Origin of the sequence: Sorangium sp. So ce185, assembly GCF_051526825.1 — a bacterium.
GTDB lineage: Bacteria > Myxococcota_A > Polyangia > Polyangiales > Polyangiaceae > Sorangium > Sorangium cellulosum_D.
The window spans coordinates 11,562,672-11,793,357 of sequence record NZ_CP150316.1 but is presented as its reverse complement, the minus strand read 5'-3'; the positions used below and the strand labels follow the sequence as shown (position 1 = coordinate 11,793,357).

Genomic DNA, 230,686 nt, shown 5'->3' with positions numbered 1-230,686 from the left:
GTATCCTGGCCAGTCGCGCTGGGCGCTCCGGGGCATCGATCTCCACATCCCGAGCGGGCAGAGCCTGGCGCTCGTCGGGCACAACGGCGCCGGCAAGACGACGTTCATCAAGCTGCTCACGCGGCTTTACGAGCCCACCGAGGGGCGCATCCTGCTCGACGGCAAGGATCTCCGCGCCTGGGATCTCGACGACCTCCGCCGGAGGATCGGTGTCGTGTTCCAGGACTTCAACCAATACCAGCTCACGCTGCGCGAGAACGTCGGGCTCGGCAGCCTCGATCACCTCGGCGACGAGCCGCGCATCGCGCGCGCGGTCTCCGAGGGCGGCGCCGACGAGGTCGTGACCGCGGTGCCGGGGGGCCTCGACGCGCAGCTCGGGCGCTGGTTCAAGGACGGCGTCGAGCTGAGCGGCGGGCAGTGGCAGAAGATCGCGCTCGCGCGGGCGTTCATGCGCGAGCAGGCCGACATCCTCGTGCTCGACGAGCCGACCGCGGCGCTCGACGCCGAGGCCGAGCACGCGGTCTTCCAGCGGTTCCGGTCGCTGTCCAAGGGGCGGACGACGATCGTCATCTCGCACCGCTTCCCGACCGTGCGCATGGCCGATCGCATCGTCGTCCTCGACGGCGGGCGCATCGTCGAGGAGGGCACCCACGACGCGCTCGTCGCCCGCGGCCAGCGTTATGCCCGCATGTTCGCGCTGCAGGCCGAAGGATACCTGTAGCGCGCCCGGCTCCTTCTCGGCGGCTCAGGCGAGCTCTGCCTGCTAGGCTCGCGCTCATGCGCGACACGCTCCCCAGGGAGGTCGGTCAGGCGATCCGCATCCTCCGGTTGCTCCGCGGGCTCAGCATGCAGGAGTTCGCCGAGCGGGCGCAGCTCTCGGCCACCTACCTGCGGCAGGTGGAGCGCGGCGAGCGGGATCTCGGGCTCGGCGCGCTCGGCCTCATCGCGCAGGGGCTCCAGTGCGATCCGCGCCTGCTCCTGCCCGGCGACGGGCGCAGCCCGGTCGCGTCCGTCGTGGCAGAGCTCTTTGACCAGGCGCAGGAGACGCTCCAGAACGCGATCCTCTTTCTGCTCATGGAGCCTGACGATTCGCCCAGGAAGCAAGCAATGCTCGCCCTGGCCAGCGAGGATCCGGAGCGCTCTCGCGCGGCGGCTCCGCCCAAGTCGCGCCCGCCGGAGCGCGCCGTTTCAGGGCGTACCCCGCCGTCGAGCCGTCGTTCCGGAAAGTGAGCGCGCCGTCTCGCTCGCTCCGTGATCCCCGGTCCGCCCGGGCGACGGCTTCCGCGCGCAGGAGACCTCTGTTACCCTCGCGCCAACCGATGTTCCCCGAGCCGTGTCCGGGGGTGTCATGGACTCGAACCTCGTGCCGGAGGTCCGACGCAGTGAACAGAATTTCGTGGGCTGATCGAACATCGCAGATCGCGCTTCGCTCTGCTGTCTTCCCGCGCGGAGGGGTGGAAACCGCCGCGCTCCTCGGGGGGCTCGCGGCGGAGGGCCCATGGTGATCTTGGGCCAGGAGCTCGCCGGGTACACCATCGTCGCCAGCCTCGACTCTCCGGCTCCGGCCGAGGCCTACCGCGCGCTCGACGCGGACGGCCGCGAGGTCACGCTGTATGTCCAGGAGGATGTCGCCCTCGACCCGGAGGCGTTCCGCGGCGAGCTCGATCGGCTCCTCTCGCTGTCTCCGGCGATGCACGGCACCGTGCCTGTCATCGCCGGCGGCATGGAGGGCACGACCGGGTGGATCGCCGTCCGGCCGAGCGACGATCCCTCGGTGGAGGATCTGCTGCCCCGGCTCCGCTCCGTCGCCTACGAGCTCGCGGTCGACGTCGCGCGGACGCTCGGCGCGGCGCACGCGCTGGGCCTCGCGCACGGGGATGTCGGCCCGCATACGGTGGTGATCACCGGCCAGGGGGCCGCCGTCCTGAGGGCGTTCGGGCTGCACCGCCTGTTCGGGGCGCCCGCGGATCCCGTGGCGGACGCGGCGCGGTACCGGGCGCCGGAGCTCTTCGACGCGCGCGCGATCGATCCGCGCACGGACGTCTACGGGCTCGGGATGCTGCTGTACTGCGTCCTCGGGGGCCAGCGCCCGTTCGAGGGGCGCGACGACCTGGAGGCGTGCGCGCTGGACGAGGTGCCGCCGCCGCTCCAGGGCGTGCCGCCCCAGGTGCGCGAGGCGCTCTCGCGGGCGCTCGCCAAGGATCCGGACGCGCGCTTCCAGACCGTCCAGGAGCTCATGACCGCCGTGCGGCCGCTGCTCCTCACGGATTCGGCGCCCCTCGCCGGCGGGGCTCCGCGGCCGCCCGAGCCGCCGCCCGACACCGAGCGGAGCGCGCCCGCCCCGGCGTCGCGCAACACGCTGCCCACCGGCACCCTCCCCCCCGAGGCGATGCGGCACCCCTCGGTCCAGGTCGCCGCCCCGCGCCGGCGCCGCAGCGCCCTCCGGGCCGCCGGGGTGTTCCTGGTCGTCGCGCTGACGAGCGCTGCCATCGCGGTACCGCTGAGCTGGTACTTCGCCCGCCGCGGTGCGCCATCCCCGCGGCCGGCCGATCCTCCGGCGCACGTGAGCGATGTGGAGCACAGCGCGACGCTGGCCCCGCCGGTGAGCTGCGACCCGGGCGTGCCCGAGGCGGTGAGCCCGGCCGTCGAGAGGCCGACCCTGAGGTCCCGGGCGACGCGCCGCGCCGGGCCCGCCTCCATGGCCGTGACCCCGGCCGTGGACGCCCGCCGCAGCCCCGATCAGCGGTGGTACGGCGACCAGCTCTTCTGAGGCGATCCGCTGCCCCGCTGGCAAACGACACCCCGGCGGATTGGGGCCGCCGGGGTGTCCGCGCCGCAGACCTCGTGCCGGAGGCCTGGACGCATGGCTAGCCTACTAAATGCATTCCCTCGATCGATCTATTTTTCTCGCGACGCCGACATTTTTCTTCTCATTACCAGCAGCGCGGCGTCTTCGCCCGAGGGAGCAGACCTCGACGCCGGGTCGAGCGCGCGGCTTGCCCTGAGGTGGACCGGGGGGGTGGACGGAGCGCGCGCTCCGGGGTTGAGCGCGTGGGGGGAGCGCCGGGCGGGGAGGCGAGCTCGCGGGCTGCCGCGAGCTCGGGGCTCGCCCTCGAGCGCGCCTCGCGTCGGCGTGCCGCTCAGCGCGTCCCGGTGCCCGGGAGCGGCTGGAACACGTTCGCCCGGTACCACCGGAGCTCCTCGATCGACTCGCGGATGTCGTCGAGCGCGCGGTGGATCTCGCGCTTCTTCGGCGCGGCGCGCGTCGGATACCAGCGGCGCACGAGCTCCTTGAGGGTGGAGACGTCCACGATGCGGTAGTGCAGGAAAGAGAGGAGGTCCGGCATGTAGCGCTGCAGGAAGGCGCGGTCCTTCCAGACCGAGTTGCCGCACAGCACGGCCGTGCCCTTGTCGCAGTGCGCCTCGAGGAACGCGCGCGTCTCGGACTCCGCGTCGCCGACGGAGAGCGTGGAGGCGCGGATGCGCGCGAGGAGCCCCGAGCGCTCGTGGAGATCGCGGACGAAGTCGCTCATCCCCGCGAGGACGTCCTCGGGCTGGTGGATGACGAGGCACGGCCCCTCGGCGACGACGGTGAGATCGGGCTCCGTGACGATGGTCGCGATCTCCACGATCGCGCACGAGCTCTCGTCGAGCCCCGTCATCTCGAGATCGACCCACACCATGCGCTGCGACCGGTCCGTCATCGGCGGCGAGCATAGCCGATCCGCGTCGGTTCAGGGCCACCGAGACCCGGCGCGAGCGGGCTGCCCCGGGAACGGGTGGTATGCTAAGGCAGGGCCGGACACCGAGCGCGGGAGGCCTGTCATGCGAGACGTTTTCATCGTGGATGCCGTTCGCACGCCGCGCGGGCGCGGCAAGGCAGGCAAGGGGGCGCTCTCGGGCGTGCACCCCCAGGAGCTCCTCGCGCAGACGCTCAACCGCCTCGCCGAGAGGACCGGGATCCGCAAGGACGACGTGGAGGACGTCGTCGTCGGGTGCGTGACCCAGGCGGGCGAGCAGGGGGCGTGCGTCGCGCGCACCGCCATCCTCGCGGCCGGCTGGCCGGACGGCGTGACCGGCGTGACCGTCAACCGCTTCTGCGGCTCGGGCGCGCAGGCGGTGAACTTCGCGGCCATGGGGGTCATGTCCGGCCAGCAGGAGGTCGCCGTCGGCGGGGGCGTCGAGAGCATGTCGCGCGTGCCGATGGGCTCGGACGGCGCGCCCCTCGACGGCAACAACCTCGCCCTCCGCAAGAAGCTGGCGATGGTGCCGCAGGGCATCTCGGCGGACCTCATCGCGACGATCGAGGGCTTCTCGCGCGAGGACGTCGACCGCTTCGCGCTGGACAGCCAGCACAAGGCCGAGCGGGCCGCGCGCGAGGGGCGGTTCGCGAAGAGCCTGTTCACGGTCGTCGATCTCGACGGAAAGCCGCTGCTCGACCGCGACGAGCACCCGCGCGCCGGGGCCACGATGGAGGCGCTCGCGAAGCTCGAGCCGGCGTTCGCCGGCCTCGGCTCGACCCCGATGGGCCCCGCCGGCGAGACCGTGGACGAGCTGGCGCGCGTGCGGTACCCGCAGGTGGCGTCGATCGAGCACGTCCACACGGCGGGCAACTCGAGCGGCATCGTGGACGGCGCGGCGGTGGTGCTGCTCGCGTCGGGCGACTACGTGAAGGCGCACGGGCTCAGGCCGCGGGCGCGGCTCCGCGCCATGGCGACGGCCGGGGCGGAGCCGGTGATCATGCTGACGGCCCCGGCGCCGGCGTCGGAGCGGGCGCTCAAGAAGGCGGGCATGCAGGCGCGCGACGTCGATCTCTGGGAGATCAACGAGGCGTTCGCCGCGGTGCCGCTGCAGACGGCGCGCAAGCTCGGCGTCGACCTCGACCGCGTCAACGTGAACGGCGGCGCGATCGCGCTCGGGCACCCGCTCGGCGCGACCGGGGCGTGCCTGATCGGCACGGCGCTCGACGAGCTCGAGCGCGCCGATAAGGCGACCGCGCTGATCACGCTGTGCATCGGCGGAGGGATGGGCGTGGCGACCATCATCGAGCGGGTGTGAGCCGCGCCGGCGCCGCGATGGGGGTGCCCGACGATCACGGGAGCGGCGCCCATGAGCACCCGCACCGTGACGACGCTCCGCGCGGCGAGCCGCGCGCGCACGACCCTCACGGCGCGCCCGGCCACGACCATGATCACGACCACGATCACGATCACGGCGACCCGCGGCACCACGACCACCATCACGACCACCGGCGCGCCCCGCTCCGGCGGCTCCTCGCGGCGTTCGCGCTCACGGCGTCGTTCCTGGTCGTCGAGGCGGCGGTCGGGTGGTGGTCGAAGAGCCTCGCCCTGCTGGCCGACGCGGGGCACATGCTCGCCGACGCCGCGGCGCTCGGGCTCGCCATCATCGCGCAGCGCATCGCGGCCCAGGCGCGGACGCGCGCGCGGACGTACGGCTACCGGCGCGCCGAGGTGCTCGCGGCGTTCGCCAACGGCATCGCGCTGGCGCTGACGGCGATCTGGATCTTCATCGAGGCGGTCCACAGGTGGCGCGCGCCGCAGGCGGTGCACGCCGAGGCGCTGGCGATCACCGCCTCGCTGGGGCTGCTCGTGAACGTGGCCTCGGCGCTGCTGCTCTCGACCGGCGAGCGCGGGCACAACATCAACACGCGGGCCGCGCTGGCGCACGTGCTGTCGGACGCGCTCGGCTCGGTCGGCGCCATCGTGGCCGGCGTGCTCATCCTCGCCTTCGGCTGGACCCGGGCCGACCCGGTGATCAGCGCGGCCATCGGCACGCTCGTGCTCTGGGGCGGCTGGCGGCTCGTGCGCGACACGTCGCGCGTGCTGATGGAGGGCAGCCCCATCGAGATCGACCTCGCCCACGTCGAGGACACGATCCGGAGCGTGCCCGGCGTGCTCGACTTCCACGACCTGCACGTCTGGTCGATCTCCGACGGCTTCAACGTGCTCACGGTGCACGTGGTGCTCGCCAGGGGGTACCACGGGACGGACGTGGCCGCGGCCGTGGGCCGGCGGCTGCGCGAGCGGCACGCGCTCGACCACTGCACGATCCAGCCCGAGCCGCTCCACGAAGAGCGCCTCGTGACGCTCCGGCGCCCGGGCGCCGGGTCGCCGCGCGGCGACCGGCCCGCCGGCGACCCGAGCGGCGCGTAGCCGGGCGCGGCCCGTCAGAGCTCCCGCAGCAGCGCCTCGGCGACCTCCGCGGGGGACTTTCCCCGCTCGTCGACGGCGACGTTGAGCTCCCGCATCCGCTCCGCGCCGATCTTGCCCTCCAGCCCCCGCAGCGCCTCGATCACCTCCGGGTGCTCCCGCGCGAGCCGCGCGCTCGCGAGGACGACGGCGTCGTAGGGCGGTATCGCCCGCCGGTCGTCCTCGAGCACGCGCAGGTCGAACGACACGATCCGCCCGTCCGTCGAGAAGGCGCTGATGACGTCCACCTCGCCCGCCCTCACGGCCTCGTACATGAGCGACGGGTCCATGCTGCGCTGCCTCGCGAACGCGATCCCGTAGCGCTGCTCGACCGTCTTCCACTCGGCGCGCTCGAAGAACTCGTAGTCTCCCCCGATCGACATCGATCGCGCCGCGGGCACGAGATCGCTGATGGTCCGCACGCCGAGCCGCTCCGCGCGCTCGCGCCGCAGCGCGAGCGCGTAGGTGTTCTCGAAGCCGAGCGCGGCGGCGACCACGATCCCGTGCTCCTCGAGCAGGTACCGCGTGACGCCGCGGAGCACCTCGCCCCGGTCGGCCGGGGCGTCGCCCCGCTTCATGACCGCCGTCCAGAGCGTCCCGGAGTATTCGACGTACGCGTCGATCTGGCCCGTCCTCAGCGCGTCGAACGCCACCGTCGACCCGAGCGACTCCACCGCCTCGGTGGGCAGCCCCGTCTCCTGCGCGATCTTCCCCGCGAGGACGCGGCTCAGGATGTACTGCTCGGTGAAGGTCTTCGATCCGATGGCGATCCGCCGCGCGCCGCCCCCGAGCGCCCCCCGGGCGAAGCCGGCCGCGGCGATCGCGTAGAGCAGCGCGAACGCGCCGATCGCCGCGGCCACGAGGCCCCGGCGGCGCCGGCGGAGGCCGATCTCGAGCGCCCGCACCGTGCCGTCCAGCACCAGCGCCAGCGCCGCCGCCGCCGCGCACCCGACGAGCACGGCCGCCGTGTTGCGCGTCTGCAGCCCGCTGAAGATGTAGTTGCCGAGGCTCTCCGCGCCGATGGGCGTCGAGAGCGTCGCGGTCCCCACCGTCCACACCGCGGCCGTCCTGATGCCGGCGACGATCACCGGCATGGCGAGCGGCAGCTGCACGCGCCGGAGCCGCTGGCCCGGCGTCATGCCGACGCCCTCGGCCGCCTCGATCAGGGCCGGATCGACGCTGGAGAGGCCCACCACCGTGTTCCGGAGGACCGGGAGCACGCTGTAGAGCACGAGCCCGATCAGCGCCGGCAGGTAGCCGATGCTCGCGGCGCCGATCGCGGCGAGCGCGGGCACCATGAACGCGAGCAGCGCGAGGCTCGGCACGGTCTGGATGACGCTCGCGACGGCGAGCACCGGCTGCTCGAGCCGGCGTGCGCGCGAGACCAGCACGCCGAGCGGCACGCTGACGCCCGTCCCCACGAGGAGCGCGACGAGCGTGAGCTCGAGGTGCGCGAGGAGGCGCCCGGGGAGCAGGGCGAGCTGCTCGTTCACGGCCGGCGCTCCCCCTCCCGGAGCAGCGCGTCGATGACCGCCGCCTGCCGCTTCGGCGTCCCGACGAGCTGCGCCACGTACTCGTCCGCGGGCGCGGTCATGAGCTCCCGCGGCGTCCCCACCTGCGCGAGCCGCCCGCCGTTCATCACGGCGATGCGGTCGCCGAGCAGGAGGGCCTCGACGAGGTCGTGGGTCACGAAGATCGCGGTCAGGCCGAGCCGGCGCCGGATCGCCAAGAACGACTGCTGCAGCCGGTCGCGCGTCAGCGGATCGAGCGCCCCGAACGGCTCGTCGAGGAGCATCACCCGGGGCTCGGCGGCGAGCGCGCGCGCGACCCCGACCCGCTGCTGCTGGCCGCCCGAGAGCTCGTCGGGGCGGCGGTCGCGCACGGCCGCCGGATCGAGCTCGCAGAGCTCGAGGAGCGCGTCGACCCGCGCCCGGATGCGCGCCGCGTCCCAGCCGAGCAGCGACGGGGTGACGCCGATGTTCTCCGCCACGGTCAGGTGCGGGAACAGCCCGAGCCGCTGGAAGACGTAGCCGATGCGCCGGCGCAGCGCGTGCGGCGGCTCGCCGGTGATGTCCTTGCCGCCGATCCGGATCGCGCCCGACGTGGGCTCGATGAGGCGGTTCACCATCTTGAGCGTGGTCGTCTTGCCCGAGCCCGAGCCGCCGAGGAGGACGAGGAGCTCGCCCTCCTCGACGCGCAGCGAGACCCCGTCGACCGCGATCGCGGTGGCGTAGCGCTTCGTGACCCGGTCGAGCTCGATCATGCGGCCGGCTCGGAGGGATCCGGACGAACCGCCTCCGCCCCGGCGCGCGGCGCGGGCGCGCTCTCCCGCGTCATACCCCGCACCCGACGTTGCCGCGCTGGAGCCCGGCGAGGCGCGCGTCCTCGAGCGCCTCGGCCTCGGCGAGGAGCCACCGGAACATCGCGTTCGCGATCGCCCGCTCCTTGCGCGCGTTGAACAGCCAGACGGCCGCGTGGCAGACGTCGGCGTGCACCTTGGGGAACGCGAGGCGGCGGAACTCCGCGCCGGCGAGCGCCGCCGCGGCCTCGTACTGCGCGCGCAGCGAGATCCACTCGCGCCACTCCGACAGCGCCGGCAGCTCGCGCTTCTCGTCGACGCGGCGGCGGAGGGCGTCGCACGCGAGCTCCACCTCGGAGAGGAGCTCGTCCCGGAGGCGCCGGCGCGTGCGGCCGATCGTCCCGCCGAGATCGTCCCACGCCTCGCGCGGCACGCGCGCCGCCCGCAGCGCCGCCGCGAGGTCCTCCTCGACCGCGCGCGAGAGCGGGCCGAGCGCCGCCTGCGCGCCCGAGGCGCCGAGCAGCTGCGCGCGCTCGCGGAGCTCGGCCTGGGCGCGCTCGTCGTCGAGCGCCGCGTCCCACGCGCCGCCCAGCCGCCGGAGATCGTCGCCCGAGACCTTGCCGCGCGGCCGCAGCAGCATCGTCGCGTGGAGCAGCACCGCGCGGCTCCACAGGTCGCCCTCGGCGACCTTGGCGGCGCACGGCTCGGGCTCCTCCGGCTGCGGGGGCGGCGCGCCCTCGCCGGCGGCCAGGGCGCGGCGCACGAGCGGGAGCGTGGCGCGGCGGTGGGGCGCGGCGAGCCAGCGGAGCCAGAGCTCGAGCGCGCCCGGCGCGGGCGCCTCCCCGAGCAGCCGCGCGGCGACGGCGCCGAGCAGCGACAGCGCCCGGCCGCCGCCCTCCCGCGCGCGCTCGAGCACGGCCGGCCAGTCGCCGCGCGAGGCCGCCTCGGCGGCGAGCCACCCGGCGGCGACGCGGCGGGCCTCGCGGGGGCAGGCGCGCGGATCCAGGGTGCGGACGCTCTCGAAGAGCAGCCGCGCGCCTTCCTGGTCGCCACGGTACGCCGCGAGCATCGCCCCGGCCGCGACCCCGGCGCCGCCGAGCGAGGCCCGCCGCATCGCCGCGGCGCCTGCCCCGGGCGGGGCCGCCGCGTCGCGGTCGAGCAGCTCGCTTACCCAGGCCTCGGCCTCGGGGTCCGGCCGCCGCGCGCGGCAGAGCGCCCACGCCGCCGCGAGCGCCGCGCCGCCGCGCGGGTCCGCGGGCCACGCGAAGAGCGAGCGCCTCGCCGCGCCGTACGCCGCGCGCGGCAGGCCGAGCGGGATGAACACGTGCCGCGCGGCGAGCCAGGGCCCGAAGAGCGCGAGGGGCGGCGCGAGCACGAGGAGGCCAACGAGCGACCCGCGCGGAACGGTGGACACGAAGAGCACCGCGAGCACGCCCAGGAGGATGCGCGCGAAGGTGCCGAGCGCGCTGTCGTCGGTCGCCCTCTGGCCGGCCATCCGCTGCTCGATGAGCAGGGGCACGACGACGACCGCGGTCGCGACGACGAGGACGGCCATGAACGCGAGGGCGAGCATCACCGCGCCCTCCAGCCGAGCGCCGACAGCGCGTCCGGCCACGGCGCGCGCGGATCCTCGCCGGGCGGCTCCGGCGGCGGCAGCTCGCCGAGGTCGTCGTCGAGGTCGTCCCTGGGCGGCGGCCTCGGGTCGAGCCGCGCCCAGACCTCGTAGGCGAGGCGCCGCTCCGGGTCGCGGAGGGCGGCCATGGCCTGGCGCACCTTGTCGGCGGTCCGCGCGCCGGGGCCGACCGGCGTCGGGTAGGTCGCCGCGCTCGCGAGCTTGAGCTCGAGCATCCCGAGCAGCTTCTGCCCCTCGCGCTCGATCTCCGCGCGGCTCGCGGTCGGCCGCAGGCCGAGCACGTAGAACGGGTTGTCGCGGATGCGGCCGAGCGCGCCGTCCATCAGCGCACCCCCGACTCGTGGCCGAGCCTGCGCTTCTGCGCGTCGACCGGCAGGAGGCGCCAGATCTCCTCGGTGATCGCCCGCAGCGCGGCCGTGTCGCCGCGCTCCGCCGCGCCGCGCCCGTCGCGCACGAGCTTCTGCGCGCGGACCAGATCCGACGCCTGGTGCGCCTCGGAGGCGGCGTCCTCGAACATCCACACCCACGCCTTCGGGTGCCGCTGGAACGCCGCGCTGCTCAGGTTGCGGACGAGGCGGAGCTGCCGCTGGAGCTCGACCTGGTTCTTCTCGGCGCGCGCCCGCGAGACGCCCTGCGCGGCCTCCTCGAGGAGCGCCTTCTCGGTGCTCGACCCGAGCTGCGAGATCCACACCGACGCGTTCGCGACGGCGGCCTGGGCCTCGGCCTCGAGCTCCGGCCAGCGCTTGTCGGCCTCGGCCTGCTCGAGCAGCACGTCGAGCTCGAGCAGCGCGCGCCGCGCCTTCTGCCCGGCGTCGGCGTCGCCGCCGCGCGCCGCGGCCGCGTCGCGCTCCACCTCGACGAGCGCGCACTCGACGTAGGTGACCTTGCCGAGCGCGTGCGGCGCGTTCCTGCGCAGGGCGCTCTCGCGCACCGAGGCGAGCCGCTCGCGCATGGCCGCGAGCGAGGCGTCGAGCACCTCGGGCGCCGCCTCGGGCACGAGCAGGTGCGCGACGCGCTCGAACACGAGCCCCTGCGACGGGATCAGCGCGCGCGCCGACAGGTGCCCGCCCCGATCGAGCTCGAGCGTGAGCTCGATCGCCGCGCCCGCGGGCAGGGCCTGGGTGAGCCCGCTCCCGTCGATCTCGAGGGTCCCGACCACGCGGCAGAGGTGGGCGACGTCGAGCTCGCCCTGCACGATGGGGATCTTCAGCACGCACGCGCTGGAGCCCTTCGGGACGCTCTCCACGCTGTGGTGCACGAACGTCCGCCGGGCCGGCAGCGGCGCGCCCCGCTCGAAGTAGACCCGCACGGAGTTGTCCGCGAGCGCGACGCCGACGGTGCGCGACAGCGGCGGATCGCTGATCGTGAGCCCCTGGACGATGGTGATCGACCGCGGGTGCACCGGCACCCGCGCGCCGCCGGCCGCGGTCGCCTCGACGCGGAACACGTTCGGCCGGCGCGGGAGCAGGTCGACGGTGACCACGAACGCCCCCTCGGCGTCGAGCGGCGCCTCGGCGCTCGTCCAGCCGTCGCCCTCGCGCGCGAGCCGGATCCGCTCGGGCGCGGGCCCCGGCCCCTCCACGACGCGGCCCACCACGTGGGGCGTGAGGTCGCTCGACATCGCCGGGTACTGGAGCCAGAGCCGGCGGCCCTCCTCCTTGGCCCCCTCGGCCCGCGCGCGGGAGGCGGATGCCCGCGCGTCGAGCCCGGCGGTCGCCGCGTAGATGGCGGCCCCCTGCGCGACGAGGGTCATCGGGTCGAGCCCCTCGCCGAACGGCGCGCCGAGCGCGTCCCGGACGCGCGCCCGCAGCGCCGGCATCACGGTCGGCCCGCCCACGAGCACGACGCGCGCGAGCTGCGACGCGTCGAGGCCGTGCGCCGCGAGGAGCCGCCGGCAGACCTCGATCGAGCGGTCGATGATCGGCGCGCAGAGCGCGTCGAGCGTGGACCGCGCGAGGACCAGATCGACATCGACGTGCGCGCCGCCCACCTCGAACGCCCCGGGGATCGCGAGCGCCGCCTCGTCGGCGCGGGTGAGCTCGATCTTGACCTCCTCGACCGCGAGCTTGAGCTTGCGGAGCGCGGCCGCGTGCCGCGGGTCGGCCCGGCTCACGGTGACGCCCTGGGTGCGCGCGATCTCGGCGAGCGCCCAGTCGACGATGGCCCAGTCGAAGTCGCGCCCGCCGAGGAAGTTGTCGCCGTCGTGCCCGACGACGCGGAGCAGCCCGTCGCGCGTCTCGAGCAGCGAGGCGTCGAAGGTCCCGCCGCCGAGGTCGTAGACGAGCCAGCTGCCCGTGGGCTCCTCGGCCGTCCAGCCGGCCGCGAGCGCCGAGGCCACCGGCTCCTGGATGAGCTCGACCCGCTCGAACCCCGCGAGCCGCGCCGCCTCCGACGTCGCCGCGCTCTGGGGCAGCTCGAAGAGCGCGGGCACCGAGATCACCGCCGAGGCGGGCAGGGCCCCGAGGTGCTCGGCGACGTCGGCGCGGAGCGAGCGGAGCACCTCGGCGGCGAGCTCCTCGGGCTTTTTCGTCACCTTCGCCGCGGCGAACTCGATCGGCTGGGCCGTCCCCATCAGCCGCTTGAACTCCGCGCGGGTGTTCTGCGGGTCGCTCTCGAGGAACCGGCGCGCGCGCGCGCCGACCGTGGTCGTCCCGCGCGCGTCGATCCGCACCACGCTCGGGGTGAGCGTCGCGCCCTGGGAGTTCCTGACGAGGGTGACCTTCTCGCCGTCGAAGGCGGCCGCGGTCGAGTTCGTGGTGCCGAGGTCGATGCCGACGTAAAGCGGGCGTGCAGCCATCGGTGCAAGGATACACGCGCGGCACGGCGGCCGCCCGGACGAGCCGCAGGCGCCGGTGCGGCGGTGAACAGCGGGCGATCGGCGAGCGCCGGGCGCCTGCTCGCCGTAAGCTTCGGGCCGACGGTCCATCGAGCCCAGGAGCTGACGGATCAGCGCGGCGCGGGTAGAATCCAGCCATGAGCTGTGCGACCCCGTGGCGTGTAGATCCCGACGACCCGCGCGCTCCGACCGTCGAGGTGTGGGAGCAGCTCACGCCCGAGCAGCGCCGCGAGATCGTGGACAGCCTCCCGTCCGAGTTCCCCCTGGACGAAGCCTCGCCGCCCGAGGGCGATCCGCACTGGCATCCGGTGGCGCGGGCGCGCACGACGCTCGATCGCTGGTTCCGGCGCGCTGGCCGCCGCGTCTACGTCAGCGGCAACCTCGCGGTTTACTACCCGGGCGAGCGCGTCTTTTCGCCGGACGTCATCGCCGTGGTCGACGTGGAGGCGCACGAGCGCGACCGGTGGGTCGTGTTGGACGAGGGCAAGGGCCTCGATGTCGCCCTCGAGGTGATCGTCCGCGGAAAGCGCAGGAAGGACCTCCAGCGCAACGTGGAGTGGTTCGCGCGGCTCGGCATCCCGGAGTACTTCGTGTACGACCGCAAGCGCGGCTCGCTGCGCGGCTTCCGCCTGCCGTCCTCGGGAGCGAGGGTCTACGAGCCGCTCATCCCCCAGCGCGGCCACTATGCGTCACGGGTGCTGGGGCTCGATCTCGTCATCGACGACGGCAGGCTCCGCTTCTATGCGGGCGACGCCGCGATCCCCGACACCGACGAGCTCATCGACAAGCTGGGCGCGCTCGTCGACGCCGCGGAGCAGCGCGCGCACGAGCTCGAGTCGCGCCTCGACGAGGAGGCCCGCGCCCGCGAGGAGGAGGCCCGCATCCGCGAGGAGGCCGAGCTCCGGCTCGCGGAGGCGCTGGCGGAGCTCGAGCGGCTCCGGCGAGAGCGCGGCGGCGCCTGATCCCCCCGGCGCCTGACCCCGCCGGCGTCTCGCGCCCGGTGCGCTGTCGTCACCCCGCGAACAGCTGCGTCACCCAGACCCGGCCGCTCGGGTCGCGCACGACGGCGACGCCGGTCCTTCCGTAGCGCCGGTCGAGCAGGTTGCCCCGGTGCGACGGGCTCGCCCAGATCGCGCGGTGCGCGCCCTCGGTCGTGCTCGAGCTGGCCACGTTCTCCCCCGCGATCGTCGCCCGGTAGCCGGCCGCCTTGAGGCGCACCGCCGGGTCGCCCGAGCCCACGTCGTGGCCCACCATCTTCGCCTTGATCATCTCCTCGGAGTGCGCCCGCGCCAGCGCGGTGAGCGCCGCGTCGCGCGCGAGCGCCGGCAGGCGCTCCGAGGCCCGCGCGGCGTTCATCATCCGCAGCATCGCGTCCTCGTCGCCCTGCGCCCCCTTCGCGGCCTCCTCGCCGGGCGCGGTCGCGCGGACGTACCGGCCCGGCGGGGCGCTCCCCGCGAAGATCATCGCCTCCAGCACGGGCCTCGGCCCGGTCGACACCGTGGCCAGCACCTGCACCAGCCAGCTCCCCGGCTGGTCGACCGCGAAGCTCGAGCGGAGCCGCGCGCCCGACAGCGAGCTCAGCACCGTCTTGGGCGCGCCCCGCGGCCCCAGCAGCACCACCTTCACCGCGCTCGCCGGCACCCGCATCGTCCCCTCGAGGGTCACCCACTGCCCCACGCGCGCCGTCGTCGGCAGCGGCGACAGATCCGCGAGCGCGTCCACCCCGACCGCGGCCACGATCACCGTCCCATCCGGCTTCTTCGCCTGGGCCACCCCACATCGCCGCACCCCGAGCGTGGTCCAGCCCGCGATCCACCCGTCGAGCCGCGCCCCGACCTCGTCCGGCCCCAGCCCTCGGCCGGAGATCGACCAGCCCCTGGGCCAGGCGTGCGGCGCGCCCGCGGCGCGCAGCGTGAAGGCGAGCTCGTCGGGCGGCATGATCTCTCCTCCCTGGAGCTGCCGCTCGACGTTGCGCCGGGCGACGGCGGCGAGCGCCGCGTCCGCGCTCCCGCAGCGCGCCGCGAGCGCGGCGACGTCCGGCGCGAGGGCCGCGGGCGGCTGCGGCGATCGCGTCGCCGCCTCCCACGTGAGCGCCGGCGGCTCCGCTGCTGCCGCCCCGGCGAAGGTGAGCGCCGCGACGAACACCCCTCTGGCCCACCACGACCGCATACGCCTCGGCTAGCAGGTTTCCGGGCCTGGCGCCCGTCTCCGGCCGCCCGCGTGCGGCGGGAGACGGGCACGCGCCCGACCCGCGCGCGCCTCTTCGCGCCGGACCGCGGCGCGCCACGCCGCCACCCGTCGCGTCGGGGAGAAAGCCGCGCGGTCCCGCGGTCGGCTCGTGCTACCGTGGCCCTCGCGCAGGATGGCTGAGGTCTCCAAGGCCGCGAAGGTCGGCGTCATGACGATCGTGCTCGCAGGCGCGGCCTACGGCGGCTACCGCTTCGTCTCGCGCGACGTGGGCGGCGGGAACGGCTACCGCGTCTGGGCCACGCTGCCGGACGCCATCGGCGTGTCCCCGCAATCGCGGGTGATGATCTCGGGCATCCAGGTCGGCGTCGTCGACAAGATCTCGCTCTACAACGGCCAGGCGCGCATCGACATCAAGATGAGCCCCGACGTCCCGCTCTACGAGGACGCGGCCATCGGCAAGCGCGCCACGAGCCTCATCGGCGAGTCGTTCGTCGTGCTCTCGCCCGGCACCGAGGGCAAGCCGCGCATCCCCGACGAGGGGCGGGTCCTCTATTACATCGATGAGCCGACGATCCAGTCGATGCAGGGGCAGGTCGCCGAGATCCTGAAGGACGTCAAGACCGTCACCGAGACGCTGAAGAACACCGTCGGCTCCGAGACCGGGCAGGAGCGGCTCGCGCAGATCCTCGACAACCTCGCGGACGTCACCGAGCAGATGAACGCGACCGTCCGCGAGAACCGCGCGGGCGTCACGCAGACGATCAACAACATCAACCAGATCACGGGCGAGTCGGGCCCGCGCCTGCGGGAGATCCTCCGCAACGTCGAGCAGGTGACCCGCGACATCCGCACGATGACGGCCGCGGCCGAGGTGCCCGGCCAGCAGGGCGGGCAGCCCGGCGAGCTCCGGCGCGCCGCCGAGCGGGTGGGGCGCGCGACCGAGAACCTCGAGTCGGCGCTGAAGCACGTGGACAGCATCGCCGCGCGCGTCGACCGCGGGGAGGGGACGCTCGGCCGCCTCACCAAGGACGAGACGCTGATCAACGAGGTCGAGACGGTCGTCGAGGACGTCGGCGAGCTCGTCGGCGGGATCAGCCGCTTCCAGACGGTGGTCGGGCTCCGGACCGACTACAACTTCCTGGCCAACACCATCAAGAGCTACGTCGAGCTCCGGCTCCAGCCGACCGAGGACAAGTACTACGTCGTCGAGCTGGTGAACGACCCGCGCGGCAAGACGGACTTCCAGCAGATCGACGTCGACACGACCAACATCAACGACCCGGCGCACTACCGCGAGGTCCGCACGATCACGACGAACGCCTTCCGCTTCTCGTTCCAGTTCGCGAAGCGGCTCGGCCCGTTCACGGGCCGTTTCGGCATCAAGGAGTCGACGGGGGGCCTCGGCCTCGATCTCCACCTGCTCGACGACCGGTTCGAGCTCCGGCAGGACCTCTTCGGCTTCGGCGAGGAGCTGTCGCCGCGCTGGCGCGTCGCGCTCGCGTACGAGTTCATCCGCAAGCTGTGGCTGCTCGGCGGCATGGACGACATCCTGAACACCGATCGCCGGGATTACTTCATCGGCCTGCAGCTCCGGTTCAACGACGCCGACCTGAAGACGGTCCTGCCCTTCGCGCCGTCGAGCTTCTGAGCGTCCCCGGCGCCCGCGCCTCGACACCGGCGCCTCGGCGCGGCCTCCGCTCATGCGCCCGAGCCCGTGTGCTATAGCGCGGGCATGAAGCGCTCGCTTCTTCGCGGAGTGCGTCGGGGGTACGCGCTCTTGATCCCTTTCCTCGCGATCGCCGCGGCGGCCGGCGCGGCGGCCTGCCAGGGGTGCAAGGTCCCCGAGCAGGGTGCCGCGAGCGCGGAGGCCGACGCCGACGCGGGCGCGACCCGGCCGACGGTGCGGCTCTACGTGCTCAGCACCGTGGCCGGCGCGCTGGAGCCGTGCGGCTGCACGAAGGACCAGCTCGGGGGCATCGACCACCTCGCCGCCCTGATCGAGAGCCAGCGCGGCGAGGCGCCGGCTCGCCTCGTGGTCGGCGCCGGGCCGCTGCTCTTCATGGAGCCGGAGGTGAAGCCGGAGCGCCGCACCCAGGACGCCTGGAAGGCCGAGGCGATGGCGCTGGCGGCGAAGGAGATCGGGCTCGCGGCGTGGGCGCCGGGCGAGAACGACTGGGCGCTCGGCGCCGAGGCGCTCGCGAAGTACCAGGAGCAGTCCGGGGCGGCCGTGCTCGCCAAGAACCTCGAGGGCGCGCAGGGCGTCCGGGGCGTCGTGGTGCGCGACGTCTCCGGCGTGAAGGTGGGCCTCATCGGCGTGAGCGACCCGAAGGGCCTCGCCGGCGCCTATCCCGACGGCGTCAAGGCCGGCTCGACGGTCGAGGCGGTGAAGGCGGGCGTCGAGGAGGCGAAGAAGCAGGGCGCGACGGTGTTCGTGGGGCTCGCCGCCTTGCCGCGGGGCGAGGCGCTGCGGCTCGCCGACAACGCGCCGGAGCTGCACGTGCTCGTGCTGGGCAAGCCCAGCGAGCGCGGGGACGTCAACGACGGCCCGAAGCCGCCGGTGCTCATCGGGACGACGCTGGTCGTCGAGACGCCGAACCACCTCCAGTCGGTGGCGGTCGTCGATCTCTTCGTCCGCGGCAAGGGCGACGGCCCGCTCGTGTTCGCGGACGCGGGCGGCGTCGCCAAGGCCGACGAGCTCATCAGCCTGTCGGCGCGGATCCGGGAGCTCGAGATCCGCCTCAACGGCTGGGAGGGCAGCAAGACGGTCTCCGCGAAGGACATCGCCGATCGGAAGGCCGATCTGGAGAAGCTCCGGGCGGAGAAGGCGAAGCTCGAGTCGGCGGAGACGAAGGTGACCGGCAGCTTCTTCCGCTACAGCGCGGTGGAGGTGCGCGAGAAGCTCGGCGCCGACAAGGACGTCGCCGGGCAGCTCCTCGCCTATTACAAGCGGGTCAACGCCCACAACAAGGAGGCGTTCGCGGATCGCGTCCCCGAGCCGCCGGCGAAGGGCGAGGCCAGCTACATCGGCATCGACGCCTGCACGAACTGCCACGACGAGGAGCGCAAGGTCTTCGACGGCACCGCGCACGCGCGGGCGTACGCGACGCTGCAGCAGGATTTCAAGGAGTACAACCTCGACTGCGTGAGCTGTCACGTGACCGGCTACGGCAAGCCGGGCGGCTCCACGGTGACGCACAACGCCTCCCTCCAGAACGTGCAGTGCGAGGAGTGTCACGGCCCGGGCTCGCTGCACGCGAAGGATCCCGAGAAGAAGGGGCTCATCGTGCTCGCGCCCTCGCCCGAGAGCTGCGTCACGCAGTGCCACCACCCGCCGCACGTCGAGGGGTTCGAGCCCATGGCCAAGATGCAGCTCATCCTCGGGCCCGGGCACGGCCGGGATTGACATAGGTCCGGGGGTCGGGACTGACGCCGGCCCGGGCGCAGCCCTGGTGCTGACGCCGGCCCGGGCGCAGCCCCGGCGCTGACGCCGGCCCGGGCGCAGCCCCGGCGCTGACGCCGGCCCGGCGACAGCCGATGCCGACGCACGGGCGGGCGCGCGGCGGCGCCCCCCGGGGCTGCGGCATTTCCGCGCCGTATCGTTCGCGCTACGGGGAGCGCCCGTGACGAATGTCCACGCCGTCGTCTCCCGCCTGGGCCCGGCCGAGCGCGCGATCCTCGCGGAGCTCGCCGCCGGCGAGCCGCCGTTCGCGGTGCACCGCCGCGCCGCGCTGAGCTCGACGCTCCGCTACCTGGAGGGCGGCCGCGGCGCGCCGGTGGTCCTCCTGCACGGCCGCGGCAACGCCGCGACGACGTGGTTCCCGCTGCTCCCCGAGCTCGCGCGCCGCCACCGCGTCATCGCCGTGGATCTGCCGGGCTTCGGCCACGCCTCGTCGCCGCCGTTCGAGGGCGGGGGCTTCGAGGAGGGCCTCCGCTTCTTCGCCGATCCGGTCGAGGAGCTCCTGCTCGAGATGGATCTCGGCGACGCCGCGCTCGTCGGCCACTCGCTCGGCGGGCTGGTCGCGGCGGAGATCGCGCTCCGCAGGCGCGCGCGCCCGCGGAAGCTCGTGCTCATCGGCGCGATGGGGGTCGGGTCGGTCATGACCGCCTCGAGCCGCGCCTACTTCCGCGCCCCGCCGGAGCGCCTGATGCGGGTGCTCGGCAAGGCGCTCTTCCGCCGCGTCCGCCCCCCGCAGCCCACGCCGCGCGGCGAGCGCCTCGCGGCGTTGCACGGCGAGCTCTACGCCGTGCCCGACGGCCGGGTCGCCCCTGCCGCCGCGTTCAACGCGCTCTTCCCCGCGGTCGGCCCCGTGCCCCATCGCCTCTCGCGGCTCGGCGAGATCGAGGCGGAGACGCTGGTGCTCTGGGGCGAGCGCGACGACGTGTTTCCGGCGCCGCTCGGCATCGCCGCGGCCGCCGCGATCCCCCGCGCCACGCTGCGCCTCGTGCCGCTCGGCCACGCGCCCCACCTGGAAGACCCGGCGCTCGTCCTCCCCGAGCTCATCGATTTCCTTGCGCCCGGCGCCTAGGGTGGCCGTCCAGGAACCGAGGGCGGCCGTCCAGGAACCGAGGGTGGCCGTCCAGGAACCGAGGGTGGCCGTCCAGGAACCGAGGGTGGCCGTCCAGGAACCGAGGGTGGCCGTCCAGGAACCGAGGGCGGCCGTCCAGGAACCGAGGGCGGCCGTCCAGGAACCGAGGGCGGCCGTCCAGGAACCGAGAACGGGCTCGGTCGGGCCGCGGCGGCCCTCAGCCGTCGGCAGTGCTCAAAATTGAACATGAAGGCGGGAAGGCGGGAAGAAAAGATCAATGCTCTTCCTGCCTTCCCGCCTTCATGTGAATTCTCTCCGGGCAAATTCGAGCACTACCCAGCCATCTCGATGCCGCTGGCGTGTTCTCTGCCAGCCCGTGAAATTTGGGGGAGGGCTCGCGCGAACTGTTTGGGTCCAGCATGATTCCAGTGGCCACGCCGCCGTGTCCCCAAGCGTCCGACGGGCTCCCCGCGGCGTCGCTTGTGACGGTGGGGGCGTCTCTCGACGAGACCGCCGCCCTGCGGCCGGTGGTGCGCGCGGCGATCGCCTGCGTGCTCGGGGAGCGGTCCGATCACCCCGACGTCGAGGATTGCACCCACGAGGCGCTCGCCCGGGCCCTCGAGGGGCGCAGCCGCCTGCGCGACGGCGAGCCGCTGCGCCCGTGGGTGCTCGGGATCGCGCGCCACGTGGCGCTCGACGTGCTGCGCCGCCGCCGCCGCACGCGGCGCGCCGAGGCGCTCCCGGAGGCGAGCGCCGAGGAGCAGCGCGAGCTCCTCGACTCGGTCGAGGACCCGGCGCCCGGGCCCGAGGAGCGCGCCGCCCAGACCGAGCGCGCCCGCCGGATCGAGCTGGCCCTGCAGAAGCTGGCCGAACCCCAGCGCCGCGCGCTCCTGGCCTTCCACGTCGAAGGCCTCAACTACCAGCAGATATCGCGCCGGCTCGACATCCCGCTCGGGACGGTGGCGACGTGGATCGCGCGAGGCAGGCGCTGCCTGGCCGAGGCGCTCGGAGAGTGACGATGCAAGACGACGACAGGCTCGCGCCCGACCTCGTGTGGCAGTCCAACGGTCACCTCACCGAGATAGCGCTCTGCGCGCTGGGCGACGGCGAGGGGGCCCTCCTGCCCGAGGGCGCGCTCGAGCATGCCGCGCGCTGCCAGAGCTGCTCCTCGGAGCTCGGCCAGGCGGCGCTCCTGTCGCTCCGCGCGGGGGAGCTCCTGCGCGCGCAGGCGGCGCACGGCTGCGCCAGGGAGACCGCCGCGCCGCGCGCGCCGCTGCCGGTCCCGGCGCTCGCGTTCGCGCTGGCGATCTCGGCGCTCGGCGCGGCGCCGTCGCTCGTGGCCGGGGCGGGCGGCCTGCGGGAGAGCTGGGCGGGGCTCTGGCACGCCTGCTCGGTGGTGGTGAGGGTCGGCTGCGCCGTCGCCGGGAGCGGGGCCCTGTCCGGCTGGCTCACGGCGCTGCCGTGGCTCTCGGCGGCCTTGCTCGTGCTCGTGGGGGCCTATGTCGCGTGGACCAGGGGAAAGCAGCTCTCGCTGAACGGAGGGATCTGATGCGCACCGTCTCGACTCGTCTCGTCTCCTCGCGCCTCGCCGCCGCCGCGCTGGGCGCGGCGCTGGGGGCCTCGGCCAGCGGCGCGGCCACGGCGGAGATCCTCCGCAAGGGGGCATGGCCAGACGTCGAGCCGAAGGTGAGCGTCGAGGTGACCAACGAGCCGCGCAACGAGGCGCTCAAGCGCGTCGCCCAGGCGGCCGGGTGGAGCCTCGTGCTCAACGTGCCGCCCGGCGACGCCGTCGATCTCCACGTCCAGGACCAGCCGGCGGACCGGGTGCTGGAGCTCCTGCTCGCCGACGGGAGCTACGTCGCGACCCGCGACGGCGACCTGATCGCGATCGCCCCGGCCCCGGCGGCGCCGGCCCCGGAGAAGCCCGCGGCCGGGTCCCCGCCGGCGCCCTCGCCCGCGGCGTCGCCCGACGACGCCGAGGACGAGGACGCCGAGGAGGCGCGGCCGTCGTCGCGCGGCCGGGACCGGTTCGTGACCGGCGGGAGCCTCCGGATCGAGAAGGGCGAGGTGGTGAACGACGTGTCGGTGATCGGCGGCTCGCTCGACGTGTGGGGCACCGTCACCGGCGACATCGACGTGATGGGCGGCTCCACGCACATCCACGAGGGCGCGCGCGTGCGCGGCGATGTATCGACGGTGGGCGGCCCGCTCACCGTGGCCGACGGCGCCAGCATCGACGGCGACGTCGACGTCGTGGGCGGCCCGCTCCGGCGGGGCGAGCGCGCGCGCATCCGCGGCGACGTGAACAACGACGCGAACCCGATGGGCGGCGACGGATCGAGCGCGAAGGGCGCGTCCACGCTCGCGCGCAAGGCCGGCAACGCGGTGACGCGCACGGCCTTCCTGTTCGCCTTCGGCGCGGTGATGCTGGCGCTCTGGCCGCGGCGCATGGAGGCGCTCAAGGTCGAGATCGCCGCCCGGCCGATGCGATCGTTCGCGCTCGGCGCGGTGGGCGTCCTCGGCGCCGTCGCGGTCGCCGCCGCCCTGTGCGTCACGCTGATCGGCATCCCGTTCGCGGTGATCGGCCTGCTGCTCGCCGTCGTCGCCGTGGTCGCGGGCGGCTGCGCCGTGCTCGAGACCGCGGGGGCGGGGCTCTTCGGTCACCGGACCAGGAACCCCTACGCGCACCTCGCCATCGGCTGCCTCGGCCTGCTGATCGTCAGCGGGATCCCCTACGTCGGCGGCGCGCTCTGCGCGGCCGTCGCGCTGATCGGCGCCGGCGCGCTCGTCGCCACCCGGCTCGCGGGGCTCCTCCGGCCGAGGCCGCGGGAGGGGGCGGGGGGCCCCTACCGCACGGCGCCTTGAGCTGGCTTCGCCCGTCTCGGACGGCGCGAGCGCCGATGTACCTCCGCTGAAGGCTGCGCGCTAGCATCGCGCCGTGACCTCCGATCCGATCGAAAAGAGGCTTCGGCTCGGCGAGGACTCGGTGACCGAGTTCAAGCGGATCGAGGCCCCTGGCAAGGCGCCGAAGGACCTCGCCGAGACGATCGCGGCCTTCGCCAACGCGCTGGGCGGTCAGATCTTCCTCGGGGTCGAGGACGACGGCACGCCGACGGGGGTCGGCACGATGAAGGAGGCCGACACGCTGATGCTGTCGGTGGTTCAGGCGTGCCAGACCGTCGTCCATCCGGCCATCTGGTGCCCGATCACGAAGGTCGACGTCGCAGGCAAGCTGCTGCTCGTGGTCGACGTGCCGGCATCCAGCCCGGACAGGCCTTACCGGGCGAAGCATGTTTACTGGATCCGCGACGGGAGCATGACGCGTGAGGCGACGCGCCATGAGCTCGTTCGCATGCTCCAGTCGCAGAACGCCTACCATGACGAGAGCGTCGTCCATGGGGCGACGATGGCGGATCTCGATCTGGCCGTCGTCGACGACCTCTTGCGTTCGGTCTACGACCCCAGCGCACCTGTCCAGCGGAACCGTTACCTGCGCGCGCTGAAGTGCGTGGATCCTGGCGAGACACCGACCGTGGCCGGCCTCCTGCTCTTCGGCCGCGAGCCCGAGCGATGGTTCGTCGATGCCAGGATCTCTGCGGTCTGCTTCGCCGGCACCGGGATGTCGACGGAGCTCGTCGATCGGCAGGAGATCACCGGACACCTCCTCAAGCAGATCGAGCGCGCCGCAGCGTTCCTGGAGCGCTACACACCCGCGCCGGCGCACATCCAGCGCTGGGAGCGGGTCGAGCGCGGCGTGCCGCAGACGGCGCTGCGCGAGGCGCTCCTCAACGCCGTCGCCCACCGGGATTACCGCGCCGCGTCCCAGATCCGGATCCTCGCCTTCCAGGACCGGGTCGAGATCATCAATCCTGGCGTGCTCCTGAATCACCTGACGCTCGACAGCATCCAGGTCGGGGGCATCAGCCAGCGCAGGAACCCGGTGCTCGCCTCGGTGCTCGCGCGCGCTCGTCGCGGGGAGAGCCTCGGGATGGGGATCCCGGAGATGGTCGCGCAGATGCGCGCGCGAGGGTTGCCGCCGCCGGAGTTCGATCTGCAGGGAGGACACTTCCGGGTGGTGCTGCGCGTGGCGCCCTCCCCGGAGGCGCCTACATGAACGACCCGGGCGACGCGGTCGCGCCGTGGTGGGAGGCGCTCCGGAGCGGCGCCGTGGTCGAGCTTGCGCTTGTCCGGATCGATCTCGTCGGGCCGTCCTTCCCCTGGAAGGAGCTGCCGGACAGCGGGTACCTGCAGCGTCGCGTGCGGTACACCGCCGGCGTCGAGTACCTCGCGCGCGGGCTCGGGGCGATCCAGCCGCTCGCGTGGAGCGAGGACGCCGCCATGCTCGTGCTCGGCGCTGCGTCCGGCGAGGCGCTGGCCACGCTCGCTTTTCGCGCCTTGAGAGAGCTCTGGGAGCGCGTGCACATCGATCTCCAGCTCTCGGCGCGCCTCGCGGCGCATCTCGTCCGCGCGCCGTGGGCCCGCGAGCTCATCGATGACGCCGAGAGGGTGCTGCGCGGCTGGATGGCGGCGATCCCGCCTGGCGCAGCCGCGCTGAGCGAGGACCTGGCGCTCGCCCTCCCGCCGCCGGACGCGCGGGAGCTCACGCCGTGCGGCCTCGTGCTCGAGGGGGCGCCCTCCTACATCTTCCCCCAGAGCGCAGCGCGCGGCGCGCCGCCGACGACGCAGCGCGACCAGGCATGGGCGGCGCTCCGTGGCTACGCGCAGAGCCCGGAGCTGCGGCGCATCCGCTATGTCGGCTTCCGGCTCCGAAAGAGCGAGCCGCCGAGCCTGGACCTCCGCGACGTCTTCGTGCCACCGCGGCTCGACGTCAGCGCGCCACGCACGAGCGCCACGGAGCGGAGCGCGCGAGGGATCGAGGGCGGGAGCTCCGAGCCGTCCGGCGAGCGGGTGCGCCTCGCTCGCCATCCCATGGGCGAGGGCTTCGAGGAGCTGTTCGCGAGGCACCGGCATCTCGTCCTCCTCGGCGATCCCGGCTCGGGGAAAACGACGCTGCTCCGGAGGCTCGCGATCACGGCGGCGGCGGGTCGCTTCGTGCTGGCGTCGGAGAGCGGCGCTGCCGAGCGCCTCCTGCCGCTGCCTGTCAGCGTCGGCGAGCTCGCGGAGCTGCGTCGGTGCGCCGAGCGGCGGGAGGTGCCTGTCGTGGAAGCGCTCGGTCGCTACTTTCACGAGCGCGGCGCTGGCGACGAGGCGATGGTGCGCGAGGCGCTGACCCGCGAGCTTCTGGCAGGCCGCTGCCTCGTGCTGCTCGACGGGCTCGACGAGGTCTGCTCGACCGAGCGCGACGAGCTCCAGCGGTGGCTCGCCTCGTTCGCTGCGGCTCATCCGCGGAACCGGTTCGTCGTCACCTCGCGGATCGTCGGGTACACCGGGTTCGATCTGCCCGGGCGCGTGGAGGCGACGCTCCGGCCGTTCGATCGAGAGCAGGTCGTGCGCTACGTGAGCGCCTGGCACCGGGCCTATGTGCGATGGGAGGGGCCGGACGACGCGGCCGCCCCCACGGACGAGGTCGACGCGATGGCGGGGAAGCTCCTCGCCGCCGTCGATGCCAGCCCGAGGCTCGGCGCGCTCGCGGGCAACCCGTTCCTCCTCTCGGCGCTCGCGTCGATTCATCGCGCGGAAGGTCGCCTGCCGCGTCACCGGGTGCAGGCGTACGCCATGATCTCCCGCACGCTCTGCGAGACGTGGGCTGCGGCGCGCCGCCTCTCGGCCAGCGGCGCGTCGGACGCCGTCATGGCGTACGAAGAAGAGGCCCTGCCCATCCTCGGGAAGCTCGCGCTGGCGATGCACGAGCGCTATCCGGCCGGGGTCGCGCCGGAGCCCTTCGTGGTGGAGGCGCTGAGCGAGGCGCTCGGCGCGCAAGCGGGGGTCTCCGGAGAAGAAGGTCTCCTCGCGGCGCGCCGTTTCCTCGAGAAGTCGGGGCGTGAGCTGGGCCTTTTGATGGAGCGCGGAGCGCAGGCGTGGGGGTTCATGCACCTCACCTTCCAGGAGTTCTTCGCGGCCGCCGGGCTCCACGCGATGGAGCGGTTCGAGGAGGTGGCGCTGGCGCGTCTCTTCGACGCCCGCTGGAGCGAGGTGATCCGGCTCGGCGTGGGCTACATGGCGCTCGAGCAGAAGCGGCCCGCGGCGGCGCGCAGGTTCGTCGAGCGGGTCCTGTCGTGGGAAGAGCCGGAGCCGCGGCGGTGGGTGACGAGCGTCCTGCGCAAGCAGGTGCCCATCGCGACGCTGCTCGCCGCGGAGGCGGGCGAGGCGTTGCCGGCGGCGCTGCAGGAGCGCGTGGCGGCCGCGATGGCGGCGTGGGTCGTCGAGCCGCCGTCGTTCGATGCACCTCGGGAGTTCCTGCGGGAGCTCGCGGTGACCGAGCTCGGCGGGCGCGTCGCCGAGGCGCTTCTCAAGTGGCTCGAGGACGAGAGCCCCGCGCGCCGTTCGATGGCCGCGCTGGCGCTCGGCGAGCTGCGCTCGAGCGCAGCCGTGGAGCGGCTGATGTCGCTGCTCGCCGACGCCGACGCGACCGTGCGCGACTTCGCCGGCCTAGCCCTCGGGAGCATCGGAGGCGACGATGTCGAGCGACAGCTCGAAGCGCTCGCCGAGTCCGGCCCGCCGGAGAGCAAGAAAAGCGACCGCGACACGCCGTCGGGCTCGCCCGGCGCGCCGCCTTGATGCCCTGCGCCGCTCAGTGCACGCCGCCGACGAGCCACGCCTGCGCCGGGACGAGCACCTCTTCGGGGGAGCCTCCTCCCTGCGACGCAGGGCCGGTCGCGGTGCCGTCGCCCATGGGCGTCATGCGGAACCCGTGATCGCCGAAGACGAGCAGCAGGGTCCGCGGCGGCAGGCTGGCCATGAACCGCGCGACAACGTCGGCGACCTCCTCCGCGATGGCCTCGATCCGCTCGGCGAACGGCGGCCCCGCGGCGCGCAGGCGCGCCTCCACGAGATCGAGCTTCATCAGCTCGCGCGACCCGACCCGCTCGCGCCGCAGGGTCGCCACCGCGCGGCCGCGGGCGATGGCGGGCTCCGCCTCGCTCGGGGGCATCGTCTCGCGGAGCCCGTCCGGTCCGCGCGCGAGCAGCGAGATCTGCGCCGTCGTGGTGGGCGGCAGCGCCGCCCAGAGCAGCGAGCGCTCCACCAGGATGGCCCGATCCATCATGATCTCCTTCAGGTGGGCGGCGACGCGCTCGCCGAGGTCGAAGCGCATCGCGTCCACGAGCAGGAGCTTCACCCCGCGCGCCCCGTTGAGGCGGGCGATGCGGGCGGCGATGTCCGGGGCGTCGAACACCATGGGCGGCCGCTTGCCGGTCACGCGCAGCGCCGAGAACGCCTCGCGGTAGCTGTGCTCGAAGCTGGTCCTCCAGCTGTCGACGACGCCGCGCACGGCCGCGTCCGTCTCGCCCGCGAGCGTCGCGCCGAGGAGCGGCGTGTAGTGGGTCGCGAACAGCTGCTCGATGACCCGGACCGGCTTCGGGCCGCGGGCGTTGTCGAGCTCGACGGCGAGCGCTCGCCACTCGGCGGCGCTGAGGATGCGGTTGCGCGGCGCCTTCCGCTCCCTGCGCGTCGGCGGCAGCGCGTCGTTGTCCGCGTGGGCGGCCTCGGCGACCGGCGGAGCGGGCGCGATGGGCACGATCGGCGCGGCGGACGCGGCGGGCGCCGCGGGCGCGGCCTCGTGAGCGGCTCGCGGCGGCCTGAGCGTGGTCCCCGCGCCCTCGATCGCAGCGCCAGGGTTGGCGGACGGCGCGCCCGGATCGGCGGGCGCCACGGCCGGGTCGACGCTGGCCAGGGCCATCGCCAGCGTCTCGTTCGCGGCGGGCGGCGAGCCCGCCCCCTGCGCCGGCGCGGCGCCCGGGCCTCTCCCGGCGGCGAGGACGGCCGCCGGTGCGTCCGGGCGGCGGATCCTCGACGAGCGGGGGGGCAGCACGCCGCGCGGCCTCGCCTCGGTCCGCCCCTCGGCGGCGGCAGGCGACGCGGGCGCTGCGGGCGGCTCGGAGGCCGTCGGCTCGGCCGGGGGCGCCTCGTCCGGGGCGGGCGCGGCGGCGCTCGGCTGCGTCGGCCGGATGGGCCGCTCCGGCTCACGCGCGGCGAGGCCGCGCTCCGGCTCGCGCGCGGCGAGGCCGCGCGTCTGCGCGCGAATGTGGGAGGCGGCGCCGTGCCCCTCGGGCGCGTTCCTCTCGACGAGGTCCGCGAGGGGCACCGGCGCGAGCACCTGCGCGGACCTGTCGACCTCATCGAACACGAGGGCGACGGGCGCTTCGCGCGCCGCGCCGAGCCACGCGAGGAGCGTCGCGCTGTCCTCCGGGTGGAGCGCGCCCCGCGCGCCGCCCGCGAGCCGCGGCAGGCCGACGGCGAGCCCCGCGGCGCCGAGCGCCCTCGCGCGGAAGACCTGGTCGGCGATCACCGCCTCGAGCGGGGCGCCTTCCTGGACCCGCGGCGGCAGCGCGCCGCGCATGGCCAGCGCGAGCTCGACGGCCTCGTCGAGCGCGGCGCGGAGCTGCCCGTTCTGCGCCGCCGGGGCGCTCGCCCAGAGGAAGCGCCGCGCCCTGAGCTCGCGCTCGGCGCCTTCGCCCTGCCCGCTCGCGGCGAAGCGGGCCAGTCCGGACGGGGGCACAGGGGGGGACGGCGGTCGGCCCTCCTCGGAGGCAACGTCGAGGCGGGAGACAGGATCGAGGCGCATCGCGCGGCAACCTCGCAGAACTCACCGAAACGGGCCAAGTTTCGGCGATCGGGCGGCAATCGGACGGCGACCGGGCGGCGATCGGACGGCAATCGGGCGGCAAGCGGGCGGCGACCGGGCGGCGATCGATGCGCGGAGGCGGCGGGCGCCCCCTCCGCGGCGGGGCGCGGGGTCAGCCGGACTCGCGCGCGGTCTCGGCCATGAGCGCGAGCAGGGCGCAGGCGATGGCGAACCGGGCGTCGATCCTCCCCTGGTTCATCGACAGGTCGAGCGTGAACTCCTTGACGAAGAACCGGAACACCTGGGTCACCTTCGCGACCTCCTGCTGGTGCAGCTCGATGTGCCACTTGCCGACGAGGAGCGGGAACATGCGGCGGAGCAGCGCGGCGCCGTCCTCCTGCATCAGCCCGACCGGCTGATCCGCGGGATCGAGGATGTCCCACGTGTCGCGGACGATCGATTTGAGGCCCCGCGAGCGGATGGTCCCGACCCGCTCGCCGGTGCGCGCGTCGAGGACGTCCAGGCACCGGTTCAGGGCGACGACCTGCCGCGACCGGATGGTGAGCAGCGGCTGCGACTCCGACTCATCGGCGAAGAGGGTGAACTCCTGGCGCAGCTTGAGCAGCGGGTGCTTGACGAAGCACACGAGGGTGCCGTCGGGCGCATAGACGTGGAACTTGCGGCCGAGCAGCGACCAGAAGGGCCGCTTGATGGTGTAGGTGGGGTGCGCGAACGGCTGAACCGCGAGGCCGCCGTACGCGGCCGGGCCGAAGGGGGCAGTCTGCATCGGGCCGAGTAGGCCGGAGCGGAGCGGCTCGGTCAAGCACGTCCGCCGCGCGGCTCGGGCGGCCCTCGCCGTCACCCCGCGCGCGGGTCCCTCCCTCCGGAGCCGCCCGCCGCGATCGCCTTCACGAGCTCCGGCTTGACGACCTTGCCCATCGCGTTGCGCGGCAGGCTCGGTACGACGAGCGACTCGCGCGGGACCTTGTAGGGCGCGAGCCGCTCCTTCGCCCAGGCGCGGAGCGGTCCGGTCGCGCACTCCGCCTCTCGCCCCGGCGCGGCGACGACGACCGCGACGACGCGCTCGCCCCACGCCTCGTCCGGGACGCCGATCACCGCGACCTCGGCGATCGCGCCGTGCTCCCGCAGCGCCTCCTCGATCTCGAGGGCCGACAGCTTGTACCCGCCGCTCTTGAGGATATCGACCGAGGTCCGCCCGAGGAGCCGGAAGCACCCGTCGCTGGAGCGCTCCGCGACGTCGCCCGTGCGGAACCAGCCGTCCTGGAAGGCGGCGGCGGTGGCGTCCTCGCGCCCGAGGTAGCCCTTGAAGACGCTCGGCCCGCGGATCCAGAGCTCGCCCCGCGCGACCGCGGCGCCGCCGGGCCGCGCCGGCGCCTCGCCCGTGGCGTCGCCCGGCGCCCACGCCGACGCGTTGCCCGCGTCGTCGGTGATGCGGGCCTCGACGGTCGGCAACGGGGAGCCGACCCAGCCCGCCCGCCGGCCGCCCGGATCGAGCGGGTTGCTCAGCCCGACGCCGATCTCGGTCATCCCGAAGCGCTCGAGCGGGATCGCGCCGGTGAGGTCGCGCCAGCGCTCGGCCAGCGTCACCGGCAGCGCCGCGGAGCCGCTCGTCGCGAGCCGTAGGGCCCGCGCCCCCGCGGCGAAGCCGGGCGCGCCGCCGCGGTCGATCTGCTCGAACAGCCGCTGGTACATGGTGGGCACCGCCATGAACGCCGTGACGGAGCCGCGCGCGATCTCGGCGGCGAAGCGCTGGGCGTCGAAGCGCGGCAGCATCCTCGTCGCGCTGCCCGCGAGCAGCGACGTCGTGAGCGCGATGACGACGCCGTGGAGGTGGTGCAGCGGCAGCGCGTGCAGCAGCGCGTCGTGCTCGGAGAAGCCCCACGCCGCGCGCAGGAGCTCCGCCTGCACGGCCAGGTTGCGGTGCGTGAGGAGCGCCCCCTTCGGCTTGCCGGTCGTGCCGCTCGTGTAGAGCAAGAGCGCCGGATCGTCCGCGGCGATGTCGGAGAGCGCCCCCTCCGGCCCGGGGGCGGCGCGCTCGAGGTCCTCCACGCGGAGCACCGAGCGGCCCTGCGCGATCGGGGCGGCCACCCCGGCGAGCTCGTCGCCGACGATGAGCCGCCGCACGCCGGCGTCGCTCGCGAGCCATGCGAGCTCTGCCGGCGGGTACAGGGCCGACAGCGGCAGCGCGATCCCGCCGGCGAGGAGGACGCCGAGGAAGGCCGAGACCCACGCCGCGCCGGGCGGCACGAGGAGCAGGATCCGCTCCCCCTCGAGGGAGCTCGGGCTCGCGAGCGCGTCGGCGCCGCCCCGCCCGCCGTCGGCGAGCAGCGCGCCGCGGACGCGGAGGGCTCGCTCGGTGAGCGCCGCGAAGGAGGTCTGCCCCCGGTCGTCCTCGACGGCGGTTCGGGCGGACGATCCGAGCTGAGCGAGCCGTTCCACGAGCGGGGAAGCCATCGCGCGAACTCTCGCACAGCGAAGGTGCGCGGAGCCAGGCCGGTTGGTTACACTGCCGCGCCATGCGAGCTTCCTGCCTCTGTTCCGGCGTCTTGCCCCGCCTCGCGGCCGTCGCCGGTCTGACCCTGGCCGCGGCGGCGTGCGAGAGCGCGCCGAAGCCGCCCGAGCCCGGTCCCGCCGCCACCGCGGCTCCGGTCGCCGAGGCGCCCGCCGAGCCGCCGAAGCCGAAGGGCATGCCCGAGCTGCTCGTCGACTCGATGGGCCCCTACCTCGGCGGCCAGCGCGTGGACCTGTCGCAGAAGGACGGGGCCGAGAAGCTCTCGAAGGTGATCCGCGCGCTGCCGATCGAGGGCAAGCAGGTCACGCTGCTCGCCGAGAAGAAGGCGAAGCCGAGCGCGGTGGCCGCCGTCGTGACGGAGCTCGGCGCGGCCGGCGCGCCGACGGTGCTCATCAAGACCGACGGCCGCGACGACCTCCCGAAGGAGATCACGGTGGTCCCGGAGGGGCGCGTGTCGAAGCCCCCCGCGTGCGCCGTCAGCGCGATGGTGCTGAAGGACCTCGCGACCGCGATCTGGCCGTTCGGCGGCGGCATGGGCAAGCGCCAGCGCAAGGGGCTCGCCGGCCCGGATCTGTCGCACACCGGCGAGCAGCTCACGAAGGATATCGCTGCGTGCAGCGCGTCGGTGGCGTTCTTCTCGGCGGACGACGAGGTGCCGTGGGAGATGGCGCACAACCTGGCGGGCACGATCCTCGGCTCCGACGCGAAGAAGAAGCTCGCGACGCTCGTCCTGCTCCGCGCTGCCCCGGTCGCGGGGCGGCCGGTGCAGCTCGGTGGAGGCTGACGTGCGCTGCGCCGGGGGCCCCGTCGCCCTGGATCGCCGCCCCCTCAGGGCCGCGTCCGCCGAGAGGGGCGTCCCGCGCGCCCGGCGCGTGCCGTTGCGAGCAAGCTGTCGATTTCTCGTCGGACGAGACGCCGTGTGCTCATGTCGAGCGCGGGGGTGGCCGGATGGGGCCACGCGGCACGATCCGGCACACGGGATGGCGCTGCGAGCGCACGGAAACGGCGGGCGGGCGCTCGCCGTTGGGGCCGGCCTGGATCATGAATAGGGCGAGTCGCAGATCCCCTGCGCCATCGGGGGCGTGACGATCACGGGAGGATGGTTCGGACATGTCGAAGCGACTTCTTGCATCGGCCCGCGCGAACAGGGGCCGCAGCCTCCGTCCTCGGGCTTCTCAGCCCCGCATGTCGGCGGCGCCTGAGGGGCCGGCGCTCGAGACGCAGGACTCGACGCCGCCGCCGGCGAGCGACCAGGACGTCGCCGTCGCCGGGGAGGTCGGGGACCTCTCCGCTGCTCCTGAGGGGGCAGCCGACGTCGGCGCGGTCGCTGTGCCCCCGGCCGTCGAGGCGCCTGCCGCGTTGCCGGCAGCGCGGGAGGCCGCTGCTCCGCTGGTCGCGGAGGCGCCCGCCGCTCGCGCGGCCGTGGAGGCGCCCGCTCGCGCGGCCGTGGAGGCGCCCGCTCGCGCGGCCGTGGAGGCGCCCGCTGCTTCGCGGGTCTCCGAAGCGCCGGCCCCGTCGAGCCGCGTGGGCGACGCGGCGCCTCGCAAGGTGCAGGATTCCGAGCCGCCGATGGCGCAGCAGCGAGCCGCCTCGGAGCAATCTGCAGCCGCCGCGTCCTCGTCCGAGGAGCCGGCGCCGGACTCGGACGCGCTCGATCTGATCGACCCTTCCTCGCCGACGGCGGCGTTCTTCCGGCGCGAGGAGGAGTCGTTCCCGCCGCTCACCGAAGTGGCCAGCGATCCCGACGACCACGCCGACGAGCGCCTCGTGGTGGTGCATCAGCTGTCGCCCGAGACGCTCGCCCGCCGGGCGCGCCTTCGCCGGATCGTCGCGGCGGTCGCGGGGCTCGCCGGGGTGATCTCCGTCGCGGTGGTCGCCAAGTCGGTGGTCGCGAGCAAGCCGTCCGCGCCTGCGCCGATCGCGATGGTGGCGCCCGTGTCGAAGCCGGCGCACGCGCAGGCGAAGCTCGTGGCCGTGGCAGGGAATCCTTCCCCTGCACGGGAGACCGCGCCAGCGCCGGCGGGGCCGGCACCCGCCGCCGCGAAGGGGGCGGAGGCCGCTCCGGATCCGCTGAAGGAGGCGGAGAAGGCTGCCGCGGAGAAGGCCGAGGCGGAGAAGGCTGCCGCGGAGAAGGCCGAGGCGGAGAAGGCCGCTGCGGCAGAGGCGGAGAGGCTCGCGGCGGCAGAGGCGGAGAAGGCCGCTGCTGCTGAGGCGGAGAAGGCCGCGGCGCCCGCGGCCAACGCCGAGGACGCAAGCAAGCTGAAGAAGGAAGCGCTGAGCTTCCTCAACCGCGGCAGGTACAAGGACGCGATCGAGGCGTCGCGCGCGGCGATCGCGGCCGATCCCACCGACGCGCTGCCCTATCTCTATCTGGGCTCGGCGCTCCAGGACACGGGCAAGTGGAAGGACGGCGTCGCGGCGTACAGCGAGTGTGTTCGCCATGCGACGAAGGGCCCCGTGCACGAGTGCAGGGCCATGGGCGGTCGCAAGTAGCGCGCACCCTGGGCGACGAGCGCGCTGCGCGCGGCCCGGGCGACCAGCGCGCCGTGCGCAGCCCGGGCGCCGTTCGGGGGCGAGCTTGCGCTCAGCCCGGACGGCGAGCGAGCTGCGTGACGAACCCCGCGGTCACGGCGTAGCCGAAGGCCAGGCCCGTGGCGAGGCGGGTGGCATGCCAGGGGGGGCGCAGCCCGAGGTCCTGGGTCGCCACGTCGAGCGCCATCAACGCGCTGAGGGCGATGAGGATCGGCCGCCACGCCGACATCGTCAGCCGAGGCCGCGCGATCGCGGCGCCCGCCGCGACGCCGGCGAAGATGCCGGCGCAGCGGCTGCAGAGCGGCATCACGACGCCCTCGAGCGCGAGCGACCGCTCCGGCATGCGGTGGCACAGCGGCGCGAAGAGGCGATCGAGCGCGGCGCCGAGCCCTCCGAGCGGCAGGACGCTCCGCGCCAGGAGGATGCACCAGGGCAGGGCGCCGACGAGCGCCAGCGCGCAGCGCACCGCCGAGAGCCGCGGCGACGGCTCGGCCGCGGTCGAGCCACCGGAGGGCCGCGCCGCAGCGCCGTCGAGCCCGGCGGAGGGGGCCTGCGCCGCGGCGCCGGCGCTTGCGGGCGCCTGCGCCGCCGAGGTCTCGCGCCCGGAGGCGCACGCGGTCACGTCAGCCCCGGTCGGGCGCGCTCTTGCCGAGGTGGCGCATCACCTCTTTCAGGTCGCTCCAGACCTCTCGCTTCGCGCCCGGCTGGCGCAGCAGGTAGGCCGGATGGAACGTGGGCATGATCGGGATCGAGCCCTTGTAGAGCTTCCACGTGCCGCGGAGCTTCGTGATCCCCTCGGTCGTGCCGATCAGCCCCTGCACCGCGGTGGCGCCGAGCGCGACGATCACCTTCGGCTTGATCAGCGCGAGCTGGGACGCGAGGTAGGGGCTGCAGGCCGCCATCTCGGCGGGCTCCGGCTTCCGGTTCTTCGGCGGCCGGCACTTCACGATGTTGCAGATGTAGACGCCGTCGCGGTGGTACCCCATCGCCGCGATCATCTTGTCGAGCAGCTGCCCCGCCGGGCCGACGAACGGCTCCCCCTGCTGATCCTCTTCTGCCCCTGGCCCCTCGCCGACGAACACGATCTCGGAGAGCGGGTCGCCGCGCGAGAACACCGTGTGGGTGCGGCCCTCGTGGAGCGGGCACTTCTGGCAGGTGCGGACCTCTTCCGCGATGAGCGAGAGCCGCGCCAAGCGCTCCTCGGGCGTATCCGGCTGCGCTGCCGCGATCGCGCGCGCAGCCGGTTCGGCGCGGGGCGCCGCCGCGGCGCTCGCGGCAGGGCGGGGGGACGGCTCGGGAGCCCGCGGCGGCTGCACCGGCGCCCGCGCCGGCTGCGCCTCGGCGGCGCGCTGCTCGGGGTGCGGCGGGGAGGCGAAGGCGGCGGCGCGCTGCTCCGGATGCGCCGGGGCGGCGCCGGGGGCGCTGCGCTGCGCTGCCGGCGCGAAGGCCGCGCCCGCTGCCGGCGCGAAGGCCGCGGCGCCGCCACCGCGCGGCGCCGCCGGCGCGGGCGCGTCCAGCCCGGCGAAGCCCCGGTCCGGCCGCCGAGCGGCCGGCGGACCGCCTTCCGAGGACGACGCGCCCAGCGCCTCGTGGAGCGCCGAAGGGTCGCCCGGCAGCCCGTCCGCGCCGGTCATCGCGTGCCATTCCAGGAACGCCCGGACCGAGGCGGTCAGATCGGCGAGCTCTTCGCGCAGCGCGTCCACCATCGCCGTCCCTTCAGTGGCCGCCCTGCTGCGCGAGCCAGCGCTCCGCGTCGAGCGCGGCCATGCAGCCCGTGCCGGCGGCCGTCACGGCCTGGCGGTAGTTCCAGTCCTGCACGTCGCCCGCGGCGAAGACGCCGGGGATGTTCGTGCGCGTCGAGCCCGGCACCGTCTTCAGGTAGCCGTTCGGGTGCGTCTCGAGCTGCCCCACGAAGAGATCCGTCATCGGCGTGTGGCCGATCGCGACGAACATCGCCGCCGCCGGCACGAGGTGGCTGTCGCCGGTCCTGAGGTTCTTGACGCGGACGCCGGTCACCATGTCGGCCTTCACGTCGAGCACCTCCTCCACGACGTGGCTGTAGAGGATCTTGATCTTCGGGTTCTCGACCACGCGCTGGACCATCGCCTTCGACGCCCGGAACTCGTCGCGGCGGTGCACCAGCGTGACGCTGCTGCAGAGCCCGGACAGGTAGGAGGCCTCCTCCATCGCCGTGTCGCCGCCGCCGACGACCACGACGTCCTGGCCGCGGAAGAGCGCGCCGTCGCAGACGGCGCAGGCGCTGACGCCCTTGTTCTTGAGCTTCTCCTCGCTCTCGAGGCCGAGGTAGTTGGCGCGCGCGCCCGTCGCGATCACCACCGACTTCGCCAGGTAGAGCGTGTCCTCCACCCACACCTTGAACGGGTGGCCCGTGAGCTCGACCTTGGTCACGTCCGCGGTCACGATCTCCGTGCCCTGATGCGCGGCCTGGTCGCGAAAGCGCTGCATCAGCTCCTGGCCGGTGATCTTCTCGGGGAAGCCGGGGTAGTTCTCCACGTCGGTCGTGAACATGAGCTGGCCCCCCGGGATCAGGCCGCCGGCGCTGAAGCCCTCGATGAGGAGCGGCTTCAGGTTGGCGCGCGCCGCGTAGATGGCGGCGGTGAGCCCGGCAGGACCGGAGCCGATGATGACCAGGTTACGGACGTTCGATTCACTCATGGTGGAGCCATCTTATAGGCGCGACCGCCTTCCGCGTCGACCGCCCGGCGCGCCGCCGCGCCCCCGTCGCGCCGCATTGGGCCGCGGCCGCGCCGCATTGCGCCGCGTCCCCCGCCGCTTCCACGCGCGATCGGCCGCCCGCTCAGAAGCGCATCGTTCCGCTCAGACCGAACTCGTCCAGGCTGCTCTCGAAGCGGCCGCCGTTCACGCTCTGGATGCTGCGGTAGCCGCTCGGCACGGCGCCGGAGACGGCCTTGATGCGCCCCTTCCCGCCGTTGTCCAGCGCGCCGAAGGACGTGTGCTGAAACGCCGCCGAAACGTCGACCGGGCCGATGCGCGCGGTCACGCCGGCCCCGACGCCGACCCGATAGCCGAGGTGGAAATCGAGGTTCAGATCGGCGTCGTCCTGCCCCTTCTGCTCGAAGAAGCCGCCGGCCCTCAGCGCGAGGAGATTTTGGAGCACGACGAAATCGCCGCCGAGCCGGACTCCCAAGACGTCGCGCCAGCGGTGCGGGACGTCGGCGTTGGGCGGCACCGTGCCCACGACCGTGCCGCGCACCGGGATGCCCTCGCGAAACCGCACCTCGATCGCGTCGACCGCGCTGTTGTTGGCCCAGGTGAAGTCGAGCTCCACGTCGAAGAGATCGTCGATCATCGGGTCGCGGGTGCGCGGCGCGGCGGCGGTGGGCTGCGCGGGCCGCAGGGCGAAGGCGCGCGGCCGGTGGTACCGGAGGCCGAGCTTCGCCTCCATCGGGATCGGCATCCTGAGCTCGCCCGCGCCCCGCGCCTCGGTGACGTTGCACCCGGGCGCCTCGCCCCTGCACGGGTCCTCGTTCTTCACCCCCGCCGGCGTCCAGTAGCGCGACTCGACGGTCAGGTCGGTCTTCGCGCGCACCGCGTCCTGCCATTTGAACCACGCGCCCAGATCGAGGTGCGCCGTCGCCGCCCAGCGCGCGCCGAGGACGAAGCCCGGGACGAAGAGATCCTCCGCCTCCGCGCGCGTGCGCAGATCGCCGTGCGCGTTGAAGTCGTCGCCGCCCGCGGCCGAGGTCGCCTCGGCGAAGTTGACGAAGTCGATGACCGCCGCGCCCCAGATGAAGCCGGCGCCGATCGAGACCCCCTCCGTCGGCGTGAAGCCGACCGAGAGCGTCGGCATCAGCATCAGGGCGTCGAGCGACACGAGCAGGTACCGCTGGGGCGACGGCTGCGTCATCTCGCCGAAGCTCGGGTGCGTGTACGGGAGCGACTCGGGCCAGGACCGCGCGCCGACGCCGTGCGGGCCGAGCGCCGCGACGCCGACGGCGAGCGCGTCGCTCACGCGGAAGGTCGCGGCGAGCTGGGGGTTCGGGAAGATGCCGCCCTCGGCGCACACCTCCGGGTCCGGGCCCCCCTCGCTGCCGGGCGCCGGGATCGCCGTCGTCGTGCTCGGCGGGACGGGGCGCCCGTCGGGGCCGAGGCGCGTGAAGCACTGCGCCTGGTGGATGAAGTGGACGCCGCCGTGCACGCTGCTCCGCTGCGCGGCGAGCCCCGCCGGGTTGAAGTAGGCCGCGACCGGATCGTCGGCCCGCGCGACCCACGCCCCGCCGCGGCCGAGCTGGAGCACCCCGATGTCAGGCGAGTCGAGCCCCGACGACGCGCGCGCCGCGCCGGCGGCCACCATCGCAGCGAACGCGGCGCCCGCGGCGCCGGCAGCTCCTCGTCTCATGGTCTCCGTCTCCGCGCGGGCGATCCCCGGCGGCTCACTTCACCGGCGACGCCTTGAGCGCCGCCTTGCCGTCCTTCACGTAGACCGTGAAGCGCACCCGCGAGCAGTTGTGGCGCGCCACGAGCGCGTCCTTGTTGCGCTGCAGCGTCCCCTTGAACTTCTCGAAGGTGAGGGCGTTCGTGGGCTCCCCGCACTGCTGCTTGACCGACAGGAACTCCTCGTAGACGGCGTTCCACTCGGCGAGCTCGTCCGGGTCCCCCGCGCCGTCCTGCCGCGCGGCCGGGGCCTCCGGGGCGCTCGTCGCCTCGGCGACGGGGGGCGCCGGGGCGGGCGCGCCCGGCGCCTTGGGCGGCGGCGGCGGCGGGCGCCGCGGCGGCGGGAGCCCGGGGGCGCCCGTCGGGCCGCGCGGGGAGAGCGCGATGTTCGCGTCCGAGATCTCCTCGACCGCCTCGACCGGCTCCTCGGAGTCGCGGGCGGGCGGGGGGTTGCTGAGCGGGTGCGAGCCGGGCCGCCGCGTCGGGCCGCGCGGGCTCACCATCGGCTTCGGGTACGACGGGCGCGAATCGGGGCGCGGCTCGCCGGGGCCGAGCGGCACCGAGAACGCGCTCATCGCCGGCTGCGCCGGGATCGGGCCGAGCACCTGCTCGAGGTCGGCGGCCTTCCTGGGCGCGCCGCCCTTCGCGGCCACCTTCTCGACGCCGTCGTTGATGTCGGCCGCGATCTTCCGGTACGCGCCGCGGAACCGGCTCGGCGCCAGCACGTCGACCTCGCCCTTCGCGAAGCGCGCCGCCTCGTTGCGGAAGACGTGGAGCGGCCGCGTGTGCTCCAGGAACGAGAAGGCCAGCCCGATCGCGGCAAGGACGAGGGTGCCGGCCAGGAGCAGCAGCGTGGGCACCTGGCTCTTGTCGTCGTTGTTCGCCTTGTCGAGGAAGTTGAGCGGCGAGTCGACCGACGCCGCGAGGCGGCCGACCGCGTAGCCGGCGCCCAGCTCCCACGCCTCGCCGGGCAGCCGCGCGTAGACGACGCCGAGGTGCTGGCCGATGACGCGCACCTCGGAGCGCCCCTTCTCGATGTAGTCCTTGTTGTCGTCGAGCAGCTTCAGATCCTGCGTGATCTGGTCGAGGTTCGCCTTGTCGAACCCCTCGGGCGCGCCGGAGGCGACGCGCGCCCCCTCGGCGTAGAAGCCCACGGCGGCGCCGGTGCGCTTCGTGACCGCGCGGGCGAAGGTGTCGTCGATGATCTTGGCGCCGATCACGGCCCCGACCGGCTCGCCGTTGACGTCCTGCTCGACGGGGCGCGCGACGACGCGGAGGATGCGGCCCTTCCACACCCACGCGTCGTCGCGGATCCAGCCGTGGAGGGCGTCGGCGACGAGCGGGTAGCCGCCGAGCTCCCAGTCCTCGCGGTGCTCGAAGTCCACCGACGCGACGACCCGGCCGGCCGCGTCGACGGCCCACACGTGGTCGAACTTCAGCTCCGGGGGCACCTCGGCGACCGCGCTGCGCAGCGCGGTGCGGGCCTTCTCGCGCTGCTCGGCGCCCGGCTTGGGGTCGGCCGACGACTTGGCGAGCGCCGTCCGCAGGGCCGGGTTCAGCGCGACGCGGATGAGCGCGCTCGATCGTTTTCGGGCGTCGTCGTTGAGGAACCACTCGACGGCGCTGGAGTCGGCGCTGAGCGCCTCGCTCATCGCGCGGTGGCTCGAGCGGTTGTAGAGCTGGGCGGCGACGAAGAGGACGAAGATCGCGGCGCCGAGCGCGAGCGCGAGCACCCCGTACCAGAAGCGCGACAGCAGCATGGCCTACTTTCCTGCCTCCGCGCTCGGCCCACCGGCCTCACCGACGACGACGGGCTCCTTGAGGAACTGCTGGTCCGGCCCGGGCTTCACGACGGCCTCGACGGTCTTTCCGACCGGCTCGCCGTTGAAGTAGCCCTGGAGCATGTACGTGCCGGCCTCGACCTCCAGGGCGAAGTTCCCCTGACGATCCGGGTAGGCGCTCGCCACGGCCTTCGGCTCGACGACGATCCACGACCGGATGCTCGGGGCGAGCTGGTCGCGGATCTCGTACTTGCCCGGCCCTGGCGGCGTCCAGGCGCGGGTCTTGGCGGCCGCGATCTCGACCGGCGGGAGCGCCTTGTTGCCGACGTCGTAGATCTTGTGCGGGAACGGATCGTGGTTCTCGAACTGGATCTGCTGGCCCGGGGCGACGACGACGGTCACGGGCGAGGTGCGGCCGCCCGAGATGACGACGGTACGCGGCGTCTTTTGCGGCTCGCCCCTCTCGCCGAGCGCGACGACGCACAGCTCCTTCGGCATGTAGCCGACGAGCGCGCGGACGTCGGCGCGGACGGTCGGGGAGGGCTCGCGGAACGTGTACCGGTTCGCCTTCGGGTCCTTGGCCTCGTTCCAGACCGGGTTCAGGAGCTTGGGCATGCCCGTGGTCCTGCCCTTGAGCGTCACCGCGGCCAGGGCCGCCCCGGGCGCCATGAGGATCGCGAGCGTCAGGGCCAGGCGCCGTGCGAGGCGCGCGCGGCCGGGGGCGCGGCGCCCGAGGTGGCTCGACGACCCAAACCGCGCTGCGCCGGCGAGCGGGCGCCGCTCGTCGTGCTGCGCTCCTGCAGATCGAGGGGATCTCGTGTCCATCGCAGGGCCGAAGCTACCGGAAGGGGGATGAGAACGGAAACAAAAGCCGGGCCGCGGTCCGCGTGATGGCACCGCGCGCCGCGCGCCCCGCGTCGCGCTGCTCCGCCGCGCACCGGCGTCCGCCGCACACTGGCCCGGACCGACGCGCGCCCCGCGCTGCGCGCCGGCCTGGACCGACGCCGGCCCGCGCTGCGCGCGCCGGCCTGGACCGACGCCGGCCCGCGCTGCGCGCGCCGGCCTGGACCGACGCGCGTCCTGTGCGGCGCGCGCGCCCGGCGTGGACCGACGCCGGCGCGCGCGGCGCGCAGCACGGGGCCCCCGCACCCCGTTGCGCGCCGCACGGCGCCTGGGCGGGCGGCGTGCGTCAACCTGCGACGCCGCGATGCGGCGACCGCTGGGCACCTGTCGCGGGCACAGCGGATGTCGCGCGCACAAAAGAACTGCGGGCCGCATGAACGGCCCGCAGAGGAGAGATGTTCCGTACCGCCGAGGACGTGGGCAGAAGGACTTGAACCCCTAGCATAGCTGCTAGGTGGGAGCCTAAGTACCGCTTCAGGCTTCCCGGTGAATGGTTCCGGGCCTAGCTCACCACGGTATCGTTGTTGGCTCCCTGGTTCTCGCTTACTCGGGATTCAATCGTCCAGCGCCTCACGAAGTCGGCAGAGGGAACGACCATAGGATAGTTCCGTGGGCGGCCCCGTCAACCGCTGCTCCGCACGGTTCTCACGTTTTGCGTCGCGTGCTTCCGTCGGTTGCGGCCGTTGGTCGGTTGTGGCCGTTGGTCGTCGCGTCCGTCGCATCGGTTGCGTCGGTTGCGTCGGTTGCGTCGGTCGCGTCGCCGCGTACGTCTCGCGCTCACGCCGCGACGCTCGTGCGCGAGCGCCCGACGCCCTACGGATGGTCCTGAGCCGGCTGTCGAGCGACCTGGCGACCGAGCGGGCTGGCGAGCCGGGCTAGGTGAAGAGCGCGATGATGGGGTCGTGGACCAGGCCGTTCGACGCCACGATGTTTCCGACGTGGTAGTCCGGTGGACCGCCGTCGAGCGCGGTGATCACGCCGCCCGCGCCGCGCACGATCGCGCTCCCGGCGGCCACGTCCCAGGAATGGAGCCGGCGCTCCCAGTAGGCGTCGTACGTCCCGTCGGCGACCATGCAGAGATCGATCGCCGCGCTGCCGCAGCGCCGCACGGCCTGCGCTTTGCGCTTGACGGTCACGAAGGCGTCGAAGTTGTTGTCCGGAGCCCGGTCGCGCACCGTCGGAAAGCCGGTCGCCACCATCGCGTGCGCCAGCGACGCCGTGGCGCTCACCGCGCAACGCTCGCCGTTGCGGCGCGCCTCGCCGGCGACCCCAGGCGCCTCCGACGAGGCGCCGAGCGGCTCTGGCTCGCGCGGCCTGAAGCCCGTCCAGCGGAGCCCGAGCATGGGCGCGACCACGGCGCCGGCGACGGGCGTGTCGTCGTCCATCAGGCCGACGGAGACGCACCAGAACGGGTGGCCGTGGACGAAGTTCGTCGTGCCGTCGAGCGGATCGACGTACCAGACGAGGCCGCCGCGCGGCTCCGCGGCGCGCGCGGCGCCCTGCTCCTCGCCGACCACGGCGATGCCCGGCGTGAGCGCGCCGAGCCGCGCGACGAGCAGGTCCTCGCTCGCCCGGTCGAACTGGGTCACGAGATCGTGCGGCCCCTTCTCCTCCACGCGCAGGCCGCGCGGGCCCGCGCGGAACCCGGCCTGCACGAGCGCCGCGGCCTCCTCGGCGACGCGCAGCGCGATCCCGGAGAGCTCGAGCAGCTCCGCCGATCCGCGCCCGCTCATCGCGACCTCGTCGACAGCGCGCCGCGGAGCTTGTCGTAGATGCCGCCGAACGCCCCGTTGGACAGGAGCGCGACCGTGTCGCCCTCCTGCGCGTCGCGCGCGATCGCGGCGACGATCGCGTCCACCGAGGCCGCCGCCTCGGCGCGCTTGCCCGCCTGCGCGAGGTCGCGCGCCAGCCGGTCGAGATCGAGCCGCTCGGCCGCGGCGATGTCCGGCCGCCCGAGCGGCGCGAGCACCACGCGGTCGGCCGCGTCGAAGGCGCGCGCGTAGGGCTCCTGGTGCAGGGCGCGGCACGCCGTCGCGCTGCGCGGCTCGAACACCGCCCACAGCGCGCCGCCCGGGTGCCTGGACCGGAGCGCGCGCAGCGTCTCGTCCACGGCGGTCGGGTGGTGCGCGAAGTCGTCGTAGACGCGGACGCCGCGCGCCTCGAACAGGAGATCCTGCCGGCGCCGCACGCCCTCGAAGCTGGCGAGCGCCGCGGTCACGGTCGAGAGCGGCACGCCGAAGCCCTGCGCCGCGGCCGCGATCGCCGCGACGGCGTTGCGCACGTTGTGGTGCCCCGGCATCTTCAGGGCGAAGCGCCCCGCCATCACGCCGCCGGCGTACAGATCGAACGACTGGCCGTCGGCGCCGGCCTCTGCGGGCGCGGCGAGCCAGTGCGGCGGCTTTCCGTGCGTGTCGTCGCCCTCGAGCGCGAACCACGCGACCTCGGCGCGCGCCGACCGCGACACCACCTCGACGACCCGCGGATCGTGCGCGGCCGCCACGACGAGCCCCGTCTCCGGGATCCGCTCGACGAACCCGCGGAACGCCGCCTCGTACGACGCGGCGTCGGGGTAGATGTCGATGTGGTCGTGCTCGATCGACGTGACGATGCCGACCTCGGGCCGGTAGTGCCAGAACTTCGGCGTCTTCTCGAAGAAGGCGGTGTCGTACTCGTCGCCCTCGACGACGAACGGCGTCCGGCGGCGATCGGCGCCTGCCTCGTTGAGGAGCGGCAGGCCGCGCCGGTCGCTCGCCGCGGCGGCGCTCTGGGGCAGCCGGAAGCTCGCCTCGAAGTTCTTCGGAAGCCCGCCGATGAGGAAGCCGGGGTCCCTGCCGGCCTCGTGGAGGAGCCACGCGCACATCGAGCTGGTCGTCGTCTTGCCGTGCGTACCGGCGACGACGAGCGGGGAGCGGCCGGCGAGCATGTGGTCCGCGAGCGCGTGCGCCATCGTGGTCACCCGCATGCCGCCGTCGATCGCCGCGCGCGCCTCGGGGTTCGTCGGGCGGCAGACGTTGCCGATCACGACGAGGTCCGGCCGCGGCTCGAGGTGCGCGGGGTCGAACCCGGTCATCAGCCGGATGCCCCACCGCTCGAGGGCCGGTCCCATGGGCGGGTAAAAGGAGACGTCGGAGCCCGAGACCTCGTGTCCCGCGGCCTTGAAGAGCCCCGCCAGCGCACCCATGCCGGTGCCCGCGACGGCGACGAAGTGGACGTGCATCGCGGCGCAGTGTGCCCGAGCGCCCTCGGAGGGCAAGGGGCCTCCCGCGCGAGAGCCCGCCGCGCTCACCGGTCATGGCGCCTCCCGCTCTGCACGACGCGACCGAGGCGCGGCGCGCCCGAGACACTCGATCGCAGTCCGGTGATGGGAGCTTCGATTCAGGGAGGATCGATCGAGGGAGGATCGATGAGCACGAGCGGCCGTAGCCGCTTCAGCGACCGCCGGCCGAGCCCCTTCACCCGGAGCAGATCATCGACCTTCCGGAAGCGCTTGATCTTGGCGCGGAGCGCCAGGATCGCCGCTGCCTTCGCCGGACCGATGCCCGGAAGGCGCATGAGGTCCGCCTCGGTCGCGAGGTTCAGCACGACCTTTCCGTCTGCGGTCACGCCGCCGCCCGCCGCGGCGCCCGCCCCGCCGTCGCCGGGCGGCGGCGCCGCCGCATCGCCGGGCGGCGCTGCCGCCGCCGCCGCTGCGACCCCCGCATCGGCGACGGGCTCGGCCGTGGCCTGGGGTGGCGGGCTTCCTCCGGCGGCGCCGAACGGCGCCGGGTCGCCGGCGGCCATCGCCAGGCCGGCGGACGGGTCTGCCTTCCGGTCCGGGAGCAGGCTCTGCGCGTGCCCGGAGCCCACGAGCGCCAGCGCGAAGAACCCCGCGACGTACGCCACGACCTTGCCGCCCAGCGCGGTCCAGGCCGAGTCCCTCAGCGCTGCCAGCGCCCGCTCCCGCCACGGGCGACGCACCTCGTCGTCCTGCTCTGAATGGGCGTCCTGCCCTGCATCGGCCCGCCCGCCGGGCGAGCCCGTCCCTTTCGATGTCGCTTGCATCGCTCTGCGCCTCCTTCTCGTGCAAAGGACGTCGCCCTCCGCGCACGCGAGCGGCGTTCGTCTCCTCGGCGGCGCCGCCAAGCGAGCGGCATGCCGGCGCGCGCTCCCCTCAAAAAACCGGGCGAATGGCGCGCGACCGGCGCTCGCCGGCCTGGCGCCGCCATGGCGGAGGCGCGCTCGCCGGTCGAGCTCGCTCCCCACGGAGGCCGCCCGGGCAGCCCGCGCCCCGCGGGTGGAGGCCCGGGCGCCGCCGTCCGGGAGGCCGGCGCGCCCGGGGCCGGGGCCGGGCGTCGTGTCTCGAGCGCGAAGCTCGGCTACCATCAGCGCTCCGGGCGCCCGGCGACCCGGCGGCATCCACCCCGCCGCAAGGCGCTCACCACGAGGTCTTATGCCCTACGATCCCCGTCGCTTCGTTGATCCCGGCCCCGCGGGGCGCTCGCGCCGAGCCTTCCTCGGCGGCCTCGCCGCCGGCACCGCGGGCGCCGTGCTCCTCGGCCCCCACGCCGCGCTCGCGGACGCGCCGCCGAGCCTCGCGGCCAAGCCGCCCCCCGGCTTCACGCCGCTCTCCATCCCAGGGAAGATCGTGAAGGTCACGAAGTCGAACTCGCTGCAGCCGAACGGCCTCTGGCCCGAGGCGGCCGCGGCGAAGGCGATGCTCGAGCGGGCCATGGCGGAGCTCACCGGGAAGAGCGATCTCGGCGCCGCGTTCGGCCGCTTCGTCCACAAGGACGACCGCGTGGCGATCAAGGCCAACGGGATCGCCGGCCAGAAGGGCGCGACCATGGCCACCAACAAGGAGCTCGTGCTCGAGATCGTGCGCGGGGTCATCGCGGCCGGCGTCCCCGCGGAGAACGTGATGATCTTCGAGCAGTACCCGTCCTTCCTCGCCGGCACCCGCTGCGCCGACCGGACGGCCAAGCCGGCCGCCGAGTTCCCGGCCGGGATCCGCGCCGCGGTGCACGAGAACAAGGACGCGGTGATGCCGAGCATCTCGGTCTGCGGCATCCCCACCAAGTTCGTCCGCCCCTTCACCGAGGCGACCGCGGTGATCAACGTCTCGCTGATCAAGGACCACTCGATCTGCGGCTACACCGGCTGTCTCAAGAACATCACCCACGGCGCGACGATCAACCCGCACTCCTTCCACGAGCACACCGCGAGCCCGCAGATCGCCGAGCTCTACGCTCAGGACGTGGTGAAGAGCCGCGTCCGGCTGCACATCACGGACGGCTTCAAGCTCATCTACGATCAGGGGCCGCTCGACAAGAACCCGAAGCGGCGCGTCCTGCACGAGTCGGTGTACGCGACGACCGATCCGGTCGCCATGGATGTGATCGGCTGGGGCGTTGTCGAGGGCTGGCGCAAGGAGAACGGGCTGCCCACGCTCAAAGAGGCGAGCCGAGAGCCCTCGTACATCCGCATCGCGGGCGAGCTCGGGCTGGGCATCTTCGACAAGAATAAAATTTCGATGCGCGAGGTCCGATTGTAGCGGCGCCGCGGGATTCGCTCGCGGGGCTGCCGTCGCTGAGAACCGCTTGCCGAGGCTCGTGTTGCCCATGCCCTGCTCCAGGCCGACTGCGCGCTCTTCCACCGGTCGGAGGGCCGCGTCGGCGGCCCCTCTCCTCGCGTGCCTCGCGGCCGCCGCCTGCAGCAGCACCCCCCCGTCGAGGCCGCCCGGATTGCCCCCGACGCCGGCGTCGGTCACCCGCGAGAACCCGGGCGGCGACGCCGCCGACCCCGAGCGGGCCGCGCTCGAGCGGCTGCTGGCCGAGCCCTGGGGGAGCCGGCGAGACCGCTTCAACACGCTCGACGTGCCGCTGGTCGACGGGAAGAGCTGGCGCCGCGTGCGGATCTGGAGCCACCCGACGCGCGCGACGTTCCGGTACGGCGACGAGCACTACGCCGCGCTGTCGGTCCTCTACACGAGCACCTCGGGGCCGAGCGACCCCGACAGCTGCCTCGACGAGTTCTGGGCGAAGCACGCGCCGCTCGCCGACGGCTACGGCGTGCGGCTCGGGGAGGCGCAGATCATCCGGACGACGCAGGAGATCGACGGCGAGGTGCGGCCGCTCGTGTTCAAGGTCCTCGACGGCAGCATCGCGTCGGTGTTCGCCAGCGACGACTACGCCGGAGCCGTCGCCGCCTACGAGTCGTGGCCGGGGACGTGCCTCGTGTCCGTGCTGGCCGTGAAGGCGACCGAGCACCCCGAGCTCGCGCGGCGGGTGCGCGATCGCTGGATCGACGAGGGCGCCCCGAAGCTCCGGTGGATCTCCGGCCTCTCCGACGCGCCGAAGACCGAAGCGCGGTAGGCCCTGCCGGCGGGCTGCTGCGCGGCCGCCGGTCTGCGCGCGGCGCCGCGCCCGTTCACGGGTCCATCGACGTCGGGCTCTCCGCGGGCTCCGTCGACCACGGCGCGCCCTGGGCCATGCTGTGGCACACGACGGAAGCGGCCGCGAGGAGCAGCGCGATCGCGACCAGCCAGGGGAGCCGAAGCGGCGGCAGGACACGGCTGTCCAACACGACCTCGCTCTGCCGGTCGTCCGAGGCGGGGCCTCCGGCGTCGCCCGTCGTCGGCGCGCCGCCGAGATCGTTCGCCGGGGTCGCCAGCATGGCGGCCATGGTCGTCTGATCCATGGCGTAGCGCGGCGGGGCCGCGGGCCCGCCCAGCGCGCCTCGCTTCACGATGGCGCTCCGCTCGTACGGCGACGAGCTCGCGGGCAGCGGCTCCCGGGAGGCCTGCGCGTGCGCGGGGAAGAGCGCGGAGAACGCTTCCATCATCTCCCTGCCCGACTGGAACCGCGCGTCGGGCTCGAACGCGAAGGCCCGGGAGAAGAACGCGTCGACCCCGGTCGGGAGCTCCGGCGCGAGCTCGGACGCCTTGGGGAACGAGGTCTGGCAGATGTGCCGGACGAGCTCGTTGATGTTGGCGCCGGCGAAAGGGCACTGGCCGGTGATCGCGCGGTAGAGGATCACCGCCATGGACCAGAGATCGCTCCGGTAATCGACCTGCCTGGGCGCCATGGTCTGCTCGGGGCTCATGTACCGAGGGGTCCCGAGGACCATGCCCGTCTTGGTGATCCGGTCGCGCGAGCAAGACGACTTCGCGACGCCGAAATCGAGCACCTTGATGAGCTCATCGCCGCCCGAGCTCGTGATGAAGATGTTCCCCGGCTTCAGATCCCGGTGGATCACCCCCGCGGCGTGGATCGCGTCGAGGGCCTTGCCGAGCTGCGTGAACAGGACCGTCGCCTGCGCGAGCGGGAGCTTCTGATCCCGTTCGAGGCGGCGGTTCAAGTCCTCCCCCTCGAGGTACTCCATGACGATGAACGCGCAGCCGCGATCGACGCCGTAATCGTAGGTCTCGATGACGTAGGGGCTCCGGACGCGCGCGGAGGCGCGCGCCTCGCGCTCGAAGCGGGCGATCAGCTCGGGCTCGGTGGCCGCGAAGCTCCGGATGAACTTGATGACCACCCGGCGCCGGAGCTTGATGTCGAAGCCCAGCCACAGGTCCCCCATGCCCCCGCCCCCGAGCCGGCGCTCGAGGCGATACTTCTCCATGACGGCCCGACCTTCAGCAGTCTCCTTCATGGCTCCGCACCTGCTACCCAATGCCCTAGCCTGGGACAAGTGATCACCCGATTCCTGTCGAAGGGTCTACGCCAGTACTACTCCCGTTGATTGTATCGCAATCCGTCCATGCCGTGCGGTGAAAACTTCCGGAAATGGAGCGTGTCATTCTGACTCGCTCGGCGCGCTCGGGCGGTCATCGGGTCATCGAGTCATCGGGTCATCGGGGCGCAGCGCGCGACACGCCTGATCCGCGTGGGCGCAGGAGATGTGGGGCGCTCATCTCCCTCGAGGTGACTCCATGGTACTCGATGTCAGCCGAGGTGCGCCGGGATGCGATCAGAGAATATCGAACGGGTAGGCGCGATCCGCATAGGCTCGCACCGCGATGGCCTTGCGCAGCTCGTCGTCGTTCTTCTGGAAGTCCGAAACATGCTGCCTGAGCCGCTTCTGCGCCATGCCGACGAACACGGTTGTGAGATCGATCTCACGACGCGCACCCTCCTCGCCGCGCCGCTCGATGGCCCGGGTCGTGCGTGAGATGCACGCGGCCATACAGTAGAGGTCGATGGCCATCTCCGCGATCCGGCGCTGCGCATACTGCATCTCGGCGATCTCGCGCCCGTGCTTCCGGAGCATGTCCTCGCTGTGCGTGGCGAGCTCTGCCGTGTAGTCCTCGAAGATGACCGCCTCCCGGCTGAGCAGCGGGTGCGCCTTCGACATCCGCTCGCGCCCGAGCACCGACTTCGCCTTGCGGATCGCGAAGTCGCTGAGCAGCCCGAAGCCCTTGATGGGCTCTCGCATCGCCTTCGCCACGTCCGCGAGCGCCTTGCCCGGGCCGCTCATCCCGGAGAGCGCCATGAAACAGCGCAGGATCTCGTTCGTCCCCTCGAAGATCATGTTGATCCGCGCGTCGCGCAGGTGCCGCTCGTAGGGGTAGTCCTGCATGTAGCCGATGCCGGCCGCGATCTGGAGCGTCTCGTTGACCACGAACCACAGGGTCTCGCTCCCCATGACCTTGCAGATCGCGCTCTCGATCGAGAAGTCCGGGACCTTGGCGTCGACGAGGCTCGCCGTCAGGTAGGTGATGGACTCGAGCGCGTACGTGTGCGCCAGCATCGTCGCGATCTTGTCCTTGATGAGCCCGAAATCGCCGATGCTCCGGCCGAACGCGCGCCGCTCCTGGACCCGGTCGAGCGCCAGGCGGATCAGCGTGTTGCAGGCGCCCACGCACCCCGCCGAGAGCCCGAGCCGCCCGTTGTTGAGCACCTCGACGGCCACCTTGAAGCCCTTGCCGACCTCGCCGAGCACGTTCTCGCTCGGCACCTTCACGTCCTCGAAGAAGAGCTCCGTCGTCGACGAGCCCCGGATCCCGAGCTTGTGCTCGTTCGGCCCGTTCTTCACGCCCATGCCCCGCTCGACGATGAAGGCCGTGAGCTTCGGCTTCTTCCCCTCCTCGAGGGCGGAGGTCCGGGCGAACACTGTGAAGACGTCGGCGAAGCCGCCGTTCGTGATCCAGATCTTCGACCCGTTCAGCGTGTAGTACGAGCCGTCGGCCGACACCTCGGCGCGCGTCCGGATCGCCGCCGCGTCCGAGCCGGCGCCCGGCTCCGTCAGCGCGAAGGCGGCTATCCACTCGCCGGTCGCGAGCTTCGGGAGGTAGCGCTGCTTCTGCTCCTCCGTCCCGAAGAGCTGGATCGCCTTGAAGCCGATCGACTGGTGCGCGCCGAGCGTGACGGCGATGGACGCGTCGAGCCCGCCGACCTCCTGCATGACGCGCGTGTACGCCATGTTGCTCAGGTTGACGCCGCCGTGGTCGGCCGGGATCTGCAGGCCCATCAGCCCGAGCTTCTTCATCTCGGCCAAGAGGCCGGGATCGATCGCGTGCTCTCGATCGATCTTCGCGCTGTCGACGCTCGACCCGAAGAACCTCCGCACGCTGTCGAGGATCATCGACGTCGTCTCCCGGTCCTCGGCGGGCATCTCGGGGTACGGGAAGATGATGTCCTCGGCGATGATGCCGTGGAAGAGGGCCTTCATGAAGCTCTGCTCGATCGTCGGGGGCATCGGACCGTCCTTTCCAGGGGCAGGCCGCCGCGCCTCCGCGCGAACGCGCGGCCTGCTCAGTGCGTCTTCTTCGGCGTCCGCACGGACTCCGCCGGGCTCTCGTCCTTCGCGGCGCCCCCGGCGTCGTCCCTGACCGCCGGCGCCGCCGCGGCCGCGCCCCGCGCGGTCGAGGCGGGCGGCGGGGCGGCGCTCCCGTCCCGCCCCACCGCGCCGGACGGCGGCACCGGCGTGGGCGTGGCGGGGCGCACGGGGTGCGGCGTGGCCGTCGGGAGCGCGGGCGTGTGCCCGGCGCGATCGGCCTCCCGCTGCCACGGGTACTTGATGCGCCCGTGGTACATGTTGACCAGCGTCGACGCCATCCGGGTCGTCATGATGCGCAGGTCCTCGATCGTCAGCCCGGATTGATCGAGCTGGCCGGACGCGAGCTTCGAGAACATCACGCGCTGGATCATCTCCTCGAACTTCTTGTGCTCGGGCGGCCAGATGGTCCGCGACGCCGCCTCGATGGAGTCGACGAGCATCAGGATCGCCGTCTCCTTCGTCTGCGGCTTCATGCCGGGGTAACGGAAGTGCTCCTGCGTGAGCTCCTTCGGATTCCCCTGCTCGACGCACTTGTGCCAGAAGTACTCGACGACCTGCGTGCCGTGGTGGGTGTACGCGAACTCCACCACGGGCTCGGGGATGTTGCCCTCCCGCAGGATCTTCGTGCCCATCACGACGTGCGCCATGATGGCGTCGGCGCTCACCTCCGGATCGAGATCCTCGTGCGGCGAGCGCTCGCCGTGCGCGAGGTTCTCGATGAAGTACTTGGGCTGCACCGTCTTGCCGAGGTCGTGGTAGTAGGCGCCCACGCGCGTCAGCAGGGCGTCGGCGCCGATCGCCGCGGCCGACGCCTCGGCGAGGTTCGCCATCGCGCGCGCGTGCTCCCAGCTGCCCGGCGCCTCGGCCGCCATCTTCTTGAGCAGCGGCTGCTCCAGATCGGTGAGGTCGAGCAGCTTGTCGCGGGGCACGTGCCCCATCGCCCGCTCGGCCGGCTCCCTGAGGCTCCGCCCGAGCACGCCGACGAGCAGCCCCCCGCCGATGCAGGACAGCACGTTCGACCCGAGCCAGAGCTTCAGATCCGAGACCAGGTCGAAGCTGCCCTCGAACAGCACGGTCAGCGCGACGAACCCGATCGCGCCGGCGAGGCCCGCGAGGCTGCCCGCGACGAGCAGCTGCCGCGAGCCCTTGCGCTTGAAGAAGAACATCGTCGCGGCGATGCCGCGCACGAGCAGCACCGACAGGAGGACCACGTCGAACCGGAGCAGCGACGCGGCGATGAACGCGACGCCCACCTCGACGAGGAACGCGGTCCGCCGATCGAAGGCGATCGCCACCCAGAGCGGGAGCGCGGCGACGGGCATCCAGAACTCGGGCAGCGCCGTGAAGAGCAAGAGGAGCTTCGCGACGACGAGCGAGGCCGTCATCAGGACGAACATGCCCACCTGCGTCCGGAGCAGCCGCACCCGGTTCTGCCCGAAGCGGCGCAGGTAGACCGTCAGCATCAGGCAGACGATGAGATAGATGACGTACATGCTCGCGACGCGCGCGCCGAGCCCGGGCCGGCGCATGCGCCGCACCGTCTCGTACGCCATCGCGGCGTTGTGATCCTCGTTCTGCTCCGACAGCACCGTGCCGCGCGGCACGATCACGCGCGCGTGCTCGTACGAGAGCGAGAAGCTCCCGTCGTGCGTGTCGCGCACGATCCGCGGACCGTACGGGACCCGCAGCGTCACGGGCGCAGGCTTGCCCATCTCGGGCGCGAGCGACGGGACCAAGAGCTCGCCCACGCCGAGCACGGCGAAGAACGCCGCGAACAGGACGCTCAAGACGAAGCCGGCGAGGGGACCTGCCCGGATACGCGTGCGCAGCATGGAACCGCTCGGTCTCGTCCGCTGGATGCAGCCTGAGAAACGGTTGACGGGGCACGCTCGCGCGTGATCCCGCCGCCACCGGACGGCCGCTGGCGGCCGCCGATGTCAAGGTGTAGCCGCGACCCTAGCAAAGAAGCGTGGCCGAGTCAGCGGCGCGCGGAGCGCCACGCTCTGGCGTCGGCGCCGAATGCTCGCGCCGGCGCGCCGGCGCGACGTCGAGAACGCCGGCGCGCGCCCGCTGGCCACGACGGCGACGCCGGAGCGCGGCGCCGGACCACCCTCACGATGTTCCAACTGCTCCTGGAAAACATCGGTTCGAGCAGACAATTGCCGTTCGGCGCAAAAGTTGCTACCCACAGGAAATGTCCCCGCTGCGCATGCTGCTCGAACGCCGCAGGAGCGTGGTGATCATGGGGGTGCTGAACCGCACGCCGGACTCCTTCTCCGACGGCGGTCGCTTCGCGGATGAAGATACGGCTCTCGCGCAGATCGATGCGATGCTCTCCGAGGGGGCGGACATGATCGACATCGGCGCGGAATCCACGCGGCCGGGTGCGCAGCCCGTGCCGGACGACGAGCAGATCGCGCGCATCGGCGGGAGCGTCCGCGGCGCGGTGAGGAGGGGGGTCGTCGTCTCCATCGACACGACCTCTCCCGTCGTCGCGGCGCGCGCGCTCGACGACGGCGCGGCGGTGGTCAACACGATCTCGCTCGACAGCGCGGCTGAGCTCGGCGCGCTCTGCGCGCGCCGCGGGGCGTCGCTCGTGCTCATGCACAGCCGCGGCCCGATGTCGGCGATGGCCGGCTTCTCCGCCTATCCCGACGGCGCCTACGGCGACGTCGTCGCCGACGTGGCGCGCGAGTGGTCGAGCGCCGCGGAGCGGGCGCTCGAGGCGGGCCTGCCGAGGGGCGAGCTCGTCCTCGACCCGGGCCTCGGCTTCGCCAAGAACGCGCGGCAGTCGCTCGAGCTGTGCGCGAGGCTCGACGAGCTGTGCGCCCTCGGCTTCCCGGTGCTCGTCGGGCCGAGCCGCAAGTCGTTCCTCGCGCGCGCCGCGGCGGCCGAGGCCGCCGAGCGGGGCGACGGCGCGGGCGCCGCGCTCGCGCCGCCCTCGGAGCGCCTCGGCGGCACCGTCGCGGCCGCGCTCGCGTGCGCCGCGCGCGGCGCCGCGGCGGTGCGCGTCCACGACGTCCGCGCCGTCCGACAGGCGCTCGACGTGATGCGCGCGATCGATCGCGTGAACGACCGCGCGAACGACCGCGCGGGCCCGCGCGAGCGGCGCGGCGCCGGGGCTCCCCTCACCCAGGGGGCGCGCGGCGATGGTTGAGGGGTTCCTCCGCCTCTTCTCGGCGAGGCCGGTGACGCAGATCGTCCGGGACCTCGTCGACATCTTCATCGTCGCGTACGTCGTCTATCGCGCGCTGCTCGTGCTGCGCGGCACCCGCGCGATGCAGATGGGCCTCGGGCTCGGCATCGTCTTCCTCATCTACCTCGGGGCGAAGATCTTCGGCCTGACGACGCTCCTCAACCTCCTCTCGTGGCTGCTCTCGTCGATCATCCTCATCGTGGTCGTCGTCTTCCAGAACGACATCCGCCGCGCCCTCATCCGCGTGGGCGGCAGCAACTGGTTCACGAGCGGCCGCGAGCAGCAGTCGCGCGTCATCGACGAGGTCGTGGCGGCCGCGACCGAGCTCGCCCGCCACCGCATGGGCGCGATCATCGCCTTCGAGCAGGACGCGAACGTGCTGGAGTTCGTCAAGAGCGACGGCATCCACATCGACTCGGTGGTGACCCGGGAGCTGCTCGTCTCGCTCTTCGTCCCCGAGTCGGTGAACAAGCTGCACGACGGCGCGGTGCTGATCCGCGATCTCAAGATCGCGCGCGCCGGCGTCTTCTTTCCGATGCCGGAGACCAAGATCCTCGACGCGAGCCTCGGCTCCCGGCACCGCGCCGCGCTCGGCATCACCGAGGAGACCGACGCGGTCGTGGTCGTGGTCAGCGAGGAGCGCGGCACGATCAGCTTCTGCTTCAGCGGCAACATCGTCTCGAACCTGGACGGCCAGTCGCTGCGGCACGCGCTGCTCGGGCTCTTCGGCCGCTCGTCGCGCCGGCGGCGCTTCGCGAAGAAGGTCGCCCAGAGCGGCCGCACGAGCCTCCCGGCGCCGCCGGCGCGCAGCCCCGCGGTGAGCCCCACGCCGGTCGCCGCCGCGCCGGGCCACGAGCCCGGCAAGCCCGCCGCCGTCGCGGCGAAGCCCGCGCCGATCGAGGCCAAGCCCGCGGCGCCGGTCACGAAGACGTCGTCGATGATCAAGCCGCCCGCCGAGGCCGAGGCGCGGCCGATGGCGCGGATGTCGACCTCCACGCCGATGCGCTCGGGCGCCGAGGCGCGCGCCGCGGCGGGGTCGAGCGCCGACCTCCGCGCCGCGGTGGGGACGAGCGCCGACGCGCGGAGCCCGGGCGCGACCTCCACCACGCAGGACGTGGAGCGCCCGTCCGAGCGCGGCCGGCCGGCGCTGGTCGACGCCACCGCCGCCGCGACGGACTCTCCGGTCCCGTCGCAGCGCACCTTCGTTCCGACGGGGCAGGTCGCGACGACCGCCGCGTCCAAGGGGAGCGCGGAGGGGGCACCTCCGCGAGATGAGCCATGACGCTGGCCGGCATCCGCGAGGCGCTCCGCTCGGCGCTGCTCGACAACCTTGGCCTCAAGCTGCTCTCGATCACCTTCGCGCTGTGCCTCTACGCCTTCATCCACGGCGCGGAGAACGCCCAGCGCACGCTGATGCTCAGCGTCGTCCTGATCCTCCCGCCCGAGTCGAGTCACCGGCAGCTCATGACCCAGGTCACGGACGCGGTGGCGGTGACGGTGCGGGGCCCCCGGACCCAGCTCGACGACCTCCGCTCGGAGAGCCTCGGGACGCTGCGGCTCGACCTCCGGGACGGCGCGAAGACGCGCATCGATCTCGACTCCTCGATGTTCCACATGCCGGCGGGGCTGGTCGTCGATCAGATCTACCCGTCGACGATCGAGCTCCGCTGGGACGACGTGGTCACGCGGTCCATCCCGGTGCACGTGCCGCGCACGGGGGACACCGCGCAGGGATTCATCGTGAAGGGGATGATCTCGGTCGAGCCGCCGTCGGTGAGCGCCCGCGGCCCGCGCTCGGTGGTCGACGTGATGCAGCTCGCGCGCACCGCGCCGTTCGACATCAGCGGGCTCACGGAGGGCACGTACCAGCGGCAGCTCGCCCTCGAGCGGCCGCCGAAGCTCGTGACGTACGACGTCGACAGCGTGATGGCGACGCTCGAGATCGGGCGCGAGCTCGCCACGCGCACCTTCGACCGCAGGGTCGAGGTCGTCGGGATCCCGCGCGCCACGGTCTCGCCCGCCGTGGTGCAGGTGAGGATCACGGGGACGCCGGAGGACGTGGGCGCCGTCAACCCCGACTCGATCGTGGCCCGCGTCGAGCCCAAGGCGGCGAACCTCGACCTGAGCCAGCCGGGCAGCGACTTCCTCGACGTGCTCATCGACGTCCCGCGCGTCACCGCTGAGGTCAACCCCGCGAAGGTCATGGTGAAGTGGTGAGCGCGCCGCGCCTTCGCCCCGCGGCGGCGGGCGTCGGCGCGGGCGGCACCTCGAGCTCGCCCCGCGCGATCCGCGCCGCGAGCGCGGCGGCCCGCGCCCTCGCCGCGGCCGGGATCCCCGCCGCGTGCGGGCCTTCGCTCACGTAGCCGACGCCGCCCTCGGCCAGGCCGAACGACGCGATCCCACCCTCGAAGCGGCCCTCGACGAGCGCGCGGATCGCCTCGAAGACCGCCACGTCGGCGCGCTTGATCATGCTGGTGAGCACCGTCCCCGGCATCTCGTCGTGCTGGTCTCGATCGACGCCGATCGCCTTGACCCCCATGTCGCGCGCCGCCTCGAACACGCCGTGGCCCGTCGCCCCGGAGACGTGGAAGAGGACGTCGGCGCCCGCCGCGACCTGGCTCACCGCGAGCGCCTTGCCCTTGACCGGATCGCGGAACGCGTCGGGCGTCGTCCCCGCGTAAGCGACGCTGACGCCGCACGCGGGGCAGACCTCTCGCACGCCCGCGCGGTAGCCCGCCTCGAACCTGTGGACGAGCGGCATGTCCATGCCGCCGATGAAGCCGACGCGCCCCGTCGCCGTCGTGAGCCCGGCGATGGCGCCGACCAGGAAGGCCCCTTCCTCCTCGCGGAAGGTGAGGCCGGCGAGGTTCTCGGGCAGGGCGCGGCCGGGCACGGCCGCGAAATCGAGGCACGCGAAGCGGGTCGCCGGGAAAGCGCGCGCGACGACCTCCACGTCGGTCGAGAAGATGAAGCCCACGCCGATCACCAGATCGAAGCCGCGCGCCGCGAACAGCCGCATCGCCGCCTCGCGGTCCTCGGCGCCGCTCGGCTCGAGCACCTCGGTGGTGACGCCGAGCTCGCGCGCGGCGCGGGCGAGCCCGAGGTCGGCCGCGTCGTTGAAGCTCCTGTCCCCGCGCCCGCCGACGTCGAACACGAGGCCCACGCGGATCGCGGCGCGCGCGCCGCCCCCTCGAGGCGGCTCGCCGCGGGCGGGGAGGAGCAGCGACAGGGCGGCGAGCGCCGCGACGGCGGCGGTGACACGTCGGAGGGACAGCGCGGCGGGCATGGGCTCGAGCGGCGACGGCGGCGCCGCTCGGCCGCTCAGCCGGGCGTCGCCTCGCTGCCGTCGCCCCGGGAGAGCCCGAGCTCGCCGAGCAGCGCCCGCAGCTTCTCGGGCCCGCGCTTCGGATCGGCAAGCTTGACGATCGCGTAGCGCTCCTCTTCGGTCAGGGCCGCCAGCCGGCCGAGCGCGGCGCCGTCGAGCGCGCCGTCCGGGCCGAGCCGCTCGCGCAGCCGCGCGACGACGCTCTCCGGATCCCAGGCGGAGCGGCGCACCGGCGCGCCCGCGAGCGGGGTGAGGTCGACCCCGGCGCGCGCCGCGAAGCCGCGGAGCACGTCGGCGTAGACGGCGAGGTCCTCGTCCGTATCGACCGGCAGGTGACACAGGGCGAGCCGCTCCGCGCGCGACAGCGCCTGCCACCCCGCGAGCGAGATCTTGAGCTCCGCGAGGTCGAGCTTCCGCCGCACCGAGAGCGGCACACAGTCGAGCGAGGCGTGGACCTCGCCCTCGAGCGCGAACTGCCTGTACATACCTTCCTCCTATAGCCGCGCGCCGATCGTTCCGCGAGCCGCGGCGCGCGCCTGGCCGCCGGCCGCGGCGCGCGCCTGGGACGCGCGCCGCGGTTTGCGCTAGCCTGCCGCCGTGCGCCGACTCGGGCTCCTCACGACGCTGACCGCGCTGCTCGCGCTCGCGTCGCCGGTCCGGAGCGCCCGCGGCCAGGACTCCGGCGTCCCGGCGCCGGCGCCCATGCTGCTCGACCGCGTCGTCGTGCGCTGGCACGCGCCGGAGACGGGCGGCGTGCGCCGCCCGCAGTTCGTCTTCGAGCGGGAGCTCGCCTTCCAGGCGCGCATCGAGGCGCTCGCCGACCCCGACGCGGAGCCCGGGCTCTACCGGGACCGGCACGTCCGCGCCGCGCTCGATCGGCACATCGCCGAGACGCTGCTCGCCAGCCTGCCGATCTCGCCGGCGCCGACGTCGGCGGAGGTCGCGCAGCGGGCCGAGGCGGCCCGGTTCTCGCTGGAGCAGCGCGCCCGCGGCCGCGCGCGCCTCCTCGCCGCGGCGGCCGCCGAGGGGGTGAGCTCCGACGAGCTGGACGCGCTGCTGCGCCGACAGGCGCGCGCGAGCCTGTACCTGGACCGCATGGTCGCGCCGATGCTCGAGCCCAGCGAGTTCGAGCTCAAGCTCGTCCTGCGCTCCGGCGCCACGCCGTTCAAGGATCAGCGCTACGAGGACGTCGCCCCGGCGCTGAAGCGCTGGTACGTCGCGCAGCGGCTCGCCCACGCGCTCGACACCTACTACCAGAGCGCGCGCGCCCGGGTCTCCTTGAACGTCGTGCCCGCGCGCTGAGCGCGCGCCGGGCGGCGGACGAAACGCGCGTCGCGAGGCGCGCGAACGAAGAGCGCCGCGCGCCTCACGCATCGCCAGGCGCCGGCCCTCCGGCGCCTCCGCCTCGGGAAAACCCCCTTCGCGTGGTCTCCGCGTTGCGCCGGCGCAACGTGCCTATACCGACGTGCGTCCGCCCGCTTTCCGCGACCCATGGCGCCCGCCAGAGCGCCCATCGGCGCCTGCGGTGCGACGCGGAACGACGCGGAACGACGCGGAACTACGCTGCTCGAGGCGCGGAAGAGGTGGAAGAGGTCGAAGAGATAACGCAGGTGGATTCTATCTCTTGATATTGAAGGACACCGAAGCGATACTGCAGCGTCGCCTGGTGTTCAGTCCAGGCAACTTGGAGCGCGGGCGCTTCCGTGCTGATCGCGCGGGAGGGGGGTCCAGTGCGCCGTATCCGTAGGGGTGTTCGCTGGGGCTACATGCCGGCGATCGGCGTTGGAGGACGCGTTCCAGGAGCGATGAGATAGAGCACGAGACCCTGGCCGTGCGCCGCTCGTGAGCCGCCGGAGAGCGCGATCGCGCCGGCGCGGCGCGGCGCCCGGCCGACGGCGATGTCGCGAGCGGCCTTTGCGGCGGGGTCGATCCCGGACGTGGGCGCGCTCGGGGAGCCACCACGACGAGCGGGCTGAGCAGGCCTCCCCGCTGGGCGTCTCCGGGATCGCGCCGCGAACCCGGCGCACAGGCCTCGATGTCGGGGCGCGGCGCCGTCGCGTCGCGCTCGCGCGCGGCGCTCTGTGATCCGGTGTGCCGCGGCCGTGTCCTCGTGTGCGGGAGAGGCGGTGGGAGAGCGCGCGCCCGCCGCTCGGCGGCGTCGGCGACGAGCATCGTGAGGAGACCTCGCAAGGAGCTGTTCACATGGAACCCGGAGAACGTTCGTTTCATCGCAGGCATCTGTTGCGCGGACTCGGCGGCATCGCGACGCTCACCGCGGTCGCTCCCGCGGTGCTCGGCAGCGCGTCCGCCGGCGCGACGACGTCGACCGTGCTCGCCACCGGCTTCCCGGAGATGGTGGGCATGAGCTCGGAGCGGATCGACGATGTCTTCGCGCGCGTGCAGCGCCGCGTGAACGACGGCCTCTTCCCCGGCGCGACCGCGCTCGTCGCGCGGCGCGGCGTCATCGTGGGTCACCGGGCGTTCGGCAACAAGGTCGCCGGCTGCAGCGAGCCGGTCACGCTCGACACGATGTTCGATGTCCTCTCCATCACGAAGGTGCTGGCGACCGCCACGGCGATCCTGGCGCTCGTCGAGCAGGGCAAGCTCCAGCTCTCCGACCGGGTGGCGTCGTACCTCCCGCGCTTCGCCGCGAACGGGAAGTCGGGCGTCACCGTCCTCGATATGCTCCGGTACTCGGCCGGGCTGCCCATGGACCACCAGCTCCTCGACGCGCCGGACGACGAGGCCGCGTGGCAGGCCATGGCCGAGACGCCGCTCGAGGTCGCGCCGGGATCGTCGGTGCTCTACAGCGATCTCACCTACCGCCTGCTGGGCCGGCTGGTCGAGGTCGCCTCCGGCACGGATCTGAGCACCTTCGCGCACGCGCACATCTGGGGCCCGCTCGGCATGCACGACACGATGTTCAACCCGCCGGCGGAGCTCGCGCCGCGCATCGCGGCGACCGGGACCTCGGCGCGCCGCGGTCGCCTCGTGCGCGGCGAGGTGCAGGACGAGCAGGACTTCGCGCTCGGCGGGATCACGGGATGCGACGGCGTGTTCACCACGGCGATGGACATCGCCATCTTCTGCCAGATGATCATGGGCTCCGGCAGCTACGGCGGCGCGCGGGTGCTCACCCCGGAGTCGGTCCGCGCCATGACGCGGAACCAGACGCCTCGGGTCACCGCCGCGGCGACGGACACCTCGCCCCTCAACAACCTCCTGCTCGCGCCGAAGGGCCTCGGTTGGGAGATCTGGACGCCGCGCTTCTCGAACGGCGGAACGCGGCTGTCCCCAGGCTCCTTCGGCAAGGCGGGCGGGACCGGCACGTTCGTGTGGATCGACCCGGCGCGCGAGCTCTTCGGGATCCTCTTGACGAATCACGGCCTGCCGGAGCCCTTCGACGAGATCGGTTGGAACCGGCTGCTCGACAGCACCGGCGTGGCGGAGTTCTTCGACGGGGTGATCGCCGCCGTCGCCGACGAGCGCTGAGCCGCCGTCTGGCCCTCGCCGGCCAGCGATCCGCGTCCATGCGTCTCGCGCGGCGGGATCGTGCCTGTCGTCCGAGCGCCGCGCCGCCCGCGGCGAGAACATGACGTGTCTCGCGGCGACCGCGTAACGCCCTTCCTGGACATGAACGTGTCCACCTCGCGGTGCACGGCAGTCGAGACTGCCCCGCTCACGATCTGCGTCGAGCGTGACGCCGTGACAACGCGTTGCGTTATACCGCGTACCCGGAGCGGGCCTCTCCCGCGGCCGCGCGCTGCCGCGTCGCCCTGCGCGCGCGCGCAGGGGTGCTCGCGGGGGAGACGGGCGCGGCGCGCGCGATCGTCAATGACGCTCCTCGGACGGGAGGGCGCGCCGGGGCACAACGCAGGAGAGCGAGACGCCCCGCAGGCGATGCTCCGCTCGCCTCGAGACGAAAACCCGAGTTCGAGGTCCCGAAACAATCCGCGCCGCGTCGCGCGCTCTGGCGACGCCGCCGCAGCACGGAAACCGCGCCCCCGCGGCTCGCGAACGCAGCCTCGCAGTCGCGTCGCGCGCGCGCCGAGCACTCCCGGTAACGCGCCAGGCGTCGCGTGGATTCTTTTGGCTGCACTTCATCCGGATCGAGCTGTTTTGGCGCAATGCGTCACCCTGCGCCTCGGCTCGTGGCCCGGGGGAACGGTTAAGGTTCGTTAAGACAAGTGATTTCGGCCACTTAATCTTGACGCGTCGCAGAAGGCAACAAACTGCTGAGGGTGCTTCGGAGACCTTTGACATGAACAGAACGTTCCTGTTAACTGTGCCCCCCGCGAGCCCCACGTGTGTGGCGGCGGGCGGCTCTGTCGCACAGAGCCATCCTTAGATTCTCTTGACAGGCCGCTTCCTCTGCCGCTCTGGCCATCTGGCCGCATCACCTCCCCATCACCCCAAGCACACTCCAAGAAATGGATAGGAGCGTCGTTCGATGACATCACTTAAGAGAGACAGGTCGTCGGTTCCCAGCATGCGAATCGCGGGTCGGCGCGCCGCAGTCCGAGCCCTCGGGCTGGTTTCCGTCTCCGCCATTTGCCTCACGGCGGCGCCGAAGTCGGCCCACGCCGTGGGAAGCGAGAACTTCGAGTGGCACTGGTACTCACGCCTCGGCATGGCGTGGTCGCTCTACGGGCAGAAGGCCCAGGGGCAGTCGATGAACCTGCTCGGGTTCGGCATCGGCGGCCGCTACGAGGAGGATGACTACTCCGAGCCGTCGTTCGTCGCCCACGTGGTGAAGGGCGCGACGCCGCAGGACTTCTTCGTGAAGTCCGAGATGACGTTCGCCATCTGGCGGCAGTGGGGCGGGCAGTTCATGAACCCGTCCTCGAACGATGGCCAGGCGATCACGCTCCAGTTCAACCAGGCCTACATCGAGGCCGGCAACTTCATCGTCCCGGGGCTCAGCGTCTGGGGCGGCGCGCGCTTCTTCCGCGAGCAGTACGCGCCCATCGGCGACTACTTCTACCTCGACGACCTCAGCGGCCAGGGCGGCGGTATCACGTACGAGAACCTGAAGCTCGCCATCCTCGGCTACCGGCGGTCGTCGGCCGACCAGGCCTCGTTCCCGGTCTACAACTTCCCCACGGACGACCCCCAGGTCGGCCTCGAGCGCTTCCGCACCATCTTCGCCGGTAACTACAAGTTCGAGTTCGGCGGCGAGGCCAAGCACCACGTCAAGGTCCACGGCGAGTTCCACGTCCTCCCGGCCGCGAAGCAGGGGCCGGAGATCGCGGTGCCCGACAACGGCAAGGCCGACTTCGGCGGCGTCATCGGCGCGAAGCTCCACCTCGGGCTCGGCCAGGGCAACTGGAGCGACACCTCCGTGCGCTTCGGCACCGGCATCGCGAACGGCGCGGCCGGCGGCGCGAAGACCTACCAGACGTGGGGCGCTCCGAACGACGAGGGCACCTACTCGGGCTCCTTCGGCGTCGAGGCCGTCGAGCACGTCGGCTTCCGGATCGGCGACGTCGTCGCCCTCGAAGGCCTCGGCACCTTCCACTTCACGAAGGCTGCGATCGACGCCGACGGCGCCGCGGCAGCCGGGGTGCCCGACAAGCAGTTCGACTTCTCGGTCCAGGCGAACGCCGCGATCTTCGCCCACAAGATCTTCCACCCCGTCATCGAGGCCTCGTTCCAGGGGCGCAAGGACGGCGACGCCGACCTGGGCACCGCGATCAAGCTCTCGGTCGTCCCGACCCTCGTGCCGACGGGTGAGCTGAGCACCGGCGCGCGGCCGCACTTCAAGCTCATCTACACGGCCGCCATCTACAACGAGGCGGCGGTCCAGCAGAACATGTCGCCGTACATCCGCGCCTTCAACCTCCGCGACGAGGCGGACGGGAACCCCGCCAACTTCCGGGCGCGCTCGACCGTCGGCCACTACATCGGCGCGCGCACCGACTGGTACTTCTAGACCGCTCGGCGATCGAAGCCGCCGCTCCCCTCCGTTCCCACCTCAAGGCCAGCGCCCCGGCGCCGCGATCGCGGCGCCGGCGGCGCGCCCTCACGCCGTGTCGCTGCGCGACTCGCTCGCGATCTCCTGCGAGGCGGGCCCGGACTCCTCGTCCGCCGGACCCTGGGCCTCGTGGTAGTGGTGCGCGAACGACCGCGCCGCGCGGCGCGCCTTCAGGAACTCCGCGAACGCCGTCAGCGTGTCGAGATCCCGCGGGCCGAGCGCCTCCGCGATGTCGCGGAGGTTCTTGCGCAGGCTCTCCACGCTCTTGCCGCGGCGGGGCTCCCGCACCTCCTCGCGCTCGCGCTCGCGCTCGCGCGGCGGCGGCTCGACCGCGGGCGCCACGGGCGCGGCGGCCTCCGGGCGGGCCGGCACCTCCGGCACCCAGAGCGGGCGGGGCACCGGGTTCAGCGCGTGGGCGCTCAGCCACGCCTCCATGAAGATCCGCAGCCGCTCGCTCCGGAAGGCGAACCAGCGCTCCCGCTCCGGGCCGTAGGACATCAGCACATCCTTGAAACGCCGGAACGCGCCCTTGCCGTCGATCGCCTGGCTGAGCTTCGCCTGGAGCTCCATGTCTTCCACCATCGGGATGTAGCGCTCCATCCACCGGTACTGCTCGCGGGAGCTCACGGGATCGATCCGGAGGTAGTTGGCATCGGCCGCGATGCGCGCGTGCATCTGAGGATCGGCCACGCCGTCGACCACGCGCAGCACGTCGCCCGTGCCGAGGTGCAGGTACGAGTGCACCTCTGGGGCGTTGTTCTCGAAGGCGTCCTCCAGCGCCTCCCAGTCGATCGGGATGTCGCGAACGGCCGTCCCGCCGGCTGAAGCATTCTCGGTAGTCGGCATGTCCTCCTCGTCTCCATCGAAAGCAGCGAGGCGGCGGTGGGCTGGCCGCGCGCCTCGGTTCAAGTGCACCAAGTTTGAACGGAAATGCGCCGTCGTCATAGCACTCTACGCTGGTTGGGGGCTTCTGGGCCTAACTCTCGCAACCTAGGGTTGATTCCTTGATCCGGAAGCCCGTTCGGCCGCCGAGCCGGCGGCGCGATGACGGCTCGGGAGCGAGCTTCGGAAGACCTGGTTCAAGCGGAAAACAGCGTGGAAATTCAGGGGAATCGGGGCGCGATCAGCCGCGCTGCGAGCGCGCGCGCGCCACCGCGTCGGCCCAGCGGCGGAGGTGGGACGCGCGATCCTCCTCGGTCATCGCGACCTGGAAGCTCTGCCCGACACGGGACATGCGGGCCGAGTCCTCCTTCGTCCGGAAGAGGCCGGCGCCGACGCCGGCGAGCATTGCGGCCCCGCGCGCCGTCGTCTCCAGGTCGGTGGGGCGCTCGATAGCGACGTTCGCCACGTCCGCCTGGAACTGCATGAGCAGGTCGTTCGCGGCGGCGCCGCCGTCCACGCGCATCCGGCGCACCGGGTGGCCCAGGTCGTCGGCCATCGCCCGCACGAGATCCGTCACGGAGAGCGCGATTCCCTCGAGCGTCGCGCGGGCGAGGTGCGCCGCGGTCGTGCCGCGCGTCACCCCGACGATGATCCCGCGGGCGTCCGGATCCCAGTAGGGCGCGCCGAGGCCGGAGAGCGCCGGGACGAACGTGACGCCCTCGCTGGAGGGCACGCTGCGGGCGAGCGCCTCGACGTCCGCCGCGCTCTTGATGACGCCCAGGCCGTCGCGGAGCCACTGCACCGCGGCCCCGGCGATAAAGGCGCTTCCCTCGAGCGCAAAGACCACCTCGGAGCCGATCTTCCAGCCCACGGAGGTGAGCAGGCCGAAGCGGCTCCGGAGCGGGCGATCGCCGATGTTGGCGAGCACGAAGGCGCCGGTGCCATAGGTGCACTTGGCGTCGCCCGTCGCGAAGCAGGCCTGGCCGAAGAGGGCCGCCTGCTGATCGCCGGCGATGCCGGCGATCGGGATGCCGTCCGGCAGGTGAGGGAAGCCGCGAGTCGCGGCGATGCGGCCCGCCGACCCGACGATCTCGGGCAGCAGCGGGCGCGGGATCCGCAGCATCGCGAGCATCGCGTCGTCCCAGCTGAGCGACGCGAGGCTCATGAGCAGGGTGCGCGACGCGTTGGTGACGTCGGTCGCGTGCACCGGAGCCCCGCCGGCCGCGTCGCCCGAGAGGCGCCAGACGAGGAAGCTGTCGATCGTGCCGAAGCAGAGCTCGCCGCGCTCGGCGCGCGCGCGCGCGCCGGGCACGTTGTCGAGGATCCACTCGAGCTTCGTGCCGCTGAAGTACGGATCGAGCACGAGGCCGGTCGTCTCCTCGACCGCCTGCTCGTGGCCCGCGGCGCGCAGCTCGGCGCAGCGCGGCGCCGTGCGGCGGTCCTGCCACACGATCGCACGGTGGATCGGCCTTCCGGTCGCGCGCTCCCAGACGAGCGTCGTCTCGCGCTGGTTCGTGATGCCGACGGCCTTGATCGCGCTGCCCGCCACGCCGGCCGCCTTGAGCGTCTCGCCCACGGCGTCCCGAACGCTCTGCCAGATCTCCTCCGGGTCGTGCTCGACGAGCCCGGGCTCCGGGAAATGCTGGCGAAACTCGCGCGTCGCGCGGCCCAGCGTCGCGCCCGCCGTGTCCATGAGGAGGGATGTCGTGCCGGTGGTGCCCTGATCGATCGCGAGGAGGTACGCGGAATCCATGCGGCCGACTAACGCGGCGGCCCGTGGGCGCATAGCCGTTCCAGGCGACACTTCCACACGGATCCCGATTCTGTGTTCTGTACAGATGATCAGTGGTCGCCGCGGGGCCGCCCGGGGCGATCGCGCCGGGCGCGGGCGCGTCCCCGCGGATCAGCGCGGTCGCTTTCCCCGGCCTGTCCTGGACTCCGGCCGGAAAGATTGTCGGTCCGTGCTCGGCTGGGTAATCTCCCAGAACCGATGGCCCGCCTCATCCTGCAGACCGCCGAGGGCCAGCAGGCGATCGAGCTGCGGCCCGTGAACTCGCTGGGGCGCCACCCGAACAATTCCATCCAGCTGCTCGACAAGATCGTCTCGAAGGAGCACTGCATCATCGAGCAGCGGGGCGATCACTTCGTCCTGCGCGATCTCGGGAGCCTGAACGGCACGTTCGTCAACAGCGAGCGTGTCCGGGGCGAAGCGCCGCTCAAGCACGGGGACGAGATCGCCCTGGGGTCCACGCGAGGCCGCTTCGACGATCCGGGCGCGCCGGTCGCCCCGCCGCTCGTCCCGGGCTGGCCTCCCGCGGTGAACCACCAGGGCGCGGCGCCAGCGCCCGGGTACGGACACCCGCCGCGCGAGGGCGCCTACCCGGCGCCGCAGCAGCCGCAGTACCCGCGCCAGCAGCCGCCGCAGCAGGCGGGGGCGCTGTCAGGCACGCCGGCGGCGCCGCCGGTGGCGCGGCAGCCGCCGTACGTGCCGCCGCCCCCGCCGCTGGTCGCCGGGCCGGGCGGGACCGCGCCGCTGCCGGGGCGCTCGGGGGCGCACGGCGGCTCGTACGTCGCGCAGGGCACCCGCATCGACGTGAACGATCAGGCCCGGCAGATCGGCACGCAGATCGCCGCGGTCGACAAGGGGTTCCTGGCGTTCGACCGGATCGCGAACGACATGAACCAGCTGCGCGCCGACTACGAGCGGCTGCGCCTGTCGCACGAGCTGTCCCGCGAGATCGCCGCCGAGCGCGACACGACGAAGCTGCTCGAGAAGATCCTCACGAGCGTCTTCAAGTTCATCCGCGCCGACCGCGGGGTGATCTTCCTGCGCAACGAGAGCGGCGAGCTCACGCCGCAGGCCATGCAGCGGCGCGACGGGACGACGGCGCCGATCAGCGTGTCCTCGACGATCCTGAACCACGTGGTGCACGAGCGCGCCGCGGTGCTGACCCACGACGCGGCGATGGACTTCGCGGCGTCGAAGGGCAAGAGCATGATCCTGAACCGGATAAGCTCGGCCATCGTCGCCCCCCTCGTGGCCCCGCTGCAGCACAACAACGAGGTGCTCGGCGTGCTCTGGCTCGACTCGGAGACGCTCGCGCAGTTCCAGCCCAAGGACCTCGAGCTCGTGACCGCCATCGCCTACCAGGCGGCGATGTTCATCGAGATCAACATCCTCGGGAAGAAGATCGAGAACGAGATCGTCACGCGCGAGCAGCTGCGCCGGCTGCTCTCGCCGAACATCGCCGAGCGCGTGCTGAGCGGCCAGCTCGCCGTGAAGCAGGGCGGCCAGCACGTCGAGGAGTGCACCGTCTTCAACAGCGACATCCGCGGCTTCACGCGCATGGCCGAGAGCAAGAAGCCCGAGGAGCTCGTTGTGATGCTGAACGAGTACTTCGAGCGGATGGTCGACACGATCTTCCAGTTCGAGGGCACGCTCGACAAGTTCATGGGCGACGGGATCATGGCGCTCTGGGGCGCGCCGGTCGCCCACCGGGACGACGCGGTCCGCAGCGTGGAGTGCGCGCTGAAGATGGGCGAGGTGCTCGGCGAGTTCAACCGCGAGCGGCTCCAGCGCGACGAGCAGCCGCTCGCGGTCGGCATCGGGATCCACACCGGGCCGCTCGTCGCCGGGTACATCGGCAGCTCGAAGGCGCTCAGCTACACGGTCATCGGCGACGTGGCGAACACGTCGGCGCGGCTCTGCTCGATCGCGCTGGCCGGCCAGATCGTGATCAGCGAGACCACGTACGCGCAGCTCGGCGGCCGGTTCGAGACCGAGGAGCTCCAGCCCGCCAAGGTCAAGGGCAAGGACAAGCCGATCCCGATCTACAACGTGATCCGGAGCCGGCCGATGGCGCAGGTCCCGGCGAACGCCTTCGCCAACGTCGAGCCGACCAACGCCGCCCAGGAATGAGCGCGATGACGCGACGCCTCCGCCCCGGGCGGAGGGCGCGCGCGTCGTCGCGGGTGCGCGACGCGCTCGACGCGATGCGCCGCGGCAGCACAGCGCCGTAGCCGTCCGCCCGCTGCAGCGTTAGGGTCCGCGCCGTGGCTGCTTCGATTCTACCCTTTGAAAAACCCGTCGCAGAGCTGATCGAGAAGGTGCGGGAGCTGCGGTCGCTCGCCGCGGCCGACCCGCGCTTCGAGCCGGAGCTCGCGCAGCTCGAGGACAACACGGGCCGGCTGGCGCGCGAGATCTTCGCGGGCCTCACGCCGATGCAGAAGGTGCTGCTCTCGCGGCACGCGAACCGGCCGTACACGCTCGACTACGTGAAGCGGCTCTTCACGGACTGGGTCGAGCTGAAGGGCGATCGGCGCTTCGCCGACGACTGCTCGATCGTCGGCGGGCTCGCGACGTACCACGGGCGGAGCGTCGTGGTGGTGGGCCACCAGAAGGGGCGCGGCGCGAAGGAGAACGTGAAGCGCAACTTCGGGATGCCGCACCCGGAGGGCTACCGGAAGGCCATCCGGCTCTACGAGATGGCGGACCGGTTCGGGCTGCCGATCCTGACGTTCATCGACACGATGGGGGCGTACCCGGGCATCGGCGCCGAGGAGCGCGGCCAGAGCGAGGCGATCGGCGCCGCGCTCGCCGCGATGGCGCGGGTCGGGGTGCCGATCGTGGCGACCGTCATCGGCGAGGGGGGCTCGGGCGGCGCGCTGGCGCTCGGCGTCGCGAACCGCGTGCTGGTGCTCGAGTTCAGCTGCTACTCGGTCATCTCGCCCGAGGGCTGCGCGGCCATCCTCTGGAAGGACGGGGCCCGCGCCGACGAGGCCGCGGCGCGGCTCAAGATCACCGCGCCGGACCTCCTGCAGCTCGGCGTCGTCGACACCATCGTCGAGGAGCCGACCGGCGGTGCGCACCAGGACCACGACGACGCCGCGGCGCGGCTCGACAAGGCGCTCTGGGCGACGCTCTCGTCGATGGACGGGCTCAGCCCGGAGGAGCTCGTGGACGACCGGTACCGCAGGTTCCGCGGGCTCGGGTCGTTCGTGGGCTAGGCGGGAGCGAGGCGGCTCGAGGCGGCGCGCCGCCCGGGCGCTACGGCTGGCCCTCCCCGGGCGCCGGGGCTATACGCCATCGCGGATGGACTACGGCAAGGCGACGCGGACGCTGCTGCTCGTGGGCACCAGCGCCGTCGCCGCCGGCGCGGTCCTCTGGGTTCAGTCGCGGTTCAACGCCTCGGATCGCAGGGCGGCGCTCGGCATCGTGCAGCAGTACCGGGCGCAGGACGGCCGGAGCGTGCCGGAGGCGATCGGCGCGCGGCACCCGGGCAAGCCGCCCGTCTGGAGCACCGCCACCGAGTCGGCCTGCTTCCAGCACGTCCGCGTGCGCGCGACGATCGAGGGAGAGCCGCGCGCGGCGTACGACTTCCTCGTCGACATCAACGGGCCGTCGATCCACCCGGGCAACCGCGACGGCGAGGCGATCCTCGGCGAGCTCGGGCGTCCGCCGGCCGAGTCCGCCGCCGCGCCGGGGGCGCCATGAGCGTCCGCGTCGCGCTGCTCGGCTGCGGGCGGTGGGGGGAGAAGCTCCTCCGCGCGCTGTCGGAGAACGCGCGGGCGCGCGTCGTCGCGGTGGCGGACGTCGACCGCGGCCGCCTCGCGCGGGCGCGCGCGCTCGCCCCGCGGGCGCGGCTCGTGCGCACGCTCGACGAGGCGCTGGCCGCGCGCGTGGACGCGGTGGTCGTCGCGACGCCCGCGGCGAGCCACGCCGAGCTCGCGCTGCGCGCGCTCGAGGCCGGCGCCGACGTGTTCGTGGAGAAGCCGCTGGCCCTCTCCGCGGCGCAGGCGGATCGCTGCGCCGCGCGCGCGGCGGCGCTCGGCCGGGTCGGCATGGTCGGCCACCTGCTCCGCTACCACCCCTCGGTGGTGCACCTCGTCGCGCTCGCGCGCGAGCGGCGCCTCGGCGATCTCGTGAGCTTCAGCGCGGCGCGCCTCTCGACGGGCGGCGCCGGCGGCGGGGCCCGCTCGGCGCTCTGGACGCTCGGGCCGCACGACCTCTCGGTGCTGTCGGCGCTCGACCCGAGCCCGCTCGTCGAGGCGCGGGCCCACCTCTCGCCGGGCGGCGAGCACGTCACGCTGTCGGCGCGCCTCGAGAGCGGCCTCACCGCGCAGATCGAGCTCTGCTCGTCGAGCCCGACCAAGGAGCGGCGGCTGCGGCTCGCCGGCAGCGCGCGCGTCGCGGTCTTCGACGACGTGCGCGCGCCCGACCGGCTGGCGCTGCTCGACGCGCGCGGCGTCGCGGCGGGCGCGCTGCTCGGCGAGCGCGCCGAGCGCGCCGAGCGCGACGCGCTCGCGCGCGTCGTCGAAGAGCGCGAGGTCGAGGTGCCGTGGCGTGAGCCGCTCTCGGTGGAGATCGAGCACTTCCTCCGCTGCGTCGAGGACCGCGCGCCGCCGCTGACGCCGCTCGACGAGGGCGCCGCCGTGGTGCGGGTCCTCGAGCGCGTCGAGGCGACGCTCGCGCCGGTCGAGGCCCGGGCGGCCGCGGCGGGGTAGCCGCGGCCGGCGCGCCTGGCGATCGCCGGCGGCGCGCTCGGGAGGGCGCGGCGAGGCCGGCGGCCGAGTCCGGCGGCCCGCGCCGGAACAGGCCCGGAACAGGCCCGGAACAGGCGAGGCCAGCGGGGACGTCGCGAACACGGGAGCGGCGCATTTTGCGACGAGCTGAGCCCCGCCGCGCTTTGCAGCGCCGGATCGGCGTGGTACTGCCGTGCGCCGGAAGGGTACGATGCCGCAGGATCCGAAGCTCACGCCCACGCAGGTCAAGGCGCCGCACGGCGCGCGGGTGATGGAGATCCACTGGGCCGACGGCCACCGCAGCGTCCTCCCGCACGAGATCCTGCGCGGGTACTGCCCGTGCGCGAACTGCCAGGGGCACGGCGGCACGATCAACTTCGTGCCCGGGGGCGATCTGGACGTCCGCGAGATCGAGCAGGTCGGCAACTACGCGCTCCAGTTCACCTGGGGAGACCGGCACGACTCGGGGATCTACACGTTCCGGTACCTGCGCTCGCTCTGCCAGTGCGACGAGTGCAAGCCGCAATTCCAGCCGCCCCGCTCCAAGTGACCACCCGCCGCCCGCCCAAGCCTCAAGCTGCTCCCCCGCCGGCGCGCGCCGAGCGGCAGCTCGATCCGTTCCAGATCGTCGACTCCTCCTTCGTCGCCGGCGCGGCCTCGCTCGCGTCGCTCCCTCCGCCCGTGAGCGCGGAGGTGGCGTTCGCGGGGCGCTCGAACGTCGGCAAGTCGAGCCTCATCAACACGCTGGTCGAGCGCAAAGGGCTCGTCCGGACGAGCTCGAACCCGGGCTCGACGCGGCAGATCAACCTCTACGAGGCCCGGGCGCGCGACGGCGTGGTGTTCCAGCTCGTGGATCTGCCCGGGTACGGCTTCACCCGGCGCTCGAAGGCCGAGCAGGCGGCGTGGGCGTCGCTGATCGAGGGTTACCTGCGCGGGCGCATCACGCTCGCCGCGGTGCTGCTCCTGGTCGACGCGCGGCGGGGGCTCGAGGAGGACGACCTCGAGCTCGTCCGCTTCGTCGAGGCGTCGCGCGACGTGGCGCGCCGGCCCGTGGAGCTGCTCCTCGTGGCGACGAAGATCGACAAGGTGCCCAGCTCGTCGGTGCGGCGCGCGCTGGATCAGGTGTCCGCCGCGGCGCCGCGGGCGGCGAGCGGCGCGCTCCGCCGCGCGGTGGGCTTCTCGTCGATCACCGGAGAGGGCAGGCGGGAGCTGTGGCTCGCGATCCGGCGCGCGACGCTGCTCGGCAGCGCCGCGCCGCAGAGCAGCGGCGCCGCGCCGCAGAGCAGCGGCGCCGCGCCGCAGAGCAGCGGCGTCGCGCCGCAGAGCAGCGGCGCCGCGGGCGGGGACGAGCAGCGGGGGGCGACCGACGGCTGACCTCGCAGCGGTGCGAGGCGCGCGGAGGAGCGGCGTATCTCGCCCCAACGCGGGGCCGATGGAGGTATAGACCCGCCGTCTGGTCCTCCATGAACGTGCGGCTCCTCCGGCTTCGCGGGGGAGTCACCAGAGCCGAACGTTCCGCTGTCGCGCCGCGTCTCGCCGTGCAGGGCGCGCGCCAGCCCACGTTCTCACCGGCTGCCCCCAACGATGCCCGACTACTCCGGCCAGGTCACGCACGTCCACGCGTCGCTGACGCCGCTCTGGTGGATCCCGCTCCTGCCGCTGCTCGGCGCGGCGACGAACGCGCTCTTCGGCCGCGCGCTGCAGCGGAGCGCGTTCGGCCGCGATCTGTCGAAGCGGCTCCACATCGGGAGCTTCGGCGTCACGCTCGTCGCCGTGGGCGCGATGCTGGGCGCCTTCGCCCTCGGGCTCGCGAACTTCGTGGCGCTCGCCGGGCTCGATCCGGAGGAGCGCGCCCTCTACAGCTTCGCCTGGCAGATGGTGCGCATCGGGTCGCTCGACGCGAACTTCGCGTTCGTGATGGACCCGCTGAGCGGCCTCATGACGCTGATCATCACCGGCGTCGGCGCGCTCATCCACGTCTATGCCGCGTCGTACATGGAGGCCGAGCCCTCGTACTGGCGGTTCTTCACGTACCTGAACCTCTTCGTCTTCGCGATGTTGCTCCTCGTCCTCGGGGACAACTTCATCGTGATGTTCTTCGGCTGGGAGGGCGTCGGCCTCTGCAGCTACCTGCTCATCGGGTTCTGGTACCGCGACTACGGGAAGGCCTCCGCCGGCATGAAGGCCTTCGTCGTGAACCGGATCGGCGACTTCGGCTTCGTGTGCGGCCTCGCGCTCCTCTTCTGGGGCCTCGGCGCCAGGTGGCTCGACGACGGCCGGTACCTGTCCGATTACCGCGCGCGCTTCATCGCGGTGGCCGCGGAGGCGCGCGGCGACGGCGGCGCCGCCGGGACGAGCGACGCGCCCGCGAGCAAGCCCGGCGAGCGCCGGGCGCCGCGCGCCGGCGCCAAGGGCTACCTCACCTTCACCGGCCACCCCGGCGCGCGCGTGTACCTCGGGATCGCCGACGCCGCGCAGCTCGCGTCGAACCCGCGGCCGTTCGGCGTGTCGCCCTTCATTCGGAAGGAGATCGACGCCGGGGCGCACTCCGTGGTGATCGTGCCGGGCGACGGCGCCGTGATCGGGGGCGACGGCGTCGAGATCGCCGCGATCGAGCGGATGCGCGTCGAGCCGGGCAAGGAGGTCGTGCTGGCGACCGTGGGCTCGACGGTCACCTTCCGCGAGATCCACGACCAGCTCGTGATCAAGGACGCGGGCGGCAAGGCGTTCCTCAAGGAGGCGCTCGCGTCGAAGACGGTGTGGGGCGTCTCGCTGGTCACGCTGGCCTGCCTCTTCCTGTTCGTCGGCGCGGCGGGCAAGAGCGCGCAGATCCCGCTCTACGTCTGGCTGCCCGACGCGATGGCCGGCCCGACCCCCGTCTCCGCGCTGATCCACGCCGCCACCATGGTCACGGCCGGCGTCTACATGATCGCGCGCCTCAGCTCCCTGTTCTCGCTGAGCCCGGTCGCGGGCGGGGTCGTCGCGCTGATCGGGGCCTCGACGGCGCTCTTCGCGGCCACGATCGGCTTCTTCCAGTACGACATCAAGAAGGTGCTCGCCTACAGCACGGTGAGCCAGCTCGGCTTCATGTTCATCGGGGTCGGCGTGGGGGCGTACTGGGCCGCCGTGTTCCACCTGATGACGCACGCCTTCTTCAAGGCGTGCCTCTTCCTCGGCTCCGGCTCGGTGATCCACGGGATGCACGCGGTGGAGCACGACGAGGCCGCGGCGCAGGACATGCGCAACATGGGCGGCCTCCGCCGCGTCATGCCGCTCACGGCGCGGACGTACCAGGTCGCGTGCCTCGCCATCACCGCCGCGCCGATCCCGTTCTTCGCCGGCTTCTGGTCCAAGGACGAGATCCTCTGGAAGGCGTTCGGCACCGAGAACACCGGCCCGATCCCGGGGCTGCTCATCTACGGGATGGGGCTCGCGGCGGCGCTCTGCACCTCGTTCTACATGTGGCGGAGCTACTACCTGACGTTCGAGGGGCCGCACGCCCGCAAGGAGATCAAGACGAAGGTCCACGAGTCGCCGCCGGCGATCACCTGGGTGCTCGCGGCGCTGGCGGTGCTGTCGGCGCTCGCGGGCGCGGTGTTCGGCTTCTCCAGCCACTTCGTCGGCGGCCACGGCGAGCCCCTGCTCGAGGCGTGGCTCCACCCGGTGTTCGCCCACGCGGACGCCTCGTTCCAGCGCCACGGGCTCGGGCTCGAGCTCGCGCTCATGGCGCTCTCGGTCGGCGGCGCGATCTTCGCCTTCTCGCGCGCCCGCGCCCGCTACGGCGAGCGGCGCTCGGCGCGCTGGGCGGAGGAGGAGCGGCGGCTCCCGGGGTATCGGCTCCTCTCGAACCGGTACTACGTCGACGAGATCTACGACGCGACGGTGGTGCGCGCCGCCCTCTCGCTGCGCCTCTTCTTCGCCGAGATGGACCGGTGGATCGTCGACGGCATCGTCAACGCTGTCGCGGTCCTGACCCGGGCCGCGGCCTGGGTCACGGGCGCCATCGACAGGTACCTCGTCGACGGGGTCGTGAACCTCGTCGCCGAGGGCACGCTGAGCGCGGGCGCGAAGCTCCGCACCCTGCAGACGGGGCGCGTCCAGAGCTACGTCTACTTCCTCCTGGGCGGCGTCGCCTTGATCAGCATCGTGCATTACTTCCTGCGGTGAACGGCGGATGTCGAACCTCTCCTTCGTCAACACGCGCCGCGGCGTCGCCCTCGCGACCCCGGTGAGGTCCACCTCGATGAAGCTCCTGATCCCCCTGCTGGCCGCGCTCTCCGTCGTGCTCGGCGCGGCGTGGCCCGCGGCGGCGCAGACCCTCGATCCGCCGCCGCCGGCGCTCGAGCCGCGCGGCCAGATCGCGCTGCGCGCCGAGGCGCCCGGCGCGCCGGTCGAGCTCGCGGCGAGCGGGCCGGACTACGCCGGCTCGTTCACGATCGAGAACCGCGGCGACGGCCCCCTGAAGGTGACGCGGGTGATCGTGCGCACGTCGCCCGAGGACCCGCGCGTCCCGCCGGGCGTGAGCGCGGAGCTCGAGGGCGGCGGCACAGCGGCGACCCTCCCGCCGGGCGCGAGCCGGAAGGTCGTGGTCCGGTGGAGGACCGAGGGCGTGCGCGCGCGCGAGCTCTACGGGCACGTCGTCGTCGAGTCGGACGCGGTCGCGGCCGGCGCGGCCGGCGTGCTGGAGACACCGCGGACCCTGGCGATGGGCATCCACGCGGAGCGCGGGCGCGGCCTCGGCTTCGTCGGCGACCACATCCTGTCGATCCTGACGTTCCTGCCGCTGCTCGGCGTGGTCGCGGTCTTCATCGCGCACCTCCTGCGCTACAAGGACGACCGCAAGCTCCGGCTGCTGACCGTCGTGCTGATGGGCGTGAACCTCGTGCTCGCGGGGTGGCTCTACGCCCAGTTCGACCGGAGCTTCACGCGGGCCGACGGCAACGACGGCTACCAGTTCATCGAGCACGGCGTGTGGATCCGCTCGCTGAACGTCGAGTACTTCGTCGGCGTCGACGGCGTGTCGATCTCGATGGTCCTCCTGACGGCGCTGATCTCGTTCGTGGGCGCGCTCGCGAGCTACAGCGTCCACGATCAGCTCAAGGGCTACTTCGCCATGTACAACCTCCTCGTCACGGGGATGTTCGGCGTGTTCATCGCCCTCGACCTGTTCCTCTTCTTCGTCTTCTGGGAGGTGATGCTCCTGCCGATGTACTTCCTCATCGGCATCTGGGGCGGACCGCGGCGCGAGTACGCGGCGATCAAGTTCTTCCTCTACACGCTGGCCGGCAGCGTCTTCATGCTGCTCGCGTTCATCTGGTTCTACCTGAACGCCGGCCACACCTACCTCGTCGACGGCCAGGCGACCGAGCGCATCTTCTCCATCCCGGAGCTCTCGCGCGTCGCCTGGGCTGCGCAGGGGCTCGAGATCCTCGGCGTCGCCGCGGTGAAGGTGGTCTGGATCTGGCTCTTCCTCGGGTTCGCCATCAAGATCCCGATGTTCCCGTTCCACACCTGGCTGCCGGACGCCCACGTGGAGGCGCCCACGGCGATCAGCGTGATCCTCGCGGGGGTGCTCCTCAAGATGGGCACCTACGGCATCCTCCGCATCAACTTCACGCTGCTGCCCGAGGCGACGCAGTGGGCCGCGCCGGCGATGGCGGCGTTCGGGGTGATCAACATCCTCTACGGCGCCTTCTGCGCCATGGCGCAGAGCGACCTGAAGAAGCTCGTGGCCTACTCCTCCGTGAGCCACATGGGCTTCGCGCTGCTCGCGCTCGGCGCGATGACGCCGCAGGGCATCCAGGCGTGCCTCGTGCAGATGTTCAACCACGGCCTGATCACCGCGATGCTCTTCACCCTGGTCGGCGTGGTCTACGACCGCGTGCACACGCGCGACATCGACAAGTTCGGCGGCCTCGCCTCGGAGATGCCGCTCTATACGGCGTTCGTGGGCTTCGCGTTCATGGCGTCGCTCGGCCTACCCGGCCTGTCCGGCTTCTGGGGCGAGGCGATGACGTTCATCGGCGCCTTCGCGCGCTACCGCGCCCTCACGATCCTCGCCGCCGTCGGCGTCATCATCACCGCGGCCTACCACCTCTGGGCGCTCCAGCGGATGTTCCTCGGCACGTTCCGCGCGTCGTGGCGGCAGAGCAAGTATCTCGAGCCGTTCGGCGGGAAGTTCCCGGAGATCAACGGGCGAGAGCTCGCGTCGATCGCGCCGCTCGCGGCGCTGGTCCTCCTCCTCGGCTTCTGGCCGCGCCCGCTGCTCAGCCTCATCGACCGCGGGGCCCTCGAGGTGCACCGCCTCGTCGACAGGCCGGGGCCGTCCCAGATCGCCGGCGCGCCCGGCGTGGACAGCGGCGCGCCGGCCCGCGCGGCCGCCCCGGGGGAGGGCGGCGCGGCGGGCCGACGCGCCCTCGCCAGCGCCAGATAAGCCGTGGAAACGCGCACCTTCGACAACGTCGCGAGCCTCCCGTACTTCGCGCCGGAGCTCGTCCTCATCGCCGCCGCCCTGCTGCTCGTCGTGTGGGACCTCGCGTCGCCGGCGCGCCTCAAGATCGCCGGCCTCGTCGTCATCAGCCTCGCCGCGCTCGGCGCGTCGGGCGGGATGGGCGCCTACTTCCTGGCGACGGGCGCCGGGCCCCACGAGCTCTTCTACGGGATGCTCGCGTTCGATCGCTTCTCCAACCTGTTCCGCGTGATCTTCGCCTTCGTCACCGCGGCGATCGTCCTCTTCGCGGTGCCCCCGAGCGGGCCGGGGGCCGCGCCCGAGCTCCGGCGCGACGTGGGCGAGCTCTTCACGCTGATCCTCGTGCTCTCGCTGGGCATGAACCTCATGGCGGCGAGCCGCCACCTGCTGCTCATCTACCTGTCGCTCGAGCTCGTCAGCGTGATCAGCTTCGTGCTGGCGGGCTTCAAGATCGGCGACGCGCGATCGAGCGAGGGGGCGCTCAAGTACGTCATCTTCGGCGGGGTCGCGTCGGGGATCATGCTCTACGGGATGAGCTGGATCTTCGGCATCACCGCGTCGATGCACCTCGGCGAGTGCGCGGCCCGGATCGCCGCGCTCACGGCGCAGCAGGGCAAGGTGCCCGAGGTCGTCTTCGTCGGCACGGCCTGCATGCTCGCGGGCTTCGGCTACAAGATCAGCGCGGCCCCGTTCCACATGTGGACGCCGGACGTGTACGAGGGCGCGCCGACCCCGGTGACCGCGTTCCTCTCGGTCGGGCCCAAGGCCGCCGGCTTCGCGGTGCTGGTCCGCTTCTTCTCGGACGCGCTCGGCGCCGGGAGCGCGCCGTCCGGCGTCGCGACGCCGTGGCCGGTGCTCGCCGGGTGCCTCGCGATGGCGACCATGACCGTCGGCAACCTATCGGCGCTCGGCCAGGAGAACGTGAAGCGCATGCTCGCCTACTCGAGCATCGCGCACGCCGGTTACATGCTGCTCGGCTTCGCCGTGTTCAGCGACGCCGGCGTCGCCGCGATCGCGTTCTACATCGTCACGTACTGCTTCATGAACCTCGGCGCGTTCATGGTGGTGATGGCCGTGGCCGAGCAGAGCGGCGGGGACGAGACGCTCTCCGCCTTCCGGGGGCTCGGGCGTCGCGCGCCGCTCGTCGCCGCGGCGATGGCCGTGTTCCTGGTGTCGCTCACCGGCCTGCCCCCGATGGCGGGCTTCGTCGGCAAGTTCTATCTCTTCTCGGCGCTGCTCACCGCCGGCGGCCCGTGGCGCTGGGTGATGGCGATCGTCGGCGTGGTGAACAGCGTGATCTCGCTCTTCTATTACGCGCGCGTCCTCCGCGCGATGTACCTGGAGCAGGGCGAGCGCGCCGAGCCCGCGGCCGTGCGGCCGCTGCTCGGCGCGACGGCGTGCGCGCTCGCGGTTCCGACCGTGCTGCTCGGCGTCTACTGGGCGCCCGTTTACGACTTCGTGGCGCGCTCGCTGACGATGCTGCGCTGAGCCCCGCGCGGTCGAGCGAGCGCGCGGCCGCCCTCCTCGACCGGCGCGCTCGCCCGATCGCACGCGGCGGTATCGATCTCCCTGCGATCCTTGCTAGTGTGCGCGCGCGTGGCCACGACGCAGGACGCGAGCTCTCCAGAGGAACGTTTCACGCGGGGGGTGCGCCTCGTCCCAGGCGGCCTGGACATCGGCGGCAAGCTGGTCCCGCTGTACGCCGGCACCCTGCATTACTGGCGGCTCGACCCGTCGGACTGGCGCGCCTGCCTCGAGGCCACGCGCGCGCTCGGCGTTCACCTGATCGACATCTACGTGCCTTGGGCCGTTCACGAGACCGGTCCGGGCCAGTTCGATTTCGGCCAGCTCGACGTGCGCCGCGACGTCGGCGCCTTTCTCCGCCTCGCGCACGACCTCGGCTTCTACGTCATCGCCCGCCCGGGCCCGCACATCAACGCGGAGCTCACCTGCTTCGGCATCCCCGAGCGCGTCATCTGGGATCCGAGCTGCCAGGCCCGCTCCCCGCGGAACAACCCGGTCGTGCTCCCGATGCTCCCCTACGGCTTCCCGGTCCCGAGCTACGCGAGCAACGCGTTCCACGACGAGGTCGCCCGTTACTTCAACGCGCTCGCCCCGGTGCTCAAGCCGCACCTCTATCCGGACGGGCCGATCGTGCTCTTCCAGATCGACAACGAGGGCGCGCTCTACTTCCGCGACGGCGCGTACGACCAGGACTACCACCCCGACGCGATCTCCCTGTACCGCGACTTCCTGCGCGAGAAGTACCGCACGATCGAGGCGCTCCAGCGCGCGTACGCGCGGCGGGCGGAGCCCGCGCCCGAGGGCGCCGTGGCCGAGGACGCCGGCGCCGCGCTCCTGCGCGCCGTCGCCCGCGAGCGCGCGCCGGCCGAGGAGGGCGACCTGCGGTTCGCCACGATCACGCCGCCGGTCGCGTTCGACGCCGAGGCGCCGGCCGATCTCGCGCGCCACCTCGACTGGAGCGAGTTCCACGAGCACCTCCTCGAGGTCGCGATGGGCCGCTTCGCGAAGGCGCTCGCCGCGGCCGGCCTCGACGGCTTGCCGACGATGCACAACTTCCCGATGGGCCAGGACGCGACGCCGCTCAACCCGGCGCGCATCTCGCGCGTCGTCGACCTCGTCGGCCTCGACTACTACAGCGTCGCGAGCCCGAGCAGCCGCCAGATCATCGCTCGCCGGACGAGCGAGCTCGCCGTGCGCTGCGAGGCGCTCTCCCTGCCGCCGTTCGCGTGCGAGATGGGCGCCGGCTTCCCGCCGTTCTTCCCGCCGCTCGAGGAGCGCGACAGCATCTTCGTGATGATGGCCGCGCTCGCGTACGGGCTGCGCGGGTACAACATCTACATGGCGGTCGAGCGCGATCGCTGGATCGGCGCGCCGATCGATCCGCACGGCCGCCCGCGCCCGTTCGCCGCCTTCTGGCGGAAGCTCGCCGCGGCCCTCGAGGCCACGAGGTTCCACGCGCTGCGCCGCCGGGCGCCGGTGCGCATCGTCACGCCGCGCACCGAGCGCCGGCTCACCCGGGTGATGCACGCCTTCGGCCCGCTCACCGGTGCGTTCTTCTCGATCATGAACTTCGGGCCGCGCGACCGTTGCCTCGAGGACGACGTGGGTCTCGGCTACCCGCTCGGGGTGGAGCCCGACACGTTCGTGCGCGCGTTCGAGGAGGCGCTCGACGCGCGCGGCGTCCCCTACGCGCACGTGGGGGGCGAGGATCGCGACATCTCGCTCGCCGGGGCGCGCTGGGTCATCTGCGCGACCTCGGGCGGCCTGAGCCCGGATCTGTTCGCGCGGCTCGAGGCGACGGCGGGGCAGGGGACGTTGATCACGCTGGGCCCGCGCGAGCCGGCCTTCGACGGCGCGTTCCGTGCGCTCCCGCAGCCTTACGATCTGCGGCGGCTCCTTGCCCCCGGGCAGAACTTGCCTGCGCTCCTCCAGGACAACCCCGCCGCGGCGGACTCCGCGGTGTCGCGCGCCATCGACGCGCTCGGCCTGCCGACGTTCGCGTGCGATCCGGACAGCGTGTTCGCCACGCTGCACGAGGATGCGTCCGGCGCGCCGCGGGTGCTCTTCCTGTTGAACCCCGGCGACGCGGACGTGGTCGCGCGGGTCACCGTGAGCGCGGCGCGCGCGCGCGACGTGCTGGACGACGCGCACTTCGAGGCGAGGCGAGGGGCGCTGGAGGTGCGGCTCGTTCCGCGCTCGGTGCGGATGCTGGCGCTGGAGTGATGGCGTGAGGGAGCGAGGCTGACCGTTTCGGTGATTCGGGCGGCGCGTGCGGAGAGGCCCGCTCGCCGTCTTCCGTCTCCCGTCTCCCGTCTCCCGTCTCCCGTCTCCCGTGCTCGTCCTTCGTGCGCGTGCGCGTGCGCGACCATGTCGTCATATGCTCACCCGCGGCACATTCTCGTGAGCATAGCGACGATTCGAGCCAGCAAGCTCTTCGCATCTTCCGCTTCAGCGGGCGCCAGAAAGCCCGCCACGCGGCACACGTCCATCAGCGCGCCGCATTCCATCGCGGAGCCACGGGCAATTGCGTAGAAGCGCGCTCGGTCCGGCTTCGCGGGTTTTCCTGAGCCTTCTGCGATGTTTAGTGGTACCGAAATGGCTGCGCGTTTGAATTGCTCACGAAGCTCTCGCTCTCTACGAGGCAGATACGTGACGAGACGAAGTGCGAGGGTCAAGAACTCGATAGAGCGGTGATAGACGTCCAGGTTTTCGTGATCGAGGAGAGCCATGCTTGCGAGATCGTCACGGGTGCCGGCTCAGTTGCGTGGAAACGGATGACTCTGGGCAGAGAGGGATGAGCGGAGCGCGCACGCGCACGCGCACGCGCACGAAAGACGAGCACGGGGACGGGGACGGGGGACGGGGACGGGAGACGGATAGACTCCGCCAGTTTCAGCGACGGGCTGTTCTCCTCCGCTCAGGTGTAGTCGCCTCAGCGGTCGAACTTCAGCGAGTTGCCCTCGGCGTCGCGGAAGCGCCCCATTCCGATCATCAGCATGTCGATCAGCGACCAGATGCCGAGTCCACCGCACGTCAAGAGCTTGGCGATGCCGAGCCCGGTCTGTCCCAGATAGAAGCGATCCGCGCCCAGGCTGCCCAGGAAATACGAGAGCAAGAAGACCGTGGACTGGCTCTTGGTCGGGTAACCGACGGGCGCGTCGCGCTTGAGCACGAGGCCCTGGGCATCTCGCATCGAGCCGGTGCCGATCAGGATCAGATCGATGAGGGTCCAGAAGCCGAAGCCGCCGCACGTGAACAGCTTCAGGAGGCCGAGCCCGGTCTGACCGAGGTAAAGGCGGTCGGCGCCGAAGATCCCGAGAAACGCCGCGAGCAGGAAGGCAGTCGCCTGATCCTTGTCGGAGTAGAGCTGCATCGCTCCCGGCGGGGGCGGCCCGCCGCCGTACGCGGGCGGCGGCCCCCAGCCGCCTGCGGGCGGCCCGCCCTGTCCTCCTCCGGGCGGCGCCCCCCATCCCGCGCCCGGCGACGGGTATCCCCCACCCGGCGGCGGGTATCCTCCGCCCGGCGGCGGGTATCCCCCGCCCGGCGGCGGAGATCCCCCACCCAGCGGCGCAACTCCCCCACCCGCGGGCGGGTATCCCCCTCCCGCCGGCGCACCGCCGCCCGGCGCCACTCCCTGGCCGCCAGGCGGGCTCGACCCCCAGCCGCCGCCGTTCCCCCAGCCCCCGCCGCCGTTTCCCCAGCTTCCGCCCTCGGGCGGAACCCCGCCACCGCTCGTGCTCATCTTGCTTCCTCCAGCTGACGCGGCGGTGAAGGCGCCGTCGCCTCCGCGGTCGTCGGCCGAGCTTGACTGTATCCCGGAATCGCCGCGCTGCGCTCGCGGAACGCGGAAATCGCTGGTGGTCGCCGGAGGCCCACCCTACCTTGGCCCCGGAGGCCGCTGAACGCGGCACAACGAGCAAGCGCACCCGGCGATGAACCAAGATACCCAGTCGGATCGATGGCTGTCGTTCGCCCTCCGCGCGGGGCTCGTCGCGCTGTTCTTCTGGATGGTGAAGGGGCTGCTCGTCCCCGTCCTGCTCGGCGGCCTCGTCGCGCTCCTCGTCTCGCCGCTCCAGCGCCGCCTCTCGCCGCGACTCGGCCGCTTCCGCCAGTTCGCGCCCGCGATCTCCACCGTCGGCGTGGTGATCCTCGTGTGCATCCCGCTCGCCGTGATCATCATCGAGGCCTCCGCCTCGATCAGCCGCTTCTTCGCGCGGGACTGGTCCAGCACCATCGAGCGCGTCCAGGGCCTCCTGAACGACGGCCGGTTGACGGGGCTCATCAACAGGGCAGGCCTGTCCGGAGACGACATCCGCACGTACGTGAGCAACCTGTTCCAGCGGGTGGGCAGCTCGATGGCGAGCTTCGCGGGCGGCATGGTCGCCGCGGTGCCGCAGACGATCGTCGACGCCTTCCTGTTCATCGTGGCGCTCTACTACCTGCTCCGCGACGGCGGCCTCTTGCTGCGCTGGCTGCTCACGCAGTCGCCGTTCAGGAACGAGGAGACCGACGTCCTCTTCGCCTCGATCCAGGACACGGTGCACGGCGCCGTCCTCGGCCTGCTCGCGACGGCGGCCGTCCAGGGGACGCTGACGACCGTCGCGCTCTTCGTCTGCAAGGTGCCGGGCGCGTTCCTCCTCGGCCTCCTCGCCACGCTGCTCTCGCTCGTCCCCATGATCGGCACCACGCCGGTGACGGTAGGGGCGGCGATCTACCTGTTCGTCATCGGGCGCATCGGCGCCGGCATCGGCATGTGCGCCGCGGCCGTCCTCGTCGGGCTCTCGGACAACGTGATCAGGCCGTGGGTCCAGAGCTCGCACGGCGGGATGCACCCGCTCATCGCCCTGCTCGCCATCTTCGGCGGGCTCGAGCTGTTCGGCGCGGCAGGCATCTTCATCGGTCCGGTCGTCGCCGCGATCGTCCTGTGGGCGGTCAACACCCGCTCGAGCCTCTCCCGCGCGAGCCTCCCGGTGGGGCCGCTGTCGTCGCGGCCGCCGCCTTCGTTCGGCTCGCCCACCTCGCGGCCGCCGCCGGGCTCTCGACCGCCGCCCGCGTGACGCGACCGCGCGGCCGCGTGAGGCGCCCGCGCGGCTACGTGAGGCGACCGCGCGCCGCGGCCGGCGCGCTCACCAGCGCTCGATCCGGTAGCCCCGCCGCTCGGCGACCCGGCGCAGCCGGGGATCGGGGTTGACGGCGATCGGCTCCGCCACGAGCTCGAGGAGCGGCAGATCGCTGATGCTGTCCGTGTAGAACGTCGCGTCCTCCAGCCGGAAGCCCTGCGCCTCGGCCAGCGCCCGCGCGCGCGCGACCTTGCCCTCCCCGAGGCAGAGCGGGGGCGCGGCGCGGCCCGTGAAGTGCCCGCGCTCGTCGATCTCGAGCTCGCTCGCGACGAGGTGCTCGATCCCGAGCCGCCTGGCCAGCGGTCGCGCGGTGTAGGGCCACGCGCCGGTCACGATGGCGCACAGGTCTCCGGCCGCTCGATGCCGCCGCACGGCCTCGCGCCCCCCGTCGGCGATGTGCGGCTCGACGTGGAGCCGGAACCAGTCGTCGCAGCGGGCCGCGAGGACGGTCTCGGGCACGCCCCGGAGCGCGAGCAGCGCGCGCTCGGCGACCTTCTCGGCGTCGAGCACGCCGAGCGTGTATTGCCCGACCCAGTACAGGGTCCGCAGGAGATCGCGCGCGGTCGCCTCGCCGAGCTGGCGCTGGTACTTCACGTAAAGGCTCGCCGTCTCCTTGCGCAGCAGCGTGCGATCCATGTCGAACAGCGCCGCGCGCCGGCGCGCGACGCGGCCGTCCCGCGGCGCGGCGCCGTCCTGCCCCGCCCGGCCGCCGCCGCGCGGGGAGCCCGGCGCCGTGTCGTCCGACGAGGTGCTCACGGCGCGTGAAGGTAGCCGTTCGCGAGGGTGAGCGAGAAGAGGTTGCAGGCCGCGTGGAACAGGAGCGGCGCCCCGATGCCGCCGGTGCGGGCCCGCAGCCACCCGAAGACGAGCGCGGGGAAGAAGACGGCGAGCCGCGCGGGGTGCACGATCGTGAGCACGTGGCCGAGCGCGAAGATCGCCGAGGAGATGAGCCACGCCGGGCCGAGCGGCGCGCCGAGGACGCGGACGCGCGGCGGGAAGACGCGGTCGAGGGCGCTCTGGAGGTAGCCGCGGAAGAACGCCTCCTCGGGCAGCGCGACCACGAGGAGCTGCGCGGCGATCTCGTCGGCGGACGGCGGGCGCAGCACGAACGGCGAGGTCACGCCCCAGTACAGCCGGTAGCCGAGCCAGAACGGCGGGAAGACGATCGCGGCGACCAGGGCGGCCCAGGCGACCGCGCGGAGCGCGGCGCGGGCGAGCCGCGCTGCCGAGAGCGGCGCGGGCTCGAGGACGCCCCCGAGGGACAGGCCGTGGGCGCGGATCGTCGCCTCGTCGTACCGCAGCACGAGCCAGTACGTCGCGGCGAGGAACGCGAGGCCCACGAGCGTGCCGGCGTAGCTCTTCGGCGCCGCGTAGGACGCCGCCGTCACGGCGGCGGTCGTGATGGCCGCGGCGAGGAGCGCGCGCGCGGCGGTCGGCTCCGGCGGCCGCGGGCGCTCGCCGTGGAGCGCGCCCGCGTCGGCCGGCGCGCCGGGCGTCTCGGCGCCGGCTCGGGGGTGCGCGTGGCGGCTCGGTTCGAAGGGCGTCGGTGGTTGCAAAGGCGTGTTCGTCGCGGAGGGGATGCGCGCGGGGATCGCGCCGTTCTGGGCGCCGCGCGCCCAGCGTAACCGCGAGCACGGCGCTGCGCGACGGTCAGCGCGGCGGCGCCGCGATCGCGCTGCTGCTCACCGGTCCAGCCGTCGCCGTTTTTTCGCCTTCCTGCCCGGTCACGTTAGAGTGCGTCCGCTGTGGCGTTTTCCCGACTTCGCTGTCTGCTGAAGCCGCTGGTGGGCGCGCTGCTCGCGTCCGTCGCGACGCTCGATCCGGCGCCCGCGCTGGCCGCGTCGCCGTTCCTCGTGACGCCGGAGGCGAGCGTCGCCGAGGCCTCCCCGGCGTACCGCTACGCCAACATGACGGACGACGAGGCGCTGGCCGAGCTGGATCGCCGGAAGATCCTGTACCTCAGGGTGGATCACGCGCCCGGGGTGCGCGCGCCGATCCGGCTCACGGGCCGGCTGAACGGCGTGTACTACCATTCCGTGCTCCCGCCCGAGCAGCGCGTGACGAGCATGTTCGAGATCCTGGACGCGCGCCTCGCGCTCGCCCTCGACGATTTCGCGGCCGTGCTCATGCGGCACGATATCGACGAGGTCGTCCATTACACGATGTATCGACCCAACGTGCCGATGCCGGGCCGCGAGCGGGGAGACCACGAGGGGGAGCACGCGCACGGGGCCGTCGAGGCGAAGGCCGCGGACGGCGACGCGCGCAAGGAATCGACGATGCCCGCGCCTCCGGTCGAGCTGGGCAAGAAGGGCGCGCTCGATGGGACGTCGAAGGCGCCCGAGGAGCGCCCGCGACGCATGAAGGAGAAGGGCGCGGCGGGGGCCGGCGCGAAGGAGAAGGGCGCGGCGGGGGCCGGCGCGAAGGACAAGGGCGCGGCGGAGGCCGGCGCGAAGGACAAGGGCGCGGCGGAGGCCGGCGCGAAGGACAAAGGCGCGGCGGGGGCCGGCGCGAAGGACAAGGGCGCGGCGGAGGCCGGCGCGAAGGACAAGGGCGCGGCGGAGCCCCCTCGAAACGCCGCGTCGAGCGCGCCGGACCCCCAGGGGCGGACGACCGCGGTGCGCAGCGCGCCGGCCACGGCAGCCGGCAAGGCAGGAACGCGACGCTCTGCGCGCCGCAAGCCCGCGGCGTCCCGGGCCACGGCGTCCGCGAGCAAGCGCCGCGGCGACGTGGCGCTGCGCAGCGACGCGGGCCAGAAGCCCCGCGGCGACGTGGCGCTGCGCAGCGACGCGGGCCAGAAGCCCCGCGGCGCGTGGGCTCCGCCCGGCACGCGTCACCCGGCCGGCCTGGCCATCGACGTCGGCGCGCTCAAGAAGCGCGACGGCACCTGGATCAGCGTCGCGCGCCATTTCCACGGCCGCATCGGGGACAAGACCTGCGGCGAGGGGGCGCCCCAGCCCGAGCTCCCCGAGGCACGCGAGCTCCGGTCGATCGTGTGCGAGGCGGCGGACCTCGGAATTTTTACATACGTGCTGACGCCCAATTACAACGCGCCGCACGCCGACCATTACCATATGGAGATCAAGCCGGGCGTCCGGTGGTTCCTCTATCACTGAGCGCGCCCCGCGCCCCTGTACAGCCCTGAACGGCGCGCCGCGCCCACTGCACATCCGTTGATTGCGCGTTTTTTGGTGAGCTGAGCGGTTTGTCCGCGCAACTCCCGCCGCGAGAGCGACGATTCCCTTCCCGAACGAAGGCGCCGGCGCTCCGCCGCGCGCCCCCGCAAGGGAGGTCGACGGACATGGTGCAAAAGCGAGAAGGACAGCCGCTCCCGGGGACTTCGTACCGCCTGCTCCAGAGGATCGGGGCAGGCTCGTGCTCCGAGGTCTTCGAGGTGACGGGGCGCCGCGGTCAGCTGCGCGCGCTCAAGCTGCTCCGCGCCATGCACGAGGGGGCGAGCGAGGTCGGCGCGCGCCTCGTCCAGGAGGGGCGCGCGCTCTCGACGCTGAGCCACCCGAACGTCGTGAAGGTCGAGGAGGTCGGCGTGACGAGCGACGGCCGTCCCTTCCTCGTCATGCCGCGCCTCTTCGGCGAGACGCTGCGCGAGCGGCTCGACGCGCGCGGGCCGCTCGCGATCCCCGCCGCCGTGCGCATCGCCATCCAGGTGCTCGGCGGGCTCGCCGCGGCGCACCGCGCCGGCATCATCCACCGCGACATCAAGCCGGCCAACGTCTTCCTCGCGCAGGTGAGCGGCGCCGAGCAGGGAGCGGCCGATCTGGAGAGCGGGCCCTCCGCGCCCGAGGCCGAGCACGCGGTGCTGATCGACTTCGGCATCGCGAAGGTGACCCGCGAAGGGCTCGGGCCGCCGACGGGCTCGAACGTCCTCGGCACGCCGCGCTACCTGTCGCCCGAGCAGATCCGGGGCGAGGATGTCGACGCGCGCACCGACGTGTACGCGGTGGGGCTCCTGCTGTTCGAGGCGATCACCGGGCGAGGGCCGTTTCCGGTGGTCGACTCGATGGCGGTGATGCGGGCGCACCTGAGCACGCCGGCGCCGCGGCTCCGCTCGCTCCTCTGGGTCCCTCCGGCGCTCGACCACGCGGTCGCGCGCGCCCTCGAGAAGGACCCGGGGCTCCGCTGGCAGACGGCGGACGCGATGGCCGCCGCGCTCGCGGAGGGAGAAGACGGCGGCCGGGAGACGGCCGCGCCCGACGGCGCGGGGCAGGCCGCGCCATCTGGCGGCGCGCGCGGCGCGCGCGGTGCGCGGGCGCAGCTCGCGGACGGAGGGGCGCGATGACCGGCGCGACCGCCGACGGGCGCACGCTCCTGTACGCGCCCGGCGCTCTGCGCGCGCCGCAGGCTCCTCGCGCGCGGCCGCCGCGCGCGCTGGGCGAGGTCGAGCTGTCCGAGGACGCGCGGCCATTGCACGCGCTGGGCGAGGTCGAGCTGTCCGCGGACGCGCGGCTGCTGCGCGCGCTGGGCGAGGTCGAGCCGTCCGAAGGCGCGCGGCTGCTGCGCGCGCTGGGCGAGGTCGAGCCGTCCGAGGACGCGCGGCCGCTGCGCGCGCTCGCCGAGGGCGAGCCGATCCACGGCACGCCGTACGTCGTGGTGCGCCTGCTCGGCCAGGGCGGCATGGGCGAGGTGTACGAGGTCGAGCACCGCGAGCTCGGCCGCCGGTTCGCGGTGAAGCTGCTGCACCGCTGCCACGCCGGCCGCAGCGATCTCTCGGCGCGCATGCGCGCCGAGGCGCGCGCGATCGCTCGCCTGCGCCACCGGAGCTTGCCCGAGGTGTTCGATCTCGGCACCACCCGAGGCGGCCGCCCCTACTTCGCCATGGAGCTCCTCGAAGGGCGCGACCTCAGGACCGAGCTCGCGCGCCTCGGCGTGGTCGCGGTCCCGACCGCGCTCGGCCTGGTCCAGCAGGCCCTCTCGGCGCTGTCGCTCGCGCACGCGGCCGGCATCGTCCACCGCGACCTCAAGCTCGAGAACCTGTTCTTGTGCGACGACGGCACGCTCAAGGTCCTCGACTTCGGCGTCGCCAAGCTCCTCCACGCCGGCGCCTCGCTGACCGCCCCGGACGCGGTCATCGGCACGCCGAGGACGATGGCGCCGGAGCAGTGCGCCTCCCTGCCGATCGATCCGCGCGCCGACATCTACGCGATGGGCCTCGTCCTCTACGAGCTCGTCGCCGGGCGAGGCCCGTTCGACGAGCTGCACGGCCGCCGCGACGCGCTCCGCATCGCCCACTGCGAGCGGGAGCCGCCCCCGCCGTCGCGCTTCGCGCCGCAGGCGATCCCGGCCGCCCTCGATCGGGTGATCCTGCGCGCCATCGCGAAGGCGCCCGAGCACCGCTTCCAGACGGCCGACGACATGGACGCCGCCGTGCGCCGGCTGCGCGACGGAGCGCCGCACGGCGCGGCGGAGGCAGCCAGCACGGCGGAGCTCACCCCGACCGCCTTCGACGTCCCCACGGCCCGCGCCGCCGCGCCCGCCGCCGCGCAGCGCCTCCCGCCGCTCGCCTCGCAGGGCGGCGGCCGCGCCGTCGCCGCGCCCCTCGCGCGCCGCCCGCCGTCGCGCTCGCGGCGGCGCGCATGCACGGCGCCGCGCGCCGCCCGCGCCGCGTCGCGCGCTGCCGCCCTCGGCGTGTGCGCGCTCGCCGTCGCGTCCGCCGCGCTCGGGCTCACGCTCGCGGAGCGCTGGCTCGCGGCGGGCGATCACCCCGCGCCGACGCCGTCGGCGCCCGCCGCGGCAGAGGCGCGCTCGGCTGTAAGGTAGCCTCGTCGAGCCCGTTCTCCGGTCGACACCGCAATGCGGAGTGGAGGGACCATGAACCGGACGCGACGAATCGGGCTGGCTTGTTTGGCGGTATCGCTCCTCGCGGGCGCTGCCTCGTGCGGCGGCGGCACCGCGGCCCGGCCGGCGGACGCCGCGACATCGAGGGCAGCCGATCCCGCGCCTGGGTTCGTCGCCTCGGGCAGCTCCGGCGCCTGGGATGGCGCCGCCGCCGAGCCGGGCGCGCCCGCCCCGCCCCCGTTCGAGGCCGCGCCCTCGGCGCCCTCTGCCGACTTCGAGGCGCCCTCCGTCGCGCACGGCGCCGGCCGCGCCGAGGGGGCGGCGCGCCGGGCGCCGAGCAGCCAGGTCGCGCCGGAGCCGATCGAGCGCCCCGGCCTCGGCACCGAGTGGGGCGAGACGCGCGTGTCCCGCATCTCGACCGCGCCGTTCGTCCGCGCCGACGTCGAGCGGCCGTTCGCGCTCGCGAGCCTGTTCTACAACGACGCCGAGGGGGCGCGCGCCATGGCGAGCGCGTCCGGCTTCCGCCGCACGTCGCCGCAGGCCTTCACGCTCGCCGGCGGCGCCGTCGCCATCGGGCTGCGCGGCGAGGGCGGCGGCTTCCTGAGCGGCTTCGTCGCCGGCGAGACGAGCCACGTCGTCGGCGAGGCCGGCCAGCGCTACAGCGTCGTGCTGCGCAACCTCACGCCGAACCGGATCGAGTGCGTCGTCTCCGTCGACGGCCTCGACGTCATGGACGGCCAGCCCGCGGCGTTCGACAAGCGCGGTTACCTGGTCGAGCCCCACGGCGAGCTCGAGATCGACGGTTTCCGTCAGAGCATGGACACCGTCGCGGCGTTCCGGTTCGGCTCGGTCCGCGGCTCCTACGCGAACCAGAAGCACGGCGACACGAGGAACGTGGGCGTGATCGGCGTGGCCCTCTTCCACGAGCGCGGCACGGCGCCCTGGACGCTCGACGACGTCCGGCGCCGCCGGGAGGCGAACCCGTTCCCGGGGCAGTTCGCCACGCCGCCCGGACTTTGAGCCGTTCCAGCGGTGATCCCGCGCCCGCCCCGCCGTCCGATAAAATCAAGCTCCCGCTCCGGCCCACGCCGGGCTAGGCCACCGCACGGTGTCGGACTTATTGAACCCGTCTCAACGTGCGGCCGTCGAGCACGAGCTCGGGCCAATGCTGGTGCTCGCCGGCGCCGGATCCGGCAAGACGCGCGTGGTGACCACGCGGATCGCGCGCCTGCTCGATCGCGGCATCTCGGCGCGCTCCATCCTGGCGATGACCTTCACCAACAAGGCCGCCGCCGAGATGCACGAGCGCGTCGGCAAGCTCGTCGGCGCCAAGGTCGCGCGCGAGCTGAAGGTCTGCACCTTCCACCGCTTCGGCCTCGACGTGCTTGGCGCCGAGACCCGCGCCCTCGGCCTGCGCGGCGGATCGTTCGCCATCTTCGATCAGTCCGACGCGCTGGGGGTCATCCGCGAGATCCTCCGCGAGCTCCGCGCCGGCAAGAGCTACGACGTCGGCGCGATCCTCTCGCGCATCTCGAACGCCAAGAACGCGTTCCTCGAGCCCGAGGCGTGGGCCGAGGCGCAGCGGCAGGGCAAGGGCATCGACGACTACGACGAGATCTCGATGCTCGTGTACCCGCGCTACAACGCGGCGCTGCGCTCGTTCCAGGCCTTCGACTTCGACGACCTCATCTGCGAGGTGGTCCGCCTCTGGCAGACGCGGGCCGACGTCCTCGAGCGCTGGCGGATGCGCTACCGCTTCGTGATCGTCGACGAGTACCAGGACACGAACCGCGCCCAGCTCGAGCTTTTGCGCCTGCTCTGCGGCGAGCACCGCAACGTGGTCGTCGTCGGCGACGACGACCAGTCGATCTACGCCTGGCGCGGCGCCGACGTGCGCAACATCCTCGATTTCGAGGAGCATTTCTCCGGCGCGAAGGTCGTCAAGCTCGAGCACAACTACCGCTCGCGCAAGCCGATCCTCGACGTCGCCAACGCGGTGCTCGCGAAGTCCGGCGCCCGGCGGCACAAGAAGTCGCTCATCGCCACCCGCCTGGACGGCGACAAGGTGAGGTCCATCATCTGCGTCGACCCCGACGTCGAGGCGAGCTTCGTGGCCACGGAGGCGCAGCGCCTCCTGGAGCGCGAGGCCGCGCGGCCGAAGGACATCGCCGTGCTCTACCGGTCGAACCTCCAGGCGGCCGCGATCGAGTCGGCCCTCAAGGAGCGGCAGATCCCGATCCGGATGATCGGCGGCCAGCAGTTCTTCGAGCGCAAGGAGGTCAAGGACCTCATCGCCTACCTGCGCGTCGCGCTGAACCCGCAGGACGAGATGTCGCTGCGGCGCATCCTGAACTACCCGGCGCGCGGCGTCGGCGACGCCGCGGTCGCCAAGCTCGGCGCCTACGCGACGGCGCACGACACCTCGCTCTGGACGGCGGTGTCGCGTCCGCACGCCGTCCACGAGCTGAGCGCCGCCGCGATCGAGGGGTGCCGCCAGCTGCTCCGGATCATCGAGGCCGCGCGCGGGCGGCTCGAGCGCGGCGAGCCCTCCGCGGAGGTCGCGCGCGCGCTGCTCGCCGACGCCGGCTTCAAGGAGGACATCATGACCGGCTCCTCCACGAACAACGCCGCCGCGCGCCGCTGGGGCAACCTCGAGGGGCTGCTCAACGTCTTCGCGCGCCGCGACGAGAAGGGGAAGGGGGACCGCGCGAGCTTCGCCGAGTTCCTGCGGCTGCTCGCGCTCCGGCAGGACTCTGAGGAGGAGGAGGCCACCGACCGCGTGACGCTCACCACGATGCACGGCGCGAAGGGCCTCGAGTTCCCGTACGTCTTCGTGATCGGCCTGGAGGAGGGGCTGATGCCCCACCAGCGCAGCCTCGACGAGCGCGCCACGGACGCCGCGCCGAGCGGCGCCGAGGGGGGCGACACGGGCGGGCACAGCATCGAGGAGGAGCGGCGGCTCTTCTACGTCGCGGTCACGCGGGCCCGCGATCGGCTCTACCTCACGCGGGCGAAGCACCGCGGCTCGCGCGGCAAGATGGTGCCGAGGACGCCGAGCAGGTTCCTGCTCGACATTCCCCCGGAGCTCATCGAGGAGCGCGAGGAACTCGCGCCGGTCGCTCCGGGGATGGAGAAGGTCAAGGCGGGGGCCGCGGGCGTGCTGGCGGCGCTGGCGATGAACCCGTTCGCGGGGGATCCGCCGCTCATCCCACGCCGCCGTTGAGCGCGGCTGAGCCAGGCGCCGGAGAGCCGGCATCCTGGCGAACCATCTTGGAAGAGGTCAGGGACGGGCGGGGCGGGGGCTCCGATGACGGAGCCCCCGGGCGGGGCGGATGCTCAGATGGCTGCGCCTTCGGCGGCCGCAAAGCCGGCGCGGGTGATCTCCTGCACGCCCTTGCGCGTCACGAAGTCGCGGAAGCTCTCGCCCTCGGCGCGACCCGCCATGTAGAAGCGCGCGATCGCGGCGATCACCTTGGGCGTCTCCTCCTCGGGGATGCGGCCGTCGAGGCGCTCGCCGATGCGCGCGTTCGGGCCGCAGCCGCCGCCCACCCGGAGCGAGTAGTGCGGGCGCTCGACCCCGTCCTTGCCCTTCACCATCAGCCCCGTCATCCCGATGTCGGCGACGTGGTGCTGCCCGCACGAGTTCGGGCACCCCGAGATCTTGATGTCGAACTCGCCGAGGGCGCTCACGAAGTCGTCGGCCTCCTGGCGGCTGCCGTTCGGCACCAGGTGCTCCCGGATGCGCGAGCCGACCTCCATGCTCTTCGTGATCGCGAGCGTGCAGTAGTCGCCGCCCGGGCAGGTCACCACGTCGGTGACGTGCCCCGCGTCCGCCTCGGCGAGGCCGATCTGCGAGAGCTCACGGTGCAGGTTGAGCAGCAGCCCCTCCGGCACCCAGCGCAGCACGAAGTTCTGGGTGTTCGTCGCCCGCACCTCGCCGTTGCCGTAGCGCCGCGACAGGTCGGCCAGGCGCTTCAGCTGCTCGCTCGTGATGTCTCCGAGCGGCAGCTTGACCGTCGCCACCCGGTAGCCGGGCTGCTTCTGCGCGATCGTGTTGGTCCGCTTCCAGCGCGCGAACGCGCCGTCGCCGAGCGTCTCCCGCAGCGGCGTGAGCGGGGGCGGATCGTTCTCCCGGTACCTGCCCACATTCTCCGCCAGCTCGGCCGCGAGCGCGTCGCCGCGCTCCGCCTTGATGCGATCGAACTCCTCGTCGAGCCTGCGCAGGAACTCGGCCTCGCCGATCTTGCGCAGCAGGAACTTGAGGCGCGCCTTCTTCCGGTTCTTCCGCTCTCCGTCCCGGTGGAACACGCTCACCACGGCCTCGCACAACGGCAGCAGATCGGACTCCGGGATGAACTCCTTCCAGAGGTGCGCGATCTCGGGCGTCGAGCCGAGCGAGCCGGCCACGTAGACCGCGAAGCCGCGCCCGCGGTCGCCGATCTTCGCGAACAGACCGATGTCGTTGATCATAACCTGCGCGTGGTCGCGCGCGCTCCCCGAGAAGGCCACCTTGAACTTCCGCGGTAGCCGCCGGTTGTGCTCGTGGAAGAGGAAGTGCTTGGTGACCGCGAGCGCGTAAGGCGTCACGTCGAACACCTCGTCCTCGACCACGCCGGCGAGGTGCGACGCGGTGATGTTGCGGAGCGTGTCCGCGCACGCGCCGACCGTCGTCACCCCCGCGCGCGCGAGCACGCGCTGCAGGTCGATCGTCTCCTCGATCTCCAGGTAGTGGAGCTGGATGTCCTGGCGGGTCGTGACGTGCGCTAGCCCGCGACCCCACCGCTCCGTGACTTCCGCGAGGGCTTCCAGCTGCGCAGCCGTGAGCTGCCCTCCGGGAATCTTGATGCGCTGCATGTGCTTCACGTGCGCGAGCTGCGCGTAGACCCCCATGGCCAGCCGCAGCGGGCGGAACTGGTCGGGGGTCAGCTCACCACGTTTGAATTTGGCGACGTTCTCGGCGTGTTCGTCGATGGCCGCCGCAAGGCGCTCGACTGGATGCAACATAACCGATGGTATTCCCTATATTTCCGACGCGTCAAGTGCGACAATTCTGAAGGCCGGTGCACCGAAGATCCCGGCCCCTCGGCGCCCCCACCCCGGCGCCCCCCCACCTCAGCGCCCCCATGAAGACCGAACTGCCGAACTCGACCGATGCTGTGCACGCGGGTGTGCTCCGCGACCGGCCGTCCCACACCCTCGCCCCCGCGATCGCGCAGACGGCGACGTACACGTTTGCGAACACGGCGGATCTCGAGCGCTACTTCGCCGGGGGCGACACGGACCCGGAGCGCCAGGAGTACGGCCGCTACGGCAACCCGACCGTGCGCGAGGTCGAGCAGCGCATCGCGGCGCTCGATCGCGCGGAGGACGCCGTGCTCTTCGCGAGCGGCATGGCGGCGGTGACGACCACGGCGTTCGCCCTGCTCAAGGCGGGCGACCACGTCATCCTCTTCCGCGACGTGTACCGCCGCACGCGGCAGTTCGTGATCAACGTGCTCTCGCGGCTCGGCGTCGAGCATACGCTGATCGACCCGGGCGCGTTCGACCAGCTCGAGGCGGCCTTCAAGCCGCGCACCCGCTTCGCGCTGAGCGAGTCGCCGACGAACCCGTACCTGCACTGCATCGACCTGTCCCGCTTCGCCGAGATCTGCAAGAAGGCGCGCGTCAAGACGATCGTCGACGCGACGTTCGCGACCCCGTGCAACTCCGACCCGATCGGGCGCGGCATCGACCTCGTCGTCCACAGCGCCAGCAAGTACCTGTCCGGCCACAACGACGTCCTCGGCGGCGCGGTGTCCGGCTCGAGCGCGCTGATCTCGCTCGTCCGCGACATGCGCAGCGTCCTCGGCGGCGTCATCGATCCCCACGCCGCGGCGCTGATCGGCCGCGGGATGAAGACGCTCGCGCTCCGCGTCGAGCGGCAGAACGCGACGGGGCTCGCGGTGGCGCGCGCGCTCGAGGCGCACCCCGCCGTCGAGCGGGTGTTCTACCCCGGGCTCCCGTCGCACCCGGATCACGAGGTCGCGGCCGCGCAGATGCGCGGCTTCGGCGGCGTCGTGAGCTTCATCGTGCGCGGCGGGCGCGAGGCGGCCGCGCGCGTCGTCGACGGCACCCGCATCGCCGCGATCGCCCCGAGCTTCGGCGGCGTCGAGACGCTCATCGAGCAGCCCTGCATCATGAGCTTCCACGAGCTCAGCGACGAGCAGCTCGCGGCGATCGGCATCTCCCCCGCGCTCATCCGCCTCTCGGTCGGCGTCGAGGAGACGGAGGACGTCGTGAAGGACGTCCTCGCCGCGCTCGACGCGCTCGGCAACCACTAGCCCCCGAGCTTCTTCAGCTTCCGCTGCAGCGTCCGCCGGTCGATCCCGAGCAGCTTCGCCGCGGTCGCCACCACGCCGCCCGACTCCCGGAGCGCGGCGCGGATCGCCTCGCGCTCCAGGTCGTCGAGCTTCAGGCTCCCGGGCGGCGGCGTCGGGGCCGACGCCGAGGAGGGGGGCGGCCGCTGCCGCTCGCGGAGGCCCGCGGCCTCGCGCAGGAGCTTGTCCGCGTCGACGGGCTTGCTGAGCAGCGTGTCCGCGCCCTCGCGCATCGCCGCCACCGCGAGCGGGATGTCCCCGAACCCGGTCAGCATCACGATCGCCGCGTCGGGCTGCAGCTTGCGGTACTTGGCGAGCGCGCTGAGCCCGTCGCCGCGCGGCATGCGGTAGTCGATGACCACGAGGTCCACCGGCTCGTACTCGAGCGCCACGAGCCCCTCGTCGATCGTCGCCGCGGTCCTCGCCACGACGCCGCGGCGGCGCAGCGCGCCCTGCAGGGTGGTGCGGAACGCGTCGTCGTCGTCCACGAGCAGCGCCGTCTCGATCCGTCGCGTCATCTTCACCTCAGGCCGCCCCGGCGCGCTTCAGCGCGGGGGGCAGATCCGCGTCCATCGGGCCCGGGGTCCCGTCGAGCCGGAGGCGCAAGGTCGCCTTCGCCCCGCCGGTCTCGACGCTCTCCATGCGCAGCACCGCGTTCATGCGCGAGGCCATCATCGAGCTGATGTAGAGCCCGAGCCCCATCCCGCCCTGCGACATCTTCGTCGTCTGGAACGGCTCCCCGAGCCGCCCGGCGATCTCGGGGCTCAGCCCCGGACCGCTGTCCGAGACCGCGATCTCGCAGACGTCGCCGCGCTCGATGACGCTCACCTCGATCCGCTGCTCGGCCCGGTCGTCGGTCGCCTCGGCCGCGTTCGCGAGCAGGTTGACGAGCACCTGGCGCAGCGCCGGCTTGAGCACGTTCGCCTGCACCGGCCGCGGCGTGTCGAACGCGATCTCGCCCCGGTAGCCGAGCCGCGCGAGCTCGGCCTTCGAGAGGTCGCGCACGAAGCGGGTGAGCTCCAGCGGCTCGAGCCGCTGGTCGAGCCGGATCTGTCCGCGCATCAGGCTGATGATGTCGCTCGCGCGCCGGGCCTCGCCGGCCACCGTCTCGGCCATGCGCGCCGCGTCCTCGGAGCCCGTCTCGCGCGCCACGTCGACGAGGTCCTTGCTCGCGAGGAGGATCGTCGCGAGCGGCGTGCTGAGCTCGTGCGACATGCCGCCGACCATGCGCCCGAGCATCGCCAGCCGCTCGTTCCGCTGGCTCTGCTGCCGGAGCTCCTCGAGCCTATGCGCGTACACGACGACGAAGAAGCCGAGGAACAGCGTCAGCGACGTGAGCGAGACGAGGTCGCCGAGCTGCCGGATGCGGTCGCCGTCGAGCGACGCGGACTCGAGCGGCAGCGGCTCCGCGTCGGTGAGCACGCCGATCGCGAGCAGCGTCAGGAGCCCCACGAGCACGGTCGTGCGCCGCGGGCAGAGCAGGCCGGAGAGGGCGATGTGGAAGGCGAGGAAGACCGCGAACGGGTTCTCGAGGCCGCCCGAAAACCAGAGCATCCAGGCGTTCGCGACCACGTCGCCCACGAGCTGGGCGCGCGCGAGCTCCTGCGCCGGCTCGCGCGCCGAGGGCTCGCCCCCGTCGAGCGGGCGCGCGTGCCGGACCCGGTAGGTCCAGGCGAGGTTCGCCACCGTGATCGCCGCGATGCCGAGGACGAGCGGCCCGAGCCGGAGGTCGGGCACGAGCTTCCGGCTCGCGACCGTCGTCGCGATCATCCCCGCGATCGCGACCCACCTGAGCTGGATCAGCCAGCGGTCGGCGGTGTCCCAGGACGGGGGCTTCGGGCCGGACAGCAGCACCGCGAGCCGCCGCCGCGCGGCCGGCGGCGCGCCGCTCTTGGTGGGGTCGGCGTCAAGCGCCCAGGATTGGAAAGAGGATTGCATCCGCGCGCGGACAGGGAGGGCTTCCAGGGCGCGGTCGAGGCGCCCGGCGTTCAGCCGGGAGCAACCTTTCGACGTTGCCTTTCAACCGCTCCCTTGTACCGCGCACCAAAGCCGCGAGCACGCGCGAGGTGCGCCCGCGCCCACACCCGGGGGTCGGCAGGAGAAACCCCTGTAATTCCCGGAGCTTACGTTTGTGCGCCAGCTTACGTCCGGCGCTCGACCGCGGGGCGCGCGGCCCCGCGGCCGGTCACTCGGTGCCCTGGTGGACCTGCTTGGGCGGCGGGGCCACCTTGTGCGGCTTCTTCACGACCCAGTTGTCGGCGGCGCGCTTGCCGTCGAACGGCGCCTTCCAGTCCGCCGGCCGCTCGGCCTCGATCTCCTCGGCCCGGCCCCGGTTGGTCGTGTCGAACATGGTGAAGCCGATGAAGATCGCCAGGAAGATGAGCGACGAGGCGAAGATCAGGGTGTGGAATTTGTGGTCCCACTTGAGGTGCATGAAGATGAACGCCACGACGCTCGCCTTCACCGTCGCGATGAGGACCGCGATGGCCAGGTTGGCGGCGCCGAGGTCGACGTAGCTCGCGCCCACGGTCACGACCGTGAGCACGAGCAGCGTGAGCCACGTGGCGATGTAGACCTTGAGCGGCAGGACGTGGGGCACGTGGTCGGCGCCGTGGCCGTGGCCGTGCCCGTGTCCGTGCGCGTCGGCTGCTTCTGCGTGTGTCGACATGCTGTCCTCTAGGCCTCAGCCCACCAGGTAGAGCAGGGGGAAGAGATAGATCCAGATGAGGTCGACGAGGTGCCAGTACAGCCCCACCCCCTCGACCGGCAAGTAGTAACGGCTCGAGAACTCACCGCGCATGTTGCGGATGAGGATCCACGTGATGAGCCCCATCCCGATGACGACGTGCAGGCCGTGGATGCCCGTCATCATGAAGTAGATGGCAAAGAAGATCCCCGCGTGGGCCGTGGTGAAGCCCTGGGCGGTGAAGTACTTCCCGGGCAGCAGGCCGTCGTGGAACTTGTGCTGGTACTCGAAGTACTTGATCACGAGGAACGCGGCCGCGCAGAGCAGCGTGATCACGAGCAGGCGCGTCGTGGTCTTCTGGTCGCTCTTCTGCGCCGACCGAACGGCGAGCGCCATCGTCAGGCTGGAACAGATGAGCACCACCGTGTTGATGCCGCCCATCACCTTGTCGAGGTGGTGGTGGGCCTCCACGAAGGAGTCGAAGAACCAGGTCCGGAAGATCGCGAACGCGCAGAACAGCCCGCCGAAGAGGAGGACCTCGGTGACCAGGAAGAGCCAGATGCCCATCCTGCTGGCGTCGAACTGCGTGTCCGCGGAGTCGAAATGATGGGCGACGTGGAAATTGGGGGACAGGACCGGCCCTGCCTTGTTCGGCCGATCTGCGGCCTCGGCGTGCGCGCTCATGCTTTCTCCGTGTTGAAGTCGTATGCGCCCTTGGTCACGATCGGGGTGCGGACGAAGTTCTCGGTGATGGGCGGGGAGGCGGTGGTCCACTCGAGGCTGAGCCCGCCCCAGGGGTTCTTCGGCGCCGGCGCGCCGGAGCGGAGCGATTTGATCAAGCAGACCAGCATCACGAGGATGCCGGCGCCCAGGATCCACGAGCCCACGGTCGAGAAGGCGTGCAGCGGCTGGAACTGGTCGAGGTAGTTGTAGTAGCGCCGCGGCATCCCGCGGCTGCCCAGGACGAACTGCGAGAAGAACGTGACGTTGAAGCCGATGAAGACGAGCACGCAGGCGATGGCGGCGAGCCGCTCGGAGTACATCTTCCCGGTGATCTTGGGCCACCAGTGGTGGAGGCCGCCGAAGTAGGCGATGACCGTGCCGCCGACCATCACGTAGTGGAAGTGCGCGACGACGAAGTACGTGTCGTGCAGGTGCAGGTCGACGCTGAGCATCCCGAGGAAGACGCCGGTCAGGCCGCCGATCGAGAAGAGGATGAGGAACGACAGCGCGTACAGCATCGGCGCGTTGAAGCCGATCGAGCCGCGCCACAGCGTCGCGGTCCAGTTGAAGATCTTGACCCCGCTGGGGATGGCGACGAGGAAGGTCAGGAACGAGAAGATGATCGCCGCGAGCTCGCTCTGGCCGGAGGTGAACATGTGGTGGCCCCACACGAGGAAGCCGACCAGGGCGATGGCGACGCTGGAGAAGGCGATCGCCTTATAGCCGAAGATCCGGCGCCGCGCGTGCACCGCGATGAGCTCGCTGATGATGCCCATGCCCGGCAGGATCATGATGTAGACGGCCGGATGGCTGTAGAACCAGAAGAAGTGCTGGTAGAGCACCGGGTCGCCGCCGAGCGCCGGGTCGAAGATGCCGATGTGGAACGCGCGCTCGGCGATGAGCAGGAGGAGCGTGATGCCGAGGACGGGGGTCGCGAGGATCTGGACGATGCTCGTCGCGTAGAGCGCCCAGAGCATGAGCGGCATCTTGTACCAGCCCATCCCGGGCGCCCGGAGCTTGTGCAGGGTGACGACGAAGTTCAGCCCCGTGAGCACGCTGGAGAAGCCGAGGATGAAGACGCCGAACGTGACGCTCAGGACCGACGTGGTGGTGACCGTGCTCGAGTAGGGCACGTAGAACGTCCAGCCGGTGTCGATGCCGCCCGTGACGAGCGACGAGAGCGTGAAGAGGGCGCCGATCCAGTAGAGGTACAGGCTGAGGAGGTTCAGCTTCGGGAAGGCGACGTCCTTCGCGCCGATCATGATCGGCAGGAGGAAGTTGCCGAGCGCGCCGGGGATGCTCGGGATGATGAAGAGGAACGTCATCACCGCGCCGTGGAGCGTGAACATCTGGTTATAGGCGTTCGCGCTGATGATCGTCGCCTTCGGCGTCAGGAGCTCGAGCCGGAGGACCAGCGCGAAGACCCCGCCCATGAGGAAGGCGATGAAGGTGCTGACGAGGTACATCAGGCCGATCCGCTTGTGATCGACCGTGGTGAGCCACGACATGATCCCGCTCTTGGCCCGGATGTAATCCGTCTCGTGGCCGCCGTGCGGTGCCGTATTGACGTCGAGGGTCGTTACTGTCTGCGACATGACTGCTTCTCCCCGGCGCTCACTTCACCGTCTTGAGGTAAGCGATGAGCGCGTCAACTTCTCTGTCCTTGAGGAGCCCCTTGAACGACGGCATCACCGGCGGGTAGCCGCGCACGATCTGGCCCTGCGGGTTGAACAGGCTGTCGCGGAAGTAGTTCTCGTCCGCGGTGACCTTCGAACCGTCCGCGAGCTCCTCCTCGCGGCCGAAGAGCCCCTTGAGCGACGGACCCTGGATACGCGTCCCGTCGAGCGAGTGGCAGGTCGCGCAGCTCCGCTTGGCGAAGAGCGTCTTGCCGAGCTCCTCGGGCGGGAGGTCGCTGTTGTTGTTGCCCTCGAGCCACTTCTCGAAGTCCGACGGCTCCATCACCTTGACGGTGGCCAGCATGTCCGAGTGGCCGGAGCCGCAGTACTCGGTGCAGAGGAGCACCGTCTCGCGCGTGTCCGTCGCCTCGAACCACACCGACGTGTACGACCCCGGCACCACGTCCTGCTTCACGCGGAACTCCGGGATGTAGAAGCTGTGGAGGATGTCCTTCGAGCTCAGGATGATCCGCACCGGGCGCCCCCGCGGCACGGCGAGCTCGTTCACGGTCGTCGTCCCGTCGGGGTAGGTGAACGTCCAGATGTACATCTCGCCGGTGGCGTTGATCTCGTACGACTCGGCCGGCGCCACGGAGGCGTGCACGTAGCCGCGCATGCCCACGAAGAAGAGCGCGATGAGGATGGCGAGCGGGATCAGCGTCCACACGACCTCGACCGTCGCGCTGTGGTCGATGGGGCTCGTCTTGTCGTGCTCGCTGCGCCGCCGGTACTTCACGGCGAACAGCACGACCGCCCCGGTGACCAGGACGAAGAAGAGGACCGAGACCCAGTAGGCCGCGGCCCAGCCGGTGTCGATGTGCTCTGCGAGCGTCGACCCCGCGCGGGGCAGCCAGAAGGAGCCAAGTTCGATCGGGTTCTTATTCTCCATAATTGTGGCTCCGCCACCTTGTGTCCTAGGAAGCCTCGTTTACGCGCGCCCTCGTGCGGGCGCGTTCGGTCCGCCAGAAGCGCATGAGCCAGAGCCCGAGCAGCACGACCGTGAGGACGCCGGCGGCCTTCATCAGCCGCTGCGTCGCCAGGACGTACCCTCGGGCGTTGGGATCGTAATGGAAACAGAACAACAGCACCCGATCCCAGGCGCTCCCGACCTGCCCGCTGCCCGCTTCGCGCAGCGCGAGGCCGAAGTTCTTCTGTGGAAAGGAGATGCCGTACAGCGTGCGCGACAGGCGTCCGTCCGGCGTGAAGACGAACGCGCCCGCCGCGTGCGCGTACTGCTTTGCCGTCTCGTCCCATCGGTAGTTGAAGCCGACCGTGCTGGCGAGCGCCCGCACCGAGGCCTCGTCCCCGACGAGGAAGTCGAAGCCGTCGCCGGTGATCGGCCGGCCGTAGGCCTCGATGTAGTTCGCCCGCTTCTTGCGCGCCGCCTCGGGCGTGTCGCGGGGATCGAAGCTCACGACGAGGGTGCGGTACTCCTTGCCGGCGCTCCAGGCGCTCTCCTTCATCGCCTGGAGGACGCCGTTCAGGACCAGCGAGCACAGCATCGGACACTCGTAGTAGCCGAGCACCAGGACGAGGGGCTTGTCGCCGGCCGCGTACCGGCCGAGCTCGACCTCCTGTCCCGACTGGTCGCGGAGCCTGAGCTCGCGCGGCAGCTGGGCGCCCGGCCGCTCCTCGATGTCGATGCCGACGAGCTCTGTCGGAATGGTTGTGTCCGCCGCCCGCGCGCGCCGCGCCGGGGTGACGGTGGCCACCACGAGCGCGAGCACGGCGAGCAGGGCGGACAGCGGGCGGGACATCACTGCACCGGAGCGGACGACGGCGCCGGGCTGGCGGGCTTGGGGGCCGCGCCGCCAGGCTGCGCGGGCTGGGCGGGCTTGGGGGCCGCGCCGCCCGGCTGCGCGGGCTGCGCGGGCTTGGCGTCGGCGGGCTTGGGCGCGTCGGAGGGCTTCGCGTCGGCGGGCTTCGCGTCAGCGGGCTTCGCGTCAGCGGGCTTCGCGTCGGCAGGCTTCGCGTCGGCGGGCTTCGCGTCGGCGGGCTTGGCCGCGTCCTTGTCGCCGGGCTTCGCTGCGTCCTGTCCCTGGAGGGGCGCGCCGTTCTCGGCGTTCGGCGCCGCGGCCTCGTCGGGCTTCGTGCTGCTGTCCTCGGGCTGCCCGGGCTGCGCCGCCTGCGCGGCCGCGGCGCTCGCGCCGGGCAGCGGCTGCCCGATGCGCTTCTCCTGGTAGGCCTTCAGCGTGAGCGCCACGGCCTGGTCGACCGGGATGCGGACGACGCCGTCCTTCTCGCTCGCCCACTGGTAGTGGCTGAGGCGCTCCTTCTCCATGGCCCGGAGGCCGCGGAGCGCGCTGTTCGGCGGCTCGAGCACCTTGCTCGAGATCTCCCGCTCCATCGTCGCCTTGAAGACCTCGTTCACGAAGAGGACGGTCACCACGAGGGAGAGCAGCGTGGCGATCACGATCACGAAGATGAGCGAGTTCGGCGGTCGATCCGCCTCGGCATGCTCGTGCTCGGTCTCCGCGTGCTCGGTCGCAGTGTTGTCGGTCGCTTCGCTCATGGCCGGCTCCTTACGGGTTGTCGATCCGAGCCGCTTCGGCAAGGTGCGGGTCGTTCAGAGGATACAGCGGGCTCTTGGCCGCTTGAAGGGAGAGCATCCACGCCCCCACGCCCAGCGGGCCGAGCAGGCCGGCGAGGTCGATCCAGCTCAGGTGCGCGCCGTGGTGATCCATGTTCGGCATGACCAGCCAGTAGAGGTCGACGTAGTGCATCACGAGGAGGAGCACCGACGCCGCCCCGAGGACCAGCGGGCTCCGCTTGGCGTGCCGCGACAGGAGGACGAGGAACGGCACGACGAAGTGGCCGAACAAGAGGGCCAGGCTCACGACCTTCCACGAGCCCTCCCAGCGGTGACGATAGAAGATCGTCTCCTCCGGGATGTTGGCGTACCAGATCAGCAAGAACTGCGAGAACGCGATGTAGGCCCAGAAAATGACGAAGCCGAAGAGGAGCTTGCCGATGTCGTGCTGGCGCTCGACGTTGCTCACCTTGCGCAGGAGCCCCGCCTTGTGGAGCGCGATCGTGATCAGCGCGAGCGCCGAGAGGGAGCTCGTGGCCGCGCCGGCGAACACGTAGACGCCGAAGATGGTCGAGTACCAGTGCGGGTCGATGCTCATCAGCCAGTCGAACGCCGCGAACGAGAGGGTCAGGGCGAAGACGATGACGGCCGGGGCGCTGCTGGCCCGCATCTTCGCGGTCGGGCGGAAATCGGCGCTGTTGTCCTGCGCGCGGGAGGTCTTGATGAACCAGAGCGCGAGGCCCGTCCACGCCGCGAGGAACACCGCGGCGCGGATGTAGAAGAAGGTCGGGTTCAGGTACGCCGCCTTCTCGTGGAGCACGTGATCGTTCGCGGCCTCGGGCCCCATCCAGTGGTGGTAGACGTCGTGGGCGAGCACCGCGATCGGGAGGAACAGCACGACGCACGCCGGCAGGACGCCGCTCATCCACTCCATGTGGCGGCGCGCGGCCGCAGACCAGCGCGCGCGCGTCAGGTGCTGGATGATCACGAAGAACAGCGCGCCGAGCCCGATCGTCACGAGCCAGGTGAAGCCGGTGAGGTACGAGAACGCGAAGCGCTTCGTGTCGACGATCGCCGCCAGCGCCGAGAGCGCCACGCCGACGACGGCGAGCACCATGCTCCTCGAGACGAGCCGCTTCGCGACCGCCTTATCGAGGACCTTCGCGTCCTCGGCCAGAGCACTTCCGTGGGACTTCATGGAGTTCCGCTCTCCTTCGCGATGTTGCTCCGCTGGGCCTCGGGGACATCGTCGATGCGCCCGTGCTGGCTTTGCTGCAGGACGCGCACCCACGTGACGATCGCCCACCGGTCCTTGACCGGGATCTGCTTCCGATATGCCGGCATGTTCCGCACGCCGTTCGTGATGACGTTGAAGATCTCGCCGTCGGGCAGGCCGCGCGCCCGGTCGGACGCGAGGTCGATGGGCGGCGGGTACCCGCGCTTCACCACCATGCCCTGCCCGCTGCCGCTCTGGTCGTGGCAGGGCGCGCAGTAGATGTTGAAGCGGTCCTGGCCGCGCCGGATCACCGTCTCGTCGACGGTGATGGGCGCCATCGCCAGGAACGCCTCGCCGTCCTTGCCGGTGCGGTAGGCGTCGCTCTCGTCGAGCGCCCCCTGGTGCACCGTGCCCTGCACGAGCGGCCGCATCGCCCGCCCGTCGGCGAAGAGGCGCGTGCCCTCCTCGGGCTGGAACTTGGGCTGCCAGTCCATGTCCCCGAAGACGTGGATCGGCGGGTCGCTGCTCGCCTGTCCTCGACAGCCCGCGAGGACGACGAGGAGGGGAATACACCAGCGGTTCACGAGGAGACCTCCCTGATGCCCTGCGCGCCTACGCGCTGGAGGAGGTTGCGCGTCTCCGTGGCATCGAACTTCGGGTCGCTCACCTCGACGCTGATGAAGAAGGCGTCGTCGGTCGCGCGCGGAAATGAGGGGTGCGTCATGGTGGGGTGGAAGAACGACGGCAGGCGCCCGAGCGCGAAGAGCGAGAAGAAGCACGTGAGCGCCGCGAAGAGGACCGTGAGCTCGAAGAAGATCGGGATGAAGGCCTGGTACGAGAACGACGGCTTGCCGCTGATGATGAGCGGATAGTCGTGGAGCTGCGTGTACCAGGCGAGCAGGATGGCGCTGATGAGCCCCGTCGCGCCGCCGCCGAGCACGAGCCACGGCAGCGGCGTCGGCTTGAGCCCCATCGCCTTCTCCAGCCCGTGCACGGGGAAGGGCGTGTGCGCGTCGAAGCGGCTGTAGCCCGCGTCCCGGAGCGCCTCGCACGCGTGGTAGATGTCCGCCGGGGTCGAGAAGTAGCCCATCAGCGCGTAGGGGGCCGACGCCGCGGCCGCTGCCTCCTCGGCCCGGTGCTCCAGCTTGCGCTCGAGCCCGAGCGCGGCCTTCCCGTGCGGCCCCTCCGCGTGGGGCTTGTCGTACTCCGCCTCGTCCTTGGGCACGAAGCCCTGCGCCTCGTCGTCGCCGGGCTGGCTTTCGCGATCGGAGTCCTTGAGCTCTCCTGCCTCCTCGGCCGAGGCAGGCTCCCCGGAGCGCTTCCGGCTCGGAGGGTCGCTGTCACGCTGCATGATGAGCCTCGTCGTTGCTGTGCGAGCCGTGAGGATCGGCCGCCGGCGTGATCCCCTTCACCTCGCTGATCGCGACCATCGGGAGGTAGCGGACGAACAGCAGGAAGAGGGTGAAGAAGAGGCCGAACGAGCCGAAGAACGTCGACATGTCCCAGATGGTCGGGCGGAAGTAGGTCCAGCTGGACGGGAGGAAGTCGCGGTGGAGGCTCGTCACGATGATGACGAAGCGCTCGAACCACATCCCGATGTTGACCAGGATCGAGATGATGAACATCGCGGGGATGCTGGTGCGCACCTTCTTGAACCAGAAGAGCTGCGGGAAGATGACGTTGCAGCTCACCATGGTCCAATACGCCCAGGCGTACGGCCCGAGGATGCGGTTCGCGAAGGCGAACCGCTCGTAGGCGTTGCCGCTGTACCACGCGATGAAGAGCTCCATGCCGTACGCGTAGCCGACCATGGTGCCCGTCGCGACGATGACCTTGTTCATGTTCTCGAGGTGCCGGATGGTGATCAGGCCCTGGAGACCGAACGCCTTGCGCGCGAACACCATCAGCGTGACGACCATCGCGAACCCGCTGAAGATGGCGCCGGCGACGAAGTACGGCGGGAAGATGGTGGTGTGCCAGCCGGGGACGATCGAGACCGCGAAGTCGAACGACACGATCGTGTGCACGCTGAGCACGAGCGGCGTCGAGAGGCCGGCGAAGATGAGGTAGGCCTTCTCGTAGTGCAGCCAGTGCCGGTGCGAGCCGCGCCACCCGAGGCAGAGGATGCCGAAGACGATCTGCTTCGTCCGCGTCGTGGCCCGGTCGCGGAGCGTGGCGAGGTCGGGGATGAGCCCGACGAACCAGAAGAGGGCCGAGACCGTCGCGTAGGTCGAGACGGCGAACACGTCCCAGAGCAGCGGGCTCTTGAAGTTCGGCCAGATGCTCATCTGGTTCGGGATCGGGAACAGCCAGTGGGCGAACCAGATCCGGCCCAGGTGGGCCACCGGGTAGATGGCGGCGCACGCGACGGCGAAGATCGTCATCGCCTCCGCCGCGCGGTTGATGCTCGTCCTCCACTTCTGGCGGAAGAGGAAGAGGATGGCGCTGATGAGCGTGCCGGCGTGGCCGATACCGACCCAGAACACGAAGCCGGTGATGTCCCACGCCCAGTTGACCGTGGTGTTCAGCCCCCAGATACCGATGCCGGTCCCGACGAGGTGGACGAGCGAGCCGCCGAGGACGAGCAGGAGGCTGACGGCGAGGCAGAACAGGATGAGCCACCCCGAGGGCGGCTTGTTGAGCACGATCCCCGCGACCTTGTCGGTGAGGGAACGGAAGTCGTCCTTCCCCTGCACGAGCGGCGCCTCGTCCAAGAGGGCAGCGCGGTCGGAGATCCGGGGGTGATCGACCTGGAGGGGTGCAGTGGCGCTCATGCGTCGGCGAGCTCCGGGTTCTTGTTGCGGATCCTGGCGAGGTAGGTGACCCGCGGCTTTGTGTTGATCTCGTCAAGCATCCGGTAACCGCGCGGGCTCGCGGACGTCACGGACACCTGGCTGTTCTGGTCGTTGAGGTCGCCGAAGACGATGGCCTGCGTCGGGCAGGCGCCCTGGCACGCGGTCACGATCTCGCCGTCCTTGATGTGCTCCCGCCCCTCTCGCTTCGCCTCGATCTTGGCGTGGTTGATCCGCTGCACGCAGAAGGTGCACTTCTCCATGACGCCCCGCGATCGGACGGTGACGTTGGGGTTGAACTGCATCTTCCGCGACTCCGAGTCCGGCTGGCCGTATTCGAAGAAGTTGAAGCGGCGGACCTTGTACGGGCAGTTGTTGGCGCAGTACTTCGTGCCGACGCAGCGGTTGTACGCCATGTCGTTCAGCCCCTCGGGGCTGTGCGTCGTGGCGGCGACCGGGCACACCTGCTCGCACGGCGCGTTCTCGCAGTGCTGGCAGGGGAGCGGCTGCTGGATGCTCTCCGGCTCGTCCGGGTTCGTCCCCTGGAAGTAGCGATCGACCCGCAGCCAGTGCATCTCGCGCGTCTGGCGCACGCCGTCCGCGCCCACGACCGGGATGTTGTTCTCGGCCTGGCAGGCGACCACGCACGCGTTGCACCCGATGCAGGCGTTGAGGTCGATGCTCATGCCCCAGGCGTGCCCCTGCCGGCGGTTCGGCTCCTGGAACAGGCTGAGGAGCGGCGGCACGTGGACCTGCTTCTTCGCGAACTCCGGGTCGTTCTCGAGCTCGGCGAGCGTCCCCTCGCGCGCGAGCGGGCGGCCCTCCATGACGAAGTGCTCCTGCGTCCGCGCGAGCTCCACCTTCTCGCCGGTCCTCTCCAGCGAGAAGCCGCCGGCGAGCTCGAAGGCGTCGCTCTTGCGGAGCGGCGTCGTGTCGACGCCGACGCCGCGCCCGACCCGGAGCGCCGCGCGCCGGCCCTGGCCGACGCCGATCGCCACCGAGTCGTCCGCCTGCCCCGGCGCGACGACGACGGGGATCCGGACCTGGGCGCCGCCGCCCGACAGCGTGACGACGTCGCCGTCCTTCACGCCGAGCCGCGCCGCCGTGGACGGCGAGAGGTTCGCGCCGCTGCCCCAGGTGAGCTTGGTCATCGGGTGGGGCAGCTCCTGGAGCCACCCGTTGTTCGCGAACCGCCCGTCCCACGCGTGCATGTCGGGCCGGAAGGTCACCTCCAGGCCCTCGGCCGCGGCGGGCGCGAACGCCCGCAGCGCGTCGACCGCGGCCTGCGTCGTGGCGGTCACCTGCTCGTCCGCGAGCGCGGTCCCCGCGAAGAGGCCGTCGTGCAGCGCGCGGCGGAGGTCCTGCTCGGTGCGCTTCGCGCCCTCGGCGTTCAGCCAGGTCGCCCGCACGAGGTCGTACGCGGTCCGCGAGCCGCCGAGCAGGAGCTCGATGATCTCGGCGTCGGTCCTGCCGCCGAAGATCGGCGCGATGAGCGGCTGCACGATGCTGGCCGTCCCGTCCTCCGCCCGGACGTCGCTCCACGACTCCAGCGGGTGGGCGCGGTTCAGGTGCCAGCGGGAGCGCTCGCTCGTCTCGTCGACGTGCGTCGAGACGTGCACGCTCACGGGCACCTTGGCGAGCGCGTCGGCGAAGCGCGCGTCCGCGGGCGCGTCGAACGCCGGGTTGCCGCCGAGGATGATCAGCGTCTCGACCTCGTTCTTCTCGATGGCGCGCGCGAGCTCGACGAGCGCCTCGGGGCCCTCGCGCGACTCGTCGAACGGCGCGACGAGCCGGACGGCCTTGCCGGTGTTGTCGAGGGCGAGGTTGATGAGGTGCGCGAGGGCGTGGACCTCCTTCGGCAGGGAGCGCCCGACCACGACCGCGCCTTGCCCGCGGTTCGCCGCGAGATCGGCGGCGATGGCGGCGACGTGGCGGGTCGCCTTGGCGTCGAGCCCGCCGGCCTTGCCCTCGATCGCCTTCAGCAGCTCCGCGTCGAGCGCGACCCCGCGCTTGCCGAGCTCGGCGGCGAGCGCGAAGGCGAAGGCGGGGATCTTGCGGCTCTGGATCCGGAGCCGGTGATCCGCCGACGCGCCGGTGATCGTGAAGGTGCTCTCGACCGCGTAGAGGCGGTTCATCGCCTCCGGGTCCTTGTCGACCGCGCGGCCCGCGGCGAACGCGCGCGCCTGCTTGACGGGGCTGCCGTCGGTGCCGAACAGGTCGGCGTCGAGCGCGACGATGACGCGCGCCTTCGCCAGGTCGAGCGTGGTCTCGAGCGGCTTGCCGAACGCGAGCCGCGCGCCCTCGCGGGCGGCGTCGCGCGAGAACGGCTCGTACCGGACGACGCGCGCCTCGGGCAGCGTCTTGCGGAGATCGGCGAGGCGCGCGGCCAGGGTGGGCGACCTGTGCGCCTCGGTCAGGATCGTGAGCCCCTTGCCGCCGCGGCCGCGGAGCTTGTCGCCCTGCTCGCGCAGGAACGCCGCCGCCTCGTCCCAGGACTTCTCGGCCGCGCCCTCGCGCGGCGACTTGCTGCGGTCGGGATCGTAGAGGTCGAGGACGGCGGCCTGGGTGTAGATGGTGGTCGCGCCCAGGCTCTCGGGGTGCTTCGGGTTGCCCTCGATCTTGGTGGGCCGCCCCTCGTGGCTCTCGACGAGGACGCCGAAGGCCGTGCCCATCATCGGCAGCGCGGTCGCGAAGAAGAGCGGCTGGCCGGGGATGATCTCCTCCGGGGCGCGCGAGTACGGCAGGATCTGCTCGACGGGCCTGCGGCAGCCCACGAGGCCGCCGAGGGCGAGCGACGCGCCCATGAGGCTGAGGAAGGTGCGCCGCCCGACGCCCTCCGGCGGCTCGAACGCGGCCGGAGGGAACTCGCGCCCGAGCGCATCGACGAAGTCGGGCGAGCCGGCGAGCTCGTTCAAGCTGCGCCAGTAGGTCTTTCCAGAGATGTCCTGGGCGAGGGGGAGGGGAGTTCGTTTCATCGGTGGCACCCCGAGCAGTGGAGCGGCGCCTGCACCTGCCGCCCGGAGGTAGTGACCGCTGGCACGCGATCTTGATAAGGTTCCGGGTTCGGGGGGACCCCGGCGCCCGCCATGACGGCCGTCGAGGGCGCCATATCCATCTTGGTGACGTCGGCGGGATTGCGGAGGTGGGGGCCCGGATTGCGGTGGCAGTCCAGGCACCATCCCATCGTGAGCGGCGCGACCTGCCGGACCTTGTGCATCTGGTCGATGCGGCCGTGACAGCTCACGCAGCCGACCCCTGCGGCCAGATGGGCCGAGTGGTCGAAATAGGCATAGTCGGGCAGGTTGTGGACGCGCACCCAGGGAATGGGTTGATCGTTCGCCCAGCTCTCCTGAACGAGCAGGAGCTTTTCGCTGTCCCTCCGCACCTTGGCGTGACAATTCATGCACGTCTCGGTCGGTGGAACGGCGGCGAAGCCGGAGACCTCCACTGTGTTGTGGCAGTAACGGCAGTCGATACCGAGGTCGCCGGCGTGCAGCTTGTGCGAGTAGTCAACCGGTTGATCCGGCTGATACCCGACCTCGAGGTGTTTGTTGGTACCGTAGTACCAGAATCCGCCGATCACAGCGGCGCCGAGGGGCAGAACTCCGAAGAGCAGCCCCAGGGGCACCACTTTGTTGGCCCATCGTGGGAACAGGAACCGAGCCATAGGGTTGTGTGGTGCGTCGGGAGCGACGCGCGGCCCAGTTATGGCTTGCTGGCGGGGTGCGACAAGACGGCAAAGTGCCGCGTGACCGCGGCAGATTGCCGCTGTGGATAACTGAAGCCCCACGGAGCGGCAGGTCGCCGCTGGGTGCGGCAACTTGCCGCGGCTGCCGGCGTTTGTCCTTACGGATGCGCGGGCGGCGCCGGCCCCGCGCTGGATCGAAAAAGGAGCGGAAACATCAGGCGAAGCGCGCGCCGGGGGGAGGGCGGCCGGTCGGGGAGGGGCCGCCGCGGCCGCCGCGCCCGCCGTACCGCGGGGAGCTCAGAACACCGGGGTGAACGCGCGCGGCGCCCTTTTCTTCCTGAGGCAGCGGGTCGCCCTGCTCATGTAACAGACGGTGACGGCCCGCCGCGGCCGGCCGCTCCGGTTCGCCCCGGAGCAATGCCAGAGGTAGTTGTGGATCAGCAGGGCCTCGCCCGCGGCCGCCGGCAGCGCGATCTTGCGGGCGTCGGCGTCGGCGGCGCGCACGACCGCGCCCGGGACGACGCCGCCGAGCGGCGTCGCGAGCCCGCCGAGGTGGCTGCCTTCCAGCACCTCCACGCAGCCGCCGTCCGCGGGGGCGTCGTCGAGCGCCGTCCAGATCTGCAGCTCGGGGTCGCGATCGAGCCCCCAGTAGCTGCCGCCGTCCTGGTGCCAGGGCAGCGGCGTCCCGCCGGACGCGGCCTTGTTGAAGAGCACGGCCCGGTAGATCGAGATCTCCCCCTGGATGAGCGAGCGCGCGATCCGCTCGAAGAGCGGGTTCTCGATCCAGGCGAGGAACAGCGGGTCCTTCTCGAGCTTCTCGAGCTTCCGGTACGACGTGCTCGGCCCCTCGTAGCCCTTGCCGTAGGGCAGGTCCTCGTAGCGTCCGGACGCGGCGTCGTGCTGGTAGAAGAGCCCAGGGTACGTCACGCGCCCGAGCATCAGGTCGTCCGAGCGCGCGCGGAGCGCGGCGAGCCCCGCGTCGGTCATCACGCGCCCGAGCCGGGCGTACCCGCGCGCGGCGTAGTCGGCGAGGGGGCCCGCGAGGTCGAGCGCCCTGGCCTCGGGCAGCAGGAAGTCGCCCGCGCGGCCGCTCGCGGCGCCGTCGCTCGCGGCGCGATCGCTCGTCGTGCCGTCGCTCATCGCGCGTAGCTCGCGTCGGTGCCCAGGTGATCGCGGTAGAGCGCGTCCATGCGCCGCGCCGCCTCCGGCGAGAGCGGGCGCGCCATCGCGTCGGCGGCCGCGTCGAGGTGCTCGGCCAGAGTCGGGCCGACCAGGACGGAGTCGACCACCTCGCGCCCCGCGAGCCAGGCGTACGACAGCGCGAGCAGGCTCATCCCCTCGTCGGCGGCCACGGCCGCGTAGCCGGCGGCGAGCTCGAACATCCGCGCGCTCCAGTACCGGCGCTGGTAGAGGCGGTTGCCCTCGAAGCGCGAGCCCGCCTGCGCCGCGTCCGGCCCCGCGTGCCGCCCGGTCAGGAGCCCGCCCGCGAGCGGGTTGTACACCGCGGTGGGAACCGAATACCGCCGCGCGAACGCGGCGTACTCGAGGTCGAGCTGGCGGATCAGCGCGTTGTAGAGCACCTGCGAGACCGCGGGGCGCGCCTTCCCCTCGGCGTCGCGGCGCGCGATGATCTCCAGGATCTGCCACGAGGCGTGGTTGCTGACCCCGAAGCGCAGGATCTTCCCCTGCTCCAGCAGCGCATCGATCGCCGCGAGCGTCTCCTCGACGGGCGTCTCCGGGTCCGGCGCGTGGAGGTAGCAGACGTCGACGCGGTCGGTGCCGAGGCGCCCGAGGCTCTCCTCGACGGCGCGGATCACCTGCGCGCGCCCGAGCCCCTCGGCCTTGCCCCGGACCCGGCGGAGGCCGACCTTGGTGGCGATCTGCGCCTCGGCCCGGCGGCCGCGCAGCGCCCGGCCGAGGATCCGCTCGGACGCGCCGTCCTGGTAGAGGTTGGCCGTGTCGAACGCGGCGATCCCGCGCTCGAGCGCGCGGCCCACGATGCGCTCGGCCTCCTCGGGCGGCGTGCGGCCGCCGAAGTTCATCGTGCCCACGACGAGCGCGGGCGGCGCGCCCGGGCGCCGCTTCGCCGTCATTCCAGCCATTTCGTCCGCGATCACGCCGCCCTCATCACGCCCGCGCGACGAGGAGCGCGAGCACGTACACGATGAGCCACACCAGCCACAGGGTGCTCATCCGGCGCCACCCTTGCCGAAACCCGTACATCGGCGCGAGCGGCGGCACCACGAGCGCGACGAGCCCGCGCCATCGAGGCGCGCTGCGGAGCATGAGCCGCGCTGCCAGCGCGACGTGGGTGGTGACCCAGGTGGCGAACGCCAGGATGAGCGTCGCGGTCGCCGCGATATCCTTCACGGGGCGAAGCCTAGCGTCGCCGGCGCGCCACGCCCCTGGAAATCAGCGACGCGGGAACGTGGAGAGGGCGGCCCGGCGCCCCTCCCGCGCGCCGCGCGCCCCGGCTCTGTCGCGCTAGCAAATCCGGGCTAAGCTTGGCCCGTGCCTCTGCGCGACATCCCGTGTTTTCGTCCGGATTCCTTCCTCGCCGCGCGCGCCGTCCCCCTCGCGACCCGCTTCGGGTCGGCGATCGCCGGCGCGGCGCGCGCCCTCGTCGAGCGCGAGGGGCGCCTCATCCCCATGAGCCTGCTCGCCGGCGCCGCGTGCAGCGTCGCTGTCGGCCTCGGCGCGGCGCACGCGATCTCCACGCCGCCCGACACGCTGCCGGTCGCCGAGGTGAAGCCGGGAATGAAGGGATACGGCCTCACCGTCTTCTCCGGCACCACGCCCGAGAAGTTCGACGTCGAGGTCATCTCCACCCTCCGCAATTTCCGCCCGAACCAGGACCTCATCCTCATCAAGACCCAGCACCCGCGCCTCGAGATCGCCCGCACCGTGGCCGGGATGAGCGGCAGCCCGATCTACCTGAACGGCAAGATGATCGGCGCCTACGCGTACGGCTGGCTCTTCGGTGCCGAGGCGATCGCCGGCGTCACCCCGATCAAATCGATGCTCGACGAGCTCGCGCGGCCGCTCCCGCGGGCGATCGCCCCGAAGGTCGGCGGCCCGCTGCCCGCCCCGGTGAGCGCCATCGGCGGCGCGCCGCGCGGCAACGGCGGCGCGCCGGCCCGCCTGCACGGGGGCCGCGGCTTCGCGGGGCCCGTCGACGCCTACGATCTCGCCGGCCACGCCAGCCAGCTCGCCGCGCGCGTCGCGCCGGCGCTCGCCCCGCCCGAGGCGACGAGCCTCGCGCGCGCCTCGACGCCGGTGATGCTCGGCGGTCTCGGCGGCACGTCGCTGCGCATCGCCAGCGACCTGCTCGGCCCCATGGGGCTCGAGCCGATGCAGGCCGGCGGCGGCTCGTCCGCGAACCCCGATCCGGGCGCGCCGACCAAGTACGTCGACGGCGGCGCGATCGGCGTCGAGCTCGTGCGCGGCGACATCTCCGCCATGGGCATCGGCACGGTCACGCGCGTGTCCGGCGACAAGCTCGTCGCGTTCGGCCACCCGATGATGAACGGCGGCGTCACGAACCTCCCCACCGCGATCGCCCAGGTCCACTGGATCCTCGCGAGCCAGAACCGCAGCTTCAAGATCGGCGAGGCGGTGCGCACGGTCGGCTCGCTGGTCAACGATCGGCAGGCCGCGATCGTCGTCGACAGCGCGGCCAAGGCGCCGGTCTTCCCGATGCGCGTCCAGATCGACGGCGTGAACGGCGCCCCGCACCCGACGTGGAACGTGGAGGTCGCGCACGACCAGTTCCTCGCGCCCTCCTTCGTGTCGATGGCGCTCGGCAACGCCGTCGAGGCGACCACGGCCGAGCGGCGGGACATGACCTGGCGCGCGGTGAGCCAGCTGAAGATCGGGCGCTACGGCACGATCTCGCTCGTCGACTTCGGCGCCGGCAACGGCGCCCCGCTCACCGCCGACGACTTCGTCCGCAGCCGGATCGTCCGGTCGATGGGGGCGCTCCTCAACAACCCGTGGGAGGAGGTCGCGATCGAGCGCGTCGACACCCGCGTGAAGGTCACGTTCGACCGCGAGGTCGTCCTCCTGCGCGGCGCCAAGGTGCTCGAGCCCGAGATCGACGCGGGCGCGCCCGCGCGCATCCGCCTGGATCTCCAGCCCCACCAGGGCCCCCTGGAGTCGCGCGTCATCGAGGTGCCGATCCCGCGCGAGCTCGCCGGCGGCCAGGTGGATATCGAGCTCTCGCCCGGGTACGAGGTCGAGCGCCCGATGGCGACCCCCAACAACGTCGCCGAGCTCGTGGCGATGCTGCCGCTCCAGAACCACGACGCGGAGAGCGTCGTCGCCACGTTCAAGCTCCGGGAGAACGGCGCGGCGTACCGCGGCAAGGTCGCCTCGAGGCTCCCCCCGGGCGCGATGGACACGCTGCGCCCGAGCTCCGACTCCGACGCGCCCGAGGCCTTCGGCGCGCAGGTGCAGGTGCCGATCTCCCTCAAGCGGTTTATGGTCGGGAAAGACACCGTGAGCGTCAAGGTCCGGCCTATCCTTCGCTGACCGCGCGGCCGCCCGCCTCCCTCCTCTCCGCCCTGACCCCCCTCCTCCTGCGACCCATGAGCACAGAGCGCTCTTCTGCCCGTCCCCTCTCGTCTCGCCCTCACGCCCTCTCCTCGCCGCGCCGGCTGCTCGCGGCCGTCCTCGCCGCCGCGGGGCTCGTGGCGCTCCCGGCCCACGCGGTCGGCACGCGCAGCTTCGAGCTCAAGTCGCTCGAGGACCTCAAGGGCGGAGATCTCACCGGCGTCAGCGTGGACTCGAACGGCACCGTGCGCGCCGGGCTGACGCTCGCCGCGACGCCGCTGCCGGACGCGACGTCCGTCTGGAGCTCCGTGGTGCTGCCCGACGGCACCGTGCTGCTCGGCACGGGCAACGAGGGGAAGATCTACAGCGTCTCGGGCGGCCGGGTGACGCTCGCGGCGACGACCGGGCAGATGGCGGTCAGCGCGCTCGCGCTCGCGGAAGGCGGCGACGTCATCGCCGGCACGTTCCCCGAGGGCAAGCTCTACCGCTTGCCGCGCGGCGCCGGGAACGGCGGCCCGGCCAAGCTCTTCGCCGAGCTCCCGCAGACCGAGGACGTGTGGGGGCTCGCCTACGACCCGAAGGCGAAGGCGCTCTACGCCGCGACCGGCTCCGAGGGCAGGCTGTTCCGCGTCGACGCCGCGGGCAAGGCCCAGGTGTACTTCGACAGCGACGAGCCGCACCTCGTGAGCGTCGCGGTCGCGGACGACGGCGCCGTCTACGCCGGCTCGAACGGCAAGGCGCTCCTCTACAAGCTCACGGCGCCCGGCCGCGCGACCGTGCTCCACGACTTCGACGCGGACGACGTGAAGGCGATCGCGATCGCGCCGGGCGCGAAGGGCGGCGCGGTCTACGCCATCGCCAACAAGTACGCCGAGGCGTTCGCCGCCCCGAGGCGCAACCGGAGCGGGCCGCCGACCCCGCAGCCGACGCGGGCGCCGAAGCCCGGCAAGGGCGTGCTCGTGCGCTTCGATCGGAGCGGCGTCGCGGAGAAGATGATGAGCGACGACGATACGCACTACGTCTCGCTCGGCCTCGGCGACGACCTCATGCCCTACGTCGGGACCGGCGCCGAGGGCCAGCTCTACACCGTGAGCGACAACCACGTGGCGCGGCTCGTCGCCGACACCGACGAGCGCCAGGTCGGCGCCTTCGTGATGGCCGGGAAGCGCAGGTTCGTCGCGACCACCGACCCCGCCGTCTTCCACGAGGTGAAGGGCGTCGGCGGCGCCGAGGCGGTGTGGACGAGCAAGGTGCTCGACGCCGGGCTGCGGGCCGCGTTCGGGCGCCTCACGTGGCGCTCCGACGGCGCGCTGGAGCTCGAGACGCGCAGCGGGAACACCGACACGCCCGACAGCACCTGGAGCCCGTGGTCCCCGGCGCTCGCCGCGCCGGGGGACACGAAGAGCCCGCCGGCGCGCTTCGTCCAGATCCGCGCGCGCTGGAGCCGGGATCCGGGCGCCGCGCTCCGCGAGGTGAAGCTCTCGTTCGTGACCGACAACGCGCGCGCCGTGGTCACCTCGATCGAGGCGGCGCCGAAGGGCCAGACCAAGCCCCCTCGCACGAACCTCCCGCCGTCCGGCGGGGAGGCGCCGAAGCCGGTGAGCGCGCTCCAGCTGACGTGGAAGGTCGACAACCCCGATCAGGACGACCTGCGCTATCGCCTCTCGTACCGCATGGAGGGCCAGTCGACCTGGCGCAGCATGCTCAAGCCGGGCGAGAAGGTGACGCGCGCCGAGCACGTGTGGGACACGACCGCGCTCCCCGAGGGCGAGTACCGCATCCTCGTCGAGGCGAGCGACGAGCTGGCGAACCCGCCCGAGCGCACCCAGCGCCATAGCCTCGAGTCGGGCACCGTCCTCGTCGACAACACGCCGCCGGTGTTCCGGGCGCTGTCGCTGCAGGGGCGCCGGCTCACCGGCGAGGTGGCGGACGGCCTCGGCCCGGTCGCGCGCGTCGAGGTCTCGATCGCCGGCCTGGAGGAGTGGCGGCCCATCTTCCCGAGCGACGGCATCTTCGACGAGCCGGTGGAGCCGTTCGAGGCGGACCTCAGCGCCCTCGTGCCGCCTGGATCTCACCTGCTCGCGGTGCGCGCCTACGACAGCGCGGGCAACGTGGTCACCCGCGACATCGAGGCGCGGTAGCCGCCGTCCCATGCCGCCCTCGCCGATCGCCATCGCAGCGCTCGGCGCGACATGGGCGTCATGCTTGCGCCAGGAGCGCCGGCGACCGAGGCGCACCCGCGCCCGGCGCGCGCGCGGAACATGCGCGGAACATGCGCCCTGGCGTCGCGTCCACGGGGGCTCCTGCGTCCTGGAGAGCACACCCCGGGACGGCACATTCTGTGGATACCCGAGGACGACATGATAAGCTCGCTCTGCTTGTCCTTTTCTCGTGCCCCTGGAATGAGCTCCCCCCGCGCCCTTCTGGTTGTCGGTCTCGCCGCGATCTCGGCGTTTGCGGTCTCCGCGTGCGGGATGTCGGACGCCGCTTCCTCCGGCGAGGTGTCCAGCGATGATGGGGGGTATGGCGGGTTCAACTCGGGATACGGGGACGGGGGCGGGTCGGCCGCGACGGCCGGATCGGGCGGGACCCCGCCGTTCGATGGCGGCGGCGGCGGCGCCGTGGACGAGAGCGTCGATATCCCGGGGCCAACGGCGTCGCCGGACCCCTACACGCGCTTCGCGCACCTGTGCGGCGACGGCTGCACGCCGGGGGGCGATCCGACCGAGTGCTCGTCCAGCAGCGGTGATGGGTCCGGAACGGGGGGCACCACGGCGCAGCCGCTGCATTGCCAGCTCGTGCTCGGCGAAGGCGACGCGATCCCGAGCTGCCGGCCGGTGGGCCGCTACGCGGCGGGCGGCCCGTGCCACCGCGGCATGGACTGCGCGGCGGGGCTGGGGTGCGCGGCGGCCGACGGGCAGGGCGGGGTGTGCCGGCAGTACTGCTGCGGCAACGTCGAGAGCTGCGCGCCGGGCACGTACTGCGAAGAGCGATCGATGGCCGAGTCGCTCGCCGAGGGGAACACCCCGGTCACCATCCCGGTCTGCGTCCCCGCGACGAGCTGCGAGCTCCTCGACGACAGCGTGTGCCCGGCGGGCCTGACCTGCACGATCGTCCGCGAGGACGGCACGACGAGCTGCGTCGTGCCCGGCGACGGGCGCGCCGACGACCCTTGCCCGTGCGCGCCCGGCTTCGTGTGCTCGATGCTGACGAACCAGTGCAAGCAGCTCTGCCGGATCGACGGCCGATCGCAGGACTGCGGCGCGAACGCCAAGTGCCAGGGCGGCAGCACGGTCTACCCCCCTGGGTTCGGCGTGTGCGTCAGCACGATGTAGCTGCGGCCGGCCGGGGCCGCGCCGCGGGCCGGCCGGGGTCGCTTCGTGAAAAAATGTTGGCGCGCCGCGCTCCGGCGTGAATCGGAGCGGCGGCCGCGTCCGGCCGTGGTCATGCTGGACGCGTGCAGCGCCCCCTCCTCTCCTTCGTTCTTTTCATCGGCATCTTCAGCGCCATCGTGGCCGGCGTTCACTACTACCTCTGGCAGCGCCTGATCCGCGCGCCCGAGCTCGGCCCGCTCTGGCAGCGCATCGGCAGCGTCGCCCTGGTGGTGCTCGCGTCGCTGGTGCCGCTCGGCCTCTTTCTGAGCCGCGCGCTGCCCCGGCACATCGGCGGTGTCGTCGCCGGCGTCGTCTACACGTGGGTCGGGCTCGCCGTCCTGCTCTTCTTTCTCCTGCTCACCTCGGAGGTCGTTCGCCTCGGCGCCCACGGCGTCACCGCGCTCCTGAACCAGCCGCTCGACGGCGACCGCCGCACGTTCCTCTCCCGCGCCATCGCCGGCACGGCCGGCGCGCTCGCCGTGGGCTTCGGCGTCGCCGGCGCCGCGAGCGCCCTCGGCGAGGTCGCCGTCCGCCCGGTGCGCGTCCGCCTCCGCCGCCTCCCCGCGGCTATGTCCGGCTTCCGGATCGTCCAGCTCACCGACCTTCACATCGGCCCCACGATCGGGCGCGCGTGGCTCGAGCGCGTCGTCGCGCGGGTGAACGCCCTCGAGCCGGATCTCATCGCGATCACGGGCGATCTCGTCGACGGCTCGGTGGAGGAGCTCCGCGAGCACACCGCGCCGCTCGCCGCGCTGCGCGCCAGGCACGGGGTCTTCTTCGTGACGGGCAACCACGAGTACTACTCCGGCGTCGAGGCGTGGATCGCGGAGCTCGGCCGGCTCGGGGTGAGGGTGCTCCGCAACGAGCGCGTGTCGATCGGCGACGGCGACCACAGCTTCGATCTGGCCGGCGTCGACGACTGGAGCGCGCGCGGCATGGGCCGCGGCCACGGCCCGGATCTCGGCCGCGCGCTCGCGGGGCGCGACCCTTCGCGCGAGCTCGTGCTGCTCGCGCACCAGCCCAAGCAGATCCTCGACGCCGCGGAGCGGGGGGTGGGCCTCCAGCTCAGCGGCCATACCCACGGCGGTCAGATCTTCCCCTGGGGCCTCTTCGTGCGGCTCGACCAGCCTTACGTGGCCGGCCTGTCCTCGCACGGCGAGAGCCAGATCTACGTGAGCCGCGGGACGGGCTACTGGGGTCCGCCGATGCGCGTCGGCGCGCCGTCCGAGATCTCGTTGATCGAGCTCGAGGGCGCCGCCGTGACCGAGGCCGTGGCGTAGCGCGACCCAGATGGCCTAGAGCGGGCGCGCCGGGTCCTTCTTGCAGTTGATGACCGCCGCCGGGTAGCTGCTCGGATCGGTGATGCGCTCCATGGCGAAGGTCGAGCCCTTGAGGTCCAGGCTGATCGGCCTCGCCACGGTGCCGGTCACGGCGCCGCACACGAAGTCGGCGGGCGCGCAGAGCGTGCCCGACAGCGTGATGGTGGCCTCGAGCTCGCCGCCCGAGATCGGGTTGGCGTTGCCCGGCACGACGATCGTGGGCAGCTCCGCGGCGAACGTCCCGTCCTCGGACAGCGCGAAGGGGCCCACGTCGACCGACGGACCGGTGGGTGTCCGGCGATCGGCGGCCTCGAGCGGCTGGAAGGTCATCGAGAAGCTCAGTCCGTCGTCGCTCGCCTCGGTGGTCAGGTCGGCCACGAAGACGATCGGGGTTCGCGGGCTGACGCGCGCCGAGAGGTTGAAGAAGAACTCGCCATCGACGGCGCCTGGCTCCGGCGGACAGCCTTCCCCGCCGCCCCCCGTCCCGTCGCTGCCGCCGCCGCCGCCCGCCTGGTGTTCACGGACAGTGGTATCGCGAGCTTCGAAGTCACCGAATCTGCCCTCCGGGTCGGCGCACCCGACGAGGAGCGCGGCGGACGCGATGCAGGGAAGCGCGGCGGACGCGATGCAGGGGAGCGCGGTGGATGCGAGCGTTGTCCGGATGGAGCGGGAGAAAAGCATTTGACACCGTGCGAGAGGTGACATTTCACTCGATCGGGTCGAGCATCCCGCGACCCTCAGGGGACGCAACCCTACCATGCAGGGTCCGTCGCAGGCGCCGCATTCCTCCCCTCAGAATCGAGAACACCGGCAATGCCCATCCACCGCCACCGTCTCGCGCTCTCCGTCGGCCTCCTCGGCGGCCTTGTCTGGACCGCGCCTGCGTTCGCCGGCGGCTTCGCGACCGCGCGCTTCGGCGGCGAGCACGGCAACCCGATCACCAGCAATCCGACCGCGATCTACTACAACCCCGCTGGCATCGCCGAGAGCGAGGGGATTCACCTGTTCCTGGACGGAAATCTGGCGCTGCGCGCGGCCTCCTACACACACCCGCAGGCGCCGTCCGATGACGTGACCGCGCCGGGGGCGAACACGGGGTCGGCGAGCCTGCTCAACCTGGCCGCCTCGCCGATGCTCGGCGCGTCGGCCAAGCTCGGCGACCTGGCGCTCGGTGTCGGCGTTTACGTGCCCTTCGGCGGCGCTGCGTCCTGGAACACGAACGGCGCCTTCGAGGGAAATGGCGAGCTCGCCGGGCCGGTCGACGGGGTGCAGCGCTGGCACTCCATCGAGTCCGAGCTCCAGGCGATGTACTTCACGCTCGCCGCGGCCTACCGGATCCCGGCGCTCCGCCTCAGCCTCGGCGTCTCCGGGAACCTGATTCGGGCCCAGGTGAACACCGTCCGCGCCCGCAACGCCTCCGGCGACAACCTCCTTGCGACGGAGGGGCGCTCGCTGCTCGAGGTGAGCGGGCTGCACGGCAGCTTCGGCGTCGGCGCGCTCGTCGAGGCGGTGCCGGAGAAGCTCTGGATCGGCGCGTCGTACCAGTCGCGGCCGAACGTCACGGGGGGAGAGACCCTCGAGGGCACGCTCACCAACCGCTTCAACGGCGTCTCGAGCCCCCCGACCGACGTCGAGCTGCACCAGGACCTGCCCGACATCGTGCGGCTCGGCGCTCGCTTCGCCCCGGCCGAGCGCCTCGAGCTCCGGGTCTTCGGCGACTGGACGCGCTGGAGCACCATGGAAAACCAGTGCCTCACCATGGTGGGCGCGGCGTGCGAGATCCGGAGCGACGGCTCCGCCGCCGACCCGGCCGGCGTGGTGCAGAACATCGCCCGCCGCTGGAGCGACACGTTCGGCGTGCGCGCGGGCATCAGCTACTGGCCGCGGCCCTCGAGCGAGGTCTTCGGCGGCGTCGGCTACGACTCCAACGCGGTCCCCGACGACACCCTGGACCCCTCGGCCACCGATTTCCACGATGTCTCGTTCTCCGTGGGGGGCCGCTTCCAGGTCGTGGAGCGGCTGCACCTCGCCGCGTCGTACACGCACCTCTTCTACGTCGGCCGGGACACCACGGGGAAGAGCATCACCGCGGGCCTGGCGGGCAGCTCGCGGGCGCCCGACTCGGGCGGGATCTACACGCAGAACATCGGCGTGCTCAACCTCAACGTGGACGTCGCCTTCTGAGCGGCGCCGCGGGCGAGGCGCGGCGCCGCGGCGAGGCCGCTCACGGGGCGCTGCGCCGGGTCCGGCGGAGCAGGCTGAAGATCCGCGCCCCCAGCTCGGGGGCGCGGAACGGCTTCACCATGTAGTCGTCGGCGCCGCTGGCGAACGCGTAGACCATGTCCTGCGACGAGGCGTTCGCCGTCAGGAAGAGGACCGGCAGATCGCGGAGCCCTGGGTCCTGCCGCAGCGTCCGGCAGAGCTCGATGCCGTTCATCCTCGGGAGGTTCCAGTCGAGCACCACGAGGTGGAAGGGCGCGCTGTGGACGCGCTCCAGCGCCTCCTCCGCGCTGGCGACCGCGACGACGGCGAGCTCGACCGCCTCGAGCATCGTCGACAGCATCTCCCGGATCTGCGGATCGTCGTCGACGACGAGGATCCGCGAGCCCTTGCCCTTCAGCCGGAGCGGCGCGGTGGGCGAGGGGACCCGGCCCACCGCGCCGGCGCCCTTTCCGCCGGGGGGCGCGGCGGACCGGACCTCGGCCTCGGCGCGGACGAGCGCCGCCGCGTCGGTGTCGGGCATCGAGCCGGGGCGGGTCGCCTCCGTCCGCGCGAAGTGGGCGAGGCGGCGCCAGTCGCGCGGCTCGAACGTGAGCCGCGCCCCTTCGGGCGAGACGGAAGCGCACGCCGCGGCCGACGTCGCGCGGCGGTTTTCGCCCAGCTCGAAGACGGCGAGCACCCACTCGCCATCCGCGACGATCTCCCCCGCGGGCAGCCCGAGCTCGAGGTCGCCCTCCTCCGGATCGCCGACGATTCGCTCGAACTGCTGCAGATCCGGGAAGCGGTAGAGGACGCTCCGCACGCCTTGACGCTACACCCGCGCTAGCATCTCGCAAAGGGTCCGACTAAGCTCGCGCCGCGATGTCATTCCTGCGCTGGATGCCGCCGCTCCTCGCGTTGCTCTCGATCGGCGTCACGGGCTGTCCTGGCAACTCGGGCTCGAGCGAGCCCAAACCCGCCCCGCCCCAGGAGGTGTCGGTCTCGCTTCCGGGCGTGGACACCTCGTCGCTCACGCCCCGCGAGCGTCGAGAGTGGGCCGCCCAGGTCTCGGAGCTCCTCTCCCCCTGCCCGGACACGCCCGTGAACATCGCGCAGTGCGTGAAGGAGCAGCGCGCCTGTAAGGCGTGCCTCCCCGCCGCGCAGCTCCTGCTCAAGCAGGTCAAGGACGGCCGGTCGAAGAAGGAGCGCGAGGAGGCGTTCCGCATGCGCTTCGACGCGAACAAGGTGAAGACGCTCGCCACCGACGGCTCGCCCGAGATGGGGCCGCCCGACGCGCCGGTCACGATCGTCGAGTGGGCCGACTTCGAGTGCCCGTTCTGCCGGCTCATGTCGCCGCTGCTCGAGGGCCTCGTGAGCCGCTTCGACGGGCAGGTGCGGCTGGTCTTCAAGTTCTATCCGCTCCAGGCGCACGTCCACGGCGAGCCCGCCGCGCGCGCGGCGATCGCCGCGATGAACCAGGGCAAGTTCTGGGAGATGCACCACCTCCTCTTCGAGAACCAGGACAAGCTGGAGCAGGCCGACATCGAGCGCTACGCGCAGCGGCTCAAGCTCGACCCGGTGAAGTTCCGCGCCGACCTCGTCTCGACCGAGACGAAGGCGCGCATCGAGAAGGACAAGAAGCAGGCCGAGGAGGTCGGGCTCGAGGGGACGCCGCTCATCTACATCAACGGCCGCGAGGTCGACCTGCAGCTCCTCACGAACCCGGGTCAGGACCTCGAGGACTGGGTGAAGCTCGATCTGGAGCTCCTCGGCAAGACGCCGCGGCCGGCGCCGCCGAAGCCGGCCGGCACGGAGGCGGGCGCGCCCGACGCGCCCCCCTCCGGCAGCACGACCCCCGCCGCCAGCGCGACGCCCGCCGCCGGCGGCAGCGCGGCGCGCTCCGCGGCCTCTGCCGGCCCTGCCAAGCCCGCGCAGCCCGCCCAGCCGAGGACGCCTTGAAGGTCGCCGACCCGTGCGGCTGTTTCCCGACGGGCCGGCACTACCCTGGGATCGCGCACCTCCTCAAGGTGCGCGCCGTCGGCGTCGCGTCCGAGATCGACGCGGGCAGCGCCTGGATCGACCAGCCCATCGCCTTCATCGACGTCGAGACGACGGGGCGCGATCCCGCGGGGGATCGCATCATCGAGCTCGGCATCGTCATCGGCCGCTCCGGGGAGATCCTGACGCGCTACAACTGGCTCATCCATCCGGGGCGGCCGATCCCGGCGGAGAGCACCGCGATCCACGGGATCAAGGACGCGGACGTCGAGGGCAAGCCGTCGTTCGCCGAGGTCGCGGAGGAGATCCTCGCCTGCTTCAAGGGGGCGATCCCCGCGGCGTACAACGCCGCCTTCGACCGCTCGTTCCTGCTCGCCGAGCTCGAGCGCGTGGGCATGCGCCCGCGCGAGCCGCCGCCCGCGATGCGGCGGGAGGTCGACTGGATCGACCCGCTCACGTTCGCCCGTGAGCTCTACAAGAACGAGGAGAGCCGCGCCCTCGGCGACATGGCCGCTCGGCTCGGGATCACGCTGGACAAGGCGCACCGCGCGACGGACGACGCCGAGGCGGCGCTTCAGGTCCTGTACGCGCTCGCGAAGGATCCGCGGGTGCCTCGCGCCTACGGCGGCCTGATCCAGGAGCAGCGGCGGCTGGTCCGCCTGCAGGACGAAGCGCGGCGGCTCTGGCGGAAGGCTCCGGCCCCCGCGGCGCCTCCGACCACGAAGCCCAGCTGACGCCATGGTCGACGGGCCGAAGCGGCGCCTCCCGGTCGTCGGCAGCGGCCCGACGGCGGGGCCCGGCGCGCCGAGCGCGCCCGGCGCGGCGCCTCCCCGCGGCGCGACGGGCTCGCCGGAGAAGCGCAGGCTCCCGGTCCTGCAGGGCGGCGGCGGCGACGACGACGGCGAGGAGCGCCCGCCGTGGCACTGGATCGCGCTCGGCACGGTGGCGATCTTCATCGTGTGGCTGCCGCTCGCGGGGCTCGCGAACACGCTGCTGCGCCGGATGATCGAGCGGACGGGGGACGCCGCGGCGGAGGGGTCGGTGCGGCTCGCGATGGTGGGCCTCAACGCGATCGCGTTCGCGCTCGCCGGCCTCGCCGGCGGCTACCTCGTGGGGCGGTTCGGCGGTCGCGCCGGGCGGCGCGAGGCGGCCGCGAGCGGGGCCGTGGTCGCGGCGCTCGCGTGGGCGCTCGCGCTCGCCGAGGGCGCGCCGGCGGGCGCGCTGGGGTGGGCGCTGCTGCTCGTGGTGATGGTCGCGATCGGCGCCGCGGCGTCGTACGCCGGCGGCCGCGCTGGCCTCCGGGCGCGCGCCGGAGCGCCGCCCTCGAGCTGAGGGGCGCGCGCGCTCAGCTCGGATCGAGCCGGCGAATGGGCGCGCTCGCGTCGGGGAGCGAGGCGTACGCGACGGCGGTGCGCGGATCGCGCGCGTCGGGGGCGACGTCGAGCAGCGGCCTCAGCGCGAAGGCGCGCCCGCAGAGCCGCGGGTGCGGCACCACGAGATCGGGCTCGGCGACGACCTCGCCCTCGATCCAGAGCAGATCCAGATCGATCGTGCGCGGCCCCCACCGCACCGGATCGGGGCGCGTGCGCCCGAGCGAGCGCTCCACGGCGAGCGTGCGCTCGAGGATCTGGCGCGCGGGGAGCGACGTGGCGAGGAGCGCCGCGGCGTTCACGTAGTCGCTCTGCGGCGGGCCGCCCGCGGGCGGCGACTCGTAGCGCGACGACTCGCCGACCAATTCGAGCTCGGGATCCGCGGCGAGCGCGTCGATCGCGGCGCGGAGGGTGGCGAGGCGATCGCCGAGGTTCGACCCCAGCCCGATCACGACGCGCCTGCGGGATGTCATGGCGAGACCCTACCACGCCGCTCGCGGCGGTTCGCTGCGCGCGGCGGATCGGCGCGCGTCGTCACTCCGCCGGATCGGTCGCGCGGCGCCCGCCGCCGAGCCGCCGGCCTTCCGGGCGCGGCGGGAACACGCGCCGGTCCTCGGGGTTCCGGCGCGGGATGGGAGAGCGCCGCTCGACGGCCACGTCGCGCGGAGGCGGCTGAACGCCGCGCTGGAGCCCCACGAAGAGCTCGCGCATCTCCTCGAACGTCTCCGGCATGGCGGCGGCGACGGTCGCCGCGTGCGTCCGGCACAGGCTCAGCGAGCGCCCCTGGATGACCACGCGCGCCATCCTCGTCCTCGCGCGAGGATCCCCGGGCGCACCGCCCTCCCGCTCGACCAGCTCGCCGTCCTCGCATACGGCACATCGCTCGAATGACTCGCCCATGGGGGAGCCTTCGCAGAAGCGGGGCCTCAGGGCCAACTTCCCGGCGTACCGCGGATCCCGGGCGCGGGTCGGGATCCGTCCGCGCGGCGGATCACGCGCGCGCCGCTCGGCCGCGCGCCCGCTCCTCGGCCCAGGCGATCACCCTGTCCGCGGGATCGGTGCCGGTGAAGCGCCCGAGCTCCTGGATGCCGGTCGGGCTCGTGACGTTGACCTCGGTCAGGCGCTCGCCGATGACGTCGAGGCCGACGAAGTGGAGGCCGTCGGCGCGCAGGCGCGGCGCGACCGCGCGGACCAGCTCGAGCTCGCGCGGCGAGAGCTCCGTCGACACGACGCGCCCGCCGACGTGGATGTTCGAGCGGTGATCGTCGTCGCGCGGCACCCGGAGGATCGCGCCGAGCGGCTCGCCGTCGAGCAGCAGGACGCGCTTGTCGCCCTGGACGACGGCGGGCAGGTACTCCTGGACCATCGCGAGGCGGTGCCCCTCGTTCGTCATCATGTCCGCGATGGCGCGCGCGTTCTTGTCGCGCTCGCTGATCTGCAGCACGCCGAGGCCGCCCGCGCCGTCGAGCGGCTTGATCACCGCCAGGCCGCCGAGGGCGCGCACGAACGCGTGGATCTGCTCGCGGTCGGCCGTGACCAGCGTCTTCGGCGTCCACTCGGGGAAGTTCAGCGCGTAGAGCTTCTCGTTGGCGTCGCGCAGCCCGCGCGGGTCGTTCACGATGAGCGGGCAGCGCCGCGCGCGCTCCAGGAGCAGCGTCGCGTACAGGTAGCTGCGATCGAACGGCGGGTCCTTGCGGATGAAGATCGCGTCGACGTCCGCGAGCCGGAGCCGCCGCGGGCCCGCGGCGAGATCCAGCGAGATGTACGGCGGCGCGTCGCCGATGAGCACCGGGGTCGCCGAGGCGAGCGCCTCGCCGCCCTCGATCGAGAGGTCGCGCGGAAGGCAGTGGTAGCTCTCGTGGCCGCGCGCCTGCGCCGCGCGGATGAAGGCGAACGACGTGTCCTTGTCGTGCGTCACGCGGCTCAGCGGATCCATGACGAAGACGAAACGCATGCGGTCTCTCGCGGGATAGGGGAATGGAAGGGAGGGGGCGCCCGCTCGCGCGGGCGCGGGCGGATCACTGCATCGCGGCGAGGACGAGCTGCGTGCTGAGGTCGTCGCCGAGATCCGAGGCGAGCGCGTAGCCGACGCCGCTGTGCTCGGCGGCGACGACGGAGTAGCCGTTGATCTTGCCCACGTACACGGGGCGCTCGCGCACGACGCGCGGCTGCAGGATCGGCTGCGCCTTCTGCACCGGGACCGCGCGCGAGTTGAAGAGGTAGACCGTCACCCGGTGGTTGCCCCTCACGATGTACTGGAGCAGCGCGGCGCGCCGATCGCGCATCGTGTGCACGCGGGCGCCCATGAAGTTCACGGGCATCGACGGGAACTCCGGCCTGCGGACCGGCACGCCGACGAACGGATCGAAGCGCGGCAGGTCCTCCGGGTTGGTCGTCTCCGGCGGGAGCGGCTGCGCGTGCTGCGTGACGAGATCGTCGAGCAGGACCTCGACGCTCTCGGCGCGGGCGAGCTCGACGTCCGCCTTCGTGCTCGCCTTGGCCGTGTCCGCCGGGGCGGCGGCCCGCTCCCGCGTCACGCCGACCATGAACGCGACGCCCGCGGCCGCGGCGAGCGCGACGGCGTACCCCCTGTGCATGAGCCGCGGCCTCGCGTCGGCCGCCTGCGCCGCCGCGCGCGCCGCGCCGCGCGCCTGCTCGTGCGCCATGGCCGCGGCGATGCGCGCCCGCAGCGCGTCCGGGCACGCCGCCGGCTTCGCCCGCTTCAGGCTCGTCCGCAGCGAGCGCAGCATCTTCACCTGCTCGAAGCACGGCGGACACTGGACGAGGTGGGACTCGAGGTCGACCGCGTGGTCCGGATCCAGCTCGCCGTCGACGTAGGCCGACAGCGCGTAGTCGAACCGCGCGCAGCTCTCGATCGACTTCGCGGCGCTCATGCGACACCCCGCTTCCGCTTGCGGTACGCGTCCAGGTCGGCGGGCGCGTCCTTCGCCGCGTCGTCGCTGACGATGCCCATCAGCACCGCGTGCTCGCGCAGCGTCTTCTGGAGGAGCTTGCGGCCGCGGTGCAGCCGCGACATCACCGTGCCGATCGGGCACCCCATCGCCTCGGCGATCTCCTTGTAGGAGAGCTCCTCGATGTCCGACAGCACCACCGCCAGGCGGAACTCTTCGGGCAGCTCGTCCAGGGCGCGCTGCACCTCCGCCTCGATGAGGGGCGTGAGCGCCTGGGTCTCCGGATCGCGCATCGCGCGCATCGTCGTCGCCCCGACCCACCCGTCGGTGAGCGGCTCGGCGTCCGGCCCGTCGAAGATGCCCCGCTCGAGGCCCCCCCGGCGGTACCGGTTGATGAACGTGTTGGTGAGGATCCGCAGCAGCCAGGCCTTGAGGTTGGTGCCGGGCTCGAACTGATCCCGGGCGCGCATCGCCTTGACGATGGTGTCCTGGACCAGGTCCTCCGCCTCGGTCGAGCTCTTGGTCATCCGGCAGCTCACGCCGTACAGCGTGTCCAGATGACCGAGCAGCTCGATCTCGAAGGCGTCGGCGCGGCCCCCCTCGCAGCTGGCCAACGAAAGGTCCTGCGCTACGGACGCAGGTTTCTTGCTGAAGAAGAACGGCATGGGCTCGACGGGGGCAACAGGGGAACGGCCAGGGCTATTCCAGCCGGCTCTCGTCCCCCGGTCCCTCGCCCGCGGGTTCGTCCGCGGCGGAGCCAGCTTGAGGAGGAGCGGCGCCCTCGGCCCGTTCACCCGCGCGTTCCTGGAGCTTCGCCTCCAGCTCGTCAATGCGCTGCGAGAGGCGCTTGACATCGGCCTGAAGATCGCGGACCAGCCCGAGCCCCGGGAGGATGGCGCGGATGCGCTCGTCGACGGCCTGCTGCCACTGATCGAGCGTCTGCTTCGAGCTCTCGACGATCCCGCTCAGGCGCCCCTTCGCGTGGCTCGACTTGTCGGCGTCGAGCGGCGGGGGCGGCTGCGACCCCGGCGACGCGGACGCCGCCGGCTCCTGCGCGGGGGCCGGCGCCGCGCCGGGCACCGCCGCCCCGCCCTCGCCGGGGACCGCGCCGGGGATGAGCCGGCCGATCGGGCCCTCGCGCAGCTGCGACAGCAGCCGCTCGCCGCGCTCCTGGATCAGATCCCGCAGCGTGCCGAGCGGTACCGAGCGCGGCTGCGATTTGAGATCTTCCGAGATGATCAGCGCCAGCGTGACCTCGGTCTTGTCCTCCTTGGTCGCGTTGTCGATGATCTGGACCTCTTCGCCAGCCCGGACCATCTCCCCGATCTGCTGCAGGGTGACGTAACGACTGTCCTTCGTGTCGTAGAGCTTCCGATTGGAGTAGCGCTTAATAACGCGACGCGGTACCTCGCCGCCTCCCAGGGTCTCCTTCGCCGTTTCCATCTCCTCTACGCCTCGAGTCGATTGGACCACCGACAGATCGCTCGCGCAAGGAAAGATGACTCGATATCACTCATAAATTGGGCGACGTGCAGGAGCCGGCGATCGAGCTGCGAGACGTGGCGGCCAGCTATCCCACAGGGAGGCTGGCGCTGGAGGGGATCAGCCTGGAGGTGCGCGCGGGCGAGCTCTGCGCCGTCCTCGGGCCGAACGGCGCCGGCAAATCGACGCTGGTCCGGGTCCTCTCGGGGGCCCTGCGGCCGGCGCGGGGCGGGGCGACCCTGCTGGGCAGGCCGCTCGGCGGCATGGACCGGCGGGCGATCGCGCGGTGCGTGGCGGTCGTGCCGCAGGGGATCGCCTCGGCGCCCGGGTTCTCGGCGCGGGAGGTCGTCATGATGGGCCGCGCGCCCCACCAGGGCGCCTGGATGCGCGCCTCCCGCCGCGACGAGGAGGCGGTCGCCCGCGCCCTCGAGGCCTGCGATCTCGTGGAGCTCTCGGAGCGGCCGGTGGCCGAGCTCTCCGGCGGCGAGCAGAAGCGGGTCGCCATCGCCCGGGCGCTCGCGCAGGAGGCGCAGGTGCTGATCCTCGACGAGCCCGGGGCCCACCTCGACATCCGCCACTCGATCGAGGTCCACGAGGTCGTGCGCCGCGAGGTCGCCGAGCGGCGCCTCGCCTGCGTCGCGGTGCTGCACGACCTCAACGCGGCCGCCCAGTACGCCGACCGCGTCGCGCTCCTCAAGGCCGGGCGGCTCGTCGCGCAGGGCACCATCGAGGAGGTGATGACCTACCGCCGGCTCAAGGACGTGTTCGAGGCGGAGCTCTACGTCGGGGTGAACGAGCTCGACGGCAGCCGGTACTTCCTCCCCGTCCGGGGCGCGCGGCCAGGGGAACCCGGGTAGGGAAGCGCCGGGGCGAGGCCGCGCGGCGCGGAAGCGGCGGGCGTCGGCGCGGGCGCGGCGGCGTCGGCGCGGGCGCGGGCGCGGCGAGCGCCGGCGGCGGCGTCGGCGCGCCGATCTCCGCAATCTCGACCGCCCGGGCGGCGCGGTTTATAAGCGGCGCCATGCGCGGATCTCCACCCTGGAGAGCTCTCTCTCTCGGCTTCCTGCCGTGCCTCCTGGCCCTCCTGGCCCTCCTCGGCGGGGCCGGCTGCGCCGAGAGCAGGACGGCGCCCGAGCTCCTCAGCGTCATCGACGTCGTGCCGCGCGAGGTCGACCTCGGCGACCGCATCGAGATCCTCGGGACCAACCTGCCCACCGCGCAGGCGAGGGAGGCGGTCGTCACGTTCCGCGGGACGCTGCGGCGCCCGGGCCAGGCGCCGCTCACCGGCCAGAGCATCGAGATCGACGGCGCGCAGATCAGCAGCAACAAGGTGTCGCTCGTCTTCTCCGAGGGGATGCAGGCGCGCTTCGCCGGCCGCGGCGACGACGCGGTGCACACGACCTTCCACGGGGACGTGACCGTCGAGGTCCCCGCGACCGCGCACGGCGCGCTCCCCGTCTCCGGCACGGTGCGGGGCGTCACGATCGACTTCATCCCCCCGACCCCGCGCCGCGCCGTCATCGAGGCGCGCGAGAAGGAGGGGGCGCGCGCGCTCGCGTTCTTCGGCGTCGAGGTCGCGGCCGAGTCGCCGCCCGCCGGCGGGCTCGTCGTGACCTCCGTGCGCGACGGCAGCCCCGCGAGCCGCGCGCAGATCCTCGCCGGCGACGTCATCACGAGCTTCGAGGGCGTGAAGGTCCTCTCGAAGGGCGACGTGGCCCCGAGCGGCCACGAGCGGCTGTCGCCGGTCGGGATCCGGCGGGGCGGGGCGCCGTCCGAGGTCAAGCTCTCGACCGAGGGGTTCCACGCGAGCGCCCCGACCGATCTCCTCGGCGCCGGGATCATCCTCGGCATCGCCGCCGCGATCATCCTGCTCTTCATGGCGCCGACCGCGGGGATCATCACCTGGGTCGAGCGCCGCGTCTCGGCGCGCATGCAGTCGCGCATCGGGCCGAACCGCGCCGGGCCGCAGGGCCTCCTCGTGTGGATCGCCGACGGGATCAAGTCGATCCTCAAGGAGGACGTCATCCCGGCCGAGAGCGACCGGGCGCTCTTCCGGCTCGCGCCCTACCTCGTCTTCGTCGGCGTGTCGGCCACGTTCGTGGTCATGCCGTTCGGGCAGTACCTCATCGCGGCCGACCTCGACATCGGCATCCTCTTCGTCATCGCCGTGACGTCGCTCGTCACGATCGGCCTGATGACCGGCGGCTGGGCGTCGAACAACAAGTGGTCGCTCCTCGGCGGCATCCGCTCGGCGGCGCAGATCATCAGCTACGAGATCCCCGGCGCGGTCGCGATCGTGTGCATCGTGATGATGACCGGCTCGCTGCGGCTCCAGGACATCATCGCCGCGCAGGGCGGCGCCGGGCCCTCGGTGCTCGACGTGGGCGGCTGGCCCTGGCACTGGTTCGTCTTCCGCAACCCGATCACGTTCGCGCTGTTCTTCCTCTACTTCACGACCGCGCTCGCGGAGGGCAACCGCGCGCCGTTCGACCTGCCCGAGGCGGAGAGCGAGCTCGTCGCCGGCTACTCGACCGAGTACTCGGGGATGCGCTACCTCTTCTTCTTCTTCGCCGAGTGGGCGAACGTCTTCGTGATGTGCGGCATCGCGAGCGCGCTCTTCCTCGGCGGATGGCAGATCCCCGGCGTCTCGCCGGCCCAGCAGGAGGGGAGCTTCGGCCTCCAGCTCCTCGGCGTTTTCCTGTTCCTGCTGAAGAGCTGGGCGCTCGTCTTCGTGGTCATCTGGATCCGCTGGACGCTGCCGCGCGTCCGGATCGACCAGATGATGAACCTGTGCTGGAAGTGGTTCGTCCCGCTCTCGTTCGTGGCGTTCCTCCTGACGGCGCTCTGGATGGTGATCGGCGTCAGCAAGACGGTCCAGCTCGTCATCAGCGTCGTCACGTTCTCCGTCTGGGCCTACCTGCTCGTCCACTTCATCCGCAGGGTCCAGCACAACCTGCGGGAGGCCAAGGTTGCGCTCCACCTGAATCCGTTCCTGTGAGAGCAAACCCCGGTGCCACCTCGGCCTTGCGCTGAGGTATGCTGTCGGCGTGGCGGTCCCGTCGAGCCCGGCCTCCGACTTCTGCGCGGCGTGCGGTTTCCCGCTGCGCGGGCCGCGGTGCGAAGCGTGCGGGGTCGACCGCGCGCCGGCGCTCTCGCTCTCGCGCAAGCCGCCGCCCGCGGACGGCGACTGGGACGGCAGCTCGATCGACGCGTGGCGCACGCGGGATCCGGTGCGCTTCGTGGCCCACTGCGCCTCGGCCGAGGCCGGGACCGCCGTCCAGGCGACCACGCTGCAGGACGGCGTGGGCTGGCTCGTTCCGCTCGGGGCGGCGACGCTCTTCGTCGCGCTCGACGCGGCGAACGAGCGGGTGTCGATCGACGTGCCGGTCGTGCGCGTCGCCGAGCGGCAGCGGGTGCCGCTCTTGCGGGCGGCGCTGGAGCTCTCGGGCGGCGCCGAGCCGTTCCGGCTCTGCCTGCGGGACGATCTCTTGCTGCTCCGCCGCGTCGGCCGCGTCGCCGCCCTCGCGCCGGAGGCGCTGCGCCGGGCGCTGCGCGACAGCGGCGAGGCGGCGCAGCGGCTCGCGGCGACGCTCGGCGCCTGGTTCGACGCGCGGCCGCCGTTCTCGGAGGAGCAGCGGGCGAGCCTGACCTGGGCGTCGGCCGGCCGCGCCCGGCCGCTCAAGAGCTTCTCCATCCCGCCGGCGCCCGGCCGCGCGCAGGGCGCGCCGTCGGTGCGGGCCGCCGGGCCGCCGACGCCGGTCTCGGCGGTGCGGCTGCCGGCCGAGGAGCTCTCCGCGTGGGCGGCGCCCCCGCTGCCGCGCTTGCCCGAGTCGGTCGCGCGCCCGATCCGCGACGCGGACGCGATCCCCGACATCCTGTCCCCCTCGCTCGCGTCCACGCCGTTGCCGGTGTCGATGGGCGCCGCTTCGGGCGGCACGTCAGGCAGGAACGGCGGCGCGCCCACGCCCAAGGCCGGCATCCTGCCGCCGGCCCACGACGGCGGCGTCGCGTCCAAGGCGATCAGCAGCATGGCGATGCCGGGGCCCGAGGCCTCCGCCGCGAAGCCGGCGCCGGCGGGCGCGGCGACGGCGACGCCGCTGTCGGGTGAGCCCGCGCCGGCCGCGGACGCGCCGGCGCAGGCCAGCGATCGCCGCAGCGCGCGCACCGTGCCCTTCCGCCGCTCGACCTCCTCCGGCATGGCCGCCGTGGTGACGCCGGCGTCGACGCCGGTGTCGGTGCGCCCGCCCGCGCTGCCGGAGGTCGAGATCGATCCGCCGTCGCGCCAGAACGGCGCCGCGCGCTCCGAGGCGGCGAACACGCCGGCCGATCGGTTCTGCCAGCTGCTCCGGGACGCGCAGGTGCTCGGCGCGGCGCTCAGCTTCCAGGAGCGGCCGGGCGTCATGGTGCTCCTCATCCGGTGCACCGTGTTCCGCGCGATCTACGAGCACGGCGAGGCGATGCCCGACGCCGTGGCGCACCTCTACCGCTGCACGGCGGCGGCGACCCGCGAGCTCGCCCAGGCCGAGGGCGGCGCGCGCCGCGGCAACGCCGCGGGGGTCGCCGAGCCGGCGTTCCTCGCGATGGAGCGGCTCGTGACGCTGCGCGGGCAGGTGCCCGAGGAGAAGCCGCTCCACATCGATCCGCTCACCACGGCGGCGCTCGCGCGCGAGCACCTCGGCCGTTACCTGCGCGAGATCGAGCGCGCGCCGGCCGATCCGGTGCTCCGCCACTTCCTCGCGATCGGCGCGCTGTCGGAGCTGCTCGTGCGCACGAAGCTGCCGGCCAAGACGGAGCAGCGGCTGCGCGACATCGTCGCGTACGCGCAGCGCGACGGCGCCAAGCCGGGCACGATCGATCTGCTGATGACGGCGCTGTCGAGGATCGTCGCCCAATGACGTCGCAGCTCGCGGCGCACGGCGACGGCGATCTGGCCCTGCTCCACGAGCGCGTCGCCCGCGCGCGGCGCTCGGTGGTGGCGATCCGCGCCGGCGCGCTGGTCACGACCGGCTGGGTGGCGCTCGGCAACGGCGTGGTGGTGACGAGCCGGCGCGGGCTCGGCTACCCGACGGAGGTCGCGCTGACGTTCGAGGACGGGCGGAGCATGGCGGGTCGCGTGGTCGCGGCCGACGTGGGCCGGGACGTCGCGCTCGTCGCGCCGGTCGAGCCGCCGGGCGTCACGGCGCTCGCGGTGCGCGCGCCGGCGGAGCCGCGGCTCGGCGAGCGCGCCGCGGTGCTGAGCTGCCTGCCGGGGCAGAGCCTGCGGCTCGCGGTCGCGCGGGTCAGCCACGTGGCGCGCAAGGTCGACGGGCAGCTGCCTGGGTTCGAGCTCGACGTGACGGCGCCGCTCGGCGCGCCGGTGCTCGATCCGGAGGGGCGCGCGATCGGGGTGGTCGCGGCGCTGCCGGGCGTCGCCGGGGAGCTGGCGGGCCACAGCGCGGTGCTCCCGGCGGGCGCGTTCCAGCCGCTGCTCGCGCTCGTGGATCGGCCGCTCGGCGAGCTCCGGGATCGGGCGCCGGTGTACCGCTGTCCGGCGTGCGAGGAGCCGTTCGACATCGAGAGCGACCGGTGCCTGGGCTGCGGTCGGCTGTTGCCGCACGCGTTCGCGCCGTCTCCGGCGCGCGCGGGCGTCGAGCGGATGATCCGGCAGGGCCTGTCGTCGCTCGGGATCATCGCGAACCGGGCGCGGGTCGGTCCGCGGGCGTGGCGCATCGCGCAGCGGCCGTTCCCGGCGGCGGAGACGGCGACGCAGGTGGACATCGAGCTCGACGAGGCGGGGCGCCTCTTGACGCTGCGCGCGCCGGTGGTGGGCGTGCCGGCGGCGAACCACGAGCCGTTCTACCGGTTCTTGCTCACGATGAACGACCAGACGACGGGGGAGTTCCGCGTGTCGATCACGGGGGACGAGGTGGCGGTGTCGTGCGTGGCGGCGCTGGAGGGGTTCGCGGATCACGAGGTGGCGCTGCTCATCGACGGGCTTGTGCAGATCGCGGACGAGTACCGGCGGACGCTCGCGGAGACGTTCGAGGCGGCGCCGAGGTTCGAGTCGGCGGGGCGCTGACCCGAGGGATTCCGGGGAGCGCGCGAAGGTGCTCGGCGCCGGCGCGGAGGCTTCGCGCGCGGTCCGGAGGGTTTGCCGCGCGGTCCGGAGGGTTTGCCGCGCGGTTCGGAGGGGTTCCTGCGCGGTCCGGAAGCTTCGCGCGCGGTCCTGAAACCTTCGCGCGCGGTCCGGAAGCTTCGCGCGCGGGGCGGAGGGTCGAATTTCCCGAGAAATTCGTCGCCCGGCGCGCGCCGGACAGCGCCGGGGGCGCGGCGGACGCCGCTAAGTGCGCGAAAGCTCGTGCTCCGGAGCGCGCGGGAGAGCTTCCGGACCGCGCGCGAAGCTTCCGGAGCGCGCGGGAAGGTCTCGGGCGCGCGCGGGAAGGTCTCGGGCGCGCTCCGAAAGCCGGATCTTGTGTGCTTGATTACGCGACGTCGCTGTCGCTGGCCCCTTCGCCCGACGCCGCCGGCGTGGGCGGGGTGGCGACGGGCTTGGCCGGCGTGGTCGTGGGCTTGCGCTGGGGCGTCTTGCGGCTCGCGAGGCCGAGGCGGATGAGGTAGCTGCGCTTCTTGATCACGGCGCGGGCCGTTGTCGACCACTCGTCGAACCAGCCGCGCAGCTTGACGAGCGCCTCGCGCCGGCGCGCGGCCTCCGGGAGCTCGGTGTGCTCGGGCAGAGGCGATGTCGGGCCGAGCGCCACGTCGACAAGGCCCTTGAGGCGCTTGCGCTCGGCCTTGTCGAGGCCGCGGGTGGCGAGGAATGCGACGGCCTTTTTATCGCTCTGCTTCGACCCGGCGCGGTCCGGATCGGTGCCATTCTCGAGGACGTCGAGCCGCGCGAGGAAGGTGGCCACTCCCCGGACGGACGCGGTGCCGGTGGAGGGCGCGACATCCTTGAACACGTAATCGTGCACGTCGGGGAAACGCCGGCGGAGCGCGGCGCCATAACGGGCGTAATTGGGCTCGTCCCACTGATCGAGCTCCCCCGTCGCGGCGCGCTGCGCCCTGGCATCGTCGGTGTCGGCCGACGCGCCGGCCCTGCGGGGCGCGGCGAGGACATCGAGGAGGAGCGTTCGGCCCTCCAGGATATCGTCATCGGTCATCCCCGCCCCGGCCATCAACGTGCGAATCGCGGCGACGGCGCCTATCCCCATCAGGAGCTTTGTCGCGCGCTCCGGCGTGGCCTCGAGGACCGCATCCGAATATTCCATAAATATTTCCTCCCTGCCGGCCGGGAGATCCGGACGGCGGCAATGAGAGCGGAAGCTACAATGGGAGTTTCGGAGATGAAAAGAGGATTCTTGAGCTCCGGCTGCTGGATTCTTGCTCTTCCGGTGGGGCCCTCGGCCCTTGGCCCTCCAGCCCTTCAGCTGCGATGGTCTGTACGCTGAAGACGGACGGGACGGAGTTTCGCGCGCGCTCCGGCGCGCTCCTTGGCTGAGCAATGTCCTGTCGCTCCGGCCACGACGCTTGCCGCAGGAGAATGGGCGGGCGAGCTTGCACGGGCGAGAAAAATTGCGGGGTGGAGATAATGAGCATGAGAAGGAACGCGAGGCGAAAGGCGATCCTCGTGGCGGCCGTGGCCGCCCTGGCGCTCGGCGCGATGGGGTCAGGGTGCTTGTGGGGGCGCGAGGAGCACGCGCCCGGCCGGTTCTGCGCGCAATCGAACACCAGTGTGGTCGAGCACTGCGTGGACGCGAGCGAGGGCCCGGGCAGCGCGTGGAGCGAGGCCGAGGCGGACGGCGAGCTGCCGATCCAGATGTGGGCGGTCGAGCCGAGCGGCGCGATGCTCGACGAGCCCGCCGCGGACGCGGCGGCGCTCCGGGCCTGGTTTGACAACATCGAGCGGGCGGTGGCCTACGTGCGCGACGAGGAGAAGAACGCCGAGTCGCTCCGGGCGACCCTGCACGGCAGGCTCCTCGGGCTGCTCTTGAAGTCCAGGCAGCGCCAGGAGGCGATCTTGGAGGAGGAGCCGGTCCGCGCGACCGACAACTTCCGGCAGGCGATGACCGACAAGGCGAGCGCCGAGGAGGAGCCGCTCGTGGCCGCGCTCGCGGCCGACAAGCAGGCGATGGCGGTCGTGCAGGCGATCTTCGAGCAGGCCCGGAGCGACGCCGCGCCGCTGCAATCCCGGTACGCGGGCGTCGCGGCGCGGTTTGCCGCGTACCGCGCGACCGAGGCGGCGGAGACGGCGGCGTACGCGGCGCTCTCGGAGCGGGCGTCGCGGTCGGACCTCGACGGCCTCGACGGCGTGGAGCAGGCGGTGCTCGCGGCGGCGCGCGAGGCGAGCCGGGCGCCGAACGAGCTTGCCGCGGAGATCATGACGCTGTCGGCGGAGCTTCAGGCGCTCGCGGTGTCGTTCGAGGAGGGGATCGCGCCGCACGAGGAGGTGCTCGCGACGCACGGGGCGGTGGTGCCGGACATGACCTCGGGGGCGCTGCGCTCGCTGAGCGCGATGCTGGGCTACGCGCAGCGGCGGGTGGCCCGGAGCGACGCGACGGCGACGGCGCTGATCGGCGGCATCGCGCTGCGCCGGCAGGCGCTCGAAATCCTGAAGGCGGACGAAGGGGCGCGCGAGGCGATCGCGCGGTCGCGGATCGAGAGGGCGTCGGAGGTGTTCGGCGAGGGGGCGCGCGCGCGGGTGGAGGCGCTGTCGGCGGCGCCGCCGGTCAGCGAGAAGCTCGGGCTGCCGCTGCTCGCCGAGCGGTGCGGGGTGCTCGTGGCGCTCGTGCAGATGCGGCCGCTCTGCGAGGCGGCAGGGTCGTCGTGGCGCGAGGCCGGGTGCGCGGCGCTGCGAGGGCGGTTCGACGCCGCGGAGGCGGAGCTCAGGACGGGCCTGCCGCGGAAGATCGCGGCGGGCCTGGCGGCGCTGCGGGAGAAAGGGATGGCCGCGGCGGCGCTCGATGCGGTGCAGGCGAGGCTCGACGCGGGCGACGTGAAGGGCGCCGCCATCGCGTATGACGCCGCCGTGCGCGGCGCGGAGGGGACATGAGCCGGTCGGAGGAGTTCGCGCTGCGCCGCTCGGGCGCCGCGGTGCTGCAGAAGCTCGTCGCGCTGGTCACGATGCTGGCGGTGCTGGCGCCGTCGTTCGCGTGGGCCGGCACGCCGTACACCGTGCTCTGGAGGAGCCATCAGGACGTCGACTCGTGCGCGAGCCCCGAGCTGGCGCATGAAGGCGCTGCCATCTTCGAGGTGAATCAGACGCCGCTGCCCACCTACGGGATCCCCGGCGCGCTGCAGATCGAAGCCGACGGCTCCGCGAGCAACACGCTCGAGGCGGAGTTCGACTCGGTGCTGCTCCGCATGGGAAGGAACGACTTCCACTTCGGGGTCCACACCACGAACGGCGGCAACTGGTGTACCCAGGTGCACGACGTGGTGCACCTCGTCTCGGAGCCGCTCGGCCTGAACAAGCCGCTCTTCGACATCCGCCGCGACGGGACCGGCTTCGAGGGCAGCACCGCGGTCGACCTGAGCCTCGCGGAGATCAACCCGGCGCTGGCGCGCGACATCGCGGAGCTGGAGGTCAGGATCGCCCGCCTGATGACGGAGCTCCTCCGCAACGCCGCGAGGGTCGCGGACCTCCGGGCGCGGATGGACCTCCTGCGGCAGCTCGACACGGAGCTGCACGACCTGGTGAGCCGGCCGCTGGACGAGATCTCGCGGACCGACCTCGACACGATCCTGGACCGGTACAAGGACGTGGTCGACCCGGAGACGCGGGCGGCGATGGAGCAGCTCGTCGACGACCTGAAGAAGAGCGTCAGCGACCTGGAGAGCGAGCTCGCGCGGCTGCTCGACGAGTTCGGCGCGCAGGCCGATGAGGTGGCGGACCTCGCGACGCAGGACGCGCGGGCTGAGGGGTGGGACCCGGACGACTCGTGGAACTACGCGCTCGGGCAGAGCGAGGTGCCGTGGGTCGACGTGCCGGACATCGCGGAGGTGGACGGGGCGTTCGACGAGGGGAGGGATCCTTATGCGGGGTACGCGGACGCGGTGATCGCGGCGCTGGAGGCCGGTGTGAGCGGCGGGGTCGTGGTCGCGCGGGCGGACTTCGTGGCGAACGTGCGGGCGTGGCGAGAGAACAGCGCGGCGCTGGAGATCGCGCTGCGCGACCGGATGGGGGTGTCGCTGGCGGAGACGAACGCGTTCCTGAAGGCGCAGAACCGGATCACGGCGTACGTGCGGCGGTACATGGATGCGTCGGACTGGTTCGTGGACACGCCGGTGCCGGCGGACCTGCGCTTGTACGTGGACACGGTGCTCAAGCCGCGGTTCGATGCGCTCGCCGACCAGATGAAGGACAGCCTGAACCAGTGGACGGGGGACGGGCTCGACCTGGAGCAGACGCAGCTCTACCAGACGATCAGCGCGTTCGCGGGCGCGATGTCGACGATCGGCGAAGGCGTCGAGGCGTACGCGGAGGTGATGCAGACGCTGGTGCACGCGACGACGCGCATCGGGGTGGGGTTCGTGCCCGTTGTGGGGCCGGTGCTCGACCTGTGCGAGGCGGTCACCGGGAAGGCGTTCTGCTTGCCGTCAGGGCAGGAGCTCAGCGACGAGGAGCGGATCTTCTCGGGGGTGGGCTTCGGGCTCGGGGCGATCGGGCCGATGTGGCGCGCGGTCAAGACCAGCAGCGGGCTGCGACCGGCCGCGATCCGGGTGGCCGGGGAGATCGCCGAGGTCGAGGAAGCGTTCGCGCAGATCGTGAAGACGAACCGCGTCAGGGGTTACAAGAACCTCCGCGGGGCGATCACGACGGCGGCGGTGAATATCTTCGAGAAGAAGGCGGCCAAGTTCCTGGTGGACGACGGAAGAGCGCTCATCGGGGTCGGCGATGATGGCGTGCGGAGGGTGCTCCGCATACCAAAGGAGTCACGCCCTCGTACTATCGAGGGGATGGCGCCCGACTTCGTCTCGCTACGCGGAGGGAAAGAGCTGATTCTCAGCGAGGCAAAAGGTGGGGACCGCGTAGTCGCGGAGGACGTGATCGACCAGTTGACGAACGCGATGGATGCGCTGAAGACGAAGTGGGGGCTCGATGGCGACGTTGCCCGCTTAGAGCTCATCATGAAGCAGGGGGCGACGTTTGATAACAAGAACATTGGCGTGCGGGACGGCTACATGGTCAACCTGCTCACGGGAAAACCCGTCACCGTGGGCAACAAGTCGATCATGGTGATCCGGCTATGAGCGAAGCAGGTCCCATGTTCTACGCATGGTGTGACGAGGCAGACCGGGTCGACGCGCTCGCGGCAGCGTTGTCTGCGGTGATGATCCCAGGAGACCTCATCCGCGTGGCGATGGACAATGACATCCGGTACAAAACGCACTCCATCGATGAGGCGGTCGCGACGGTCCGCGCCCACTTCTCCGGATGGATCAACGCGGATGTAGCCTCCGGTGTCATGCTGCGCCACCCGGACCGCGACGTATGCTTCGGCATCGCATGCTTCGCGGAAGAATACGAGCGTCGCCATGCATCCGGGCCCCTTGTCTTGCGTGTGTGCAACAAGTCGGACTTTCTCAGTCCTGCCCTCGATCTCGTCTTGGGCAGGGGCGCGCGCTCGATCGAGACCGAGGCTGCGGTGGCGTGGCTCGTGATTGAGGACGACCTCGAGGACCTCCTGCTCCGCTTCTGCGCGCCAGACGCGAGCGGACGGATCCCGACCGGCGCGTGCACGCACGCTTGGGGCTGGGTTGCACCGGTCGACATGTGCGCCACGTACAACGCGAACGCCGCGGAGCTCGCGCGCGATCTCGCCCTGTCGTGGGTGAACCTTCACGACAAGGGCAAGATCGAGCGCGCCGCAGGCATGTCGCTCGATGCGCTGCGCGCGCGGGTGGAAGCCGCGCCGGCCGGTGCGCGCGTCGCCATGAAAGGTGGCAGCGAGCACGCGCGTTCGCTCTCCCGCGAGACCGTCCTCAAGGCGCTGGCAGCACCGCCTTCCGCGTTGCTCGACGCGCTCGAAGCATCGGCGGTGCCCGATGACGCGTGGCGCGCCGCCGCGCCACGCGCGAGAGAGATTTTGGAGCTGACAAGTCAGATCGAGGAGATCGAATGCCTCCCCACGTGGCGGGTGGACACGACCACGCGCAGGCACGTCCGCTTCCTCGAAGAGCACGCTCCGTTCCGCGTGCGCCGCCTGCCGAGCGGCGGCGTGGTGCTCGCGACCCACCCGTACCGCTCGCTGTGGCCGCTCTGGTCCGACGCCCTCTTCGTGCTCGGCCTGATGTCCTGACGCAGGTCGTGCACTCCCTCGCTTCTCCGGACTTCACACCCGGGCCGCAGGTACCCGACGGCGCACCCCTCCCTGAGCGCGCGAAGCGCGCGATTAGGGAGGGGCGGACCGCGCGCAGGCGCGAAGCGCCGAGCACGGGCCGGGGGTGGGCATCCGCTCTCTCGGCGCTGTCCTGCGCTCTCTCGAAGCCGTCCTTATCGACCAACATCGAGCGATTGGATTCGGACGACCCGCAGGCGTACGCGCTCGGGGAGAGCGAGGTACCGTGGGTGGAGGTGCCGGACATCACGGAGGTGGAGGGGGCGTTCGACGAGGGGAGGGATCCTTATGCGGCCTACGCAGACGCGGTGATCGCGGCGCTGGAGGCGGACGTCAGCGGAGGCGTGGTGGTCGCGCGGGCGGACTTCCTGACGGTATCCGCGCAGAACAAGCTCATCCTGAGCGAGGTGAAAACGGGCCGCAACGTCGAGGGGGGCAGGGTGATCGAGCAGCTGTCGAGCGGCATGGAGGGGGTACGGCAGAGGGGGCTCGCCGGAGATGTCGAGAAGGAGGTCGAGCTCATCGTGGAGCGGGGCGCGAAGTTCGGTGGCGACACGTACGTCGAGCAGGGCGGCTATCTCTTCGACACGAATAAGGACAAGAGGGCGACCCTGAACGGCTTCAACAGACCCATCAAGGTGATCCGACTATGAGGGAATTAGGACCTGGATTCTTCGCATGGTGTAACGAGCCAGAGCGGCTCGACGCGCTCGCGGCGACACTATCGGCCGTCATCGCCCCGGGCGCCCTCATCCGTGTGCAGACGGACGAGGACTTCGAAGCGGGCTCCGTGGACGAGGCGCTCGCGATCGCCCGCGCCCGCTTCGGAGGACAGACGAGCGCTCGCGTATCGTTCCGCATGATGCTGCGCGGCTCCAGGCGCGCCCTCATCGACATCTGGTGCCACTCCGAAGAGAGGGAACGTCAAGTGCCGCACGGCCCCCTCACCTTGAATCCATGGGGAAAGCAGGATTTTCTTTCCTCTGATTTCGACCTCGCCTGGGGCAGCGGCCCGCGCTCGATCCAGGTCGAGGCGGTGGTCGCCGCGCAGCTCATCCTGGACGACCTCGAGGATCTCCTCGTCCGCTTCTGTGCGCCGGACGCGAGCGGGCGCATCCCGACGGGCGCGTGCACGCATGGAGTGCACTGGCACGCGCCGGTCGACATGTGCGCGACGTACAACGCGAAGGCGGAGGAGATCGGCCGCGATCTCGCCCTGTCGTGGGTGCACCTCCACGACAAGGACAGCGTGTCGCGCATCGCGGGCATGTCGCTGCAAGCGCTCCGCGCGCGGGTGGAAGCCGCGCCACGCGGCGCGCACGTGGCGATGAAAGGCAAGAGCAAGCACTCGCGTTCGCTCTCCCGCGAGACCATCCTCAAGGCGCTGGCAGCACCGCCCGCCGCGCTGCTCGACGCGCTGGAAGCCTCAGCGGCGCCCGACGACGCATGGCGCGCCGCCGCGCCGCGCGCGACCGCGATCGTGGACCTGACACGCCAGATCGCGGAGACCGGCGAGGGGCCACCCACCTGGCCGGTCTGCACGTCCACGCACGGTCACATCCATTTCGTGAAAAAGCACCACCCCTTCCACGTGCGCCGCCTCCCGAGCGGCGGTGTGGTGCTGGCAACCCACCCGTACTGCTCCCTCTGGCCGCTCTGGGCCAACGCGCTCTCTGCGCTCGGCCTCATGCCCTGACCAGCAGCCTCATCATGGTGATCCAGGTATGAGATCAGGACCGCATTTCTTCGCCTGGTGTGACGAGGCCGCTAGGGTCGACGCGCTCCGCGCGGCGTTTTCGGCGCTCGTCCAAGACCCACCCTACGGTATCTACGTGGACATGCACCCCAGCGCGAGCTTCGGCGCGACCTCCGTCGACGAGGCGGTCGCGAAGATTCGAGCCCATTTCCAACACGCCGATGCTGAAGCTTACATCGCCGCCGCGTTGAGCCCCGGAGAGTCTGTCGATCTCATTCTTCGCTGCTACTCCGACAAGAGCGAGCGCATCACGCCGAGGGGCCCCATCCACATGCGCCCAAGCGACTACGAGGACCTTGGCCGCATGCGCATGGACCTCGCCTTGGTCAGCGGCCCGCGCTCCGTGGAGGCCGAGGCCGAGGTCGCGTGGCACATGGTTCTGGACGACCTCGAGGACCTGCTGCTCCGCGTCTGCGCGCCGGACGCGAGCGGGCGCGTCTCGACCGGCGGCTGCACGAGCGCGTGGACGTGGCTCGCGCCGGTCTCGATGTGCGCGACGTACCACGCGGACGCCCGCGACATCGCGCGCGATCTAGCCCTGTCGTGGATCAGCCTCCACGACAAGGAAAAGGTCTCGCTGCTCGCGGGCATGTCGCTGGAGGCGCTGCACGCGCGCGTCGACGCCGCGCCGGCTGGGGCCCGCGTATTCCCGAGAGACAACAGCGGGCGATCTCTCGCGCTCTCCCGCGAGACCGTCCTCAAGGCGCTGGCCATGCCGGGCTCCGCGCTGCTCGAGGCGCTCGACGCAGCGGCGGCGGTACCGGATGAGGCGTGGCGCGCCTCCGAGCTGCGCGCGAACGAGATCATGCACCTGACAGCGCAGAGCATGGCGAGAGGCGAACAGGTCACGGTGACAGGCAAAGGCCCGCCCATCTGGCGGGTGGAGATGACCGGCGAACACGTCTACTTCCTGGTCGACCACGCCCCGTTTCACGTCCGGCGCCTCCCGAGCGGCGGCGTGCTGCTGGCGACCCACCCGTACCGTACGCTCTGGCCGCTATGGGCCGATGCTCTCTCCGCGCTCGGACTGATGAGCCATTGAAAGGAACAGACTCGCCGCCGCTCAGCCCGGGCACCCCGCATCGCACTCCCCGCCGCAATCGACGCCGCGCTCGCCGCCGTTCTTCACGCCGTCGGTGCACGTCGGCGCCACGCACGCGCCGGCCCAGCACACGCCGCTCGTGCAGTCCGCGCCCGTTCTGCACCCGCCCTCCGGCGCGCAGCGCGGGCACGGCGCGCCGCAGTCGACGCCCGTCTCGGTGCCGTTCTTCACGCCGTCGGTGCACGTCGGCGCTCGGCAAATGCCGGAGTCGCACACGCCTTCGAGGCAGTCGTCTCCCGTCGCGCAGTCGAACCCCATCGGGCACGGCTTGCACGGGCCCCCGCAGTTATAATCGGTTTCCCCGGAGCCAGGGTCGTGCCGATTGTTCATGCAGTGGTCGCGAACGCACAGCGAACCATCGCACGCCAGCCCATTCGGGCACGGCATCGTCGGGTCGGTAGCAACGCATTCCACACACTGCGCCTCGTGACACCGCCCCGCCCCCGAGACCGGGCAGAGCACGCCGGTGAGCTGCGCGTTGACCGGCGTGTCGAAATCGCAGAGGTCGTTCGTGCACTCGTTCCCGTCGTTGTACACGTCGTACGCCGCCACGCTGACCACGCGGCCGTCCTTCGTGCACTCGTCCTGCTTGCAGTCGCCGCGCACCTGCGAGGCCAGCGGGCCCACCGCGATCTCGACCTCGCACGCGCCCTCCACGCACCGCCCCGCGCCGCACCGCGCGTCCGGCGGGCCAGGGCACTCGGCATCGCGCTCGCAACCCCCGGGCGGCTCGGGCACCCCCTCGCACTCGGCCGGCTTGTCCTCACCGCACGCGTCGCACGAACGGCACTCGAGGATGCACCCGGGCTCGCGCTCGCCGCGCGCGCAGCAGACCACCTTGCCAGGCTCCCAGCACTCGCACTGCCCATCGACGCAGATCGTGCCCGGCACGTTCTGGTGCTCCGAGTGGCAGTCGTCGGTGACCTCGCAGGTGGCACCCTGGTAAGGCCCGCCGCAGGCGAAGAACAGGCTCGAACCGCTGACAAAAAATGATGCGATAAGGTAATGCGTGGCGCGCGTCATGCGTCCAGTCCTCCGGCACGAGGCTGAGTCGCGGACACCCCGGCGGCCCCAATCCGCCGAGGTGTCGTTGGCCAGGTTGTTCGACCCCCGGACTATGCCGCGCTGGGTGCGCGTTCGTCACGCAAGTTTTCGCCAGCACCGCCGCTCCGCCGCGGGCGCCCCCTCACGGCGGGGCCGATGGCGGGCCGCACATCAGAAGACGCTCGTCACCGCGAAGCCCCCGGCCGACACCTCGAGCTCGGCCTGCCCGCGCGGAACCAGGGCGTAGGTGAGCGTGGCCCCCAGGACCGCGCCTCCCGCGGCGAACGCGGCGATGCCGACGGTCCGGAAGGTGCGCATGTCGTCGTAGGCCGAGGCCGAGTCGCGGCACATCGGCCAGGTCAACCGGAAACAACCGCTCGGGCCCGCAGAGCGGGCCGCAGCGCGGCCTGCCGCCTCCTTCTTCTCCGTGGCCATCATCATCACACCTCCGAGCGCCACGAGCGTGGCGGACAGGCCCACACCGCCGACGATCACGTCCGGCCGCGGCCCGGGTCGGGGAGGCGAGGGGATCGGCCGCGGGCCGCCCGGCTCGCGCGCCGCGTCGGGGCCGCCCGCGGCGCCAGTCCCATCCGCGGCGCCAGTCCCATCCGCGGCGCCCGCCGCGCCCGCGGCGCTCGCCTCCCCGGACGGCGACGCGAACGCGAGCGTCACCTCCCGCGTCCTGCCGCGCGCCACCTCGACCTCCGCCACCGCCGTCCTGCCGTTCGACGACGCCCGCACCACGTGGCGCCCAGGGAGGACCGGGACGGGCACGCGGCTCTCGAGATCGACAGGCTCGCCGTCGATCGTGACCGCCGCCCCCGCGGGCGCGACGACGCGGAGCTCGCCGACGAGCTGGCGCGCGCGCGCGAGATCGGCGAGCCGCGACTCGTAGAGCTCGCGCTCGCGAGGGGTCCTGGGCGCGCGCATGAGCTCCTTGCACAGCGACAGCCAGCGCACCGCGGCCGGCGCCTCGCCGAGCCGGTACGACAGCGCGCCGAGGTTGCACGCAGCAACCTGGGAGCGATCGACCTTCCACACCGCCATCCACAGGTCGCGCGCGTCGGCGAGCCGACCCTCGTCGACCGCGGCGTTCGCCTGCGCCATGAGGCGCGCGCTCGTCTCCGAAGGACGCTCGGCCGCCGCCCCCGACCCAAGCGTGAAGAGCGCGAGCCCTAGCCCCAGCGGAATGCCCCGACAAACGTTGCTGCGCAAGGTATGAACCTCCGTCGTCCAAAGCTCGCGCTCAAGCGCGCCGAGAGGACGGAGCGACCGGCGCCGAGAGGCGCGATGACCAGATCGAGCGCCGCCGCACAAGCAACGGACGCACGGCTGCGCCCCGCCCAGGCCTGGTACGCACAACCCCGGAAGGAAGTCAAGTTCCACACGCCCACACGGCGCTCCCGTCTGCTGACGACGCCGCGCAGTCCGTCCTCGTCAGCGCGGCGTCGCCGCGCGCCCGCGCAGCCGGCCGGAACCGCCGCGTGATGGCTTGACCCGGCCCGCACGATGTCGTGCGGGGGCATCCCGCCATCGCGCAGAGCATGAAGCGCGCGCGTCATGATCCCTTGTCCGGCGGAACATCGTCGGCCAGCGCCTTGCGTCGCGCGGCGCGGACGGCCGCGAGCCAGTGCATCTTCGCCGGGTCGCTGTCCCACGGCGGGGCCTCCCGGTAGAGCGAGTCCCAGAATTCGCGCGCTGCCGCCTCGGCCGTCGCAAGCTCGCTCTCGCCTTCGGGCGCGTCCTCGACGGCATCGACGAGAGCACGCCATGGGTCCGAGGCGAGGCCGGTGAGGCTCGGCCACGGTCGAGCGGGCTCTCCGTTGAAGAGCCCGTCGCTGCTCTGGAGATAGCCTTCATAGGCGCTCTGAGCCAGGGCGCTTCGCCGGCGACCGTTGACCTCGTTCATGCACGCGTGGCGATAGGACTCGGCCCATTCGCGGTCCTCCTCCGGCACGTCGTCTCGCCAGGCGCTCGCATAGAGATCGCGCAGCTCCTGCTGGAGCGCCCGATACTGCTTGGTATCCGTGCAGTGACTCGACGCGTCCCAGAGGGCTCGGTTGCGCGCTGCGCTCGGCCCGGGGAGATGGAGCAGCGTATTCACCGGCCAGAACCGCGCAGGCTCCAGCCTCGGGCCGATGGGCCTCGTCATGGAGCTCGGGAGCCCGCGGCGCCCGCGTCGAAACCCCCTCTGAAAGGCGCGGAGCGCCGAGGGCCGGTCCACCTCGGGGGCATCGTCGGCCGTCAGCGCCCGCCAGAGCGACGTCCGGTGGAGGCGCGCTGCCGGATCGCCCGTCGCGCCCTCGCCCTCGCCCGCGACCGTCTGCGCGAAATCCACGACGAAGGTAAAGAATGCGCTCTTGACGGCTTCGAGCAGCATCGGCCACGGCGGAGCGGGCTCCTTGTCGAACCTGCCCGGGAGACTCTGGAGAGAGCCCGCGTCCACCCTCGGGCGGATGGCCGCGGGCCGCGAATCGTCGACCCACCGCCCGAATTTCTCGCGATACGCCTCGGCCCATGCGCGGTCCGCCTCGGGCAGGTCGTCGTGCCATGCTTCGGCGCACAGCCTGCCCAGGGTCTCGAGGTCCATGTTCCGGCCCAAGGTGTCCTGGGGCGAAAATAGGCAACTCGCCGTGCCCGCCTCGACGTCGATGCGCCGCATGAGGTACATCACGCGCGACGTTCGGAGCTTCATGGATGATCCCCAGGTTCACCACCCGTCGGATCGGTGGGTTGCTCGCCCGGAAGGTCCGTCGGCCGAGGTGGGCACCCCCAGCCTGGCCCCGCGCCGAGCGGGCAGAGGAGCGGGACGAGCTGAGGCGAAGCAAATCCCGGAGGCGGCGCCGGGAGTGAAATCAGCCAGTCGATCAGCTCGTCGAGTGTGATCGATCTGGGGTTCGTCAGGTTGGACGGCACCTTCTCCGGCTCATAACGGAAATCCCACACGAATCTGCACTCGACGTGCGTCACGCCGGGCACCTGCTGCTCGTGTAAGATCTTGCTCTTCATGGCCGCATCGCCCACGCCTTGAAATAGGTCGGCACACATCGTGTATGTCACGGGGATATCTCCTCCTGAGAGGAGGCAGTCGAGCAAGTCAGCGACGGTGTACGTCGGCTCCTGGTCGTTCCAGCCGCTCCACGTGCCGCCGGCCTTCAACCGGCACTGGAGCTTGCCCACCTGATCGTTCGGGTCCTTGTACATCCGCAGCCATTTCACCGCGTTGGCGTTCATGTTCCACTTCGCCCAGGTCGATAGCGTGTCGGGCGGCAGCATCGCGATCCGGCGTCTCAGCTCTTCGCGATCGCCGGGATCCACGATCGAGCAGCTGAGGGCGAGCACGACGACTGCAGCGACCGCTAACGTCTCGAGGAAGCGACCCATGCGCGAGCGATCTCATGGGGGGCGGTGGGCATCAAGCAGCCCGCAGGCCGAGTCCGCGGGCGCCCCGACTCGACGCGCACGCTGACGAGCGCGACCGACGCGGACGTGCTCGACGTGCCCGCATCGGCGGCGTCCACGCCCAGGGTTTCGTGGTCGCCACATGCACAGAATGCGACTGACGTCAAGTTGCACCTGCAGGCGTGGACCGTGCCGCCCGCAGTGGACGTCGAGCGGGCCCGTCTGACACCGCCGCGCCGCTGCCCTCCGCGCAGCCCGCCGGGCCCCTCGCCCAGCGGCGCGTGTTAGCTTGCTCCGCGCCAGCACGATGCCGTGCGGCCACCCCCGTCATCGAGGAGATCATGAAGCGAGAGAAGCGACTGACCAAGCGCGAGCGGAAGGCGCTCGCGCCGCCGCGCCCGGCCCAGCAGCAGCAGCACGAGCACCAGCACATCCACTGCGTCGCCTGCGGCAAACACCTCGATGCGGTGGAGTTCGGGGCGCAAGGGACGGCGACATGGATCCAGTGCCAGCACCGCTCGCGCTTCGCTTCCTGCACCGTGTGCGTCGACATGTCGAAGCGCCTCCTCGCCGAGCACGACCGCACCGGACGGCCCGTGCAGTCCGCCCAGGCCTGGCACTGAGACGCCGAGAACGGAACGCGGCGCGCCCGCCGCACACCCGCGACGCGACCGCCAGCGCGCCCACAACCCCCTGAGCTCGCTCGCCCGCACACAGCAGACGCCCGGTCCGGTGTCCGCCACACCTGGAACGTTCAATCGATGGAAGCCGTGGCGTATCGGTAGTCCAAAGTACGCTGTCGTGTCCGCTCCTGTGCGCCGCCCCCCATTGCTGCCGTCGTCCGGTGTCGCACACCCGCGCTGAAGCGTGCGGCCTCCCACCTCGACCGGCCGTTCTTCGCCGAACTCCGCGCCGACGACGCGCGTCCTCGCTCGCTCACCCCCGCGGCCGTCCACCCCGGATACGCTTGCGCCCGGCGCCCTTTGCGCCAATGGTTCGCGCCCCATATTCATCATCCCGGAGGATCTGCATGACGAAACCAATCCGCCGCGCGGGCGTCATCGGCGCGGGCGTCATGGGCAGCGGCATCGCCGCCCACTTCGCCAACGCCGGCATCGAGGTCCTGCTCCTCGATATCGTGCCCCCGAACCTCACCGACGCCGAGCGGAAGGACCCGGCCGCGAGGAGCCGGTTCGCCGCAGGCGGGCTCGAGAAGGCCCTCAAGGCCAGGCCCGCCGCGTTCTTCCACCCCTCCCACGCCCGCCTCGTGCGCACCGGCAACACCGAAGATCACTTCGCCGAGCTCGCCCAATGCGACCTCGTTATCGAGGCGATCATCGAGAAGATGGAGCCGAAGCGCGCCCTCTTCGCCCGCCTCGAGCAGGTCATGCGGAAGGACGCGATCGCGGCCTCGAACACCTCCGGGCTGCGCATCGAGGAGATGATGCAGGGGCGCTCCGAGGACTTCCGTAAGCGATTCCTCGTCATGCACTTCTTCAACCCGGTCCGGTACATGAAGCTCCTCGAGCTCGTCGCCGGCCCCGACACCGACCCGGCCGTCGTCGCCCGCGTGCGCAAGTTCGGCGAGGACGTGCTCGGCAAGGGCATCGTCTTCGGCAAGGACACCCCGAACTTCGTCGGCAACCGCATCGGCACCCACGCGATGCTCACCGCCATCCACCTCATGATCGAGGAGGGCCTCGCGCCCGAGGACGTCGACGCCATCACCGGCGTCGCCATGGCGCACCCGAAGAGCGCGAGCTTCAGGACCGGCGATATCGTCGGCCTCGACACCTTCGCCCACGTCGCCGACAACTGTTACACGGCGCTCGAGCGCGACGAGGACCGCGAGGTCTTCAAGGTGCCCGCCTACATCCGCAGCATGGTCGAGGCGAAGCTCCTCGGCGACAAGACCAAGGGCGGCTTCTACCGCAAGGCCAAGGAGGGGCTCGAGACGCTCGACCCCGGAAAGCTCCAGTACCGCCCGCACGGCGGCGACGAGGCGATCAAGAAGGCCACGAAGTCCTGCGAGAAGATCGAGGACCCCGCCGCGCGCGTGAAGAAGCTCGCGAACGACCCCGGCAAGGCAGGGCAGTTCGCCTGGAAGGTGCTCTCCCGCTCGCTCGCGTACACGGCGCGCCGCGTGGGCGAGATCGCCGACAGCATCGTCGCCATCGATGACGCCATGCGCTGGGGGTACAACTGGGAGCTCGGGCCGTTCCAGACCTGGGACGCGCTCGGCTTCGCCGAGACCGTCGAGCGCATGCAGAAGGACGGCATCAAGCTGCCCGAGTCGATCCTCCGCATGAAGCAGAGCGGCGCGACGTCGTTCTACCGGCAGGACGGCGCGGTGTTCGACCTGCTCAAGGGAGAGTACGTCGCCCGCGAGGTCGATCCGCGGAACGTCACGCTCGCCGGCGCGCGCCGCGGCGTGAAGCCCGTGCTCGCCAACGACGGCGCCGAGGCGTGGGACCTCGGCGACGGCGTGCTCGGCGTCACCTTCAAGACCAAGGCGAACAGCCTCGATCCGGACTCGATCGGGATGCTCTCGCTCGCCGCCGAGAAGGCCGAGCAGGACTTCCGCGCGCTCGTGGTCTTCAACCAGGGCGAGCACTTCTGCGTCGGCGCCAACCTGTTCCTCGTGGTGATGGCCGCGGGCAACAAGGACTGGGAGGCGATCCGCAAGATGGTGAAGGGCTACCAGGACGCGACGCAGCGGCTGAAGTACGCGAGCGTCCCGGTCGTGGCCGCGCCCTACGGGATGACCCTGGGCGGCGGGCTCGAGCTCTGCTTCGCGTGCGACGCGGTGCAGGCCGCGGCCGAGACGTACGCGGGGCTCGTCGAGGTCGGCGTCGGCCTCATCCCGGGCGGCGCGGGGACGCTCAACATGCTCTGGCGCGCGTTCGAGGGGATCCCGGAGGGCGTGCCGGTGAACTCGTACGACCTCGTGACGCAGGTCTTCAAGAACATCGCCCTCGCCAAGGTCGCGACCAGCGCGGACGAGGCGAAGGCGCTCGGGTTCTTCCGCAAGACCGACGGCGTGTCGTTCGACCGGGCGCGCCAGCTTCACGAGGCGAAGGCGCGCGCCGTGGGCCTCGCCGAGGCCGGGTACCACGCGCCCGTGCCGCGCGCCTACAAGCTCCCGGGCGAGAGCGGGATCGCGACGCTGCAGATGATGATCGACACGCTCGTCGCCGGCGGCCACGCCAGCGAGCACGACGCGAAGATCGCGCGCAAGCTCGCCGAGGTGCTCTGCGGCGGCGCCGGCGGCGCGGCGCGCGAGGTGACCGAGGAGGAGATCCTCGAGCTCGAGCGCGAGGCGTTCGTCAGCCTGTGCGGCGAGCCCAAGAGCGCTGAGCGGATGCAGTACATGCTGATGAACAACAAGCCCCTCCGGAACTAGGTGAACGCCATGGTCGACGTCGTAATTGCAGAGGCCGTCCGCTCGGCCGTTGGCCGGGCCCACAAAGGGTCGCTCGCGCAGAAGCGCCCCGACGAGCTCGCCGGCGAGGTCGTCGCCGCGCTGCTCAAGCGCGTCCCCCAGGTGAAGCCGGAGGACGTCGAGGACCTCGTCCTCGGCTGCGCCATGCCGGAGGGCGAGCAGGGGCTCAACGTGGCGCGCCCCGTCTCGCTCCTCGGCGGGCTGCCGCAGGAGTCGTCCGCGATCACCATCAACCGCTTCTGCTCGAGCGGTCTCCAGGCGATCGCGATCGCGGCGGGCAGCATCGCGATGGGGTCGCTCGACGTCGCCGTCGCCGGCGGCGTCGAGTCGATGACCATGGTGCCGATGACCGGCAACAAGCTGAGCGCGTCGCCGGAGGTGATGGAGCGCTGTCCGACGGTGTACACGCCGATGGGCATCACCGCGGAGAACGTGGCGAGCCGGTTCCAGGTGAGCCGCGCCGACCAGGACGCGTTCGCGCTGAAGAGCCACCAGAAGGCGGCCGCGGCGCGCGAGGCCGGGCGCTTCGAGGACGAGATCGTGACCGTGAAGGGCGTGCGCTACGAGAACGGCAAGCGCGTGACCTTCGACTTCCGCGCCGACGAGCTGATCCGCAAGGAGACCACGGCGGAGGCGCTCGCGGGGCTGAAGCCGTCGTTCGCGGCGAAGGGGAGCGTCACCGCGGGCAACAGCTCGCCGCTGTCGGACGGCGCCGCCGCCGCGCTCGTGATGAGCAAGGCGAAGGCGGACGCGCTCGGCGTGAAGCCGCTCGGGTACTTCCGGTCGTTCGTGACCGTCGGCGTCGACCCCGCCATCATGGGGATCGGCCCGGTGCCCGCGGTGCGGAAGCTGCTCGCGAGGACCGGGCTGAAGATGGCCGACATCGACCTCTTCGAGGTCAACGAGGCGTTCGCGTCGCAGGCCGTCTACGTGCAGCGGTCGCTCGAGATCCCCGAGGAGAAGCTCAACGTGAACGGCGGCGCGATCGCGCTCGGCCACCCGCTCGGGTGCACCGGCGCGAAGCTGACCGCGACCGCCCTCCACGAGCTCCGCCGGCGCGGCGGCCGGTACGCCATCGTCACGATGTGCATCGGCGGCGGCATGGGCGCGGCCGGGCTGATCGAGCTGGCCCGCGCGACCGCGAGCGCCTGATCTCGGCCGGGGCGCGGCCCGCCGCGGCGCCGCGCTCCGGCTTCCCCGCGGCGGGTCGATGGCCTATAGAAGGGCCCATGCCCACCCACCTGACGACGTTTCAGGGGTCGATCCCCGACGCCTTGAAGCGGGCCATCGAAGAGAAGATCGAAGGCTCCACCGCCGAGGTGACCGGCGGCGGAGGGCACTTCAACCTCGTCGTGACCTCGCCGGTGTTCGCCGGCAAGAGCATGCTGGAGAGCCAGCGGCTGGTCTACAGCGCGATCGCCCACCTCATGGCCGGCGACCTGGCGCCCGTCCACGCGATCGACAGCCTGAAGACCAGGACTCCCTGAGCGGGATCAGCGGCGGCGCACCGGCGCCGCCGTCCACGCGGGCTCGACCTCGCAGGCGCTGCTGCAGCCGTCGCCGTCGACGGTGTTGCCGTCGTCGCACGCCTCCCGCGCGGTATGGATGCCGTCGCCGCACACGGGGACGCACGCGCTGGGCTCGCCGCTGCACGTGTAGCCGAGCGTGACCTCGCAATCCGGGCTGCAGCCGTCCGCCCCGACCGTGTTGCCGTCGTCGCACGCCTCGGTGCCGATGAGCAGGCCGTCGCCGCAGAGCGGGCCGCAGACGCTCGGCTCGCCGACGCACCTGTAGCCCGCCTCGATCACGCAGACCCCGTTGCAGCCGTCCTCGCTCGCGAGGTCGCCGTCGTCGCAGGTCTCGGCGCCGCGCAGGAGGCCGTCGCCGCACATCGTCGAACAGATGCTCGGAGCGCCGGCGCAGGTGTACCCGGCCTCGATGGCGCAGCCCTCGCCGCAGCCGTCCCCCGCCGCGGCGTTGCCGTCGTCGCACCCCTCGGCGCCGGCCACCGCCCCGTCGCCACACACGGCGTCGCCGTCGCCGCCGCCGCCTCCCGCGCCCGCGCCGCCGGCGCCGCCCGCGCCGCCTCCGCCCGCGTCGCTTGCGCCCGCGCCCCCGTCGCCGCCGCCTGCGCTCGCGGTCCCGCCGGTGCCCGCCGTCGTCGCGCTCGACACGGAGCCCGACCCGCCCCCGCCCGACCCGGCCCCGCCGCTGTTGTCGTTCGGGCCTCCCTCCCCGCACGCAAGGAGCGCCACGGCCGCGAGCGCCGCGGCCGACCCAGTCCACCTCGTGAACAGCATCCATCCCTCCAGGAGCGAGATCCGCGACCGACGGTGGCCCCCCATCGACTCCGTACCGAGCACCTGTCGCCGCAATCTCCCTCGGAATACCCGTCTCCGATAGCCAGGGACAATTCTAGCGCTACTGGCGCGCTCGTCGCCCGGCGCGCACCCCGGCGCGCCGGGATCGCGCGGAGGGAGCGCGGTTTTCCCCGGCAAATCGCGGCGCTCCGGCGCGAGGCGACCCGCGCGCGCGCCGGGCCGCGGCCGCGCCGAGGGGCCCCCGCCCGGCCCGCGGCCGGAGCCCGCCGCGCCGTCTGTTTGACACCGGAATTCGCGCGGTGGTACGTGGCGCCGAGCGCCAGCTCCAGGTGCGCTTGCCCCATCGCGACCTCACGAACCCGAGGACCCTGCCATGACGCCTCGCTCTCCGTTGCCCCCCGCCGACCCGCGCCCGGGCGCGCCCGACGCGCCCGACGATCGGCGCGCGCCGCCCCCCCGCAGCCAGCAAGGCCGGCCCCGTCGCCCGGGCGCCGCGCTGCTCTCCCTCGCCCTCGGCGCCGCGATGACCGCCGCCGCCGCGGGCGAGGCCGCGGCCCAGACGCGCACGGGCGAGGGCAGGAACGGCGACGGCATGGACCTGCACCTGTTCCGGCCGGCGGTCGACTCCAAAGGCCTCTTCTCGGTCAACGGGGCGGACATCCTCGGCGCCAACGACATCAGCCTGGGGCTCGTGCTCGATTACGGGCACAACATCCTGCCGCTCAGCGAGAACGACCAGGGAACGAAGGTGATGCTGAATCACGCGTTTCAGGGCACGTTCCAGTTCGATTACGGCATCGCCAACTTCCTGGTCGTCGGCCTCTCCGCGCCGGTGGTGCTCAACGGGGCCAACGCGATCAACGACATCGGCCCGGGCCCCGGCGGCAATTACGACGACGACTCGCTCGACGCCCAGGCGCTCGGCAACCTGGCGATCCACGCCAAGGTGCGCCTGCTCCGCCCCGATCAGGACGTGATCGGGCTCGCGGTGATCGCCCAGGCCGGCGTCGGCGTCGCCGGGGCGGAGGACTTCGCCGCGGACCCGGGGTTCTTCTTCTGGCCGCAGATCGTGCTGGAGAAGCGGTTCGGCATCACCAACCCGTTCCGGATCGCGCTGAACGCCGGCTACCGCGGCCACACCGGGAAGAACCCGGCGTTCGGCCTGCGCTCGGACGGCGCGACCTACCAGCTGAAGCACGGGGACTTCGAGTACTCGGACCTGCTCACCGGCGGGTTCGGCATGAGCTACCGCGTGCTCACGCCGCTCGACCTCGTGGCCGAGACCTACCTGACGCAGCAGGTCGGCGGCGGCGAGAGCAGCAAGCAGAAGCTGTCGGCCGAGGCGGTCGGCGGCATCAAGCTCTTCATCGAGCGCAACAGCTTCCTCATGCTCGGCGCCGGGCTCGGGTACACGCCCGGCTTCCAGGCGGCGGAGCAGCGCGCGACCATCGGGTTCGTCTTCGAGCCGTCGATCGGCGACCGCGACGGCGACGGCATCAAGGACGATCAGGACGACTGCCCCGACGAGCCGGAGGACTACGACGGCTTCCAGGACACCAAGGCGGACTCGCCCCCCGGCAAGTACGGCTGCCCGGATCCGGACAACGACGAGGACGGCATCCTCGACGTCGACGACCGCTGCCCGAACAACCCGGAGGACCGCGACGGCGACGAGGACGACGACGGCTGCCCGGAGGGGAGCGACGGCGACCGCGACGGCGACGGCATCCTCGACTCGCGCGACAAGTGCCCGGACGAGCCGGAGGACCGCGACGGCTTCCAGGACAAGGACGGCTGCCCGGATCCGGACAACGACAAGGACGGCATCCCCGACAAGTCCGACCAGTGCCCGAACGACCCGGAGGACCGGGACGACTTCGAGGACGAGGACGGCTGCCCCGATCCCGACAACGACCGCGACGGCATCCCCGACGTGGCCGACAAGTGCCCGAACGATCCCGAGACGTTCAACGGGCTCGAGGACGAGGACGGATGCCCGGACAAGGGCAGCGTCGTGATCGAGGAGAACAACATCGTCATCCTCGAGAAGATCCAGTTCGCGACCGGCAGCGCGGAGATCCTCCCGGAGTCGTTCGGCATCGTGCAGGCCGTCGCCGAGACGCTCAAGCACCACCCGGAGTTCACGCTGATCGAGGTGCAGGGGCACGCCGACGAGCGCTCGGCCGACGCCTACAACCTCAAGCTGACGCAGGCCCGCGCGGACGCGGTCGCGGCGGCGCTCGCGCAGCGCGGCGTCAACAAAAACGCGGTGCGCTCGATGGGCTACGGCGAGTACTGCCCGATCGATCCGGCCCACAACGCGGCGGCCTGGGAGAAGAACCGGCGCGTCGAGTTCAAGGTCGTGCGCACCGACAAGGGGCCGACCAACGTGGAGCTCGGCTGCGCGCTGGCCCGCTCCAAGGGCGTCGTCCCGCCGCCGCCCTGAGCGGCGCGCGCCCCCCGCGGCAACCGCCCGCGCGCGGCCGATCTGGACAGGACGGGCGGGCCCGGGGGAGAGTGGCCCCATGAACGCCCGCGCCCCGCTCTCCGCCGCCGCGGCCCTCGCGGCGGCGGCGCTCGCCGCCCTGGCGGGCGGCTGCATCGACACCGACGCCGCCGTGTTCGTCGACCCCTCCATCGCCGCGCCCGAGGCGACCGTCTCGTCGGGCGCGCTCGGGACCGGCCTTCAGGCGAGCTTCGCGCTGAAGCTCCACCTGGGCCCGCGGGCGAGCGGGCCGAGCCGCGTCGCCGTGCGCGGGTTCGAGATCTCGAGCGCCGATCAGAAGACCGCGATCGTGGCGCCGCTCCCCGCCGAGACGACGACGCCGCTGCCGGTCGAGGTCGCTCCGGGCAGCGACGTCACCGTGGAGTTCACCTTCGATACGGGCGCGGCGGGCACGACGCTGCCGGCCGACGCCGCGGCGGCGCTCTGCGCCGCGGAGGGGATCCGCGTCACGGGGACGATCGAGGACTCGCTGGAGGACGGGGCGACGCCGGTCGCCTCCGCGGTGTTCCACGCGCGCTGCCCGTGACGCGCCGCGCGGCGGCGCCGGAGAGCGCGGCGGCGATCTCCGCGCTCTCCGGCGCCGCCGCGCGGGCGCCGCGCTAAAATGCGGGCCATGGCGCAACGACAGCCCACCCCCCCGCCGCAGGCCGAAGCGGATCGCGCGCTCCGGTCTCCGGCCCACGACGGCGAGAGCGACGGAGGCGCGCCCCGCACCACGAACGGCGGAGGCGGCGACGGGCTCGGGCTCGACCAGGACGGGCTCGCGGCGCTCCGGCGCGCGGTGGCCGCGTGGCGCGAGGGCCCGGTCGCCGAGGCGTCGGCGCGCTTCCCGCCGCGCAGCGAGCGCTTCACCACCTGGAGCGGCGTCGACGTGCCCGACCTCGCGACGCCGGCCGACGCGCCGGCCGACCACGCGGCGGCGCTCGGGCTGCCCGGGGAGTACCCGTTCACCCGGGGCGTCCAGCCGACGATGTACCGCGGCAAGCTCTGGACGATGCGGATGTTCGCGGGCTTCGGGACGCCGGAGCAGACGAACGCGCGGTTCAAGTACCTGCTCGCCGAGGGGCAGACGGGCCTGTCGACCGCCTTCGATTTCCCGACGCTCATGGGCTACGACTCCGACTCTCCGCGGTCGCTCGGCGAGGTCGGGATGTGCGGTGTCGCGGTCGACACGCTCCGCGACATGGAGGTGCTCTTCGACGGCATCCCGCTCGATCAGGTGACGACGTCGATGACCATCAACGGCCCCGCCGTGGTGCTGCTCGCGTTCTATATCGCGCTCGCCGACAAGCGCGGGATCCCGCGCAAGCGGATCGGCGGCACCGTGCAGAACGACTGCCTGAAGGAGTTCATCGCCCAGCACGCCTGGCTCGTCCCGCCGCGCCCGGCGATGCGCGTCGTGACCGACATGATCGAGTTCTGCGCGCGCGAGGTGCCGCGGTGGAACTCGGTGTCGATCAGCGGGTACCACATCCGGGAGGCGGGCTCGACCGCCGCGCAGGAGCTCGCGTTCACGCTCGCGGACGGGCTCGCCTACGTCGAGAGCTGCGTCGAGCGCGGCCTCGACGTCGACGCGTTCGCGCCGCGCCTGTCGTTCTTCTTCGACGTCCACAACGACTTCTTCGAGGAGATCGCGAAGCTCCGCGCCGCGCGCCGCATGTGGGCGCGGTTCCTCAAGGAGCGCTACGGGGCGAAGCGGGCCGAGAGCATGAAGCTGCGCACGCACGCGCAGACGGCCGGCGTCTCGCTGACGGCCCAGCAGCCCTACAACAACGTGGTCCGCGTCTCGCTCCAGGCGCTCGCCGCCGTGCTCGGCGGCACCCAGTCGCTCCACACGAACTCGCTCGACGAGACATACGCGCTCCCGACCGAGGAGAGCGTGACCATCGCCCTCAGGACGCAGCAGATCATCGCCCACGAGAGCGGCGTCGCGAACACCATCGATCCGCTCGGGGGGAGCTACTACGTCGAGTGGCTCACCGACCGCCTGGAGCAGGAGGCGCTCGAGTACATCCGGCGGATCGACGAGATGGGCGGGATGGTGACCGCCATCGAGAAGGGGTATCCGCAGCGCGAGATCGCCGCGTCGGCCTACCGGTTCCAGCGAGAGCTGGAGTCGAACGAGCGGATCATGGTCGGGGTCAACCGCTATGCCGCCGCCGGCGAGAAGACGATCCCCCTCCTCCGGATCGACGAGGAGGTGCAGCGGGTGCAGTGCCAGAACCTGGCCCGGGTCAAGGCCCAGCGCGATCAGGACCGGGTGCGAAGCGCGCTCGCCGAGGTGCGAAACAGCGCGCGTGGTCGCGACAACCTCATGCCCCCCATCATCGCGGCGGCGAGCGCGTACGCGACCGAGCAGGAGATCTGCGACGTGCTGCGCGACGTCATGGGCACGTACAGCGACCCTGCCGAATTCTGAGCTCGCGAGATCGCCGACGCGCGCTCTGGCGAAGGCGCGGGCGCCGGAGTGCGCATCCGATCAGGTCGCGGGCCTCACGGCGGCCCTGGGAACCCCCTCAATTCGTCAGGTTGACACTTCTCTACGTCGGCCGGTAGAGTGCGCCGGCGTCAGGGTGCCGCAGTCGCGGCTCATCCGTGGCGCCGCCGTACGGTCTGCTGTTGTCGCTGCGCTGCGGCGCTGCGTGCTGTCGGTCGAGTGAGAGGATCGTCGCGGGCGACCGAGGTCGCCGCGAGGGAGCAAGCTTATGAAGAGTCGATCCATGTCGCGCCGCATTTTTGCCCTTTCGGCGCTCTTCCTGTCCGTCGGCGCCACGGCGGCCTGTGACAACAAGGGGGCCGAGTCCGGCAAGGACCCGGCGGGGGCGAACTCCGCCGCCGCGGGCCCCGGGGCCAAGGACCAGGGCGGGGCGAAGGGCGGCGCGAAGTTCGTCACCATCTCCAGGGAGCAGCAGGCGTCCTGGGTGCGCAACTTCAACCCCCTGCTCGGCGAGGGGAGCGTGCGCTTCCCCACCGTCGCCGGCATCTACGAGCCCATGATCGTGTACAACACGATGAAGGGCGAGTTCGTGCCGTGGCTCGCCACGAAGTACGAGTGGAGCGACCAGAACAAGAAGCTCACCTTCTCGACCCGCCCCGAGGTCAAGTGGTCGGACGGACAACCCTTCTCGGCGAAGGACGTCGCGTTCACGTTCGGCCTCCTCAAGAAGTTCCCGGCGCTCGACCTCTCGGGCGTGTGGAAGTTCGTCGACTCGGTCGAGGCCAAGGACGACACCACCGTCGAGTTCAAGCTCAAGGAGGCGTTCGTCCCCGGGCTCCACTACATCGGCCACCAGCCGATCGTGCCGGAGCACAAGTGGAAGGACGTCGCCGACCCGGTCACGTTCACGAACGAGAACCCGGTCGCGACCGGCCCCTTCACCGAGGTGAAGACGTTCCAGAACCAGATCTACGAGCTCGGCAAGAACCCGAACTACTGGCAGAAGGGTAAGCCGTACGTCGAGGGGCTGCGCTTCCCGGCGTACCCGGGCAACGACCAGGCGAACCTGGCGCTCATCAACGGCGAGGTCGACTGGGCCGGCAACTTCGTCCCCGACATCGACAAGACCTACGTCGCCAAGGACCCGGAGAACAACCACTACTGGTTCCCGCTCGTCGGCGGCACCGTGACGCTCTACCCGAACGCCACGAAGAAGCCGTTCGACGACATCAAGCTGCGCAAGGCCATCAGCATGGCCATCGACCGCGCGCAGATCGCCAAGATCGCGGTCAACGGCTACACGGTCGGCGCGGACGGGACCGGGCTCGACGACGCGTACGCGCGCTGGCGCAACGAGAAGGCCGCGGCGGCCGGCGACTGGACCAACTACGACGTGGCCAAGGCGAACGCCCTCCTCGACGAGGCCGGCTACGCCAAGGGCGCGGACGGGATCCGGGCGAAGGACGGCAAGCCGCTGAAGTTCGACATCAACGTCGTGACCGGCTGGTCCGACTGGGTGCGCGCGGTCCAGATCACCACGCAGAACCTGAAGGCGGTCGGCATCGACGCGTCGCTGAAGACCTACGACTTCAGCGCGTTCTTCGAGGCGCTCCAGAAGGGCACGTTCGACATGTCGATGGGCTGGACGAACACCGAGCCCACGCCGTTCAACTTCTACCGCGATCTCATGGCGCCGGAGTTCGTGAAGCCGGTCAACGAGGCCACGACGCGCAACTGGCACCGCTTCGCCGCCAAGGAGGCCGAGCCGCTGTTCAAGAAGTTCGCGGCCGCGACGGATCCGGCGGAGCAGAAGAGCATCATCGACGAGCTGCAGATGATCTACGCCCAGCAGGTGCCGGTCATCCCGCTGTTCAAGAACCCGTCCTGGGGCGAGTACAGCACGAAGCGCTTCGTCGGGTGGCCCAGCAAGGAGAACCCGTACGCCAAGCTGTCGCCGAACAACTCGCCGGACTACCTCCTCGTCCTGACCGAGATCAAGCCGAAGTGAAGGTCGCTGCGCAGCGCGCCGGGCACCCGGCGCGCCGCGCGCGTCTCTGCGCCTTCAGCGCCTCCGCGCGCCGCTGCGCGCCTCGTCATCACGCCGCGCGTTCCGCGTAGCTCCTCCCTCCGTCTCCGCACAAACCTTGGCCGCCGGCGGCGCCGGTGCGAAGATCGCACCGCAATGCGCCCCTCGGCCGCCCAGATCGCACGGTTCGCTGCGCTCCTCTCCGGAGCCGTCCTCGCCGCCTGCGGCGGCAGTCAGCACGCGGGCGCCGCGGCGTTCTGGGAGGGCGGCACCGTCGACCCCGCCGCGCCCGCCGAGCCGGACGCCTCGCAGCAGAAGGCGCCGCGCCGGGCGGTCGGGACGCCCGACGACTTCGACGGCGCCCCGTCCACGCCCGAGGAGCGGGCTCCCTCGGCGTGGGTCGGCGTGCGGCACGACCTCGCGCTCGCGCGCGCCGCGTCGCGCGCCGAGCGGTGCAGCTGCCTGGCCGTGGAGGTGGGGGAGGCGCGCGACCCGCGGTTCCAGTGGGCGGCCGGCGCCCCGGAGACCGGGGGCGACACGCTCGCCGTCGCCCTGAGCGCGCGCGGGGTGCCCTGCCCGGGCGGCCCCGCCGACGAGGAGCTCCGGCGCCCGTCGATCTCGGCGGTCGATCAGGAAGGGAGCGACGTCGTCATCGAGGTCGAGGAGCTGCCGCCCGGGCGGCCGCTCGCGACCGGCGCCGTGATCCCGAGGCCCGCCAAGGGCGGGGCGATCTACGTGAAGGGGCGGAGCGCGAAGGTCCCCTACGCGCGCGCCGCCGGCGGCGCGCGCTGCAAGGTGTATTGAGACCGGCGGCGGCGCTCAGTCGCTGGGAGCGCCCGCGCAGATCCAGTCGTTGATCTTCTTGATGTTGGCCTCGGACAGGGCCATGTTCGGCGGCGGGGGCATGCGCTTGCCGCCGTTGCAGAGGTCGACGTTGCGCAGCTTGTTGATGATGTAGCTCTGGCTCGGCATGCCCGGCACGACGAGCACCCGGTCGGCGCACGTCGTGCTGTCCCCGTCGACGAGCTCGCCATGGGCCGCGGTCGCGCGGAGATCGAGCTCGCCGGGCAGGTGGTCGCTGTTGCCGTGGCACCCCACGCAGCTCGCGGTCAGGATCGCCTTCACGTCGGCGAAGGTCGCGGTGTCCGCGCCGCACGCCGGATCGGTCGGGGTGGAGCCGCCCTCGCCGGTGGAGCCGCCCTCGCCGGTGGAGCCGCCCTCGTTGGCGCCGCCCTCGCCGGTGGAGCCGCCCTCGTTGGCGCCGCCCTCGCCGTTGGAACCGCCCTCGTTTCCGCCGCCTTCGCCCGTGGTGGCGCTGCTGGTCGAGGTGGTCCCGCCGCCCGAGCCCGTGGTGGCGCCGCTGGTCGAGCTGGTCGTGCCGCCGCCCTCGCCGCCGGGGTCGTCGTCCGAGCAGGCGGCCGCCGATAGGCCGACGGCGAGACAGAGGGCCAGTCGAAGTGTAGTTTTCTGGAGAAGCATGGAAGACCTCATTGCACTGGATTGACGCGGCGGTCGCCGCGCCATGAACGCCGGTAGCCTAGAGGTCTCTGGGGTCGTTCACAACGCATTTCGCGAGAAGGGCAGATATTCAGCGCCTCGCGAAATGGCGGCACTGCAACTCAATGGCAGCGCTGTACCGCGCTGTCGGGCGCGCTACCCCGCGAGCGCCCTCGAGGACAGCAGCTCTCCCGGATCGCGCTCTGCCATCTCCTCGAAACGCGGGAGCTCGGCGAGCCGGCGCGCCGTCGTGGCGCCCGTCTCGGGGTCGCGCTCGAACGAGATCGCGCGGCTGAGGCCCTGCTTCGACACGCCCCGGAGCAGCGCGGGGGAGTGGGTCGTCGCCACGATCTGACAGACGGAGGGCCGCGCCGCGCCCTCCAGGAGCTGCGCGAGCACGCCCGCGCGCTCGGGGTGCATGCCGGCGTCGGGGTCCTCCACGAGGAGCAGCGAGCCCTCCGGCGCGGTGAGCACGCCGGCGATCTTGCCGAGCGCGCGCAGCGCGCCGTCCGGGAGGCTCGGCGCCGGGACGCGGGCGCCGCCCTTCTCGACGAGCACCATCATCACGTCGCCGAGGCCCGTCTCCGCAAACTCGATATCGAGGATCTCGGGCGCGAAGATCGAGCGCACCCACCCGAGCACGTCGGCCTTGTGATCGGCCTCCTGACAGAGCCAGCGGAGCACGGCGGAGAGGTTCTGCCCGCCGGCGCCGAGGTTCTCGATCTCGTGCGGCACGTAACCCCGCATCCGCGAAGGGTCGATGTCGATCGACAGCGTGCCCCGCATCGCGACCTGGAGCGCGTTGCAGAGCGCGATGACGTCCGAGAGGCTCACGTCGTCGCCGCGCCCGCGGTGGTGCTCGATCTGGCCGAGCAGGCTGCGCCGCGCGGGGTTGCGATCCATCGACGCGATCCTCATCGAGCGGCCCTTCTTCGACGCCGACATCAGCGCGCCCGCCGCGGCGAACCCCTCCAGGCCCTTCAGCGCCGACGCGGGCGTATCGAAGAGCGGCCCGCCGGCCGACTTCGCCTCGAGCGACTCGTGCTCGACGATCACGTCGGGCTCGACCTGACACGTGATCTTGTGTGTGAGCTCCTCCTTCCCTATCGCCCATCGGCTCTCGATGGTGAACGATTTGGCTCCCTTGTGCGTGGCCCCCTGCGTGCCGCCGCGCAGGCCCGGCCAGATCTCGCGCCTGCCGTCGACGCGGCCGCGGAAGATGTCGCACAGGGGGAGATCCAGCCCGACGCCCTGCAAGAAGCGCAGGGCGTCGAGGAAATTGCTCTTGCCGGAGCCGTTGGCCCCGAGCAGCAGCGTGAAGGGGGACAGCTCCACCGTTTGATCGGCGAAGCTCTTGAAGTTCTTGAGTCGAATGGATGTCAGCATGCCTGGCCGCTCGCAGCTCTCCATGTAGCCAGGCGGTCGGCCGGATGTAAAGCGCCGGCCGACGGCTCAGCGAAAGTCGAGGAGCTCGATGTCGAACACGAGCATGCCGGCGGGCGCGCCGGGGCGCGTCGGCTTTTCGCCGTACGCGAGCTCGGCCGGGATCCAGAAGCGCGCCTTCTCGCCTTTCACCATCAGCTGTACGCCCTCGGTCCACCCCTTGATCACGCCGCCCAGCGGGAAGGTGATCGGCTCGTCGCGGACGATGGAGCTGTCAAACATCTTCCCGTCCGTGGTCCACCCCGTGTAGTGCACGGTGACGCGGCTCGTCGGCTTGGGGTGCTCGGTGCCCGTGCCCTTCTGGAGGACCTCGTAGGCGAGCCCGGAGGGGGTCTTCTTCGCGGCCTTGGGCGGCGCCTTCACGTCCTTCGGCACGGGCGGGGGCTTCGGCGCGGGCGCGAAGTCGAGCAGCTCGACGTCGAACACGAGCATTCCGGCCGGGGCGCCCGGCTGCATCGGCCGGTCGCCGTAGGCGAGGTTGCCCGGGATCCAGAGGCGGCGCTTCTCGCCCTTGCTCATGAGCTGGAGCGCCTCCGTCCACCCTTTGATCACGCCGCCCACACCGAAGCTCGCCGGCTCGCCGCGGAGGACGGAGCTGTCGAACATCTTTCCGTCGGTGGTCCACCCCGTGTAGTGGACCTTCACCTTGTCGTCGGGGCCGGGATGCTCCTTGTCCTTGCCCGGCGTCAGCACCTTGAACGCGAGGCCCGAGGCCGTCTTCTGCGCGTCCGCGGGCGGCGCGGCGACGTCCGGGGGCGCAGGCAGGCCGGCGGGCTCTGGCGGAGTCGGCTCCGCGGTGGGCTCGGCCGCGTGCGTGGGCGGCGCGGCCGGCTTGGCAGACGCGGCCGCTGGGGCGTCGGCGGTCGCCTGCGGGGCCGGCTTCTGATCGCAGGCGGCGAGGGGGACGGCAAGCATCGCAACAAGGACGAGGTATCCGCGCTTCATGCGCCGCTTCATAGCTCGTCCGCCGTCGAGAGCCGGTATTTTTGTGAGGTGCGCGGCGCGATTCCGTCGGTTGCGGACCCGGCGCCGCCGCCGGCCGTCCGCGCGCGGCGTTCGAGGGATCTCGACCCGACTGCGCGGACGGTCTAGCGTGCCCCGGCCATGGGGAGATCGATATACTTCTTCGGCGGGGGGCAGGCGGACGGGGACGCACAACAGAAGGAGCTGCTCGGCGGCAAGGGCGCGGGGCTCGCCGAGATGACGCGCCTCGGCATCCCGGTGCCGCCGGGCTTCACGGTCACCACCGAGGTCTGCAACGCGTACTATGCCGCGGGCAAAGCGCTCCCCGCCGGCGTCGAGGACGAGATCAGGGCGGCGATCGGCCGGCTGGAGTCGCTGCTCGACGCGCGGTTCGGGAGCCCCGAAGCGCCGTTGCTCGTGTCCGTCCGCTCGGGCGCGCGCGCGTCGATGCCGGGAATGATGGATACCATCCTGAACCTCGGCCTGAACGACGAGATCGCCCGGGGGCTCGCGAAGCGCACGGGCTGCGAGCGATTCGCGCTGGACGCCTATCGCCGTTTCATCCTGACGTATGCCGATATCGTGCTCGGCGTGCCCCGCGACCGCTTCGAGGAGGCGCTCGGCCGCGCGCGCAAGCAGGCCGCGGCGCGGCTCGGCGTCGACGCGACGCGCCTGAACGCCGCCGAGCTCGAGCGCAAGGTGCCTGATTCGCTGCTCGATCCGGAGTCGCTCGCGGCGCTGATCCAGCGGCAGAAGGACATCGTCCTCGGGGCCACGGGGCGGCCGTTCCCCGACGACCCTTACGCGCAGCTCTGGGGCGCGATCCGCGCCGTATTCGACAGCTGGAAGAACCACCGGGCCCAGGTGTACCGGAAGATGCACGACATCCCGGAGGCGTGGGGGACGGCCTGCAATGTCCAGGCGATGGTGTTCGGCAACCTGGGCGACGATTCCGGGACGGGCGTCGCGTTCACGCGCGATCCGTCGACCGGCGAGCGGCGCTTTTATGGCGAATGGCTCCCCAACGCGCAGGGCGAGGACGTCGTGGCGGGGGTGCGCACGCCGCACCCGCTGTCGAAGTCCGGTGCGGGCGGCGTGTCCGGTGCGGGCGGCGTGTCCGGTGCGGGCGGCGTGTCCGGTACGGGCGGCGTCGACGACGCGTGCTCGCTCGAGGCGCAGATGCCCGACGTGTACGCGGAGCTCGTCGAGGTGCAGGCCACGCTCGAGCGGCACTTCCGCGACATGCAGGACCTGGAGTTCACGATCCAGCAGAAGAAGCTCTTTCTGCTCCAGTGCCGCACCGGCAAGCGCACGGGCCGGGCGGCCGTGCGCATCGCGGTCGAGATGGCCAAAGAGGGCCTGATCAGCCAGCGCGAGGCGATCTTGCGGGTGGAGCCGGGCTCGATCGATCAGCTGCTCCACCCGAGCATCGACCCGAGCGCGCCGAAGAAGCTGCTCGCGCGCGGCCTGCCGGCGAGCCCGGGGGCGGCGACGGGGCAGGTGGTGTTCAGCGCGGACGAGGCGGAGCGGCGCGCCGGCCAGGGCAAGGCGGTGATCCTGGTGCGGTCCGAGACGTCGCCGGAGGACATCCACGGCATGAAGGCGGCGCGCGGCATCCTGACGGCCCGCGGCGGCATGACGAGCCACGCGGCCGTGGTGGCGCGGGGGATGGGCAAGAGCTGCGTCGCCGGCTGCTCGGCGATCAGCGTGAGCCAGGGCCAGATGGCGGTGACGCTCTACGACGATCACGGGCACCCGACCGACACGATCACGGTGAAGGCCGGCGACCTGATCACGCTCGACGGCGGCACCGGCACGGTCTACCTCGGGGCGGTGCCGACCGTGCCGGCGGCGCTGAGCGGCGAGTTCGAGGAGCTCATGGTCTGGGCCGACGCGGTCCGGCGCCTGCGCGTGCGGTCGAACGCCGACACGCCCCACGACGCGAGGACGGCGCGCAACTTCGGCGCGGAGGGCATCGGGCTGTGCCGCACCGAGCACATGTTCTTCGACGAGGAGCGGATCCAGGCGATGCGCGAGATGATCCTCGCGGACGGCGAGGCGGGGCGGCGGCGCGCCCTCGCGAAGCTCTTGCCGTTCCAGCGCGGCGATTTCGTGGGCGTCTTCCGCGAGATGGCCGGCTTGCCGGTGACGATTCGCCTGCTCGATCCGCCGCTGCACGAGTTCTTGCCGCAGGACGAGGCGCAGCTCCACCAGCTCTCGAAGGCGATGGGCGTCCCCGCGCAGGACCTCTCGCGCAAGAACGAGGAGCTCGCCGAGTACAACCCGATGCTCGGCCACCGCGGCTGCCGGCTGGCGATCACGTCGCCGGAGATCTACGAGATGCAGGCGCGCGCCATCGTCGAGGCGGCGTGCGAGGTCGCGGCGGCGGGCATCGAGGTCGAGCCCGAGATCATGATCCCGCTCAGCATGACCCGGCGCGAGCTCGCCATCACGCGCGCGCTCGTCGAGGGGGTCGCCGAGAAGGTGTTCGCCGAGAAGGGGCGGAGGGTCGACGTCCGGTTCGGGACGATGATCGAGCTCCCGCGCGCCGCGCTCGTGGCCGGCGAGCTCGCGGAGGAGGCGGAGTTCTTCAGCTTCGGCACGAACGATCTCACGCAGACGGCGCTCGGCATCTCGCGCGACGACGCGGGCCGGTTCCTCGGCGCGTACGTCGAGGCCGGCATCTTCGCGAGGGATCCGTTCCAGTCGCTGGACGCGGCCGGCGTCGGGGAGCTCGTGGAGATCGGGCGGGATCGGGGGCGCGCGGCGCGGCCCGGGCTGAAGCTCGGCGTCTGCGGCGAGCACGGCGGCGATCCGAGCTCGATCGCGTTCTTCGAGCGGGCCGGGCTCGATTACGTGTCCTGCTCTCCCTTCCGCGTCCCCGTGGCCCGCCTCGCGGCCGCGCAGGCGGCGCTCGCGGCCGAGTCCTCGAGGGGTCCGCGCGCGACGGACTGACCACCTCCGCTCCGGGACATACGCTGGCTGGGCGGCGCGACATCCGTTCTCACGAGCGTGCTTTGCGCGCGCGCGAGCGAGCTTTGGTGTCGCGCCGAGTCTGCTAAGACAGGAGCCTCGCCGTTCATCGCCGGTGTCTGGCTTGGCGCGTCTGCCTGCCCAAGCTGCTCCACCGCGCGCTGGCGACTGGAGGTCTCATGCGTCATCTCGGCGTCTCCTCTGCGCTCCTCGCTGTTCTGGGGGCCGCGGCCTCGGGTGCGTTCGTCGCGGTCGGCTGCCATGCCTCGGGCCCGCGCCCCGATCCCGGCGCGGGCGGCGCGGCCGCCGGCGCGGGCGGCGGCGGCGGCGACGGCGGCGCGGCCGGGAGCGGCGGCGGCGGCGCCCCTTCGGAGCCCGGCTTCGGCGGGGCGGTCTCCCCCGGCGAGGACGCCGGGGTCGTCGACGGGGCCGTGAACCCGTGCGGCACGGAGTGCGGGCCGGAGGAGCTCTGCGACGTCGGCCACCTCGGCCTCGACGACGACTGCGACGGTCAGGTCGACGAGACGTGCTCCTGCGTCGCGGGGCAGGCGCACGCGTGCTTCATGGGCGATCCGTCGTACCGCGCGGTGGAGGGGTGCTTCTCGGGCACCGAGCTGTGCAACGAGGTCGGCGTGTGGGGGCCGTGCCTCGGCGGCCGTCACGCCACCGAGAGCTGCTTCAGCGAGAGCCCGGCGGGCTGCCACGCGCTGCAGGCGCCGCCGTTCGCCGACGTGAACCTGAAGGAGGGGACAGGCACGTTCAGCGCGGACGCCGAGCCCGGATCGGAGACGTGGACCGTGGTTTGCCCGGCGGGCATCGAGCCGTGTCCGGCCGTGTCCGGGGTCGACCCGGCGGATGATTACAAACCGCTCCAGTCGGGGGAGTACAAGGTCGTTTACACGAAGCGGCTCGCGGACGGCACGACCGGCTCGTGCGAGTATGCCCTTTACGTCGGCGCGCCCGGCCTGCGGGTCGAGCTCGAGTGGGAGCACGACCTCGGCGGCGACGGGGTGGATCTCGATCTGCACCTGCACCAGCCGAACGACACGCAGCCGTGGCGGGTCGGCGGATCGTCGAGCGACTGCGGGTACAACAACTGCACGGTGGAGGCGCTGGACTCGAGCCCGGAGATCCGCTGGTTCAGCGACACCGCGTCGCCGCCGGAGCCGGTGAGCTGGTTCCTCGACCCGGTGGAGGCGAAGAACACCTGTTATTACGCGCCGCGCGGGGCCGGGGAGGCGTGGCGCGCCCTCGGCCAGGGGTGCCACAACCCGCGGCTCGACATCGACAACATCACGTGCGATCCCGACGTGACGGACCCGAACAGCGACGATTTCTGCGCGCCCGAGAACATCAACGTCGATTTTCCGCCGTTCGGGCAGTGGATGCGGATCGGCGTCCATTATTATTCGAGCCACGGCCGGCGTTATGCGGTCCACCCGCGGGTGAAGATCTTCTGCAACGGCGCCCTCGGGGCGGATCTCGGGCCGACGGGGTTCCACGATCCGGAGGCGCCGGTCACGTTCTCGTCGGGCGACGGGAGCACCCGGTACTGGCTGGTCGCGGACGTCGCGTTCATCGACGGCGGCGAGTGCGGGGAGGACACGTGCGTGGTGAGGCCGCTGTACGAGGACGAGACGGTGAAGACCCCGCTGCTGACGACGCGCTCGTTCGTGGAGACGAGCGTCGGTCCGGGCTATCCGCCGCCGCCCTGAGGGCCGGTCCCTGGCGCGTCGCGGCGGGCGCGCCGCGAGGGGTCGGCGGGCGCGCCGCGAGGGGCGGGAGGCGCGCGCCGAGGGGGCGCCGCCGGCGCGGCGCGCGGGCGCTTTACAGGGGCGGCGGGGCGGTGCACGCTACCGGCATGGGCATCTTCGACCGGATGGGAAAGGTCATCTCGAGCAACGTCAACGCGCTCCTCGACAAGGCGGAAGATCCGAAAAAGTCGCTGGATCTCATCGTCGAGGAGATGAAGGACCAGGTCCGCGCGGCGCGGAAGGAGCTGGTCGACGCGGTAGCGGCGGAGAAGGTGCTGCGCAAGAAGGTCGACGAGCTCGACGCCGAGGCGGACAAGTGGGAGAAGCGCGCCGAGCTCGCGCTGAAGGCGAACGACGAGAAGCTCGCGCGCGAGGCGCTCGTGCAGAAGAAGCGGGTCGTGGGCGAGCGCGACCGGGCCGAGGCGATGCGCGCGGAGCAGCGCTCGGCGGTCCTCTCGATGAAGACCGAGCTCGAGCGCATGGAGGCGAAGCAGGAGGAGTTCCAGGCGCGGAAGGGCACGCTCGCGGCGCAGATCCAGCAGCACCGCGCCGGCGGCGGGGCCGAGGGGCTCGGGTCGCGGGGCGGCCAGAGCGCGTTCTCGGAGTTCCGGCGCATGGAGGAGCAGGTCGAGGGGCAGGTGGCGCAGGTCGCGGCGTCGCGCGAGGTCGAGGAGGCGATCTCCGGTGGCGGGCTGTCGGCGGCCGAGCTGGAGGCGAAGTTCGCCCAGCTCGAGCACGGCCGCGGCAGCGCGGGCGGCGCCGACGCGGACAGGCCCGGCGGGTCGGCGGTCGACGATGAGCTCGCCGCGCTGAAGAAGAGGATCCGGATCGGCTCCTGAGGGACCGACGGGGGAGAGCGGCGCGGGGGAAGGGGCAGGCGGCGTTCGTGCTCGCGGGCTGCACGCCGCGGGGCGGGCGCTGCTCGAGCGCCATTCTGCGAACCGCGATTGCCAGTCGTTGGACGGGGGGGAGGGCCGCGTCTCGGACCGGCGCGGGCTGCGTGCGCACGTCAGGGGAGGGCGGCGGTTGCGTGCGCGCGCCGGGCCCGTCTGGGTCGATTCCTTTGGCGTGCATGTGGCTCATGGTACGCTTTGTCGCACCACAGAGAGAGCTGAGGTGCGAATGAAATGGACATCGATTGTCTTTCTTGGATGCCTGTTGATCGCTTGCGGGGACGATGATCCCAACCCCGGCACCGGCGGCGCGGGCGGCAATGCGGAGGGCGGCGGCGGCGCGGGCTCCGGGGGCAATGCGGAGGGCGGCGGCGGCGCGGGGTCGGGCGGCAATGCGGAGGGCGGCGGCGGCGCGGGGTCGGGCGGCAATGCGGAGGGCGGCGGCGGCGCGGGCTCCGGGGGCAATGCGGAGGGCGACGGCGGCGCGGGCTCCGGGGGCAATGCGGAGGGCGGCGGCGGCGCGGGCTCCGGGGGCAATGCGGAGGGCGGCGGCGGCGCGGGGTCGGGCGGCAATGCGGAGGGCGGCGGCGGCGCGGGGTCGGGTGGCAATGCTGAAGGCGGCGGCGGCGCCGGGGCGGGCGGCAATGCGGAGGGCGGCGGCGGCGCGGGGGCGGGTGGCAATGCGGAGGGCGGCGGGGGCTCGGACGGCGGACTCGCTACGACAGAGCTCGCCATCGCTGCCAACGAGGACGGCACGGCCGGTTGCGCGACGTTCGTGGATGGGGTCTGGGACGTCGACGAAACCGAGTTCTTCGGGGGCGAGCCCACGAACTACGATTGCGCCCTGGTGCCCGTGATGGTCGATGGGGATGCCTACTGGATCTCGTCGCGCGACTTCGCGGGGACCATCGACGCCTACGATCTGAACTACAGCTTCCTGAGCGCCGCCGCGCGGATCGAAGAGACGAGCTCCTCGTTCATCCTCCTCGACACGGCGTTCGAGAAGATCTTCTCAGGGAGCCTGAACGTGACGTCGCTCACGGACGATAGCGTCACCCTGTCGATCGAGTAGCCGGATGGCGCGAGATCTGGGCAGCAAGCGATGAACCTGCCCCCTCGAGGGGCGCGGCGAGCCGGGCAACCGGGCGCATCGCGCCACCGCGTGGGCGCAGGTGGACGGCGATGCTGCCCTCCGGCCGGCGGCGCGCCTGGTAGGCGCTCCCCGGAGGTAGCATGCCGTCCTGCACGGCCGCGCCCCGCCGCGAGCCTCGTAAGCCCGAAAGACATGCCGAGAATACCGATCGGCGTGACCTGTGCGACCTGTGCAAACGCGCGGGATCTGCCGGGGAAGGGTGGGCGAGAACAGGGCTGTGCGCGTCCGCTTGCTGACTGACACGCGAGGCGGAGCGGAATATACTCGGTGCAGCATGGCCACGCCGCGCTCCGCCGAACTACCGCCGCAGCTCGATCGTCGTCCCGAGGCGAAAGCTTTTCAGATCGACGAGCTTCTCCCCAGGGTACAGGAGGGGAAGATTCGTGTCCCCCCTTTCCAGCGTGCCCTCAGGTGGGAAGACTCGGATCGGCTAGATTTTTTTGACAGTATTTACCGCGGCTATCCTATCGGAACGCTGCTCTTCTGGCAGCGCCAGGCGCCCGCGGCGCGACTCTCGCTGGGCAAGCTGAACATCGACGCGCCTGCGCGCTCCGATGCTCTGTGGGTCGTCGATGGGCAGCAGCGTATCACGACGCTCGCCGAGACGTTGCTCGGGCGCCTGGCATCCGACGAGCGCGCCATGTATTTCGATCTGAAAGAAACGAAGTTCGTCTATACGAAGGCACGTCAAGAAACCGTTGAGAGTGAGCTCCCCCGGCTGCCGATGGCCGTCGTGCTGGACTCCAACCAGCTTCTCGAATGGCTGTTCGCCCATCCCAAGCTCGGCCCGGCCCAGCGTGCTCTCGCGCTCGATGTGGGGAAGCGTATTCGAGAATATCAAATGCCCTGTTACATCGTCGAGACGAGCGACGAGCAAGTGCTCAGGACCATCTTTCATCGCACCAACCGCTCGGGCCGCCCGCTCGAAGAGCATGAGGTGTTCAACGCGCTGTTCGGTTCATTGAGCCAGAACCAACCTTCGGATCTGCGCCACGTTGCACAAAGAACCTCCGAAATGGGGTTCGGCCCGCTGACGGAGGGCGATGTGCTCAGCGCTCTGCTCGCTGTGAAAGGGCTGCCGCTCGATCGTGACTTCACAGACGCGCTGCATCGCGACGAGGTGCCTGCCGCGCTCCGGGCCACCGAAGCCGCCCTGCGGGAGACGATCGTCTTCCTCCGGCGGGATGCCGGCTTCGCGCACGTCGAGCTGCTGCCCTACACGTTGCCCATCGTGGTCCTGTCGAAGTTCTTTCACGAGTTTCCGACGCCTCGGGATCGCAGCCGCCTGCTGCTGCGTCGCTGGTTGTGGCGCGGAGCGCTCGGCGCCCGCCTGACCGGAGCGACCGTGGGGATGAGGCAGCACCTCGCCTGTATCCGGAAGGACGATGAGGAGGGGTCGGTCCAGCGGCTGCTGGCGCTGGCAGGTACCGCACCGGCAGAGGACATCCATCACCTCGACAGCTTTGACTTCGCCAGGGCGCGGAGCAAGCTGCAGTGCTGCGCGCTCGCGTCGCTCGGCCCGCGGGACCTGATGAGCGGAGAGTTGCTCGACGTGACGGCGCTCTTCTCCGCTCCAGGGGAAGAGAAGGTGCCCACCGTGCTGCGAGGCAGGCTCGCCGAGAGCGAACGCGCCTCCGGCCTGGCGAACCGCATCCTGCACCCACGGCTATCGACGCGAGAATTGATCAGGGCCATCACCACGACGAGCGATGAACGGACGCTCGCTTCGCATGCGATCTCGGGCGAGTCTCGTGCGGCTTTGCGCGCTGGCGACGCGGCACGGTTCCTCGCGCGCCGCGAGGTGGTCCTGTGCCAGACGGTCCATCGCTACTTCCAGCGCCAGGGTGAGTGGAACGCTGACGACAGCCCATCCCTCTCCTCCATGATCGTGAGCGAGGACTGAGCCATGATGTTGCGCGTTCTGCTCCGTGACACCTCGGTAGGCATGATCGAACGACACCAGGATGGGCGGGTCGTCTTTCGCTTCGACGAGCCTTACCTGGCGCTCCCCGACCGCCCCGTGCTCGGCCGCTGGTTCGAGGATCATCTGGCCCCGCCACTGGAGTACACCGGACAGAGCGGCCGACTGCCTCCGTTCTTCCAGAACTACCTACCAGAGGAGGACAGCGCGCTTCGCACGCTGCTGGCGCGCAAGGCCGGCGTGCGGGAAAACCAGGAGCTGCCCCTCCTGGCGGTGCTCGGCGGTGACCTTCCCGGCGCCATCGTCGTTCGCGCCGAAGATTCGGCGGCAGGCGGCGAAGAGCTCGACGAGCCGGCGCCCTCGTCCCCGGCCGAAGACAACGCTCTGCGGTTTTCTCTGGCCGGCATGCAGCTCAAGTTTTCGGTGCTTCAACAGGAGACGCGCTTCACGCTCCCGGTCGCCGGCCAAGGCGGGCGCTGGATCGTCAAGCTGCCGGACAGGCGCTATCCCAGGGTTCCAGAGAACGAGTACTCGATGCTGGCATGGGCACGGGAAGCCGGTATCTCCGTGCCGGATTTCAATCTCGTGCAGGTCTCGGACATCCAAGGGTTGCCCGACGAGCTGCGCTTCGACGAGACCCTGGCACTCGCAATCCGGCGCTTCGACCGGGACGAACAAGGAGCCCGTATCCATCAGGAAGACTTCGCTCAGGTCCTCAACGTGCGGCCTCGGGACAAGTACAAGGGGCACAACTACGCGACGATCGCCAACATCGTGCGAACCGTGTCGGGCGAGGCCGATTACGAGGAGCTGGTGCGTCGCCTCGTCTTCGTCGTGCTGAGCGGAAACGCGGATGCGCACCTCAAGAACTGGTCGCTCGTGTACCCCGACGGCCGCCGCGCGCGGCTCTCGCCTGCCTACGATCTGGTCTCCACCATCGCCTATGGTCCGGGTCTTGACCAGCGCCTCGCATTGCGGCTCTCCGGCGAGAAGGAGTTCTCCCGGATCACCCGAGCTCACTTCGAGAGGATGGCCGAGAGGATCATGGCGTCGCCCGAGCTCACGAGCGACATCGTGTCCGAGACAGCAATGCGTGTGCGCGGCGCCTGGTCCCGGCTGCGCGGATCGCTGCCCATCGCCCTCGGCGCGCGAGAGGCGCTGGAGCAGCACCTGAACACGAACCAGCTTTGACGGCGTACGGGCGGAGCAGGCCGGAGCTCGCGGCGTGCTGACGTGGAGGAGCGCCGTCGCCCGCGAGACCGGCCCTGGTTCCGCGTGTCAGAAATCCCGCGGATCGTCCACAGCCCCACTCCATGGCTTCCGCCTATTTCGCCGCCGAGGGCGTCCCCGGTGTGGCCCGACGGGGCGGTGGTCATAGCTTTTGAGCACCTTGCAGTTTCCCGAGTCCGCGATCGAAGGTTCCAAGTGGAACGTGGCCCGCTGCACGTGCGACCTCGAGGATCAGACAATCGGAGAAGCCCAGGCCGGGGTGCTCGCGGAGCTGCGCGACAGCTGCCCTTACCACGTCGGCGTCCTGGACCACCATGCATTTGTGATCCAACAGCATCTCTACTCCGTTCCCGATCTGCTCCGGCCCGACGCCGTACACGGAGTCCAGGACCCAAACGGCTTCCATGAGCACGAGATGGGAGATCCATGCACCTGTTTGCACGAAGGCCTCGGCAGCAGCGAGTTGCTTTGGGTCGTCGCGTGCCAGCAAGCGAACGAGGACATTCGTGTCAACGGCGCGCATGGCGGGCCCTCATGCGCTGCCTGATGCCTTCCTTGAGATCCTCAAGGCTTCGCGGCTCGGGTTCCCGCGAGAAGAGTGCCGCGTGAAGGTCCTCAAAGCTGTGCCGACCAACGCGCCGCACGGTGATTCGATCGCCTTCGGCATCCCATTCCAAGATGGATCCCGGCACGAGTTCGAGGCGCTTGCGCACCTCGGCGGGAACCGAGATCTGCCCCTGAGCCGTGACCCTGGACTGCGCGAGTTTCATGGCTGCACATTACCATAGTAATGATTTCCGAGCAAGGACGGTCGCTCGGTCCACCGATGAGCTCGGCCGGAGGCTACGACCCACATCTGCCCTACAGAACATCGCGGACGTATGCCTCCTCCCGCCGAGATCTGCGTCCGTCTCGGAGCGATGGGTCACGCCTTCACCCGAGAGCGGCCCCGTGCTGTCGCCCTCTCGACAGGGACAGGGCAGCCCAGGCGCCTCAGCGAGGCGCCTTGACGGGCTCGCGGGACTCGACGTGGAGCTTGCGGGTTGCGGCGGAGCTGCTCTTGTGGGTGCGCGCGGTGGCGGAGATGCGGTAGGTCTTTCCGGCCTGCATCTCGGAAGAGAAGGAGACACCCGGGCCTGCGCAGAAGCCGCCGTCGAAGAAGGGCGTCCAGATGCCGAGCGACTCCTTGGTGGTCTTGTAGACCCAGCTCGGGCCGACCTTCTCGAAGAGATCCGCGGCGAGGTAGGTGCTCTCGCACTTGGCGATGCGGTCGGGGTCGGCGAGGGTGGGCAGGCCGTCGGCCCATTCGACGGTGGTGCGACCCGGGAAGACGGAGCCGCTCGGATTCTGGGCGTAGAGCGAGGAGTAGCTCTGCACGTCGAGGACGACGCCCTTGTAGCAGCTCGCGGTGCTGTAGCTCTGGGGCGAGGTGTAGTTGATGCCGCCGACGAAGGTCGCGGTGGCGGCGGCGCCGGCGCACTCGATGCCGCTGGCCTGCTCGGCCTCGGCGACGTCCTCTTCCACCACGTCATCGACGAGCGCGTCCTCGTCGGTGGCGTCGACCGCGCAACCCGCGAGCGCGATAGCGACGACGCCGAAGCAGACGAAACCGAGGCCGTTGACGATGCGATAGGTGTTCATGACGATCTCCTGACTCCTGCGGCGGACCGCACGGGGCCGGTCGGACCGAAGGTGCTCGGTCCGCGGCCATCGCGCGGCGCGCCGCGAATGCGTTGCTGTTGGTTCGGCGGCGTCTCTCGCGCGCCGGACGCCAATCTATAGAGCAACGGATATGCCAGTGCGTGGGGATGAGGGATCGGCCGGAGCGGGGCCTGTCCGGCGAGGCGGGAGAGGCGCATTTTTGCGCGGTGAGGAACAGATAAGTCTTCGAAATTACGCGTATTTTGATCCTCGTCGCCGACCTGTGCCGGGCGGGGCGCTGCGGCACGTCCCCCGGAGGCTGCGCCCTCTACCTGGAGGCGGCAGCCATCACGGCCCCGGAGGGCGCCTGCCTCGCCCCGGGTTCGACCTGCTCCGGGCTCCCTCTCCACCATGAGGAGCGCAGCTCGAGCGGCCGCCGCCTGCGCGGCTCGCTCGCCGGCGCTCTGACGAGCCCCGGCGAGCCGGTCGGCCCCTCGCTGCGTTCCGGTTCGCACGCCCCCCGCGCCAAGCGAGCCCGTGTTCGAATGATGTGAGAAATTGCTGATTGAAAACGCAATGCGTCTTCCGCTCCTCTCCACCGTTGCGACGGCCGGGGGGCTGCGGCAAAGCTGCGCCGTGCGCCCTGCCTCGCTCGAACCGATCCGCTGGAACACCCCGCAATGTCATGATTATGAGGACCCCGATGCCGTTCGCCGGTATGAGCGCGAGGTGCGTGTCCATCGCGCGCATACCGAACCGTTCGGCGTCGCGCCGCTCAGCGATCGCGTCGACGGCGACTACGCGGTGGCGAGCGGGACCGGGGGCCGGTACGTGGTCGATCTCGTGGACAGCAGCGAGCGATACGACACCTGCTCTTGTCCTGATTTCCTGAGCAATCGGCTCGGCACCTGCAAGCACCTCGAGGCGGTGCGCCGCGCGGTCGCGGAGCGTCCTGTGTGGCGCCGCGCGTTCGCCCGGCTCGACGCGCCGACGCGGCCGACCCTCACGGTCGACGCGCAGGACGGCCTGCGCCTCGTCGCGGTGGGGGCGTGGCGCTCCGGGCGATCCCGTCGCGGTTCCTGTTCGTCCTCACGGGGACGCCCGTCGAGAACCGCCTCGACGACCTGTACGCGCTGCTCCAGCTCGTCGATCCTGCGCTCCTCGGGCCGCTCTGGCGGTTCAACGCCGACTTCCACCGCCAGGACGAGCGGGGCAGGATCGTCGGCTACAAGAACCTCGGCGAGCTGCGGCGGCGCGTCGCGCCGGTCGCGCTCCGGCGCGAGCGGACCGAGGTGCTGCTCGACCTGCCGCCGCTCCTCGAGCAGACGCGGTACACGCCGCTCACCCGGGAGCAGCGCGAGCTCGACGCGGACTACCGCGCGCAGGCGGCCCGCCTGGTCGCGATCGCGGAGCGCCGGGCGCTGCGCAAGGAAGAGCTGGACCGGCTCATGACCGGTTTCGCGAGGACCCGGCCGTGCGGGTGCTCCTGAGCACGGACGCCGGCGGCGTGGGGCTGAACCTGCAGGCGGCGAGCTATGTGGTGCACCTGGACCTGCCGTGGAACCCGGCGCGCCTCGACCAGCGCACGGCGCGCGCGCACCGCATGGGTCAGGCGCGCGGCGTGAGCGTGACCTACCTCTGCGCCGAGGAGGGCATCGAGCGGGGAATCGAGGGCATTCTGGCCGAGAAGCGCAAGGTGCTGAGCGCGTCGCTCCGCGCCGATGCCGCGGTGGAGGAGCTGGCGGCGCCGAGCTTCGCGGTGGTGCTGCGCGAGATGCGGCAGGTGCTGGCGGCGGCGGAGGGGGCCGGGGCGAGCGAGGGGAGCGCGGAGGTGCCTGAGAGCGCGGAGGTGCCGGGGAGCGCCGCCGCCCTGCCCGCGAAGGGCGAGGGCGACGGGGGAGAGGCCGCGCCGGGGGCGGTCGCGGCATGGCCGGGGGGAGAGGCCGCGCCGGGGGCGGTCGTGGCATGGCCTGGGGGAGAGGCCGCGCCGGGGGCGGTCGTGGCATGGCCGGGGGGAGAGGCCGCGCCGGCGAACGACGCCGCGGTGATGGGCGCCGGTGCGGAGACCGCCGCGATGGAGGTCGCCGTTGCGGGCGACGAAGCAGGCGGCGGACAGGCGCGCACGCCTCCGGTGCGCCCCCGCCCCGGGGCGGAGACCGCGCGCAAGGCGGCGGAGCGGCTGCGGCTCGCGCGGGTGGTGCTGGACGCCGGCTTCGCGGCGGACGCCGCCCGCGCGGCCTACGAGGCGCTCGCCGGGACGATCGCGGGCATGCTGCAGGGGCCGGCGCCCGAGTCGCACGCGGCGCTCATCGCGGGCGTGTATCGCGATCTCGTGCCGGGCGGCGGGCTGCCCGTCGAGGCGCACGCCGCGCTCGCGCGGCTCCACGACCTCGGCACCCTCGCGCGCGCGGGCGTGCCGCTCGACGCGGCCCTCGCAAGGTCCGCCGTGGACGAGGCGGCGACCTGGATCGGCCGGCTGGAGGGCGAGGGCGCCGCCCGACCCGGCGGCTCGGTCGCCCACCGGGCCGCGGAAGGGAGCCTCCTGCCGGCGGAGCGCTGACGTGCTGACGTGGAGGAGCGCCGTCGCCCGCGAGACCGATCCTGGTTGACCGGGAACGGGGGGCGCGTCGCGCGAGACCGGCTCACGTCTCCCGGCGACGCCCGAGTCTCCCGCCGAGACCGGGATCGGTCGCGCGGCGGCGCCTCCCCCTTCGTTCGCGACCAGCCCCGGTCGCGAGGGAGGGGTCTCCCCCTTCGTTCGCGACCATCCCCGGTCGCGCGGCGGCGCCGGCCCCTCCCGCCGAGATCTGCGTTCGTCTCAAGAGAGGCTCCGAGGATGATCCTGGACCGACGCAAGCTCAGCGATCACCGGAGATCGCTGCCCTTGAGGACGAGGCGCCGGCCGCTCGCTGGTCCCCTCGGATCGTCGCGACGGCAGGCCGGCTCACTCGACGTCGCGCAGCGGCCCGTGCTGGTCCGGGAAGTTGCGGGTGCTGAGCGCCTGGATGCCGGCCGTGTGGTCTTCGTTGAACGGCGTCACCGTGGCAGGGCAGCCCGCCGCCCGGGCGTCCTCCGGCGAGTTGAACCACAGCCCGAGGTGGAAGGTGTGAACCGGGGCGGTCGCCGGGTTCGTCGCGGCGTCCGGGAACGGCGGCTCGTGGCCGGTCGGACCGAAGATGCTCGGTCCGCGGCCTCCGCGCAGCGTGCCGCGAATGCGTTGCTGTTCGTCCGGCGGCGCCCCTCGCGCGCCGGACGCCGACCTGTAGAGCGGCCGCCCGCCTCGTCCCGGGCTCGACCTCCCATCGTGAGGAGCGCCGCACACCCGGCCGCCGCCTGCGCGGCTCGCTCGCCGGCGCTCTGACGGGTAGTGGTCAACTCTGCCCAGAGAGAGTCCACATGAAGGCGGGAAGGCGCGAAGATATGAAGGTTTTCTTCCCGCCTTCCCGCCTTCATGTTCAAATTTGACCACTACCTGCCGGCGCAGGCTGTCACTCCTCGCACCCGATCCGCTCGTCGTCCAGCGCGACGTCGTCGATCCACGCCGTGAACCCCGGCGGCGCGCTCTGATAGTTGTTCCACCCGATCCGGACCTCGCTGAAAGCGTCCGGGATCTGCGAGCCCTCGTAGTTGCCCGGCCCGTTCGCGATGCTGATCTGGTCGAGGCGCGCGCCGTCCAGGTAGAAGTCGTAGCTCTGCGTCGGCCCGTCGATATGCCACTCGACGCAATGCCAACGATCCTCATAGTACCAGTCGTACGTGCTCGCCTTGCCGAACTCTGCCCCGGAGGGCTGCACGTTGTAGATGTACTGGATGTGCGACCCGTTGCCGTCGTTGCCCCAGCCGTCCTTGTCCTCCTTCACGGTATCCACGACGCGGACCTCTTGGGGGCCCGTGGTGGGGCCGACGCCCTGAAGCGCGACGAGCGTCGAATGGACGAACGCGTCAGGAACCGGGAGCTGGACCCTGTAGCGGATCCGGCCCCAGTGCCCGCTCCCGAGCTGCGAGGCGTCGTGGTAGATGCGCCGCTCCCCGTTCGGAACGGGGCCCATCTTCAACGAGCGGTTGCCGCTGGCCGCTTGATCGTCGGCGACCGCGATCGCATCGCCGTGCTTGGTCCAGCCCTGAGGGATCCCGCCCGCGTCGGTGCCCTCGAAGTCCTCGCAGAGGATGTATTTGCCGGACGCGCAGCCCTGCTGGGCGGGGGCCTCGCCGCCCGCGCCGCCCTGCTCAACGCCGCTCGACGAGCTGCTCGCGGAGCCGCCGCCGGTGTTGCCTCCGCCGGTGCTGCCTCCGCCGGTGCTGCCGCCGCCGGTGTTGCCTCCGCCGGTGTTGCCTCCGCCGGTGCTGCTGCTGCTGGAGCTGGCTCCGCCCCCGCTTCCGCCGTCTCCATCGGAGCTCGAGCCCGAAGGTGATGAACTGCAGCCTCCATGGATGGTCACGAAGACAAGCGCAAGGCCCCAAGCGTGAACGCGATGCATGCCTGAACTCCAAGTATCTAAGATGGAACCAATCTGCTTCCGTTCTTGGTAACTTTTGTGATGAGGTGATGTCAAGTGTTTTTGACCCATGAGGAATCCTCGTCGGGAGGAGGGGCACGAACGAGAGGCACTGGAACTGTGCGCTTGTGTCCCCCTCCTCCATTCGTCGGTGGACGGCGCAGGGCGAGCCCGTTGACGATGCGATAGGTATTCATGACGATCTCCTGACTCCTGCGGCAGGGCGCACCGGGCCGGTCGGACCGAAGGAGCTCGGTCCGTGGCCTGCGCGCGCCGCCAATGCGTTGCTTTCCGTTCGGCGATCTCTCTTGCGCGCCGAACGCGAACCTATAGAGCAACGGATATGCCGGTGATCCGGCGCGGGGAGCCCGCCGGAAAGGGCCCTGTCCGGCGAGGCGTGCGAGGCGCGCTCCCGTGGGGGAGGGATGCACTAACTTGTCATGACTCCAGGTGTTTTGAGCCTTGCCGGCGGCGCGTCGCGCCCCCGGGGGGCCGGCGCCGGCGCACGCCAGCCCGTGGGACGCTGCGACGTGTCCCTGGAGGCCCCGCCCCCTACGTGGAGGCGGCAGCCCTCGTGGCCCCGGAGGCCGCCTGCCTCGCGCCGGGCTCGACTTGCTTCGGGCTGCGTGGATTCGTGCCGCTGGTACTATAGGGCACGCCATGGGACGGCTGAAGCACCACGCGCTCGGGGAGGTCCTGCTGTTGCGCTCGCGGTGCCTGATCGGGCGCTCCTCGACGTGCGATGTGCGGCTCAACGACGCCCGCATCTCGGGCGAGCATGCCTCGGTGCGCTGGACCGCACGGTGCCGATCGGCTATCGCGTTTGGTGCTGGTAGGCTGTTCCCGAAGGGAGAATTTGCGGCGGCAATCCGGCGCCATCCATGCGTTCCGTCGGGTTTTCGGCGGGCGTGAGCGACCGCGCTCCCCGAAGCCGGTATGCTGGGGTGACCGGCTCCGGTTATGTATAGCGGCTCTCTGCGCTCTCCGTCGAGAGCGGCAGCTCGACGCAGAAGGTCGAGCCCCGGTCGACCTCGCTCGATACGCAGATTCGCCCGCCATGCGCCTCGACGATGGTGCGCGTGATGTAGAGGCCGAGCCCGAGCCCCCCGTAATGCCGCGACGAGACGCCGCGGCGAAATCGCTCGAAGAGATGCGCTTGCACCTCAGCCGGGATCCCGATTCCATGGTCCGTCACCGACAGCCGCGCGACCCGATCTCCCCCGGTGATGGCGATCTCGATCGGCGAGCGTTCCCCGAACTTGATTGCATTGGTGAGGAGGTTGGTCACGACCTGCTCCAGGCGGTACGGGTCCCACCAGCCGATGACCGGCTGCTCCGCGCGCATGGCGAGCGTGCTGCCCGACTGCGTGAGCTGGTCGGCGAGGTGGGCGACGATCTCGGTGACCAGCTCGCGCAGATCGACGGGCCCCCTGTTCAGATCGAGCCTCCCCGCCTGGATCCGGGAGACGTCGAGGAGCATGTCGGTGAGGGTCGCGAGGCGCTTGATCTGGCGGCCGGAGAGGGCGACCGCGGATCGCACGCGCTCGACGTCCATGCCCCGCGAGAGCCTTTGTCCCAGGGATTGAATGGAGAGCTGCAGGCTGGTGAGCGGGGTACGGAGCTCGTGCGAGGCGACGAGGAGGAACTCGTCCCGCAGACGGGTGGCCTCCTCCGCCTCCGCGCGCGTGCGCCGCTCCTCCAGCAGGAGCCGATCGCGCTGCTGTTCGGCGTGCACGCGCGCGGTGATGTCGCGGAAGCTCCAGACCCGCCCGACCACGCGCCCACCGAGGCGCTGGGGCTGCGAATAACGCTCGAAGACCCGCCCGTCCAGGAGCGCGAACGTGTCGACGGCGCTCACCTCGGGGTCGGCGCAGAGATCATGGACGCTCTTCACGAAGGGCTCGGGCTCGCGGAGCTGGCCGCAGGCGAACGCGAGGCACACGTCGGCCGATCCGCTGGCGAGGACGTCGTCGGGGATGCGCCACATCTGCGCGAGCCTGTCGTTATGGCGCACGACGCGCCTCGCGCCGTCGACGACCAGGATGCCGTCCGCCGTCGATTCGAGCGTAGCCTCGAGGAGCGAGTAGGAATGGCGCAGCACGTCCTCGGCGTGCTTGCGGCTGGTGATCTCGGTCGAGATACCGCAGACGCCCTGAGGCTCGCCGCCGGGGCCGCGGAGCGGGAACTTGAGAGATAGGTACGTGCGTACGCCGTCGCTCTGGGGGACCTGCTCGTCGAGCTCGACGGCCCGATTCTGCGCCAGGACGAGCAAATCGTTGTCGTGATACTCATCGGCCTGCTCGCGTCGGAAGATGTCGTGGTCGGTCTTGCCGATGACCTGCTCGCGGCGCATGTGGAAGAGCTCTTCGAAGCCGCGGTTGACGAGCATGTAGCGGCCATCGATGTCCTTCGCGAAGATGACGGCGGTCGTGTTGTCGACGATGGCCTGGAGCAGCCGCTGGCTCTCGCGGAGGGCGGCGTTCGATCTGGCCAGCTCGGCCGTGCGATCCAGCACCCGTTGCTCCAGCTCTTGACGGGCGCGCCGCAACGCCGCGTTCTTCTCTTCGAGCTCCTTTTGCGTCTCGCGCAGGCTCAGGTGCGTCGTGACCCGCGCTATCACCTCTCCAATCTCGAATGGCTTGGTGATGTAATCGACGCCCCCCGCCGTGAACCCCACGAGCTTGTCAGCCGCATCCGTGAGGCAGGTCATGAAGATCACCGGGATGTCTCGGGTGCTCTCAGCCGCTTTCAGGCGCCGGCACGTCTCGAAACCGTCGATGACCGGCATCAGCACGTCCAGCAGGATCAGGTCGGGTCTCATCAGGCTGGCCCGTTCCAGGGCCTCTTCTCCGTCCTGAGCGATGAGGATCTGATGACCCGTGCGTTCCAGGTGATCCACCAGCACGCCGAGGTTGGCTGGCGTATCATCCACGATCAGGATCGTGCGGGGGCGAGCGCTGGGCGCTGTTGCGCTGCTCATGGTCGCTGGCCGCCCCCGACGCGCCGCCCCTTCGGCTCCAGCCTCGCGTCCGGCTCGCCTCCCTGCAGGTGCTCCTCGACCAGGGTGCGGATCGCCCTGGACTCATAGCCCTGCGCCAGGCGATGCAGGCGGTCGGCGAAGGGGCGGTAGCGCTCGTCGAGGGTGGTCAGGTAGGCCGCGTGTTGGTGGATGTCGCGCATGTTGCCCTTCAGCGCCAGGGCATGCAGGACCTCCATCTGCTCGCGGGGCGGCACCACGAGCTCCGCGGTCTCCCCGTCCACGGCTTGCTTCTCGGCTGGTCTGCCATAGATCCAGGTGAGCCCGAGCTGGGCTCCGACGATCCGCAGCAGCCTCTCCTGGTCGATCGGCTTGGTGAGGAAGGCGTCGGCGCCGGCGGCGACGCTCTCTGCCTGGTCCTCCGCGTTGGCGTTCGCGGAGACGACGATGAACGGCAGCCGCGCGAGCTCCCGAGCCTGGCGATTGCGACGAATGCAATGGATGGCCTCCAGGCCGCCCATCACCGGCATGACCAGATCCATCACCGCCAGATCCGGCGACGCCTCCATCTCCTGCTCGACGGCCTCCTGGCCGTTGGTCGACTCGAAGACCTCGAAGCCCAGGCCGCTCAACAGGTCCGAGAGCACCGCCCGATTGCCCACCACATCGTCGGCGACCAGCACCTTCCGGCGCGGCCCCTCGTAGCCGATGGCGACCCGCTCGGAAGGCCGGAGGGGCGCTGCGATCTCGGCCACCGGCAGCGTCGCCTCGAACCAGAACCGGCTGCCTTCATCGGGCCGGCTCTCCACGTGGATCTCGCTGCCCATGAGGTGCACCAGCTGGCGGCTTATCATCAGCCCAAGGCCGGTACCCGCGCGGCGCCGCACATCGCCGACCCGCCCGAAAGGCTGGAAGAGCTTGGCCAGCTGCTCCGGCGTCATCCCGACGCCGGTATCCTCCACCTCGAAGCGCAGGCGCGCCCCGGCCTCGTCCTGGGCGAGGACCTGCACCCCGAAGCGCATCCGCCCCCGATCGGTGTATTTCACCGCGTTGCCCAGGAGGTTGAACAGCACCTGGCGCAGGCGCTTCTCGTCGGCCAGCACCGCCTGAGGCAGGTGGGGCGCGACCTCGTAGACGAAGTAGAGGCTCTTCTGCTCCGCCCTGACGCGAATGATGTCGGCGACGACCGTCAGGAAGGCCGAGAGATGGATCGGCTCGGGGTAGAGCTCGATCTTGCCCGCCTCGATCTTGGCCAGGTCCAGGAGGTCGTTGATGAGGGTCAAGAGGTGCTGGCCGCTCTGCTGGATGGTATCCAGCCCCGTCGCCTGGCGGCCATCGAGCCCCGGGGAGCGCTTGAGGATCTGGGCGTAGCCGAGGATGGCGTTGAGCGGCGTGCGCAGCTCGTGGCTCATGTTCGTCAGGAACTCGGTCTTCGCTCGGCTCTCGGCTTCGGCCGTCTTGCGGGCCTGGCGCTCCGCCTCGGCCTGCTTGCGCTCGGTGATGTCGGTGGAGATGCCGCAGACAGCATAGGGCTGCCCCGCCGCGTTGCACAGGGGATACTTGAGAGCGAGGTAGGTGTGCAGCCCATCGTCCTGGGGGGCCACTTCCTCGGCCTGCAGCGCCGTTCCGGTGGCCAACACCTCTTGGTCGGCGGCGCGGAAGGCGTCGGCCCGCTCCCTGGGGAAGACATCGTAGTCGGTCCGGCCGACGATCGCTTGCTCACCGACGTGGAACACCTCGGCGTAGCGCCGGTTGATCATCAGGTAGCGCCCCTCGAGATCTTTGAGGAAGATGACCGCTGTCGAGTTGTCGACGATCGACTGCAGCAGCTCTTTGCTGTCACGCACGGCCTGCTCCGCTCGCCGGCGTTCGCTGTTCTCCTGGAGCAGGTCGGCGTAGAGCGTGGCGTTGGCGATCGAGATGGCGGCCTGGGCCGAGAGCAGCTCCAGCACAGAGAGCCGCTCCGGGGTGAAGGCGCCGGCGATGAGGTCGTTCTCCAGGTAGAGCAGCCCCACGAGCTCCGCTTGCCGCAGGATCGGCAGGCAGAGGGCGGACTTGGGGTACCGGTAGAGGTCGTCGCTGGCGACGATGGGATTCCGCGCGGTCCCCTCGTCCAGGATCACCTTCTCCCGGCTGCGCCGGACGTAGTTGAGGAGGGACGCCGGCAGGTTCGAGGGGGAGGCTTCGGGCTCGTGGGGAATACGCACCTCGATCTGGGGCCCCTCCGCCCTCGCCTCGGCAGCCAGGAACAAGGTCTCGGCGCGGGCGAGGAGCAGGCAGCCCCGCTGCGCGCCGGCGTTCTCGACCAGGGTGCGCATGAGCGCGTCGAGCAGGCGGTCGAGCACGATCTCGCCCGAGATGGCCTGGGAGGCCTTGAGCACCGAGCCGAGGTCGAGCGCGGCGCCGGCGGGCGCGGCGGCCTCCGGGCACCTCGCGCCGCGGAGGATCTCGCTGGGCACGAGGTCGGGGTACGCGCGCTCGAGGCGCCGCATCGCACAGGGAGCGCCCCACCGGCCGTAGGCCCTGTGCGCCTTGGTCAGGTAGGCGCCGGCGATGGTCTCTTTGCCGAGCGCGCGGAAGCAGAGGCCCGCGAGCTCGTTGGCGAGCGCCTCGTCGTGGAGGTAGCCGCCGCGCTGGGCGAGGGCGATCGCCTCGTCGTAGCGATCCCACGCGGCGTGCGCGTCGCCGCGGGCGCGCGCGAGCTCAGCGCCGAGCAGGGCGCTGCGGTGCGCCAGGTTCTCCGGGCAGAACTCCGCCCAGCGCGAGAGTTGCTCAGCGAAGATCTCCGCGCGGGCGAGGAAGAGCGCGCGCTCCTCCGGGGATACGGCGTCCGCCGCCCGCGTGAGCGCGACGCCGGCGTAGAAATGGAACGCCGGGTTGCCGTGCCAGGCCGCCACGGCCGGAATCTCGATGTTCAGCGTCAGCGCGACGCGCGCCGCGTCCTCAAACGCGCCCTGGAAGACGCCGAGGAGCACGACGAAGAAGTGGGCGAAGAAGAGCGAGGCCTGGTTGTCGATCCGGCGGGCCTCCGCCACGACCTCGTCGATATCGACCCACTCGCCCTTGAGCGCGGCCGGGCGCGCCGTCTCGACCGAGAGCTGGTGCGCGAGCTGTCCGACCGCGCCGGTCACCCAGGTGATGGCGTTGAACTTGTCGAGCCGGCATATCGACTGATAGCGCTTCGTCTCGGCGAGGAGGTCGGAGAGCGGGAGGCCGCGCAGGAGGCTGTTCGTGCTCAGGTTGACCGTGTTGTAGAACGCCCAGATATACTGGCCGGTCTCGAGCCCGGTGTGCATGCCTACGCGCAGCGTCTCTCTGCAGGCGGCGTAACCCTCCTTCCAGTGCTGGACGAAGGCGCCCCACATGTTGCAGAGCAGCGGCTCGTATTTCTTGTCCGCGTACCGCTCGGCGAGCTCCACGGCGATTCGTCCGAATCGATAGCCGAGCTCGATGTCCCCGCGCGCGCAGAGGAACATCCCGAAGTTCACGCAGCCGTAGATCGCGGTCTTCGACAGCCCGTGGCGGTACGTGTTCTCGAGGATCTTGGCGACGGTGATGCCGAAGTTGCGCGAGGCCAGGAAGTAGCAGGGGACGAAGAGCTCCAGGAGCACGTCCTGCATGGCGCCGATCTCCGGGTCCCGCAGCGGCGGCAGGCCTGGCAGCGCCTCGAGCGTCCGTTCCTGGACCAGAGCCATGGTCGCGCCGGTCTGGGCGTCGACCGCGGCCTGGTCAGGGAAGAGCGGCAGGTCGAGCCCGAACGGGCGCAGGGCGGCGAGCCCCTCCTCGAGCGCGGCGGGCAGGTCGTTCTTGAGCACCTGCACGTCCATCTTGAGCCGCAGCACCTCGGTGCGATCGAGCCGGCTTGCGGCCCGCTCCAGGCAATCGGAGAGGGTCGCGAGGGCGCCGTCGTGCTGGCCCGAGAGCGCGAGCATGAGGCCGGTCGTCATCGCGTACTTGAGTCGGAGCGGGTACTGCGACGTCCAGGCGTCCTCCGGAAGGCGCAGGAGGCCGAGCTCCAGGTAGCGCAGGGCGGCGCCGAAGGCGGACGAGTCCTCGGCGCGGCGGGCGGCCTCGAGGCTCATGCGGGCGATGGAAAGGCGCTCCGCGGGGTCCGACACGAGGTCGCCGGCGCTGTTCAGGTGGCCTACGACATCGAAGAGGCTCTGGCTCTCGGAGAGGTCCAGCTTGCCCGCGAGCAGCCGGCCGATCCGGAGGTGGAAGGCGGGCCGGTCCGCCTCCGGGATCATGGCGTAGGCGCCCTCCTGGACCTTGTCGTGGGCGAAGCGGTAGCCCTCGCGCTCGGCGCTCACGAGCCCCTCGCGCACGGCGGGATCGAGGCGGCCGTACGCCTCTTCCGGCGAGCACTCGCTCACCGTGGCGAGCATGTCGAGATCGAACCGGTTGCCGATCGCCGCCGCGAGCTTCAGGGCGGCCTGGGTCGTCGCTGGTAGCCGCACGATGGCGCGCGCCATGAGGTCGACGACATTGTCCGTGTACGCGAGCGCGTCGATCCGGGCGAGGTCCCAGCGCCAGCCTGACCCGGCTGCGAACGTGAGCACGCCGTGGTCGTGCAGCGACCGGACGAACTGCTTGACGAAGAACGGGTTGCCGCCCGTCTTCTTCTGCACCGCGTCGGCGAGCGGCCCGCAGTCGTCGCGCTGGAGGCTGTCCGAGAGCATCTGGAGCAGGTGCGGGCGCGCGAGCGGGGCGAGGACGATGTCGCGCACGACGAGCCCGGCGCGCCGGAGCTCCTCGATGGCCCGGACGAACGGGTGCCCGGGCGACACCTCGTTGTCGCGGTAGGCGCCGCAGAAGAAGAGCGCCTCGAGCGAGTCATCGGCGAGGAGAGAGCGGAGCAGCCCGAGGCTCGCGGGGTCGATCCACTGCAGATCGTCGAGGAACAGGACGAGCGGGTGCGCATCGCGCGCGAACACCGAGACGAACAGCAAAAAGCACCGGTTCAGGCGGTTCTGCGCCTCGAGCGGGCCGAGCGCCGGCACGGGCGGCTGCGCGCCGACCACATGGCAGAGCGAGGGGATGACGTCGCAGACGACCTGCGCGTTCGGCCCGAGCGCCTCGAGGATCGCGCTCCGCCAGCGCTCGATGCGCGCCTCGCTCTCGGTGAGGATCTGCCGCACCAGGCCGTCGAACGCCTGGATCACCGCGCTGTAGGGCGCGTCACGGTTGTACTGGTCGTGCTTGCCGCTCGTGAAATAGCCCTTCTGCCGCGCGAGGGGCTTTAAGATCTCCTGCACGAGCGAGGACTTGCCGATGCCCGAGTAGCCGGAGACGAGGACGCTCTCGCGGCTGCCCTCGAGCGCGCGCTCGAACGCGGAGGTCAGCGCCTCGATGTCCTGCTCGCGGCCGTAGAGCTTCTGGTGGATCCGGAACAGGTCCTGGCGATCGCGCTGGCCCGCGACGAAGGGCTCGATCGTCCCCGTGCCGCGCAGGGCCGCGCGGCAGCGGTCGAGGTCGGCGAGCAGGCCCTCGGCGCTCTGGTAGCGGTCCTCGGCGTTCTTCGCGAGCAGCTTGAGCGCGACGCCGGAGACGGCCTCGGGGATCGTCGGGTCGGCGCGGGACGGCGGCGCGGGAGCGAGGGCGAGGTGCGCGTGGATGAGCTCCATCGGGTCCAGGGCCTCGAAGGGGCGCTGGCCCGTGAGCGCCTGGTAAAGGATGACGCCGAGCGCGTAGAGGTCCGTCCGGTAGTCGACGCCGCGGTTCATGCGGCCTGTCTGCTCGGGGGAGACGTAGGGCAGCACGTCGGCGATCACCGCCGGCGCGTAGAGCCGCTCGTGCGCGCGGGTGATCTCGGCGTCGACGCCGAAGCTCGTGATCTTGACCGCGCCGCACGCGCCGACGAGCACGTTGTGCGGGCGCAGATCGCGGTGGACGATCCCCGCCGCGTGCACCGCGGCGAGGCCTTCGGCGAGCGCGGCGGCGAGATCGAGCGCCTCGCTGATCGGCATTGTGCGCGACGGGCGCGCGGCGAGGATCCGCGCGAGAGCGCGGCCCGGGAAGTCCTCGAGGACGACGAGCAAGGCGCCGGCGATCTCCTCGACGCCGCGCAGCGCGACGAGGCGAGGCGAGGCGAGCTGCGCGATGCGCTCGTACTGGTGCTTGAAGCGCACGACCTCGGCGCGAGCCGCTCTCTCCGCGCGCAGGACTTTCAGCAAGACAGGGACACCGTCTTGCTCGCGGCACGCGCGGATCAAGCTGAAATCAGCGTGTTCCTCGATCTTCTCGAGGAGCGCGTAGCCCCCTCTGACGATCATCGATGACCTAACCTCGCTCGCTTGCCCGTGAAAGGTCGCGCGCGCGACAAATCATATCTTCGAGGGGGGAGGTCTGGCACCGAGCAGCGCCGCAAGGAGGTTGGCAACGCCCACGCTCGCCGGTCCGCCAACACCATGGCGAACCAGGTTCGGGTGCAGTCGCCGAGCGGGGCGGCTCCTGCGGGAGATCGAGTCCGTCGAATCGACCAGGACGGAGGAGGGCAGCGCAATGCGTGTCCGAGCTGCGGTGTGCTGTACTGATGCGCAGCCTGCAGGACCAGGCCAACCAGGGGCGTCCCGAGGGCGAGCCGCCGGTCGACGTCGTGAGCCGGGTCGTTCCGGGGATCGATGGGCCGAGCAGCGAGCTCAGGACGCCGTGGGAGCCGGGGGCCCGCACCCGGGGTCGCCCCTGCGCGCTCGTCCCCCGCTCCTCGGCGCTACTTCGGGCTCGCCCTCCCGATCGCGATCACGTTCTGCTGCGCCGCCGGCTTGCCGCTCTCCTGCACGGCCGCGCCGACGCGCGGGTGCGCCCTGAGGAGCGTCACCGTCAGCGTGATGCCCCAGCCGTCGTTCGTCTTCAGCTCCGCCTGCCCGTGGCTGTCCTCCACGGCCAGGATGAGCCGGCCGAGCGGCTCGAGCCCCGCCGGCGCGGCGCCGGGCGCGGTCAGCACGCGCTGGAGCGCCGACTCCGGCAGACCCAGGCCGAAGCCGACGTCCAGGATCGACAGCTGCACGCCCTGCGGCGCCTCGCGCACCGACACGACCGGGCCGTGCCCCGGGAGACCGCGGCTCGCGACGTCGACGAGGAACGCCTCGAGCGCCTGCCCGAGCTCGCCCCGGTGCCCGAGCGCGTGCGTCGCGCCGCGGATCGGCTCGAGCCGCACCGCGCGGCCCGTCGCGCGGGCGGCGCTCGCGACCGCGTCGACCACGACGTCGACGAGCTGGAAGGCGCAGAGCGGATCCGTCGCGTCGCGCGCCGCGAGCGGCCGCACGTTCCCGGACACGGGCGCCGGCTGCTTCACCGGGATCAGCGCGGCGACGTAGCCCGCGATCCACGACGATCCGTCGGACTCGCGGCGCAGCGGGCGCACCGAGATCACCGCGGGCTCGGGCGCGCTGACGCTGAGCTCGATGCCCTCGTCGCTCGCCATCACGCTGGACAGCGACACCTCCGCGCTGCCCGCCGACGTGGCGCCGAGGACGTCGCCCAGCGTGAGCGAGCCGGGCGGGAGCGCCGCGCTCGCGCTCTCCGCGGGCACCGTGACGTCGCGCGCGCGCAGCCACCGCGCGAACTCCGGCGCGAGGAAGCGGACGTCGCCGAAGGCGTCGGCGTACAGGAGCCCGACCGGCGCGCTCCGCAGCATCGACCCGAAGAGCTGGAGATCGTCGAGCGCGACGCGCGCGCCCTCGACGAGATCGTCCGCCGGCGCGTGGTCGGCCCGCCCCTCGCCCGCGCCGCCCTCCGCGATCGCGGTGCGCGCGAGGCGCTTCCTGCGCAGGAGGAGCGCGAGCTCGCGGCCGACGTGCTCGGCCCGCTCCGGCTCGCGCGAGTACGTCGACTCCGCGACCGGGCCGCAGAAGAACACGTAGCCCTCGATCTCGCCGAACGCGATGAGCGGGACCACGACCGCCGGCATGTCCTGCTTCGTCAGGAAGCGGCGCGCCAGGCGGATCGCCGGCACGCCCTGCTCGCTGCTGTACGGCGGGCGGCGCACGTCGTGGCGGCGCTCCGCGACGAGGCTCTCGCCGCCCTGCCGATCGTTCCAGAACTTGAGGTGCCAGCTGCCCGGCGGCAGCTCCGCGACGAGCACGAGATCCGCCGGGTGCGCCTGCTCCGCGAGCCGCGCCACGCGCGGCCAGAACTCCTCGTCCGGCAGCGTGTGGACCCCCTGCATGCGGAACAGCGCGGCGCGCTGGATGAGCTCCGCGGCGCGATCGACCGAGCGCTGGACGGCGAGCCCGCGCAGGATCATCACGCCCGCGAACGCGACCGCGAGGCCGAACAGGGTGCTCGGCAGCGGCAGGAGGCTCGCCTCGGCCCGCGCGGCGAGCGCGCCCTGGCCCGCGGCGAGCGCGAACACGGCGAGGAACAGCGCGGCCGTCGCGACCAGGCTGCCGTGGCGGCGGCGCGCGAGCCCCACGAGCCCGCCCGCCGCCAGCACGAACAGCGCCGGCACCCAGGCCGGGGCCGAGGCGCGCCGGCCGCCGTCGAGCAGGCCGCCGAGCACCGCGGCGACGCCCTTCGCCGGCGACAGCGCCGACGTCGCGACCGCCTGGGGCGGGACGCCCCCCGCGCCGACCGCGACGACCGCGACGCGGCCCTCGAGCGCGGCCACCGGGACCTGGCCGTCCGCGAGATCGCGGAGGCTGACCGCGGGGACGCTCTGCGGCGCCTTCTTGATCACCCAGGGCGCCGCGGAGACGCCGAGCGCGCCGAGCTCGGCCGCGCGCTCCTCGGCGCCCAGCGAGAAGAAGCCGACGACCTCGCCCGCGCTCAGGCGGAGGAGCGCCGGCGGCATCCGGACCACGGGCGCGGCCCCCGCGCCGCGGCCCGCGGCGTCGCCGCCGCAGAACGCGTCCGCCGGGGGGATGAGCAGCGCGCCCCGCGCGCGCCCGCGCTCGAGCAGCCCGGGGAGCGAGCGCTCGCAGAGCCCGTCGCGCAGCGCCTCGGGCGAGGCCGTGACGAGCAGCACCTGCGCGGAGGGCGCGGCGTCGGCGAGCGCCGACGCGGTGAGGCCGCGCGCCACGTAGTCGAACCGCTCGAGCGGCGCCACGGCGGCGATCAGCGCGCCGGCGGCGATCGAGAGCACATCGGGCCTGAGCCACGCGGAGCGCGCCGCCTCCGCCTGCGAGGTCATCGGACGCGGGATGCGAAAGGGCTTGGGGATCCGCGGACGGTAGGTCTTCGCCATACTCGCTGGAGAACGCAGCGCGAAAGGGGGCGCCGGACGCCCGGGCTGCCCGAGCGTCGCATCGTGGTCGCATCGATACAATTGTCTACCGAGGTCCGCTGCGCCAAATGCATCTGCGCTTCGAGAAGCAGGACGCCCCCTAGGGCGCGCCGGGGCGCGCCGCGCGCGGCGCGCTCGGGCCCATGCCCATGCGCGCCGCGGCGCGGCGCTCCGACCGAGCCGCCGCGCCGCGGCGCAGCGGCGGATCTGTTCGAGACAAGGTGCGATGTGGTGCTCCGCACCCTCCGCCGAGGCGCGTTGTGTTGCGGGCGGCGCCCGTGTGATGCGACGTCGGCGCGCGCTGAAGATTGGGCTGGATCGGCCTGTCGGAAGGGGTTTGAATCGCTCTGGGTATGCGCCGCACTTCACCCTCTCTCCGGGCCGCTCCTGTCCTCGGGTTGTTCGTTCTGGCAAGCAGCGTGGCCTTCTCGGCCTCGAGCTGTGGCTGCGAGTCGGACGTGCAGGTCTTCGATTCATCGGGCGGCGGCGGCGGCGCGGGCGGCGGCGGCGCCGGCGGCGCGGGCGGCGCGACCGGCGGCGGCGGGGCCGAGGCCGGGAGCGGCGGCGGGGGCGCGGCGGAAGGCGGCGGCGGGGCCGGCGGGGAGGGCGGGGTCGCGCTGCCGGACGAGCTGCCCGACTTCACCGAGGAAGAGCTCGAGCCGACCGAGGCCACGGACGGCATCCCGGCCCCCCTGCCGGGCGTGTACACGGACAAGGGCACGGCCGGCGGCGACGAGATCGTCCGCGCGCTGATGGGCTTCCCGATCCGCAACGCGGGGCTCCTCGACAAGGCGATCGAGGAGATCTACGACCCCGAGGGCCCGCGGTTCCGGCAGTACTTCACCCCGGAGGCGCTCATCGCGGCGCACGCGCCGCGGGAGCTCGACGTGCACCTCGTGAAGCTCTGGCTGGAGGAGCAGGGGCTCACGGTGAACTTCACGGCCACGAACCGGCTGCTGATCCAGTTCACCGGCACGGTGGCGCAGTTCAACGAGGCCTTCAAGACCGAGCTCCGGGTCTTCGAGCGCGAGAACCCGCAGGCGGGCAATCCCCCGTTCGACGTCTACGGCACCCTCGGCGAGCTCACCGTGCCGACGTGGGTGTCCGCTCGCACGACGGGCATCATCACGGCGGATCTCGCGGCGAGCGCCAAGCCGCTGCCGGCCGAGGGCGGCAGCATCGAGCCGGATCCGCCGGACGGCATCGACGGGGGGATGACCCTCGCGCAGATCGCGGCCGCGTACGATCTCGACGACCTCTACGAGCTCGGGTTCCGGGGCCAGGGCGTGAAGCTCGGGGTCACGGTCGGCGCCACCTTCAAGTACAGGGATCTCCAGTCGTTCTGGCGGGCGCTCGGCGTGCAGCGGGCGAACCCGGAGGTCGTCGTGACGATGGAGCCGATCGCGACGCGCTACCTGGAGTCGACGCTCGACGTCCAGTGGTCGGGGGGCCTCGCGCCGGAGGCGGAGCTCGTGGTGTACCAGGGGCCCGACGCGCGCAACACGTCGATGGTCTACACGTTCAACGAGGCGATCGCGCGCGGCGAGGTGTCGGTCATCACCGACTCGTTCGCCCACCGCGAGGACTCCGAGCCGACGGCCGTGCGGCTCCAGTACCACAACGCGGCGCGCATGGCGGCGGCGCTCGGGATCACGGTCGTCGCGGCGACCGGCGACTCGGCGCAGACCGACACGCCGTCGGCGAGCCCGTACGTGACCGGCGTCGGCGGGACGTCGCTCTGGCTCACCAGGAACGGCGAGGTCGAGAGCGAGGTCGCCTGGCCGCGCTCCGGCTCCGGCCCGACGCTCTCGTTCCCGATCCCCTCGTGGCAGGTCGGGGTCGTGGAGGGCTCCGACGGCAAGCGCGCGGTCGCCGACGTCGCCATGCACGCCGCGGCCTCGCCGGCCCCGTACTGGGTCTACTACCTCGGCGAGTGGCAGCGCTACGGCGGGACGTCGTTCTCCGCGCCGGCGTTCGCGGGGCTCATCGCCGTGGTGAACAGCTACCGCGAGGCGCAGGGGCTGCCGCGCGTCGGGTTCCTCAACTCGATCCTCTACACGACGCCCGAAGTGCAGGCGACGTTCCGCGATATCGTGAGCGGCGAGACGGAGTTCTTTGCCGCGGGGCCCGGCTGGGACTACCCGACGGGCTGGGGCGCGCCGAGCGCGATCGGCCTCGCCACCACGCTCCCGTAGCGGCGCTCCCCGCCCGACCGGGCGGCGCCGCGCGAAGGCCCGACCCGCCCGCCGCCGCCGCCCCCGCCGCCCGCCGCATGCTCGACAACCTGCCGCTCTTCCCACCGAACGGGCTCGATCGGAGCCTCCACACCGCGGTCCTGATCGGGCTCGTCTTCGGGACGTTCTTCACCGAGACGCTCGGCTGGACGTACGCGGGGCTCGTCGTGCCCGGCTACCTCGCGACGGTGTTCTTCGCGGCGCCGGTCACCGCGGTGTTCATCATCGCGGAGTCGGTCGTGACGTACCTGTTCGTCGCGCTGATCGGCCGCTGGATCACCCGGACGGGCGCCTGGTCGACGGCGTTCGGGCGCGAGCGGTTCTACCTGTTCATCGTCGGCGCGGTGATCGTGCGGCTCTTCGTCGAGGGCTTCGTCGTGCCCGAGGTGTCGGCGCGGTACGACTTCGTGCACTCGCGGGAGCTCTACAGCATCGGGCTCGTGCTCGTGCCGCTCATCGCGAACGCCTTCTGGAACAGCGGCCTCGTGCGCGCGGCGCCGCGGCTCGCGGTCGTCACGGCGCTGACGGCGCTCGTGCTCGGCGTGCTGCTCCGGACGACGAACCTCTCGGTCTCGCGCTTCCAGGTCCTCAACGAGAGCCTGTCGCTCGAGTTCCTCGAGCTGCCGAAGGCCCACATCATCCTGGTCATCGGCGCGCTGCTCGGCGCCCGCAACAACGTCCGCTACGGGTGGGACTACAACGGCATCCTCGTGCCCGGCCTGCTCGCCGTCGCCTGGTACGAGCCGACGAAGCTGCTCACGACCACGATCGAGGCGCTCGTCGTCTACTACCTCTCGCGCTGGATCACCTCGGTCCGCCCCTTCTCCCGGATGCTGCTCGTGGGGCCGAGGCGCATGATCTTCGTGTACGTGCTCGGCTTCATCGTGAAGATGGCGATCGGCTTCGCCATGGTGCGGTTCGCGCCGGGGCTGCAGATGATCGACTACTTCGGGTTCGGCTACCTGCTCCCGAGCCTGCTCGCCGTGAAGATGTGGAACAAGGAGCACGTCGGCATCGTGATCATGCCGACGATCCAGGTGTCGCTCACGGCGTTCCTGGTCGGCAACGGGGTCGGCTACGCGCTCGTCGCGCTCGGCTGGGGCAGCGCGCCGCCGCCGCCCGCGGCCGAGGTCCGCCCGCCGCCGCGCGTCGAGAGCGCCGCGCTGTCGCTCGTGCTGGCCGACACGACGCCGCGCCCCGGGCCGCGCCCGAGGGCGGCCGCGATCGCCGCCGACATCGAGTCGCGGCGGGTCGCGCACCGGCTCGCGCGCAGCGTGCTGCGCGACGGCCGGCCGGCGGACGAGATCCTCGCCGTGGCGGAGCGCGCGCGGCTCTTCGTCGGGCGCGCGGGCGACGGCGAGCGGCCGTGGTATCTCCTCGGCGCCCGGTTCGACGATCCCGAGGACACGCCGAGCGCGCCGCGGGCGGCGATCCGGAGGCGCGCCGGCCGGGGCCCGGGGGCGCCGGAGTGGGTGGTGCTGGCGGCGCCCGCCGAGGTCGGCTCGGCGCTGCCGGCGGTGGCGCTCCGGGTCGCGGAGCTGCTCGACGCCGCGGGGGTCGTGCTGCTGTCGCGCCACGGCGCGATCCGGCGGCACGACGAGGCGTTCGCGGCCTCGATGATCGAGGCGCTGGAGAGCCCGCAGGTGCTGATCGTCGAGCCGGGCGGCGGCGACGCGCCGGAGCTCAGCGTGGTGGGCACGCCGGCGGGGCTGCCGGTGGTGTCGATCGGCGAGGGGCTCGGCGCCGAGACGGCGATGACGTTCCGCCCGGCGGCCGAGCAGTCGACGCTCCTCGCCGACGCGCCGCGCCTGCGGGTGCCGCGCCACGTCGCCGAGGCGGTCGGCGCGCGCGTGCTCGGCGCGCCGGAGGTCGTGCGCTGGAGCGGGACGCTCGAGGAGGAGCTCTCGAAGCGGATGGTGTCCCTGACGGAGGTCCAGCCGGGCCGGTTCCGCCCGCCGTCGATCGAGGAGCTGCGGCTGTTCGACAGCGTCGTGGCGCCGCGGCTGATCGCGGCGGCGACGCGCCCCGGCGGCGCCGCCGGCGCGCCGCCGCCGACCGCGTGGGAGCGGGCGATCCTCGGGCGCCTCGGCTTCCGCGAGGTGCGCATCGGCGGGACCGACGCCGCGCCCGCGGCGTGGGGCATCGCCGAGCCCGGGCCGGAGGAGGGCGGCCCGGAGCGCCGCGGGAACCCGGCGTGGCTCGTGCTCGCGAACGCGCCCGCGCCGCCGCCGGCCGCGCGCGGGGGGGACCCCGCCGGCCCTGCGCCGTCGATCGGCGGCATCCTGCCCGTGTCGCCCTCGCCGGAGGCGGTGAGGACGGCGCTCACGGGCGCGATGCTGGTCGAGGTGCCCGCGCCGCGCTGGCAGATCGGGGCGTTCGGCGCGGGGCTCGCGCTCGCCGACGCGCTCTCGGCGCAGTCGCTCCTGCTCGCGGGGGCGGTGCCCACGGCGGAGCCGAGCGGGGCCGCCGACGTGCGGCGCGCCGAGGGGCTGCGCAGCTTCTTCCAGCGGGCGCACGAGGTCTGGGTCGGCGACGGCGGCAACGCGCTGTCGGTCCAGGCGATCGAGGCGGACCGGAGCTACGAGCGCGACGCGGTGATCTCGTTCGGGTACGAGGTCGTGCGGCCGGAGCACGTGCCCACGTTCGCGGGGCCGCTGCTCGAGACGCTGCGCGATCTGGAGCTGCGCGTGGGGATCTTCGACGGCACGCGCGAGCAGGTGCCGTTCAGCGGCGCGACGGACATGGCGATGGCCTACGCGAAGCGGTTCGCCGAGGGGCGGTTCGCGATCGTGTACCTGGGCAGCGCGATCCGTCGCTTCTTCGAGCTCCGGCGCTTCGCGGCGCCGGGGCAGGGGGAGACGCGCCTCGAGGCGCGGCTCACGCGGCTCGGCGTGGCGCCCGTGCCGCTCGACGTGGCCGCGCGCGCGCAGGCGCTCGCGACGTGCGCGGGGAGCTCGGGCGCGGGCGCGAGCGGGGACGACGCGTGCCCGACGCGGGGCGTGACCGAGGGGTGCGATCTCTCTGCTGCCATGGAAGCTTTCCGTCGTTACGCGACCGAGCGGAACCCGTACTACCTGCGGGCGCATTTCTCGGCGCTGGCGGCTGGGCCGGGGGGCGGGTCCGGGCCATCCGCGCAGGGGAATGCGCCGGCGCTGGCGCCGCAAGGCGTGGCGGCGGCGCGGGGCGTGGCGGCGGCGGCGGCGCGGGGCGTGGCGGCGGTGGCGCGGGGTGGTGGCGCGGCGGCGCGGGGGGGTGGCGCGGCGGCGCGAGCCGGTGCGGCGCCGCCGCCGCGGGTCGAGGCGCGGTGCCATGTGGAACTCGGGCGCGACGTGATCACGGGGCGGCCGTGGGTCATCGCGGCCCGGCCGGGGGAGGCGCAGCTCCTGCCGATAGACGGCGCGCTCGTCGCGGTCCCGGGCGCCGCCGTGCCCGGCGGCGTGCGGCTGCGGCGCGCGGTCACCATCGGCACGAGCGCGCTCCGGACCGAGGCGGGCTCGCCGGGCGGCGGGGCGGCTCCGGGGGCGCCCGGGTCCGGGTCGTCGGTACCTGCGTCCGGGTCGTCGGTACCTGCGTCCGGGTCGTCGGTGCCTGCGTCCGGGTCGGCGACGCCCGGCGCGGCCCCGCGGCAGGAGGCGACCCCGTGACCGCCCCGGCGAAGCACCGCGCGCCGGCGGACCACACCGCGCCCGCGCCGCCGCGCCCCGCGCGTCCGCCCCTCCGGGCGCGCTCGGCGACCGGGGGCTTCCGCGCGCACGTGAGCGCGCCGCGCAAAGCGCTGAACCCGCGCTGGCTCATCGCGATGGCGCTGCTCGGGGTGACGGCGTTCGCGCTCTCGATGCTGCCGGGCGCGCCGCCGCTGGGCACCTCGCTGCCGGCCGAGGACGAGATCCTCGCCTACCACATCGAGCCGGAGCGGGACCTCGCGATCAAGATCCCGGCCGAGATCGACGCGGTCGAGGTGACGACCTGGGCGGCCGTGAAGGCCGACGTCTGCGACTCGGCGCGGCGCTATCCCTACGGCTTCGTCGCGGCGTTCGTGAACGAGCGGGGCAAGGAGGTCGCGCGGCACGTGTACGACCTGGAGAGCCGGGTCAGCTGCGATCCGGACCGCCCGCTCGGCGAGGGCGAGTACGCGGCGCGGCTCGCGAGCGGCGCGGGCGCGGTGACGGATCCGCGCTCGACGCTGCTCATCACGCACGACGTGCTCCCGCAGGGCGGGCAGGTGCGGCTCCGGGCGAAGCCCGCCGTGGACACCGACGGCAGGCCGCTCGACCTGACGATCCTGTCGCGGCTGGAGGGGCGCTACCAGCGCAGCGAGGCGTCGCGCGCGCTCTACGAGCAGAGCCTCGACGCCGAGGAGCGGCGGCAGATGGGGCGCCGGGTATCGGCGCTCGGCTTCGCCGACCTGCCCGAGCCGTCGCGCAAGGAGCTGCTCCGGGGCTGGGCGCGGCGGCTCGAGGCCGGGGGCCGCGAGGGGATCGACTACGAGATGTCGCGGCTCCTCTTGCGGCGGTTCCGGATGCCGTTCCCGCGCGCCGAGGGGCGCGGCGCGTCCGAGTTCGTGATCGGCGAGCGCCACGCGGCGGCGCTGAACTTCCGCGGCCCGCTGTCGCTCGACATCGAGGGCCCGCCGGGCCGCACCGTGCGCGTCGCGGACGGTGCGAGCGCGCCCGCGAGCGTCGAGCTCGGCCCGCTCGGGCGGGCGACGGTGCGGCTGTCGCGGGAGGACATCCGGACGGTGGTGATCGACGGGGTCGGCCCGGATTTCGGCGTGCGGTTCGGCGCGGCGGAGGCGCAGGCGATGCAGCAGATCGGCGAGATCGTGCACCCGGCGATGCCCCCGCCCGCGGTCGCGCCGGCGCCTTCCGCGGCGGCGGAGGCTGCTGGCGCGGCGGCGGAGGCTGCTGGCGCGGTGGCGGAGGCTGCTGGCGCGGCGGCGGACCCGGCGACGGACGCCCCCGGCGCGGCGCGGGCCGCGCCCTTGCGGCTCCAGACGCCCCCCGACGTGCGCCTGGTGCGCTACCTGGCGCTGGATCCGAGCGATCCGGTCATCGCGCGGATGGCGCCCGGGCAGGAGCTCCTCGGGCTCTTGATCCGGACCGAGATCGAGGCGAGCGGCGGCGCGAACCAGGGCGACGCGACGGTGGTGGCGCGGTGGGGGCCGGGTCCGACCGAGCGCGCGGAGCTCAAGGTGACGCTCCCGCGCTCGCGCTTCGAGTGGTGGACCGACGGGTTCGACGCGTCCGAGCCGCGGCTCGCGATCCTCCGTCCGCCGGAGGGGGTCGAGCGTATCGAGATCACGGGGGACGCGAGGACGCACGTGCGGCTGCGCGCGATCGAGCCTGGCGTGAACGAGACGCTGTACCGGCTGCCGTACCGGGTCACGCTGGCCGAGGACGAGACGTGGCGCTACGCGCCGTTCGACGTGAGCACGTGGACCGACGTCCGCGCGGCCAACCTCGACGAGCTGGAGCGGAAGGAGCGCTTCTCGGATCTGCGCGAGCAGGTGCGGATCGAGCGGTCCGGGGAGGGCGCCAAGTCGGACGCGGATCGCCCGGAGCGGATCCTGCTCCCGGAGAATGCGCCGGTGCGTCGGCGGCTCTTGATGCCGGCGTGGCAGTCGGCGGGGGAGGCGTCGCCGGGCGACGCGTGGACGCCGCTCTTGGTGGCGAAGGACGTGCGCGTGGACGGGGAGGGGGCGCGGGCGGGCCGGCTGTCGGTCATCTACCGGGCCGCGCGCGTGTCGTTAGGCAAGGAGGTCGCGGTGCGCGTGGACGGCGAGGTGGCGCTGAGGGAGCCGATCGTGGCGCTGTCGGGCGCGCTGCGCGTGGCGGCGCCCGCGGGCACGCGGCGGGTCGAGATCGAGGGGCTCGGCGGCGCGGGGGTTGCGTACACGGACGCGCCGCCGGCGAACGGCGGGGCGATCGTGCGCCGGCGCGACGTGTTCGAGCTGACGCGGGCGCGGCCGATGACGTACCGGTTCAAGCAGGCGGCGGGCGAGACGCTGCACCTCGTGCTGTTCGTGGTGACGCCCGGGGCGAACGCGGACTACCGCATCCGCTACCGGATCGAGGGGGCGAAGCCTGGGTCGCGGGAGGCGGCGTTCTTCCGGCGGGTGACGATCCCGGACGGCGTGCTGGCGGGCCGTGGCGGGGATCTGACGCGGGCGACGCTGTGGGAGGCGGCGACGGAGGAGCGCGGCAAGGACGGGGTGGGGCGCGGGGTGATCCGGCTGGGGGACGATCTCGCGCCGGGGGAGCGGGTGGTGCGGCTATCGCTGCTCGGCCCGCAGGCGGGCGACGCGGGGGAGCCGGCGAAGGCGGTGTGGGTGGGGGCGGTGCTGGTCGGGCAGCGCGCGCCGGGGCGGGACAACGGGCCGCGGCTGTGGGTGGAGGACGATCCGTGATGGGTGGCGCCGCGGCGCTGGCGCTGGTGGGCGATGCGCACCTTTGTTGATGCGGCGGTCTTGAGCGTCGCGGCGCGAGGTACGGGCAAGCATGCAGAGCGCGCTCTCTCGGTCTCGACGATGAAGGCGAGAGTTCGTCGTCAGTGCGTTGTTGAAGCTGGAGGTGCTGCCGAAGCCGCTCTGCTCGCGCCGCGAAGAGGCCGAATTCCACGAGACCTTCTTCTCCGCGGTCTGCGACTGGGCACCGCTTTCGGCCGAGCTCTCGGCGCATGCGTTCGCTCTGGCCTCGCAGCATGGCCTGGCTGGGATGGACGCATTGCACGTCGCGGCGGCGCTCGCGCTCGGCGCGGAAGAGATGGTCACGACGAGCTCTTCGCGTCGAGCGAAGCCTCGCTGGATCTTGCCAGGTTGGTCGTCCGTCAGGTTTTGTTGTAGGGTCTCCCCGCGCGGCCGCGGGGTCGCCGCAGCGGAACGAGCACACATGGCGGAAACGACAACGCGCCCGCTCGGGAGAGGCCACCTCGAGGCGCCGAGGTTCCAGATCGCCGACATCCGCCGTGGCGCGGGGCTCGCGCCGGGCAGGAGGGCTGTCGTCGGGCTCGCGTCGGCCGTGGCGGTCCTGCTCTGCGGCGCGGCGGCGCGCGCGCAGGAGCCGGCGCGCGACCCGGTGGCCGCCGAGGCGCTCTTCAAGGCCGCCCGCGCGCTTGTCGACAAGGGCGATTACGCGGCGGGGTGCCCCAAGTTTGAGGCGAGCCTCGCGCTCAACCCCTCGGCGAGCACCATGATCAACATCGCGCGATGCCACGAGCGCGAAGGCAAGCTCGCGACCGCGTGGCACGATTACAATCGAGCCCTGGTCCTGAACCGCGAGACGGCGGGGGAGCAGCGGAAGCGGAGCCTCGAGCAGATCGCGCAGAAGGAGATCGCGGCCCTCGAGCCGCGCGTGCCGAAGCTCCGCATCGTGGTCGAGGGCGCGCCCGCGGGCGTCGAGGTGCAGCGCGACGGCACGGCGCTCCCGGCGGCCGCGCTGGGCGAGCCGCTGCCGATCGATCCTGGCCCGCACGAGATCCGCGCGAGCGCCCCCGGGCACGAGACGGAGACCCGCGCGATCACGATGGCGGAGGGGCAGACGGAGACGGTCGAGCTCACGCTGCGGCCGGCGGCCGCTGCCGCGGCCGGGGCCACGGCGGCGCGTGCGAAGGCGGACGAGGCGCCGGGCGGCGGCGGCGTCCCGGCGTGGGCCTGGGTCTCGGGGGCGGCCGGCATCGCGCTCGTGGGCGCGTCGGTCGGGTTCCTGATCGACGATCTATCGGCGATCGGCGCATTGCGCGACAACTGCCGCGAGGTCCCGGGCGGGACGTACTGCAACCCCGGCTATGACTTCGCGGCCGACAATGCGCGCAAGAACCGCGATGTCGGGCTGTTCGTCGGCCTCGGCGGCGCGGGGCTCGTCGCGCTGGGGGTGGCGGTGTACGGGATCGTCGGGGCGGGCGGCGAGAGGGAGCCAGCGCGGGCGCAGGGAGCCGTCGCGCTGCCGTGGATCGCGCCGTCCGGCGCGGGCGCCAGCATCTCCGGGAGCTTCTGATGCGCACAGGGGAGAGCGTGCGAATGCATTTTCATAGGCCGCTCGCCGCGGTCGCGATCTCGCTGATCGCCGGGGGCGCGTGCATCCCTGACGTGGAGCCCAACGTGTTTGTCTTGTCGCGCTGCGACCAGGTCGCGCCCACCTGCGGTCCGACGGTCGACGAGAGCTGCTGTGCGGAGGGCGAGGTGGTGGGTGGCCAGTTCAACCGCCTGAACGACGCGAGCTATCCGGCCACGGTGGCCGATTTCCACCTCGATCGCTTCGAGGTGACGGTGGGGCGGTTCCGGCAGTTCGTCGAGGGATATCCGGCGACAAAGCCGAAGGCGGGCGCGGGCGCGCACCCGCTCATCGAGGGCAGCGGCTGGGATCCGGCGTGGGACGCGAGCTTGCCCGCGGGCAAGGACGAGCTGCGGGCCTCGCTGCAATGCGACGCCAACTTCCGGACGTGGACCGACGAGCCCACCGGCAACGAGGCGGCGCCCATCAACTGCGTGAGCTGGTATCTCGCGTTCGCGTTCTGCGCCTGGGACGAGGGCCGGCTGCCCACCGAAGCGGAGTGGAACTACGCCGCCGTCGCGGGGAACCAGCACCGCGCGTATCCGTGGGGCGACAAGGCCCCGAGCGAGGAGCTGGCCGTGTACGGCTGCGAGACCACGACGACGGTGTGTCCGATACCGCCCGTCGGGTCCAAGTCCCCGGCGGGCGATGGGGTGTGGGGTCAGGCGGATCTGGCAGGGAGCCTGTTCGAGTGGGTCCTCGATTACCACGCCGATCTCGCGCTGACGGGGAACTGCGTCAACTGCGCGGCCCTGAGCGACGGAGGCTTCGGGAGAGGCTCCCGCGGAGGGGCGTTCTCTCACGGCGAGGAGACGCTCAGCCCGACGTACCGCATCGGCGAGCTGCCGGAGAGGACGCTGTCCTTTTACGGTATGCGCTGCGCGCGAGACGAGTAGCAGGCTGACGGCATCCCGACGCAGCGATGCTCCTCGATACGTCTCCCTGGCGCGCCTCGCCGCGTTGCGCGGTGCACGTGAGCAGCGGAGGCCGTCGCGTCGGACACCTCGATGGATATCTTAGAGACCGTGACGCTCGAGGTATACCGTGAACATGAGTGAGAAGGGAAAATCTGGCTGACAAAAGCTCCGCAGCAGCGCCTTCTCGCTTTCGTTCATGTCCTTGCGGCCATCGGCGATCTGGGCATCCTTGATGCGGACCAGTGCTTCGTTGAACAGCTGAAGCTGCTTCAATCGCTTGTGGTCCAGATCCTTCCGGTCGAGCCTGTACTTCTTAATCGTAGCGAGTCCTTGTGACGAGCCTTCTCGAGCTCGAATGAGCTCTTTCTCGAACATCAGGTGGGCGGAAGGCTGAGTGCCGGGGGCGCAAGGGTCCAGGCAGTCGGTCACGGGGATGGCCCGATGGGGCTGCTTCTGGTGATTGCACTCCCAACAGGCGAGGTAGAGGTTTGCCCACGTGAACGCGCGCGTCGGATCTTCGGCGATGTCGATGTAGTGATCGACCTCGCGTCGCGTCTGTTTCGTGCTCTGCTCGCAGTAGAAGCACTTATGATGGCTCATCGCCTCCAAGGCGGAAACGATGTCCGGATGTGCATACTGCCTGGAGCTGGGCCGCTTCTGTGGATCCTTTGCGCGCTGCTCCAGGAACGCGGCGCGCCAGCGATCTTCATTTCGAGCGAGCACATCAGGTATCTGCAGTCGCTTGATCGGGATCATTTCCCCTCTCCGCGCAGCGACTGTAGCCGTTCCTCGATATCAATGTACGAGAAGTACTCGGGGTTCTTGTCCTTGAGCTGCTTCTCGATCTCCTTTCGCCGGACGGAGTCCCCCGCCTCAAAGGCGGCCTTTCGTTCCTCGAGCAGGCGCGAGATCTCCTCGCCGAACGGCTGTGTGCCATCGAATGCAGGGGAAAGAAGGATCTCCTCCACCGGCTTGTTCGCGTACAGATCTGTGGCATCGTCGACCACGCAGGTCTTTCGTTCCCGGTCGTAACGGCAAACGAACACCCGCGCACCCGGGACCGAGCCGACGATGAACGGCGAGTGCGTCGTGGCAATGATCTGAAGATTCGGGAAAATGCTGAGCACGTCGCCTAGAAAGCGCTTCTGCCAGCGAGGATGCAGGTGGTTCTCGGCCTCGTCGATGAGCAGCAGTCCAGGAGTCTTGCAAAGGTCGGAGGCGTCCGTTTCGCGCAAGACGTGCACGGCGTACATCTTGCCCAGCAATCCGATCATGTGCTGAATGAGGTACGCGTTGCCGCTGCTGAGGTTGGAGAGCGGCACGAGCTGGCCGCTCTGACGCACCATCGGCATGAACGCGCGCCGGTCCACGTGGCTCAGCTCCCCGTCAAGCACGCTGAGCTCGACGATGCGGCGTATGGTCTCGTAGAGGACCTCACCGTCCCGGCGATCGCGAGGATCGTCGCTGCCGCGGAGGTAATCGAACGTACAGATGAGCTCGGTCACCGCGGCGTTACGCTGGATGCCTTTCAGGGCGTCTTTCAGAAAAAGCTTCGGTTCCTGACGTGTCAGCTGGGTGATGGTGTACGCATCTGTGGGCAGCGCAGATCGCCAGAAGTCCACTACCCAGTTCGGGCATCGCCCCCCCTGTTCCACTCTCAAGGGAAGCTTGGAGATATCCTGGCGAAGTTGGCCGAAGCTGAACGTCCCTGGCTGCTTTGCCGCCGTATCGAGCAGTTTCTGGTGTCCCTCGACGACCAGGGTGGCCTCCACAAAAAATGGCTCCCCGTTTCGCCAGATGGCGCGTTCAGGCTCCCCGTAGAGGTCCCCGAACAAACCCCGAATCGCATCGAGGAGAATGGTCTTCCCAGTTCCGTTCTCCCCAGTGATGATCGCTACCGGTACCGGATCATCCGGCGCCTGGAGGAGCTCCAGACGCGCTTCATTGAACGGGCCGATGTTTTTGACGTGCAGATTGAGCAGCCGCATGGGAGACCCATGCGCACTCTAGCACCCCTGCCGGTACATCGGACAGGGCCAGCGAGCAGCCCAGCCGCCCCATCCTCCGTGGCTGAGATCGCCGGATGGGCGCGCCTGCGGGCAGATGGGAATCAGGAGCATCGGTGAACCGACCGCTGCCAGCAGGGCGGGCGGTCGAACCGGCCGCCGGTGCGTGATCTCGATGCCGGAAGGGCGGTCGAACCGCTCCCCGGTGCCTGGATCGATGCCGGAAGGGCGGTCGGACCGCCCTCGGGCGCGTGGTATCGATGCCGGAAGGGCGGTCGGACCGCCCTCGGGCGCGTGGTATCGATGCCGGAAGGGCGGTCGGACCGCCCTCGGGCGCGTGGTATCGATGCCGGAAGGGCGGTCGGACCGCCCTCGGGCGCGTGGTATCGATGCCGGAAGGGCGGTCGGACCGCCCTCGGGCGCGTGGTATCGATGCCGGAAGGGCGGTCGGACCGCCCTCGGGCGCGTGGTATCGATGCCGGAAGGGCGGTCGAACCGCTTCCCGATGCCTGGATCGATGTCGCAGGGGCGCTCGGACCGGTCCGCCGAGGCGGTTCGCGGTCCATGAGGGCGGTTGGACCGGTCGACAGTGCCCCTGCGCCTCGCCGCAGACCGCTGCGGCAGCCGGCCGCCGAAACGATGATGCATCCTCGTGCATGCCCGGAATCCACGGGCATGCGACCCAAGTATCCCATTCAGCCGCCCGAGATCCTGTCCTGCCCCACGGCACCGGCACAGCTCCCGCCGCTCGACCCGGCCCCGGGCAATCCTACCCCCGCGCCCGCCACGGCATCTCCGCCTCCCCCGGACCCCGCCGCGCCGGTCCTCCCCGCGACGCGCTCCGATCCGCCCGGGCCGTTCCGCGCCGCTCAGATCCGGCCAGGCGACCCGTACGAGCTGTCCCATGGACACCCCGTCTTCTGCCTGCCCAGCGGCGGGCGCGCCTCGAGCGCCCACCTGCTCGGCGCCGCGGTCGTCGCCTGGGACCCCGCCGTCCGCGAGGCCGGCATCGGCACCGGCTACAGCCCTGCGCCCGAGCTGCTCCGCGCGCCGCACGTCGCCGTGGGCAACGTGCCCGACACGCCGACGTGGGCGCCGGGCGCGCCGGCGCTGGCCATCGCGTACGCCGACCTCGGCGAGGACGAGGCGCGCCTCACGCAGAAGATCCACGACCTCCTGGTCGCCGGGACGCGCTGGGTCTGGGTCGTCCGCCTCGAAGCCCCGCGCCACGTCGAGGTGCACGCGCCCGGCGCGCCGCCGCGGCGAGCGGTCCCGGGAGAGCTGCTGCACGCGCCAGGCGTGCTGCAGAACCCGCTAGAGGTCGAGGCGCTCTACGATCGGGCCGCGGCGCAGCAGGCCGCCCTCGCCAACCTGCTCCAGCGCGAGGGCCACGCGAGCCTCTCGTCGCTCCGCGAGAGAAGCGTGCGCGAGGGCCGCACGGAGGGGCTCCAGCTGGCCGTGAGGGAGGTGTGCGAGGTGCTCGGCATCGTGCTCTCGCCCGACGACGACGCGTCGCTCCTCGAGCTCGACGCGGCGGCGCTCGCAGCGCTGCTGGAGCGCCTGAAGCGCGAGCGGCGCTGGCCCCTGCCGTAGGCCCCGGCGCGCTGCCGCTGGGGCCGCCGCGGCCCGCCTCGCCACCGCGAGGCGAGGGCCGGCGCGCGCCCGCCGATCGCGCGCTTGCGCTCGACGCCGGAAATCGGTTAGCCCGGTACCTCACGGCGCACGGGGCGCACGGTGGGCATGGTGCAAGGGTAATCGCCGTGGATCTCGACGCCTTGGCCGCGTCCGCCGCCCGCCGCGCGCTGCTCGGCGCGGCCCTCGCCCTCGCCCTCGGCGTGGCCCCCGGCGCCCCGGGCGCGCGCGAGGCCGCGGCCGCAGAGCCGCTCGCCTGGGTGCCGCCGGACAGCGCGCGGGTCGTCTCGTGGAGCAACGGTCCGCAGCAGGCCGCGCCTGCTCCGGAGGGGACGCCCGCCGCGCCCATCGCCGCCGATCCGACCGGGCCGATCGCGCTCACGGCGGGGCAGCTGCTCCTCGTGCCCGTGGAGCCCGGCGACCGGCTGGAGGTGCGCGGCGAGGTCGCGGGCATCGGCCTCGGCTCGGGCGTCGGGGACACGCCCGACGCGATCACGTGGATGCCGCTGCCCCCTCTCAGGCAGGGCGCGCGCGACGTCGCGGTGCCGGCCTGGTCGAGCGCGCGCTTCGCCGCCGTGCGCGCGGCCGTCTCGCGCGGCGCGGAGAGCGCGCCGGTCGCGGTGCGGGTCGCCGCGCGCGAGAGCGCGCCGCTCGCCTGGTACCGCCTCGACGAGGACGTCGCCGCCTGGCTCGGCGGCCGCGCGCCCGCGCCGGCCACCGCGCCCGGCGAGGCCGCCGCGCTGCTCCGGTGGGTCGACGCCGCGCGCGCCGCGCTGTCGGCGCCGGGCGCCTCCGGCGCGAAGGCCGCGCCGAGGGCCGCAGGGGCACCCGCCGCGCCGGCCCCCGCGCCCCTCGCGCCCGACGCGGCCGCGTGGCTCACCGCGCGCTACCTCGAGGAATCGCTGCTCCTCCGGCCGCTCATCGAGCCGTACTTCGTCGCGCGGGAGGTCGAGCTGCGCGGGGGCCGCGAAGGCCCCGACCTCCCGGCCCTCGAGCGCGCCACGCCCTGGCGGTCGCTCGGGGCCGGCGGGCGGCTCGGGCTCCACGCGCCCGGCGCGGACGTGCTGCGCATCGCCCTCCGGCCGCGCGCCTACGGCGCGACGCGCGTCGTGGTCCGCGCCGGCGGCGCCGTCGTGCGCGAGCTCGCGTGGCGCACCGGGGCCCGGCTCGCGGACGCCGCGCGCTGGCGAGAGCCGCGGTGGATCCGGGTGCCGCTCCCGGTCGACGCGCGCGCGGCGACCGTCGAGGTCGTCGAGGGGGAGATCGCCGTCGCCGCCAGCGGCTACCGGCAGCGCGCCGGCGTCGCCGAGCTCCTCGCGCCGCAGCGCGACCGCGCCGCGCTGCTCGACCGCGCCGCGCAGCGCGGCCCCGCCGGCGATCGCGCGCCGGCCCACGCCGAGGCGCCGCGGCTCCTCGCCGCCGCCGATCGGGCCGCCGCGCCGGGCGCCGCGAAGGCCGCGGTCGACCTCGCGGCCCGGCCGGCCGTGCCGCCGCCGCTGCGGGCGCTCCTCCTCGCAGAGGCCGTCCGGTGGGCGCCCTCTCCCGGCGCGGCGTTCGCGCGCGCAGCGCAGGCCTATGCGGCGGCGCAGGCCGTGCCGGCGGCGACCGCCGTTCCCCTGCAGCGCGCCGTCCTCGTGCGGCTCGCCGCGGCGCGCGCGGACGCCGGCGCCGGGGCTGCGCCCTGGTCGCCGGCTGCCGGCGCGCGGGCACCGGCCGGCGGCGCGCGGGCACCGGCCGGCGGCGCGCGGGCACCGGCCGGCGGCGCGCCGCCGCGTGATCGCGCCGCTGGCGCGCACCCGGACGACGTCGCGGCCGTGTCCGCGCTCAGCGCGGCCCTCCCGCCGCCGCTCGATGGCCGCCGGCCGGTGGGAGCGCCGCTCGCGGAGCGCTACGCGCTCGGCCACGGCGACATCGAGAGCGCGGCGCCGCTCGCGCGCACCACCTGGGCGCGCGAGGCTCCGTGGGACGCGCTCGACATCCCCGAGGGCGTGATCGCGTGGAGCTCGATCGCGCCGCCGCGCGACGCGCCCCCGTCCGGAGGCGCCGGCGCATCGCAGAGCGCCGCCGCGGACGCGCTCTGCGACGTGAACGCGGAATCCGGGCTCCGCTGGACGCTCCTCGACACGCCGCGCGCCCGGCTCGAGGTCGAGGCGCCTCCGGACGCCCACGCGCGGGTGCTCCTCCGGAGCGCCGCGAGCGAGGTGGTCCCCGAGTCGTCGGTGCTCATCGACGGCACGCCGGCCGCGGTGCACGGCGGCGCCGGGCTCACCTCCGTCGTCGCGGTGGCGCCCGGGGTGCGCGTTTTCGAGCGGCCGGCGGGCGCGCCGCCGGTGCTCGCGCGCATCCCGCGCAGCGGGCGCGCTCCTTGCGCGTCGCTGCGCGAGATCATGCAGTGGGCCTGGGTCGACGGCGCCGTGACCTTCGCGCTCCCCGACCCGGAGCGCGCCACGGTGGCGCGCGTCGTCCTCGCGCCGGCCGCCGTGATGGGCGAGGCGGCGGGATCGTCCGGTGCGCAAGGCGCCGCGGCGCGAGCTCCTCAGGCCGCCGTCGCGCCGCCCGCCGCCGCCGTCGCGCCGCCCGCCGCCGCCGTCGCGCCGCCCGCCGCCGCGTCGCCCGCCGCGGCCGCGCCGCCCGCCGCCGCCGCCGTCGCGCCGCCCGCCGCCGCCGGCGACGCCCGCGTGCTGCGCGTCAGCGTCGGCGCCGCCGTCCACGAGGCCTGGGTGCGCGCGGGCGCCACGGGCGCGATCGAGATCCCGGTCCCCGCCGGCGCCGGCGAGCTGCGCGTCGAGACCGCCGCGCCCGCGCTGCTCCGCGCGGCCGTGCGCCTGCACCCGGCCGCGCCCGCCGAGCCGCGCGTCGTCACGCCGGCGCGCCCGCCGTCCGGCGCGCCCGTCGACGGCACGCTCGAGCAGATCCGGCTCGCCACGCGCGCCCTCCGCAATGCGCCCGCGGCCTCGCGGGCGCGCGCGGCGCTCCGCGCGGAGCGGGCGGCGTCGCTCGAGGCCCTCGGCTTCCCGGCGCTCGCCGCGCTCGATCGCGCCGTCGAGGTCGACCCCGGGGACGCCGGACAGCTCCCGGGCGCGCCGGCCGCGGGCGCGCCGCCGTCGACCGTGTTCTCCCTGCCGCCGGGCAGCCCGCCGGCCGTCCCGCTCGGCCTGCCCGCGCGCGTGCCGCCGCTGCCCCTGCCCGACGACCCCGCGCCCCTCGCTACCGCGCGCGCCGCGCGCATCGCCGGCGATCCGCGCCGCGGCGTCGCGCTGCTCGCCGGCCCCGCGGGCGGCAGCTCGGGCGCGGACGCGCTCCTGCTCGGCCTCCTCGCCGAGCGCGCCGGCGAGGCGCGGATCGCCGCCGACGCCTTCACCCGGATCGGGCTCGCCCACCGCTCCTCCGCCGCGCTCGCCCGCGCCGCGAACCTCGCCACCGACGTGGCTGCCGCCGCCCCGGCGCCCGATCGGCGGCTCACCTTGCGCGCCCTCGCGCTCGCCGAGCTCGCCGTGCAGGCGGCCGCCCGCGAGGCTTCCGCGGGCCAGGACGCCTCGGCCCTCGGGAGCGCCGCGCCCGCGCCCTCCGGGAATGCCGCGCCCGCGCCCTCCGGGAGCGCCGCACCCCGCCCCGCCGCCGCGCCTCCCGCCGGCCCCGCTTCGGCCGCGCCGTCGCCGCCGCTCCAGCTCCCGCCGGCCGCCCTCGCGCGTCTTTCCCCGGCGACCGGCTGGAACGTGCCGCCGCGCGCCGACGCCACGGCCGGCACGGCCACGCTCGAGATCCGGGCCAGGGCCGAGCGCGATCTGCCGCTCCGCGTGCGGGTGCGGCGCGCGCTCGTCGACGCGCCGGAGGCGTCGCTCCTCATCACGGACGGCGCGCGCGCCGAGTTCCGGCTCGACCGGGCTGCGCCGGGCGCGATCGTGCTCGACGGCGCCTGCCGGTCGCTCGACCGCGAGGAGACGCCCTGCGCGTTCTCGATCGCGCTCGACGGCGCGCCGGTCGCGTGCTCCGCGGCGTCCGCGCCGATGGCCGATCGCTGCGTCGTGGAGGTGCCCAAGGGCAGCCACCGCATCGAGGCGCGGCCGCCGGCGGACCGGAGCGTCCTCGGCTGGATCCGCGCGACCGCGGCCGGAGCGGCGCAGCCGTTCTCGGGCCGCGTTCTTTCGACCTGGAACGACATCGATCCCGACCGTCCCCTGGAGCTCGCGTTCGTCGGCCCGACCGTGGTGCGCATCCGCGCCCGCGCCGCCTACGAGTGCGTCGCCTCGCCCCGCGCGCGCGCCGCGCCCGCGGACGATCCGGCTTGCCACCCCGAGGTCGCCGCGGCCACGCCCGCCGGTCAGCTGCGCTTCTCGGTGGCGCCGCTCGACGGCGCGACCGCCCCCGGCGCCCCCGGCGCGGCCGGCGCCGCCGGCGGCGTTCCCCCCGGCGCGGCCGGCGGCGCCCCGCCCGGCGTGCTGGAGGAGGGAACCCTCGCGCTCGACCCCGCCGAGGATCGCGAGGCGCGCCGCCTTGGCGTCACGCGCGAGCCGTTCTTCTGGCTCGGCGGCGAGGTCGAGTCCCGCGTCGCCGTCCTCGCCGAGGGCCCGCACGTGCTGCGCGTCGCATCGCCCGGCGGCAGGGCGCTGCTCCGCGTCGAGCTCGCCGTCGCCCACGGCGCGCCCCGGCCGCGCGTGCCGCCGCCCGCGCCGCCGCCGCCGGCGCCCCTCGCGCCCACCGAAGAGCGGCTCCGGCCCGCGCCCCCGGTGGGAGAGGACCCGGACGCCGGGCCGCTCTCCGTCGGCGGCTACGCCCGCCTCGTCGACGCCGAGCTCACGGAGGAAGATCTCCGCCTGCCGCTCCGCTTCCTCGAGCTCGGCATCGACGTGCACCGCGAGCTCATCGAGCGGCGCGCCTGGGTCGCGGCCGCGGGGTTCGGGCGCCTGCGCGACGGTCCGGAGAGCTTCGGCGCGGAGGCGCGCTTCGACCTCGGCTCGCGCGGCTGGATCCCCGGCGCGGCGCTGAGCGGCCGCGTCGTGTTCCAGCCCGGCGCCAGCGACGCCGTGGGCGGCAGGGCGAGCGCGAGCGCGTTCTGGTCCATCCCGCTGGGCGAGCTCACCCTCTCGCCGTGGGCGGGCTTCACCTATCTCGCGGTCGACGAGTCGCTCCGGGGTTTCCCGGGCGCCGACAAGGACATCTTCACCCCGTACGCCGCCGAGCACCGGACGCAGGCCTCGCTCGGCGCGCGCCTCAGGCACCGGCCGTTCGTCGACGCGCTCGTCACGGCGGGCACGTCGCTGCGGCTGAGCCCGGTGCCATCGACCCTCGATCGCATCGACGCGACGCTCGACCTCGACCTCCTCCCCGGCCGCGGGTTGTTCCCGTGGATCCAGCTCGGCTGGCTCGCGAGCTACCGGCCCGAGAACGAGACGCGCGACGAGGCCTTCCTGCGCGACGCGTTCACCGCGGGGCTCACGTTCTGGAGCTGGCTCTCGCGCGGACACCGCGTCTCGCTGGGCGCGGAGGGGACATTCCTGTTCGACATCCCGAGCCCGGCGGAGACGTCACCGCGCCTGTCGGCGCTGCTCTTCGCCCGCTACGACTACACCGCCGGCCGCGGCCTGCGCGACTTCCCGCCGCAGTCGACGCCGTTCCGCGACCGGCAGGAGGAGGGCAGCGGGCTCATCGAGCGGGAGCGGCCCGCCGTCGAGCCGTCGTGGGAAGACCCGTAGCGCAGGGGGATTGGTGCAGAGGACGGGCTCTGCGCCCGGTGCCGCACGTCGGATACGTCTCGCGCTCCGCGCGCCCGGGGGGCGTCTGGTTTGTCACTCCCCCCGCTGTCCTGTGCCGCGTTACTCTCGGCGAGCGATGAGGCTTCTCGTCGAGACGTATGTCCGTTGAGCTGATCCAGGCCATCGTTCGCCAGACCACCGTTCTCATCGCCCAGCTGGCGACCTCGGGGGGCTGGCGTGCTCCCCTGGCCCAGCTCGCGGACCAGGTGTTCCAGGACCTCGCGACCGAGCTCGAGCGGCAAGGGGTCAGCCGCAAGGTGAGCGCCGACATGTTCGGTATGGGGCTGCGGAGCTATCAGCGCCGGGTCCGGCGGATCACGGAGAGCTCGGTGGAGCGGGGCCGCTCGCTCTGGGAGGCCGTGCTCGACTACATCCGCCGTCGGGGGATCACGCCGCGCGCCGAGATCCTGAGGGCGTTCGCCGCCGAGGACGATGTCCTGCTCCGCGGGGTGCTCTTCGACCTCTGCGAGAGCCGCCTGATCTTCCAGGCGGGGCAGGGGGCTCAGGTGGTGTATCGCGCGGTGTCCGACGAGGAGCTCGGCGCGCTGCGCGCGCTTCGCTCCGGCGAGGGCGTGGACGAGCTCGCCTGGGCGATCATCTATCGAGAAGGCCCGCTCACGCGCGACGAGCTGCTGCAGCGGACGCACATCGAGCGCGCGGAGCTCGACGCCGCCCTGGGGCGCCTCGTGGAATCGGCGCGCATCGAGCGTACCGGAGATGGCGCCGGAGCGACGTACAGCGCCGCGAGCCTCTACGTGCTGCTGGGCTCGCCCGTGGGATGGGAGGCGGCGATCTTCGATCACTACCAGGCGATGGTGAAGACGATCCTGTGCCGGCTGCGCGAGGATCGCACCGCGCCCGGCCTCGCCGACCGCGTCGGGGGGAGCACCTATACGCTCGACGTGTGGCCCGGCCACCCGTACGAACAGCGGGCCTACGAGACGCTGGGGCGCCTGCGCGCCCAGCTGGTCGAGCTGCGTGAGCAGGTCGAGGCCTTCAACGCGGCGCACGAGACGCCGGACAGGTACACGCAGGTCGTGCTCTACATCGGACAGTGCTTGATCCAGCAGGATGTCGGGGGCGGCGATGAGATCTAAGGTGATCGCGGCGGCGTGCCTCCTCGCGAGCGCGGCGGGCGCGGCGCTCCTGGGCACGTCCTGCAAGGGCCTGGGTCCTCAAACCGGGAGCGAGACCAACTTTCTCAGGAGCTGCGATGCCGGCTGCGAGGATGGCCTCTCCTGCATCTGCGGCGTCTGCACGCGCGCCTGTTCGGCCGAAGGCGAGTGCGCGGCGCTCTCCTCCGGCGCCGAGTGCGTGGCCGTGGCGGCGCGGCCCGCCGAGGCGGCGTGCGCCGCGGCCGAGAGCGCGGCGTTTTGCGATCTCACCTGCAGCGGCGACGCCCACTGCGATCCGCTCGGCGCGCCGTTCCGCTGCCAGGGCGGCTTCTGCCGGGCGCCTGGCGAAGGCGACGCTGCGGCCGCCTGCCCGGCGACCACCCTGTCGATCGGCGACAACGACCGCACGCTGACGGTCGGAGACACGACCCGCAGCTACGTCGTTCGCCTCCCTGCGAGCTACACGGGGGCGAGCCCACTGCCGCTGGTCCTCGACTTCCATACGCTCGGCGGGACCTCGGCGGCGGAGGCCGAGGCCTCGGGGTACCGCGAGCTCGCCGAGAGCGAGGGGTTCATCGTCGCGTGGCCCCAGGGCGTCGACGGCGCGTGGAACATCGGTCCGTGTTGCACCTCGTCGCGCGACGTCGACGACGTGGCGTTCGCGCGTGCCCTGGTCCAAGAGGTCCAGGCGGAGGCGTGCGTCGACGTCAAGCGCGTCTACGCCGTGGGCGTCGCGAACGGCGGCGGGATGGCCTACCACCTGGCGTGCAACGCGGCGGACGTCTTTGCCGGCGTCGCTCCCAGCGCCTTCGACCTCCTGGCGGAGTCGGAGCAGCCCTGCCAGCCGGCGCGGCCGGTGACCGAGATCTCGTTCCGGGGTACCGCCGACGCGCTGGTCCCCTACGAGGGAGGGGCGCAGCAGGCGCCGAACGGCGCGAACATCACCTTTCTCGGCGCGGTCGGCACCTTCGAGCGATGGGCCGAGCTGAACCAGTGCACGGGCTTGCCGAGCGCGGCAGACGAGAGCGGTTGCTCGACCTACTCGAGCTGCGCGGGCGGCGTGGCGGTGACGCTGTGCACCGCGCAAGGCGGCGGTATGGCCTGGGGGAGCGCCGAGATCGGGTGGGCCACGCTGAAGCGGCATTCGCTGCCCTGAGCGTGGCAGGAACGAGCGCCGGCTGAGGGCCGGGAGCGGCGCGCGGCGCTCGCCCTCGAGAGGGGATGGCGATCGCGACGGCTTGCCGTGTCAGGTGATTCCTTCCGTGCTCTGCCGATCGCCAGGGTGGGTGAATCAGGGGTGTGGTCGGCATGCCGTCGAACTTGACTGGTGCACACCGTCACGATCGATAGAATGTCGACTGGGAATTCTAGACCTCCAACCTGACGGAGCGGCCGAGCTCGCAGGCGTGACCCTGAATTACTTATCCATCTTGAGCGGAAACCTGCGAATCGATCGGTCCAGACATGGAGAATTTTGATGCACATGAATCGCTTTCTTGGAGTTGTCTCTCTCTCGTTCGCGTGCGGCCTGCTCGCATGTGCGGTGGAGCCGGGCGCGCTGGAGGACGGCGGCTCCCTCGAGTCCGGGGTGACCAGCCCGGACGGCATGATCGACGCGACGCTCACGATCCAGTCGCAGTGGGGCAGCGGGTACTGCGCGAACGTGACGGTCAAGAACCTGAGCCGCACCGCGGCCACCACATCCTGGGGCATGGTCGTCGAGCTCGGCGGCACCACGGTGACCAACCTGTGGAACGCGCGCTCCACGCCCTCGGGCGGGCGGCTGAACGTCACCAACGAGGGCTACAACGGCGCGATCGCGAAGGGGGAGACAGCGTCGTGGGGGTTCTGCGCGAACGGCACCGGGCGGCCCACCATCGTGTCGGCCAGCAGCACCGGAGGCACGGGAGGCGCGACCACGTCCTCCTCGAGCAGCAGCTCGAACTCGTCCTCTAGCGCCTCGGCGAGCAGCGGCGCTGGCGGCGCGGGCGGCGCGGGCGGCGCGGGCGGCGCGGGCGGCGCGGGTGGCGGCGCCACGACAGGAACAGGGGGCTCGAGCGCGTATTCGCCGTGCCCGACGAACGGGGATCCTTGCAAGATCCTGCCGCTGGGCGACTCCATCACGGATGGGGTCGGGGTGTCGGGGGGCGGCGGCTATCGGATCGAGCTGTTCAGGAAGGCGCTGGCCGCCGGCCAGAGCATCACGTTCACGGGCTCTCTGACGAACGGGCCGGCGACGGTCGACGGCGTTCCGTTTCCGCGGAAGCACGAGGGTCACAGCGGCTGGAAGATCAACCAGATCGCTGGCCTCGTGCCGGCGCCTTCGATGCAGGAGACCCCGCACATCGTGCTGCTCATGGCGGGGACCAACGACGTGTCGCAGAGCGACAACCTCGCCATGGCGCCGCAGCGGCTGGGCTCGCTCCTGGACAAGATCTTCGCCGCGGCCCCCAATGCGTTCGTGGTCGTAGCGAAGCTCATTCCGCTCAGCTTCAACAACGCCGCGGTGGTCGCGTACAACAATGCGCTGCCGCCCATCGTGGAAGCCCGGGCGTCGGCGGGGAAGCACGTGGTGCTGGTGGACATGCATACCGGGTTTCCGACGTCGGAGCTCGCGGACGGGGTGCACCCGAACGCGGCCGGCTATGCCCGCATGGCGAACCGATGGTACGACGCGATCGGCGACCTGCTGCCGTGAACCGCCGGCGCGCCCGGCCGCCGGCGACCGTCGAGCGCTGGCTCGGCGTCACGGCCGCCGCGACCCTGCCGTGAGCCCGGAGATCGCCCCCCACGGGGCGCTGCGCTCGCCGCGCGTGCGGCCCGGCGAGCGCGCTCCGGTTCGCCTACTCGCCGAAGAAGCCGACGGCCTGGTTGCCGAGCAGCTGCTGTCCCGCGGCGTTCGCGTGGCAGCTGTCGGCGGTCGTCGTTCGCCCGAGCCGACCGAACGAGCCCGGATAGATCACGTTCAGCGTCCGATCGGTGGCCGCCTGCTGGGCGAGACGGTCGGTGAGCTCCGGGCCGCCGCTGCCCGCGAGCGAGATCGCATGTCCATCCGGATGAAGTGACAGGCGGGAGACGGGGCGGGGGATGACAAACTTGTCCAAGGGGGGCGACGACGATCTCGTCGTCTATTCGCGCGGGTCGCAGCGGCCATAGAACAAGGACGGTCGGACGCGAGCCGAGAGCCCTCGCAGGTCCTGGCCAACGCCCCCTAACAGAAGGTGACGACGATGAATTCTCTTGTTCTTTTCCACCGCTGGATGGCCCGCTGCGCCCTTGGGATGACCGCGCTCTGCCTCGGCGCTTGCGGTTCGGAGGGTGACCCGGACGACGGTTCGGGGTCGGGAGACGCCACGACTGCGACCGCAGGGACGACGGGCACCGGCGGTCCCACGACCGGAGGTTCGACCAGTGGTGGGACAGGTGGAGGCGCCAGCACGGGCGGCACCACCGTCGGCACGACCGGCACCGGCGGAGATGGCACCGGCGGCGCAGGCGCGGGCGGATCCGCGTCGGGGAGCACCGCGAGCACGGGCGGCGCCGGCGGCGCTACCGGGACGGGCGGTGGGGATGACGGCCTGCCCCCGACGGGAGACAACTCCGTCGCGTACACTGGCTGCTCGATGGCCAACAACATCGGCACCGGCTACAAGCGCGTCGGCGGCAGGATCATGTGGAACGCGGACAGCTATCAAACGGGTGCCATGGTGGTCCAGAACTGGACGAACCCCAAGAGCTCTTCTTGGCAGCTCTTCGACCGGAAGATGGCGTCGATCGGAGGGAAAGACGTCGTCAAGGCCATCATGGTCCAGATCTGCATCTTGTCCCAGAGGGCGACCGATCAAGAGCTCCGTGACATGGTCAACGCGGCGCGCCAGCACGTCAACCCGGGCACGCATATCTATATCGTGGGGCAGCCGGTCTACAACGAAGGACACGATTGCTTCATCGCGGGCGCCGGCGGCGCCGACTGGACCGACATGAAGGCGCAGGAGTTGGCCAACGACCCGACCATCAACGAGAACATGAGCTACCTCGGGAAGTTCATCCTCAACAATGACGCGGGCGAGGTCAGCGACGGCTGCCACGCCAGCAGCCCGAAGGGCGAGAACGTGCTGGGAGAGCAGGCGAAGGCGTTCTTCGGGGGCTGATCGGAGCACAGGCTCAACGAGACCGAGCTTCGATGTCGACCGGCGCGCGCCATGCGTAGCTGCGCGCGCTCCGGTGGTGAGCCCTGCTCGTACGATGGGAGCAGGCATTGATCGGTGGATGATCCATGATTTTGCTTGCCCGTCCTTGTCACACCGTCGGTATCGCGTTCTTCGGGCTGCTGTTCTCGGCAGGTTGCACCGCGGGCGACGTGCCTCGAGCGGCGCTCAGAAGTTCCAGCTGATCGAAGCGTCGTCCACGTAGACCTGCTCCCACGCTCCCGGTTGCGTCCCCAGCGTGACGCGCACCGTGATGTTCTTGGTGCACGCGTAAGTATTGTTGACCGTGTACTTGACCCAAGCCGCAGCGCCCACGCCCGAGTACGGCGTCGAACCGATATAGGTCCAACTTGCAGTGTCGATCATCTCGACCGAACCATGGTTGGCAAAGCCGTTGCCCCGCAGCCAGACGCTGGCCGAGCACGACGTCGGGATCACTGTCGTCGTAAACGCCTTGTAAAATTGTAGCCAATCGGACGCGCCGGCCGATGGCGAATAGTACAAATAGGCTATCGTTGAAGGCGAACGGGCCGAACTCCAGGTCGTTGAAAATCCCCCGCCTTCGGCCGAATTGCTGGCCCAAAATCCACAACCGCCTGATTCCAGGTTGTCACTGATGGTGACGGTGCCCGCCATCGCGTCGTGCGCACTGCCGAGCGAGCTGCCGATGATCGCCAAGGCAGCAAACCCCATCCGAACGCCGTTCTTCGTGCTCGTAATGATCGGCATGTTCGTGATCCTTTTCAATTCGATTTAATCAGCCGCAGCGCGGACAGGGAACCATAGGAAACTCGCCCGTGTTAAGCTCCGCGGGAATGGCGCCGGGCGAGCCGTCTTGCGCGCATCAGACGCCCGCTCGCCCCGTCGCAGGAGCTCTACGGTTTCCTATCCGCTGGCCGCGTCGCGGGATCGACCCAGCGCGCGCCTACCGTGACGATCCATGCACCGAATTCGTGATCTCGAGGAGCGACCGCACGAGCGGGTCCTCGTCGTCCATGGCGCGCCACGCCGAGCGGCCGAGGATGACGACGTTGAGGTCCCGAACCCGCTTGAACACCACTCCGGCGAGGAGCGTCGACGCGGCACTCTCGGGAAACACGCTGAGACCCTCGCCGCTCGCCACGAGCATGAGGATCACATCGCTGCTGGCCTCCTCGTGGGCGAGCTCGAGCTTATGATCATGCGCTCGGAAGGCGGCGATGATGTCGTCGTGGAGGCGCGGGCCCTCCTTGCGCGGAGGCCAGATAAAGCGCTCCTGCTTCAGGTCCGCGACCCTCAGTGTGCGCCGTGCAGCGAGGCGATGGCTCTTCGACATCACAACGCCGACGCGCTCGCGATACAGCACGCGGAAGCGGAAGAGCGGGTTGTCTTCCGGCGAATGATAGCCGTACCCGACCGAGATCTTGCCATCGCGCAGCGCGGCGATCTGCTCCTCGCTCGGCAGCGGCCGGAGGCGCACCTCGACGCGCGGATGACGCGCGCGGAACGTCTGCACGATCCCCGGCAGCAGGAGGGCGTCAGCCAGGGCGCCGTCGAATCCGACCACGACCGTCCCGATGCGGCCTTGCGCCGTCGCGCGGGCGTCGTCGACCGCGAGCGCGGCGCGAGCCAGGGTCGCGCGCGCGCCTTCGAGGAAACTCCGGCCGGCGGCGGACAGCTTCACCCCGCGTCCCGAGGGCACGAAGAGCTCGACGCCGATCTCCTCTTCGAGCTGAGCGATTTGCCGGCTCAAGGGCGACTGCGAGACGTGAAGCTGCTCGGCCGCCCTTCCGAAGTGCTCCGCCTCCGCGACGGCGATGAAGTAGCGCAGGTGACGTAGCTCCATGATTCAGATCTATAGGGTCTGAAACCGTTGCGATCAATGTCCTGGTGGTCTTGAACGCGACGGTGCAGGCTGTTCAACATGAGGCGACACGAGAAAGGCTCGGCGGCGCACCCCTATGACGTCGTCATCGCGGGCGCAGGGCCGGTCGAGTCAAGGACGACACGAAGGGAGCGCGCGAGGCCCGCGCCCGAGGCGAACCAGATGGTGCAACGTCGCCCCGCCGGCGCGGTGCTCGTCGCCGGGGCGGTGATCTTCTTCCTCGCCGAGCTCATCGCCGCCGCGGCATGGACGGATCCTCCATACAGTTACACGCATCACTACATCAGCAACCTGGGAGTCCGTGGCCCCCTCGAGGCTCTTGGCCAGTTCATGAACTCGCCACTCGCGTGGGTCATGAACACCGGGTTCTTCCTCTTCGGGATCATGTTCTTCATCGGTGTCGCCGCGCTCAAGGGCCTGCGAAGCTGGCGCCGCTGGGCAGCGCTCAGCCTGGGAGCTCTCGTAGCGCTTGGCGGCGTCTTGCTGGCGTTCAACCCCGGTTCCGGAGAGCCGCCCGACGGCGCCGTCGACTATCACGGCTTGGGGGCCTTCGCGTCTATCGTCGGAGGCAACGTGCTCGTGATCCTTCTCGGACGCCAGCGCCAGCAAATCGGAGTCGCTCCGAAAGCCGGGAGGGCCATGGTCGTCCTCGGCGTGTTCGGGCTCGCCTCGATGGTGGCCTTTCTCGCGGTCGCCAGCTCGGGGACCAACGTCCTCATCGGCCTCGTCGAACGCTGCGCCGTCTATCCCATCCTGGTCGGCTTCATCCGTGCAGGGGCGTCGATCTGGCGTCGCCGGACCTGTGCACGCTCGAGCGGGCGAGGACGAGACATCCCGACTACAGATGCTGAAGCAACAGCCAGCCTCAGCCTACATCATCGAGATGCGCGCCGAGCCTGGAGCGAGTGACAGGCTGTTCCAACGAGCTAGCAGCGCAGGGCATGCGTGCGCGCGCGGCCGACGATCCGCCCTAGACTAGGGCGCGCAGCGCACCGGCGCGCTCGCGCGCCTCACCACCAGCCGATGTCCTGGATGATGGTGCCGATGTCGCCGTGCCGCACGATCGCGCGGTTCTGGCGGATCTCGTAGGACTTCGGCGAGCTGTCGACGATGTCCTGATCGAAGGTGTGGCACTCGAGCTTGTAGGTGCCCGCGCCCTGCATCAGCGCGCCCTTCAGCATGATGTACGTGTCGTTGTGACGGCTCCTGAGCCGCTCGATCGCCTCCGTGCTGGCGTCGATGAGCAGCTCGAGGTGGACCGTCTTCTCCTGCTTGCTGTGCGACGCGTCGAACGCGAGGTTGATGACGATGCCGGCATCGAGCAGCGCATCGATATTGGACTTGGAGAACGTCTCGTACACCATGAGCTTCGCCATTGCGCGCTCCTTTCAAGATGTGATCGTAGATGTACCACGGCACGGGACGCCGGGCCGAGGGTCATCGGCGCAGCGCGGCGCCGGACCCCCGGGGTTGCCCCCGGCACCGGGCTCTGCGGTGCCGCCGCCGTGATCGCTCGCGCCTCGAAGCCCGCGGGCTGTCAACCGCGCCTGTCAACCGGTGCAAGCCGCGGTTGACAGCACGCCCGGATCTCAGCCGCCATGGGTGGAAAATTCTCGCCACGCGACGGTCGTCGCGTGGCCCCTCCCGTCGATCCTGCGCCTGGCGCAGCGCTGGAACGTCCTGTGCATCTCCGTTCACGACTCGCTCGGCGTGGACGTCGTGAGCGGCGGCAGGACGGCTCCTGGCACGCCATCCAGCCTCCGGCTCCGCGCGCGCTCCCGGCGCTCGCGCCCTCGGCTTCCGGGGCGCGGCGCGCTTCAAGGATGGATCATGTTCAACAAGACCTATCAAGCCACGCACCCGGACATGATGAAGGGCGCGGACAACCAGGCGCTCCGCGACCGATATCTCGTGCAAGGCCTGTTCGCTCCCGGCCATACCCGGCTGACCTACTCGCACAACGAGCGCTTCGTGATCGGCGGGGCCACGCCCACGAAGGAGACCCTTACGCTGCCGGCCCAGACCGAGCCCAAGAGCGCCAAGGGCCGTCCCTTCCTGGAGCGCCGCGAGCTCGGGATCGTCAACGTGGGCGGCGCCGGCCGCGTCACCGTCGACGGCAAGGCCTACGACCTCGCGCCCCGCGACGGGCTCTACGTGCCCATGGGCGTCGCCGACGTGACCTTCGACAGCGCGGACGCCGCCGCGCCGGCCAAGTTCTACCTGGCCAGCCTGCCGGCCCACACCGTTTTTCCGGTGACCAAGATCTCGATCGAGCAGGCCAAGCCCCTGGAGCGCGGGTCGCCCGAGCAGTCCAACGAGCGCACCATCTATCAATACATCATCCCGGGCGTGTGCCAGTCGGCGCAGCTGCTCCTCGGCGTGACCTTCCTCAAGCCGGGCAGCGTCTGGAACACCATGCCGCCGCACCTGCACGACCGCCGCTCGGAGATCTATCTCTATTTCGGCCTGACCGGCGACAACCGGGTATTCCACTTCATGGGCCAGCCCGACGCCATGCGCCACCTCGTGGTCGGCGACGGCGAGGCGGTGATCTCGCCGCCGTGGTCCATCCACATGGGCGTGGGCACCTCGAACTACGGCTTCATCTGGACCATGGGCGGCGAGAACCTCGATTATACCGACATGGACGTGCTCGACGTCTGCCAGCTGAAGTAAAGCGGGTGGTGGCCGGATGTGAACATGAAGGCGGGAAGGCGGGAAGAAAAGATGATTGATCTTCCTGTCTTCCCGCCTTCATGGGAATTACTCCGGGGCCCGGCCGCCCGGTAGACAGCCGACCGGCCGGGCGCAGGTCGCGCGCGCACGAGGGCGCACGAGGGCGCACGAGGGTCTGCGCGCTCGGCGGGAATCGGAGCGAGCCGGGGTACGCTCGAGGTGCCGGGGCGGGGAGGGCCATTTGACCGGGGAGGCCTGCGCGTGCGAAAACGCCCGGTCCCGAGCCGAGATGACGTTCGTCCCGCTGCAGCCGCCCGACCTGCCCCCCATCCGCGCGCGGGGGACGCCGCGCTGCCGCGGCTGCGGTCTGCCGCGATCGATGTGCCTCTGCGGCGCGCTGCCCCGGCTCGCGGTGCGCACCCGCGTCGTGCTGCTCACCCACCGGATCGAGCGCACGAGGAGCACCAACACGGGCCGGCTCGTCGCGCGGCTGCTCGAGGGCGCGGAGGTGCGCGTGCGCGGCGAGATCGCGCCGCGCGCGCGCCCGCCGCTGCCGGAGGGGCGCCGGCTCGTGCTGTATCCGTCGCCCGGGGCGCGCGCCCTCTCGCCCGACGACGCGCGCGGCGGGCCGGTGGTGCTGCTCGTTCCGGACGGCAACTGGAACCAGGCGCGCCGGGTCGTTCACCGCGACGCCGACGCGCAGGGCGCCGAGCCGGTCGCGCTGCCGCAGGGCGCGCCGAGCCGCTACGGGCTGCGGCGCGCCCCGCACGAGGGCGCCCTGTCGACGCTGGAGGCGGTCGCGCGCGCGCTCGGCCTGCTCGAGGGCGCGGAGGTCGAGCGGCGGATGATGGAGGCGTTCGACGTCTGGGTGCACCGCGCGACGTGCGTGCGGCTCACCGGAAAGCTCACGGACGGGGCGGCGGCCCCGGGAGCCGAGGACGGCGCCGAGGCGCTCGTGGAGGGGGACGTCGACGGCGCGGAGAGCGGGTGAGCGGTCGCGCGCCGGTCACCGGAAGTTCTGCACGGCCCAGACGCTGCCGTCCGGGAACGTGTGGAATCCGCAAGCCACCTTGGTATACGCGGTGTTGCTCATGTTGATGTAGTGGCCGTGTTTGTTGAAATCCTCGCCGGGCCCCTCGTCCCACATGGCTTGCAAGCACGGGACGATCATCGATTCGGGCGGTCCGTTCCAGCCGGGGCACTCATTTTGAGCCCGCTCGTCGCAAGCGCCGAACGCGCCGTGCGCCTGGCCGGTGTTTCCGTCGGACTCGCACTCTTCATCGGAGCACGACTCCGCCTCGGTCCAGCGCGCGAGGGGCGGCAGGCCGAGCGTGGCGCGGTGCTGGTTGATCGTATCGACACACAGCTGCGCCGCGCCGGTCGGGTCGCCGTTGCCGCCCGAGCCGCCGGCGCCGCTGCCGGACCCGCCGGCGCTGCTGGTGCTCCCCGCGGGGCCGCCGCTGCCGCCGGCGCCCGCGGTGGTGGAGCCGTCGCTGCCCCCGGCGCCTCCCGCGGGTGAGCCGCCGCTGCCGCCGGCGCCCGCGGTGGCGGAGCCGCCGCTGCCCGCGGTGGTGGAGCCGACGCTGCCGCCGGGGGGCGAGCCGCCCGCGCCGCCGCCGTCTCCGGCGCCCGCGGCGGTCGAGCCGCCGCTGCCCGCGGTCGAGCCGCCGCCCGGCGGCCCGCTGTCGTCCTCGCCGCCGGCGCCGCTCGTCGTCCCGCTGCCTTCGTCCTCGGTCGGCGCGCTGCCAAGCTCGCCGATGCAGCCCGACAGCACAGAGGCCATGAACGTCGCGGCGAGCGCGATGGCGTAGGAGTGAGTCGAAGGGTTAAGCATGTGTTGAGTCTATGGTGCTTTGGGCCCATGCTCAACTTCGACCGATCGTGCTGGACTTTTGTAGATTGAGCGCGGTTTTGGCGCAGCTGGTGAGCGTGCGGCGTTTCTGTGCGGAGGAAAGTGTGGGTGTCGCACAGGGGGTGCGTCTACCGGTTTTGATTTCAGTCGAGCGGGATAAGTGCATGTGTCCGGGCAGAGAAAAAACAGGACGTCAAGGCGGTCAGGAGAGGGGCGGGCGAGGAGAGGCTCTCTCTATCTCTCTCCTCCGTTGGCGCCCTTGGCGTCTTGGCGGCTCAGCGCCCTTCGCCCGCCGGCCGCGGCGCGCCCCGCCGCCGCTGCACATAGACGATCAGCGCGCCGGCGAGGGCGTTCGCGACCATGAGCAGGTTCGTCGCCACGAAGACCCAGTTCTCGACCAGCCAGCTGTAGACGACGAACCCGACCGAGGCGGCCAGCTGGCCGAGGAAGAGCCATTTGGAGACACCCTCGCTCGTCTTGCTCTTCCACTGCTTGTGGACCTGCTTGCCGACCGTCAGGACGAGGATGATGGAGCTGATCCAGCCGATTGCTTCTTCCATGGTCGACCGCCGAACGGCCGCTCGCGTGCCCCGGACCGGCGGCGCCGCGCGCCCTCATGAACGCCCACAAAACGGCCACGGGGGCAGGGAGGGCGCAGGGCCTCCGCCGCCCTGCGCTCTCCCTGCCCCCGTGGCTCGAACCCGGTCCGTCGCGCGCTCGCCGTCTGCGCGCGCAGGCCCCGTCAGGCCGGGTTCGCGCCGTTCGCGTGCTTCGCGTGGCTCGCCTTGTCCGCCGACGTCTTCTTGTAGCCCGCCGGCAGGAGCGCCTCGTACCCCTCGGCCAGCCGCTGCTCGAACTCCGTCTTCAGCTCCTTGCCGAGCTCCAGGAGGCGCTTCTCGTCGATGGCCTCCTCGACCTTGGGGAAGAGCTCTTCCTCCTCCTCCTCGACGTGGTGCTGGATGAGCTCCTTCAGCGTCGTCACGCGCGCCTTGAACGAGATGTCCTCCGGGTCCGTCGAGAGCAGCCGCTTCAGGGCGAGCTCGGCGATCGCGTGCTCCTCGTAGCTCTCGAGGATCAGGTCCTCCTTGATCTGCCGCACGGCGGGATAGAAGCTCTCCTGCTCGATCGCCATGTGCGCGACGAGCTCGTTGGCGAGCTCGGCGAGCAGGGGCGCCGGCTCCGCCTTGCCGCTCTCGAGCTGCTTGAAGATCGACTCCACCTTGCGGTGCTGCTTCTCGAGCAATGATGTCGCTTTCATGTTCCTGCCTCCACGCTGCGAGCCGCGCCGCGGCGCGGCCGGGGTCCTCTGGGTTCAACCTTCGGCCGCGAGCGCCTCGGGCGCAGGCGCTCCGGCCAGCTTTCTTCACACCGCAACGCCGCCGAGGGGCCGGCCCTGCTAGACGCCGATCAACTTGAACGCTTATGAATGAAGAGATTCGAACCACAGAGGCACAGAGGGCACAGAGTTATTTTGTGGTTCCTCTGCGTCCTCTGTGCCTCTGTAGTTCGATTTTCGGGGTTTCAACCCGGTCGTCGCTCTAGTCCGTCTTGTCCTCGACCTTGTCGCCCGCCTCCTCGGCGGCGTCGCCGGTCGACTCCGCCGCGTCCTTCGCCTCGTCCTTGACGTCGCGCGCAGCGTCGTCCACGGCCTCGCCGGCCTTCTCGGCCGGGCCCTCCGGCTGAGGCTTGCTGCCACCGCAACCCAAGACCACGCCGCCCACGAGCAGCGACAGATACAGAGTTCTCACGGTACCTTCTCCTCCGAGCCGGAACGCGACCAGCGGCACCTCGCCCCGATCGCGCTCGGCGGTTCTTCAACGACGCTCACGCCTGGTTCAGCCTCCTCCGCTCAGCAATGCGCGGGCCAAGCGGGGGCGAGCGCCCGCGCGTCCTCCTCCGCGCTCCCCGCCGCGCGCTCCGCGCTCCCCGCCGCGCGCTCCGCGCTCCCCGCCGCGCGCTCCGCGCTCCCCGCCGCGCGCTCCGCGCTCCCCGCCGCGCGCTCCGCGCTCCCCGCCGCGCGCTCCGCGCTCCCCGCCGCGCGCTCCGCGCTCCCCGCCGCGCGCTCCGCGCCGCGCGCCCGCCCCGGCGCGAGGTCCCCTGAGACATATCGCCTCGACCGTGGCGTCCTGCGACGCGCTACGGCCGCCCGATCGCCGGGGCGCGGCGCTCCGCGGGCGAAAGCGCAGGCGCCGGCGAGGCCGCGCGCCAGAGCGCGCGCATTCGCTTGGCCTCGGTGCCGATCGGCGCAAGAATCCGCCCCGGGACGCGACATGATCCACGACATCGCCCGCGCGCTCAGCGCCATCTTCTCAGGCGAACGAGCCCGCCTGCTGCACGTGATCGTCCCGGCGCACGTCCACGGGCACACGCTCGCGCTGCTGCGGGCGCTCGGCGAAGCAGGCCCGGCGCCCCGCCCCGTCTGGGTGCTGGCCGACCCGGTCTACGGGCCCAGCCGTGGCTGGGCCGCCCGCGAGCGCTCGCTGGCGCGCGAGCTCGGCGCCCCGGCGGCGGCCGAGCCGCCCACCTCGACCGCGGAGCCAGGCCCCCTGCGCGAGCCGCTCGACGCCTTCGCGGGCGCGCTCGCGGCCCACCTCGCCGCCCGCGCGCCGGACGCGACCGCCGTCGTCGTGCTCGCGCCCCAGCACGTCGACGACCCCCGCGCGTACGCCCACGACGTCCTCTGGCTCGCGCAGCGGCCCGAACTCGCGCTCGTGCGCTGGGTCCTCGTCGATCCGGTCCACTCGAGCGTCGGCGACCTGCTCGCGCGCTTCGGCGAGGGCGCGTCCCGCGTGGTGTGGCCGGAGGCCGACAGCGCGGCCATGATGGATGTCGAGCGCCTGCTCACCGATCTCTCGGCGCGCGGGCAGCGCCTCCCCGCCGACCTCGAGATTCGCATCGCGCCCGACTCTCCCCTTCGCGCGCCGGATCTCCTCCCCGCGCGGCGCCTCCTGCACGAGGCCGACAAGTGCTTTCAAGCGGGGCGGCACAACGAGGCTGCGCAGGTCCAGAAGCAAGCCGAGGAGCTGCTCGCGGGCCGCGGGCTGGGCGAGGAGGCGATCCACGTCGCCATGCAGCGCGCGCGCTCGCTGATCGCCGCGGGCGTGGTCGACGAGGGACATCGGGTGTTCGTCGCCGCGCTGAAGGAGGCAGAGCGGCGCGGGCTGTCCGCGATCGTCCCCGAGGCCTACGCCTCGCTCGGCAGCCTGCACAGCAAGCAACGGCGCTTCCTCGACGCGTCGGAGGCGTACGCCCGCGCCGGAGAGCTCGCGGACCGCCGCGGCAGCCACGAGTTCGCGGCGGACATGCACCGCTGCTCCGGGCACGCGGCGCTCAACGCCGACATGCCGGACGCCGCCGCGAAGGCGTGGCGGCGGGCGTTCGAGCTGCTCGGCTCGGTGGCGCCGGCCGTGGGCGCGCTGGACAAACCCCAGCAGATCGTGATCCTCGGCCTCGCCCTCGCCGACGTCTTCGAGACGCACGGCAACCTGCCCGCCGCGCGCGGGCTGCGGGGGCACGCCGAGGCGATCGAGACCCGCAATCCGCGGCGATCGGAGACGTGGAGCTGACGAGGGCTCGCGCCGATGGTCAGCCCGCGCCGGGGCGCTCGGCGACGAGGAGCCGCAGGTTGGCGGCGGGGTTCTCCGGGTCGAAGGGGGCGCCGAGCTGGCGGGCCCAGTCCGCCGCGCCGGTGTCGCTCGAGGCGCGGAGCCCGGCCCGCTCGACCTCGGCGCGCATGACCTCGCGCCGGCGCAAGCCGACGAGCGGCTCGCTCCAGAGGCGCGTGACCAGGCCCTGATCCGCGAGCGCCCGGATGAGCGCGACGGAGGAGGCGGTCTGGCTGGGACGACGCTCGCGCATGACGGCTGTCATAGCGGCAGCCGCCGGCGTTTCAA

Annotated in this window: 175 protein-coding genes, 1 other RNA gene and 1 pseudogene (1 of these 177 running past the window's edge); 92 read left to right on the top strand and 85 right to left on the bottom strand. The window is 72.3% G+C overall.

Annotated elements, in window-relative coordinates:
* From WMF26_RS43505 to WMF26_RS43495, 3 genes are all read left to right on the top strand, one after another.
* Positions 1-721, top strand: partial view of an ABC transporter ATP-binding protein gene (locus tag WMF26_RS43505; RefSeq protein ID WP_437997521.1) — the final stretch only. 1,130 nt of this gene lie to the left of the window's left edge; the window shows 721 of its 1,851 coding nt (coding positions 1,131-1,851); its start codon lies beyond the left edge, outside the window; its stop codon occupies positions 719-721.
* Between the two features lie 56 nt (positions 722-777).
* A complete protein-coding gene (locus WMF26_RS43500; RefSeq protein WP_061623626.1) occupies positions 778-1,230 on the top strand; it encodes a helix-turn-helix domain-containing protein in 453 nt (150 codons plus the stop codon).
* A gap of 268 nt (positions 1,231-1,498) precedes the next feature.
* The gene (locus WMF26_RS43495) at positions 1,499-2,770 is read left to right on the top strand and encodes a serine/threonine protein kinase (RefSeq protein WP_437997520.1); all 1,272 of its coding nucleotides are present in this window, start codon (positions 1,499-1,501) and stop codon (positions 2,768-2,770) included.
* Between the two features lie 370 nt (positions 2,771-3,140).
* Here WMF26_RS43495 and orn read toward each other — a convergent pair whose 3' ends face one another.
* Positions 3,141-3,704, bottom strand: coding sequence for an oligoribonuclease (gene orn / locus WMF26_RS43490; protein ID WP_437333950.1), 564 nt, complete (start codon positions 3,702-3,704; stop codon positions 3,141-3,143).
* 121 nt (positions 3,705-3,825) lie between these two features.
* Between orn and WMF26_RS43485 the strand changes: the two genes are divergently transcribed.
* Both WMF26_RS43485 and WMF26_RS43480 read left to right on the top strand, forming a co-directional pair.
* Positions 3,826-5,058 carry an acetyl-CoA C-acetyltransferase gene (locus WMF26_RS43485; RefSeq protein WP_437997519.1) on the top strand — a complete coding sequence of 411 codons (1,233 nt, stop codon included), beginning with the start codon at positions 3,826-3,828 and terminating at the stop codon, positions 5,056-5,058.
* On the top strand, positions 5,055-6,173 hold the full coding sequence (locus WMF26_RS43480) for a cation diffusion facilitator family transporter (protein ID WP_437997518.1): 1,119 nt from the start codon (positions 5,055-5,057) through the stop codon (positions 6,171-6,173). Before WMF26_RS43485 ends, WMF26_RS43480 begins: the two co-directional genes overlap by 4 nt.
* Before the next feature lie 14 nt (positions 6,174-6,187).
* On the opposite strand, the gene WMF26_RS43475 is transcribed toward WMF26_RS43480, so the two are convergent.
* The 5 genes from WMF26_RS43475 to WMF26_RS43455 form a co-directional block, all read right to left on the bottom strand.
* A complete protein-coding gene (locus WMF26_RS43475) occupies positions 6,188-7,702 on the bottom strand; it encodes a glycine betaine ABC transporter substrate-binding protein (protein ID WP_437997517.1) in 1,515 nt (504 codons plus the stop codon).
* Positions 7,699-8,472, bottom strand: a complete 774-nt coding sequence (locus tag WMF26_RS43470; protein ID WP_437997516.1) for an ABC transporter ATP-binding protein — start codon at positions 8,470-8,472, stop codon at positions 7,699-7,701. The genes WMF26_RS43475 and WMF26_RS43470 overlap by 4 nt, the downstream gene beginning before the upstream one ends.
* A gap of 70 nt (positions 8,473-8,542) precedes the next feature.
* Entirely contained in the window at positions 8,543-10,123 is a 1,581-nt protein-coding gene (locus WMF26_RS43465; protein ID WP_437997515.1) for a hypothetical protein, read from the bottom strand.
* Positions 10,081-10,464, bottom strand: coding sequence for a hypothetical protein (locus tag WMF26_RS43460; RefSeq protein WP_437997514.1), 384 nt, complete (start codon positions 10,462-10,464; stop codon positions 10,081-10,083). Before WMF26_RS43460 ends, WMF26_RS43465 begins: the two co-directional genes overlap by 43 nt.
* Positions 10,464-12,938, bottom strand: a complete 2,475-nt coding sequence (locus WMF26_RS43455; protein WP_437997513.1) for an Hsp70 family protein — start codon at positions 12,936-12,938, stop codon at positions 10,464-10,466. Before WMF26_RS43455 ends, WMF26_RS43460 begins: the two co-directional genes overlap by 1 nt.
* A gap of 176 nt (positions 12,939-13,114) precedes the next feature.
* Between WMF26_RS43455 and WMF26_RS43450 the strand changes: the two genes are divergently transcribed.
* The gene (locus WMF26_RS43450) at positions 13,115-13,939 is read left to right on the top strand and encodes a Uma2 family endonuclease (RefSeq protein WP_437997512.1); all 825 of its coding nucleotides are present in this window, start codon (positions 13,115-13,117) and stop codon (positions 13,937-13,939) included.
* Positions 13,940-13,988: 49 nt separating this feature from the next.
* Here WMF26_RS43450 and WMF26_RS43445 read toward each other — a convergent pair whose 3' ends face one another.
* Positions 13,989-15,146 (bottom strand): CAP domain-containing protein, encoded by a 1,158-nt coding sequence (locus WMF26_RS43445; protein WP_437951939.1) that lies wholly within the window; start codon positions 15,144-15,146, stop codon positions 13,989-13,991.
* Positions 15,147-15,339: 193 nt separating this feature from the next.
* Here WMF26_RS43445 and WMF26_RS43440 point away from each other — a divergent pair, with 193 nt between their 5' ends.
* The 8 genes from WMF26_RS43440 to WMF26_RS43405 all read left to right on the top strand — a co-directional run bounded on the left by WMF26_RS43440 (position 15,340) and on the right by WMF26_RS43405 (position 26,371).
* Entirely contained in the window at positions 15,340-16,815 is a 1,476-nt protein-coding gene (locus WMF26_RS43440; RefSeq protein WP_061625132.1) for an MlaD family protein, read from the top strand.
* A gap of 129 nt (positions 16,816-16,944) precedes the next feature.
* A complete protein-coding gene (locus WMF26_RS43435; protein ID WP_437997511.1) occupies positions 16,945-18,570 on the top strand; it encodes a multiheme c-type cytochrome in 1,626 nt (541 codons plus the stop codon).
* Between the two features lie 217 nt (positions 18,571-18,787).
* Positions 18,788-19,693 carry an alpha/beta fold hydrolase gene (locus tag WMF26_RS43430; RefSeq protein WP_437997510.1) on the top strand — a complete coding sequence of 302 codons (906 nt, stop codon included), beginning with the start codon at positions 18,788-18,790 and terminating at the stop codon, positions 19,691-19,693.
* Positions 19,694-20,181: 488 nt separating this feature from the next.
* The gene (locus tag WMF26_RS43425; protein WP_187345766.1) at positions 20,182-20,709 is read left to right on the top strand and encodes a sigma-70 family RNA polymerase sigma factor; all 528 of its coding nucleotides are present in this window, start codon (positions 20,182-20,184) and stop codon (positions 20,707-20,709) included.
* Positions 20,706-21,242, top strand: coding sequence for a hypothetical protein (locus WMF26_RS43420; protein ID WP_437997509.1), 537 nt, complete (start codon positions 20,706-20,708; stop codon positions 21,240-21,242). The genes WMF26_RS43425 and WMF26_RS43420 overlap by 4 nt, the downstream gene beginning before the upstream one ends.
* Complete coding sequence (locus tag WMF26_RS43415; protein ID WP_437997508.1) at positions 21,242-22,558, top strand: hypothetical protein; 1,317 nt, start codon at positions 21,242-21,244, stop codon at positions 22,556-22,558. Before WMF26_RS43420 ends, WMF26_RS43415 begins: the two co-directional genes overlap by 1 nt.
* Before the next feature lie 73 nt (positions 22,559-22,631).
* On the top strand, positions 22,632-23,807 hold the full coding sequence (locus WMF26_RS43410) for an ATP-binding protein (RefSeq protein ID WP_437997507.1): 1,176 nt from the start codon (positions 22,632-22,634) through the stop codon (positions 23,805-23,807).
* The gene (locus WMF26_RS43405; RefSeq protein ID WP_437997506.1) at positions 23,804-26,371 is read left to right on the top strand and encodes an NACHT domain-containing protein; all 2,568 of its coding nucleotides are present in this window, start codon (positions 23,804-23,806) and stop codon (positions 26,369-26,371) included. The genes WMF26_RS43410 and WMF26_RS43405 overlap by 4 nt, the downstream gene beginning before the upstream one ends.
* 13 nt (positions 26,372-26,384) lie before the next feature.
* On the opposite strand, the gene WMF26_RS43400 is transcribed toward WMF26_RS43405, so the two are convergent.
* The 3 genes from WMF26_RS43400 to WMF26_RS43390 all read right to left on the bottom strand — a co-directional run bounded on the left by WMF26_RS43400 (position 26,385) and on the right by WMF26_RS43390 (position 30,836).
* Entirely contained in the window at positions 26,385-28,376 is a 1,992-nt protein-coding gene (locus WMF26_RS43400; protein WP_437997505.1) for a hypothetical protein, read from the bottom strand.
* A gap of 172 nt (positions 28,377-28,548) precedes the next feature.
* The gene (locus WMF26_RS43395) at positions 28,549-29,163 is read right to left on the bottom strand and encodes a hypothetical protein (RefSeq protein WP_061621764.1); all 615 of its coding nucleotides are present in this window, start codon (positions 29,161-29,163) and stop codon (positions 28,549-28,551) included.
* Positions 29,164-29,234: 71 nt separating this feature from the next.
* Entirely contained in the window at positions 29,235-30,836 is a 1,602-nt protein-coding gene (locus tag WMF26_RS43390; RefSeq protein ID WP_437997504.1) for an AMP-binding protein, read from the bottom strand.
* Positions 30,837-30,913: 77 nt separating this feature from the next.
* Here WMF26_RS43390 and WMF26_RS43385 point away from each other — a divergent pair, with 77 nt between their 5' ends.
* Both WMF26_RS43385 and WMF26_RS43380 read left to right on the top strand, forming a co-directional pair.
* Positions 30,914-31,693 carry a biopolymer transporter ExbD gene (locus WMF26_RS43385; RefSeq protein ID WP_437997503.1) on the top strand — a complete coding sequence of 260 codons (780 nt, stop codon included), beginning with the start codon at positions 30,914-30,916 and terminating at the stop codon, positions 31,691-31,693.
* Between the two features lie 401 nt (positions 31,694-32,094).
* Positions 32,095-33,402: a hypothetical protein gene (locus WMF26_RS43380; RefSeq protein ID WP_437997502.1), complete on the top strand. Its 1,308-nt coding sequence runs from the start codon at positions 32,095-32,097 to the stop codon at positions 33,400-33,402.
* Positions 33,403-33,493: 91 nt separating this feature from the next.
* Here WMF26_RS43380 and WMF26_RS43375 read toward each other — a convergent pair whose 3' ends face one another.
* From WMF26_RS43375 to WMF26_RS43330, 10 genes are all read right to left on the bottom strand, one after another.
* Positions 33,494-34,063, bottom strand: coding sequence for a DUF2085 domain-containing protein (locus tag WMF26_RS43375; RefSeq protein WP_437997501.1), 570 nt, complete (start codon positions 34,061-34,063; stop codon positions 33,494-33,496).
* Position 34,064: 1 nt separating this feature from the next.
* Positions 34,065-35,147: a uracil-DNA glycosylase gene (locus WMF26_RS43370; protein WP_437997500.1), complete on the bottom strand. Its 1,083-nt coding sequence runs from the start codon at positions 35,145-35,147 to the stop codon at positions 34,065-34,067.
* 10 nt (positions 35,148-35,157) lie between these two features.
* Entirely contained in the window at positions 35,158-36,117 is a 960-nt protein-coding gene (gene trxB, locus WMF26_RS43365; protein WP_437997499.1) for a thioredoxin-disulfide reductase, read from the bottom strand.
* A 142-nt stretch (positions 36,118-36,259) separates the two neighbouring features.
* Entirely contained in the window at positions 36,260-37,822 is a 1,563-nt protein-coding gene (locus WMF26_RS43360; RefSeq protein ID WP_437997498.1) for an OmpP1/FadL family transporter, read from the bottom strand.
* 34 nt (positions 37,823-37,856) lie between these two features.
* Complete coding sequence (locus tag WMF26_RS43355) at positions 37,857-39,617, bottom strand: MXAN_5187 family protein (protein WP_437997497.1); 1,761 nt, start codon at positions 39,615-39,617, stop codon at positions 37,857-37,859.
* A 3-nt stretch (positions 39,618-39,620) separates the two neighbouring features.
* Positions 39,621-40,463 (bottom strand): hypothetical protein, encoded by an 843-nt coding sequence (locus WMF26_RS43350; RefSeq protein ID WP_437997496.1) that lies wholly within the window; start codon positions 40,461-40,463, stop codon positions 39,621-39,623.
* A 476-nt stretch (positions 40,464-40,939) separates the two neighbouring features.
* Positions 40,940-41,132: non-coding RNA, 6S RNA (ssrS, locus tag WMF26_RS43345), on the bottom strand.
* 284 nt (positions 41,133-41,416) lie between these two features.
* Entirely contained in the window at positions 41,417-42,274 is an 858-nt protein-coding gene (locus WMF26_RS43340) for an inositol monophosphatase family protein (RefSeq protein ID WP_437951923.1), read from the bottom strand.
* The gene (locus WMF26_RS43335) at positions 42,271-43,758 is read right to left on the bottom strand and encodes a UDP-N-acetylmuramate--L-alanine ligase (protein ID WP_437997495.1); all 1,488 of its coding nucleotides are present in this window, start codon (positions 43,756-43,758) and stop codon (positions 42,271-42,273) included. Before WMF26_RS43335 ends, WMF26_RS43340 begins: the two co-directional genes overlap by 4 nt.
* 158 nt (positions 43,759-43,916) lie before the next feature.
* On the bottom strand, positions 43,917-44,582 hold the full coding sequence (locus WMF26_RS43330; protein WP_437997494.1) for a ComEA family DNA-binding protein: 666 nt from the start codon (positions 44,580-44,582) through the stop codon (positions 43,917-43,919).
* 388 nt (positions 44,583-44,970) lie between these two features.
* Between WMF26_RS43330 and WMF26_RS43325 the strand changes: the two genes are divergently transcribed.
* Together WMF26_RS43325 and WMF26_RS43320 are read left to right on the top strand one after the other, a co-directional pair.
* Positions 44,971-46,071 (top strand): DUF362 domain-containing protein, encoded by a 1,101-nt coding sequence (locus WMF26_RS43325; RefSeq protein WP_020740671.1) that lies wholly within the window; start codon positions 44,971-44,973, stop codon positions 46,069-46,071.
* Positions 46,072-46,261: 190 nt separating this feature from the next.
* The gene (locus tag WMF26_RS43320; protein WP_437333925.1) at positions 46,262-46,891 is read left to right on the top strand and encodes a hypothetical protein; all 630 of its coding nucleotides are present in this window, start codon (positions 46,262-46,264) and stop codon (positions 46,889-46,891) included.
* Between the two features lie 55 nt (positions 46,892-46,946).
* Here WMF26_RS43320 and WMF26_RS43315 read toward each other — a convergent pair whose 3' ends face one another.
* The 3 genes from WMF26_RS43315 to WMF26_RS43305 all read right to left on the bottom strand — a co-directional run bounded on the left by WMF26_RS43315 (position 46,947) and on the right by WMF26_RS43305 (position 52,129).
* Positions 46,947-48,170, bottom strand: a complete 1,224-nt coding sequence (locus WMF26_RS43315; RefSeq protein ID WP_437951919.1) for a serine/threonine-protein kinase — start codon at positions 48,168-48,170, stop codon at positions 46,947-46,949.
* Positions 48,171-48,488: 318 nt separating this feature from the next.
* Entirely contained in the window at positions 48,489-50,216 is a 1,728-nt protein-coding gene (locus tag WMF26_RS43310) for an acyl-CoA dehydrogenase family protein (RefSeq protein WP_437997493.1), read from the bottom strand.
* 56 nt (positions 50,217-50,272) lie between these two features.
* The gene (locus tag WMF26_RS43305; protein ID WP_437951918.1) at positions 50,273-52,129 is read right to left on the bottom strand and encodes an HDIG domain-containing metalloprotein; all 1,857 of its coding nucleotides are present in this window, start codon (positions 52,127-52,129) and stop codon (positions 50,273-50,275) included.
* A gap of 377 nt (positions 52,130-52,506) precedes the next feature.
* Between WMF26_RS43305 and folP the strand changes: the two genes are divergently transcribed.
* The 3 genes from folP to WMF26_RS43290 are packed head-to-tail and all read left to right on the top strand — an operon-like array spanning position 52,507 to position 55,710.
* Complete coding sequence (gene folP / locus WMF26_RS43300) at positions 52,507-53,454, top strand: dihydropteroate synthase (protein ID WP_437997492.1); 948 nt, start codon at positions 52,507-52,509, stop codon at positions 53,452-53,454.
* Entirely contained in the window at positions 53,447-54,775 is a 1,329-nt protein-coding gene (cdaA, locus tag WMF26_RS43295) for a diadenylate cyclase CdaA (RefSeq protein WP_437997491.1), read from the top strand. The genes folP and cdaA overlap by 8 nt, the downstream gene beginning before the upstream one ends.
* Positions 54,772-55,710, top strand: coding sequence for a CdaR family protein (locus WMF26_RS43290; RefSeq protein WP_437997490.1), 939 nt, complete (start codon positions 54,772-54,774; stop codon positions 55,708-55,710). Before cdaA ends, WMF26_RS43290 begins: the two co-directional genes overlap by 4 nt.
* Here the strand turns inward: WMF26_RS43290 and WMF26_RS43285 are convergent.
* Together WMF26_RS43285 and WMF26_RS43280 are read right to left on the bottom strand one after the other, a co-directional pair.
* Positions 55,694-56,779 (bottom strand): BMP family lipoprotein, encoded by a 1,086-nt coding sequence (locus WMF26_RS43285; protein WP_437997489.1) that lies wholly within the window; start codon positions 56,777-56,779, stop codon positions 55,694-55,696. The two genes, WMF26_RS43290 and WMF26_RS43285, sit on opposite strands and share 17 nt — an antisense overlap.
* A 35-nt stretch (positions 56,780-56,814) precedes the next feature.
* Entirely contained in the window at positions 56,815-57,303 is a 489-nt protein-coding gene (locus tag WMF26_RS43280) for a nitrate reductase associated protein (RefSeq protein WP_437997488.1), read from the bottom strand.
* A gap of 112 nt (positions 57,304-57,415) precedes the next feature.
* Between WMF26_RS43280 and WMF26_RS43275 the strand changes: the two genes are divergently transcribed.
* The 3 genes from WMF26_RS43275 to WMF26_RS43265 all read left to right on the top strand — a co-directional run bounded on the left by WMF26_RS43275 (position 57,416) and on the right by WMF26_RS43265 (position 62,750).
* Positions 57,416-58,120 carry a hypothetical protein gene (locus tag WMF26_RS43275; protein WP_437997487.1) on the top strand — a complete coding sequence of 235 codons (705 nt, stop codon included), beginning with the start codon at positions 57,416-57,418 and terminating at the stop codon, positions 58,118-58,120.
* Positions 58,121-59,059: 939 nt separating this feature from the next.
* Entirely contained in the window at positions 59,060-60,310 is a 1,251-nt protein-coding gene (locus tag WMF26_RS43270) for a serine hydrolase domain-containing protein (RefSeq protein WP_437997486.1), read from the top strand.
* Positions 60,311-61,403: 1,093 nt separating this feature from the next.
* The gene (locus WMF26_RS43265; RefSeq protein WP_437997485.1) at positions 61,404-62,750 is read left to right on the top strand and encodes a carbohydrate porin; all 1,347 of its coding nucleotides are present in this window, start codon (positions 61,404-61,406) and stop codon (positions 62,748-62,750) included.
* A 90-nt stretch (positions 62,751-62,840) separates the two neighbouring features.
* Here the strand turns inward: WMF26_RS43265 and WMF26_RS43260 are convergent, their stop codons facing one another.
* Both WMF26_RS43260 and glpK read right to left on the bottom strand, forming a co-directional pair.
* The gene (locus WMF26_RS43260; protein ID WP_061623802.1) at positions 62,841-63,638 is read right to left on the bottom strand and encodes a UPF0158 family protein; all 798 of its coding nucleotides are present in this window, start codon (positions 63,636-63,638) and stop codon (positions 62,841-62,843) included.
* A 277-nt stretch (positions 63,639-63,915) separates the two neighbouring features.
* Positions 63,916-65,427: a glycerol kinase GlpK gene (gene glpK / locus WMF26_RS43255; RefSeq protein WP_437997484.1), complete on the bottom strand. Its 1,512-nt coding sequence runs from the start codon at positions 65,425-65,427 to the stop codon at positions 63,916-63,918.
* A gap of 237 nt (positions 65,428-65,664) precedes the next feature.
* Between glpK and WMF26_RS43250 the strand changes: the two genes are divergently transcribed.
* From WMF26_RS43250 to WMF26_RS43205, 10 genes are all read left to right on the top strand, one after another.
* Positions 65,665-67,593: an adenylate/guanylate cyclase domain-containing protein gene (locus tag WMF26_RS43250; RefSeq protein WP_437997483.1), complete on the top strand. Its 1,929-nt coding sequence runs from the start codon at positions 65,665-65,667 to the stop codon at positions 67,591-67,593.
* Positions 67,594-67,727: 134 nt separating this feature from the next.
* Positions 67,728-68,681, top strand: a complete 954-nt coding sequence (locus WMF26_RS43245) for an acetyl-CoA carboxylase carboxyltransferase subunit alpha (RefSeq protein WP_437997482.1) — start codon at positions 67,728-67,730, stop codon at positions 68,679-68,681.
* 85 nt (positions 68,682-68,766) lie between these two features.
* The gene (locus WMF26_RS43240) at positions 68,767-69,168 is read left to right on the top strand and encodes a hypothetical protein (protein WP_437333911.1); all 402 of its coding nucleotides are present in this window, start codon (positions 68,767-68,769) and stop codon (positions 69,166-69,168) included.
* Positions 69,165-70,178 carry a Gfo/Idh/MocA family protein gene (locus WMF26_RS43235; protein ID WP_437997481.1) on the top strand — a complete coding sequence of 338 codons (1,014 nt, stop codon included), beginning with the start codon at positions 69,165-69,167 and terminating at the stop codon, positions 70,176-70,178. The genes WMF26_RS43240 and WMF26_RS43235 overlap by 4 nt, the downstream gene beginning before the upstream one ends.
* A 229-nt stretch (positions 70,179-70,407) precedes the next feature.
* Complete coding sequence (locus WMF26_RS43230) at positions 70,408-70,746, top strand: gamma-butyrobetaine hydroxylase-like domain-containing protein (protein ID WP_020740654.1); 339 nt, start codon at positions 70,408-70,410, stop codon at positions 70,744-70,746.
* Positions 70,743-71,570: a ribosome biogenesis GTP-binding protein YihA/YsxC gene (gene yihA, locus WMF26_RS43225; protein ID WP_437997480.1), complete on the top strand. Its 828-nt coding sequence runs from the start codon at positions 70,743-70,745 to the stop codon at positions 71,568-71,570. The genes WMF26_RS43230 and yihA overlap by 4 nt, the downstream gene beginning before the upstream one ends.
* A gap of 210 nt (positions 71,571-71,780) precedes the next feature.
* Positions 71,781-74,363: an NADH-quinone oxidoreductase subunit L gene (locus WMF26_RS43220; RefSeq protein ID WP_437997479.1), complete on the top strand. Its 2,583-nt coding sequence runs from the start codon at positions 71,781-71,783 to the stop codon at positions 74,361-74,363.
* Positions 74,364-74,370: 7 nt separating this feature from the next.
* Entirely contained in the window at positions 74,371-76,629 is a 2,259-nt protein-coding gene (locus tag WMF26_RS43215) for a complex I subunit 4 family protein (protein WP_437997478.1), read from the top strand.
* A 3-nt stretch (positions 76,630-76,632) separates the two neighbouring features.
* Positions 76,633-78,153, top strand: coding sequence for an NADH-quinone oxidoreductase subunit N (locus WMF26_RS43210; RefSeq protein ID WP_437997477.1), 1,521 nt, complete (start codon positions 76,633-76,635; stop codon positions 78,151-78,153).
* A gap of 159 nt (positions 78,154-78,312) precedes the next feature.
* The gene (locus WMF26_RS43205; RefSeq protein ID WP_437997476.1) at positions 78,313-80,412 is read left to right on the top strand and encodes a beta-galactosidase; all 2,100 of its coding nucleotides are present in this window, start codon (positions 78,313-78,315) and stop codon (positions 80,410-80,412) included.
* Positions 80,413-80,570: 158 nt separating this feature from the next.
* Here WMF26_RS43205 and WMF26_RS43200 read toward each other — a convergent pair whose 3' ends face one another.
* The gene (locus WMF26_RS43200; RefSeq protein ID WP_437997475.1) at positions 80,571-80,918 is read right to left on the bottom strand and encodes a four helix bundle protein; all 348 of its coding nucleotides are present in this window, start codon (positions 80,916-80,918) and stop codon (positions 80,571-80,573) included.
* 203 nt (positions 80,919-81,121) lie between these two features.
* Positions 81,122-81,931, bottom strand: coding sequence for a TM2 domain-containing protein (locus WMF26_RS43195; protein WP_437997474.1), 810 nt, complete (start codon positions 81,929-81,931; stop codon positions 81,122-81,124).
* A gap of 190 nt (positions 81,932-82,121) precedes the next feature.
* Here WMF26_RS43195 and WMF26_RS43190 point away from each other — a divergent pair, with 190 nt between their 5' ends.
* Positions 82,122-83,246, top strand: a complete 1,125-nt coding sequence (locus WMF26_RS43190; protein WP_437333901.1) for an AI-2E family transporter — start codon at positions 82,122-82,124, stop codon at positions 83,244-83,246.
* A 69-nt stretch (positions 83,247-83,315) separates the two neighbouring features.
* On the opposite strand, the gene WMF26_RS43185 is transcribed toward WMF26_RS43190, so the two are convergent.
* Together WMF26_RS43185 and mrtC are read right to left on the bottom strand one after the other, a co-directional pair.
* Positions 83,316-84,065, bottom strand: a complete 750-nt coding sequence (locus WMF26_RS43185) for an HAD family hydrolase (RefSeq protein ID WP_437997473.1) — start codon at positions 84,063-84,065, stop codon at positions 83,316-83,318.
* Positions 84,062-84,865 carry a myxosortase MrtC gene (gene mrtC / locus WMF26_RS43180; protein ID WP_437997472.1) on the bottom strand — a complete coding sequence of 268 codons (804 nt, stop codon included), beginning with the start codon at positions 84,863-84,865 and terminating at the stop codon, positions 84,062-84,064. Before mrtC ends, WMF26_RS43185 begins: the two co-directional genes overlap by 4 nt.
* Positions 84,866-85,093: 228 nt before the next feature.
* On the opposite strand from mrtC, the gene WMF26_RS43175 reads away from it, so the two are divergent.
* The 5 genes from WMF26_RS43175 (at position 85,094) to WMF26_RS43155 (ending at position 92,325) form a co-directional block, all read left to right on the top strand.
* Positions 85,094-86,425, top strand: a complete 1,332-nt coding sequence (locus tag WMF26_RS43175; protein WP_437997471.1) for an extensin family protein — start codon at positions 85,094-85,096, stop codon at positions 86,423-86,425.
* A 185-nt stretch (positions 86,426-86,610) separates the two neighbouring features.
* Positions 86,611-87,606, top strand: a complete 996-nt coding sequence (locus WMF26_RS43170) for a serine/threonine-protein kinase (RefSeq protein ID WP_437997470.1) — start codon at positions 86,611-86,613, stop codon at positions 87,604-87,606.
* On the top strand, positions 87,603-89,084 hold the full coding sequence (locus WMF26_RS43165; RefSeq protein WP_437997469.1) for a serine/threonine-protein kinase: 1,482 nt from the start codon (positions 87,603-87,605) through the stop codon (positions 89,082-89,084). Before WMF26_RS43170 ends, WMF26_RS43165 begins: the two co-directional genes overlap by 4 nt.
* An 84-nt stretch (positions 89,085-89,168) precedes the next feature.
* On the top strand, positions 89,169-90,122 hold the full coding sequence (locus WMF26_RS43160) for a hypothetical protein (protein ID WP_437997468.1): 954 nt from the start codon (positions 89,169-89,171) through the stop codon (positions 90,120-90,122).
* Between the two features lie 88 nt (positions 90,123-90,210).
* Positions 90,211-92,325, top strand: coding sequence for an ATP-dependent helicase (locus tag WMF26_RS43155; protein ID WP_269084088.1), 2,115 nt, complete (start codon positions 90,211-90,213; stop codon positions 92,323-92,325).
* 113 nt (positions 92,326-92,438) lie between these two features.
* On the opposite strand, the gene WMF26_RS43150 is transcribed toward WMF26_RS43155, so the two are convergent.
* Positions 92,439-94,106, bottom strand: a complete 1,668-nt coding sequence (locus tag WMF26_RS43150) for a nitrite/sulfite reductase (RefSeq protein WP_437997467.1) — start codon at positions 94,104-94,106, stop codon at positions 92,439-92,441.
* Between the two features lie 119 nt (positions 94,107-94,225).
* Here WMF26_RS43150 and WMF26_RS43145 point away from each other — a divergent pair, with 119 nt between their 5' ends.
* Positions 94,226-95,422, top strand: a complete 1,197-nt coding sequence (locus WMF26_RS43145; RefSeq protein ID WP_061629764.1) for a trans-sulfuration enzyme family protein — start codon at positions 94,226-94,228, stop codon at positions 95,420-95,422.
* On the opposite strand, the gene WMF26_RS43140 is transcribed toward WMF26_RS43145, so the two are convergent.
* The 17 genes from WMF26_RS43140 to WMF26_RS43060 form a co-directional block, all read right to left on the bottom strand.
* Positions 95,419-95,976 (bottom strand): response regulator transcription factor, encoded by a 558-nt coding sequence (locus WMF26_RS43140; RefSeq protein ID WP_437315626.1) that lies wholly within the window; start codon positions 95,974-95,976, stop codon positions 95,419-95,421. The genes WMF26_RS43145 and WMF26_RS43140 overlap by 4 nt on opposite strands.
* 7 nt (positions 95,977-95,983) lie before the next feature.
* Positions 95,984-97,396 (bottom strand): sensor histidine kinase, encoded by a 1,413-nt coding sequence (locus WMF26_RS43135; protein ID WP_437997466.1) that lies wholly within the window; start codon positions 97,394-97,396, stop codon positions 95,984-95,986.
* Between the two features lie 247 nt (positions 97,397-97,643).
* Positions 97,644-98,126: a cytochrome C oxidase subunit IV family protein gene (locus tag WMF26_RS43130; RefSeq protein WP_437333891.1), complete on the bottom strand. Its 483-nt coding sequence runs from the start codon at positions 98,124-98,126 to the stop codon at positions 97,644-97,646.
* A gap of 15 nt (positions 98,127-98,141) precedes the next feature.
* Positions 98,142-98,828: a cytochrome c oxidase subunit 3 family protein gene (locus WMF26_RS43125; RefSeq protein ID WP_437997465.1), complete on the bottom strand. Its 687-nt coding sequence runs from the start codon at positions 98,826-98,828 to the stop codon at positions 98,142-98,144.
* Entirely contained in the window at positions 98,825-100,462 is a 1,638-nt protein-coding gene (gene ctaD, locus WMF26_RS43120; protein ID WP_437951897.1) for a cytochrome c oxidase subunit I, read from the bottom strand. The genes WMF26_RS43125 and ctaD overlap by 4 nt, the downstream gene beginning before the upstream one ends.
* Positions 100,463-100,481: 19 nt before the next feature.
* On the bottom strand, positions 100,482-101,432 hold the full coding sequence (gene coxB / locus WMF26_RS43115; RefSeq protein ID WP_437997464.1) for a cytochrome c oxidase subunit II: 951 nt from the start codon (positions 101,430-101,432) through the stop codon (positions 100,482-100,484).
* A gap of 25 nt (positions 101,433-101,457) precedes the next feature.
* Entirely contained in the window at positions 101,458-102,300 is an 843-nt protein-coding gene (locus WMF26_RS43110) for an SCO family protein (RefSeq protein ID WP_437997463.1), read from the bottom strand.
* Positions 102,300-103,055 (bottom strand): hypothetical protein, encoded by a 756-nt coding sequence (locus WMF26_RS43105; RefSeq protein ID WP_437997462.1) that lies wholly within the window; start codon positions 103,053-103,055, stop codon positions 102,300-102,302. Before WMF26_RS43105 ends, WMF26_RS43110 begins: the two co-directional genes overlap by 1 nt.
* 10 nt (positions 103,056-103,065) lie before the next feature.
* Entirely contained in the window at positions 103,066-104,271 is a 1,206-nt protein-coding gene (locus WMF26_RS43100; protein WP_437997461.1) for a hypothetical protein, read from the bottom strand.
* The gene (locus WMF26_RS43095) at positions 104,268-104,873 is read right to left on the bottom strand and encodes a c-type cytochrome (protein ID WP_061629773.1); all 606 of its coding nucleotides are present in this window, start codon (positions 104,871-104,873) and stop codon (positions 104,268-104,270) included. Before WMF26_RS43095 ends, WMF26_RS43100 begins: the two co-directional genes overlap by 4 nt.
* Entirely contained in the window at positions 104,870-105,640 is a 771-nt protein-coding gene (locus WMF26_RS43090; protein ID WP_437951894.1) for a DUF3341 domain-containing protein, read from the bottom strand. The genes WMF26_RS43095 and WMF26_RS43090 overlap by 4 nt, the downstream gene beginning before the upstream one ends.
* Positions 105,630-107,063: an NrfD/PsrC family molybdoenzyme membrane anchor subunit gene (gene nrfD / locus WMF26_RS43085; RefSeq protein WP_061629775.1), complete on the bottom strand. Its 1,434-nt coding sequence runs from the start codon at positions 107,061-107,063 to the stop codon at positions 105,630-105,632. Before nrfD ends, WMF26_RS43090 begins: the two co-directional genes overlap by 11 nt.
* Positions 107,060-110,056 carry a TAT-variant-translocated molybdopterin oxidoreductase gene (locus WMF26_RS43080; protein WP_437997460.1) on the bottom strand — a complete coding sequence of 999 codons (2,997 nt, stop codon included), beginning with the start codon at positions 110,054-110,056 and terminating at the stop codon, positions 107,060-107,062. Before WMF26_RS43080 ends, nrfD begins: the two co-directional genes overlap by 4 nt.
* Positions 110,053-110,748, bottom strand: a complete 696-nt coding sequence (locus tag WMF26_RS43075; protein WP_437333882.1) for a cytochrome c3 family protein — start codon at positions 110,746-110,748, stop codon at positions 110,053-110,055. Before WMF26_RS43075 ends, WMF26_RS43080 begins: the two co-directional genes overlap by 4 nt.
* A gap of 318 nt (positions 110,749-111,066) precedes the next feature.
* Positions 111,067-111,909 (bottom strand): phytanoyl-CoA dioxygenase family protein, encoded by an 843-nt coding sequence (locus WMF26_RS43070; protein WP_437997459.1) that lies wholly within the window; start codon positions 111,907-111,909, stop codon positions 111,067-111,069.
* On the bottom strand, positions 111,906-112,886 hold the full coding sequence (locus WMF26_RS43065) for an aldo/keto reductase (protein WP_437333880.1): 981 nt from the start codon (positions 112,884-112,886) through the stop codon (positions 111,906-111,908). Before WMF26_RS43065 ends, WMF26_RS43070 begins: the two co-directional genes overlap by 4 nt.
* Before the next feature lie 10 nt (positions 112,887-112,896).
* A complete protein-coding gene (locus WMF26_RS43060; RefSeq protein ID WP_061629779.1) occupies positions 112,897-113,139 on the bottom strand; it encodes a hypothetical protein in 243 nt (80 codons plus the stop codon).
* A 141-nt stretch (positions 113,140-113,280) separates the two neighbouring features.
* Between WMF26_RS43060 and WMF26_RS43055 the strand changes: the two genes are divergently transcribed.
* From WMF26_RS43055 to WMF26_RS43040, 4 genes are all read left to right on the top strand, one after another.
* Positions 113,281-115,299, top strand: coding sequence for a SpoIVB peptidase S55 domain-containing protein (locus WMF26_RS43055; RefSeq protein ID WP_437997458.1), 2,019 nt, complete (start codon positions 113,281-113,283; stop codon positions 115,297-115,299).
* 56 nt (positions 115,300-115,355) lie between these two features.
* Positions 115,356-117,461, top strand: a complete 2,106-nt coding sequence (locus WMF26_RS43050; RefSeq protein ID WP_437997457.1) for a hypothetical protein — start codon at positions 115,356-115,358, stop codon at positions 117,459-117,461.
* A gap of 333 nt (positions 117,462-117,794) precedes the next feature.
* Complete coding sequence (locus WMF26_RS43045; RefSeq protein ID WP_437951888.1) at positions 117,795-118,655, top strand: hypothetical protein; 861 nt, start codon at positions 117,795-117,797, stop codon at positions 118,653-118,655.
* 122 nt (positions 118,656-118,777) lie between these two features.
* Positions 118,778-119,974, top strand: coding sequence for a metallophosphoesterase (locus tag WMF26_RS43040; RefSeq protein ID WP_437333876.1), 1,197 nt, complete (start codon positions 118,778-118,780; stop codon positions 119,972-119,974).
* 15 nt (positions 119,975-119,989) lie between these two features.
* Here WMF26_RS43040 and WMF26_RS43035 read toward each other — a convergent pair whose 3' ends face one another.
* Positions 119,990-120,694, bottom strand: coding sequence for a hypothetical protein (locus WMF26_RS43035; RefSeq protein ID WP_437997456.1), 705 nt, complete (start codon positions 120,692-120,694; stop codon positions 119,990-119,992).
* A gap of 132 nt (positions 120,695-120,826) precedes the next feature.
* Between WMF26_RS43035 and WMF26_RS43030 the strand changes: the two genes are divergently transcribed.
* Positions 120,827-122,197: an OmpP1/FadL family transporter gene (locus tag WMF26_RS43030; protein WP_437997455.1), complete on the top strand. Its 1,371-nt coding sequence runs from the start codon at positions 120,827-120,829 to the stop codon at positions 122,195-122,197.
* A 40-nt stretch (positions 122,198-122,237) separates the two neighbouring features.
* Here WMF26_RS43030 and WMF26_RS43025 read toward each other — a convergent pair whose 3' ends face one another.
* Positions 122,238-123,035, bottom strand: a complete 798-nt coding sequence (locus WMF26_RS43025) for a response regulator transcription factor (RefSeq protein ID WP_437997454.1) — start codon at positions 123,033-123,035, stop codon at positions 122,238-122,240.
* A gap of 59 nt (positions 123,036-123,094) precedes the next feature.
* Here WMF26_RS43025 and WMF26_RS43020 point away from each other — a divergent pair, with 59 nt between their 5' ends.
* From WMF26_RS43020 to WMF26_RS43010, 3 genes are read left to right on the top strand one after another with little or no spacing between them, the layout of a single operon-like run.
* A complete protein-coding gene (locus WMF26_RS43020; RefSeq protein ID WP_437997453.1) occupies positions 123,095-124,171 on the top strand; it encodes a DsbA family protein in 1,077 nt (358 codons plus the stop codon).
* Entirely contained in the window at positions 124,168-124,944 is a 777-nt protein-coding gene (locus tag WMF26_RS43015) for a 3'-5' exonuclease (RefSeq protein WP_437997452.1), read from the top strand. Before WMF26_RS43020 ends, WMF26_RS43015 begins: the two co-directional genes overlap by 4 nt.
* A gap of 4 nt (positions 124,945-124,948) precedes the next feature.
* Positions 124,949-125,542, top strand: coding sequence for a hypothetical protein (locus WMF26_RS43010; protein ID WP_437997451.1), 594 nt, complete (start codon positions 124,949-124,951; stop codon positions 125,540-125,542).
* A gap of 13 nt (positions 125,543-125,555) precedes the next feature.
* On the opposite strand, the gene folK is transcribed toward WMF26_RS43010, so the two are convergent.
* The 6 genes from folK to WMF26_RS42980 form a co-directional block, all read right to left on the bottom strand.
* Positions 125,556-126,053, bottom strand: a complete 498-nt coding sequence (gene folK, locus WMF26_RS43005) for a 2-amino-4-hydroxy-6-hydroxymethyldihydropteridine diphosphokinase (RefSeq protein WP_061623837.1) — start codon at positions 126,051-126,053, stop codon at positions 125,556-125,558.
* A gap of 61 nt (positions 126,054-126,114) precedes the next feature.
* Positions 126,115-126,480 carry a hypothetical protein gene (locus tag WMF26_RS43000; RefSeq protein ID WP_061623838.1) on the bottom strand — a complete coding sequence of 122 codons (366 nt, stop codon included), beginning with the start codon at positions 126,478-126,480 and terminating at the stop codon, positions 126,115-126,117.
* Positions 126,481-126,571: 91 nt separating this feature from the next.
* Positions 126,572-127,534, bottom strand: a complete 963-nt coding sequence (gene gshB, locus WMF26_RS42995; RefSeq protein WP_020740608.1) for a glutathione synthase — start codon at positions 127,532-127,534, stop codon at positions 126,572-126,574.
* 64 nt (positions 127,535-127,598) lie between these two features.
* Positions 127,599-128,474, bottom strand: a complete 876-nt coding sequence (locus tag WMF26_RS42990; protein WP_437951880.1) for an anti-sigma factor family protein — start codon at positions 128,472-128,474, stop codon at positions 127,599-127,601.
* Positions 128,471-129,106: a sigma-70 family RNA polymerase sigma factor gene (locus tag WMF26_RS42985; RefSeq protein ID WP_437333867.1), complete on the bottom strand. Its 636-nt coding sequence runs from the start codon at positions 129,104-129,106 to the stop codon at positions 128,471-128,473. The genes WMF26_RS42990 and WMF26_RS42985 overlap by 4 nt, the downstream gene beginning before the upstream one ends.
* 85 nt (positions 129,107-129,191) lie before the next feature.
* On the bottom strand, positions 129,192-129,935 hold the full coding sequence (locus tag WMF26_RS42980) for a polyhydroxyalkanoate synthesis regulator DNA-binding domain-containing protein (protein ID WP_437951879.1): 744 nt from the start codon (positions 129,933-129,935) through the stop codon (positions 129,192-129,194).
* Between the two features lie 137 nt (positions 129,936-130,072).
* Between WMF26_RS42980 and WMF26_RS42975 the strand changes: the two are divergent.
* From WMF26_RS42975 to WMF26_RS42960, 4 genes and pseudogenes are all read left to right on the top strand, one after another.
* A pseudogene (locus WMF26_RS42975) lies at positions 130,073-130,831 on the top strand (ABC transporter ATP-binding protein); the annotation flags it as partial.
* 161 nt (positions 130,832-130,992) lie between these two features.
* Positions 130,993-132,969: an NADH-quinone oxidoreductase subunit NuoH gene (gene nuoH / locus WMF26_RS42970; protein WP_061628082.1), complete on the top strand. Its 1,977-nt coding sequence runs from the start codon at positions 130,993-130,995 to the stop codon at positions 132,967-132,969.
* A gap of 49 nt (positions 132,970-133,018) precedes the next feature.
* Complete coding sequence (locus tag WMF26_RS42965) at positions 133,019-134,866, top strand: hypothetical protein (RefSeq protein WP_437997450.1); 1,848 nt, start codon at positions 133,019-133,021, stop codon at positions 134,864-134,866.
* Positions 134,863-136,029: a trypsin-like peptidase domain-containing protein gene (locus WMF26_RS42960; protein WP_437997449.1), complete on the top strand. Its 1,167-nt coding sequence runs from the start codon at positions 134,863-134,865 to the stop codon at positions 136,027-136,029. Before WMF26_RS42965 ends, WMF26_RS42960 begins: the two co-directional genes overlap by 4 nt.
* Before the next feature lie 403 nt (positions 136,030-136,432).
* Here the strand turns inward: WMF26_RS42960 and WMF26_RS42955 are convergent, their stop codons facing one another.
* Positions 136,433-137,218 (bottom strand): hypothetical protein, encoded by a 786-nt coding sequence (locus WMF26_RS42955; protein ID WP_437997448.1) that lies wholly within the window; start codon positions 137,216-137,218, stop codon positions 136,433-136,435.
* A gap of 326 nt (positions 137,219-137,544) precedes the next feature.
* On the opposite strand from WMF26_RS42955, the gene WMF26_RS42950 reads away from it, so the two are divergent.
* From WMF26_RS42950 to WMF26_RS42925, 6 genes are read left to right on the top strand one after another with little or no spacing between them, the layout of a single operon-like run.
* The gene (locus WMF26_RS42950; RefSeq protein ID WP_437997447.1) at positions 137,545-138,999 is read left to right on the top strand and encodes a hypothetical protein; all 1,455 of its coding nucleotides are present in this window, start codon (positions 137,545-137,547) and stop codon (positions 138,997-138,999) included.
* Positions 138,996-141,200: a hypothetical protein gene (locus tag WMF26_RS42945; protein ID WP_437997446.1), complete on the top strand. Its 2,205-nt coding sequence runs from the start codon at positions 138,996-138,998 to the stop codon at positions 141,198-141,200. Before WMF26_RS42950 ends, WMF26_RS42945 begins: the two co-directional genes overlap by 4 nt.
* Before the next feature lie 14 nt (positions 141,201-141,214).
* Positions 141,215-142,249, top strand: coding sequence for a hypothetical protein (locus tag WMF26_RS42940; RefSeq protein ID WP_437997445.1), 1,035 nt, complete (start codon positions 141,215-141,217; stop codon positions 142,247-142,249).
* An 8-nt stretch (positions 142,250-142,257) separates the two neighbouring features.
* Positions 142,258-142,941, top strand: coding sequence for a hypothetical protein (locus WMF26_RS42935; RefSeq protein WP_437997444.1), 684 nt, complete (start codon positions 142,258-142,260; stop codon positions 142,939-142,941).
* A complete protein-coding gene (locus WMF26_RS42930; RefSeq protein WP_437997443.1) occupies positions 142,938-143,984 on the top strand; it encodes a hypothetical protein in 1,047 nt (348 codons plus the stop codon). Before WMF26_RS42935 ends, WMF26_RS42930 begins: the two co-directional genes overlap by 4 nt.
* A gap of 28 nt (positions 143,985-144,012) precedes the next feature.
* On the top strand, positions 144,013-145,086 hold the full coding sequence (locus WMF26_RS42925) for a hypothetical protein (RefSeq protein ID WP_437997442.1): 1,074 nt from the start codon (positions 144,013-144,015) through the stop codon (positions 145,084-145,086).
* 21 nt (positions 145,087-145,107) lie between these two features.
* Here the strand turns inward: WMF26_RS42925 and WMF26_RS42920 are convergent, their stop codons facing one another.
* The 4 genes from WMF26_RS42920 to WMF26_RS42905 all read right to left on the bottom strand — a co-directional run bounded on the left by WMF26_RS42920 (position 145,108) and on the right by WMF26_RS42905 (position 149,574).
* Positions 145,108-146,169, bottom strand: coding sequence for a hypothetical protein (locus WMF26_RS42920; RefSeq protein WP_437997441.1), 1,062 nt, complete (start codon positions 146,167-146,169; stop codon positions 145,108-145,110).
* A gap of 192 nt (positions 146,170-146,361) precedes the next feature.
* Positions 146,362-147,297 (bottom strand): hypothetical protein, encoded by a 936-nt coding sequence (locus tag WMF26_RS42915; RefSeq protein WP_437997440.1) that lies wholly within the window; start codon positions 147,295-147,297, stop codon positions 146,362-146,364.
* A 451-nt stretch (positions 147,298-147,748) separates the two neighbouring features.
* A complete protein-coding gene (locus WMF26_RS42910; protein ID WP_437997439.1) occupies positions 147,749-148,885 on the bottom strand; it encodes a hypothetical protein in 1,137 nt (378 codons plus the stop codon).
* Positions 148,882-149,574, bottom strand: a complete 693-nt coding sequence (locus WMF26_RS42905) for a hypothetical protein (RefSeq protein WP_437997438.1) — start codon at positions 149,572-149,574, stop codon at positions 148,882-148,884. The genes WMF26_RS42910 and WMF26_RS42905 overlap by 4 nt, the downstream gene beginning before the upstream one ends.
* Before the next feature lie 359 nt (positions 149,575-149,933).
* Between WMF26_RS42905 and WMF26_RS42900 the strand changes: the two genes are divergently transcribed.
* The 4 genes from WMF26_RS42900 (at position 149,934) to WMF26_RS42885 (ending at position 154,521) form a co-directional block, all read left to right on the top strand.
* A complete protein-coding gene (locus tag WMF26_RS42900) occupies positions 149,934-150,215 on the top strand; it encodes a hypothetical protein (RefSeq protein WP_437997437.1) in 282 nt (93 codons plus the stop codon).
* Positions 150,216-150,622: 407 nt separating this feature from the next.
* On the top strand, positions 150,623-152,995 hold the full coding sequence (locus WMF26_RS42895; RefSeq protein WP_437997436.1) for a 3-hydroxyacyl-CoA dehydrogenase/enoyl-CoA hydratase family protein: 2,373 nt from the start codon (positions 150,623-150,625) through the stop codon (positions 152,993-152,995).
* Between the two features lie 9 nt (positions 152,996-153,004).
* A complete protein-coding gene (locus tag WMF26_RS42890; protein WP_437333855.1) occupies positions 153,005-154,186 on the top strand; it encodes a thiolase family protein in 1,182 nt (393 codons plus the stop codon).
* A gap of 77 nt (positions 154,187-154,263) precedes the next feature.
* Positions 154,264-154,521, top strand: a complete 258-nt coding sequence (locus WMF26_RS42885) for a BolA/IbaG family iron-sulfur metabolism protein (protein WP_020740589.1) — start codon at positions 154,264-154,266, stop codon at positions 154,519-154,521.
* Positions 154,522-154,527: 6 nt separating this feature from the next.
* Here WMF26_RS42885 and WMF26_RS42880 read toward each other — a convergent pair whose 3' ends face one another.
* Positions 154,528-155,334, bottom strand: coding sequence for a DUF4215 domain-containing protein (locus WMF26_RS42880; RefSeq protein ID WP_437997435.1), 807 nt, complete (start codon positions 155,332-155,334; stop codon positions 154,528-154,530).
* Positions 155,335-155,728: 394 nt separating this feature from the next.
* On the opposite strand from WMF26_RS42880, the gene WMF26_RS42875 reads away from it, so the two are divergent.
* The 5 genes from WMF26_RS42875 to WMF26_RS42855 all read left to right on the top strand — a co-directional run bounded on the left by WMF26_RS42875 (position 155,729) and on the right by WMF26_RS42855 (position 163,128).
* The gene (locus tag WMF26_RS42875) at positions 155,729-157,801 is read left to right on the top strand and encodes an OmpA family protein (protein WP_437997434.1); all 2,073 of its coding nucleotides are present in this window, start codon (positions 155,729-155,731) and stop codon (positions 157,799-157,801) included.
* A gap of 79 nt (positions 157,802-157,880) precedes the next feature.
* Positions 157,881-158,387 carry a hypothetical protein gene (locus WMF26_RS42870; protein ID WP_437333852.1) on the top strand — a complete coding sequence of 169 codons (507 nt, stop codon included), beginning with the start codon at positions 157,881-157,883 and terminating at the stop codon, positions 158,385-158,387.
* 87 nt (positions 158,388-158,474) lie between these two features.
* On the top strand, positions 158,475-160,280 hold the full coding sequence (locus tag WMF26_RS42865; RefSeq protein WP_437997433.1) for an acyl-CoA mutase large subunit family protein: 1,806 nt from the start codon (positions 158,475-158,477) through the stop codon (positions 160,278-160,280).
* Positions 160,281-160,566: 286 nt separating this feature from the next.
* On the top strand, positions 160,567-162,306 hold the full coding sequence (locus tag WMF26_RS42860) for an ABC transporter substrate-binding protein (RefSeq protein ID WP_437997432.1): 1,740 nt from the start codon (positions 160,567-160,569) through the stop codon (positions 162,304-162,306).
* 174 nt (positions 162,307-162,480) lie between these two features.
* Entirely contained in the window at positions 162,481-163,128 is a 648-nt protein-coding gene (locus WMF26_RS42855; RefSeq protein WP_437997431.1) for a hypothetical protein, read from the top strand.
* A gap of 15 nt (positions 163,129-163,143) precedes the next feature.
* On the opposite strand, the gene WMF26_RS42850 is transcribed toward WMF26_RS42855, so the two are convergent.
* From WMF26_RS42850 to WMF26_RS42840, 3 genes are all read right to left on the bottom strand, one after another.
* Positions 163,144-163,803 (bottom strand): PE-PGRS family protein, encoded by a 660-nt coding sequence (locus tag WMF26_RS42850; protein WP_437997430.1) that lies wholly within the window; start codon positions 163,801-163,803, stop codon positions 163,144-163,146.
* A 174-nt stretch (positions 163,804-163,977) separates the two neighbouring features.
* Positions 163,978-165,207 (bottom strand): AAA family ATPase, encoded by a 1,230-nt coding sequence (locus WMF26_RS42845; protein WP_437951861.1) that lies wholly within the window; start codon positions 165,205-165,207, stop codon positions 163,978-163,980.
* A gap of 66 nt (positions 165,208-165,273) precedes the next feature.
* Complete coding sequence (locus WMF26_RS42840; RefSeq protein WP_437315575.1) at positions 165,274-166,209, bottom strand: FKBP-type peptidyl-prolyl cis-trans isomerase; 936 nt, start codon at positions 166,207-166,209, stop codon at positions 165,274-165,276.
* Between the two features lie 159 nt (positions 166,210-166,368).
* Here WMF26_RS42840 and ppdK point away from each other — a divergent pair, with 159 nt between their 5' ends.
* The 6 genes from ppdK (at position 166,369) to WMF26_RS42810 (ending at position 176,112) form a co-directional block, all read left to right on the top strand.
* Positions 166,369-169,182 carry a pyruvate, phosphate dikinase gene (gene ppdK / locus WMF26_RS42835; protein ID WP_437997429.1) on the top strand — a complete coding sequence of 938 codons (2,814 nt, stop codon included), beginning with the start codon at positions 166,369-166,371 and terminating at the stop codon, positions 169,180-169,182.
* A gap of 197 nt (positions 169,183-169,379) precedes the next feature.
* A complete protein-coding gene (locus WMF26_RS42830) occupies positions 169,380-170,915 on the top strand; it encodes a hypothetical protein (RefSeq protein ID WP_437997428.1) in 1,536 nt (511 codons plus the stop codon).
* A gap of 146 nt (positions 170,916-171,061) precedes the next feature.
* Positions 171,062-171,793 carry a PspA/IM30 family protein gene (locus tag WMF26_RS42825; RefSeq protein ID WP_061623882.1) on the top strand — a complete coding sequence of 244 codons (732 nt, stop codon included), beginning with the start codon at positions 171,062-171,064 and terminating at the stop codon, positions 171,791-171,793.
* A 319-nt stretch (positions 171,794-172,112) separates the two neighbouring features.
* Complete coding sequence (locus tag WMF26_RS42820) at positions 172,113-172,919, top strand: hypothetical protein (protein WP_437997427.1); 807 nt, start codon at positions 172,113-172,115, stop codon at positions 172,917-172,919.
* 355 nt (positions 172,920-173,274) lie between these two features.
* On the top strand, positions 173,275-174,903 hold the full coding sequence (locus tag WMF26_RS42815) for a DUF262 domain-containing protein (protein WP_437997426.1): 1,629 nt from the start codon (positions 173,275-173,277) through the stop codon (positions 174,901-174,903).
* Between the two features lie 3 nt (positions 174,904-174,906).
* Entirely contained in the window at positions 174,907-176,112 is a 1,206-nt protein-coding gene (locus WMF26_RS42810) for a type II toxin-antitoxin system HipA family toxin (RefSeq protein ID WP_437997425.1), read from the top strand.
* 181 nt (positions 176,113-176,293) lie between these two features.
* On the opposite strand, the gene WMF26_RS42805 is transcribed toward WMF26_RS42810, so the two are convergent.
* From WMF26_RS42805 to WMF26_RS42795, 3 genes are all read right to left on the bottom strand, one after another.
* Positions 176,294-176,674, bottom strand: a complete 381-nt coding sequence (locus tag WMF26_RS42805; protein WP_437997424.1) for a PIN domain-containing protein — start codon at positions 176,672-176,674, stop codon at positions 176,294-176,296.
* Positions 176,661-176,921 (bottom strand): AbrB/MazE/SpoVT family DNA-binding domain-containing protein, encoded by a 261-nt coding sequence (locus tag WMF26_RS42800; protein ID WP_437997423.1) that lies wholly within the window; start codon positions 176,919-176,921, stop codon positions 176,661-176,663. Before WMF26_RS42800 ends, WMF26_RS42805 begins: the two co-directional genes overlap by 14 nt.
* Positions 176,922-177,144: 223 nt before the next feature.
* Positions 177,145-177,792, bottom strand: coding sequence for a hypothetical protein (locus WMF26_RS42795; RefSeq protein ID WP_437997422.1), 648 nt, complete (start codon positions 177,790-177,792; stop codon positions 177,145-177,147).
* A gap of 1,049 nt (positions 177,793-178,841) precedes the next feature.
* Here WMF26_RS42795 and WMF26_RS42790 point away from each other — a divergent pair.
* Together WMF26_RS42790 and WMF26_RS42785 are read left to right on the top strand one after the other, a co-directional pair.
* Complete coding sequence (locus tag WMF26_RS42790) at positions 178,842-179,282, top strand: SNF2-related protein (RefSeq protein ID WP_437997421.1); 441 nt, start codon at positions 178,842-178,844, stop codon at positions 179,280-179,282.
* Positions 179,267-180,352, top strand: a complete 1,086-nt coding sequence (locus tag WMF26_RS42785) for a helicase-related protein (RefSeq protein ID WP_437997420.1) — start codon at positions 179,267-179,269, stop codon at positions 180,350-180,352. Before WMF26_RS42790 ends, WMF26_RS42785 begins: the two co-directional genes overlap by 16 nt.
* 384 nt (positions 180,353-180,736) lie before the next feature.
* Here WMF26_RS42785 and WMF26_RS42780 read toward each other — a convergent pair whose 3' ends face one another.
* A complete protein-coding gene (locus tag WMF26_RS42780; RefSeq protein ID WP_437997419.1) occupies positions 180,737-181,114 on the bottom strand; it encodes a hypothetical protein in 378 nt (125 codons plus the stop codon).
* Positions 181,115-181,280: 166 nt separating this feature from the next.
* Positions 181,281-182,270 (bottom strand): hypothetical protein, encoded by a 990-nt coding sequence (locus tag WMF26_RS42775; protein ID WP_437997418.1) that lies wholly within the window; start codon positions 182,268-182,270, stop codon positions 181,281-181,283.
* Between the two features lie 678 nt (positions 182,271-182,948).
* On the opposite strand from WMF26_RS42775, the gene WMF26_RS42770 reads away from it, so the two are divergent.
* Positions 182,949-183,200 carry an FHA domain-containing protein gene (locus WMF26_RS42770; RefSeq protein WP_437997417.1) on the top strand — a complete coding sequence of 84 codons (252 nt, stop codon included), beginning with the start codon at positions 182,949-182,951 and terminating at the stop codon, positions 183,198-183,200.
* A 46-nt stretch (positions 183,201-183,246) separates the two neighbouring features.
* Here the strand turns inward: WMF26_RS42770 and WMF26_RS42765 are convergent, their stop codons facing one another.
* The 3 genes from WMF26_RS42765 to WMF26_RS42755 form a co-directional block, all read right to left on the bottom strand.
* Complete coding sequence (locus WMF26_RS42765) at positions 183,247-185,268, bottom strand: ATP-binding protein (protein WP_437997416.1); 2,022 nt, start codon at positions 185,266-185,268, stop codon at positions 183,247-183,249.
* Positions 185,265-191,537, bottom strand: coding sequence for an AAA family ATPase (locus WMF26_RS42760; RefSeq protein WP_437997415.1), 6,273 nt, complete (start codon positions 191,535-191,537; stop codon positions 185,265-185,267). The genes WMF26_RS42765 and WMF26_RS42760 overlap by 4 nt, the downstream gene beginning before the upstream one ends.
* A gap of 437 nt (positions 191,538-191,974) precedes the next feature.
* Complete coding sequence (locus tag WMF26_RS42755; protein ID WP_437997414.1) at positions 191,975-194,395, bottom strand: hypothetical protein; 2,421 nt, start codon at positions 194,393-194,395, stop codon at positions 191,975-191,977.
* Between the two features lie 512 nt (positions 194,396-194,907).
* Between WMF26_RS42755 and WMF26_RS42750 the strand changes: the two genes are divergently transcribed.
* From WMF26_RS42750 to WMF26_RS42730, 5 genes are all read left to right on the top strand, one after another.
* The gene (locus WMF26_RS42750) at positions 194,908-196,683 is read left to right on the top strand and encodes a S53 family peptidase (RefSeq protein ID WP_437997413.1); all 1,776 of its coding nucleotides are present in this window, start codon (positions 194,908-194,910) and stop codon (positions 196,681-196,683) included.
* Between the two features lie 77 nt (positions 196,684-196,760).
* Complete coding sequence (locus WMF26_RS42745) at positions 196,761-200,366, top strand: poly-gamma-glutamate biosynthesis protein PgsC/CapC (RefSeq protein ID WP_437997412.1); 3,606 nt, start codon at positions 196,761-196,763, stop codon at positions 200,364-200,366.
* A complete protein-coding gene (locus tag WMF26_RS42740; RefSeq protein ID WP_437997411.1) occupies positions 200,363-203,128 on the top strand; it encodes a hypothetical protein in 2,766 nt (921 codons plus the stop codon). The genes WMF26_RS42745 and WMF26_RS42740 overlap by 4 nt, the downstream gene beginning before the upstream one ends.
* Positions 203,129-203,279: 151 nt before the next feature.
* The gene (locus WMF26_RS42735; protein ID WP_437997410.1) at positions 203,280-204,713 is read left to right on the top strand and encodes a PEGA domain-containing protein; all 1,434 of its coding nucleotides are present in this window, start codon (positions 203,280-203,282) and stop codon (positions 204,711-204,713) included.
* A gap of 23 nt (positions 204,714-204,736) precedes the next feature.
* Positions 204,737-205,666 carry a formylglycine-generating enzyme family protein gene (locus WMF26_RS42730; RefSeq protein ID WP_437997409.1) on the top strand — a complete coding sequence of 310 codons (930 nt, stop codon included), beginning with the start codon at positions 204,737-204,739 and terminating at the stop codon, positions 205,664-205,666.
* 120 nt (positions 205,667-205,786) lie between these two features.
* On the opposite strand, the gene WMF26_RS42725 is transcribed toward WMF26_RS42730, so the two are convergent.
* On the bottom strand, positions 205,787-206,443 hold the full coding sequence (locus WMF26_RS42725; protein ID WP_437997408.1) for an HNH endonuclease: 657 nt from the start codon (positions 206,441-206,443) through the stop codon (positions 205,787-205,789).
* Complete coding sequence (locus tag WMF26_RS42720; protein ID WP_437997407.1) at positions 206,440-207,675, bottom strand: AAA family ATPase; 1,236 nt, start codon at positions 207,673-207,675, stop codon at positions 206,440-206,442. The genes WMF26_RS42725 and WMF26_RS42720 overlap by 4 nt, the downstream gene beginning before the upstream one ends.
* Positions 207,676-208,368: 693 nt before the next feature.
* On the opposite strand from WMF26_RS42720, the gene WMF26_RS42715 reads away from it, so the two are divergent.
* The 5 genes from WMF26_RS42715 to WMF26_RS42695 all read left to right on the top strand — a co-directional run bounded on the left by WMF26_RS42715 (position 208,369) and on the right by WMF26_RS42695 (position 218,891).
* Entirely contained in the window at positions 208,369-209,286 is a 918-nt protein-coding gene (locus tag WMF26_RS42715; RefSeq protein ID WP_437997406.1) for a hypothetical protein, read from the top strand.
* A gap of 167 nt (positions 209,287-209,453) precedes the next feature.
* Positions 209,454-215,018 carry a hypothetical protein gene (locus WMF26_RS42710; protein WP_437997405.1) on the top strand — a complete coding sequence of 1,855 codons (5,565 nt, stop codon included), beginning with the start codon at positions 209,454-209,456 and terminating at the stop codon, positions 215,016-215,018.
* 158 nt (positions 215,019-215,176) lie between these two features.
* The gene (locus tag WMF26_RS42705) at positions 215,177-216,175 is read left to right on the top strand and encodes a hypothetical protein (protein ID WP_437997404.1); all 999 of its coding nucleotides are present in this window, start codon (positions 215,177-215,179) and stop codon (positions 216,173-216,175) included.
* Positions 216,165-217,349, top strand: a complete 1,185-nt coding sequence (locus tag WMF26_RS42700) for an alpha/beta hydrolase family esterase (RefSeq protein WP_437997403.1) — start codon at positions 216,165-216,167, stop codon at positions 217,347-217,349. Before WMF26_RS42705 ends, WMF26_RS42700 begins: the two co-directional genes overlap by 11 nt.
* Before the next feature lie 327 nt (positions 217,350-217,676).
* Positions 217,677-218,891, top strand: a complete 1,215-nt coding sequence (locus tag WMF26_RS42695; RefSeq protein WP_437997402.1) for a GDSL-type esterase/lipase family protein — start codon at positions 217,677-217,679, stop codon at positions 218,889-218,891.
* Between the two features lie 145 nt (positions 218,892-219,036).
* Here WMF26_RS42695 and WMF26_RS42690 read toward each other — a convergent pair whose 3' ends face one another.
* Positions 219,037-219,297 (bottom strand): hypothetical protein, encoded by a 261-nt coding sequence (locus WMF26_RS42690; protein WP_437997401.1) that lies wholly within the window; start codon positions 219,295-219,297, stop codon positions 219,037-219,039.
* A gap of 126 nt (positions 219,298-219,423) precedes the next feature.
* Here WMF26_RS42690 and WMF26_RS42685 point away from each other — a divergent pair, with 126 nt between their 5' ends.
* Positions 219,424-220,344 carry a hypothetical protein gene (locus WMF26_RS42685; RefSeq protein WP_437997400.1) on the top strand — a complete coding sequence of 307 codons (921 nt, stop codon included), beginning with the start codon at positions 219,424-219,426 and terminating at the stop codon, positions 220,342-220,344.
* Between the two features lie 225 nt (positions 220,345-220,569).
* On the opposite strand, the gene WMF26_RS42680 is transcribed toward WMF26_RS42685, so the two are convergent.
* Together WMF26_RS42680 and WMF26_RS42675 are read right to left on the bottom strand one after the other, a co-directional pair.
* Positions 220,570-221,130 carry a hypothetical protein gene (locus WMF26_RS42680; protein ID WP_437997399.1) on the bottom strand — a complete coding sequence of 187 codons (561 nt, stop codon included), beginning with the start codon at positions 221,128-221,130 and terminating at the stop codon, positions 220,570-220,572.
* Between the two features lie 196 nt (positions 221,131-221,326).
* Positions 221,327-222,226 (bottom strand): LysR family transcriptional regulator, encoded by a 900-nt coding sequence (locus tag WMF26_RS42675; RefSeq protein WP_437997398.1) that lies wholly within the window; start codon positions 222,224-222,226, stop codon positions 221,327-221,329.
* 78 nt (positions 222,227-222,304) lie between these two features.
* On the opposite strand from WMF26_RS42675, the gene WMF26_RS42670 reads away from it, so the two are divergent.
* Entirely contained in the window at positions 222,305-223,174 is an 870-nt protein-coding gene (locus WMF26_RS42670; RefSeq protein ID WP_437997397.1) for a DUF998 domain-containing protein, read from the top strand.
* Positions 223,175-223,275: 101 nt separating this feature from the next.
* Here the strand turns inward: WMF26_RS42670 and WMF26_RS42665 are convergent, their stop codons facing one another.
* Positions 223,276-223,641, bottom strand: a complete 366-nt coding sequence (locus tag WMF26_RS42665; RefSeq protein WP_061628992.1) for a hypothetical protein — start codon at positions 223,639-223,641, stop codon at positions 223,276-223,278.
* A gap of 454 nt (positions 223,642-224,095) precedes the next feature.
* Here WMF26_RS42665 and kduI point away from each other — a divergent pair, with 454 nt between their 5' ends.
* Entirely contained in the window at positions 224,096-224,941 is an 846-nt protein-coding gene (kduI, locus tag WMF26_RS42660) for a 5-dehydro-4-deoxy-D-glucuronate isomerase (RefSeq protein WP_437997396.1), read from the top strand.
* Positions 224,942-225,230: 289 nt separating this feature from the next.
* The gene (locus WMF26_RS42655) at positions 225,231-225,932 is read left to right on the top strand and encodes a tRNA-uridine aminocarboxypropyltransferase (RefSeq protein ID WP_437997395.1); all 702 of its coding nucleotides are present in this window, start codon (positions 225,231-225,233) and stop codon (positions 225,930-225,932) included.
* Positions 225,933-225,947: 15 nt separating this feature from the next.
* Here the strand turns inward: WMF26_RS42655 and WMF26_RS42650 are convergent, their stop codons facing one another.
* The 4 genes from WMF26_RS42650 to WMF26_RS42635 form a co-directional block, all read right to left on the bottom strand.
* Positions 225,948-226,775: a CAP domain-containing protein gene (locus tag WMF26_RS42650; RefSeq protein WP_437997394.1), complete on the bottom strand. Its 828-nt coding sequence runs from the start codon at positions 226,773-226,775 to the stop codon at positions 225,948-225,950.
* A 293-nt stretch (positions 226,776-227,068) separates the two neighbouring features.
* On the bottom strand, positions 227,069-227,353 hold the full coding sequence (locus WMF26_RS42645) for a hypothetical protein (RefSeq protein ID WP_437997393.1): 285 nt from the start codon (positions 227,351-227,353) through the stop codon (positions 227,069-227,071).
* A gap of 182 nt (positions 227,354-227,535) precedes the next feature.
* Positions 227,536-228,051 (bottom strand): hemerythrin domain-containing protein, encoded by a 516-nt coding sequence (locus tag WMF26_RS42640; RefSeq protein ID WP_437997392.1) that lies wholly within the window; start codon positions 228,049-228,051, stop codon positions 227,536-227,538.
* A gap of 280 nt (positions 228,052-228,331) precedes the next feature.
* On the bottom strand, positions 228,332-228,541 hold the full coding sequence (locus WMF26_RS42635; RefSeq protein ID WP_063823571.1) for a hypothetical protein: 210 nt from the start codon (positions 228,539-228,541) through the stop codon (positions 228,332-228,334).
* Positions 228,542-229,063: 522 nt separating this feature from the next.
* Here WMF26_RS42635 and WMF26_RS42630 point away from each other — a divergent pair.
* Positions 229,064-230,359, top strand: coding sequence for a hypothetical protein (locus WMF26_RS42630; protein ID WP_437997391.1), 1,296 nt, complete (start codon positions 229,064-229,066; stop codon positions 230,357-230,359).
* Positions 230,360-230,378: 19 nt separating this feature from the next.
* Here WMF26_RS42630 and WMF26_RS42625 read toward each other — a convergent pair whose 3' ends face one another.
* Positions 230,379-230,651, bottom strand: coding sequence for a hypothetical protein (locus WMF26_RS42625; protein ID WP_437997390.1), 273 nt, complete (start codon positions 230,649-230,651; stop codon positions 230,379-230,381).
* Positions 230,652-230,686: the final 35 nt, after the last annotated feature.

Coding starts and splice junctions, on each gene's coding strand:
- WMF26_RS42730 (WP_437997409.1), top strand. CDS start 204,737: ATGCATTTTCATAGGCCGCTCGCCGCGGTCGCGATCTCGCTGATCGCC.
- WMF26_RS43075 (WP_437333882.1), bottom strand. CDS start 110,748: ATGGCTCGGTTCCTGTTCCCACGATGGGCCAACAAAGTGGTGCCCCTG.
- WMF26_RS42870 (WP_437333852.1), top strand. CDS start 157,881: ATGAACGCCCGCGCCCCGCTCTCCGCCGCCGCGGCCCTCGCGGCGGCG.
- WMF26_RS43110 (WP_437997463.1), bottom strand. CDS start 102,300: ATGTCCCGCCCGCTGTCCGCCCTGCTCGCCGTGCTCGCGCTCGTGGTG.
- WMF26_RS43125 (WP_437997465.1), bottom strand. CDS start 98,828: ATGAGCGCGCACGCCGAGGCCGCAGATCGGCCGAACAAGGCAGGGCCG.
- WMF26_RS43315 (WP_437951919.1), bottom strand. CDS start 48,170: ATGAAGGAGACTGCTGAAGGTCGGGCCGTCATGGAGAAGTATCGCCTC.
- WMF26_RS43415 (WP_437997508.1), top strand. CDS start 21,242: ATGCGCACCGTCTCGACTCGTCTCGTCTCCTCGCGCCTCGCCGCCGCC.
- WMF26_RS42925 (WP_437997442.1), top strand. CDS start 144,013: ATGAGATCAGGACCGCATTTCTTCGCCTGGTGTGACGAGGCCGCTAGG.
- WMF26_RS43370 (WP_437997500.1), bottom strand. CDS start 35,147: ATGGTGGACGCGCTGCGCGAAGAGCTCGCCGATCTGACCGCCTCGGTC.
- WMF26_RS42920 (WP_437997441.1), bottom strand. CDS start 146,169: ATGACGCGCGCCACGCATTACCTTATCGCATCATTTTTTGTCAGCGGT.
- WMF26_RS43500 (WP_061623626.1), top strand. CDS start 778: ATGCGCGACACGCTCCCCAGGGAGGTCGGTCAGGCGATCCGCATCCTC.
- WMF26_RS42695 (WP_437997402.1), top strand. CDS start 217,677: ATGAATCGCTTTCTTGGAGTTGTCTCTCTCTCGTTCGCGTGCGGCCTG.
- kduI (WP_437997396.1), top strand. CDS start 224,096: ATGTTCAACAAGACCTATCAAGCCACGCACCCGGACATGATGAAGGGC.
- WMF26_RS43070 (WP_437997459.1), bottom strand. CDS start 111,909: ATGAGCGACGGCACGACGAGCGATCGCGCCGCGAGCGACGGCGCCGCG.
- WMF26_RS42955 (WP_437997448.1), bottom strand. CDS start 137,218: ATGGAATATTCGGATGCGGTCCTCGAGGCCACGCCGGAGCGCGCGACA.
- WMF26_RS42860 (WP_437997432.1), top strand. CDS start 160,567: ATGAAGAGTCGATCCATGTCGCGCCGCATTTTTGCCCTTTCGGCGCTC.
- WMF26_RS43140 (WP_437315626.1), bottom strand. CDS start 95,976: ATGACGCGACGGATCGAGACGGCGCTGCTCGTGGACGACGACGACGCG.
- WMF26_RS42850 (WP_437997430.1), bottom strand. CDS start 163,803: ATGCTTCTCCAGAAAACTACACTTCGACTGGCCCTCTGTCTCGCCGTC.
- ppdK (WP_437997429.1), top strand. CDS start 166,369: ATGGGGAGATCGATATACTTCTTCGGCGGGGGGCAGGCGGACGGGGAC.
- WMF26_RS42720 (WP_437997407.1), bottom strand. CDS start 207,675: ATGCGGCTGCTCAATCTGCACGTCAAAAACATCGGCCCGTTCAATGAA.
- WMF26_RS43285 (WP_437997489.1), bottom strand. CDS start 56,779: ATGCCCGCCGCGCTGTCCCTCCGACGTGTCACCGCCGCCGTCGCGGCG.
- WMF26_RS42670 (WP_437997397.1), top strand. CDS start 222,305: ATGAGGCGACACGAGAAAGGCTCGGCGGCGCACCCCTATGACGTCGTC.
- WMF26_RS42905 (WP_437997438.1), bottom strand. CDS start 149,574: ATGGGTCGCTTCCTCGAGACGTTAGCGGTCGCTGCAGTCGTCGTGCTC.
- WMF26_RS42800 (WP_437997423.1), bottom strand. CDS start 176,921: ATGAAACTCGCGCAGTCCAGGGTCACGGCTCAGGGGCAGATCTCGGTT.
- WMF26_RS43235 (WP_437997481.1), top strand. CDS start 69,165: ATGAGCGTCCGCGTCGCGCTGCTCGGCTGCGGGCGGTGGGGGGAGAAG.
- gshB (WP_020740608.1), bottom strand. CDS start 127,534: ATGCGTTTCGTCTTCGTCATGGATCCGCTGAGCCGCGTGACGCACGAC.
- WMF26_RS43485 (WP_437997519.1), top strand. CDS start 3,826: ATGCGAGACGTTTTCATCGTGGATGCCGTTCGCACGCCGCGCGGGCGC.
- WMF26_RS43145 (WP_061629764.1), top strand. CDS start 94,226: ATGAAGACCGAACTGCCGAACTCGACCGATGCTGTGCACGCGGGTGTG.
- WMF26_RS42900 (WP_437997437.1), top strand. CDS start 149,934: ATGAAGCGAGAGAAGCGACTGACCAAGCGCGAGCGGAAGGCGCTCGCG.
- WMF26_RS42815 (WP_437997426.1), top strand. CDS start 173,275: ATGGCCACGCCGCGCTCCGCCGAACTACCGCCGCAGCTCGATCGTCGT.
- glpK (WP_437997484.1), bottom strand. CDS start 65,427: ATGGATTCCGCGTACCTCCTCGCGATCGATCAGGGCACCACCGGCACG.
- WMF26_RS42865 (WP_437997433.1), top strand. CDS start 158,475: ATGGCGCAACGACAGCCCACCCCCCCGCCGCAGGCCGAAGCGGATCGC.
- WMF26_RS43230 (WP_020740654.1), top strand. CDS start 70,408: ATGCCGCAGGATCCGAAGCTCACGCCCACGCAGGTCAAGGCGCCGCAC.
- WMF26_RS43000 (WP_061623838.1), bottom strand. CDS start 126,480: ATGGGCGAGTCATTCGAGCGATGTGCCGTATGCGAGGACGGCGAGCTG.
- WMF26_RS42650 (WP_437997394.1), bottom strand. CDS start 226,775: ATGCTTAACCCTTCGACTCACTCCTACGCCATCGCGCTCGCCGCGACG.
- WMF26_RS43240 (WP_437333911.1), top strand. CDS start 68,767: ATGGACTACGGCAAGGCGACGCGGACGCTGCTGCTCGTGGGCACCAGC.
- WMF26_RS43215 (WP_437997478.1), top strand. CDS start 74,371: ATGTCGAACCTCTCCTTCGTCAACACGCGCCGCGGCGTCGCCCTCGCG.
- WMF26_RS42700 (WP_437997403.1), top strand. CDS start 216,165: ATGAGATCTAAGGTGATCGCGGCGGCGTGCCTCCTCGCGAGCGCGGCG.
- WMF26_RS43035 (WP_437997456.1), bottom strand. CDS start 120,694: ATGCTTTTCTCCCGCTCCATCCGGACAACGCTCGCATCCACCGCGCTC.
- WMF26_RS43455 (WP_437997513.1), bottom strand. CDS start 12,938: ATGGCTGCACGCCCGCTTTACGTCGGCATCGACCTCGGCACCACGAAC.
- WMF26_RS42945 (WP_437997446.1), top strand. CDS start 138,996: ATGAGCCGGTCGGAGGAGTTCGCGCTGCGCCGCTCGGGCGCCGCGGTG.
- WMF26_RS42770 (WP_437997417.1), top strand. CDS start 182,949: ATGGGACGGCTGAAGCACCACGCGCTCGGGGAGGTCCTGCTGTTGCGC.
- cdaA (WP_437997491.1), top strand. CDS start 53,447: ATGGTTGAGGGGTTCCTCCGCCTCTTCTCGGCGAGGCCGGTGACGCAG.
- WMF26_RS43200 (WP_437997475.1), bottom strand. CDS start 80,918: ATGGCTCTCCTCGATCACGAAAACCTGGACGTCTATCACCGCTCTATC.
- WMF26_RS43195 (WP_437997474.1), bottom strand. CDS start 81,931: ATGAGCACGAGCGGTGGCGGGGTTCCGCCCGAGGGCGGAAGCTGGGGA.
- coxB (WP_437997464.1), bottom strand. CDS start 101,432: ATGGAGAATAAGAACCCGATCGAACTTGGCTCCTTCTGGCTGCCCCGC.
- nrfD (WP_061629775.1), bottom strand. CDS start 107,063: ATGAGCGCCACTGCACCCCTCCAGGTCGATCACCCCCGGATCTCCGAC.
- trxB (WP_437997499.1), bottom strand. CDS start 36,117: ATGAGTGAATCGAACGTCCGTAACCTGGTCATCATCGGCTCCGGTCCT.
- WMF26_RS42765 (WP_437997416.1), bottom strand. CDS start 185,268: ATGAGCAGCGCAACAGCGCCCAGCGCTCGCCCCCGCACGATCCTGATC.
- WMF26_RS43165 (WP_437997469.1), top strand. CDS start 87,603: ATGACCGGCGCGACCGCCGACGGGCGCACGCTCCTGTACGCGCCCGGC.
- WMF26_RS42795 (WP_437997422.1), bottom strand. CDS start 177,792: ATGAACACCTATCGCATCGTCAACGGCCTCGGTTTCGTCTGCTTCGGC.
- WMF26_RS42715 (WP_437997406.1), top strand. CDS start 208,369: ATGCGACCCAAGTATCCCATTCAGCCGCCCGAGATCCTGTCCTGCCCC.
- WMF26_RS42685 (WP_437997400.1), top strand. CDS start 219,424: ATGAATTCTCTTGTTCTTTTCCACCGCTGGATGGCCCGCTGCGCCCTT.
- orn (WP_437333950.1), bottom strand. CDS start 3,704: ATGACGGACCGGTCGCAGCGCATGGTGTGGGTCGATCTCGAGATGACG.
- WMF26_RS43325 (WP_020740671.1), top strand. CDS start 44,971: ATGCCCTACGATCCCCGTCGCTTCGTTGATCCCGGCCCCGCGGGGCGC.
- WMF26_RS43460 (WP_437997514.1), bottom strand. CDS start 10,464: ATGGACGGCGCGCTCGGCCGCATCCGCGACAACCCGTTCTACGTGCTC.
- WMF26_RS43385 (WP_437997503.1), top strand. CDS start 30,914: ATGCGAGCTTCCTGCCTCTGTTCCGGCGTCTTGCCCCGCCTCGCGGCC.
- WMF26_RS43305 (WP_437951918.1), bottom strand. CDS start 52,129: ATGCTGCGCACGCGTATCCGGGCAGGTCCCCTCGCCGGCTTCGTCTTG.
- WMF26_RS43260 (WP_061623802.1), bottom strand. CDS start 63,638: ATGCCGACTACCGAGAATGCTTCAGCCGGCGGGACGGCCGTTCGCGAC.
- WMF26_RS42630 (WP_437997391.1), top strand. CDS start 229,064: ATGATCCACGACATCGCCCGCGCGCTCAGCGCCATCTTCTCAGGCGAA.
- WMF26_RS42655 (WP_437997395.1), top strand. CDS start 225,231: ATGACGTTCGTCCCGCTGCAGCCGCCCGACCTGCCCCCCATCCGCGCG.
- WMF26_RS43395 (WP_061621764.1), bottom strand. CDS start 29,163: ATGCAGACTGCCCCCTTCGGCCCGGCCGCGTACGGCGGCCTCGCGGTT.
- WMF26_RS42775 (WP_437997418.1), bottom strand. CDS start 182,270: ATGCATCGCGTTCACGCTTGGGGCCTTGCGCTTGTCTTCGTGACCATC.
- WMF26_RS42980 (WP_437951879.1), bottom strand. CDS start 129,935: ATGGAAACGGCGAAGGAGACCCTGGGAGGCGGCGAGGTACCGCGTCGC.
- WMF26_RS42675 (WP_437997398.1), bottom strand. CDS start 222,226: ATGGAGCTACGTCACCTGCGCTACTTCATCGCCGTCGCGGAGGCGGAG.
- WMF26_RS43130 (WP_437333891.1), bottom strand. CDS start 98,126: ATGTCGACACACGCAGAAGCAGCCGACGCGCACGGACACGGGCACGGC.
- WMF26_RS43105 (WP_437997462.1), bottom strand. CDS start 103,055: ATGAGCGAAGCGACCGACAACACTGCGACCGAGCACGCGGAGACCGAG.
- WMF26_RS42960 (WP_437997449.1), top strand. CDS start 134,863: ATGACGTCGCAGCTCGCGGCGCACGGCGACGGCGATCTGGCCCTGCTC.
- nuoH (WP_061628082.1), top strand. CDS start 130,993: ATGCGCGGATCTCCACCCTGGAGAGCTCTCTCTCTCGGCTTCCTGCCG.
- WMF26_RS43220 (WP_437997479.1), top strand. CDS start 71,781: ATGCCCGACTACTCCGGCCAGGTCACGCACGTCCACGCGTCGCTGACG.
- WMF26_RS42890 (WP_437333855.1), top strand. CDS start 153,005: ATGGTCGACGTCGTAATTGCAGAGGCCGTCCGCTCGGCCGTTGGCCGG.
- WMF26_RS43045 (WP_437951888.1), top strand. CDS start 117,795: ATGTCGGACGCCGCTTCCTCCGGCGAGGTGTCCAGCGATGATGGGGGG.
- WMF26_RS42825 (WP_061623882.1), top strand. CDS start 171,062: ATGGGCATCTTCGACCGGATGGGAAAGGTCATCTCGAGCAACGTCAAC.
- WMF26_RS43030 (WP_437997455.1), top strand. CDS start 120,827: ATGCCCATCCACCGCCACCGTCTCGCGCTCTCCGTCGGCCTCCTCGGC.
- WMF26_RS43050 (WP_437997457.1), top strand. CDS start 115,356: ATGAGCACAGAGCGCTCTTCTGCCCGTCCCCTCTCGTCTCGCCCTCAC.
- WMF26_RS42645 (WP_437997393.1), bottom strand. CDS start 227,353: ATGGAAGAAGCAATCGGCTGGATCAGCTCCATCATCCTCGTCCTGACG.
- WMF26_RS43280 (WP_437997488.1), bottom strand. CDS start 57,303: ATGTACAGGCAGTTCGCGCTCGAGGGCGAGGTCCACGCCTCGCTCGAC.
- WMF26_RS43310 (WP_437997493.1), bottom strand. CDS start 50,216: ATGCCCCCGACGATCGAGCAGAGCTTCATGAAGGCCCTCTTCCACGGC.
- WMF26_RS43020 (WP_437997453.1), top strand. CDS start 123,095: ATGTCATTCCTGCGCTGGATGCCGCCGCTCCTCGCGTTGCTCTCGATC.
- WMF26_RS43340 (WP_437951923.1), bottom strand. CDS start 42,274: ATGAGCGGGCGCGGATCGGCGGAGCTGCTCGAGCTCTCCGGGATCGCG.
- WMF26_RS43440 (WP_061625132.1), top strand. CDS start 15,340: ATGGCTGAGGTCTCCAAGGCCGCGAAGGTCGGCGTCATGACGATCGTG.
- WMF26_RS43335 (WP_437997495.1), bottom strand. CDS start 43,758: ATGCACGTCCACTTCGTCGCCGTCGCGGGCACCGGCATGGGTGCGCTG.
- WMF26_RS42755 (WP_437997414.1), bottom strand. CDS start 194,395: ATGACCTCGCAGGCGGAGGCGGCGCGCTCCGCGTGGCTCAGGCCCGAT.
- WMF26_RS42990 (WP_437951880.1), bottom strand. CDS start 128,474: ATGAGCGCCGCGAAGTCGATCGAGAGCTGCGCGCGGTTCGACTACGCG.
- WMF26_RS42915 (WP_437997440.1), bottom strand. CDS start 147,297: ATGGCGCAGGCGAACGCCGCGGTCGACGAGGGTCGGCTCGCCGACGCG.
- WMF26_RS42930 (WP_437997443.1), top strand. CDS start 142,938: ATGAGGGAATTAGGACCTGGATTCTTCGCATGGTGTAACGAGCCAGAG.
- WMF26_RS42625 (WP_437997390.1), bottom strand. CDS start 230,651: ATGCGCGAGCGTCGTCCCAGCCAGACCGCCTCCTCCGTCGCGCTCATC.
- WMF26_RS42725 (WP_437997408.1), bottom strand. CDS start 206,443: ATGATCCCGATCAAGCGACTGCAGATACCTGATGTGCTCGCTCGAAAT.
- WMF26_RS42910 (WP_437997439.1), bottom strand. CDS start 148,885: ATGAAGCTCCGAACGTCGCGCGTGATGTACCTCATGCGGCGCATCGAC.
- WMF26_RS42840 (WP_437315575.1), bottom strand. CDS start 166,209: ATGAAGCGCGGATACCTCGTCCTTGTTGCGATGCTTGCCGTCCCCCTC.
- WMF26_RS43470 (WP_437997516.1), bottom strand. CDS start 8,472: ATGATCGAGCTCGACCGGGTCACGAAGCGCTACGCCACCGCGATCGCG.
- WMF26_RS43380 (WP_437997502.1), top strand. CDS start 32,095: ATGTCGGCGGCGCCTGAGGGGCCGGCGCTCGAGACGCAGGACTCGACG.
- WMF26_RS43080 (WP_437997460.1), bottom strand. CDS start 110,056: ATGAAACGAACTCCCCTCCCCCTCGCCCAGGACATCTCTGGAAAGACC.
- WMF26_RS43330 (WP_437997494.1), bottom strand. CDS start 44,582: ATGCAAGCGACATCGAAAGGGACGGGCTCGCCCGGCGGGCGGGCCGAT.
- folK (WP_061623837.1), bottom strand. CDS start 126,053: ATGACATCCCGCAGGCGCGTCGTGATCGGGCTGGGGTCGAACCTCGGC.
- WMF26_RS43090 (WP_437951894.1), bottom strand. CDS start 105,640: ATGCAGCGTGACAGCGACCCTCCGAGCCGGAAGCGCTCCGGGGAGCCT.
- WMF26_RS43170 (WP_437997470.1), top strand. CDS start 86,611: ATGGTGCAAAAGCGAGAAGGACAGCCGCTCCCGGGGACTTCGTACCGC.
- WMF26_RS42805 (WP_437997424.1), bottom strand. CDS start 176,674: ATGCGCGCCGTTGACACGAATGTCCTCGTTCGCTTGCTGGCACGCGAC.
- WMF26_RS42845 (WP_437951861.1), bottom strand. CDS start 165,207: ATGCTGACATCCATTCGACTCAAGAACTTCAAGAGCTTCGCCGATCAA.
- WMF26_RS43100 (WP_437997461.1), bottom strand. CDS start 104,271: ATGAAGTCCCACGGAAGTGCTCTGGCCGAGGACGCGAAGGTCCTCGAT.
- WMF26_RS43400 (WP_437997505.1), bottom strand. CDS start 28,376: ATGCGCCTCGATCCTGTCTCCCGCCTCGACGTTGCCTCCGAGGAGGGC.
- folP (WP_437997492.1), top strand. CDS start 52,507: ATGCTGCTCGAACGCCGCAGGAGCGTGGTGATCATGGGGGTGCTGAAC.
- WMF26_RS43250 (WP_437997483.1), top strand. CDS start 65,665: ATGGCCCGCCTCATCCTGCAGACCGCCGAGGGCCAGCAGGCGATCGAG.
- WMF26_RS43290 (WP_437997490.1), top strand. CDS start 54,772: ATGACGCTGGCCGGCATCCGCGAGGCGCTCCGCTCGGCGCTGCTCGAC.
- WMF26_RS43150 (WP_437997467.1), bottom strand. CDS start 94,106: ATGTTGCATCCAGTCGAGCGCCTTGCGGCGGCCATCGACGAACACGCC.
- WMF26_RS42680 (WP_437997399.1), bottom strand. CDS start 221,130: ATGCCGATCATTACGAGCACGAAGAACGGCGTTCGGATGGGGTTTGCT.
- WMF26_RS43445 (WP_437951939.1), bottom strand. CDS start 15,146: ATGCGGTCGTGGTGGGCCAGAGGGGTGTTCGTCGCGGCGCTCACCTTC.
- WMF26_RS42885 (WP_020740589.1), top strand. CDS start 154,264: ATGCCCACCCACCTGACGACGTTTCAGGGGTCGATCCCCGACGCCTTG.
- WMF26_RS43010 (WP_437997451.1), top strand. CDS start 124,949: ATGGTCGACGGGCCGAAGCGGCGCCTCCCGGTCGTCGGCAGCGGCCCG.
- ctaD (WP_437951897.1), bottom strand. CDS start 100,462: ATGTCGCAGACAGTAACGACCCTCGACGTCAATACGGCACCGCACGGC.
- WMF26_RS43355 (WP_437997497.1), bottom strand. CDS start 39,617: ATGCTGCTGTCGCGCTTCTGGTACGGGGTGCTCGCGCTCGCGCTCGGC.
- WMF26_RS42880 (WP_437997435.1), bottom strand. CDS start 155,334: ATGCTGTTCACGAGGTGGACTGGGTCGGCCGCGGCGCTCGCGGCCGTG.
- WMF26_RS43190 (WP_437333901.1), top strand. CDS start 82,122: ATGAACCAAGATACCCAGTCGGATCGATGGCTGTCGTTCGCCCTCCGC.
- WMF26_RS43450 (WP_437997512.1), top strand. CDS start 13,115: ATGAGCTGTGCGACCCCGTGGCGTGTAGATCCCGACGACCCGCGCGCT.
- WMF26_RS42940 (WP_437997445.1), top strand. CDS start 141,215: ATGTTCTACGCATGGTGTGACGAGGCAGACCGGGTCGACGCGCTCGCG.
- WMF26_RS43135 (WP_437997466.1), bottom strand. CDS start 97,396: ATGCAATCCTCTTTCCAATCCTGGGCGCTTGACGCCGACCCCACCAAG.
- WMF26_RS42810 (WP_437997425.1), top strand. CDS start 174,907: ATGATGTTGCGCGTTCTGCTCCGTGACACCTCGGTAGGCATGATCGAA.
- WMF26_RS43495 (WP_437997520.1), top strand. CDS start 1,499: ATGGTGATCTTGGGCCAGGAGCTCGCCGGGTACACCATCGTCGCCAGC.
- WMF26_RS42745 (WP_437997412.1), top strand. CDS start 196,761: ATGCTCGACAACCTGCCGCTCTTCCCACCGAACGGGCTCGATCGGAGC.
- WMF26_RS42875 (WP_437997434.1), top strand. CDS start 155,729: ATGACGCCTCGCTCTCCGTTGCCCCCCGCCGACCCGCGCCCGGGCGCG.
- WMF26_RS43360 (WP_437997498.1), bottom strand. CDS start 37,822: ATGAGACGAGGAGCTGCCGGCGCCGCGGGCGCCGCGTTCGCTGCGATG.
- WMF26_RS42705 (WP_437997404.1), top strand. CDS start 215,177: ATGTCCGTTGAGCTGATCCAGGCCATCGTTCGCCAGACCACCGTTCTC.
- WMF26_RS42895 (WP_437997436.1), top strand. CDS start 150,623: ATGACGAAACCAATCCGCCGCGCGGGCGTCATCGGCGCGGGCGTCATG.
- WMF26_RS42640 (WP_437997392.1), bottom strand. CDS start 228,051: ATGAAAGCGACATCATTGCTCGAGAAGCAGCACCGCAAGGTGGAGTCG.
- WMF26_RS43350 (WP_437997496.1), bottom strand. CDS start 40,463: ATGGACACGAGATCCCCTCGATCTGCAGGAGCGCAGCACGACGAGCGG.
- WMF26_RS43405 (WP_437997506.1), top strand. CDS start 23,804: ATGAACGACCCGGGCGACGCGGTCGCGCCGTGGTGGGAGGCGCTCCGG.
- WMF26_RS42760 (WP_437997415.1), bottom strand. CDS start 191,537: ATGATCGTCAGAGGGGGCTACGCGCTCCTCGAGAAGATCGAGGAACAC.
- WMF26_RS42950 (WP_437997447.1), top strand. CDS start 137,545: ATGAGAAGGAACGCGAGGCGAAAGGCGATCCTCGTGGCGGCCGTGGCC.
- WMF26_RS42855 (WP_437997431.1), top strand. CDS start 162,481: ATGCGCCCCTCGGCCGCCCAGATCGCACGGTTCGCTGCGCTCCTCTCC.
- WMF26_RS42830 (WP_437997428.1), top strand. CDS start 169,380: ATGCGTCATCTCGGCGTCTCCTCTGCGCTCCTCGCTGTTCTGGGGGCC.
- WMF26_RS42665 (WP_061628992.1), bottom strand. CDS start 223,641: ATGGCGAAGCTCATGGTGTACGAGACGTTCTCCAAGTCCAATATCGAT.